Below are 227,476 nucleotides of genomic sequence, written 5' to 3' on the forward strand. Positions count from 1 at the left end.
CCATCACCACCGGGCCGTGGTTGCGCAGCATCAGGATCGAGTGATTGCCGAGATTCTCGACCAGGCGGTCACCCTCTTCTGCGCGCACGGTCACGCCCTCGAAGTCGTGATAGCCGATCTGGCCCTGGAAATTGCAGGCATAGAAATTGGTCGGGACCAGCCCGTCCTTGTGGCTGCATACCGCCATGGTGGCCGTGGTGTGGACATGGCAGATCGCGGTGGCTTTCTCGCCCAGATGCTTGTGGAAATGGGCGTGCTGGGTGAAGCCGGCCTTGTTCACCATGTATTGCGACTGGCCCACATTGTTGCCCTCGACATCGATCTTGACGAGGTTCGAGGCGGTCACTTCATCGTAGAGCAGTCCGAAGGGATTGATGAGGAACGTGTCCTTCTCTCCCGGCACGGCAACGGAGATGTGGTTATAGATGCTCTCGCCCCAGCCGAGGTGATCGAAAATGCGATAGCAGGCCGCCAGATCCTGCCGGACTTTCCATTCCGCTTCGCTGCATTCGAACTTGGGCTTCATCTGCGTTGCCATGGCGTGCTCTCCTTGGGTCTCTTATTGCAACCTCTATCGCATGGAGGGCCCCTCCCGGGCAAGCTATGCTGCGCAATTGAGCGCTTCCCTTGCGCGCCCCGCCCCGCTAGCGCTGCCGCGTAATGAGCGAGACGGCCAAACTGACGCGCGGTAGCATTGCGGGCCATCTCGTCGGGCAAACCGCGCCGATGATCATCGGGGTGGCGGCGATCATGTCGGTCGGGCTCATCGATGCCTACTTCATCGGCCAGCTGGGCTCGCAGGAACTTGCTGCGGTCAGCTTTATCTTCCCGATCACCATTGCGCTTTCGAGCCTTGGCGTCGGGGTGATGGTCGGGATCAATTCCGTGATCGCCCGTGCGCTGGGCGAGGGCGATGTCGAGCGTGCGGAACGGCGTGCCAATTTCGGCGCGGTCTTCGCGCTCGTCGTGGGCGTTGTGATGGGACTGGCGCTGTTCCTGCTGCTCGACCCGCTTTTCCGGCTTATGCAGGCAAGCGATGCGCTCTTGCCGCTGATCCGCGCCTACATGCAGCCCTATTCGCTGGGGCTCCCGGTGTTGCTGCTGCAGATGGGCCTCAACGGGGTGCTGCGCGGACAGGGTGAAGCGCGAAAGACCAGTTACGTTTCGATCACCTACTCGGTCGCCAACTGGATTCTCGACCCGATCCTGATTACCGGCGCATTCGGATTTGCAGGCTTCGGGATAGCGGGGGCCGCCTATGCCTCCATCGCCGGCTTCGCGATCGCGATCCTGGTCGCGCTCTACCTGATCAAGAGCGCACAACTGCATATCAATCCGGCTTCGATCCGGCGCTGCAACCTGGGCGAGAGCAGCCGCGCGATCATCAGCGTTGCCGGACCCGCCGCTTTTTCCAATGCCATCAACCCGATCGGCCTTTCGGTCCTCACGGCCCTTCTCGCCAGCCAGGGGGAAGCTGCGGTTGCAGGCTTCGGTGCTGCAGGCAGGCTGCAGAGCTTTGCCACCGTTCCCCTGCTCGCCCTGTCGGGATCGATCGGTGCGATCGTCGGCCAGAACTGGGGTGCGGGACAGCCCGACCGCTCGCGCGCTGCCATGCTTTATTCCGCGGGTTTCTGCGTAGCGTACGGATTGGCGATGGCGATCCTGCTCTACTTCACAGGCGGTTGGTTCGCGCAATTCTTCACCGACGACCCCGATGTGGTGGCCGAATTCGAAAGCTATCTGGAGATCGCGGTCTGGGGCTATGCGGGCTTCGGACTGCTGATCGTGGCGAATGGCGCGCTCAACGCCGTGGACCGCGCCGGGCTCGCCCTGGCGCAGAGCGCAGCCCGCGTCTTCCTCGTCATGCTGCCCTTCGGCTGGCTGCTGCGATCCGCCATGGGTGCCGAAGCGATCTACGGGGCGGAACTGGTCGCCAACATCGCCGGAGGGGCCCTCGCATCCCTGATCGTATGGCGCGTTTTGAGGAACGGTCCCGAGAGGTAGGGGCAATCCCAACCAAACGTTAACCATCATCGTCCATAGCGTCTGCGGAATATCAGGGGATCCGTTGACGTCATGGATGAGTTGCTGGCCGATTTCATCGCCGAAACACGCGAAATGCTCGAACAGAGCGGGACGGAACTCGTCGCGTGGGAAGCCGATCCGTCCGACAAGGCGCGCATCGATACGATCTTCCGCTTCGTCCACACGGTGAAGGGCAATTGCGGCTTCTTCGACTTTCCCTTGCTGGAAAAATTGAGCCATGCCGCCGAGGACGCTCTTGCCGAATGCAGGGCCGGACGCCGTGAGGCGGACCCGGCTCTCGTAACGGCCGTACTCGCGATCATCGACCGCATCGGCGAACTCGCAGACCTTATCGAAGCGGGTGAAGAACTCGTCGAGGATGAGAACGACAAGGCCTTGATCGCCGCACTCGAAGCCGACGCGGCAATCGAAGTGCAGAGCGACGTCGCCCCCGTCGAGCCCGTTTCCGACGACCAGGACGACGCGGCTCCCACGGCTGCGAAACGCAACACCGTGCAGCGTTCGATCCGCCTGCCGGTCGACCTGCTCGACGAGGTCATGAAGGGCGTTTCCGACATGGTCCTCGCCCGCAACGACCTCGCCCGCCGCTTGCGCGAAGCAGGTGAGCAGCCCACGATCGACGGGCCGTTCGAGCGCCTCTCCGCCATCCTTGCCGATGTAAGGACCTCGATCACCCGCATGCGCATGCAGCGGCTCGAACACCTCTTCTCCTCCCTGCCCCGCCTGGTGCGCGACCTGTCCAGCGAGCTGGGCAAGCAGGTCATGGTGGATTTCGAAGGGGGCGAAGTGGAACTCGACCGCGAGATGATCGAGATGATCCGCGATCCGCTCACCCACATCATCCGCAACGCCATAGATCACGGCGTCGAAACTCCTGCCGAACGGCTCAAGAACGGCAAGCGCGAGATCGGCCTGCTGCGTTTCGCGGCGCGCCAGTCGGGCAACCAGATCAGCCTGCTCGTTAGCGACGACGGCGGCGGGATCAATACGGAGCGACTTGGCCAGAAAGCGGTCGCGGCCGGTATCTACACCCAGTCCGAAATCGACCGCATGTCCGATGCGCAAAAGCACCAGCTGATCTTCGAACCCGGTCTCTCGACCGCAGACGAAGTGAGCGCCGTGTCCGGTCGCGGGGTCGGCATGGACGTCGTGCGCGCAAATCTCGAGCGCGTGGGCGGCTCCATCACGGTGTCGAGTAAGCCCGGTGAAGGCACGCGCTTCCATCTGCACCTGCCACTCACTCTCTCGATCATTGCCACGCTGACAGTTTCCAGCGGCGGGCAGAACTACGCCATTCCGCGCAGCTACATCGAAGAAATCGTCTTCGGCAGCGCGAACACCGTCGAATTCGCCCAAGCCGGCGCCCGCCGCCTGATTACCTTCCGCGGTCGCCGCGTGCCCTGCCTCTCGCTCGCCGATGTGCTCGGTACCGAAGACAACGAGCGATGCGAATGGGAGACCAAAACCCTCGTGCTCGTTCGCCTTGCCAGCGATGACGTCTTCGCTCTCGCCGTCGACCGCGTGCACGACCACGAGGATGTGGTGGTCAAGCCGATTGCACCGGCGATCATGCAGACGAAGCTCTATGCCGGCACGACACTCCTCGACGACGGCACGCCCATGATGCTGATCGACTTGCCGAGCATCGCGCAGATGCGCGGCCTGGTCGGCGAAATGCGGTCCAAGCCCGCGCTTGCAGAGGAACAGGCCCAGCAGAAAACCAAGGATGCTGTTCCGCTCATGCTTTTCCGGGGCCTCGACGGCCGCCGCCGTGCGGTCAGGCTGGAACTCGTCAGGCGCATCGACACCGTATCGTGCGAAGCATTCGACATCGACGGCAAGCGCGCCCAGGCGGTTATCGATGGGCGCATTCTCCCGCTTGCCGGGCTGGAGCACGGCACCTTACCCGAGGGTCGCTGCCGCCTGCTGCGCCTGAGCGACGGCGATAGCGAACTGGTCTATGCGGTGTCCGAAGTGCTCGATGCTGCAGAAATGACCGAAGAGCTGGTCGTGTCCGCCGAAGACGCATCCATCGAAGGCGTCACCCTCGTGGAAGGCAAGCCCGTTCCGCTGATCGACGGCCATACGCTATTCTTCCGCCACTCGGCGCCGAAGCGGATCGAACACCCGCTCAAGTGCCGTATCCCGCAGGATAGCGACTGGGCACGCACCATTCTCGAACCTCTCGTAGAAGCGGCCGGCTACCGGATCGCCGACGAGGATGACGAGGACGCCGATCTCGCAATCGAGATTGCCGGAAACGCGGCTCCTCATGGACCTGCAAAAGAGACGATCAGGTTACGTCCCGATCCCGAGGACGCGGGAGACGGGTCGATCTACCGCTACGACCGGGAAAGCCTGCTGGCAGAACTCAAGCGCGTGCGCACCGGGAGGGCGGCATGAACGATTTGCTTTTGATGTGCACCATCGCCGGGCGCGATGCCGCAATCCCCGCGCTGCGGGTCCAGACAGTCCTCGAAATCGACGCCATCACGCCGATCCCCGGCACGCCGGATTTCATCTGTGGCCTGACGCCGCTGCGCAGCCAAGCACTGACCGTGGTGGACTGCGCGCTGGCACTCGGCTTCGACCAGCCCTGCTCTTCTCCCGAACGCCGTGCCGCCGTGGTCGAGGTCGACGGGCACCTTTACGCCTTGATGGTGGATTCCGCGCAGGACGTATCCGAGGCCCGTAGCGACCTCGTGGCAATTCCGGGCGGCCTTGGCGAAGGCTGGCAACGCGCAGGCCTCGGCATGGTCGAGACCGAAACCGGGCCGGTGGTGCTGGTCGATATCGAGAAAATCATCGCGGGACCTCCCGCGCTCGCTGCTTAAGCGATTGGTTACCGACTGTGTTTATGATGCAGCTCGAAACTCAAGGGACGTAAAAATGAAAAGCTGCCTTATCGTCGACGATTCACGGGTGATCCGGAAGGTTTCGCGCCACATTCTGGAGTCGCTGGAATTCTCCGTGGAAGAAGCCGAGAACGGCAAGGAGGGCCTCGACAAGTGTGCCGAGAACATGCCCGATGTCATCCTGCTCGATTGGAATATGCCCGTGATGACCGGGATCGAATTCATAACCCAGCTGCGTCAGCGCGAGGGTGGTGACAAACCCAAGGTGGTGTTCTGCACCACGGAAAACGATGTCGCTCACATTCGTGAAGCGATCAGCGCCGGCGCGGACGAATACGTCATGAAGCCGTTCGATCACGAAACGCTGCAGATCAAGCTCCAGCTTGTTGGCATGGCTTAACCGGGGGCAGCATGATGGTCGCCGCTCTGCGCCAGGATACCGCCGAAAAACCGCCTGAGGTCGCCGAAGACAAGCGAGTGAAAATCATGCTCGTGGACGATTCGCTTACTGTGCGGACCGTCTTTTCGCGCATGCTCGCCAAGGAAGCCGATTTCAACGTCGTCGCCACGGCCAGCACTGCCGAACGCGGCCTCGATGAATTGCGTTCGCGGGCTGTCGACGTGGTTATGCTCGACCTCGAAATGCCGGGCATGGGCGGCCTCGAAGCGCTGCCCAAGATCCTCGAAATTTCGCCTTCGACGAAGGTCCTGGTGATATCCTCCCTTACCGCCGAAGGGGCAGAACATACCGTCGAGGCACTGCGCATGGGCGCTGCCGACACGATGCTGAAGCCCCGCCCCGGCGGGTTCGACGACGACTATCGTGAACAGCTCATGGACAAGATCCGTGCGCTGAAAGGCCTACCCGCGGAAGTGGCCAAGCGCGCCGCTGCAAGGCCGGTTTCCCGCCGCGCGGGAAAACAGCCGCAGGTCATCGCGATCGGTGCGTCTACGGGCGGCATCCACGCTCTCAACCTGTTCCTGCGCAAGCTGTCAAAGGATTTCATGCTGCCGGTGCTGATCACCCAGCATCTGCCGGGCAGCTTTATCCCGGTATTCGCACGCCAGATGGAAGTCGCGTCCGGCCGCCAGGCAGTTCTCGCCGACGAGGGCGTGGAGATCGAGCGCGGCAAACTGATCATCGCGCCCGGGCACGGCCACATGGTCGTGCGCCGCAAGGGCACGCGTTTCGAGACCGGCCTTGCCTACCATCCGGTCAAGAGCGGCTGCACTCCCTCGGTCGATCCGATGTTCGAAAGCCTTGCCGAAGCCTATGACGGCGAAGTTGCCGGCGTATTGCTTTCCGGCATGGGACGCGACGGGACCGACGGCGCGGAATCGATCGTCAAGGCGGGCGGCTCGATCTACGCCCAGGATGCCAAAAGCTGTGCGGTCTGGGGCATGCCGCGCGCAATTACCGAAATGGGCCTCGCCACCGCGTGCCTCCCGCCGGAAGAGCTCGCGCAGAGCATCCTCGACAAGGCAGGAGCGCAGGCATGGCGATAGACGATGCCTCCCATCGTATCATCGCCGATCTTCTTGCCTCTCGCACCGGGCAGCAACTGACCGAAAGCCGCCGCTGGCGCGTTTCGACCGCCCTGTCAGGACTGTTCCGCGAAATCGGGATCGAGAACGTCGACCAGCTCGCCTGCATGCTGGAGCGACCGGGCGAATACCGGCTGGCGACGCGCGTCGTCGAGGCGCTGCTCAACAACGAGACCTATTTTTTCCGCGATCACGTCTACTTCAATACCCTGGCGAACAGCGTTTTGCCGGAACTGGCGAGGAAGCGCGCCAGCACCCGCAGGTTGAGCATCTGGTCGGCGGGCTGCTCCACCGGGCAGGAAGCGCTTAGTCTTGCGATGATGTTCGCCGAACAGTCCGGTCGCTGGCAGGACTGGACCATCGAGATCGTCGGCACGGATATCTCCGGGAAAGCCATCGAGCAGGCGCAAAGCGGCGTCTATTCGCAGTTCGAGATCCAGCGCGGAATTTCCGTGGCGCAGATGCTCAATTTCTTCGCCGAAGCGCAAGGCGGCTGGAAGGTGTCCGACAAAATCCAGGCCATGACACGCTTCGAGCGGCAGAACATTCTGGATTTCCCGCCATCGCCGGGCAAATTCGATCTCGTCCTGTGTCGAAACGTATTGCTGTACTTTGCGCCGGAGACGCGCAGGACCGCTTTCGACAAGCTGGCCAGCGGTCTCGCGTCCGATGGGTTCCTCATGCTGGGTGCCGGGGAAACCGTTGTCGGACAGACCGACCGCTTCGAACCGTCGGGCCTGGGCTCGGCCTTGTATTGCCCTGCCGTAGGCAAGGCGAGCCAACCGCGCAGGACAGTCGAAAACATCCTGCGACCGGCAGCGGCCACTGGCTGACCGTGGCCTTCCCGCACAGCATTTCGCAGCACGGTAAACGCCTGTTTTACCGTTCCTTAGTCATTGCGCACTAATCCTTGCGGACTTGTTTTGGAAAAGAACGCTTATTCAGGGGGCGATCCGCGTGGCAAAGTTGAGTGACAAGACCAGTCACCGCACCCAATTCTTGCTGTTCGCGCCGATGGTGGTGCTCGCCGGGATCGTGTGCGCAACGGCCGTCGGCGCGACGATGGCGATGTACAACTCGCTCGAGTTTCTCCCCCTGGTCTTCCTCGGCGGCACGGCTGCCTATACGGTAGCGACGGCAGTCTTCGGGCTCATGGGCGCGCGCCACATGAAGAACCTGGAAACGCTCAGCAATACCGACAGCCTGACGCTCCTGCCCAATCGGCGCGCCCTGCATCTCGGCATACAGCGCGAAATCCGCAACGAGCAGGAAGTCGCGCTGGCGATGATCGATCTCGACGGCTTCAAGCTGCTGAACGATCACTACGGCCACTTTGTCGGCGACGCCGCGATCAAGGAGGTCGGACGGATCCTCGAAGAAGTTTGCGACGGCAACGCGCTCGTCCACCGTCTGGGGGGCGACGAATATGCGATCATGATGTCGGGCAATCTCGCGGGCACCCTGCTCGAAGGCATCTGCCGCCGCATAATCGAGCGCCTCGCGAAGCCGGTAGCCGTGGAAGACCGGCGCCTGACGCTTGGTGCCAGCATCGGCCTGGTTCGCCGCATCCCGCGCGACAGCCTCACTTCAAGCGAACTGCTGCGCCGCGCCGACGTTGCCATGTATGCCTCCAAGCGTGGCGGCAAAATGCGCTGCACCTGGTTCTCCGAAGCCTTCGACCAGAGCCGCGAACAGCTCAAGGAACTGGACGACGAGCTGCGCTTCGCTCTCGCCAACGAGGAATTCCGGCTCAATTACCAGCCGCTGGTGGACAGCCAGTCACGCAAGGTGGTTGCAGTCGAATGCCTGATGCGCTGGGAGCGTCCGGACGGCAAACGCGTCGGTCCGAATATCTTCATTCCGGTCGCCGAAGAATCGGGCCTCATCAATCCGATCGGCCTGTGGGTGCTTCGCAAGGCGTGCCAGGATGCCTTGGCCTGGGACGACATCACCCTTTCGGTCAACATTTCGGCCGCGCAGCTGCGCAACCCCGAATTCCCGATCCAGCTCGGTCATATCCTTGAAGAAACCGGCTTCGATCCGGAGCGGCTGGAGCTCGAGATTACCGAGACGTGCCTCGTGCTCGACCCGATCGTGGCGGAACGCAGCCTGGCCGTCATCCGCGGCTTCGGCGTACGCGTGGCGCTCGACGATTTCGGTACCGGCTATGCCTCGATCGGTTTCCTGCGCCAGTTCCGGTTCGAAAAGCTCAAGCTTGATCGCAGCCTGGTCGTCCAGGCAGGCGAAGACGATGCCAGTCGGGCGATGATGCTCTCGAGCATCACGGTAGCCCGCGCCATGAAGATGGGCGTCACCGCCGAGGGTGTGGAGACGGAAGAACAGGCCGACATGGTTCGTGCTGCAGGCTGCGACCAGATCCAGGGCTGGCTCTATTTCAAGGCCATGCCCGCCGAGGAGATCGCGCAGCATCTCGATCAGCCGATCGCCCTCGCGCCCGCTTCTGCGGCCGTTCCCGGCAAGGCCAACGCAGCCTAAGCAAACCAAACGCAGGTTCGGAAAAACGGCTCGCGATGACGCAGCTGCGTTTACCATATCTAAAGCCTGTCTGGTTACCACGAGATGTTCCGCAGAGGGGTAACCATGAACGCCATCAGCAATTTCGACAAAGATCTGTCCGACGAGATCGCGAGTGTCAGCCTTTCGAACGAGGCGCCCGAAGTGGAAGAGTACCGCTACTGGCTGGCGCGGTGGTTCAATTCGCAGAGCCTCGCGAACAAGATGAAACTCGCGGTGCTTGCTCCGATGATCGGGACCTCCCTGATTTCGATATTCGCCTACATCGGGTTCAGCAGCGATGCCGCGCAGCCGTTCATGAGCGGCCTGATTATCATCGCGGCCGTCATCTGCCTTGTACTGGGCTATCTTGCGACCCGCCGCATGATCATCGACACGATCCGACCGCTGAAGGCCGTCGCCAGCGGCATGAACGCATTGGCCAAGGGTGACCGCAACATCTCGATTACCGGCACTATACGCCAGGACGAAATCGGCGACCTTGCCAGGTCCCTGGAAGTATTCCTCAAGTCGGGTCACAAGCTCGACGAGCTGTTCGCTGGCCGCAAGGAGGCCTCCGAACGCCGCAAGCGCGACATCGCGAGGCTGGCCGGATCCTTCGAACACGAAATCGGCGAAGTGGTCTCGGGAGTTGCGGCTGCGTCCAGCCAGCTTCATCGCACCGCCGAAGAAATGGCTGCTACCGCCGAACTGGCCGCGATCAAGGCGTCGGAAGTCAGCGGCGCAATGGAACAGGCCTCGAGCGGGGTCACGGCTGCTGCTGCTGCATCGGACGAATTTGCCATGTCGATCGGCGAAATCAGCCGCCAGGCGGCGCATTCGGCCGAATTGGCGCGCAAGGCTGCCGACGATGCAGGCGATGCGGACCAGACGATCTCTGCCCTCGCCTCTTCGGCCGAACAGGTCGGCCAGATCGTGGAACTGATCCAGTCCATCGCGAAACGAACCAACCTGCTCGCGCTCAATGCGTCGATCGAGGCCGCGCGTGGCGGTGAAGCGGGCCGTGGATTTGCGGTGGTGGCTAGCGAAGTCAAGGAATTGGCCACGCAGACCAGCCGCGCGACGGAAGAAGTCGCCGAGCAGATCCGCACTATGCAGAACTCGACCGGAGCCAGCGTGAATGCGCTGCGTTCGATCGGCGACCAGATCAAGCAGCTCGAGACAACCGCCATCTCCATCGCGAGTGCGGTCGACCAGCAATCGGTGGCCGGTCAGGACCTCGCCCGCAGCATCGACCTCGCTGCTCGCGGTACGGACGATGTCGCGACCCACATCGGCACCATGCGCGACACCAGTCTGGCAACCGGGGCTTCGGCAAGCCAGGTGCTCGCCTCGGCCAACGATCTCGAAGGTCAGGCCTCGACCCTGCGTAGCCGCGTCGACAGTTTCCTCGTCAACGTGCGCGCAGGCTGAAAATAGGTCGCGGGGCTGCCCCCGCGACCCTTTTTCACTCCCACCAATAAGGCATGCGCTTGGCGTTGCCGGTTTCGACCTCGCTCATGGTGCGCGCGTCGTAGAGACGGCCGCCCAGCATGACTTGGGCGATATTGTCCGAATTGCGGATATCCGTGGCGGGATCGTCCGTCAGGACTACCAGATCGGCGAGCTTGCCGACCTCGAGGCTGCCGACGTCGCGCTCCATACCCAGGGACCGGGCCGGTTCGATCGTGCCGGCACGCAGGGCCTCGACAGGGCTCATGCCCCCTCTTGCAAAGCTCCACAATTCCCAGTGCGCGGCAATGCCCGCCTGCTGGCCGTGGGCACCGATGCTGACCTTAACCCCGCGCTGGGCCAGTTTCCTGGCCTCACGCGCAGAATTATCATCGACGAAAGCCCATTCCGGAGCCTTCGTCCGCCGTGCGGTGCTGGCAAGCAGCAGTTTGGGCGGCGTGTGGACCAGTAGGGGGTTGTCGTAGACGTCGGTCGCCTGACGCCAATAGGGATCCCCGGCGAGACCGCCATATGTGACCGTCAGCGTCGGCGTGTAGTTCGTGTCCGACTGCGCAAACATCTGCAGCACGTCCTCGTACATCACGTCGAGCGGAATATTGTGCTCCAGCGTGGAGTTGCCGTCCGCAATGAGGTTCATGTCCATTCCGAAAAGCGAACCGCCTTCCGCCACGACCAGCATGTTCTCCGCGCGCGCAGCGGCGGCAACCTGCTGGCGCTGTTCGCGGCGGGGCTGGTTGTAGTTCTTCACCGAAATCCCGCCCTGCGCCTTGATCCGGCGGACATGGGCGAGCGCATCCTCATAGCTGTCGACGCGCGCATAAACGCTGGGCGCCTTGGCTCCGTAGATGATCTCGCCGGTCGAAAAGATGCGCGGGGCAAGCAGCGTTCCGGCCTGCTGGCGCTCTGACGCCGCGAAAATCATGCTGGCCGACGATGAGGGATCATGGATCGTGGTCGTCCCCAGGGCTAGGTTCTGGACGAGCGACCAGTTCTGCTGCGGGATGAGATCGCCCGTCCCCTGCGGCCCGTGCGCATGGGCGTCGACAAGGCCGGGAATGATGGTCTTGCCGCTGGCGTCGATGCGCACGGCACCGTTCGGCACGCTCACCTGCGATGCAGGACCAATCGCCGAAATGCGGTCGCCATCGATGAGGATAGTCGCGTTCTCGATAGTTCCGGCACCATCGCCGGCCATGGTGTGCACGCGCGCTCCGGTGATGGCCACCAGCCCGCTCGACTTGTCGGCCGCGATCGTGCGCTCCATCGACGTGCCGGTATCCGGCGGCGAGAACTTGGGCGCGTCTTCGGCTTGCGGCGCGCCCGGTGTCAGCGCCGATGTGCTCGCTCTGTAGAGCGTCGGCCCCATCGACCAGTGCAATGTCCCGCCGTTCTCGGTCCAGCCGATGTAATCCGCGCCGCCCGTGCTCACCTTGGTGACGGGAAGAGAACTGGCCTTCTCGCCCACTGTCACAGCCTGCCCGCCCGGAAGCAGCGGCATCGCGAATACTTCGTAATTCTGCCTGAAAGCGACGTAATCGCCGCGCGGGCTCACCCGGAAATCATTGGCCAACTCTCCCTGTGCGTGGACGCGCCGCGCCTCGCCATCGAGATCGCTGGAGATCAACTGCAATTTGCCGTCAGCGCTGGCGAGCATGAACAGGCGATCTTTGTCTTCGCCGAACTGCGGGGTCGAACCATTGCGCGTGACGAGCCTTGCATTGCCGCCACCGGCAGCCACCACGTAGACTCCTTCGTTCTCGGAGAAGTCGGGCGAGGTTAGGTACCCGCCGCCGCGTTTCTCGAAGGCGATCGTGCTTCCGTCCGGCGAGAATTGCGGCACCGCGTAGTGTGCGCGCTGGCGGGTCACGGTGCGCTCGCCGCGACCACGGGAATCCACGGTGACGATCTGGCCAAGTCCTTCATCGCTCCAGCGAACGAAGGCGATGCGCGAACTGTCGCGCGACCACGTAGGCCATAATTCCAGCGTATCCTCATTGCCGGACGTCAGACGCTGCGGGGCGGCGTTGCCACCCACCGGCTTGGTGTAAAGCTTGCCAAGGCTCTCGAAGACGATGGTCCGCCCGTCGGGCGAGACGGTGGCGAAACGCGGGATCTTGGCGGTGAAGCTATCGGGTGCCACCTCGATGACGGGGTGCGGCGCATCGGCCACGGCGCGCGTATCGTCGATGCGGAACGGAATATCGCTCGCGCCCGAACCGTCGGCTGCGACGCGCCAGAGCTTGCCGCCCGCCCAGGTCACGATGGACGCGCTGTCGGGCGTCCAGTCCATCATCGGATAGACGCCGTAGACCGCCCAGGTTTCCTGCATGTCGAGATCGAGCTTGCCGTACACCATCCGCTCGCGGCCGCTGGCGATGTCCTTCACCCACAGCTGGGACTGATCCTTGTCGCGGCGCACGAAAGCGATGCTCTTGCCATCGGGTGAAGGCGTCGGACGCACCGAACCGCCGAACCCGCCGACCGCAGTCGTCACTTCGCCCGTGTCGATGTCGTACCGTTCGACATTGAAGATGCCCTGGGTGCTGTCCTGGGCGTATTCGAAAATCGGTCCGCCCGTGACATTGCGGGTGTAATAGATCGCATTACCGTCAGGCGCGTAGATCGGTTCGCCCAGCTCTTTCTGCAGGGCCTCGCTCGCGCGCTTCACCAATTGAACGCCGCCGCCGCCCGAGACGTGGTAGAGCCAGATTTCCCCGGTGCCCAAGCTGCGCTGGGTCGTGAAATGCTTCTTCGCCACGATGTAACGGCCGTCGGGAGACCAGCTTGGCTGGTTGATGAGGCGGAAATCCTCTTTCGTGACCTGCCGTTTGTCCGAACCGTCGCGGTTCATGATCCAGATGTTGTCACCGCCCCCGCGGTCGGAGGTAAAGGCAATCCGGGCGCCGTCGGGAGAGAAGCGAGGCTGGACTTCCCATGCGAGGCCTTCCGCGATGCGGGTCGGAGTACCGCCAGTGATCGGCATCGTGTAGATATCGCCAAGCAGAGCAAATGCGAGCGTCCTGCCATCGGGTGACACGTCGACATCGATCCACGTACCCTCGTCTGTGCGGATAGGTACTTCCTTAAGCACCGTGCCCGCCGGCGCCATGACGTCCCACTTCTCGGTGCTAGCTTCCTCGCCCGCGATCGGCACGGTCGCCGGGGCTGCGTCCACGCGTTCCCCGCTGCCGTCAGGCGGCAAAGCGTCCTGCGAGGCATCGACCTCCTGCTCCTCGACCGGATTGGGGCTCGGCTCGGAATCCTGCGCATGGGCGGCAGTCGCACAAAGGACAAGCGCGAGGGTGGAGGCAATACTCGATTTCATAACGGTCTCTCTCCCGGAAACAGGGGAGCGACTTAGACCGTGGGCGATGCGCTTTGCAAACGGACGTTCGACGAACGACCTGAAATCACGAAACGCTCGACCGCTCGACGAGCTTGACCGGCACGCGCCTGACGCCTTGCTCTCCCTCGCCTGCCAGCGCAGTTTCGACGAGCAACCTGCCAGCCTCGGCAAAGTCCGGCTCGACGGTGGTCAATGGCGGATTGCTGAATTCGCCCGATCCGAGACCGTCGAAGCCGACCACGCCGACATCGGCGGGGACGTTGAGGTCGCGCATAGCCAGTTCCTCCAGCGCGCCAAGCGCCATGGCGTCACAAGCGAAAAACAGACCGTCGAAATCCGTACCGCTCTCGGTCAGGCGAATAATCGCGTTGCGTCCTTGGGACACCCGGTCCGACCCGACCGAGACGAAGGCCGGTCGCGCTTCGAGGCCCGCCGCTTTCATCCCGGCCTGGTATCCTTCGAAGCGTTCGCGGAACTGCTTTTGCGAAGAATTGGGATCGCCGACGAAGACGATGTCCTTCGCACCGCCCTTGACCAGCCGTTCTACGGCGAGGCACCCGCCGGCCATGTTGTCCGACCGGACCCAGACCGCATCATCGAAGGGAGAACCCCAGAACGCGATGGAAGAACTTTCGTCCGCTACACCGCGGAAATAGTCCCATGCGGGTCCATTGGTGGCCGTGCCGATCACGACCACGCCATCGGCCTGGCGCCGGGCGACATAGTGGCCGAAGAACTCGTCTTGCTGCGCCTGGAACGACACCAGCGCCTCATACCCGCGCTCGGCAGCCGCAGCACAGGTGCTTCCCAGCAGGCTGTAATAGAACGGATTGATCGCTGCGGGCCCCTGCCCTTCGCGTCCGATCACAACGATGGCGATGCTGCCGGTTTCGCCCTTGCGCAGGCCCGCAGCGCGCATGTTGACGTGATAGCCCAGTTCCGCCGCGGCCTGTTCGACCCTGCGGCGCGTGGCTTCGGTTATGGTTTCGGAGCCCGACAGGGCCCGGCTGACCGTAGACTGGCTTACACCGGCTTTCTCCGCGACATCGATCGACGTCACACGGTGCGGCTTGTTTGTCGTCATACCTCTCGTTTGCTCCCTCGGCGCCCCTCTATAGCTAGTGGAAAGACGCGTCGAGTAAAGCCGCCCTGCCCTTGCACCATTTCCTGCCTCGTGGGATGAATAGGCCGGTATCCGAAAGGAACCGGATGGAAAACAGGCGTGAAAATCGACATTTAGTACGCGTTGCCGGTGCCTATCGGGAGCGTCAGGGGGGCTCTCGCGATGTCTGGATCAAGGATGTCTCGGAGACCGGCTGCCGGTTCTTCGACAAGTTTTCGGTTCTCAAGGTGGGCACGGAAGTATCGCTCAAGCTGGGTAACATCGGACCCTTGCACGCCCATATCCGCTGGCGCGAAGGCAGCCTGGTCGGCGCCGAATTCGACCAGCCGCTGCATGAGGCCGTGCTCGGCCATATCGTCGCTTTCATGTCGCAAGACGAGGACTGAACGGCCGCCCCTTGCCCCTGCGGTCTCGGCGCGAGCGAACTGCGCGAGAGGGCCGAGTAATGACTGGTGAAGGCCAGTGAAGTCCCGGCAACGTATTCTGCGAGGCGTAGCCGCCAATTTCGGCTCGGTTGTGACGCGGGTCGCGGCGCAATTTCTCACCCTCCCGATCCTGTTTTCGAGCTGGGACGCAGAGCGCGTCGGCGCCTGGCTCCTGCTGTTTGCCGTGCCAGCCTATCTGGGCTTCGTGTCCTCGGGCTTTAGCGGTGCCGGGGGGAGCGCAGCAGTCGCAGCGCACGAGAAGGGGGAGATGGAACAGGCAAGAGCACACTTCACATCGTCCTGGATCATCGCTTCGGCCTCGACCCTTGTCCTGGCGGCAGCGTTCCCGCTGGCCCTGGCCGAGACCGGAGGGGCCATCGCCGCACTTCGGTCGGTCCCCCAGGACGTGCTCGACCAGACACTGTTCGCCCTGGCGATCTACATCATCGCCAGCAGCCAGGTAGCTACGCTCGAGATACCTTTTCGCGCCGCCGGACGGTATGCCGACCACATCGCGTTGAATTCGGCCTGCATTCTCGCCGAAATCGCCATCATCGCGCTGTGCGTCATTTCGTCCGACGACATCGCAACCCTCGCGATGGTCCTGGCGGCAACGCGGTGTGCGGCGGCAATCTGGATCGCCGTGCTGGCCCGGCGCGCCGCCCCCGGGATGTTTCAAGGTCCAACCGGCGCATGGCGAGATTCCACACGGACGCTGCTGATGCCCTCGCTCGCCTTGATGCTGCTGCCGCTGGTGCATGGGCTCAATCTGCAGGGCTACACGATGGTAATCGGCATATCGTCCGGCGCCGTCATTCTCGCCGGTTTCGTCGCAACACGCACGCTGACCCGCTTGCTCGATCTGTTCACCAGCTTCAGTTTCTCGATGCAGTTCTACGAAAGCGCGCACCTCGATCCGGCGGACCTTGAAACGAGACGGCGCCTGCTGGCGGTGATGACCCTCCTGGCAGCCTTTTTCACCCTTGGTTTCTCCGTGGCGCTGTTGATCTTCGGCGATTTCGCCCAGCGGCTCTTTACCAATGCGCAGACACCGTTCGACCCGGTTCTGGCATCGGTCCTGTTGCTTGCCGCCGGATTGCGCGCGCTATCCGCCGCGCCATTCGCCATGGTTGCAGCAGCCAATCGACACGGCACCACGGTGATGTGGTACTTCCTGGCCTCTCTTGCGGGCCTCGTCCTTGCTGCAATACTTGCCGATCGGGCCTTTGCCCTGCCTCTTGTCCTGGCACCGATCGTCATGGCCGAACTGTTCCAGCTTGTTCCGGCCTTCAGGGAGGCACTCCGGATGTCCGGCCTGAGCCTTGGCGGCTTCGTCGCCAGCCTGTTGTCGCGCGAGCGGATCGGCGATGTCGCCTGGGCTTTGCGGGAATTGCGGAGAAAACGCTGAGCGTCTTGCCGGGTACGATGGTGACGGCCTAGTCTACGACCCGCCGTGTACGATTTCCTGCTCCTCGCATCGTTTCTGACGTTCCTTGCGACGAGCGTCTTCTATTTACGTCACCCGTCGGCCTGCATCATGCATCCGGCGACCTTCTATCTCGCCTTTCACGGCCTGGTCTTCGCGTTCCGGCCGATCCTTGCCCGTGTTTACGATTTCGGCTTCGTCTACCGGCTCTACGATTTCCAGCCATCCATGAGCGACAAGATTACCGTGATACTCGCCACGAATTTGGCGATGATCGTATTCGTCGCTGCGTCTCTATATGTCGCTCCGAGATTGCCGGTTGCCCTGGAACCGGACCGCTTCGAAGCTGCCCGCGCCTCGATGAAGCGCCCTGTTCTCGCAGTGTGCGCCCTTCTCGCGCCATTCGCGATCTGGTCGCAGCTCGGAAACTGGCAGAGGCAAGCGGACAATTACGGTTCGATGATCCGCGACCTGTCGACGGGCGCGGCGATCAATACCGACGCAATCGGATGGTTCACCGATGCTGCGCTGATCCTTGCACCGATTACCGTGCTGCTGATCTGGCTGGCAAAATTCCGCTGGTGGAGTTGGGGCCTGTTTCTTGCTTTCGTCGTCCTGCAGGGCGGCGGCGGCACACGGGGCCCGATCATCTACACTGCGGTGGCAATCGGAATTCTGGCCTTGCTGGAATATCGCAGGCGATGGGTGGACTGGCGCGCCGCAGGTCTGGCGGTGCTGGCGATCCTGACCTTCAACCAGATCGTGACCGACCGCGGCGCCAGCTTGCGCGGCCTCGCGGGTCAGGCTGGCGAGGCCGACTATGCGACCAATTTCGAACTCAGTCCGTTCGAGGGGATGGACTTCGCCAATCTCGAATACTTCGAGTACATCGTCTACGCAGTACCGCAGCGCACGGGCACTTACGACTACTTCGCCAGCAATCTGCAGATATTTACCGAGCCCGTGCCGCGGGTATTCTGGAAAGACAAACCGGTCGGATCGCCAGTCCAGTATTTCAGCCTGTGGGACTATGGCACCCCGATCGGCATGACGGCATCCCTCCCCGGGCAGGGCTGGATGGCGCTCGGCTACCTTGGCGTAGCGATCCAGGCGCTGTTCTTCGCCTTACTGTATTCGGTGGCACTGAGATTTCTACTCGGCAGCCGCGCCACTCCCTTGCGCCAGATCCTCTATGCCCTGATCATCGCGACCGCGATCAATGTCTTCCGCGATGGCACGATTGTAACCTTCGCCCGCCAGGCACCGTTCTATATCGGTCCTTTCCTGATGGTGCTGATGCTTAAACGTATCCTCAGCCCACCCGTCACACATCTCGCGCTTGCAGGCGAGGGCCCCGTAGCGGACTTCCTTGCGCAACCGCCCGGAGAACGCCGGAGAATTTTGGCTGCACAATCCGATCCGCATGATCGCCGTCCAGGGGTCTGAGACCGGGATTCAAGTTGCGGAAAGCAACTGAGACTGGCGCTTCCGCAGATCATGGGTTAGCCTGCGCTTCATGGGAGAGAGACCAATGAGCGACCGCGCCACGGATTTCGACGTTTTGATCGTAGGTGCCGGTATTTCCGGCATCGGCATGGCAGCACACATGACCGCGAAATCGCCGAATCGCAGCTATGCGATTCTCGAACGGCGCGAAAATCTCGGCGGCACCTGGGACCTGTTTCGCTATCCCGGCATCCGCTCCGACAGCGACATGCACACGCTGGGCTTCGATTTCGAACCCTGGAAACACGAGAAGTCCATCGCCGACGGTCCGGCCATCCTCGACTATCTCGAAAGGATCGCCGACGAGCGCGGCATCCGCAAGCACATCCGTTTCGGGCACAAGGTCATCGCCGCCGACTGGCGCGGTGCGGACGCGCGCTGGCATGTCACTGTCGAAGGCGAGGACGGGGAGCGCAAGCACCTCACCGCCAACTGGCTGTATCTCGGGTCCGGCTATTACGATTACGACGAGCCTTACGATCCGGGTTTCGACTTCGGCGAGTTCGAGGGCCAGGTGATCCACCCGCAATTCTGGCCCGAAGATCTCGACTATACCGGCAAGCAGGTCGTCGTGATCGGATCCGGGGCGACCGCCGTTACGATCGTCCCGTCGATGGCCGACAAGGCGGCCAAGGTCACCATGCTCCAGCGCACGCCGACCTGGATGTTCTCGCGCCCTGCGAAAGACGCGCTCGCGAATTTCCTGCGCAAGGTTCTGCCCGAAGAGACCGCCTATCGCATCACGCGCTGGAAGAACATCAAGATGCAGGATTTCAGCTTCAAGATGGCGCGCAACAAGCCGCAGAAGGTAAAAGACGGCCTCCACAAACGCATCCGCAAATCCATGGGCAAGGATTACGACCTGACCCCGTTCACCCCGCCTTATGATCCCTGGGACCAGCGCCTGTGCCTCGTCCCCGACGACGATCTTTTCGAAGCGCTGAAGAGCGGCAAGGCGGACGTGGTCACCGGTCACATCAAAGCCTTCGAAAAAGGCGGCGTGCGGCTACAGGACGATACTTTCCTGCCCGCCGATATCGTCGTCACCGCGACCGGCCTAAAGCTGGCCGTGGCGGGCAAGATCGACTTGTCGCTCGAAGGCGAGAAGGTCGATCTGGCAGACCATTTCTACTACAAGGGCTGCATGTTCTCGAACGTCCCGAACCTTGCGGTAGTGTTCGGATATCTCAATGCCAGCTGGACCCTGCGTGCGGATATCAACTCCGACTACATCTGCCGCGTCCTGAACGAGATGGATGCGGTCGGCGTCGACGTGGCCGTGCCGGTACTCCCGGAGAACCACGATCTGGAGGAGGACGATATCTTTGACTTCTCCTCGGGCTACATCCAGCGCGGCAAGGCCATCATGCCGAAGAACGCGGTCGGCTATCCGTGGCGGCTCAACCAGGAATATGTGCAGGATCGCAAGCGGATGCGCGAAGAGCCGATCGACGACGGGATCCTCGCTTTCAGGCGCAAGGGCGCGAATTCCAAATCGCCCGATGAAACTCTCGAAGCTGCGGAGTAGCTTTCCGCAGCAAGCGACACTACGTCTGTCTGCATGACCAAACGCATCTACACCGCCGGGCTCGTCGTTATCGGGGACGAGATCCTTTCCGGACGTACGCACGACAAGAACATCGCCCAGGTGGCAAGCTGGCTGCAGGTCCAGAATATCAGGCTCGCCGAGGTGCGCGTGGTCCCCGATGTGATCGACACCATCGTCGGGGCAGTGAATGCCCTGCGCGAAAGCTACGATTACCTGTTCACGACCGGCGGCATCGGTCCGACACATGACGACATTACTGTCGATGCAGTGGCAAAGGCGCTGGATGTCGAGGTCGTTATCCACCCCGAAGCGCGCGCGATCCTCGAACGCTATTACGAAGATAAGGGCGGGCTGAACGAGGGTCGCCTGCGCATGGCGCGCGTGCCCGAAGGCGGGGAGCTGATCCCGAACAGGATGTCCGGCGCCCCCGGCATCAAAATCGGCAATCTGCACCTCATGGCCGGTGTCCCGCACATCACCGCAGGCATGCTCGATGCGCTCACCGGAACGCTCGAAGGCGGGGAGCCCCTGCTCAGCGAGACGGTCGGCGGCTTCATTCCCGAAAGCGAAATCTCCACCCAGCTCCGCGACGTGGAGAAGGCGCATTCCGAATGCCAGATCGGCAGCTATCCGTTCTTCCGCGAAGGAAAGGTCGGGTCCAATTTCGTCATCCGGTCGACCGATCGCGCCGCACTCGATGCCTGCATGGCGGAATTGTGCGAGCGCCTGACCGAAGAAGGCTTCGAATTTACCCCCGGCGGAATCTGATCTCCGCTTGCCTTGGGCGGCGCTCGCGCTAGCCTGATTGCAGACAAGGGGGTTTGATGGACTGGTTTCTTATCCTGGTCCTCTTCGGGGTCGCATTCTACCAGCGCACGCATCTGCGCGCCCTTCAACAGCGCCTTGAAGGGCTCGAGGGGTCGCTCGATCATTTGCACGCGCTCCTGAGAGAAGGCGCCCGGGCCACAGCGCCCGAGCGTGAGGAGGCGCCCGCTGCAGCAGAGCCTGTTGCAGATGAGGTCCGCGACGCGCCTGAACCCGCTGCTGCGCGCTCCGTTTCCGTACCCAAATCGGTCAAGCTCGTTGGCGCTCCGGAGGATATCCCGGCGCGGGCGCGTGACGACGCGTCGGGTCAGCCCGATGAGACGCCCGATCTCACCGATCCCGAAAAACCTGGCTTGTTCGAGCGGTTCTCCTTCGATTTCGAGGAGATCTTCGGGCGGAACCTGTTCGTCTGGATGGGCGGCGTCACCCTTGCGGTCGCGGGCGTTTTGCTGGTCCGGTATTCGATCGAGGCAGGCCTGCTGACCTCCAGCGTTCGGGTCGCCCTGTCCTTCCTGTTCGGGATCGGCCTCCTCGGCGGGGCAGAGGCGGCCTATCGCAATGCCGATAAAGTGGGCGACGAGCGCGTTTGCCAGGCCCTCGCAGGGGCCGGCCTCGCCACCCTTTACGCCGGCTTCTATCTTGCCGGCACGCAATACGGGCTGATTGGACAGACCTTCGCCTTCCTAGGCCTTGCGGCCGTCACTGCCCTTGCGATTGCCCTGTCCTACCGGTTCGGCCTGCCAAGCGCAGTCCTGGGCCTCGTGGGCGGTTTTGCCGCGCCTGCGCTGGTAGGCAGCGAAGAGGCGAACCTACCGCTCCTCGCCCTGTATCTTGCCTTGGTGACGGGCGGCCTCACCCAGACCGGCAATCGCCAGCGTCGCCCGTGGCTCGGGATGGCGGCCCTGATCGGCGGCCTCGGATGGGGCGGATTGTTACTCACCGGGACGGGCTTCTCAGCGACCGATATCGTTGCGCTCGGGCTGTTCTTCGTGCTGCTCGGCGCGGTCCTTCCCTCTTTCCTCGCCAGCGAGAAGTTCGAACAACCCCTCCGGCTGGCCGCAGCGGCCATAGCCAGTCTCCAGCTGGCGGTGCTCGTCGATGAGGGCGGCTATTCGCCTTTGGCATGGGGGCTCTACCTCCTGCTCGGCGCGTCGCTCGCGTTCTTCGGTTGGCAGAAGCCGCCAATGCGCCCTACGAATGCGATTGCCGCAGCCATCGGCATCTTGTTGCTCGCCTTCTGGAGCGATCCTGCAACCGGCTCGTTCATTGCGGTCCTGATTGCGCTTGCAGCCATGTTTGCGGGCGTTCCGTTGTTCCATGTGCTGAAGGACAAGGACCAGCTGGTCGACCGCGTCATGGTCGCCGCCGTTTCTGCAGGACTTGGTCTCACCGGCGCGCTGACGCTGGATGGTTCTTCGAGCCTGCTGGCGGGCATCACCTGTCTTGCGCTCGCCGCCCTCCCCGTCGCCGGGGCGAAGGCCCTCTGGAGCCGCCCCGACAGTGTTTCCCTTGCGCTCAACCTTGCGTCCGCCGGTTTGCTTGCGGGACTTGCCGCGAACAGCCTGCTCCCCGAATGGACCCTCCCCATCGCGCTTGGCGCAATTGGCGCTGCGATCGTCTGGACATTGCGTAACCGGTTGACGGAACATCCCGCTTTCCTGGCTACCGCGTCCGCATTCGCCTTCGCCACCATCCTGAGCCTGCCGGGCACCGCTGTCGGGTTGGCCGAAATGGACGCGCTGACAGGTAGCGCGCAGTCTCCCTACTGGCTCGGCCTCCTTCGGTGGCTTGGCGCCGCCTTGCCGCTGCTGGCGCTCGGCTATTTCGCAAAGGACAAGCTGCCGCGCAGCGTTGCGGAATTCCTCGCCGCCCTGGTCGTGTTCGGCGCAGCGCTGCAGGTCCTTCCTCCCATCGCCGCCGTCTGGCTGGCCGCTGCCATGGCCATTCTCCTGCGCTGGAAACAGCAGCAGCGCGAATGGGCAGTGCTGGGACTGGTCCTCGCCACGATTGCCTGGGCTGCAGAACCGCTCACCATCTGGCTCGAAGGTGCAGGCGGCGCATTGTTTGGCGATCCCTTCATGCTGACCGATTTGCCGAGTATCCGGCAAACCCTCGGCTTTATCCTCCCCTTCGCCGTCGCCCTTGCCATGGCGCGGATTACCGAAGGCCGCATTCTCGAGCAGCCGGTCCCGCTGTTCTGGGCGGCGCTGGTCCCGGCCTTCATCACGGCGCATGTCCTGTTCAAGCAGGTCTTTGCGATCGAGACGCTGCCCGCATTCGAGCGTACGGGTCTGGCAGAGCGGATACTGTTCGAAACGCTGTTGCTCGGCGCTGCGTGGCTGGCAGCCAAGGGCATTGCCAGCCTGCGTGCCAGCCCGCTTGTCGCGAGCCTACTGGCCGTCACCGCGCTGGCTCACTTCACGCTCTTTACGGGCTTCTGGCACAATCCGTTGTTCGCCATGCAGGCCGTGGGCCCGGTGCCGGTCGCCAATCTCGCCCTCGCCATGACAGTGGTCGCCGCCGCGATCCTGCTGTCGCTGCGCCTGTGGGTGCCGCGTTTCCGCAGTGCCATCGACGCGGCGATCATGCTGGTCGCGAGTGTCGGCGCGATCGCCCTGCTGCGGCAGGTATTCGCCGGCAGCTACCTGGTCGAGACCCCGATGACGCAGACCGAGGACCTCCTGCGCTCGCTTCTCGGCATCCTGCTCGGCATCGCATTTCTCATGATCGGCAGCCGCCGCGGCGAACGCAGCTGGAGGATCGGTTCGCTGGTCCTGATGACCGGGACCGTCATCAAGGTATTCGGCTTCGATGCCGCAGGGCTCGAAGGCCTGCTGCAGGTGGCTAGCTTCCTGGCGCTGGGTGCCAGCCTGATCGGGATCGGCTGGTTCTACAAACGCCAATTGCGCGCCGCCCCGCAGGACTGAAGCTCACGCCCCAAAGAGAAAGGGCCGGAGGTTTCCCCCCGGCCCGTTTCTTTTGCGCTATCAGTGAGCGGGTAGGAAAGAGCCTTACGCTCCCTCCACCTCGCCGAGGTCGACCTTGAGGCCCGGGCCCATCGAGGAGGTTAGCGTGACCTTCTTGACGTACTTGCCCTTGGCACCCGTCGGCTTCGCCTTGACGATCGCATCGGTCAGGGCCTTGAAGTTTTCCTTCAGAGCGTCGTCCTTGAACGACAGCTTGCCGATGCCCGAGTGGATGATGCCCTGCTTCTCGACGCGGAATTCGACCTGGCCGCCCTTGGCGTCCTTCACGGCCTGTTCCACGTTCGGGGTCACGGTGCCCAGCTTCGGGTTCGGCATCAGGCCCTTGGGACCGAGGACCTTACCGAGACGGCCGACGACGCCCATCATGTCCGGCGTGGCGATCACGCGGTCATAGTCGAGGTTGCCGTTCTGCATGTCTTCCATGAGGTCTTCCGCACCGACCTTGTCGGCGCCGGCGGCGGTTGCCTTCTCGGCATTTTCGCCACGAGCGAAGACGGCGACCTTCACGTCCTTGCCGGTGCCGCTCGGGAGCGAAACCATGCCGCGGACCATCTGGTCAGCGTGACGCGGGTCGACACCCAGGTTCATCGCGACTTCGACGGTTTCGTCGAACTTCGCCTTGTGCTCGCGCAGCGTGGCGAGAGCTTCGTCGACGGTGTACAGCTTTTCGCTGTCGAGCTTCGCGCGGACCTGCTGGTTCTTCGTCTGCTTAGCCATGTTCTTAGCCCTCCACCACTTCGAGGCCCATCGAACGCGCACTGCCTTCGATGATCTTCATGGCCTGGTCGATATCGTTCGCGTTGAGGTCGGCCATCTTGGCTTCGGCGATTTCCTTCACCGCGCTCTGCTTGATGGTCCCGGCCGAAACCTTGCCCGGCTCCTTCGAGCCCGACTTCAGCTTGGCAGCCTTCTTGAGGTAGTACGATGCCGGCGGCGTCTTGGTGACGAAGCTGAACGAACGATCGGCATAGACCGTAATCACGGTCGGGATCGGAGCGTTCTTTTCGAGGTCCTGCGTGGCAGCGTTGAACGCTTTGCAGAACTCCATGATGTTCACGCCGCGCTGACCCAGCGCCGGGCCGATCGGGGGTGACGGGTTTGCAGTGCCCGCGGGCACCTGCAGCTTGATATAGCCTTCGATCTTCTTGGCCATTACGGCCTCCTTTCACACTGTCGGCCGCGCTCTTGGGAGGGCAGCCTCATGTTAAGCGGTCGAGCGGTCCGCGAAGCAGACCTCCCGCGTGGGTATCCTAGCCATGGGCTTGGGAAGGCGCGCACATAGCGATTCTGCGCCCGATTGCAAGTGCGAAGCGCCGTGTAGGGCGCCATTTGGACTTGCCCGCGCACTGCCCTACAGAGTGGAACATGTGGAACAGGGTCCTGGCGCATAAATCTCTAGCGGCGATGGCAGCGGCTTGTGACAGCGTCTACAGCGGAATTGAGGGACTCTTGCATGTCAGGCAATTTACCTGTCGCTTGTAATTGTAGGAAACCGTCATCTACAGACAGGGTAAATTCTTCCCTTTCCCGAACAAGAGGTTCTGTTAAGGACTCGATTATAGAATTCGGCGGGACTTTTACTGAGGGGTGGCTGGAATGTTTCGTATTGCGATCGAAGTGAGGGATCTCATCTCGAGCAATGTGTCGAGCGCGCTGGACAAGGCGTCCGATCCGGCCAAGCTGTTGCTGCGCCTCCAGCGCGAAATCGAGGAAGCGCTGGTCGGCCTGACAGGCGATATGAGCAAAGCCCGCCGCTACAAGGTGCGGCTGGATAGCCGCCTCGAAGATACCCGCGCCCAGATCGATGAATGGCAGGACAAGGCGAAGTCGGCGATGAACAAGGGCCGCGAGGATCTTGCCCGCCAGGCGCTGATCGCCCGCGAGGATACACGGCTGTCGGTCGGCAAGATTGAGGAAGAGATTGCCGCCATCGAAGCAGGCCTTGTCGACATGCAGGAGGTCGAGTTGCAGCTCGAAGCCAAGCGCGACGATGTGCGGGCGCGCCTGGCCGACCAGCTGGCTGCCGATCGCCTCGCGCCCGTCGCGAGCGGGAACACGGCCCGCGAAAGCTCGGTCGATCGCAGGCTTGGCCGTATCGAGACACTCGAGAAGCGTACCGGCTATGCGCTCGACGGTTCGCACGCAGCTACCCGCAAGGCCGCGGTCGAGCGCGAACTGGACGATATGCGCCGCGAAAGCGCCGTCGAGGATGAACTTGCCGCGATGCGCGCGAAATCCGGTAGCTGAGCCGGACACCCCTGCACTGCCCTGGAGACCTAAGGCTGGGGATTTACCCGTTCCATCCCCTTGATGCGACGCACCCCGTGCTGGATGCATCCGGAAGACCAGCAGGGGATGGGTAGGAATGACCGGCACCGCGACCACTGAGAACAGCCTGACCGGGGTCGAGAATTCACCCGTTTCGCAAGCGGCGGCGGTGCCCGGCACGCTCGGCTGGGGACGCTTCATCCTCCAGTTCGTGACTGTAACCATCGTGTTCATCCTTGCGTCGGTGCCGGCGGTACGCATGCTGGGCATGACGTCCGAAGGGCTGATCGGATCGGTGGTGGGCAGCATGGCCGCCGCGCTTCTGCTGTGCTGGTTCTGGCTGAGCCGCGATGGCCATCTCGCCGCTGCGTGGAACCTTCGTGCGCCAAGAAGCTGGGGCAATACCTTCGCCCTCGCCTCGCTCGCGACCGTGCTGATCATCGCGTGGTTCCAGGCGGGATCGTGGCTGGTCAGCCAGCTCGGCATCGACACGCCCAATGTCGTGGCGGTGATGGATTTCGTGACCGAAAGCCCGGCGAGCTTTGCGATGTGGATCGTCTTCGTCGCCTGGTTCGCAGCCGGTTTCGGGGAGGAATTGCTCTATCGCGGCTTCCTGATGGACCGGCTGCAGCGCCTGCGCGGCATAGGCGACAAAATGTGGCTGGTGATCGTGGTCCAGGCGGTGCTGTTCAGCTTTCCCCACCTTTACCAGGGACTGGGCGGCGTCCTCATCACCGGGGTCGTCGGGGCGGGGCTCGGCTATCTGCGCGTCAAGTGCGGCGGCAATCTGTGGGCCTGCATCCTTGCCCACGCCGCAGTCGACACGATCATGATGAGCCTCGCCTACGCCAACAGCCTGGGCATGCTCGGCACCAGCTGAGGGCGCAGACGCAGATACGAAAAGGGGCGCCCCTTTCTTGCGAGGAGCGCCCCTTTTTCGAATCGCCGATGTCTTGCCGTTACTTGACCAGTTCGACCTGCTCGAATTCCAGTTCGACCGGGGTCGCGCGGCCGAAGATCGAGACCGAAACCTTGACCTTCTGCTTGTCGAAATCGAGTTCCTCGACAAGGCCGTTGAAGCTGGCGAAGGGGCCGTCGAGCACCTTGACCTGGTCGCCGATTTCGTAATCGACGCTGACCTGCTTCTTGGGAGCGGATTTCGCTTCTTCGACACCGCCGAAATAGCGCGCAGCTTCTTTCTCAGAGATCGCCTGCGGCTTGTTGTTGTTGCCGAGGAAACCGGTGACCTTGGGCGTGTTCTTCACGAGGTGGTACACATCGTCGGTCATGTTCAGCTTGGCCAGCACGTAGCCGGGCATGAACTTGCGCTCTACCTGGACCTTCTTGCCGCGCTTCACTTCGGTGACGGTTTCGGTCGGGACTTCGACTTCTTCGACGCCTTCGGACAGGCCAAGACGCTCTGCCTCGGCGATGATCGAATCGCGAACCTTGTTCTCGAAGCCGGAGTAGGCGTGGATGATGTACCAGCGTGCCATGATCTAAATCTTTATCCTGTCGGAGTGTCGTGTCGGGCCGTTATGCCTGTCAGGCGAGGGTCATGAGCCAGCGCACAACTGCGCCGAACACCGAATCCACGCCGAGGAAGAAGAGCGAGAGGATCACCATCATGATGAAGACGAAGATCGAAATACGGATCGTCTCCTCGCGCGTCGGCCATACGACCTTGCGGCCTTCGGTCTGCACCTGCCGGATGAATTCGGCGGGGGAGGTCTTGTTTCCTTTGTCGGCCATGGCCTGTCACTCTCGCACTTGAACTGCTCGTGCCTTCCGGGATGGGGGTTTCGCCGCCCCGGTTCAAGTCCGGGAGGGGCTGTATCCATCATCGATGTCGGAAGACGAGAAGCCATGTAGGCTCCACCCGCGCAAAACGCAAGCGGGGGAGAGGCGCGCATTTGCGTCTTTCCAAGGCGACCAAGCATCTCTAGCGTGCCCCACTTGATTTCAAGGGACGCGAGAGGGGTTTCCTAACCATGGCAACAAGCCAGGCACCAAGTCTTGGCGATCGGCTGGTAGAGCCGGTTACCAACATATCCGATTTCATTTGGGTCGGGACGTGGAACGGGGCGGAAGTCCTCCCCTTCCCGCCGATGACCATCATCCTGCTGGGCATCGGCCTGTGGATCATGATCGGGCTGCGGTTCTATCCGATCATCAAGCTGGGCAGCGCCTTCAAGGGCTTGTTTGCCGGCCGCAAGAGCCAGGGCGAAGGCGAAATCTCGCCCTTCGCCGCGCTTTCCACCGCACTGTCCGGACAGGTCGGAACGGGTAACCTTGCGGGTGTGGCCACGGCCATCGCGCTGGGTGGACCCGGGGCGATCTTCTGGATGTGGATCACCGCGCTGTTCGGCATGGCCCTGGCCTTTGCCGAAGGTTCGCTGGCCATCCGCTATCGCGAACGCACCAGCGACGGTGTGCTGCGCGGCGGCCCGATGACCTACATCATGATGGGCCTGGGCAAGAAATGGACCTGGCTTGCCGTGGTCTTCTGCCTCGGCACGCTGTTCTCCGCGCTCGTCACCGGCAACTCGATCCAGGCGAACGCGGTGGCAGACGGCCTCAACGAGCTGTTCGGCATCGAGGAATGGCTCGGCGGCCTGATCGTTGCGATCCTCGTCTTCATCGTCATCATCGGCGGCATCAAGTCGATCGGCAATGTGGCCGAAAAGGTCGTGCCGTTCATGGCGGCGGCCTATATTTTCATGGCAGTGATCGCGCTGATCCTGAACTTCGGCGACCTGGGCGAAACCTTCTCGCTGATCTTCAACGGTGCGTTCAACCCGCAGGCGGCGAGCGGCGGCTTCGTCGGCGCGGCGATCATCATCGCAATCCGCGCTGGTGTCGCACGCGGCCTGTTCTCCAACGAGGCAGGTCAGGGTTCCACCGCCATCGCGCACGCCGTGGCACAGACGAACGATCCCGAAACGCAGGGTCGCATGGCCATGCTCGGCACGTTCATCGACACGATCGTGATCTGCACCATGACCGCACTGGTCATCCTGACCGTGCGCGGCGACTTCACTGCCGGCGGCGAGGCCGTGCTCCACGCATGGCAGTCCGACCGGGTCGGGTTCGAGATGACGAGCGGTGCTTTCGCCGCCGCCTTCCCGTTCACGCTGGCAGGCGTCCCCATCGGAACGCTGGTGGCCTCGATCGCGCTGATCCTGTTCGTCTTCACCACGCTGCTGACGTGGTCGTATTACGGCGAACGGGCGATCACCTTCCTCTACGACCGGATGAAGGGTTCCACCCGCTCGGGCGAGAAGAAGCTGCACATGGCGTGGCGCGTGCTGTGGTGTGTGGTGATCTTCCTCGGCGCGGCGCAGCCGTCCGAACTGGTCTGGCGCCTCGGCGATATCTCCAATGCGGCGATGGCGCTGCCCAACCTGCTGGCCCTCGCCCTGCTGAGCGGTGTGGTGTTCAAGCTCGCGAAGGGCGAGAAGGATGCCGGCCCCACGCACACCGCCGATACGCCGGAGGAGCCGGAAGAGTACTGACCTCTTCCGGCCTTGTGCACGCACAAAAATCAGGGGCCGGGGGTCTTTCGACCTCCGGCCCCTTCTCTTTTACGGGTGTCCTTGAGACTGAACCGCTTAGCGAGCCCCGAACAGGCGGGCGAAGAAACCCGGCTGCTCCATCGGGAGGATCTTGCCGTGGTGCTTATAGCGCAGGGACGCGTCGCTATAGGCCTTGGGCTTAACCCACCCATCGGGGCGGCTACTATGGAAGGACAAGCTCGACATGGGTTACCTCCATGAAATACTTTCCCACCGTCCTGCCGCGTAAAACCCCTTAGTCGCCAATCCGGTTCCCGACATTCTGCCGCGCAGGCAGGGGCGTGTCCCGTTGCGGGACTCCGCCCCCCTACCTACCGCCGCTTGCGATCCAGTCGTCGATCTTCGCCTCGAGCACTTCGAGGGGAACATCGCCCGTCGCCAGCACCTGGTCATGGAACCGGCGCACGTCGAAATTGTCGCCGAGCGCCGCTTCGGCCTTGGCGCGCAGCTGCTTGATCTTCAATTCGCCGGTTTTGTAGGCCAGCGCCTGGGCGGGCATCACGATGTAGCGGGCCGTTTCGCTTTCGGCGAAGTCGCGCGCCTGGCCATTTCCGACCATGTATTCGATCGCCCGCTCGCGGCTCCAGCCCTTGGCGTGCATCCCGGTATCGACGACGAGCCGCACCGCGCGCAGCAACTCGCCCCCCTGCAGCGCTTCAAGACGGTCCAGCGGATCGTCGTAGAGGCCCAGCTCGTAGCCCAGGCTCTCGGCATAGAGGCCCCAACCTTCGCTGAAGGCGGTGAACCCGCCATAGCGCATGAAATCGGGCAGCTCCTCGTTCTCGAAAGCGAGCATGGTCTGGAAGTGATGCCCGGGATTGCCTTCGTGCATGTAGAGGTTGATCGACGTGCCGAGCTGGCGCTCTGCCACATTGTAGCCGCTAAAATAGAAGGTCCCCGGACGCGTCCCGTCAGGCTTGCCTGCCATGTAGGATGCGGCAAGATTGAAGGCCTCGCGATATTCCTCGTAAGGCTCGATGCGCAACGGGGTCTTCGGCTGGTTCAGGAACAGGCGATCCATCAGCGGGTCGACGTCCTTGGCGACTTCGTACCACGCCTCCTGCAATTCGGCCTTGGTGGTATAGGTCGGCGCCTTGCGTCCCCCTGCTTCTGCCTTCGCCTCGGCAATGGCTGCGTTGATGCGCGCGACTTCCGAAAGACCCGTCTGGTGGATTTCCTCGGCCGTCAGCGGCAGCGTCGTCATTTCGTGGATGCGGTAGCTGTAATAATTCTCGCCGCCCGGATTGGCGGTTGCGGCAATCGTCTCGCGCGCAACAGGCAGGTATTCGTCCGCAAGGAAATCGCGCATCCGCTTCATTGCCGGGAAAAGCGTTCCCTCTACCGTTTCGCGATAGGCCTTGGTGAGGCCCCGCTTTTCCTCATCGGCGAAAGTGCTCGGGAAAGCGGCGAGCGGAGCGTAATAGGGATTGGCATTGTCCGGTGCATTCAGCTGCGTGTCGAACTGCTTGACCATGATCTCTACCGTCAGGCTGGGCAGCGTAATGCCCTGCGCCGCCCCGGTCCGCATGCGCGCGATCATCTGGTCGAGGATTCGTGCGGCGTCGCGATGACGCGAAAGGTTGTCCTCGTAATCCTTGACCGTATCGAACGGCATCAGGGCGCCGGGGGCCGAGAAGCGCGGGTAGAACACGTGCAGCCCGCGAAAGTGATCGATCGGTGTCGCCAGCACGGTCGGCAGCACATCGGGCGCGGTCTCCGCAATGCGGCGCTCCATCGTGTATTCGAAGGTGTCGAAAACGATCCGGTCGGTCTCGCTCAGCGCGGAGCGGTCGATGAGGCGCAGGGCGGCAAGGTCTGCCTGGGCCGCCGCCCGCTCCTTGGCGTAATAGGCAGGCGAAAAGTCGCCCAGCCGGTCGGCATCGGAGAAGTCACTGCGGAAGAAGGCCGAGACCGGGTTGCGATTCAGATAGGCGGCTTCGCTGCGAACCAGCAATTCGTCGAGCGCAGCGGCAGCGACGGCCTGAGAGGCATTGTCGCCTACGGCCTGTGCCGCGCTCTCGATGCCGTTCGTGGCGGCGGTACAGGCGCCAAGGCCCGATACCATCACCAGGGCCAGCGCGGTGCGCGTTGCAGTCATCTTCATAATGCCTCTCCTCATCTCAGGACTTACTTGCCGCCGCCCGCGATCCAGCGGTCGATCTTCGCCTCCAGCACCGGCAGCGGCAGGCCGCCGCTGTCCAGCACCTGCGCGTGGAATGTGCGGATGTCGAAGTCATCGCCCAGCGCGCTTTCCGCCTTCGCGCGCAGCTCCTGTATCTTCAGAGCGCCGACCTTGTAGGCGAGCGCCTGGCTGGGAATGGCGATATACCGTTCCACTTCGGCCACGACTTCGGTGCGCGTCATACCGGAGTTTTCCAGCATGAAATCGATGGCCTGTTCCCGGCTCCACCCCTTGGCGTGAAGGCCCGTGTCCACCACCAGCCGCATGGCGCGAAGCTGTTCGTCCTGCAGAGTGCCATAGCGATTCCACGGGTCGTCGAAAAAGCCCATCTCGTAACCCAGCGTCTCGGCATAGAGCGCCCAGCCCTCGACATAGGCGGTCGTGCCGCCAAAGCGCATGAAGGCTGGCAGCGCCTCGTTTTCCTGCGCCAGACTGATCTGGAAGTGATGTCCCGGCGCCCCTTCATGGAGGTACAGCGTCATGTTGCCGGTCGTCAGTCGGCTGGGCAGGTCGTAGGCGTTGAAATAGAACGTGCCCGGACGCGATCCATCGGCGGCACCACTCTGGTAGGATCCACCGGCCTCGAACTTCTCGCGATACTCTTCGTAGGGCTTGATCTCGAGCGGGGTCTTGGGCGTGAGCGAGAAATACTCCGGGATCTTCGCGTCGACCTGCGCACCGATGTCGTAATAGGTCTGCGTCAGCGCTTCGCGGCTTTCCGGCTGGAACTTGGGATCGGTGCGCACATAGTCGAAGAATTCGTTGAGCGTGCCGGCAAAGCCGACCTCCGCTTTCACCTTTTCCAGCTCGGTCTTGATCCGGGCAACTTCCGACAGGCCGAGATCGTGCAGGTAATCGGGCTCCAGCGGCAGCGTGGTCGTCTCCTCGACCAACTGGCGATAAAGGGCCTCGCCGCCTTTCATCTGCGACAGGCCCACGCTTTCGCGGGCGGCAGCGTAATATTCGTCGCGCAGGAAATCACGCAGGCGCTCGTGGGCGGCGTAAACCTGTTCGATGCTGGTGCGGTACTCGGCTTCGAGGCGCGTCTTGTCCGCCTGGGAGAAATCGTCCGGGAAGTTCGTCACCGGCATCCAAAAGGGCGATTCCTCGATATCCTGCGCCAATTGCGTGTCGAGCTGGCTGATCACATTGCCGATGGTCAGCTGCGTCTCCAGCACACCGCTGTCCATTCCTTCGCGGAAACGGGCAATCATCCGGTCGGTCAGCGCCACGTAGTCGGCATGGCGTTTCAGATTGTTCTCGTAATCCTCGACCGTATCGAACGGCGCCGCGCTCTCGCCGCTGGCGAAGCTGGGATAGAAGGTGTGGAAGCCGGTGAAGTGGTTGACCGGCCGGACCTGTGTCACTGCCAGGATTTCGGGGGTCAGCCCGGCCAGCGCCTCGCGCTGGTTGTAGGCGAAGACATCATAAGCGATGCGGTCTGTGTCCGACAGCTTGCTGCGATCGATTTCGGCCAGCCGGGCGAGGTTGAGCTGCGCATCGGCGCGCGAGGCGTCGTTCAGCTCGTCGGTATAATAATCGCCGATCCGGTCCGCATAGCGCATATCGCCGCGAAACAGGGCCGAGAGCGGATTGAGTGCAAGATCGCGCTCGTCCGCATCTTCGAACAGGGCGAACAGGCGGTCATGCTCGCTGGCTTCCTCGCTAGAAGATGCGGGCGGCGCCTCCGCCACGGGCGGCGCGCTCGCACAAGCGGCAAGCGTGAGTGCGGAAGCGCCGATGAGCGCGGTGCGAAGCAAATGCATGGCGAAAAGTCCCTGTCTCGATTTCCGCAGGGGCCTATGCCCACCTGGCAGCTTCGACAAGCCGCAAACGGACGGGCGACCGAGCGCGGTCGATCAGGGACAGGCGCGGCGATCGGATGTCTATTCGATCACCCGCCCGCGCACCATGACCCAGTCTGCATTCTCCAGCACCCTGACATCGTCCAGCGGGTTGCCCGCCACGGCGACCATGTCGGCGGAGAAGCCCGGTGCGATGCGACCGATCTCGTTCTCCATGCCGAGCACCTTTGCCGCCCCCGTGGTAGCGCTGGCGAGGACCTGCGCATCGCTCATCCCGCCCGCGCGCATCAGCGCGAGTTCGCCGGCATTATCGCCGTGAGGGAACACGCCCGCATCGGTGCCGAACGCCATGGTCACGCCCCATTTGCGCGCACGTTCGACGATCGTCTCGGCATAGGCGCTGACGGCGCGGATTTTCTCCTCGACCACGGGGGTATAGAAACCCGTGCCGAGGTTCTCCTTAATCCCCTGGAACGCCATCAGGGTCGGGACCAGGATAGTCCCGTTCTCGCGCATGACCCTGGCCGCCTGTTCGTCGATATAGGTGCCGTGCTCGATAGTCTGGACCCCGGCACGCGCCGCCATTTCGATGCCACGCGCGCCGTGCGCATGGGCGGCTGTCTTGAGGCCGAGCGAATGGGCGGTTTCGACGATGGTCTTCATCTCGTCGAAGGTGAAATGGGCTTCGAGCCCGCGGCCCTGCTGGCTCAGCACGCCGCCGGTCGCGGTGATCTTGATCAGGTCGGCCCCGTATTTCGATGCCAGCCGAACCTTCTCCGCGCATTCGGTTGCGCCGGTACAGGCGAAGGAGGTGCCTAGCGCGTCGTTCACCTCGCGGCGGAAGCCGTTGATGTCGCCATGACCGCCGACGATCGCGATGGTGCGAGCGGAGGTGACGATACGCGGTCCCGGCAGCAAGCCCTCTGCCGTTGCGCGGCGCAGCGATTGCATCACCTGGTCGCTGCGCGCGCCGAGATCGCGAACGGTGGTAAAGCCGGCCTTCGCGGTGACGCGCGCGTTCTTGGCTGCCACCAGCGAATACCATTCGGGCGGCTGGACCGCCGCGCGCCAGAACTCCCCGCTCGGATCGCCGGAAAGGTGCGTGTGCAGGTCGATCAGGCCCGGCACCAGCGTCTTGCCTTCCAGATGCACCATTTCCGCCCCTTCGGGCACTGCCTGCCAGCCGTCCACGATGCTGACGATCCGGCCATCGGTGACGGTCACGGTCGACTTGCCTTGCGGCGCGCTGTCGGCGTCGGTCACGACCGCATCGGCATGGATGACCGTGGTCTGGGCGGTGAGCGGCGAAGCGGCCGCAAGAGCGCTTGCAGCAATTGCGGTGATCAGTTTGCGCATGAAATCCCCTCTTCTTTGCTCCTTGATGCCTGCACCATCCGCCGCCGACAAGCCCCGGTTTGCCCTTCGCCGCGCTATCGCTATGTAGCCGGGCAGAAGATTCTTGCAGGAGAGAACACCTTGATTACCCTTCGTCGCCTTGCAGTCGCCACCGGCCTGCTTGCCACAGCTTCCATTTCCGCCCAGGCGCAGGCGCGTCCGATGACGCCCGAAGACGTCGCCGCCCTCGAAAGCGTCGGCACCGTCGCCGTATCGCCCGACGGCAGCCGCATCGCCTATACCACTGCCAGCCTCCCCGACGTCACCGAAGGCGAGGAAAACGGCTCCACCACGCAGCAGCTCAATGTCGCATACGGTCCGGCCAATGCGCGCGAGTTCCTTCCCGAAGACATGAGCGTTTCGGGCATCGCCTTCTCGCCCGACGGCCGCACGATCAGCTTCGTGTGGGCCGACAAGGACGAGGACCGCGCCGTATGGGGCATTCCCGTCGATGGCGGCGCCTACCGCAAGCTTGCCGCAATCAAGGACGCGAACGTGCGCTCCTACGCCTGGGCGCCGGACGGCTCGGCCATCTGGATGCTGGCCTCTGCCGAAGCCGACAAGGACCGCGAAAAGCAGTCCAAGGCCGGCTTCAATGCGATCGTCTATGAAGAAGAGGCCCGCCTGAACCGCCTGTTCGCAGCCAAGGTCGGCGGCGAAGTCGATGCAGAGCCGACCGAGCTCACCATCCCGGGCTATGTCAGCGGTTTCCACGTCGCGCCGAACGGCACGACCGGCGTCGTCGAAAGCGCGCCCACGCCGCAGATCGACGACGAATACACGTCCAAGCGCGCGCATATCGTCGACCTCACCAGCGGCAAGGTGCTCAACGTGGTCGAGACGCCGGGCAAGCTCGGCGATATCGAGATTTCCCCCGACGGCACGCAGCTGTCCATGATCGCCGGTGTCGACATGAACGATCCCGCAGACACGACGCTCCACCTCGTCGATCTGGCGACCGGCAATTACCGCGCCCTCAATGCCGGTGCCGCAGAAGCCGCCGTCGATGCCGAATGGCTTGCCGACGGCCGCCTTGCCGCAGTGATCCATACGGGCGTTCAGTCCTCGCTGCGCATCTACAACGCCGATGGCTCCGTGGCCGAAGAACATGATGGCGGCGCGCTGATTCTCAGCAACGTCGAAGCCGGCGGCAATGTCATCGCCGTCGAGGCTAGCAGCCCGAAGCACCCGACCGAACTGTTCGTGTGGAACAACGGCGCCTTCCAGCGCTGGACGCAGCACAATGAATGGCTGTCGGAAATCGATTTCGGCGAACAGCGCGCCTTCACTTTCACCGCGCGCGACGGCCAAGAGGTCGAAGGCGTCCTGATCGAGCCGGTCGGCGGTGCCCCTCGCGGTGGCGCCCCGCTGATCCTGAACGTCCACGGCGGCCCCGAAGCGCATGACAGCAATGGCTGGCAGACCGCCTATTCCAAGCCCGGCCAGGTCGCCGCAGGCCAGGGCTATGCGGTCTTCCTGCCCAACTATCGCGGGTCGACCGGCTACGGCACGGCTTTCTCCAAGCAGCACCAGGGCCGCTATACCGATCCCGAGTTCACCGATCTCGTCGATGCGAAGCGCGCACTCGTAGAAGCAGGCGTGGCCGATGCCGACCGCGTCGGTGTGACCGGCGGTTCCTATGGCGGTTACGCGACTGCGTGGACGTCGACCTACTTTAGCGACGAATTCGTGGCGGGCGTGATGTTCGTCGGCATTTCCAACCAGATCTCGAAGTTCGGCACGACCGACATCCCGTACGAAATGTACAATGTGCACAGCCGCGCCTGGCCGTGGGACGACTGGCAGAAGATGCTGGAAGTCTCGCCGATCTATCACGTCGACAAGGCCAATACGCCGCTGCTGATCATGCATGGCGCGGAAGACACCCGCGTCGCGCCCAGCCAGAGTTACGAGCTGTATCGCTCGATGAAGGTGCGCAAGCCCGATGTGCCGGTGCGCCTGGTGCTCTATCCGGGCGAAGGCCACGGCAACAGCAAGGCAGCGGCACGCTACGACTATAATCTGCGCATGATGCGCTGGTTCGACACTTACCTGAAAACGGGCGACCGCGATGCGGCCATGCCCGACAGCCGTCCCGAGCTTGCCGACGGCACTGTCGGCACAGCGTCGAAGGACGACTGATCGAAAACGGGCGAAAGCCTTAATCCGATTATGCTAATGGCCTGCCAATTCCACACTGCGGAGTTGGCAGGCCATGATCGGATTACTTTGCATTGCCATCGGGGTGGCCATGATTGTGGCAGGTCTGGGGATGTTTCCCGACCTAAGGGACATCCCGACTTTCCTCGGAGTGATCTTCGTTCTGTTCGGGGCGATCCTGGTGTGGGCCGGCATTTATAACATCTGGCTGGGTATCCAGCGCAGGCGGGCCTATGCGGGAGGGCGCGAGCGTAAGGGTACGGCCCGGTTATTCTATACGCCGACCGGAGACGATGGCAGCATCTACGTGATGTTTGCGACCAGCTACGGCGAATGGCTGGTGAGCGTCAGCACTTCCGGCATCGAGCACCTGCTGGACGACCTCGGCGGTGAAGGCGTGCCGGCCAAGGCCTATATGGGCACAAACGACAAGCTCTACGGTCTCGACATCGCGGGTGTGCGCACGAAAGCGATATCCACCGGTGACCCCTTCGAAGGCAAATTCCGCGAGCGGATTGAGCGGGCGCAGGCGCTGGCCGAAAAGCACGAGCGCCTGGCTGGCGAACGTAGATCCTAGAAGGTGTAGCCTACGCCCAGAGCTACGAAGTACTGGTCGTTATCGCCGCGAATGCTCGTAAACGGCGTGTCGGCAGCGTCATTGACCAGCTTCGACCAGCCGCCGATCCCGATTACCGACAAGCCGCCATCGGTCACATCGCCGCTGAGATCGTGGGCGAGAAACAGGTTGATCCCGTAGCTTTGCATCCCGCCCTCGGCCTGAAAGCCGGGAAGCAGGTCAGCATCGGGCAACGCCGCATTCACACCGGGCACGGAATAATAGTAATCCGCGAAATCGTCGTCGATGAAGCTCGTGCTGAGCGTCAGCGAGGCAGCCGTCGCGCGGCTGAGCGGCGTGAAATAGATAACCGAGGGGCTGATTGTCATGCCTTCATGAGCGCCCGCAACGTCCCACGTAGCGTCCACATTGACGCTGAGGCTGTCGAACGGGTTGAGCACCTTGGGGAAGGACACGCCGAAGCTGCCGCCGATTTCGACAGCACGGTCGAGTTCGCCATAGGCTGCGACGATGTCGTCGTTGATATCCTCTGCATCGACGCGGTCGCTGCGCAGGCGGAACATGGGGCCGGCGGAGAAGTTCACCGTCGCATCGTCGCCATCGGGGATGAGGTCGAGCGCAAGGCCCGCCGGACGCGGATTGATATCGACGCCCCATACCGAACCCTGCACGATCGGCAGGATGTTCAGGTTGTAATCGTCGCTGCCGGAATAGCTCGCATTGTAGCCGACACCCACGCCAATGCTCAGGAAATCGCCGTCGAAAACGGTGGATGGCGGCCCGCCGGGCGCAGCTTCGACCTCGGCATAGTCCTGCGCTGCCGAAGGAGCGGCGGCGCACAGGCCCAGACCGGCTGCGCCAAGGATTGCGACGTATTTCATTGGATTTTCCCTCGAATTGCCCTTGTCCGCCTAACGGCCTTGTCCCGCAGGCGTTCCACGAACAATGACGCGCCGGGCAAAACCGATTGCGGCGCGGGGCGCCGGGACGTAAGCGGTGGTCCCCATGGGGCGCAAATACGATATTGCCATTGTCGGCGGCGGACTGGCCGGAGGCCTCACCGCGCTCGCCATCCATCGTGCGCATCCCGCCATGCGTGTCGCCTTGGTGGAAGCTGACGACAGCTTTGGCGGCAATCATCGCTGGAGCTGGTTCGAGCATGACCTGGGCCCCGAAGCGACGGACCTGCTCTCCGGCTTCACGGCGACAAGCTGGACCGGTGGCAACGAGGTGCGGTTTCCGGCTCACACGCGCCAGTTGACCGCCAATTACCGTTCCCTCGACAGCCGCGATTTCGATGCGCACCTTCGCCGCCAATTGCCGCAGGACGCGATCCTCACAGGAACGGGCGCCACCCACCTTGACGCTGACGGGGTAGAATTCGGCGGTGGCTCGGCGATCGGGGCCCGCGCCGTAATCGATTGCCGCGATGCCGTGCCGAGCGAGCATCTTGCCGGTGGCTGGCAGGTTTTCCTCGGCCAGCATCTTCGCACCCGCGCTCCACACGGGATCGAGCGCCCCGTCATCATGGATGCCACGGTGGACCAGCCGGGCGCCTATCGGTTCATTTACCTGCTCCCGCTCGGCGAGGACGAGATTTTCGTCGAGGACACTTACTACGCCGACAGTCCGGTTCTCGACTGGAAGCTGCTGGCGCAGCGGATCGAGGATTATGCCGCGGCCAAGGGCTGGAACGCCGAGGTGATCCACGAGGAAACCGGCGTCCTGCCCGTCATCACCGGCGGTGATTTTGCCGCTTACCGCGCTTCCCTGACACAGCCGGGCGTGGCCCTTTCCGGCGCACGCGGTGGCTTCGTCCATCCGCTCACCAGCTACACCATGCCCGTTGCCGCCGCGAACGCCCTGGCTATTGCCGGCGCCGCCCATCTGCCCGGCTCAGAACTGGCCGATTTCGTGGAAAAACGCGCGCACGAACACTGGCGCGGCACCCGCTTCTATCGCCTGCTTGGAAAAATGCTGTTCGATGCGGCCCTTCCGGAGGAACGATACCGTGTGTTCGAGCGCTTCTATCGACTGCCGGAGCCTTTGATCGAGCGGTTCTATGCCGCACGCTCGACCCGCTTCGACAAGCTGCGCATCCTCTCGGGCAAACCGCCCGTTCCAGTTTCCCGCGCGGTAACGGCCTTGCTTGGCAAGGGCGCGCCGCTCGTCCATGAGAGCCATCGATGAACGCCGAGACCACACCTCCCGCCCCTTCCGACGCTACCGAGATACCGGATACCGGCCGCACGGCCTGCGTCATCGGCTCAGGCTTCGGCGGCCTTGCGCTCGCCATCCGCCTCCAGTCGGCCGGTATTGCCACGACGGTAATCGAAGCGCGCGACAAGCCGGGTGGTCGCGCCTATTACTGGGAAAAGGACGGTTTCACCTTCGACGCCGGTCCCACCGTCATCACCGATCCCGACTGCCTGCGCGAATTGTGGGCTTTGAGCGGGCACGACATGGCCGAAGATATCGAGATCATGCCGGTCATGCCGTTCTACCGGCTCAACTGGCCTGATGGGACGAACTTCGACTATTCGAACGACGAAGAGCAATTGTTCGGCGAAATCGCGCAGTTCAATCCTGCGGACGTCGCCGGGTACCAGCGCTTCCTCGAATATTCGGCAGGCGTCTACGAGGAAGGCTACGTCAAGCTGGGCCACAAGCCCTTCCTCGACTTCAAGTCGATGCTCAAGGCTGCGCCCGCGCTGGCCAAGAAGCAGGCGTGGCGCAGCGTCTATTCCATGGTGTCGAGCTATGTCGAAAACGAGAAGCTGCGCGAGGCACTGAGCTTCCATACCCTGCTTGTCGGCGGCAATCCGATGAAGACCAGCAGCATCTACGCCCTTATCCACAAGCTGGAAAAGGACGGCGGTGTCTGGTGGGCCAAGGGCGGCACCAACCGCTTGATCGCCGCCATGGTGAAGCATTTCGAGCGGATCGGCGGCACCGTGCGCCTCCACGATCCGGTCGTCCAGGTGCACACGCTGGGCAACCGGGCGAGCGAGGTGGAAACCCATTCGGGCTGGAAGCAGCGCTTCGACGCGGTCGCCAGCAATGCCGACATCATGCACAGCTACAAGGACCTGCTGGGCGAGACCAAGCGCGGGAAAAGCTACGCCAAGTCGCTGTCGCGCAAGAGCTTTTCGCCGGGCCTCTTCGTCGTCCATTTCGGCATCGAGGGCACCTGGCCGGGCATCCCGCATCACATGATCCTGTTTGGGCCGCGCTATAAGGGCCTGCTCGAGGACATCTACGATCACGGCGTCCTGCCGCAGGATTTCTCGATCTACCTGCACCACCCCAGTGTGACCGATCCCGGCATGGCGCCCGAAGGCATGAGCACCTTTTACGCTCTCGTCCCCGTCGCCCACATGGGCAAGCTGTCGGTCGACTGGGAAGAGATGGGCCCGATCCTGGAAAAGCGCATCCTCGACGAGGTCGAGCGCCGCCTGATCCCGGACCTCCATGGCCGGATCAAGACCAAGTTCCACTACGCGCCGCGCGATTTCGCGATGGACCTCAATGCCCATATGGGTAGCGCCTTCAGCCTCGAACCGGTGCTGACGCAGAGCGCATGGTTCCGCGGGCACAATCGCGACGACGTGATCGACAATTTCTACCTCGTGGGCGCAGGCACGCACCCGGGCGCCGGCATTCCCGGCGTGGTCGGCAGCGCCAAGGCGACCGCAGGGCTCATGGTTGAGGATCTGCTCGAAAAATGAAGAGACTAGCGGTTTATTGCGGTTCCGCTTCGCCTGAAGATCCGCGTTACATCCAGCTTGCATACGATGTCGGCGCCGGCCTGGCCGAGCGCGGGATCGGCGTCGTCTATGGCGGCGGCAGGCTCGGCCTGATGGGCGCGACTGCGCGCGGCGCGCTCGATGCTGGCGGCGAAGTTATCGGCATCATTCCCGAAGCGCTGGCCAATTCGGAAGTCGCGAACCACGATTGCACAGAACTGCACACCGTTGGCGGCATGCATGAACGCAAGCAGCGCTTCACCGATCTCAGCGACGGTTTCATCACCATTCCGGGCGGCGTCGGCACCATGGACGAGTTGTGGGAAGCAATGAGCTGGGCGCAGCTCGGCTATCATTCCAATCCTGTCGGCCTGCTCAACGCATTCGGCTTCTACGACGAACTCATCGCCTTCAACCGCAAGATGGCGGACGTCGGCTTCGTGCGTCCCGCGCACCAGGGCATCCTCGTGCATGATACCTCGTTAAGCGGCCTGCTTCAGCAGATGGAAAGCTATTCGCCCCATACTCCGATCTTCCAGATGAAGGCGGAAGACCTCTGAGCGCACAGCGACCCCTTACGACCAGCAATTTGCGCGTCACGCCTGCGCGTGCAGGTGGCGGGCGCGAGCGTGCCGCTTTGGTCGCCAAGTCCTATGAGGCGATTGCGGAAGGCTCGCACAGCTTTGCCGCCGCGTCGAAACTGTTCGACCGCACGACCCGCGAACGCTCCTGGCTTCTATACGCCTGGTGCCGCCGGTGCGACGATATCGCCGACAACCAGGACAAGGGCGGTCCTCTGGGAGACCAAGGCGACCTCAAAAGCGCAGAAGACCGCGTACAGGCGATCCGCGTGCTGACCAGGCGCGCGCTCGACGAACAGCCCACGGCAGACTTCGCTTTCGATGCCTTCGGCCTCGTTGCGGACGAGTGCGGGCTCGACTGGGACATGGCGAACGACATGATCGGCGGCTTTGCGCTCGACGCGACCCGCTGGCAGCCGCGGACCGAGGCCGACATGATGCGCTATTGCTATCACGTGGCCGGATCGGTCGGCATCATGATGGCGGTGATCATGGGCGTGCCCAAGGATGACGGCGAAACGCTCGACCGCGCCTGCGACCTCGGCCTTGCCTTCCAGATCGCCAATATCGCACGCGACATTACCGAGGATGCGGAGGCCGGACGCTGCTACCTGCCCGCGACGTGGCTTGCCGAACTGGACTGGGAAGCGGGCGAACATGCCCTTCCCGAAAACCGGTTCAAGCTCGCCAGCCTGATGCCGCGCCTCATCGCGCTGATGGAAAAGCACGAAGCGGCATCGAAGCTCGGCGCGAAGAAGCTGCGCTTTCGCCAGCGCTGGGCCGTGCTTGCGGCGGCCAACATCTACGGCGCGATCGGGCGCAAGGTTCTGAGCCGCGGCCAGCTGGCCTGGGACAAGCGCGTGCGCGTCGGCGGGCTGGAGAAAAGCTGGCACGTCACCACCGCCTTTTTCGAAGCGCTGTGGAACCGTCCGAGCGGGCCGCAGGAACCGATCATCTGGTCGCGGCACGATTTCAGGCCCGTCGCCGGTTGGTAGCTTGAAGCGCGCGCGCCTCTGGCGTAGCGACGTCCAGCATGAGAGGACACATCATCTTGGCCGCAGCTTTGCTGGCTGCCCCAGCCCACGCAAACGACACCGCAGACATGCTCAGCGACGAACAACGCGCTGTAGCCGCAGGGGTCGATGCCTTCTTCGACGCACTACGTAGCGACGACAAGACCGCGCTCGCCAATACATTGGTGCCCGAAGGGCTAATCTTCATCCATAACCGGATGGAAGCGGGCAATTGGAAGATAAGTCAGCGGACAGCCGTCGATCACCTCCGTAGCTGGCTCGATACGCCACCAGGGCTCGACGAAACGATGACTTATGACACGATCCTCGTGGATGGAGACATGGCGCAGGTCTGGGGACCCTACAGCTTTCATGCCGACGACAAGGTCATCCACTGTGGAGTCAATTCGATGAGCATGGTCAGGACCGGGGACGGATCGTGGAAGGTCGGCAACGTCAGTTTCACGATGGTCCCTCCGTCGCAATGCGCAGCGGTCGGCGCAGATTGGGTCGCCAAAGATGATAACTAAACTCCTCATCGCCAATCGCGGCGAAATCGCCTGCCGCATCATTCGCACTGCGCGTGAAATGGGGATCGCCACGGTCGCGGTCTATTCCGATGCCGATGCCAAGGCGCTGCACGTCCGTAGCGCCGACGAGGCGGTGCATATCGGGCCGTCGCCCGCTGCCGAGAGCTATCTCGTCGGTGACAAGATCATCGCGGCGGCGAAGCAAACCGGGGCCGAAGCGATCCATCCGGGCTACGGCTTCCTGTCCGAGAATGCGGGCTTCGCGCAGGCGGTGATCGATGCCGGGCTGATCTGGGTCGGCCCGAAACCGTCGAGCATCGAGGCTATGGGGCTGAAGGATGCCGCCAAGAAGCTGATGCGCGCGGCGGGTGTGCCGGTGACGCCGGGCTACGAAGGCGAGGACCAGTCGGTCGAGCGCCTCAAATCCGAGGCCGACGCCATCGGCTATCCGGTGCTGATCAAGGCCGTCGCAGGCGGCGGCGGCAAAGGCATGCGCAAGGTCGAAAAGGCCGAGGATTTCGAAGCTTCGCTCGAAAGTTGCCGGCGCGAGGCCAAGGCCAGCTTCTCCAACGACGAAGTGCTGCTCGAAAAGTGGATCACCTCGCCCCGCCATATCGAGGTGCAGGTCTTCGGCGACAGCCACGGCAACGTCGTCCACCTGTTCGAGCGCGACTGCTCGCTCCAGCGCCGCCACCAGAAGGTGATCGAGGAAGCCCCCGCCCCCGGCATGGACGAGGCCACCCGCGCCGAAATCTGCGCCGCCGCCGTGCGGGCCGCCAAGGCGGTCGATTACGAGGGCGCAGGCACGATAGAATTCATCGCCGACGCCAGCGAAGGCCTGCGCGCCGACCGCATCTTCTTCATGGAGATGAACACGCGCCTGCAGGTCGAGCATCCGGTGACCGAGGAAATTACCGGTGTGGACCTCGTGGAATGGCAGCTGCGCGTAGCGAGCGGGGAACCGATCCCGCTGAAGCAAGAAGAACTGAGCATTGATGGCTGGGCAATGGAAGCGCGGCTTTATGCAGAAGACCCTGCGAGGGGTTTCTTGCCAAGCACCGGGCGTTTGGAGCACTTCGAGCTCCCTTGGCGCACGGATTGCAGGGCCGATGTCGGCGTCGAACAAAACGCCTCAGTTTCACCATTTTATGACCCAATGATCGGCAAACTGATCGCTCATGGTCCGAACCGTGAAGCCGCAATCGAACAGCTGAAAAATGCTCTGGTCGAGACAATTGTTTGGCCGGTCAAAACCAACTCTGGCTTTCTCTGGTCTTGCCTCGACGATGCCGAATTTCAGTCAGGCGACATTACAACCGCTTTCATCGGCGAGAATGAGAGCGAACTTCTTCCCCCCGAGCAGCCCGATCTTTCTCGGCTTGGCCACGTCGCAGCCAATGCAATTCACGTTGCTGATCATGAGTCCGGTCAAGAGATCTTTACACCTCCCGTTGAGATGGAGAAGATCGCTGGCTTCAGATTAAATTCCGCGCCGAGGCGGATTGTAACGTTCCAACACTCTGGCGCCGCTTTCGACGTTGAAGCAGACTTCAATGCGTCGTTTGATGACGAATTCGGTGAAGCGTTTCCTATCGAGCATGCCACACTCGTGAATCAACGCGGCATGATCTACTTCCTGAGCCAGCGTTCTGACGGTTCAGGCCAAGCATCCGCGGGCGACGGCGCTATCGTTGCGCCGATGCCGGGCAAGGTCATCGCGGTCGATGTGGCCGAGGGCGATGCGGTCACGGCTGGCCAGCGGCTGATGGTGCTCGAGGCGATGAAGATGGAACACGCGCTCACCGCGCCGTTCGACGGGACCGTGACCGAGCTTTCCGCTGCGACAGGCGGGCAGGTCCAGGTCGAGGCCGTGCTGGCGGTTGTCGAGCCGAAAGAAGAATAAGGCTTCCCTTTCGCTCCGACCCTTGCAAGCGTGCCCGCCGAGGAGAGAGGGCACGCATGAGCTGGCAGGACGAACTCGACGAATTGCGCCGACGCGAAGCGCTCGCCGAACAGATGGGCGGCGAGGAAAAGGTTTCGCGCCAGCACGCGCGCGGCAAGATGGATGCCCGCGCCCGGCTCGCCGCGCTGGTCGACGACGGCAGTTTCCGCGAGATCGGCAAGATCGCGGGCAAGGCCAGCTATGACGAAAACGGCGACCTTGCCGGTATCCTCCCTGCCCCCTTCCTGTTTGGAAAAGCGCTGATCGATGGCCGCCCGGTCGTCGCCACGGCAGACGATTTCACCATTCGCGGCGGTGCGGCCGATGCGGGCATTTCCCGCAAGATGGTGCAGGCCGAAAAGATGGCGCACGAGCTGAAGCTGCCCCTCATCCGCATGATCGACGGCACGGGCGGCGGCGGCAGCGTCAAGACGCTCGAACAGATCGGCGCGACCTATATTCCCGCCGTGCCGGGATGGTCGGACGTGGTGAAGAACCTCGATACCGTGCCCGTCGTCGCCCTCGCGCTCGGCCCGACGGCCGGGCTTGGCGCGGCGCGCGCGGTGGCGAGCCATTATTCGATCATGGTGAAGGGCCTCAGCCAGATCTTCGCCGCCGGTCCCGCCGTGGTCGACGGCCTCGGCGATAGTTACAAGGGATCGACCGATCACAACCAGGCCAAGGAAGACCTCGGCGGGAGCGGCATCCATACCCGCAACGGCGTGATCGACGACGAGGTGGCCAGCGAGGCCGAAGCCTTCGCCCGCGCGCGTCATTTCCTCTCCTTCATGCCCGAACACGTCGGCCAGTTCGCGCGCCGTTCCAATTGCACCGATCCGGTCCACCGCCGCGAGGAGGCCCTGCTCTCCCTCGTCCCGCGCGAGGACAAGCAGGTCTATTCCATGCGCCGCTGCATGGAGATGGTGTTCGACCAGGGCACCGTGTTCGAGATCGGCCGTATGTGGGGCCGCGCCTGCATCACCGCGCTCGCCCGCCTCGACGGCTGGCCGGTCATGGTTCTGGCAAGCGACCCCAGCTACCTCGGCGGTTCGTGGGAGGCGAAGACGAGCGAGAAAGTCGAACGTTTCGTAAAGCTTGCCGACCAGTTCCGCCTGCCGATCGTCCATCTCGTCGACAACCCCGGTTTCATGATCGGGCGCGAGGCGGAAATGGCGGGTACGATCCGTTACGGCGTGCAGGCGATGAACGCGATCTACAAGGCCAGCGTCCCGCTCGCCTCTGTCGTGCTGCGCCGCGCCTACGGCATTGCGGGCAGCGCGATGAGCAATGCGGAGACGTACCAGTACCGTTTCTGCTGGCCGTCGGGCGATTGGGGTTCGCTACCCATCGCGGGCGGGCTGGAGGTGGCCTACAAGTCGGAACTGGAGGCGGCGGAGGACCCTGTGGCGGAACTGGCCGCCATTCGCGAACGGCTGGACAAGGTCACCTCGCCCTTCCGCAGCGCCGAACGCTTCAATGTCGAGGACATCATCGACCCGCGCGATACGCGGCCCTTGCTATGCGAATTTGCCGATCTCGCCTGGCGACGCCTGCACGCCGAAGCCTAGGCGTCTTCGGGCATTTTCTCGCCGAACAATTCCCCGCGCTCGGAGAACAGCACGAAAGCAAGGCTCAACACTGCCGTGACCAGCAGCGCTGCCGCAAGCGGGCGGGCGGTGCCGTCATAGGCATAGCCCACGAAGGCCCCCAGCAAGGCCCCACTGGTCATGCGCAGGAAGCCCTGCGCCGAAGACGCCGCGCCGGCGATGTGGCGGAAGGGCTGCAAGGCGATGCTGCCGAAATTCGCGCCGATGAAGCCGAGCAGGCTCATGTTCGCCGCCATCAGCGGGACGAAGGTCCACAGCGTTTCGTCGGGCTGGTTGGCGAAATAGAGCTGCGCCGCCGCCACCGCTATAAAGGCGAACAACGCCGCGTGGCTGACCTTGCGCGCGCCGAAACGTTCGACGATCCGGCTGTTCGACCAATTGGCCAGCGCCATGCAGCCTGCGCAGATGGCGAAGATCAGCGGGAAGCGGTCGCCCGCCCCGAAAGCCTCGCCGATCAGCTGCTGCGAGGAATTGATGAAGCCGAACAACCCGCCGAAGACCAGCGCGCTGCCGAGCGTGTAGCCGATGGTCTCGCGCAAGGTGACCGCACTCTTCATGTTGCGCGCGATGGGACCGATGCGGATTTCCTGCCGGTCTTCCTCGTGCAGCGTCTCCGGCAGGCGGAAATAGACCCAGGCGCTCATCACCACGCCGGCCAGCGCCATGCTGGCGAAGATCCAGCGCCAGTCGCCCATCAGGACGAGCACGCCCTGCCCGATGCTGGGCGCGACTGCCGGGACGAGCAGGAAGATCACGAAGATCAGGCTCATCATGCGCGCCATCTTGTCGCCGCCCACCCGATCGCGAATGATCGCTGGGGGAAGGGCGATGATGCCGGCTGCAAAGAAGCCCTGCGCCGCGCGCAGCAGCACCAGCATGTCGAATGTGCTGGCCAGCGCGCAGGCGATCGAAAGCGTGATGTAGAGGAACAGGGCCACGAACAGCACGGGCCTGCGCCCGTAGCGATCGGCGAAGGCACCCGGCACCAGCGTACCGATCCCTGCTGCCAGCAAATAGGCGCCGACCACGAATTGCCGGTTGTTGCCCTGGGCGCCCAGATCGCTCGCCAGGGCGTCGAGCGCGGGGAGGATGGCATCGATGCCGAAAGCATTGAGCGCCATCAGCAGCGCCATCATCCAGATCAGCTCGCGCTCGCCGATGGGCGCGCGGGTCGCGGCCTCGGCAGGGGGGCGTTCGCCCGTCGCAAGTTGATCGTTTCGCATTTGCACAAAATGGCGGGTGCCGCACAAGGTTCCGCTTTGCAACCCGTATCGCTATCTGGAGTGACATGAGCGAAGCGCAGGACAGGGATGATGACGAGGAGGCCGATGGCCTGCGCAAGATCATCCACGTCGACATGGATGCCTTCTTCGCCAGCGTCGAACAGCGCGACAATCCAGACCTGCGTGGCAAGCCCGTGGCAGTCGGCGGGGCGAGCGGTCGCGGCGTCGTGGCCGCGGCCAGCTACGAAGCGCGCAAGTTCGGCGTGCGCAGCGCCATGCCCTCGGTCACAGCCAAGCGGCTGTGCCCCGATCTCATCTTCTGCAAGAGCCGCTTCGACGTCTACCGCGAAGTCTCGCAGCAGATCAGGGCGATTTTCCGCCACCACACCGAACTGGTCGAACCGCTCAGCCTCGACGAGGCCTATCTCGATGTGACCGAAGACCGGCTGGGCATAGGCAGCGCGACCCGCATCGCCGAGCTGATCCGGCAGGAAATCCGCGCCAAGACGAAGCTGACCGCCAGCGCCGGTGTCAGTTACAACAAGTTCCTCGCCAAGCTTGCCAGCGACCAGAACAAGCCAGATGGACTATGCGTCATTCGCCCGGGCCAAGGCGCGGATTTCGTCCAGTCCCTGCCCGTCAGGCGGTTTCACGGCGTCGGTCCGAAGGCGGAGGAGAAGATGACCCGTCTCGGCATCGCGACAGGCGCGGACCTCGCCGCCAAGGACATCGAGTGGCTGCGCGCCCATTTCGGCAGCTTCGCCGACTATCTCTACCGCGCCGCACGCGGCATCGACCTGCGCCCGGTGCGCGCAAGCCGGACCCGCAAGTCCGTGGGCGGAGAACGCACTTTCAGCCGCGACATCTCATCCGGCGGCGAACTGCGCGAGACGCTGGAGAACATCATCGACATCGTCTGGGAGCAGATCGAGCGCGCCGAGGCAAGCGGGCGCACGGTCACCCTGAAACTGAAATACACCGACTTCCAGATCTTCAGCCGGGCCAAGTCGGTGGCCCGCCCGATTACCGGCAAGGAGGAGTTCGCGAGCGTGTCCCGCACCCTGCTCGAAGAGGTTCTCCCGCTCCCCATGCCAATCAGGCTGATGGGGCTGACGCTATCGAAGCTCGAAAAGGACGAAGAGGAAGAACCGCGGCGCCCCGACGCGCAGCTGAGCCTGCTCTAGGCGGCGTTGGCGTGCCACAAGGCCAGCCGCTCGCGCGTGCGCGGGCTCAGCGGCTCGGGCAGCGAGTGGGTGGGAAAGAAGCGCGCTTCCACGATTTCGCGGCCATCGGGTCTGGGCAGGTCGTCGATCACCGCAGCAAAGATATGTGCCGTGTGTGCGGCACCCGACAGTTCCTCTTCGATGGTGCCGATAAGCCTGATCGCGGTCGCTTCGCAGCCGACCTCTTCGCGCATCTCGCGCCGTGCCGCCTGTTCCGCCGTTTCACCGCGATCGATGCCGCCGCCGATGAAGAACCAGCCCTTGGGGCCATAGCTGTGGCGCACGAGGAGCAATTGCCCGTCGAGGTCGCGCACGATCACGCTCACCCCGTCGCGGGTCGTCCCGGTGGATTTGCGAAGCCGTGCCCGCAGACGGTAGGCGATGCGAAGGGCGAGCCGGTGTAGCGGCGCCGGGATCAGGTGAAGCATGTGACCGGTTGGCTCGAGCCCTTCAGCAGGCGCGCCACGGGCAAATCGCTTTGACCGGAAACGGCCTCGTCGAAGACGGTGCGCTTATCGGAGCCGCGGATCACGAAGGCGATCTGGCCGGAATCGAGCAATGCCGGCAGCGTCAGGCTGATCCGGTCGAACGGCGCTTCCGGCGGCAGGGGATCGGGCGTCAGGCGGATGATCCGCCGCTCTTCATCGAGCCGGGGATCGGTGTTCGGAAAGAGCGAGGCAATGTGACCGTCCGCACCCATGCCGAGCCAGGCAAGGTCGAAGTGCGGGACTGCTTCCATGATCGTCAGCGTCACCACTTCCGCACCGGCCGGTTCAAAAAGGGCCCTCAGCTTGCCGGTGTTCGACGCCTCGTGATCTTCGGGAACGATGCGGTCGTCGTTCGGCCACACGACCAGCCGCGAGAAATCGAGATCGTGTTCGAGGAGCTTTTCTATGATCGGGAACGGTGTCGAACCACCGGGGACCGTGATCGTGACCGGCCCTTCCCTTGCGTCCAGCGCCCCGGAAAGTCGTGCGGCGAGCCAATCGGCGATCGCCTCGTCGCCTGCCCGTTCGATGATCGTTACGTCTGCCATGGCCCACTCATACAACAAACCCGCCCGCACCCAAGGTGCGAACGGGCTTTGAATTGGTATTTATTTGCGAAGCTTACTTGCTGGTCTGGTTGAGGAACCAGATACGCTCCTCGCATTCGTCGATCCAGTCGTCGACGATGCCGCTCGTGGCATTGTCGCCGACCGCTTCGGCCTCTTCCTTCACCTTGCCGAGACGATCGTGGAGCTTGCGGTTGTCGTCGCGCAACTCCTTGACCATCGCGTCGGCCGTGATCGTCACGTCGTCCTGGTCGGCGATCTTCGTCTCGCTGGCGACCGAGCCGATAGAGGTCAGCGTATATTCGTCGTTCTTGCGCACGCGCTCGCCAAGGTCGTCGACGGTGGCGATCAGCTGCGCGGCCTGCTCGTCGAACAGGACGTGCAGGTCGCGAAAGCGCGGGCCTGCGACGTGCCAGTGGAAGTTCTTGGTCTTCATGTAGAGCGCCAGCGTGTCAGCCAGTGCGCCGTTGAGCGCGGTGACGAGACCGGCTTTCGAATTGTTGCCGAGTTCGGCCATGGAAAATCCCCTTCTTGGATTATGAACTGTCTGCCCAACCAACGGCGGCGGGGGCGAAGGGTTTCATGGTCTTTGCCTGTTGCAGATATCGAACAAAGCGATTCACCCTAATAGTATCGAACGGAAATTCCGATCAATATGGCCATGAGGAATGCGACCGCCGCCAGGACAAGCCGTATCTGGCGGTGGGGCAGGGATCGAAGCCTCTCGCCCAGGGCATAGCCGGTCGCAATCGCCGCCATGCCCCCCAATGCGCCGCCGAGCGCTGCCATCTGCGGGAATGCAAGCGCCGCACCGAGCGCGAAGACGACAAAGCGCGCCGCATCGGTCAGCTGGCGTAGCGCAAGAGCAAGACCGATTGCGAAGAGCGAGCGCGTAGGTTCCGAAGGTATCTTTTCGCGATTGGGCCATGCAAGTTCGAGCGCGGCGAGCAGAAGCGCCATCGCGACGAACATCTGCGCCGTATTGACCGACAGCGAGGCGGATATCTTTCCGCCAGCCCAGCCTGCCAGCGCGCCCGTTGTCGCCGCGCTGGCCATACCCGCCGCCAACATGCCGGGCGAAGGCCCCAGCCTCGCTCTGAGGTCTGCAACCAGAAGCTGGTCGCGTGCGCCGATCGAAAGCGTGAAGGCCGCGACAAGGGCGAACAGCAGCGCGCTCATATTCCGGCGATCAGGTCTTCCATGGTCCGGTGATAGCTATCGTGCGCGTCGGCGCATAGGCATTGACGAAGAACCACTTACCGTCGGGCGAGAAGCAGCCGCCTGCAAGTTCTGTCTGCATGCGCAGGCGACCGAAGGCATAGGCTTCACCCGACGGCGTGATGCCGCGCAGGTGATTGTCCACGATGGGCGTATACTGGTCTTCGCACACGATAAGGTGACCGTTCGGCCCGACCGTCAGGTTGTCGCCATAGTTGAACTGCGAGGCGCTTTCGCTTTCGAAGAACAGTTCGAACCGGTCGGGACCGACCCCGCGCCCGGGCACCAGCCTGAACACCTGGCCATATTTGGCGGCCCCGCCATTGGTCGAGCATATGTAAAGCTCGTCCGTGCCCATGTGGATGCCCTCGCCGCGCGCGATGATCGAGGCACCTTGCGCCGCGGCACGCTCGCGCAGGTCGTCCTCTGGCGCCTCCACATCGTTTAGTGCGATCCAGCGCACCGGATAGCTTTGCCCGACCGGCATCAACGGCGCGTCGTGATTGCGCGTGTCGGGCACAGCGTCGATCACCATCGCTTCCAGCCTGCCGCCTTGGGCCAGCTTGCCGGGCACTTTGGGAATGAAGCGGTAGAGGACGGAATTGCCCCGATCTTCGGTCAGGTAAACGATACCCGTTTCCGGATCGACGCAGGCGGCCTCGTGGTTGAACCTGCCCATCGCCATCAGCGGCACAGGGTCGACCAGGCCTTCCGCATCGGCGGGAACCTCGAAAACCCAGCCGTGGTCGCGGCCCAGCCTTCCGGGGCCGATATCGTCCGCTTTGGTGACATGTTCCTCGCAGGTCAGCCAGCTCCCCCATGGGGTCACGCCGCCCGAGCAATTGCGGATGGTCCCGGCCAGCGAGCGATATTCGCGCTTCTTTTCCAGCGTCGCCGCATCGAGCACCAGCGTGGTCGTGCCACCCGGCAGGACGGATCCCCCCGCTATCCGGTCATACCCGTCGGCGATTGCCCCGCCGGGCTCGTCGGCCTGCTTGAGTTCATGATTGCGCACCAGCGCGATCTCTCCGCCGGGCAGCGATAGGCAGCCCATCCCATCGGCTTTGTCCGGAACCGTCCCGCCATCACTCATCGCATCGCCAAGGCTGGACAGCAGGCGGTAGGAGAAGCCTTCGGGCAGGTCGAGCAGACTGTTCGGATCGCGGACCAGCGGCCCGTATCCGGCAGCCGTAAGCTCCGCCCCCCGCGTCATGCACCCGCTCAGCGTCAGGGCGCCGAAGGCAGTTGCGGTTGTGGAAAGGAAATGTCTGCGTTGCATCCGGGGGTTCAAATCTGTCTCCATTGGCCCTGCAGGCGCGCCATGCGATAGAAGCGTGAAATGTCAATGACAGTTGGGAGCAAGTGATGGAATTGAAAGCAAAAATGGCAGCTGTGGTGACCGGCGGCGCATCGGGTCTCGGCAAGGCAAGTGCGAGCGCGCTGGCGGAAGCCGGACTGAAAGTCACCATCTTCGATGTGAACGAGGAAGCCGGCGAAGCGCACGCGAAGGAAATCGGTGGCCATTTCGTGCGGGTCGATATTACCGATGAACAATCGGTGGTCGACGGTTTCGCCTCTGCCCGTGCGGCCCACGGACAGGAGCGCGTGACGGTCCATTGCGCCATGACCAGCCGCCGGGGCAAGACGCTGGGCTGGGACAAGGAAACGGCTGGCTACAAGCGTCTGCCGACAGAAGACTATGCGTTCGGCGCGGAGGGTATTCTCATATCATCCTACCGCATCGCCAGCCATTCCGCTCTCGGCATGGCCAATAGCGAGCCGCTCAACGAAGACGGCGAGCGCGGCGCCATCACGCTGACCGCAAGCGTCGCCGCGCAGGACGGCCAGATCGGCCAGGTGATCTACGGCAGCTGCAAGGCGGGCGTGAACGGGCTGGTGCTGCCGATGGCCCGTGATCTCATGGACCTCGGCATTCGCGTCAACTCGGTCATGCCGGGCATTTTCGCGACCCCGCTGATGCTGGGAATGAAGGATCGCAACCCGCAGATGTGGGACCAGCTCAACGCCAGCGTCCCCTTCCCCAAGCGGCTGGGAAAGCCGGAGGAATTCGCCTCGCTGATCGTCGAGATCGCCCGCAACAGCTACATCAACGGCCACCAGTTCCGCCTCGACGGCGCGATCCGCATGCCTCCGAAATGAGGTCGTTGGAGCGGGTGAAGGGAATCGAACCCTCGTCGTCAGCTTGGGAAGCTGCTGCTCTACCATTGAGCTACACCCGCGAGGTGGAGCGGCGCTTGCCACGGGCGGCGCCACACGGTCAATCGATTCGGTGAGCGGCGGAAAACACCGGACGGCGCCTTCACCTTCCCGGCCAAGCCTATAGAAGGGCCGGATGACGACGAGGCGCGAATGGGTGAACTGGGCGATCGGGCGGATCGAGGCCGATTTCAATCGGTCCGCGGACACGCATCTCATCCCCCTGCCCGTCCCCGCGCTTCCCGACATCGCGATCTACCTGAAAGACGAATCCAGCCACCCGACCGGCAGCCTGAAGCACAGGCTCGCGCGCTCGCTGTTCCTTTACGGCCTGTGCAATGGCTGGATCAGCGAGGGTACAGCCATCGTCGAGGCATCGAGCGGGTCGACCGCCGTGTCGGAGGCCTATTTCGCGCGGATGCTGGGCCTGCCTTTCATTGCCGTAGTGCCCAAGACGACGGCGCAGGCGAAGATCGATGCCATCGCCTTCTACGGCGGCAAGTGCCACTTCGTCGACAATCCCGGCGAGATGTATGACGCAGCGCAAGCCCTCGCCGATGATCTGAAAGGTCATTACATCGACCAGTTCACCTTCGCCGAGCGGGCGACGGACTGGCGCAGCAACAACAACATAGCGGAATCGATCTTCGCCCAGATGCAGCGCGAGCCGCATCCGGTGCCGCGCTGGATCGTATGCGGAGCCGGGACCGGCGGGACATCAGCAACCATCGGCCGCTTCGCCCGCTACAACCGCCACGACACCAAGGTCTGCGTCGCCGATCCCGAAGGCTCGGTCTTCCACCGCCACTGGGCCGACCGGTCGGTCGAGCGCGTCGACCATCCCTCTGGCTGTATCGAGGGGATCGGGCGCCAGCGGGTGGAGCCCAGCTTCCTGCCGGACGTGGTCGATGCCATGGAAGCCGTGCCCGACGCCTGCTCAATCGCTGCCGCGCACGAGGTAAGCGAACGGCTCGGGCGGCGATGCGGGGGATCGACCGGCACCAATGTCTGGGCCTGCGCCAAGATTGCCGCCGACATGGCAGAGCGCGGCTTCAAGGGTTCGATCGTCTCAATCCTGTGCGATGACGGCGCGCGCTATGCGGACACGATTTTCGACGACGATTGGCTGGCGGACAAAGGCTTCGACATCCTGCCCCAGCGCAAGAAGATCGCCCATTTCTTCGAAACCGGCACTTTCGCTGCCGGCTGATACAGCCCCTTCCGGGAGAGATTTAACGTGATTACCGACGACCGCATCATCCTTGGGCTACTGGGCTTGGTGCTCGCCTTCGTATTCGTGACGCGGGATCGGCCGGGATGGCAGAAGTTCTATACCTTCGTACCGATCATCCTGGTCTGCTACCTCGTGCCCTCGCTGATGGTCACCTTCGGCCTCATCGATGTGAGCGAGAGCAACCTCTGGACCGTGGCGAAGGATTTCTTCCTGCCCGCAGCGCTGTTCCTGATGACGCTCAGCATCGATCTGAAGGGTATTCTGGGCCTTGGCAGCAAGGCGATCATCATGTTCCTGACTGCGACGTTGGGCATCGTGATCGGCGGCCCCCTCGCGCTCTATATCGTCGCGCAGTTCGATCCGTCGATCATCGGGACGGGACAGGACGCGGCATGGCGCGGCCTCGCCACTCTGGCGGGTAGCTGGATCGGCGGCGGCGCGAACCAGACCGCGATGCTGGAAGTCTATGGCTATAATATCGAGAAATACTCCGCGCTCATCGCGGTCGACATCATCGTCGCGAATATCTGGATGATCTTCCTCCTTTACGGTGCAGGCGCGAGCGAGAAGGTCGACCGCTGGCTCGGCGCGGACAGCAGCGCGATCGACCGGCTGCGCGACAAGATGGCCGATTACACCAGCTCGGTAGAGCGCGTGGCGACAGCGAACGATTACGTCCTGCTGTTCGGCGCAACACTGGCGGTGGTCGGTCTGTGTCATCTTGCAGGCACCATGCTTGGCGGGTTCTTCGCTGAATTGCAGGGCGAAGAGGCAACGCTGGCGAGCAGTTTCTTCTGGGTCGTCGTGGTGGCGACCACGCTCGGCCTTGCCGCCAGCTTCACCCGCGCGCGCAACCTGGAAGGCGTCGGCGCGAGCAAGTTCGGCACGCTTTTCATCTTCCTGCTAGTCGCGATCATCGGCACCAAGATGGACGTCACGCAGCTGGGCGATGCGCCCGGCTTCATGGCCGTGGGGCTGATCTGGATGCTGTTCCACGTCATCCTGCTGCTGCTGGTGGCCAAGCTGATCAAGGCGCCGTTCTTCTTCGTCGCCGTCGGCAGCAAGGCGAATGTGGGCGGGGCCGCCTCGGCGCCCGTCGTGGCGGCCGCGTTCCACCCGGCACTGGCCCCGGTCGGCGTGCTGCTGGCAGTGCTCGGCTATGCGCTCGGCACCTATGGCGCGATCCTGTGCGCACAGATGATGGCGGCGGTCGGATAATCCCGAAAGGTAAAGGTTTCATCTGAAACCGGTTGATTTCGGAGCATCCGCTTGCCACAGCCGTTGGCAAGAAAAGAGAGGATTCCCCCATGCGTCAGGTTGACCATTTCATCGCCGGCGGAGCCACCGGTTCCGCCACCCGCAAGCACCAGATCTGGAACCCGTCCACGGGCGAGGTCCAAGCCGAGGTCGCCCTTGGCGATGCAGCCCTACTGCAGAAGGCCGTGGACGAAGCCAAGAAGGTCCAGCCCGAATGGGCGGCCACCAATCCGCAGCGCCGTGCGCGCGTGATGTTCGAATTCAAGCGCCTCGTCGAAGCCAACAAGCAGGAACTGGCCGAACTGCTGTCGAGCGAACACGGCAAGGTGGTCGAGGACGCGCATGGGGATGTGCAGCGCGGCCTCGAAGTCATCGAATTCGCTTGCGGCATCCCGCAGGCGCTGAAGGGCGAATACACGCAAGGCGCGGGCCCGGGCATCGATGTCTATTCGATGCGCCAGCCGCTCGGCATCGGTGCGGGCATCACCCCGTTCAACTTCCCTGCCATGATCCCGATGTGGATGTTCGGCATGGCGATCGCTGCCGGTAACGCCTTCATCCTGAAGCCGTCCGAGCGCGATCCCTCCGTGCCCGTGCGCCTCGCCGAACTGTTCGTGGAAGCAGGCGCGCCCGAAGGCCTGCTGCAGGTCGTTCACGGCGACAAGGAAATGGTCGACGCGATCCTCGACCATCCCGACATTCCGGCAATCAGCTTCGTCGGCTCCTCCGACATCGCGCAGTACATCTACTCGCGCGGCACGGCGAATGCGAAACGTGTGCAGGCTTTCGGCGGCGCGAAGAACCACGGCATCGTCATGCCCGACGCCGATCTCGACCAGGTGGTGAACGATCTTGCCGGAGCTGCCTTCGGTTCGGCTGGCGAGCGCTGCATGGCGTTGCCGGTTGTAGTGCCGGTGGGCGAGGACACGGCGGACCGCCTGCGCGAAAAGCTCATCCCCGCGATCAACGCGCTGCGCGTCGGGGTCTCCAACGATCCCGAAGCGCATTACGGCCCCGTCGTCACGCCCGAACACAAGGCACGCGTCGAAGGCTGGATCGACACTGCCGAAAAGGAAGGCGCAGAAGTCGTCATCGACGGTCGCGGCTTCAGCCTGCAGGGTCACGAAGACGGTTTCTTCGTCGGCCCGACGCTGCTCGACCGTGTCACGCCCGACATGGAAAGCTACAAGGAAGAAATTTTCGGCCCGGTCCTCCAGATCGTGCGCGCCAAAGATTTCGAGGACGCCGTCCGCCTGCCGAGTGAGCACCAGTACGGCAACGGCGTCGCCATCTTCACCCGCAACGGCCACGCCGCGCGCGAATTCGCGAGCCGCGTGAATGTCGGCATGGTCGGCATCAACGTGCCGATCCCGGTGCCGGTCAGCTATCACAGCTTCGGCGGCTGGAAGCGCTCGGGCTTCGGCGACATTGACCAGTACGGCATGGAAGGCCTGAAGTTCTGGACCAAGGCCAAGAAGGTCACGCAGCGCTGGCCCGATGGCGGCGGTGACGGCTCCAACGCCTTCGTCATCCCGACGATGGGATAAGGACAGCGGGCGAGGCGTTGGGGAAGAATGACAATGATTTCACCCCGACACCTCGCCCTCCTTTTTTGCCCTCTCTCGCTCGCAGCTTGCGGGAGCGCAGACGAGGAGCCTGCGGAGCCCGTTAGTAGTCCTTCCGAGGCCGTAGAAACCTCATCGACCCCTTCCCCACAGGCCTCCGAAGCCGAACCTCAATCGGCGAGTTTCGCCAAGACGATGCCGCAGGAAATGCGCGGGATCTGGCACAAGGACATCCTCGGGCGCGCGCCCAATGCGGAAGAATGCGATCCGCGACTGCGCGGTACGATCGACTGGGACCGACTCATCACGGTGCGCGACAGCGGATACGTCTATTTCGAAATGAGTGGCCGGATCATGGAAGTGCATGATCGCACCGACACGATGATCGATGCCACTTTCGACACCACCTACGCGGATACCCCGACGAGCGAGCGGCGCGATTTCGCGCTGCAGGGCGACGGGACGCTCGCTATCAATCTCGATGACGGCGACGGGACGATGCAGGTCGTCCAGTACCGCCGTTGCCCGGAGTAAGCCCATGCGTATCATCTCGAGCATTGCCGCCCTCGCCTCTCTCGCTCTCGTCGCAGCCTGCACAGAGCCGGTCGAAGACAGGCCGGAGCCGGAAGAGACCATGATGCCGGTCGAACCCGGTGGCGGCATCGGTGACGGGGCCACTCCGCTGCCCGAACTTCTCGGCACGGAAATACCGGAGGCTCTGCACGGGCGCTGGGGCCTCGTGCCGGCCGATTGCACCTCGACCCGGGGAGATGCCAAGGGCCCCATCACCATCGACGCAGAGCGCATCGAATTCTACGAATCGCGCGCCGTCGTGGACGAGATCGAGGATCAGAACACCGGCATGATCCGCGCCCGCTTCGCGTTCACCGGCGAAGGCCAGGAATGGACCCGCGATATCGAGTGGCGGCTCTCGGAAGACGGCGCGAAGCTCATGCGTTCCGAAACTGGCGAAGATGCGCTCGACGAACCTCTGAGCTATACGAAGTGCGAAACCGAAGGAGAGTGACGATGAAAGCCGTTCTTGCGATTTGCGCCGCCCTGCCGCTGGCAGCCTGCGCCACCGCCTATGAGGGGGCTGAGGCCCCCGCCGCGGCCGCCGGCACCTGCGATGCTGCACCCGTGCAATATCATGTCGGGCACGAGGCGACTTCGGACATGGGCGCGGCAATCCTTGCAGAAAGCGGCGCGCGGACCCTGCGCTGGGGCCCGCCGGACTCCGCATGGACGATGGATTACCGCGAAGACCGTGCGAACGTGCGGTACGATCGCGACATGAAGATCACCGCGGTCACCTGCGGATGAGCGAGCGGCAACGGGCGTCCACGGGATCGCCGTTCGAGGATCAATTCGGTTTCTGCCGCGCGGTAAGGGACGGTGACCGCATCGTGGTCGCCGGCACGGGCCCGATCGAGGACGACGGGTCGAGCACCGCAGGCGATGCCACCGCACAGGCCGCGCGCTGCTGCACACTGATCGTCCGGGCAATCGAGCAACTCGGCGGCTCGGCTGCGGATGTCGTGCGCACCCGCATGTTCCTCACCGATTTCGACGACCAGGCCGCCGTCGGCGAGGTTCATGCGCGCTTTTTCGGCGATGCCAAACCGGCCGCAACGATGGTCGGCTGCGCATGGCTTTGCCGCAAGGAATGGAAAGTCGAATTCGAGGCGGAAGCAATCGTTAAAGGCTGAGGCCGCCCACCCCTTCCCTTGCCCCCGCGAGAGGTTTAGAGCGCCCCCATGACAGGACAATTCCAGCTTACCGAAGAGCAGCTCGCGATCCAGGAAATGGCGCAGCGCTTCACCGCCGATAACATCACGCCCTTCGCCGGCGAATGGGATGAGAAGAGCCATTTCCCGCGCGACGTGATCAAGAGCACCGCCGAACTCGGCTTCGGCGCGATCTACGTCTCGGAGGAAAGCGGCGGCATCGGCCTCGGGCGTCTCGAAGCCGCGCTGATCATGGAAGCCATGGCATATGGCTGCCCGACGACCAGCGCCTTCATCTCGATCCACAACATGGCGAGCTGGATGATCGACCAGTTCGGATCGCAGGACGTGAAGGACCGCTACCTTCCCGACCTCGTCAGCATGGAAAAGATCGCCAGCTACTGCCTGACCGAACCCGGCAGCGGCTCCGACGCAGCCGGCCTCAAGACCAGCGCCGTCCTGGATGGCGACCATTACGTTTTGAACGGCACCAAGCAGTTCATCTCGGGCGGCGGCGTCAACGACGTCTACGTCACCATGGTCCGCACCTCCGATCACAAGACCAAGGGCATCACCTGCCTGGTGATCGACAAGGACACTCCCGGCGTATCCTTCGGCAAGCCGGAAAAGAAGCTCGGCTGGAATGCCTCGCCCACCGCTCAGGTCATCTTCGAAGATGCGCGCGTACCCGTCGCCAACCGCGTCGGTGACGAGGGCGAAGGGTTCCGTTTCGCGATGATGGGCCTCGACGGCGGACGCCTTAACATCGGGGCCTGCTCGCTCGGCGGTGCGCAGCGCTGCCTCGACGAGGCCGTCGCCTATACCAAGGACCGCAAGCAGTTCGACACGCCGATCGCCGACTTCCAGAACACGCAGTTCATGCTCGCGGACATGGCGACCGACCTCGAAGCCTCGCGCGCGCTGCTCTATCTAGCGGCCGCCAAGGTGACCGACAACGCGCCCGACAAGTCGCGCTTTTCCGCCATGGCCAAGCGCCTTGCGACCGACAATGGCAGCAAGATCGTCAACGACGCGCTGCAGCTGTTCGGCGGCTATGGCTATTTGAAGGAATACCCGATCGAGCGGTTCTGGCGCGACCTGCGCGTCCACTCGATCCTCGAAGGCACGAACCAGGTCATGCGCATGATCGTGGGCCGTGACCTCCTGCGCCAGTGAGCACCGACATGACTGACGACATTCTCATCCATACCCATGGCCGCGTCGGCCATATCAGCCTCAACCGTCCGAAGGCGCTGCACGCGCTGACGCTCGACATGTGCCACGCGATGAGCGCGGCGCTTACCGAGTGGGCGAATGACGACGCCATCGAAGCGGTCATCCTCGACCATTCCGAAGGGCGCGGTTTCTGCGCGGGCGGCGATATCAACCTGCTGCGCCATTCCGCCCTGAATGATGGCGGCAAGAGCGGCCGCAAGTTCTTCCATGACGAGTACCAGCTCAACCACCAGATGATGACCTATGGAAAGCCCATCGTGGCCTTCATGGACGGCATCACCATGGGCGGCGGCGTGGGCATCGCCCTGCCCTGCACCTATCGCGTCGCGACCGAGAACACCCGTTTCGCCATGCCCGAAACCGGCATCGGCCTGTTCCCGGACGTCGGCGGCGGCTGGCATCTCTCGCGCCTCGGCGGGCGGCTCGGCGAATTCCTTGCGCTGACCGGCGCACGGCTCGACGGGGCGGAATGCCTCTGGGCCGGTATCGCAACGCATTACGTGCCGAGCGAAATGATCCCCGAGGTCAAGGCGCGCATCATCGACAAGCCCGACCGTATCCGCGGCATCCTGTCCGAACCGGTCGGCACCCCGCCCAAGGCACGGATCGAGGGCAATGCCGACAAGATCGCGAAGCACTTCGCCTCCGATCGCTATGAAGACATTCTCGCCAGCCTCGAAAAAGCGGCGGCCGACGGTGACGAATGGGCCGCCAAGGAACGCGACACGCTCGGCACCAAAAGCCCCCAGACCTGCAAGGTCGCGCTGCGCCAGCTGGCGACCAGCCGCGAGCTCGACAGTTTCGCCGACAATATGGCGATGGAATACCGCATCGCCAGCCGCGTGCTGACGCGCCCCGACTTTGCCGAGGGCGTGCGTGCAGTCATCGTGGACAAAACCAACGACCCCAAATGGGATCCGGCTACGCCCGAGGGCGTGAGCGAAGAACTGCTCGACAGCATCTTCGCCCCGCTTCCCGCAGACGAGGAATGGAAACCCCTATGAGTTACGAGACCATCACCGTCGAACAGCGTGACGCGGTTACGCTGATCACGCTCAACCGCCCCAAGGCCCTCAATGCGCTGAACAGCAAGGTGCTGGAAGAGCTGACCGAGGCGTTCGCCGCCTACCAGGCCGACAGCAGCCAGCTGTGCGCCGTGCTCACCGGTTCGGGCGACAAGGCCTTTGCCGCCGGTGCTGACATCAAGGAAATGAGCGAGAAGGCGGCTGCCGACTTCTATCTCGAAGATTTCTTTTCGCCCTGGACCAGCGAGATCGTGAAGAAGACCCGCAAGCCGTGGATCGCCGCGGTGAACGGCTTTGCGCTGGGCGGCGGGTGCGAGCTTGCCATGATGGCGGACTTCATCATCGCGAGCGAGAACGCCAAGTTCGGCCAGCCCGAGATCAAGCTGGGCGTTGCCCCCGGCATGGGCGGCTCGCAGCGCCTGACCAAGGCGATCGGCAAGTCGAAGGCGATGGAAATGTGCCTGACGGGCCGCATGATGGGCGCTGAGGAAGCCGAACGCAGCAACCTCGTCGCGCGCGTGGTGCCGCATGACGAACTGCTCGACGATGCGATGAAGACCGCCGCGCAGATCGCCGCGATGCCGCCAATGGCTGCCATCGCGAACAAGGAAATGGTCAACGCCGCTTTCGAGACCAGCCTCGACCAGGGCCTGGTCATCGAACGCCGCATCTTCCAGATTCTCACCGCGAGCGAGGACAAGAAGGAAGGCATGGCCGCCTTCGTCGAAAAGCGCGAGGGCAAGTGGAAGGGTAGGTAATGAGCCCGGAAATCTATCCGCTGATTGGCCTCGTATGTGGCCTTGTTGGGGGATGGATATGGGAAAATGTGATACCAGGCGGGATTGCTGCGATAGCGATAGCGCTCCTTGCGGGATTGATCGCGACGGCGCCTTCCAGCTTTGACGGGCTAGGCCTCTTGATGGTCGTCCTTGGCACAATCCTGGCCGGTCTCATGTCCTTCTTCGGCACCGTCACAGGCACCCGCCTGAAAGAATATTTCGAGAGGAAATCAGAATGAAAATCGCCTTCATCGGCCTCGGCAATATGGGCGGAGGGATGGCCGCGAACCTCGTCAAGGCGGGGCACAACGTGCTCGCCTTCGATCTCGACGAGGAAGCGCGACAGAAGGCCGACGATGCCGGGTGCACGACCTTCAGCGAGCCTGAGTGGGCTGTCGAAGATACCGAAGCCGTGGTGACCATGCTTCCCAATGGCGGGATCGTGAAGTCGGTCTACGAAGGCAGCGTGATCGGCAAGGCACCCGAAGGCGCAGTCCTGCTCGATTGTTCGACCATCGATGTCGCCACAGCCAAGGAGGTGATCGCCAAGGCCGAAGCTGCCGGATACGACATGGTCGACGCCCCCGTTTCGGGCGGGATCGCGGCGGCCAATGGCGGTACGCTCACCTTCATGGTCGGCGGGACCGAAAACGCATTCGGGCGCGCCGAAGAGGTGCTTCAGGCGATGGGCAAGGCGGTCATTCACGCAGGCGATGCAGGCGCGGGACAGACGGCAAAGATCTGCAACAACATGCTGCTCGCTATCTCGATGATCGGGACTGCCGAAGCGATGAAGATGGCCGAAAAGCTCGGTCTCGACCCGCAGAAGTTCTACGAGATCAGCTCGCAGTCCTCAGGCTATTGCTGGTCGCTTAACGCATATACGCCGATGCCCGGCGTGGGCGTCGAAAGCCCGGCGGACAATGACTACAAGGGCGGCTTCGCCACGGCGCTGATGCTGAAGGACCTGCGCCTCGCGATGGATGCGGCAAAGGACGTCGATGCGACCACCGTGCTCGGCGCGAAAGCGGCGGAAATCTACGAGGAACTCGCCAAGGAACACGGCGGCCTCGATTTCTCCGCGGTGATCAAGACGCTCTGAGGTCTTCCAGCACCTCCGCGAGCCATTCGCGCGGGGCTTTGCGGCGACCGATGTCGGCGACGAACTCTTGGCCGCGCGCGACGCTCTTCAGCCTGCGTCCGCGAAGCCAGCGATCCGCACGGTCGTGATAGGTCAGCCCGCCGCGCTTTAGCCAGGAGGGCCGGTTCCACAGCGATGGCGGCCCTTCCTCGACCGTGAGCCGCAATGCGGGTGAGGCGCGGTTGGCCGTGCCACCCGGCCCGACATAGAGGCAGTCGTTGCTGCCGTGCATGGCCAGCGCGTGGGGGTGGTGATGAGCGCGAAATTCATCGCGCTCCTCATCGTTGCAGCTGGCGAGGTGAACCGTGCGCTTCACCTCCATCCAGCCGAAGATGCGGTGATGGGGCTCGCCGGTGTCCTCTTCGCGGAAGAGGCCGAAGAACAGGAAGATATCGCCCACGCCGACACCCTGGTTGGCGAGATGGGTCTGCGCCGCGCCGACCTGCCCGAAGATGCAGGTGCCATCGCCCGTGAACATCGGGTCGTGGTGGCACAGGTCCGCCTCGCCGAGCTTGCCACGGCTGGCTGCCTTCGCATGTTCGCCCAGCCGGAGCGCGCCATAGCTCGTGTTCGAGGCAGCGCCGGCGGGAATCGGCAGGCTAACAGGCACACCGTCCACGATAGGCGATGCACCGCCACCTGCCGCGCTGTCGAAGCCCTTGCGGCTGAAGACGATCTTCATGACCGCCGCCCGGCGATCAACGTCCGCCCTGCTCGCTCATCGTCGGTTGGCCCGAAGGCGCCACCGGCTCCTCATACGCCAGCACCGGCTTGCGCGCGGCGAGCGTTTCGTCGAGGCGGCGGCGCGGTGCGTAGTGCGGCGCAGTCTTCAGCGTCGCATCGCCGGCCTTCGCCCGTTCCGCCACGCTACGCAGCGCGGCGATGAACTGGTCGAGCGCGGCCTTGCTCTCGGTCTCGGTCGGCTCGATCAGCATCGCGCCATGCACCACCAGCGGGAAGTACATGGTCATCGGATGATAGCCCTCGTCGATCAGCCCCTTGGCAAGATCGAGCGTCGAGATGTCCTCGGCAAAACCGGCGTCGGAGAACAGCGCCTCGTGCATGCAGGGCCCGCTCGGCCCGAAGGGCGCATCGAGCACGTCGTCGAGACTGCGCAGAACGTAATTGGCGTTGAGCACGGCGTCCTCGGCGACCTGCTTCAGCCCGTCCGCACCGTGGCTGAGCATATAGGTCAGCGCGCGGGTGAACATGCCCATCTGCCCATGGAACGCGGTCATGCGGCCAAAGGATTGTGTGTGTCCGTACTGGTCTGCGTTTTCTTCTTCTACGAGGTGCACCTCGCCATCCTTGCCGCGAACCACGTAGGGAAGCGGGCCAAACGGCGCGAGTGCCTCAGACAGCACGACCGGGCCGGAACCGGGTCCACCGCCGCCATGCGGGGTCGAGAACGTCTTGTGCAGGTTAATATGCATCGCATCGACGCCGAGGTCGCCGGGGCGGACCTTGCCGACAATGGCGTTGAAGTTCGCGCCGTCGCAATAGACGAAGCCGCCAACTGCGTGCACCGCGTCCGAGATCGCCTTCATGTCGCGCTCGAACAGGCCGCAGGTATTGGGGTTGGTGATCATCACCGCGGCCACATCGGGGCCGAGGCGAGCCTTCAACGCTTCGAGATCGACGCGGCCTTCGGCGGTCGCGGGAATATCCTCGACCTCGTACCCTGCGAAGGCTGCGGTCGCCGGATTGGTGCCGTGCGCACTTTCGGGGACCAGCACGACCTTGCGCGCATCGCCGCGCGCTTCAAGCGCGGCGCGGATGCAAAGGATGCCGCACAATTCGCCATGCGCGCCTGCCTTGGGGCTCATCGCGACGCCGTGCATGCCGGTGAGGTCGATCAGCCAGTTTGCAAGCTCGTTGATGACTTCAAGCGCACCGCGCACGGTCTGGACCGGCTGAAGCGGATGGACGTCGGCGAAGCCGGGCATGCGCGCGACCTTCTCGTTGAGGCGCGGGTTATGCTTCATCGTGCAACTGCCCAGCGGGAAGAAGCCGAGATCGATGCCGTAGTTCTGGCGTGACAGCCGCGTGTAGTGGCGCACCGCCTCAGGTTCGGAGAGGCCCGGCAGGCCGATCGCCTCTGCGCGGTCCATGCCTCCGAGACGCGTTGCCGCGCCCGCAGGTTCGGGGAGGTCGACGCCGGTCGTCTCGACGTGGCCGATTTCGAAGAGCAACGGCTCTTCGAGCATCAGCGCGCGGTTGCCGGTGACGGTGTCGGGTCCACTCATCGCATTGTGATCTTCGACCGGGGTGCCGGGCTTCCAGCCGGACTGGTTAGGAGCGCTCATGACAGCACCTCCTCGAGAGCGGAGGCAAGGGTTTCGATGTCCTCCTCGGTGGTGGTTTCGGTGACGGCCACCAGCAGGCCGTCGGCCAGGTCGGCATTGTCCGGGAACAGCCGGCCGAGCGATACGCCGGCGAGGATGTCCCGCTCTGCCAGCTTGCGCACGACTGCCCGTGCATCGGTGCCGAGCCGGACCGTGAATTCGTTGAAGAAGCTGTCGTTGAGGACGCTCACGCCCGGCACCTTTGCTAGCCGGTCGGCGGCGTGGCAGGCCAGGCGGTGGTTCTCCATCGCCAGGCGGCGCAGGCCCTTCTCGCCGAGCAGCGTAATATGCACGCTGAATGCCAGCGCACAGAGGCCGGAATTCGTGCAGATATTCGACGTCGCTTTCTCACGGCGGATATGCTGTTCGCGCGTCGATAGCGTCAGGACGAAGCCGCGCTTGCCTTCCGCGTCGACGGTCTCACCGCACAGGCGGCCCGGCATCTGGCGCACGTGCTTCGGGCTGGTGACCGCAAAGAGGCCGAGATACGGGCCGCCGAACTGGAGGCCGACGCCGAGCGACTGCCCTTCGCCGACGACGATATCCGCACCCATTTCGCCGGGCGACTTGATCGCACCGAGAGCGACCGGCTCCGTGTTGACGACGATCAGCAGCGCGCCCTTTTCATGCGCCGCATCGGCGATGGGCTGCAGGTCGCTCACGCGGCCGAGGATGTCGGGATACTGGACGACCACGCAGCTGGTGTCGTCGTCGATCCGTGCGATCAGCCCGTAATTGTCGGGCTGAGCCTGCAAGGCGGGGCTCGCATGTGCGATCTCGTCTTCGGTGAACTTGGCCATGGTCTTCACGACCTCGGCATAGTGGGGGTGCAATGCGCCCGACAGCACGACCTTGCGCTTCTTCCCGCGCGCGACGCGGCTGGCCATTGCCACCGCTTCCCAGCAGGCAGTCGAGCCATCGTACATCGAGGCATTGGCCACGTGGCAACCATAGAGCCGCGCGACCTGCGTCTGGAATTCGAACAGCATCTGCAAGGTTCCCTGCGCGATTTCCGGCTGGTAGGGCGTATAGGCGGTCAGGAATTCACCGCGCTGGATGATGTGATCGACGCTGGCCGGGACGTGGTGCTTGTACGCCCCTGCCCCAAGGAAAAACGCTGCATCGGACGCTGCAAGATTCTTCTTCGACAGCCGCCGCATGTGCTTTTCGACTGCCATTTCGCTGGCGTGCATGGGCAGGCCCTCGATCGGGCCGGTCAGCCGTGCCTCCTCGGGTACGTCGGAAAACAGCGCGTCCACATCGGGCGCACCGATCGTCTCAAGCATTGCCGAACGATCGGCTTCGGTAAGCGGCAGATAACGCATTGAATAACCCCTGGCGCCCGGTCGGGCGTTTAGATCAAAGCTCGTCGCAGAAGCTCTTGTAGGCCTTGTCGTCCATCAGCCCTTCGAGTTGGGACTTGTCGGAAACGGTCATGCGGAAGAACCACCCGTCTTCCTCGGGCGAGGTGTTGACCAGCGCCGGATCGTCTTCGAGCGCGGCATTGGCTTCCGTCACTTCGCCGCTGATCGGCGCGTAGACGTCGCTCGCGGCCTTGACGCTTTCGACCACGGCAGCGTCCTTGCCTTTTTCCAGCATCGTGCCGCTTTCAGGCAGTTCGACGAACACGATGTCGCCAAGCTGACCCTGCGCATAATCGGTGATGCCGACAGTGGCGGTGTCGCCTTCCAGGTCGATCCATTCGTGTTCTTCGGTGAAATAACGAGCCATCAGTCTCACTTCCCTCTGTGATAGCGGTGGGGGACGAAGGGCATGGTCGTGACCTTCGCGGGCAGTCTCTTGTTACGAACCTCCACCTCGACCTCGGTTCCCGGTTCGATATGGCTTTTTTCAAGGTAGCCCATCGCGATCGGGTGTCCGAGCGAGGGTGAAAAGCCGCCGCTGGTGATGCGGCCGATTTCGGTATCGCCGTCGAAAACCTTGGCCCCTTCGCGGGCAGGCAGGCGCCCTTCGAAAGTCAGCCCGACACGCTTGCGTGCGGGGCCGGAGTTGAAGACGTCCATGACCTTTTCATGGCCCATCCAGCCGCCGTCCTCGCGGCGGCGCTTTGTCAGCGCAAAGCCGAGATCGGCCGAGACGGGATCGGTTTCGGTCGTGATGTCGTGGCCATAGAGCGGCAAGCCAGCTTCCAGGCGCAGGCTGTCGCGCGCGCCCAAGCCACAGGGGCGAACCTCGATTTCAGCACAAAGGCGATCGCACAGGCTCTCGGCGAATTCGGCAGGGACCGAAATTTCGAAGCCGTCTTCGCCGGTATAGCCCGCGCGCGTGATGCGCAGCGGCCATTCGCCGAAATCGTGGACCACGCTTTCCATGAAGATCATGTCTTCGATAGTGTTGCGCATGACGCGGTTGAGCGCGGTGGCAGCGTTGGGGCCTTGCAGGGCGACCAGCGCATGCTCGTCCATGTGGGTCAACGTGACTTCGTCGGGCAGGTGCTCGCGAAGATGGGCGATATCGTCCCACTTCATCGCGCCGTTGACGACGAGGTAATAGGCCGGGTCGCCCCAATGCCCTTCGGTGCCAGCTTCTTCGTCGGCCTCGATCCACGGTGTGGCATTGGTGACCATAAGGTCATCGAGGATTCCGCCGTCCTCGTCGATGAGGAGCGAATAGCGCACCTTGCCGGGCTTCAGCGTAGTGATCGCGCCGGGCAGCAGCTTTTCGAGTTCCGCGGCGACGTTTTCGCCGGTCAGCATCAGCTGGCCCATGTGGCTGACGTCGAACAGGCCCGCTTGACTGCGCGTCCATTCATGTTCGGCAACGATCCCGCCACCTGATTCCGCCGAATACTGGATCGGCATTTCATAGCCCGCGAACGGCACCATGCGCGCGCCCTTGCGGCGATGCCAGGCATCCAGCGGCAGCTGTTCGATTTCCTGCGGTGTGTCGGTATTATCGCTCAAGACGCATCCCTTGGTGGCAAGCATGGAAGCGCCGCGAACGGCGCTGAAACAACCCATGCCCCCTCTGTCGGGAAACCTGAGAGACTGGCGCGCAAATGAGCACGCGTACCCCTTCGGTGGTCCGCCGCGGCTGCGACAAACGCTTTCCAGAGTGTCGATGGCAGCGCACGGTCCCTTGGCCTGAGAGTTTCCGGGGCGGTTGCTCCTTCGGCGCCGGGCGGGTGTCCCCCGCACAGGCTCTCCCATGCGCGCCTGCCGCAGAATCGCTCCTGCAGCCGACGGTTCAGCCCTGCGCGATCACGGCGCTGCGGTCAATCCAGATTGGGCCGCAACCAGCGCTCTGCGGTCGCAATATCCACACCGCGGCGCGCGGCGTAATCTTCCAGTTGGTCGCGACCAATGCGTGCAACGCCGAAATACTGGCTTTCCGGATGTCCGAAGTAGAAACCGCTGACCGCTGCCGTAGGATACATGGCGAAGTTTTCCGTCAGGGTCAGGCCGGTGTGCTTTTCCGCGTCGAGCAGGTCGAACAGGACGGGCTTCAGGCTGTGGTCGGGACAGGCCGGATACCCCGGCGCAGGGCGAATACCGCGGTACTCTTCCTTTATCAGCGCCGTATTGGTCAGCTGTTCCTGCGGCGCATAGCCCCACAGGTCGGTGCGCGTGAACTGGTGTAGACGCTCAGCAAAGGCTTCCGCGAAACGGTCGGCCAGTGCCTTGAGCAGGATGTCGGAGTAGTCGTCCTTATCCTCGAGGAAGCGCTTGGAATGCGGCTCTATCCCGTGGATGCCGACGGCGAACCCGCCGATCCAGTCGCCCGCCGGGTCAATGAAATCGGCCAGGCACATATTGGCGCGGTCGCGCGACTTCTTCACCTGCTGGCGCAGGAACGGCAGGACCACGTGCTCTTCGCGATCAACGCGGTGGATGGTGACATCGTCCCCGTCGCGTGCGCAGGGCCAGAACCCTGCAACGCCCTTCGCGGTCAGCCACTTTTCCTCGACGATCCGGTCGAGCATGGCGTTGGCATCATCGAACAGCTGCTGGGCAGTTTCGCCGACCACATCATCAGTCAGGATTGCCGGATAATTCCCGTGCAATTCCCACGCCCGGAAGAAGGGAGTCCAGTCGATATATTCGCGCAGGTCCGCGAGGTCCCAATCATCGAAGGGATGGATTCCCGGCCTTAGTGGCGGCGCCGCCTTGTCAGACAGGAAGGCGTCGTAAAAATTCGCTCGTGCCTCTTCGATCGGGAGCAGGACACTCTGACCTTTGCCAGCCCGCGCATCGCGTACCTTCTGGTAGTCGGCGGCTGTCGTATCCACGAATTCGTCGCGCTGGGTGTCGGATAGCAGGCGGCTGGCAACGCCAACCGCGCGGCTCGCGTCGAGCACGTGGATAACGGGCCCGTCATAAGCCGGATCGATGCGTAGCGCCGTGTGGACCTTGCTGGTGGTCGCGCCGCCGATCAGCAGCGGCATCGTCATTTCCTCGCGCTGCATTTCCTCTGCCACGGTGACCATCTCGTCCAGCGAAGGCGTGATGAGACCCGACAGTCCGATCATGTCGGCCTTCTCGTCCCGGGCAGTCTGGAGGATCGTGGACCACGGCACCATGACGCCGAGATCGATGACCTCGTAGCCGTTGCATTGCAGAACCACGCCGACGATATTCTTTCCGATATCGTGGACGTCACCCTTTACGGTGGCCATCACGATCTTGCCCTTGGACTGGTCGGCAAGGCCGGACGCTTCCTTTTCGGCTTCGATAAAGGGAATGAGGTGGGCGACGGCCTTTTTCATCACGCGTGCGGATTTCACCACCTGCGGCAGGAACATCTTGCCGCTGCCGAACAGGTCGCCGACCACGTTCATGCCGTCCATCAGCGGGCCTTCGATCACCTCGATCGGGCGGTCGAACTGCTGGCGCGCCTCTTCGGTATCACTGACTACATGCGCATCGATACCCTTGACGAGCGCGTGCTCGAGGCGGCGCGCCACGTCCCAGCCGCGCCATTCCTCTGCGGCTTTCTCGTCGGCCGCAGTCTTGCCCTTGTAGCTTTCGGCAAGGTCGATCAGCCGCTCTGTGGCGCCCTCGCGGCGCATGAGGATAACGTCCTCGCACGCTTCGCGCAGTTCGGGGTCGATCTGGTCATAGACGTCGAGCTGGCCCGCATTGACGATGGCCATATCGAGCCCGGCGGGGATCGCGTGATAGAGGAAGACCGAGTGCATCGCTCGGCGCACGGTTTCATTGCCGCGGAAGCTGAAGGACAGGTTCGATAGGCCCCCGCTGGTCTTGGCATGCGGGCAACGCTGCTTGATCTCGCGCACCGCCTCGATGAAATCGAGCCCGTAGCGGTCGTGCTCCTCGATACCGGTCGCCACGGCGAAAATGTTCGGATCGAAGATGATGTCTTCCGCGGGAAAGCCGATCCCGGCCAGCAGGTCGTAAGCCCGCGCACAGATTTCGACCTTGCGCTCTTTCGTGTCGGCCTGACCGGTCTCGTCGAAGGCCATCACGACAACGGCCGCACCGTAATCCATGCAGATGCGTGCGTGTTCGAGGAAAGCCTCTTCGCCTTCCTTCATGCTGATCGAATTGACGATCGGCTTGCCCGAAACGCATTTCAGGCCCGCCTCGATCACTTCGAATTTCGAACTGTCGATCATGACCGGAACGCGCGCGATATCCGGCTCGGCGGCGATCAGCTTGAGGAACGTCGTCATCGCCTTTTCGGCGTCCAGCAGGCCTTCGTCCATGTTGACGTCGATTATCTGCGCGCCGTTCTCGACCTGCTGGCGGGCGACTTCGACGGCGGCGTCGTAATCGTCCGCCATGATCAGCTTCTTGAACCGGGCCGAACCGGTCACATTGGTGCGTTCGCCGATATTGACGAAGCGGGCGGTTGTGAGGTCACTCATCAGGCGGCAATCGTGAAAGGTTCAAGTCCGGCGAGACGCATTTCCGGCTCGCGCGACGGGACTGCGCGCGGTCTCAGGCCTTCGACGGCCCGCGCCATCGCCGCGATATGCTCCGGCGTGGAACCGCAGCAACCGCCCAGCGCATTGATGCGGCGATTTTCCGCCCACACGCGGGTCAGCGCGGCGGTCGTCTCCGGCACTTCGTCATATTCGCCGAGATCGTTCGGCAAGCCCGCATTGGGATAGGCCATCAGATAGGTATCCGCGATATCGGACAGGATCTGGACGTGGGGCCGCAATTGCTCCGCGCCGAAGCTGCAATTGAGGCCGATTGTCAAAGGCTTGGCGTGACGCACCGTGTGCCAGAACGCCTCCACCGTGTGGCCGGAAAGGTTGCGGCCCGAAAGGTCGGTCAGGGTGAGCGAGATCATCAGGGGGATGTCCTGGCCGAGCTCGCGCTCCAGCTGCTTCACCGCCATGATCGCAGCCTTGCAATTGAGCGTATCGAAGACCGTCTCGACCAGGATGAAATCGGCCCCGCCCTCGATCAGCGCCGCGCATTGTTCGCGGTAGACGTCGACGATCTCGTCGAAGCTCACTTCGCGAAAGCCCGGATCTTCGACGTCGGGCGAAAGGGACAGGGTCTTGTTGGTCGGACCCACCGCCCCCGCGACAAAACGCTGCACGCCGTCCTCACGCGCATCTACTGCCTCACGGATGATGCGCGCGGCTGAAACATTGATCTCCCGCACCAGCGCTTCTGCACCATAATCCGCCTGGCTGATCCGGTTGGCGTTGAAGGTGTTGGTTGCAAGGATGTGCGCGCCTGCATCGATGTAGCTGTCGCAAATTTTGCGGATCACCTGCGGCTGGGTTAGGTTCACAAGGTCGTTATTGCCCTTCTGGTCCTGCGCCAGAGCGGTGCCGGCCGCATAGTCTTCGGGCGCAAGATTGGCCCGCTGTATCTCGGTGCCGTACGGGCCGTCCTTGACCAGGATACGCTTTGCAGCGGCGGCGATGAAATCGTCTCTCTTGGACATTGTCAGACCTTCGGGCGCAGGCCGAGCATATGGCAGATCGCGTAGCTCAGCTCTGCGCGGTTGAGGGTGTAGAAATGAAACTGGCGAACGCCGCCGGCATAGAGGCGGCGGCACATTTCAGCGGCGATCGTGGCCGAAACCAGCTGCCGGGCATCGGGCTTCTCGTCGAGTCCGGCAAATAGTCCTTCCATCCAGTCCGGAATGCCGGTTCCGCACAGGCCGCTCATGCGCTGGACCGCGCCGAAGCTCAGCACCGGCATGATCCCTGGCACTATCTCGCCCTCGATCCCGGCGGCGACGGCCTTGTCGCGAAAATCGAAGAAACATTCGGGCTCGAAAAAGAATTGCGTGATTGCGCGGGTCGCCCCCGCATCGAACTTACGCTTCAGATTGTCGAGGTCGGCCTGGCGATCGGGCGAATCCGGATGAACTTCGGGATAAGCTGCCACCGAAATTTCGAAGTCGGCTACGCGTTTGAGGCCCGCGATCAATTCTACCGCATTGGCATAGCCACCGGGGTGGGGCTTGTAGGCGGCCCCGCCTTCCGGCGGGTCGCCGCGCAGGGCGACGATGTGGCGGACGCCCTCTTCCCAATATTCGCGCGCCACCGCGTCTACTTCCTCGCGGGTCGCGTTGACGCAGGTCAGATGGGCGGCCGCAGGCATGGAGGTTTCGTTGACGATCCGGCGAACTGCGGCATGCGTACGCTCGCGGGTGGAGCCGCCCGCGCCATAGGTGACCGACACGAAACGCGGCGACAGTGGGGCAAGCGTCTCGACGCTCTCCCACAAGGTCTGCGCCATTTTGTCGCTCTTGGGCGGAAAGAATTCGAAGCTGACCTCGATGTCACCGGCAAGTCCGGAGAAAAGCGGCGTCTCGAGGGCGCGCTGCGCTTCGCGCATCTGGTCGAGTGTCGGGCTCACATTGCTTTCCTTGCTGGGGCCGCGATGCGGCGTGCGACCCATATTTTCACGGCGAGTTCCCCATCCTCAAGCGCGACGGGCTGGTCCGGATCGTAACCGGCCTCGGCGAGCAGGCCTGCCATGTGATCGTCGGCGAAGCCAAGGCGGGCGTGCGCATGCCGCTCGCGCAACTCCTCGCGGTGATGCGCGGCGAAGTCGACAATCGCGATCCGGCCGCCTTCGCGCGTCACGCGCGCCGCTTCGGTCAAAACGAGGCTGGGATCGTTCGCAAAGTGCAGGACCTGGTGGAACATCACCGTATCGAAGCTGTCCGCCGGGAACGGAAGCGAGGCGAAGTCTCCCTGCATCAGTTCCACCCTGTCGGCAGGCAGGTGCTGGAGTTTCGCCCGTGCCACCCGCAGCATTGCCAGGCTCTTGTCCAAGGCGACGATGTGGTCCGCTCGTTGCGCGAAGAGTTCGGCCATGCGTCCCGTCCCGGTTCCGATGTCGAGCAGCCGCCCCAGTCGCCCGTCGCCCAAGGCGGATCGCAGGGCGCTTTCAACCTCGTCGTCGGAGGAATGCAGGCGGCGGAGTTCATCCCAGTCGTGGGCATGATCGGCGAAATATTGCTCTGCCTGCTGTTCGCGGGCGGACCGAATTTCCGAAAGCTTGCGCCGGTCGGCCGCGCAAAGACCTGCAAACTCTTCGTCGACCCGCTCTGCCTGGCAAAGCAAATCGAGGATCTCGTTTCCCAAAGGGGCATCGCCGCGAGCGCGCAGGAAGATCCAGCTCCCTTCGCGCCTACGCTCGGCTAACCCGGCATCGCACAGGATCCCAATATGGCGGGACACGCGTGGCTGGCTCTGCCCCAGCACCTGCGCGACTTCACCTACGGCGAGTTCCATCGAGCCCAGAAGACGCAGGATGCGCATCCGGGTCGGATCAGAAAGGGCACGGAAGATTGCTTCGGTCCGCATTGGAGCAACATATAAAGATATTTTTATATGTGTAAATCGCGCGCGTCAATTTTGATGAGCCGAGTGCCTGGGGCGATGAAACGCACTTCGCGCTAACTCTTAATTTACCACTGTTCGCCACAATTTTCTCCTGAATTTCCAGCGCCGCCATGTCTTGGACGGCCGCACCTTCGGGAGGATCGATGCCCAAGCGTTTTCAGCCCTGGCCCCGGCCGGTGCGGCAGCCCCTTACGGGCTGGACAGAAAGCGTAGCGCCATGATCCATTCCATGCCGGATCCCGATGGCGAACGCGTCGTCTCCGATCTCCTCGCTTACATGACGACCGAGGAAAAGGCCGGCCAGCTTGCGATAGTCACCGCGCCCGAACCGCAGGATCGCGCGGAAGTCGAACGCTTTACGCAGGCCTTGCGGAGCGGACGCGTGACTGCGGTCGAGGGCATCGGTTCGAAAATCCAGGCCGAAGCGTTCCAGCAGATCGCAATCGAGGAATCGCGGCTTGGCATCCCGCTCCTTTTCCCCATGGAAACGGGGACCGGCATCGAAACGATCTTTCCTGCCCCAGTGGCGGCTGCGGCAAGCTGGGACATGGAAGCGATCTCGAATGCGGAAGCGGTAATCGCCCAGGAAGCGCATGCCTTGGGTTGCAATTGGGCACTTGCGCCGGACGCAGGCTACTTGCCCTCCAACATGCAGGCCGAGGATGGGCACGAAAGCCAGGTTGATCTCGTCGCGGCCCTGGCCGCTGCCCGGGTGCGCGGATTGCAGGGACTTGGCGATCCCTCACGCGAAGGCGTCCTCGCCTGCCTCGACCTTTCCCCGATCATCGGCAAGGCCGCAGCAGGCAGCGCCCAGGGCAAGGAAATTGCCGAAGCCATGCGCGTCGCGGCCAAGGTCGCGGAACAGGGTTATCTTGGGTCAATTTCGGTGGGCGGCGGCACCGTCCAGCAGCGCCGTGAAGCGCGAAAGGCTTTCTCCTTCCTCGAGGCAGCGGGAGCATTTGACGGCATCATCCTGTCCGAATGGAAGGCGCTGGCTGCAGCGGCACGCGACAGCGAACCGATCGAGAGCGGCGATTCAATGCCGGTGGATGCGCTCGTTGCCGCCGTCGAGAGAGGCAAGATACCGCTCGCCCGACTTGACGACGCCGTCACCCGCGTTTTGCGCGCCAAATATGCGCTTGGACTTTTCACTCTCCCGCTCGGCAAGGAAGCCGTGCGAAGTCGCGGCAGCCTACCAACCCCGATCCAGAATCGCGAGACCGCCCTTACCCTTGCCAAGCGCTCGATTGTGCTACTGCGCAACGAACCGGCCATGCTTCCGCTCGGTTTCGATTCAGGCGACCTTCTGGTCATCGGTGCACCGGCTTCGGATCGAAGAGCGCCCTTGGCAGGCCGGACCGGATACGCCGCAAGCCTGATCGATGGTCTAGAGCAACTCGGCGTGCCGCATAAATTCGCACCCGGCCTCGCCCTGCGCCACGATAACGACGGAATTGGCCGGATGATCGAAGCCGACAGCATGGCGATCGGCATGGCGTGCGAGGCGGCCAAACGGACCCGCACCGTAATCGTGACCTTGGGCCCGCGCACAGGCAGCGATTTGGCCGAGGCGGAAAGGCAACTGCTTGCTTCGCTGCGCACGGTGACCGACCGTATCGTGCTTGTGACACTTGGGTCTACTCCGCTCGATCCGATTATCGGTAGCGAACCTCTCGCGTGCGTATTGCACGCGGGCCAGCTCGGCACGATGAGCGGTCATGCGATAGCGGAAATCCTTACAGGTGAAGCGGCGCCGACCGGAAAGCTCCCGGTGGCGATTAAGGCCTCGTCGCAAAGCCACGGCCTGCCCTTCGGCCATGGCCTGCATTATGCGGACTTTGCCCTGACCGATTTCACTCTCGACCTTGCGTCCGATCGCGTTGTCGCGAGCGTCAGTATCCGCAATCTCGCGGAGGTCGCCGGCGTAGAGACTGTGCAGCTCTACCTGCGGCGCTATCGCGGCAACCATCTACCCAGCCGCCTGCACCTACGCGGTTTCCAGCGAATCTCGCTCGCTCCCGGCGAACGCCGATCCGTGACCTTCGAGATCGGCCGCAAGGAGATCGGCCAGCACCGCGAGGACGGGCGGTACTTCGCCGAAGGCGGACGCTACGACGTTCGGATCGGGCTTTCGTCGAAACGTGTGCTGGGCGGCGAGATCGAAGTGCCCGATGCAATTGCGCGCGCCATGACAAGTTCGTTTGGCCACGGCCAAACCTCGTTCGCAGGGCAGCGAAGGGCTTGAGGCGAGGCACCGCGTTTAGCGCAGCGCCTCACCTTCATGGCCTGATTATACGGCAGCGTCGCGCTTGACCGTGATAACCTGCGGATTGGTGAACTCCTTGAGGCCGTCGAGGCCGTATTCCGCACCGATGCCCGATTGCTTATGCCCGCCGAAGGGCGTGAAGGGCGAAAGCTGCATGAATTCATTGATCCAGACGGTGCCGGTTTCGAGCTGCTCGGCAATCTCGACGCCCTTTTCCGTGTCCTTGGTCCAGACCGCGCCGGCGAGACCGTATTCGGAATTGTTCGCACGCTCGATGGCTTCTTCGACAGTCGAGAATTTCATCAGCGGCATGACCGGTCCGAACTGCTCTTCCGCCACGATGCGTGCATCCTCCGGCGGATTGTCGAGGATGGTGATCGGCACGTAATATCCGGTGCCCGAAGGGTCGGTGTCGCCACCGGTCAGAAACTGGTAGCCATTGTCCTTCGCGTCCTGGATCAGCTCGCAAACACGCTCGAACTGCTTCTTGTTCTGGATCGGCCCGACCCCTGTGCCCTGCTGCGAGCCGTCGCCGACGACGACGCCCTTCGCATATTCGGCAATCGCCTTGCTGAGATCGTCATAGATGTCCTCGTGGATGTAGATGCGCTTGGCCGCGATGCAGACCTGGCCGGCGTTGGAAAAGCTCGACCAGAACAGCTGCTCGGCCACTTTCTCTACATCGGCATCTGGCAGGACGATGGAGGCGTCGTTGCCGCCGAGTTCCAGCGTGATGCGCTTAAGGTCGCGCGATGCGCCTTCCATGATCTTCTTGCCGGTGGCGGTGGAGCCGGTGAAGGTGATCTTGTCGATGCCCGGATGCTCGGTGATCATCGGTCCGAGTTCGTCGGGGCCGGTGATGATGTTGACCGTACCGGCAGGCACGACGTCCTTGATCAGTTCCGCAATGCGCAGCGTTGTTAGCGGGGTGAACGGCGAGGGTTTCAGCACGATCGTGCACCCTGCCACCAAGGCGGGCACGATCTTCTGGATCGCCATCATGATCGGGAAGTTCCACGGCACGATGCCGCCGACCACGCCAACCGGTACGCGCCGCGTGCGTGACAGGCGGGTGTCGTCGTCCTGGTTGATCACATCATCGAGGGTCAGGGTCGACTGCGCTGCGGCAAGTCCTGCCGCGCCGTAAATTTCCTGCTGCGCCTGCGCATGGGGCTTGCCCTGCTCGCTGGTTAGGAGGCGATACAGTTCATCCGCATTGTCCTTGATCGCGGCCGCAATGCCCTGGACCACTTTCTGACGTTCTTCCGCGCTCGTTTTCTTCCAGCTCTTGAAGGCGCGGCGGGCTGCATCGACGGCCCGGTCGAGTTCGTCCTTCGTGCACGATGGCACGACCCCGATGACCTGTTCGTTGGCGGGATTGACGACCTCGATCGTCTCGGAGGTGGTGATCATTTCTCCGTCGATCAGGTTGGCATAGGCTTTGGTCATCGTCTCTCTCCTCAAGCGCAAGAATCGGTTGCTTATCGAGACCCTATAGGTCGAACGCCCGCCCGACAATCCGACTCAATCGAAGGATACCTGAGCGGTCAGATAGTCGAAGGTGAATCGGGTGCCTCCGCAAGTGCGGTGCCGTATCCCCTTCGGTAAAGGTTCGTGGGGCAAACCCGCATCGCTTGCTGCCCTTTCGACCAAGCGGTCGAACATGCTCCCTTCGGGCCATGTGCAGCAAAGCCGGACGTTGCAATGGCGATAGCTGCAAACCTCTGCCGTTTTCGCCACGAATTCCGGTTCGGCTTCGCCTTCATAATGGTCGAGCCACCCCTTCGCAGTCCATCCGTCTCCGGCCATCTGCAACCTGTTCGACAGGCTCTCGCTCCTGACGACCTTACCGCCGATCAGATCAGCGAATTCCTGATCGGCCAAGCCGCTCGGAATTGCGAAATCCGCATCGCGTGTGGCTGTCCTCGGGCCGACGACGATCTGGCCATCGAATCTCTTCAAGGCGTCGGCGAGACCCCCTGTCATCACCGGAAGGCAGGGGACTACGACCAGCGAATACCCCTCCAGTCCGGTTTCGGGAGGGAGGATATCGACATTGAGGCCCAACCTCCGCAACGATGAGTAGGCGGAGAATGCAGCCCACAAGGCGGAGCGCCCTTCCCCCTGCGGCTGGATCTGGGTGATCCATTCACTGTCGTACGAGAAAATAAGCGCAGCGTGCTTGGGCGCGTCGCCAACTGCACCCAAAGACGCGACATCTTGTACCGCCGAGGATGCCTCTGCGAAGGCCGGCGCGGGCTCTCCGTCCGGCCTCAGCAGGCCTGCGTGCATCTGTTCCTGCGCCTTTGGAAATTGCCGCCAGCGGAAATAGCTGACCATTTCCGCCCCATGCGCGAAAGCTTCCAAGGTCCAGAGCCGGGTCATGCCGGGCAAAGGCGCGGGATTGTAGCGCGCCCAATTGACCGGCCCCGGCTGCTGTTCGAGCACGTTCCAGCGCCCGTCCTTCGCGCACCCGCGGTAAAGGTCATGGTGGAATGCGGCGATGTCGGGATGCCCCTGACGCGCAAAGTCACGCTTCTCTTCCTCGGTGAAGCGGAACATCTCGAGGAAGCCGAGCGGGTAGCTGTCCCAGCCCAGTACATCGAGGTCCTGCGCAAGGTCGTGATGGTCGTAACCGGTGTAGAAGCCCATCGCGTTGTGCATGATGTCGCGACCGGGTGATGCCTCGCGCAGGATCTCGACCTGCGCCCTGTTGAACCGGACAACCTGGTCCGAAGAAAACCGACGGAAAGCCAGCCAATGCGCCGGATTGGCTTCCGTCACTGTCCGGTCGGGTAGCTCGATTTCGTCGAAGGAACGGTATTCCATCGACCAGAACACGTTCCCCCAAGCCTCATTGAGCGTCGCTACAGAGCCATAACGTTCGGCAAGCCAGCGGCGGAAGGCGTGGCGTGCGGCAGGCGAGAAGCTTTGCACCGTATTATGGCAGCCGTACTCGTTATCGGTCTGCCAGCCGACCACGCCCGGATGCTGTCCGTATCGCTCCGCCACGACGCGCGTGATCCGCCGCGCTTCTGCGCCGTAGCCTTGGTGACTGAAGCAATAGTGCCGCCTCGAACCGAACCCGCGCAGCTGTCCCTCGCGATCGACCGCCAGCATGTCCGGCATGCGGTCGACGAGCCACTTCGGCGGCGTCGCGGTCGGCGTACCCATGATGATGCCCAGCCCCGCCGAGTGCAGCGTCTCGACCGCGCGGTCGAGCCAGTCCCAATCGTATTGACCGGGTTCGGGCTCGATGCGGCTCCACGCGAATTCACCGATCCGGACACGGGTGAGCCCGATCTCGCGCATCAGGCGCGCATCCTCGGGCCAACGCTCCTCGGTCCAGTGTTCGGGATAATAGCAAACGCCGAGGTGCATCACTGTCTCTCCATGCGCTTGCGTCTATCGCCGAATATGCGATGGATGCCAGCCTATTCGGGAGGGAATGGTGTTCGGCGATACAGCGGATTTCGCGAATGCGGGGCAGCTCGCGGTTTTTGTCGGGCTGACGGCTCTCGTCGCGCTGCTGACCTGGTGGAAGGTCAGAAGCGCAAAACACGACGGATCTCAAAAAGACGTCTTCCTTGCCGGCAAGGGCCTGAGCTGGGTCTTCGTGGCTGGCGCAATTACGCTCACCAACCTGTCGACCGACCAGCTGGTCGGGATGAACGGCAACCAGATGTTGCTGCTGGCATGGTGGGAGATCGCGGGCTTTGTCGGCCTGATGACACTCGCCTTCGTTTTCGTGCCGCTTTACTATCGGTACAATTGCACCACGGTCACGGAATTGCTCGAAAGGCGCTATGACGGACGTTCAATCCGCACGCTGATCTCGGCGATCTTCATACTCGGTAACCTGCTGATCTATCTTCCTGCTGCGCTTTATTCGGGAGGATTGTTCCTGCAATCGCTGTTCGGGGCAAATGTGCCATTGCTGGCCTTCTCTCTCGGCCTGGCCCTGATCGGCGCGGCCTACACGATTTTCGGCGGTCTGAGGGCTGTGGCCGTGATGGACACATTCTCCGGTATCGGGATCCTGTTCCTCGCCCTCGTCATCGTATTCCTCGCGCTGGCGGCGGTCGATTTCGACATCGTGACTGGCGTGCCGCCGGAAAGGTTGAGCATGATCGGCAGCGCCGACAGCCCGATCCCGTTCCACACGCTCTTCACCGGCATGGCATTCATCCAGATCTTCTACTGGTCGACCAACCAGAACATCACGCAAAAGGCGATGGCCGCGCCCACCGTCAAGGAGGCGCAAAAGGGCGTATTCGCAGCTGCAGCCGTGCGTATCCTCGTGGTCCCGCCGATCGTGGTGATCCCGGGCGTCGTCGCCTTCAAGCTGTTCGGCGACGTCGGCGATGCCGCTTACGGCCGCCTGGTCGCCGAGGTCCTGCCGAGCTGGCTCTCCGGCGCATTCGCGGCCATGGTCGCCGCCGCAGTGATCACGACTTTCAGTGCGGTGCTCAATTCCACCGTTGCGCTCTATTCGGTCGACTTCCACGAGCGTTTTATCGGCGAAGTGAAGAACCACTGGAAGCTGGGCGCAGCCATGAGCGTGGTTGCTACCATCCTCGCCATGATCATGGTCCCGCTGTTCCAAAATGCGGAGAGCATCATCAACCTGCTCCAGCAGCTGAACGGGCTTTCCTCGATGCCGATCCTGTCGGCCTTCATCGTCGGATTGTTGTTTCGCAATGTTGCTGCGCGCTCGGCTATCGCCGGGGTGGTCTGGGGTATCTCGCTCTACGGCCTGTTTACCTTCAACGCGGCATTCGCGGAGGCGGTCGGGATCCACTACATCGATTTCATGGTAATTACGCTGCTGACCTCGGTCGTCGCCGCACTCGGGTTCAACAGGCTGGTTCTGGGTCGCCGGGCGCAGTGGCTGGGGCTCTCCCTGTTCCGCGCCAAGCCCGAAGCCGCCGCCGAGGTATGAGCGACGCCGAGCTCCTCGAACTCCACGGTGATGAGTGGAGCCAGGTAATCGAACGATTGCCACAGGGCGGTTTCGCATGGCGGCACCTTGGCGCTCGGCTGGAGCCCGGTGTGCTTCCGGCGGCACGCGATCTCCTGGGCGCGACGACGTTTTCCCTGAATGAACCGTTGGCGCTGCCGGTTTTCCCCGTCGCCGGCTCCGGATGGTTCGGACCGTCCGCAGCGGAACTCCTTCGCGAAGACACGCGCCGGATCGACCTCGAGCTCAGAAGCTTTTCTGCGACGGTCACGGACGATCGGGTCGAACTGGTTTGCAGCGATGAGCGCGAGCAGGTCTCCTTCGTCACGCGCTTTTCGAAACTTGCGACCGGTCTCGCCGTGGAGACCGAGGTGACGAACGAGGGCGATGACCCGGTCATCCTTTCCTCGCTCGCCAGCGCCTTTCTCCCCCTGCCGCCAAGCGCCACGCATCTGGTATCCTGGCGTGGCCGCCACGCAGCCGAATTCGAGGAATGTGTCGAAGCGATGCCCGCGCATGGCTGGCAGCGCGAAACTCGCGAAGGCATGACCGGTCATGGTGGGCCTCCGGCATGCCAGGTCCTTTGCAGCGGATGCGGATGGTATTCCGGTCTTGCCCTGTCGGCGCAATTGGCGTGGTCGGGAGACACCCGCATCGCCATCGAGCGACACGACGAGGGGGCTTGGCTGCTCACGGCGGAGGCCATCCATGTGCCGGGCGAAATACGCTTGGCGCCGGGCGAACGCCATCGCGCACCACAGCTGATGGTCGCCATATCGCGTTCGGGGCGAAATGGGATTGCTGCCCAGCAACACGCCATGGTGCGGTCGGTTGTCGAATGGCCCAACGGTACAATGCGCCCGCGTCCGGTACACCTCAACAGCTGGGAAGCTTGCTATTTCGCGCATGACCAGGCGCGGATGAAGGAATTGGCGAGTGCGGCTGCCGACATCGGCGTAGAGCGCTTCGTTCTCGACGATGGCTGGTTCGACGGACGAGAGGGCGATTGCGCGGGCCTCGGCGACTGGACGCCGGACCAGCGCAAATATCCTGCCGGGCTGGCACCTCTCGCCGAGCACGTTCAAGCGCTCGGCATGGAGTTCGGGCTTTGGGTCGAGCCGGAGATGATCAACCCGGACAGCGACCTGTTTCGCGCGCATCCCGATTGGGTGCTCGGCGCAAACGGTCGATCGAAACCGACTGCACGCAATCAGCTTGTGCTCGACATGCGGCGTCCGGATGTGCGCGATCATCTCTACGAGAAGCTCGACGGGCTGCTTTCTGCAACGCCGATCTCCTATCTTAAATGGGATCACAACCGGGCGCATGCTCCAGCCGGCGGCTCGGCACAAACGCGTGGCACTTACGATTTGCTGGCGCGCATCCGTGCCGCCCACCCGCATGTCGAGATCGAGAGCTGCGCCGCTGGAGGCGGCCGGATCGATGCGGGCATCGCCCGTTTCGTCCACCGGTTCTGGACCAGCGACAACATCGATGCCCTCGCGCGGATTCCCATGCAAAGGGCTTTTACGGCCTTCATGCCACCGGAACTGATGGGCGCCCATGTGGGTGCATCTCCCAGCCACGCAACAGGGCGATCCCAGGCGCTCGATCTTCGCGCGGCAATAGCATCGCAAGGGCACTTCGGCATCGAGCTTGACCCGAGCCAACTGGATCCGGCCGAGCGTCGCGAAATTGCGGCCTGGATCGACTTCTACAAAAATTGGCGCCGCCTGGCACATGGCGGAGAAACCGTGCTCGGCGAGGGGCCAAACGGCATCCTGTGGCAGGCCCAGGGCGATGGCAGCGAGTATATTCTCTGGATATCGCGCGCGCAGATGTCGCATGAACGACGCGACGCACCCCTTCCCCTGCCTTTCGCAGCCGGGCGCGACTGGCGGGTGAAACTCCTCGAACAGGCAGGTAGGAGCCACGTCCTTGCTGCGCGAAATGCCAAGGCAATCGATGCGATGAAACACGCTGCCCGCACCTTCAGCGGTTCATGGCTGGCCGCCGCAGGACTGCCTCTCCCCGCGCTAACTGCCGAGAGCGCGGCAATCTTTCACCTGGAGGCTGTGTGACCGATCCCCTGCCCCATCGCCGGAAAAATCTGCTCACGGGCGAGTACGTACTGGTTTCACCCCAGCGCATGGCGCGCCCTTGGCAGGGCGAACGTAAGAACGACCAAGCCCAAAATCGCCCTTTGCATGACCCCGATTGCTACTTGTGTCCCACGAACGCGCGTAGCGGCGGTGAAACAAATCCCGATTACGAGGGCACCTTCGTTTTCCCAAATGACTTCCCCGCCCTGCTCGAAGAGAGCGGAAGCGATTTTGATGACGATCTCTTCGTTGAAAAGCCTGCGCGCGGCGAAGCCAGGGTTATCTGTTATTCGCCGGATCACTCTGCCACGCTCGCGCGCATGACGGGTGAAGGCCGCCGGGCGGTTGTCGATACATGGTGCGACATTTCAAGCGATCTCGGATCGCGGTGGGCCAATGTCCAGATATTCGAGAACAAGGGCGCGATGATGGGCGCTTCCTCACCACATCCACATGGGCAGGTTTGGGCCAGCGATTTCCTTCCTTCCACCGTCCAGAAGGAAGACGAGCGTCAACGCGACTACTATGGGATGCGCGGAGAGCCCCTCCTTGGGGCCGTCGCGGAGCGGGAGTTGCAAGGTAGTGAGCGCATGCTCGCGCAGAACGAGCACTGGATCGCCATTGTCCCGCACTGGGCAGCCTGGCCCTTCGAGACGCTGCTGATCGCGCGGGGCGAGATCCGGAGGCTGGAAGATCTTGGCGAAGGTAGTCGGGCGGATCTGAGCGAGATCCTCGGCACCCTGCTGCCTGCCTACGACCGCCTTTTCGACACCGATTTTCCCTATTCCATGGGATGGCACGGTGCGCCGCATGAACTCGGCAAAGAGTGCGCCCATTGGCGCCTTCATGCGCATTTCTATCCACCGCTTCTGCGTTCGGCCGATATTCGCAAGCACATGGTCGGCTTCGAGCTGCTCGGCGAGACGCAGCGCGACCTGACACCGGAAGCTGCCGCAGAACGGATCAGGGGCGAAATACGATGAGCGAGACTTTGATCCACGAGGCCGCGCGCCGGTTTACGGCCACTTTCGGCGACCTTCCGGCAGGGACCGTGTTCGTGCCGGGCCGCGTCAACCTGATCGGGGAGCATGTCGACTATAACGACGGGCTGGTCCTGCCCATGACGGTGCGAGAAGGAACGGCTGTATCCTGGGCGCGCGCCGACCACGCGCATATTTCAATCCGCGCAGCTGACCTTGGGGAGAGCGACCATTTCGCCTCTTCGGAGCCGCCCCGCCCGCATGACACAAGCTGGCGATCCTATGTCAGGGGGATGGTTGCCGAATTGGGGCTTCCGGCCGATGCGGGAGTGGACATGCTCGTACATGGCAATCTTCCGCGAGGGTCGGGCCTGTCGTCCTCGGCGTCGTTCTGCGTGGCATTGGGCCGTGCACTGAACGATGCGCTGGGCCTAGGGCTGGATGCGATATCGCTCGCCAAAGCTGCCCAGCGAACCGAGCACGAATGGGCGGGCGTTGCCTGCGGCATCATGGACCAGGTGGCGGTGGCAGCAGGGAATGCCGGACGGGCATTGCTCCTCGATTGCCGCGATCTGGCGATGCAGCAGTTCGCATTACCGCCCGACTGGGCTGTGGCGATCGTCGATAGCGGCGTGACCAGAGGACTTGTCGACGGCGAATACAACTCGCGCCGAGAGCAGTGCGAGAAAGCCGCGCGAAAGCTCGGTCTCGCGAGCCTGCGCGACGCAGACAGAGGCTCGCTCGATAACGCGAACCTGAGCGCGCTCGAATACAAGCGGGCCCTGCACGTAGTGGACGAGATTACCCGTGTTCGGCGAGCGAGCGAGGCAATTGCCGCATCGGACCTGGAGGCAATGACGTGCGTACTACGGGAAGGTCATGTTTCGCTTCGCGACCTCTTCGAAGTCAGCGTCCCCCTTGTCGATCGGCTGGTAGAGGCAGTCGATGACATTCTTAAGGAGCGAGGCGCCGCACGGATGACCGGCGCGGGCTTCGGCGGATCGATCGTGGTCGTCCTCGAACGGGCCGCCCTTCCCGAGCTACAGCAAGCACTGGATCGCCCGGTCCGACCAGTGTTCTAGATAAGGCTACGCACCTCGATCGCCATTGCGACCGACCATTCTTCGCCTGGCTCCAGAACGCGCATCGGCTCCTGACCAGCCTTCCCGTTGAGAGCATCGGTTGCATGGCTGACCGGTTCGACACAGGAAAAATCTTCGTTCTCGGGCACATAGACGGTGGTGCAATCGAGAGCGTCGTCAGGCGTAACTATCGCCTCCATTCCCCTGTCAGGCCAGAGTATTTGCAGAGGACCTTCGCGACCCGTGTAAACGGTGTCGACTACACGTGTTCCGACCGGTTTTCCCTCCCACCAATCCATGGCTCTTTCACGGTGTGAAAGCGTTCGCGGCAGGCATGCCCCGTCGACCTGCCATTCACCGGTATGCAGGCCACGGTAGAGCGTCTGCGATGTGCGCGGGAAATAGGGGTGGAAGCCCAAGCCGGCAGGCATGGGATTATCGCTCTCGTTCGCAACCGAAAGCGATGCCCTGAGGCCAAAGGCGCTTAGTTCGTAGGTGGCCGTGGCGGTAAATGGCCACGGCCAGTCGCCAGCGGGGTGATGAAACCCGATCGTCGCGCTGTGTGCGCCCGCTTCCAAAACGGACCACGGAGAAGTCCAGCCAAAGCCATGCAGCACGGGCTCATGCGAAGCGCTTGGGTGATTGGGCTCAAGATGAACCTTCGTTCCGCGGAACTGGAAGCGCGATTCTTCGACGCGATTGGAGAACGGGACGAGCGGGAAGCAGGAGCTGTCGAGGACACCCCCACCTGCAGCAGGTCGCATGACATCCCGTTCGCGCCACCGAAAGGCAGCCAGGCTCCCACCCGCTTCAGGATTTATAGAAAGCGAATAATCCCCGCTTGCCAGATTGATCCTGTCCATGGCTCGGTCAATCGGCCAACGGGCCCAGAGCCGATTTGAGCTCGCCCAACCACGGCTCGAACGGCTTCCATGCACCCTGCCCGCTGCGATTGATCGGCCTGCGGACCTGTTCGCTGCTTGCTGTGCGCACCGCTCTCTCGGTCCGGTGGAAGTTCAGGCACGCGTCTTCGAAGGGCAATTCGAGAAATTCCAGCATCCTGCGAACCTGACCTTCGAGATCGTCCAGGACGTCCTCATGCTGAATTCTCAGGACCTTGCCCGGCAAGACCTCGTCCCAATGCTCCATAAGACGCACATAGTCTGCGTAATAGCGCCCGATCTCCTCTAGGCCGTAAGTGAATTCCTGCCCTTCCGCGAACAGCTGCTTGAAGGCGGAAAAACAGCAATCCATCGGTGCCCGGCGCGCATCGATTATCTTCGCGTTGGGCAATATCAGGTGGATCAGCCCGATATGGCGAAAATTGTTCGGCATCTTGTCGATGAAGAAGGGCGCACCCTGACGGTGGACCCGCGTATCCTCGATGAATGCTTCGCCGAAATCGCTCAATTGCTCGGGCGTCAGGTCGTGCAGGATAGCCGGATAAAGCGTCTCGCCGGCCTTTCGTCCCCGCAAGCGGTGCGCCAGCGACAAGATATTCGGGAGCTCCAGCGTGCCGTCGATTAGCGAGTGGCTCGCGAGGATCTGCTCCAGCAAGGTCGATCCGGCACGAGGAAGGCCGAGGATGAAGATTGGATCGGGCGCGGGAAAACCTTCGCCCTCGTGCCTGGCAAACAGTTCGGGAGTGCAGAACTCGCGCTGCCTGGCAAGTTCTGCGCTCATGGCATCGGCGCTGTAACGGGTCTGGGTTCGCTTCAGGTCGTTGCCCTGCTCGTAGAAGGAAAAGGCATCGGCATAGGTCTTGCGATCTTCCAGCGCCTTGCCGAGCGAGAAGCAAATGTGCACCCGGTCCATGAAGGCAAGGCCGCCCCGTTCGAGCTGCGCTCGCATCGCCGCGACCTCTTCCTCCGAAAAGCGGTAGGTCTTCAGATTGGCGAGAGCATACCAGGCATCGCCATGATCTGCCTTGGCGGAGATCGCCTTGCGATAGCTGGCAACCGCATCCTCGGTTGCGCCGGTCGTCTTGAGAGCGTGTCCCTTGCTCGTGAGCGTTGCGACATCTTTCGGAAGTTTTTCGAGCACTTGGTCGAAGAGTTCGAAGGCCCGTTCGTAGTCGCCGGTCTGCATGCTCTCGATGGCGAGGTGCGACTGGAACAGCGGGTTATCCGGATCCCTGCGATGAAGCGCCTCTGCCTCTTCGCGCGCGCGGTCGAATTTCTGCCGGCGTCGCAAGGCGTCGATATGGTCGAGCCGAAGCTGGATGCTGTCCGGATCGAAGGCCACGGCGCTTTCGAGCAAGAACTCGGCATCGTCGAGAACGCCGAGTTTGATCCCGATCTGGGCCAGCAAGCGCATTCCTTCGACGTCACGCGGATTGAGGCGCAGGTAATGGCGACAGATTTCTTCTGCCCGCAGCAAGCGCCCCTCGTGAAGATGGTTCGTCACAGCAAGCAGCTCGCGCGGAAGTTCCGAAATCCTGCGCGCCTGCATCGCGGCGGCCCGTGCCTCGCTCTCGTTTCCGCTGGTGACCAGCAATTCTGCAAGGATCCGCCAGCTTGCTTCAAGGGCCGGGTTGTACGTGGTTGCCTTTCGATAGGCGGCGATGGCTTCGGGCAGATTGCCGGTCTTGCGGGCAAGGTGCCCCTGCTCCTGCCATGCTCGGCCGTATTCGGGCATCGCCTCGTGCAATCGGGACAGATACCCAGCGGCTTCTCTATCCCGGTCGAGATAACGGGACGCGACGGCAGCCATATACAAGGCCTCGCCATCACCTTCTTGCGAAGCGAGAACAGCCTGCGCCAATGCAAGGCCGCGCTGGAAATCGCCTGCCTGCATCGCCGATTGGGCCTGCGCCAGCTGTTCCTCGCGAGAGCTCATCAAGATCCCCTAACAAAGAAGAACGGCGGAGGCGAACCCAAGCTCGCCCCCGCCGTACGATCACTTCGGATCAAGGCTCGCTCAGTAGTCGAAAGAGACCCGCAGCCCGATCGTGCGCGGACGGTTGGTTGAGATACGCGGACGGTCGTTGACGTAGTTGCCCGAAATCTGGGCGCGTTCGTCACCCAGATTGTCGGCGAATATCTCGAAGTTCCATCCGCTCTGCGTGCGTATGCCTGCAGCCAGATCGACGATGGTGTAGCTGTCGAGTTCCAGTTTGTTGATTTCGATCACGTCGGTGAACTTGTTCGCCGAGTGGGAAATCTGCGGCTGGATATATGCCTCGAGACTATCGCTGAGATCCCACTCGTAACGCACGCGCAGATTGCCCTGGAAGGACGGAGCGAATGCCAGATCGGAACCGACGATAACGTCGTCGGTCGGGATCAGAACTTCGGTAATCTCGGTATCGAGGATCGAGAACGCACCGGCAACCGTCAGCCCGGGAACGCTGTAGGGAGCGACCGTGAAATCGGCTTCGACACCGCGGATCTCTGCATTGGCCGCATTGGCCGAGAAGAAGAGGTTGGTGATCGAAGGATCGAAAATCGTGGTCTGGAGATTGCTAATATCCACGTAGAATGCACTGCCGTTGAAGCGCAGCTGCCCGTCGAGCAAATCCATTTTCCAACCGAGTTCGTAGTTCGCGACTTCGTCGGTCTGAAGCTCGAATGGCACCGTGAAGCCTGCGCCGTTCGTAGCGCCGCCCGGCCGGTTCAGCAGGCCGGGGCGGAAGCCTTCGGAATAGGTCGCGTAGAACAGGAGGTCTTCGGTCGGAGTGACGTTGACCGTCCCCTTGTAGATGACCCCCTCAGCCTTTGCTTCGTCCGGAGCGCGGACTGCGTTGAAGACCTGCTGCGCCTGCGATGCGGAGAGGCCTGCGGCCTGGATATCCGCGATGCTGTCACTCAGCGTGAACGTCTGCCGCAGGTCCGGGCTGCATGAGCCGATGAAAGTGAAGCTGCCATCTCCATCGTAGAGATCGGAGATGTTCGTGCCGAACGCGTTCTGATCTTCCGCGCTGAAGCTGTTGCAGAAGGACGCGTTCGCGCTGCCTTCGAAGTCTACGCGCACGTTGTAATAACGAATGCCACCCGTAACCGAGAGAAGGTCCGGCAAGATATCTACCGTGGTTTCACCGAAGATGCCGAATTGCTTATCTGTACGACGGATATCGTTGCGGAAGATCGTATCGGCCGGGAACGGTCCCGGATCGGTGTTGAAGCCGGGAAACGGGAAGTTCGGCTTGAATTCGCCGAACGGTGCGGCTGCGACATTGCCCGGATAGGCGAAGTCGTTGCGCTCTTCCAGTTCGAGATCCGAGAAGAACACGCCGCCGGTCGTGCGCACCGGCGCATCGGCATCGGTGCTGAAACGGAATTCGTTCGTGAACACCTTCGTGTTGCTGACCGAGCTTACGTAGAGGTTCGGCGGCTGGCACACGCCGCTGGGATCGTTGTCGCCTGGGTAGGTCACCGAACCGTCACAAATGTAGTACGGCAGGTACTGACCGACGAAGAGATAGTCGGTGTAGTCTACGCGCTGGTCCGTCGAGCGGTCGGTATAGGCACCGGTGTAGACCAGATCGAGCGTCGCCAGGCGACCTTCGATAGTCCAGCTGGTGTTCGAGAAATCATCCTCGAGGCGGTCTTCTTCGAAGCGCTGGATTTCCAGATCGTCGAGGCCGTCGAGTTCTGGATCGGCGAAAAACACGCCGTCGCTGTCGAGGCTCTGGCGCGAGTGGGCCACGGTTACTTTCCAGTCGGGCGTCACTTCCCACAGTGCGGTCGCGCGGAAACCGGCGTAGCGCGTGTCGTTGAAGTTTTCCTCGATCAGCGCCGCGTTGTCGGCCTTCAGGAAGGTAACATCGTCGAGATTGGCGTTGGCCTGGAAGCCTTCGCGCAGATCGCTGACCGGAACGCCGTTGGACCGTACCGTGCCAGCTTCACGGAACCGCGCACTCTCGCTGAGGTCGCGAATACCGATCCCATTGTCGATGTAGCCGCCCTGATCGTCATAGAACGCCACGCCGCGCACGGCGATCGTGTCGGTCAGCGGGACATTGAGCATCACCTCGGCCTTGTGGCTCATCTCGCCGCCCTTGGTGAAGGAAACGCCGCCCGCCGCACGAGCCGAGAAGCCGGCAAGGTCGGGCTTTGCCGTGATGAGGCGTACCACACCGGCCTGCGAACTCGCCCCAAACAGCGTCCCCTGCGGTCCGGACAGTACCTCGATCCGCTCGAGATCGGCGGCGTAGACATCGAGGTTGCGGCCGGGCTGAGCCAGCGGCTGCTCGTCGAGGTAGAGCGCAACGTTCGGCGCAAGTCCCGCAACGCCCGCGGTGGTCAGGTTCGGAGTGGTCGATGCGAGACCGCGAATATAGATCGTGCTCTGGCCGGGGCCGCTGCCGCCTGCCGTCACGGTGGGAAGCTGTTCGAGATAGTCCTCGAAAGTATCGATGTTCAGTTCATCGAGCGCCTCTGCGCCGATGGCGGAAACCGATACCGGAACGTCCTGAAGGTCTTCGCTGCGCTTCTGTGCCGTGACGATGATGACGTCCACGCCGCCAGTGCGCTGCTGAGCCGCGGGCCGGGCGTCCTGCGCCATGGCCGGCGCGGCCATGGCAATCGCCATCGCACCGGCAGATACGCCGCTTGCAAGTTTTTTCATGTCGGAATTGCCCCTTAGTTTCAATGCGAACCGAGATACGACCAATCCAAAATCGGGGTCGCGCTGAAATTCCTGCGAACCCAATAAATGGATCACGCAACAGATTGCGGTTAGCAACCGAACTCAGGAGCGAACACCGTCGACATCGCAAAAATACGGATTGAATACGGGGGTGTTGCAATTACCGCACACCCGAGACAGGGAGTCAAATACTAAGCAAATGAAGCGCAAGTAGATATGTATTTGTTCATCCATTGATGTTTTTTCATTTGTCTTGCCATTTCTACATTCAAGTAAGGGAAAGAATACTGAAATTTAGACTATCGAACGCCTCCAAAAACTGCAAAATCTACTTCCGCCTATTCGCTGGAGGGAAGCGCCGCACACCCTTCGCTAGTAGTCGGCACGCCGTGACGCTTGCGGATTAGGTCGAAGAAAATCGCCTTGAGGATGGCGATGGCCATAAGCGCGACGACAAAGGAGAACGGCAGAGCGCCGATTATCATCGTGATACGGATCGCATCGATACCTCCGAGTATCAGCATGCTGCCGACGACGAACGCGAGTGCGGCGCCCCAAAAGATGATGTGATGGCGGCGCTCGCCTTCGGTCTCGCCGGCGCCGTTGATCGTGTTCACAATCAGGATGGCGCTGTCTGCCGAGGTCACGAGATATGTCATGAGGAGTATGACTACCAAGCCCGAGACGATCGAAGCCATGGCTGGATCGAGCAGGACCGCCAGCGTCGCATAAAGCTGGTCGGACATGCCGGTTTCCAGAATCCGCCCGCCGGCTTGGCCGCTTAGTTCCAGATCGATCGCCGTACCGCCGACCAGGGTCATCCAGACGAAGCACATGAGCGAAGGCACAAGGATCACGCCGAACACGTATTCGCGTACTGTGCGCCCCCTGGAGATACGGGCAATGAACATCCCCACGAAGGGCGCGAAGGCTATCCACCACGCCCAGTAGAAGACGGACCAGTCGAGCTGCCACTGCACCAGGGCTTGGCTAACTTCGGTCTCGCCGCCCGGATAAAGGGTCAGTGAGGCAGGAATGAGGGTGCGTAGGTAATCGTAAATGCCGACGCCCAGCAATTCGAGGCCGAACAAGCCCGATCCGACAATCGCGAACAGCGCCAGCAACATGAATGATAGCGCCATGTTGAGGTTCGACAGCCATTTGATCCCGCGCCCTACGCCGGACAGGGCGCTGATAGTCGACGCGCCGACAAGCACCAGGAGCGCCACGATAACGGCAGCGGCCGACGACGATCCGTCGGCATCCAGCAGCCAGTCGCCCAGCCCGAGCCGCGCCAGTCCGGCGACGAACTGTTCGACGCCCAATCCCATGGTCACAGCCACGCCAAGGATGGTTGCAACGACAGCCACGACATCCACCAGGTGCCCTGCCGCGCCGGACAGGATTCGTCCGAACAGTGGAACCAGCGCAGAGCGGATCGTGAGCGGCAAACCACGCCGATAGGATACATAGGCAATGGAAAGGCCGACCAGAGCGTAGCACCCCCAGGCGGCAAAGCCCCAATGGAGGAAGGTATAGAGATATGCCGAGCGTACGGCCTCGGCCGTCTCTCCTGCCACCGCCCCGCGGATGATTTCGGGATTGTTCGAAAAATGCGCCATGGGCTCGCCCGTGGAATAGGTGAGCATGCCGATCCCGATCCCCGCGCCGAACAGCATGGCGAACCAGGAGAACCTGCCGAATTCGGGCTGCTCGTCGGCAGCCCCGATGCGCAGGCGTCCCGATTGGGGAATCACTGCCACTAGGAAGCAGACCGCGATAAGGGCTGCCACGAGATAGACATACCAGCCTGCGAAAGACGCGATGATCGTGGAGTTTGCCGCCGTCAGCGTTTCGTTCGCACTGACCGGGAAAAAGATTGCCCACATGATCAGCAGCGACACGATGATCTTCGATGGGATCGTTACCGCGCGGCTGAAACCGTCATAAAAGCCCCGTTCGGCCGTTCTGATAGGTAACTCGACAATCGGGGGCGCGATAGGTGCGTCGCTTTGTTGATCCATGATCCTGAGGGTGGCTCGCTTGACTGGCGCTAGGCGCTATGTGCTGTCGGTTCGCCCCGCATGGGCGGTCTGAATTCCGGCGGCAGCATAGGTAGGCAGCGCGACATTGCAAATTCGGATGCTGAAGAGGGACGCCACCTGCCCGAACAGAAAGCGGCGACGACACAATGAAGTGTCGCCGCCGCATCAGAATTAATCCAGAATTAGTCAGGCCAATGCGATGTGCCGCTTCATGTGGTGATCGACGTCGCCGAATTCGGAACTAAGAATGGTCAACCGCTTGAAATAGCTGCCGATAGCCAGCTCGTCGGTCATGCCCATGCCGCCGTGGATCTGGATCGCTTCCTGCCCGACGAAGCGCGCTGCCTGGCCGATGCGAACCTTCGCCGCGGAAGCCGTGCGCTTGCGCTCTTTCTCCGGCGCGTCGAGCTTGAGCGTCGCCAGATAGGTCATGGATACCGACTGCTCGTATTCGGTGAACATGTCGACCATGCGGTGCTGCAGAACCTGGAACTTGCCGATCGGAACGCCGAACTGCTTGCGCTGGCGCGAATAATCGACGGTCATGGCATGGGCCACTTTCATAGCGCCGCAAGCTTCGGCGCAAAGAGCCGCGACCGCTTCGTCTGCGACCTGCTCCACCAAGGGCAGCGCGCCGCCCTCTTCCCCGATCAGCGCATCTGCCGGAACCGAGACGTTTTCGAAATAGACTTCCGAGGCGCGGCGGCCGTCCACGGTAGGATAATCGCGCCGGACTACGCCCTCTGCATCGTTGGCGACGACGAATACCGAGACCCCGTCACGTTCGCGCTGTCCGCCGGCGGTGCGCGCCGTTACCACCAGGTGCGAAGCCCATGGCGCACCGACCACGACTGCCTTGTGGCCGTTGAGGACATAGCCATCGCCGTCCTTCTTCGCGGTGGTTTGCAGGTCGGCAAGATCGTAGCGGCCGCGCGGTTCGGCATAGGCAAAAGCGTAGACGCGGCTGCCGTCGACGATGCCGCCGATATGCTCTTCCTTCTGAGAATCCGTTCCCGCATGCTTGAGGAAGCCGCCTGCGCACACCACTGTCGGCAGGAACGGCTCGACCACCAGGCCTTTGCCGAACTCTTCCATCACGATCATCGCATCGACGGCGCCGCCGCCGAAGCCGCCGTCTTCTTCGGAAAAAGGCATGCCCAGAATTCCCAGCTCGGCCAGCTGAGCCCAGATTTCGGGACGCCAGCCGGCATCGCTTTCGACAGCGCTGCGCCGCGTTTCCCAATCGTATTGTTCGCGTACCAGCCTCGACAGCCCGTCGCGCACCATTTCCTGTTCTTCGGTGAAATTGAAGTCCACTGTGTCTCTCCGCGTGACGCCGCCAGCCTTACAGGCCGAGGATCATTTTCGTGATGATGTTGCGCTGGATTTCGTTCGACCCGCCGTAGATCGAGGTTTTGCGCATGTTGAAATAGGTCGCGGCAGAATGCTGCGCGTAGTCCGGACCGATGGGGTACTGGTTGGAGCCCGCATCCTCGATCTGACCGTACATCGGGGCACCGTAATTGCCGACCGCTTCAAGCGTAAGTTCGGTCAGGCGCTGCTGGATTTCGGTGCCCTTGATCTTGAGGATCGAGCTTTCCGGTCCCGGGCCCTTGCCCGCCTGCTCGCCCGCAAGGGTGCGCAATTCCGTGATTTCGAGAGCGGCGAGGTCGATTTCGAGCTGGCTGACCTTGCGCGCGAAATCCAGGTCTTCGATCAGCGGTTCGCCGTCCAGCAGTTCCTTACCGGCGATTTCGCGAAGCTTCTCGACGGCCCGCTTGGAGCGCGCAACGCCGGCTATGCCGCTGCGTTCATGGGCGAGCAGGAACTTGGCATAGGTCCAGCCCTTGTTCTCCTCGCCGACCAGGTTTTCGACCGGCACGCGTACATCCGTCAGCCAGGTCTCGTTGACCTCGTAGCCACCATCGATGAGCTTGATCGGACGGACTTCGACGCCGGGCGTCTTCATGTCGATCAGGATGAAGCTGATGCCTTCCTGCGGCTTCGCAGCGTCGGGATCGGTGCGGCAGAGGAAGAAGCCCCAGTCCGCATATTGCGCCAGCGTGGTCCAGGTCTTCTGCCCGTTGATGACGTAGTGATCGCCGTCACGCACGGCCGTGGTCTTGAGCGAGGCAAGGTCGGAACCCGCGCCCGGTTCGCTATAGCCCTGGCACCACCACACGTCCCCGCTGCGAATGCCGGGCAGGTGCCGTTCCTTCTGTTCCTCGCTGCCGAAAGTGTAGATCACCGGGCCGACCATGGAGACACCGAAGGGAAGCGGCATGAAAGCATTCACGCGAGCGTTTTCTTCGAGCCAGATATAGCGCTGCGTCGGCGTCCAGCCGGTGCCGCCATATTGTTCAGGCCAGGACGGAACCGACCAGCCCTTCTCGCCCAGGATCTTGTGCCACGCGACCATGTCTTCGGGCGACATGTCCTCGCGCATTCCGGCATCGCCGAGATGCTTGGGATAGTTTTCCTCGATGAAGGATCGCACCTCATCACGAAACGCCAGTTCTTCGGCGGTGAACTCAAGATTCATCGGACCAGTCTCCACGCGGGGTCATTGCAGGCATGGCTACCTGCCACGCGCAGCGCCTGGCCGAAAGCCCCCAGCGCAAAAATCCGCGCGTGCATGACAAAGCTGAGCTTGCAGGTGGGTGTGGTGACTGGCGGAGAGGGTGGGATTCGAACCCACGATACGGTTGCCCGTATACCGCATTTCGAGTGCGGCGCATTCGACCTCTCTGCCACCTCTCCGCATGTCGGGTGTGCCTGAAGGGCCCATCGGGCCTCGGTCGAAGCGAGGGGGCCATTAGCCGTGCAGGTTCGGCTTGCCAAGCCCTTTCGCATCAGAAAACGGGGGACGATGCGGCCGCGAGACTTGTTACCGGAGGCGCGCTTCCCATATCCTCCCGTGACATGGACAGGACTTTGTTTTTCTCCGCCCAGGCAGGTCGCACTCTCGAGGCGCCCCGCCGCATCAGGACACGCTTTGCAATCGGCGATGTCGTCAAACACAAGACCTTCGACTTTCGCGGCGTAATCTTCGACATCGACCCAGTCTTCGCCAATAGCGAAGAATGGTATTCGTCGATCCCCGAGGAAATCCGCCCGGACCGCAACCAGCCGTTCTACCACCTGCTCGCCGAGAGCGACGAGAGCGATTACGTTGCCTACGTCAGCCAGCAGAATCTGATTGGCGACGCGCTCACCGGACCGGTTTCGCATCCGGACGTTCACCAGTATTTCGAGCAGTTCGAGAACGGGCGCTACCGGATGCGCCGCAAACTCACCCACTAGGCCGGCGGTCACAAACCCCGCGTCGTTTGTCCGCTTGCGCCACACACGCAAGCCCGCTAGAGGCGCGCCTTCTTGACGCGGCTACTGCCTAGCAAGGGCATGGCCACCAGATCGAGAATGCGGAGCAGTGGCCGAGTGGTCGAAGGCGCACGCCTGGAAAGTGTGTATACGGTAACCCCGTATCGAGGGTTCGAATCCCTCCTGCTCCGCCATTTCCCATCCTTCGAAGCGACCTTGATCGACCGACAGCGACGCGATGCGTCGTGCGCGTGGTAATCCCAGCATTGATATAAATCTTCTCCACTTGCGCAAACTGACCCTGTTTGCTGATTAGAGCGCGCGTTCCCAGCGGACGGCGCGCTCGGAGCGAGGAGGATTGCACCATGGCCAGCAAAGCGGACAGGCTTCCCGTCATTATCGGCGTCGGCCAGGTGGTTGATCGTTGGGACGGGAGCGATCCGTCGCAGGCCCCACACCCGGTGGAGATGATCCGCGCCGCTATCTCACGAGCTTTAGGTGATACCGGCAGCGAGGTCATCGCCGATGCCGTCGATCTCGCCCTGTTCATCCGCACGTTCCCGGATTCGCTGGGCCAGCCCGTCACACCCTTCGGTACGATCAAGAATCTGCCACGAGCCGTCTTGCAGGGCACGGAACTTTCGCCGGAAAGGGCGATCTATTCCGTAGTCGGGGGCGACCAGCCTCAGGCAATGGTGAACGAGCTATCTGCCAGCCTGTTTGCAGGGGAATGTGAGGTCGCACTCATCGCCGGAGGCGAGGTGACGGGGGCGATGAAAGCAGCGATGAGGGCTGGCCACGCCCTCGACTGGAGCGACGATACCGACGGTCCGGTCGAGGACAGAGGCAAGGGAGAGCCCCTCCTTTCGCGCTACGAATTCACGAACGGTCTCGGCATGCCGCCTCAGAACTATGCCGCACAGGAACAGGCCTGGCGTGCGCGAAAAGGTTTTTCGACAGAGGAATGGCGGAAAAATGCGAGCAGGCTTTTCGCGCGCTTCTCGGAAATTGCCGCAGCCAATCCCTACGCGCAGTTCCCGCAGGCCCTGAGCGAGGAATTTCTCTCGACACCCTCTAAAGCCAATTACCCGATGTGCGACCCATTGCTGAAATGGCATGTTGCACAGGATGCCGTGAACCAGTCTGCCGCCCTTGTCCTGACCACGGCCGGAAAGGCACGCGAACTGGGCGTGGCGGAAGACAAATGGGTGTATCTGCATGGCCACGCCGATGTGAAAGACGCGCTGATGACCCAGCGACCGGACCTGTCCCATTCCGATGCCATCAGGCTGGCACTGGAAACCGCACTCGACGCTTCGGACCTTTCCGCAGACAGGATTGCCCACTTCGATCTCTACAGCTGCTTTCCCATCGTTCCTATACTGGCGGCAGAGTACCTGGGCGTTGATCCAATCGACAGAGACCTGACGGTCACCGGAGGACTGCCGTTCTTCGGCGGGCCGGGAAACAATTATTCCACGCATGCGATCGCCAGCATGGTCGAACGATTGCGTGCAGATCGCGGAAGCTATGGACTCGTCCTCGCCAATGGCGGTTTCACAAGCAAGGAATCGGTCGGGGTCTATTCGACGAGCGCTCCGAATGAATGGGAACCGCTATCCAGCGATGCGTGCCACCAGGCGATCGAGAGCAGGCCCGAGGTCATACTATTGGACGAAGACTGCGAAGCCGAGGTCGAAGCCTTCACGCTGATCCACGGCAGGGATGGTCCGGCCTCCGCTTTCATCATCGCCCGGAACGCTCGAGGCCGGGTCGTAGCGCGGGTCGATCTTGCCGAGGTTGGCGCGGACAGGTTCGAGACGCTTTCGGAAGACCTGGTCGGACGAACCGTTTCCATCGCCCATCGCGACGGGGTCAACTTCGCCACTCTGTAATTCTTCAGCCCGACTTTTTTGCGACGAACCGTTGGAACCCGATCGCGGGACCGCCGTTCCTCCCATACCACCCCCCAAGTCGCGATGGTGCGCGGAATTGCATTCCCTGCGACCATTGCTTCAGAGCCCCTTTTCGCCCCTCAAAACGTGCGAAAAGGGGCTTTTTGTTTGTCGGCTTGCGTGGCAGGCTTCCGCCCCATGACCAAACCCTTGATTTCGCTCACAGCAGCGCTCGCCATTTCCATTTCATTTGCCTCTCCGCTCGCAGCGCAGGACCAGCCTGCCGGAGCGCCTTCGCCGAATGAGATCGTCGGGGGCGCCGAGGCCGAAGAGTGGGTTGCGATACCCGCTGAGGACCTTCTGGTGATGACCCTGGCGCCGGCCTCAGACGGGACAGAACGAGAGGTTGTAATCCAGCTCATGTCGGCTCCGTTCAGCCAAGGCTGGGTGGAAAACATTCGCACTCTCGCCCGCACAGGTTGGTACGACGACATCACCGTAAACCGCGTGCAGGACAATTATGTCGTGCAATGGGGCGACCTCAATTACGATAACCCGGAAGCCGATGGCGATCCGAAGTTGCTGCCCGCGGGGCTTCAAGTGATGGCCGAGAGCGACTACAGCGTAGACGGACGAATTCTTTCACAACTGACCGTCTCGAACCTTGTCGCGAAGGCCGAATTCCAGCCCGGAGAAGATTGGATCGCGCCTGAGGAATCGGAACTGGGCGACGAGTATTCCGATCTGGTCGGCTTTCATCGCGGATGGCCGGTAGCTTCGACGTTTAGCGAGTACGGCGCGGAAACTTGGCCGATCCACTGCTACGGCATGGTCGGTGTCGGCCGCAATTATTCGCCGGACACCGGGTCGGGTGCCGAACTTTACACCGTGATCGGCCATGCCCCGCGCCATCTCGATCGCAACATCGCGCTTGTCGGTCGCATGGTAGAAGGCATGGAGCATCTCTCATCGCTACCGCGCGGAACCGGCGCGCTGGGCTTCTACACCGAAGAAGAGGCCGATAAACGCACGCCCATTCTTGCCGTGCGAATGGCAAGCGACCTGCCTGCCGACGAACGTCCGAATTTCGAGTACCTGTCCAGCGAGGGGGAGACCTTCGCCAGATATGTCGCAGCGCGCGCCAATCGCCGCGATCCGTTCTTCATAACTCCGGCGGGCGGTGCGGACATCTGCAATATCCCCGTGCCCATCCGCCGCGCGGGCGAGTGAGCGAAACCCTATCCTGCACCCTCCCCTTGCGCCAATGGCGCGGGGAGCGCGGGAGCTATCATCTCGTGACGCTAACCGGAGAAGACGCACAATCCATCGCCATGCACGAGACGCTGTTGCGCCTGGAATTCGGCAGCCGTCGCGGTTTCGGGTCCGTAAAGGTCACGGCCCGAATTGGCGGAACCCGTTGGAAGACTTCGGTGTTTCCCCAGAACCGGAAGTCGGAATGGGTGCTGCTTGTGTCGAAGAAGGTGATGAAGCGGGAAAACCTTATCGAGGGCGATGAGCTCACTGTGGAACTCGAGCTCCAGTGAGCCGGAGCCAGCACCATAAGCGCCTGGCATGGCTCACCGCGGGCGGGCTCGGCATCGCGCTGGTTGCGGTGATCGTGGACGTTGCGCTGCCGCCGGGCGAGACCCTGTGGCACATGGTGGCCGCGCCCGAAGAGGACGGAGGGTGGAAATTCGTCGAGATCGACGGGGTGGACGTGAGCGATGGCGGTTATTCTCTGGGCGTCCGCTGGGGCGAGATTTCAGGATTTCACGACGGGTGCAATTCGTGCGGTTTCGAAGATCTGGATCAACCGCGCGGCGCTTTGGAGCGGAGCATGATCTGCACACTGCAGGCGTGTGAGGAAAAACCGAACGACGTATTGTTCGCGCGCTTTGCCTTTGGATCTCCGGAAATGCAGGTCGAAAACGATCGCCTGATCCTGACCCTGCCCGGCCATCGCGCCGTGCTGGTCCGTCCGCCCGCGCGCTAGAGCTTTTCCATCAGTTCTATGCGGTTGCCGAAGGGGTCTTCAATATCCCCGCGCCGGTAACCTTCCAGTTCCTTGCCCGGCTTGAACTTGATCCCGGCCGCCTGAAGCTTGGCGACCAGGGCGCCGAGATTTTCCACCAGCAGGGCAGGATGCGCACGCCGCGCCGGAAGGAAGGCATCTTCGACACCGCAATGGATCGAGATACCTTCGCCCTCGAACCAGCAGCCGCCATTGACTGCCAGGTGGCCAGGTTTCGCCACTTCTTCCAGTCCCATCAGATCGCCCCAGAATTTGCGGGCGTGGACTTCGCCGCCATGGGGCATGGCGAGCTGGACGTGATCGATACCGGTCAGCAAGCTCATGCGCGCTCTGCCTGTGCAACCGAATCGCTCGCGCGCAAGGCACTCAATATCCGCGTGAGGTGGGCGAGATCCTGCACTTCCAGATCGACTTCATAAGTCGTGAACGGATGGTCGAGCTGCACCTGCTCAAGGCTTTTCACGTTCACCACATTCTTGGCAAAAATACCCGCCATCTCGGCCAATGTACCCGGACGGTCGTACAAGGTCACCCGGAGGCGGCCCACAGCACCTCGGGAGCGTTTGCCCCACGACAGGTCAAGCCAATCGGTGTCGATCCCGCTCGCCAGCTCATGACAGTCGATGGCGTGCACCTCGACGCCTTCGTTGGGCTTGCGAATGCCGACGATGCGGTCGCCCGGCACTGGGTGACAGCATTCGGCGAGCTTGTAGCCGACGCCCGGAGTGAGTCCCCGGATAGACAACGACTTGCCGCTGCGCAGCCATTCGGCATCGTCATCGGCCAGCCCTTCCGTACTGCCCGGAACCAGCGCCTCCATGACCTCGCGATCGGCGATCTTGGCCGAGCCGATCGCGTAATAGAGGTCGTCTTCCTCCTCCATATCGAGACGCGCGAGCGCTGCACGCAGGGCCTTCTTGCCGATCTTTGCCGGCACGCGGGAGGCGATCTCGTCATAGAGTTTCTGACCGATATCGGCGACTTCGGCGCGTTCCTTCAGGCGAACGGCACGGCGGATCGCAGCGCGCGCCTTGCCCGTCACGACGAAACCGAGCCAGCTCATCTGCGGCTCCGCGTTCTTACCCTTCAGGATTTCGACCACATCGCCATTATTAAGCTGAGTGCGCAGCGGCATGTGGCGGCCGTTGATTTTTGCGCCCACTGTTTGCGCGCCGAGATCCGTATGGACGGCGAATGCGAAATCGACCGCCGTCGAACCCTTGGGCAGCTGGAACAATGCGCCCTTCGGGGTGAAGGCGAAAATACGATCCTGGTAGATCGCCATTCGCGTGTGCTCGAGCAGCTCTTCGGGATCGTGGCTGGCATCTACGATCTCGATCAGGTCGCGCAGCCAGCCGACCTGGCCGTCAGGCTTGTCGCCCTGCTTGTAGGCCCAGTGCGCGGCTAGACCGAATTCGTTGGTCTGGTGCATTTCTCGCGTGCGGATCTGCACTTCCACGCGCATCGACTTGCCATAGATTAGCGAGGTATGGAGACTGCGATAACCGTTGGTCTTCGGCGTAGAAATGTAATCTTTGAAGCGGCCCGGGAGGAACTGCCACGTCGTGTGCAATACCCCCATCGCACGGTAGCAGTCGGCCACATTGTCCGTGATGATGCGGAAGGCCATGATGTCAGTGACCTGTTCGAAGGACACGTGGCGTTCGGCCATCTTGCGCCAGATCGAGTAAGGATGCTTTTCGCGGCCCGAAACCTCCACCGTCAGGCCTGCCTCCGCCAGCGCGTGCTTCATGTCGAGCGCAATTGCATCGACCTGTCCGCCGTCCTCCTTCCTGATCTGGTCGAGCCGTTGGGTGATCGTTTCGTAGGCTTCCGGTTCGAGTTGTTCGAACGCCAGCATCTGCATTTCGCGCATGTATTCGTACATGCCGACCCGCTCTGCGAGCGGCGCGTAGATATCCATCGTCTCGCGCGCGATGCGCTGGCGCTTTTCCGGCTTCTTGATGAAGTGCAGGGTGCGCATGTTGTGCAGCCGGTCGCCCAGCTTGACGAGCAAAACACGAATATCCTCGCTCATGGCGAGCAGGAACTTGCGCAGGTTTTCGGCAGCCCTCTCATTTTCGGGCATCTGCTCGATCTTGGAAAGCTTGGTTACACCGTCGACCAGCCGCGCAACGTCGCCGCCGAAATTCGCCTCGATATCGTCGATCGTGGCGAGCGTATCCTCCACCGTATCGTGCAGCAGCGCGGTTGCGATAGTTTCCTGGTCAAGCTGCAGGTCGGTCATCAAACCTGCGACTTCGACCGGGTGGCTGAAGTACGGATCGCCGCTCGCCCGGGTCTGTGTGCCATGCTTCTGCACGGTATAGACATAGGCGCGGTTGAGCATCGCCTCGTCGGCGTCGGGGTCGTATTCCTTGACCCGTTCAACAAGTTCGTACTGTCGCAGCATCTCGGCTCACACGATGTGGCGAAAGCCTGCTGCAATGCAACGCAAAAATCCTACAGACGGGGTTCGAGTGCCTCGATGAAGGGTGCGGGCTGGTCCAGCCGGAAGGCGATCCTTCGTACCTCGCGCGATTTCCCGAACAGGCCGGCATGCCGGATGGGCGTTCGCAGGCGCATGATGATATTGGGATGCGAGTACAGCGCAGCGTTGAGGACATCCGCACGATCTGCCTCGGCCTTGGTAATCGAAGCTTCCAACTCTTCGATTGCATCGATCGGGACACGCAGGTCGATCAGCAATCCTGCGCGGACATGCACGCAATCCCCGTCCAGCAAGATCGGATAGAGCCGGAATCCCTTCATCAGCGCGATGAGGAACAGCGCGCCCCAGATGCCGAGCGCAAGCAGCACGAGCGCCGCAAGACGGCTCCAGTGACTGACGAGAAGATCGACGACGACGATCTCGATCAGTTGCAGGACGAGGAAAGCCGCGATCATCGGGTTAATCACGCGGTGATAGGCAAAGCCTTGCGCGCCTTCGGGCACATGCGGCCGCGCGCCCCACTTGAAGAGTGCCAGGCGTATCATGCTGCTTTCGAACATTGCGAAACGGACGAGATTGGCTGGCAATACCTGGCACGCCGCCAATTCGGCGGATCCGGTGCGACGATAAGTGCGCAGCGCATCGGCAGCGCTCCACCCGAGGTAAGCGATCACCGTCAGCGCCATCGCGAGCACGATCGCCCGCATGTCGAGCAAAGCCTCCCGCACCGGGCCTGCGGCAGCCACTGTCGCGACGATGCAGCCTGCTGCGATCGTGCCCAAGAGGACCCTCAGCCCGGGACGGTTCTTGGGGGCCCTGGCAATCGCGGCCAAGGTCAGCGCATCGGCGGCAATCCACAGAAACAACAGTGCTGCGGTGCGCGGATGGCGCGCGGCGAGATCGCTATGGGTAGCAAGGCGAGCAGCGAGAATGGCCAGCAGCGGAGCGAGCAGGATCGCGATCGGGGCAAGACGGGCGGAAAGGCTTGCGGTCATTGCGCTTCTCCCTGTTACCCGCTGCCTAATCGTTGTTGATGGTCCGCTCAATGGCGTTGGCTGCACCGCCGCGTGCAGCGGATGCAATCAGTCCGCTGCCATTACCCGGTCCACTCCCGCACGTGTCACCGCGTGATAGGTGTCGTGGGTCTTTGCATAGATGCGCTGCGCGATAGGCCGCCCCCAATCGCCCTGGTCCCAGAGAACGCCGAAAAGCGGGCGAACGAACTTGGCGCGCCCGACCCGGGCAAGGAATTCTTCTGCAAGGGGCACGGCAGGCGCGTATCGGTTTTCCAGCGCCATCTCGAGCCAGAGGAAAAGGATTTCGTTATTGCCCGTATCCGACAGGCCGAGGCTGGCATCCAGCTCTGCAAGCTGCTCGGCAGAGAGCGTAGCAGGCAAATTGTCGAGGAAGCGCATTTGCTCGGCTGCGGTCCAGTTCGGATAGGCGGTCGGGATCGTCCGTCTATCGGCATAGGCTGCCACGGCCGCGTCAACCTCGGCGAATGCTGCCGGATCGGGTTTCGCCACATTCGACGGCAGGCCTGGGGCAAAGATCCAGTCTCGGAGCATCAGCGCCTGTGCCTCTGCCTCGGACGCTACGAGGTTCTGCATCATGTCTTCGTAGAACATCTCGCTTGTGGCGGGTTGGAAAGCATGGTTGTCGAACCATTGGCGCAGCCACGCATCGAAGCGCTCGCGCCCGACAATGCGCTCGACCGTCCGCAGGAAGAATGCGCCTTTGTCATAGGCGATCGCGCTGCCCAGCTCGTACCCGCCATCGGTGCTGAGAGCCGTGCCAGGAGCGTCATTGCCGACCTCGCCCAGTACCTCCTGTATGTTGGCGTACATCAGCGCAGCCTCCTGCTCGGCCCGCTTCTTGCCGTACACTGCCTCGACGATGCGGTTCTCGAAATAGGTGGTGACACCTTCGTTCAGCCAGCTGTCGCCCCAGACCGCATTGGTCACGAGATTACCTGACCAGCTATGGGCCAGTTCGTGTGCAACGAGACCGTTGTTCGAGCGGTCGCCCGCGATGAAGGTCGGGGTGAGAAAGGTCATTACCGGGTTTTCCATACCCCCGTAAGGGAAGGCAGGCGGCAGGACGATCATGTCGTAGCGGCCCCAGCGATACTCGCCGTACAGCTCTTCCGCAGCGACGACCATTTCCTCGGTGTCGCCGACTTCGGCGTGGGCGCGCGGCAGGACCGTAGGCTCTGCCCAGACGCCCGTACGCGGTCCGATCGCACGAAAGTCGATGTCCCCTGCCGCAATCGCGATGAGGTAGGGCGGTACCGGTTTGTCCATTATGAAGCGGAATGCACGGCGGCCATCGCCCAAGTCTTCCGGTTCGCCCTGCGCCACCCCGCTCATCACCACGTCGAGCGGCTTGGGCGCGATGATCCGGGCTTCCCAGGTTTGGCGGATACCGGGGCTGTCCTGCGTCGGGATCCAGGTGCGATTGAGGATCGCCTGGCCCTGGCTGAAGAGGAAAGGATACTCACCGCCGGCGGTTTGTTCGGGCGAAAGCCATTGGAGCGCCTCGGCATCCGCAGGTGCCATGTAATGGATGCGAACGTTGCGTACGCCGTTGAGCATCACGATCAGCGGAGCGCCCTTGCCTCCTTCTTCGACCTGCTCACCGATTTCAAATGTCAGGTCGCGGCCAACGTGATCCGTAACGCGCGAGATTTCGAGACCGTTGGTGTCGAGCACCAATCTTTCCTCACCGGGATCGGCAAGGATGCGAAGATCTGCGGTTCCACCGACGCGCTTCGCCGCGAAATCGAGCGCGAGATCGAGCGCAACATGCGTAACGCGAGCCTTTTCGGGCTCTGCATAGGTGAGATTGTCCTGCGCCTCCGGCGTGGTGAGGATTGGTGCCACCATCGGCTCCGTGACGATCGGCATGCCGTCATGCACTTCCATCGTGGTGCAGGCCGAAGTGGCGAGAAGGATGGCGATGCCGGATGCAAGGCGTTGCATGGTTGTCTCTCCGAAGAAGGTGCGCCCGCTTGGGTTTGGGCGTGTATTTCAAATCCTTGCGCCCTATCCACGATCCCGGCACAGCTTTCCACCCCGCGCACTGAATTCGTAAGCACGGGGCTCGCAAAAGGCACTCAATCGCGTATTGTGAACGTTATCAGAATTCTCGGAGAGGCATTTATGACCCGCCATTGGACCTTCGCACTCGCATCCGCCCTCGCGCTCGGCACCGCGCCGGCGGCACACGCGCATAATCATGACGCGGGCGAGGCGCTGGCCCAGGCTCTTGCACCGGAGCGCGAGCTCATCTTCGCGGATGAATTCAACGACGGCGCGCTCGATCGCGACAAGTGGATCGTCATCGGCCCCGATTTCTGGGTGAATAACGAACAGCAGGCATATATCGACGATCCGTCCGTCATCGCCTTCACCGGAGATGCTGCAGGCGCCGAAGGTGGCGCACTGGTCCTGCGCCCGGTCTTCAAGCCCGGCGCTGACACCAAGGCGGAACGCGACGCGCCGTTCGTTTCGGGCAGGATCGAGAGCCAGGGCAAGTTCGACTTCATGCATGGCCGGGCAGAAGCGCGCATCAAGCTTCCCGACAATGTCGGTGTCTGGCCTGCGTTCTGGCTGCTGGGCAACGACAAGTGGCCGGGAACGGGCGAAATCGACATCATGGAATATGTCGGCGAAAAGGACTGGATCGGCGTCGCCCTACACGGCCCCGGCTACTCGGGTGAAACGCCCATCGTGAACAAGTTCTTCTTCCCAGAAGGCGTCGATGTCACCCAGTGGCACACCTATGCGGTCGAATGGACCGACACCCAGATCGATTTCCTGATCGACGATCACGTTCTTTATCGCGTCACAAAGCCCATGGTCGAAAACTATGGCGACTGGCGCTTCGACAACGAGAAGCACCTGATCCTGAACTTTGCCATGGGCGGCGCCTATCCGTTCAAGACGAACCGTATCGAGGAGCCCTATCCCGGAATTCCCGCCGAAACGGTCGAAGCCGTGAAGCGTGGCGAAGTTGAAATGCTCGTCGACTGGGTGCGCGTTTACTCACCGGCCGAGTAGTCAGCTCCACGTCGCCTCGGGCGGCAGGCTCATCAGGATGGCATCGATGTTGCCGCCCGTCTTGAGCCCGAAGAGTGTGCCCCTGTCGTAGACGAGATTGAATTCGGCATAGCGGCCGCGCCATTCGAGCTGCTGGCGCTTGTCCGCATCGTCGAATTCGCTGCCCATGCGCCGGCGCACCAGCTGAGGGAAAATGTCGAGGAAAGCTTCACCGACATCCTTCGTGAAAGCCAGATTGCGCTCGAACGCGGCGTCGTCTTCGCATTCCAGGTGGTCGTAGAAGATGCCCCCTACCCCGCGATGCACACCGCGGTGGGGAATGTAGAAATAATCGTCCGCCCACTTCTTGAACCGGTCGTAATAGGTCGGGTTATGGGCGGCACAGGCAGCGCGAAAGCGGGCGTGGAAGTCCTCGGTATCCTCTTCATACGGCAGTGGAGGATTAAGGTCCGCTCCGCCGCCGAACCACGCCTTGCTGGTCGTCAGGAACCGCGTGTTCATGTGGACCGCCGGCACATGCGGATTGGCCATATGTGCGACGAGGCTGATGCCGGTCGCGGAGAAGCCGGGATTTTCGGCCGTCGCTCCGTTGATCGAACCGGCGAATTCCGGCGCGAAATTGCCCCGAACGGTGGAGACGTTCACGCCGACCTTCTCGAAGACCTTGCCTTTCATAAGCCCGCGCATGCCGCCACCGGGATCGGCGTTGCCCTCCTCTTCGCGCTGCCAGTTATCGTACTGGAACTGCGCATCCGATCCGGCTTCTCGTTCGATCGCTTCGAACTCGGCGCAAATGCGATCGCGCAGGGTTTCGAACCAGCTGCGTGCTGCTTGGATATTATCGGTCCAGTCGGTCATGCGAGAGGCCTTGCCATTCGCAGGCAGCTACGGCAATAGCGGGCCATGGTTCCCCTTTCGTTCGCTGGCGAGGAATGGCTCCTCACGGAGGGTCGTGCGCTCTATTGGCCGCGCGAGCGTGCGCTGCTGGTCGCCGACCTGCACCTCGAAAAGGGCAGCTTTTTCGCTGGGCACGGCCAGATGATACCGCCCTATGATAGCCGCGAGACGCTTGAGCGGGTGGCGCTGGCCATCCGCGAGACCGGCGCGCGGCGGGTCATCACGCTGGGCGACAACTTCCACGATTCGCAAGGCTCCGCTCGGCTCGAACCGCACGCCTGCGGCATGCTGGAAGCCCTCACCAAGGCCGTCGACTGGGTCTGGATCACCGGCAACCACGATCCCGACATGGAGGCACGGTGCGGCGGCACGCTAGTCGAAGAGATCGAGATCAACGGCACAATCCTGCGCCACCGCGCCAAGAAGGGCGAGACCCGACCGGAGCTTTCCGGCCACTACCACCCGCGCCTGCAAGTAAAGGTGCGCCAGCGGATGATCCGCCGACCGTGCGCCGTTGTCAGCGCCAATGAAGGCGCCGACGGAAAACCCAGTGGGCGAATGATTCTCCCCGCCTTCGGCGCTTACACCGGCGGTATGAACGCGGCAGACCCGGCCATCCTGAAGGCGCTGCAACCTGCAGAGCGCATCGATGCCGTGGTTCCGGCGAAAGGCAAACTGGCCCGTTTCCCGCTTTGGAAAGCCGCGTAGCTATCTCCACTAGCGGTTTGCGGTGTTTCACCCTACATAGCCACCACACAAATCGGCAGAATCAGGAGAATGCCCCATAGCCCGTCCACCCCGGCGCAGCATGCAAATGCCCGTGAAAAGCGGCCCGCGCTACGATAACATGATCAATGTCCCCAAGGTCCGCGTGATCGATCACGAAGGTGAGAACCTGGGGGTGATGTACACCCGCGAAGCGACCGAGCAGGCCAACGAACTGGGCCTCAACCTCGTCGAAGTGAGCCCCAATGCGGACCCGCCGGTGTGCAAGTTCCTCGATGTCGGCAAATATCGCTACGAGGCGCAGAAGAAGGCGAACCTCGCACGCAAGACGCAGAAGACCCAGGACATCAAAGAGGTCAAGATGCGCCCGAACATCGATACGCACGACTATGACGTGAAGATGCGTAACGTCGTGAAGTTCATCGAAAACGGCGACAAGGTGAAGTGCACGCTGCGTTTCCGTGGCCGCGAAATGGCGCACCAGCAGTTGGGCATGGACCTGCTCAACCGCGTGCGCGACGACGTGGAAGAGATCGCGAAGGTGGAAAGTTTCCCGCGTCTCGAAGGGCGCCAAATGCTGATGGTGCTGGCTCCCAAGTAAGCCTGTCCGATAACCGGTTCTACGAAGGCGGGGCGTCACATGGTGATTGCCCCGCCTTTTTGGTTCCGAAGAGATTGCTGACCACGAACGTCGCCTATGCTTCGACGAAAAGCATCGGTTCATCGGCAAGCCACATGGCTTTGTTATTACAGAGCCTTGTATTGTCCGGGGGACCTTAGGCGCATCGCTACGTATAGAACGCAGCCATTGCTATTTTGACAGGGATTGACCGTGAAAAACCGCCTTCTTGCTTCTGTAGTCCTGTTTGCGGCTTGCGCGACATCCGCCCCGGCCCTGTCTCAGGAAGCCTCGCCGAATGTGACCTCGAACACTGCGGCGAGTGCTGGCGAGTTCGACAAGTTCGTGCCCCGGCCCGCGAAACAGACCTCGCTCGATTACGCAATCTGGCAGGACGCCCTGCAGTACATGGTGCTGCGCATGGGTCTGTCCACCCGCGAAGGCGCGACCCGTCCCGATCCCACTATCGGCAGCCGCCGCGTCTGGGGTCATGATTCCCGCGTCAGAATGGAAGGCAATCGCATCCCCTTCTCCCTGATGGACGAAGCAGCGATCGCGACCTTCACCGAATATCGCCAGGATCTCGAGCGGGTCGCAACACAGGTGGACATCGCCAGCCTGCCTCGCGCCGAACAGCTCGCCTTCTGGATCAACCTGCACAATGTCGCGATGATCGAACAGATCGCGCTCAATTACCCGCTCAAGGCGCCGTCGCGCCTTCTGCTCGGGGAAAACAAGACCCCGCTCGATGTCACCCCGTTCATCACTGTGAACGGCGTTTCGATGAGTCCCAAGGATATCCGGACCCGCATCGTCTATCCGAACTGGAAGGATCCCAAGGTCATTTACGGCTTCTTCCGCGGCGATGTCGGAAGCCCCTCGATCCAGCGCGAGGCGCATACGGGAGAGAATGTCGATCGCCTGTTGCTCGAAGGCGCGAACGAATTCGTGAACTCGCTTCGCGGCGTGGAAGGTTACGGCAAGACCCTGCTCGTATCCGCGATCTACGAGGAAGCCGCGCCGTTTTACTTCCCTCAGATGGGTGACGATTTGAAGGCGCACCTGTCGCGATACGCCGAGGACGAAGTGAAGGAACTCCTCGCCTCCAAGTCGGAGGTTAAGGTAAACCAGTACGAAGAAACCATCGCCGATCTGGCAGGGGGCCAGCGCGAGCCGACCTACAACACCGTCTACAGCGACGGTCAGGCCAATAGCTTCCGCGTTCCCTCGTCGGTCGCCCGCTATCTGGCCGAACGGTCCGACAAGTACGAGAAGCTGCGCAAGGAAGGCCGGACCGGACGCGTCTTTATCATGCCGGGCGACGGCAGCGACCTGATCGGTGCCGAAGAGGAAGAGCAACAGGACGAGCAGACCGTAACCGAGCCGGTCGAAAGTCCATCCGCCGGCTGACGCCACGCGACATATCAAAGCCCTTGGCCAGATGCCCCGCTCCCGTTAGCACGGAGGGCGGAGGGATGGTTTGAACGCTAAACAGATCGGATTGATCGCAGGGGCAGTTGGGCTACTTGCGGGCATCTTCGCGCCGTTGCCGGTCGGCATGTCGCGCGAGGCCGGGGTCGTAGCAGGGCTCGTCGTCCTGATGGCGGCATGGTGGATGACCGAGGCCATGCCTCTTACCGCCACCGCGCTGATGCCCTTCCTCGTCCTCCCGTTCGCGGGCGTGATGGACGCGAAGGCTACCGCCGGTTCCTATTATTCGCCTATCCTGTTCCTGATCCTCGGCGGAGCGTTCATCGCGCTGGCGATCGAGCGGACGGGGTTGCATCGCCGCCTTGCCCTCGCCCTGCTGCGCGCGGTCGGGAGCGGCAGCCAGACCGGCGTCCTGCTGGCCTTCATGATCACTGCAGCCATCCTCTCGATGCTGATTTCGAATACCTCCACCGCGCTCATCATGATGCCGATGGCCGTCGCCGTACTGGCAGGCGGAGGGTTAGCCGACAGCGAACAGGAAGGGCTGGCCGGGGCCCTGCCGATGGGTATCGCTTTCGCGGCAAGCATCGGCGGGCTCGGCACGCTGGTGGGATCGCCGACCAACGCCATCGCGGTCGGGCTGCTCGACACCCTGACAGGGACAAGGATTACTTTCGCGGACTGGGCGTTCTACGGACTTCCCGTAGTCGCCCTCGGCATTCCCGTCGCCGCATGGTTGATCGCCAGGGTCCAGCGCGTATCTGCCCATCCCTTCGACACCAAGGCCGCACGTGCCGCCATCGATACGCACACTTCATGGTCCAGTGCGGAGCGACGGCTCGTGCCGCTGATCACCGTCACCTTCCTCCTGTGGATGGGCCAGCGCTGGATCGCCCCCTATCTTCCAGCAGGTTCACTGACCGACGGGACTATCGCGATCGGCATGAGCCTGCTGCTGTTCCTCCTGCCCGACGGGACGGGACGTTCCTTGCTGAAGTGGGAAGAGGCAGACAAGGCGCCCTGGGGCGTGATCATGATGTTCGGAGGCGGCTTAGCGCTTGCGGCGGGAATGTCCGCCAGCGGGCTCGCCGACTGGCTTGGCAACGCACTCCTGCCACTCGAGAGCTGGCCGCTCATCTTGGTCGCTCTGGCGATCGTGGCGATGGTTGTCCTCATCACTGAATTTGCCAGCAATGTCGCGACCGCAAGCGGGATCATACCCGTGGTGGCAAGCCTGGTGGTCGCGCTGGGCGCCGATCCTGTCCTCCTCGCCATGCCCGCAGCCCTCGCAGCCAGCTGGGGCTTCATGCTACCGGCCGGGACCGGTCCCAATGCGATTGCCTGGGCGACCGGGCGGATCAGGATCGAGCGAATGGTGAAAGCAGGCATCCTGCTGGATTTGGTCGGCATATTCATGATCGTCTTCGTGGTTTGGGGAATGGCCACCCTTGTCGCTTGAAATGGCGCCCGACGCTCCGTAATCCACGCCCTATTGCTACGGCGTGCGGAGAGGCGCTCCTGCGGAGGTTAGGAGCGGGTGCCGCTTGACCCGAAACCGGCTCCCGCCTTCCTGGGAGCGACGTTGCAGGAAGGATGCTCGCCCATGAGCGACAACGATATCGATCCCACCAGCCCCCGCATGGCGCCCAAGCGCAAGATCCCGGAGGTCGGCGGACGCCCGCTGAAACCCAGCACGCTCATGATGGGGCACGGTTTCGACCCGACTTTGTCGGAAGGCAGCCTGAAGGCCCCGATCTTCCTGACCTCCACCTTCGCCTTTCCCAGCGCAGCCGATGGCAAGCGGCATTTCGAAGGCATTACAGGCAAACGCCCGGGCGGTGCGGACGGCCTCGTCTATTCGCGCTTCAACGCGCCCAACCAAGAAATTCTCGAGGACCGGCTGGCAGTCTGGGATGGCGCGGAAGAGGCTCTGTCCTTCTCCAGCGGCATGACTGCAATCGCCGTCCTTCTTCTCGCTGCCTGCAAGGCCGGTGACGTCATCGTACATTCCGGCCCGCTCTATGCTGCGTCGGAAGGCTTCATTGCCAAGACGCTGGCGAAATACGGTGTCACCTTCATCGATTTTCCCGCCGGCGCCAGCCGCGAAAAGCTCGACGAGGTTATGACCAAGGCGAAGGCCATGGCCGAGGAACAGGGCGGCGAAGTGCCGATGATCTACCTCGAAAGCCCGGGTAACCCGACCAATGCTCTGGTGGACATCGAGGCGGTCAGGGAAGCGCGCGATGCGCATTTCGATCCCGACCGCTGCTCGATCGCGATCGATAACACCTTCCTCGGCCCGCTATGGCAGCGCCCGCTCGACCATGGGGCCGATCTCGTCGTGTACTCGCTGACCAAGTATGTCGGCGGACATTCCGATCTCGTCGCCGGTAGCGTGTCGGGCAAGAAGCGCTTCATCGACGCCATCCGCATGCTGCGCAACACCATGGGAGGCATCTGTGATCCGAATACGGCCTGGATGCTGTGCCGCAGCCTGGAAACCGTCGAACTGCGCATGCAGCGTGCGGGCGAGAATGCCGAGAAGGTCTGCGATTTCCTTGCCAAGCATCCGAAGGTCGAAGGCCTGGGCTACCTCGGCATGATCAAGGACGCGCGCCAGCAGGACATCTACGACCGGCACTGCATGGGTGCGGGCAGCACTTTCTCGCTGCTGCTGAAGGGGGGCGAAGCGGAGTGCTTCCGTTTTCTCGACGCGCTGAAGATCGCCAAGCTCGCTGTCAGCCTCGGCGGGACCGAGACTCTGGCGAGCCATCCGGCTTCGATGACGCATCTCTCGGTTGCGGAGGGGCGCCGTACGGAATTGGGCATCTCCGACAATCTTGTGCGCATTTCGATCGGTATCGAGGACGCGGACGACCTGATCGCCGATTTCGAACAGGCGCTGGACGCAGTCTAGAATGACCACACGCATCGGCTTCCTTGCCTGTGCGGAAACGCTGCCGGGCGCAGGCGAGCGTCGGGGCGACGCATTCGAGCACGATCTCGTTACGGCTGCGCTGCGTCCGGCATTCGGTGAGGCCGGACTGGAATTGGTTGAAATCGACTGGCGCGCACCGCTGGGCGATTTCGACCGCATTCCCCTCGTCCTCCTCGGGACCGCCTGGGATTACCAGGATCATCCCGACGAATTCCTGACGAAGCTCGACCAGCTCGAAACCTCGGGGGTTGCTGTCCACAATCCCGCCCAGGTTGTTCGCTGGAATATGGACAAGGGTTATTTACAGGATCTGGCTGCACAAGGTGCGATGACCGTGCCGACACTATGGCTCAGCGATCTCGATGCCGACGGCGTGGAGGGAGCGATTGATCGGTTCGGGGTCGACCGGATCGTGGTCAAGCGCCGGGTCGGTGCCGGGGGGCTGGGCCAATTCAGTTTTTCTCGCGCAAGTCCGCCTCCAGATGATTGGACGATGGGGCGCCCTTGCATGGTACAGCCGTTCCTGCCGAGCGTGGTCGACGAAGGAGAATTTACCTTCTTCTTCATCGACGGTGTTTTTTCCCACGGGGTTCTGAAGCGCGCTGCCGAGGGCGAGTATCGTATCCAATCGCTTTACGGTGGTTATGAATGTGAATTCACGCCGTCCCCCGCGGACCTCGCAACTGCAAGCAGGGTGATGACCGCCTTGCCCTTCGATCGGCCGCTCTACTGCCGTATCGACATGGCGCGCCTACCGGAAGGCAGCCTTGCGGTAATGGAAGCGGAAATGATCGAGCCGTATTACTACCCGGAACAGGGGCCTGAGCTGGGCCAGCGCATGGCTGCAGCCATCAGGGCAAGACTCCCCTGACAGCCGCCTCACATTTCGAGCGCTACCATGACTTTTGCCGGCAGCGGTTTGGTGAATTGTACGCCGGCTTCGCCACCCCGCGTCCACACCACCTGACCTGCAAAGGCCAGCCGATCGTCGAGTTCGAAAATCACTGTCGATCCAAGTTGCGGAGCTCCGTCGAACAACTCGATGCGGCACCCGCTCTGAGACAGGTCGCACATGATCGCCCGCTCGCGCTTACGAAGCACGATGCAGTCGATGACGAGGTTGCTCGCCGTCCGGTCGAAGATGCGTTGCTGCATGGTCATGGCTGTCTCCACGACCTTATATTTAACAAAAAGCAATAAAGGATTAACGTGCGCTTCACCATTGGAAGCCCCGAATTCAAGGAGTTAGCGGACGCTCAACCCTTCCATTCGCGGCGATCTTCGGCGGATTTCAAGACTTCGTAGGCAAGCGAGTATTTCTGGAATTCGGCTGCGGCATCCGCGTCGCCCGGCTTCACGTCTGGGTGAACTTCCTTGGCCTTGGCCCTGAACGCTTTCTTCACTGCTGCAAAATCGGCATCGGCTTCGAGTTCCAGCACGTCGAGCGCGCGCATTTCATCAGCCGATCTCGATCCATCGCCGCTCCCGCTCCAGCCGTAATGCTGAGCTTCGGCATAGCCGGCATTTTCGGATTTTTCCGCCTTGGCGCGTGCCTCTTTCTCGGCCTTGTCGAGGCCTTCGAAATAGTCCCATTTGCGGTTATATTCGGCCGCATGGGCCTGGCAGAACATCCAGCGTTCCGGACTGTTCGGTGCCTTGGGTGCAGGACAATCGCCCACTTCCTCACAACCGTGACGGTCGCACAGGCGCACCGTGGCCGCTTCGCGGCTGGCCTCGTACCCGCGCCACCTCGGGAAACCCCAATCATTGGATCGCCGTGCCTTAGGCATGGGCGACAGGCACGAGAAAAGTTGAACGAGCGGACATGGACGTCAATCTAGGTAAGCTGGCCAGTTTCGCAACGGCTGGCGCAAAATGCCTTCCCTTGGAATTTGACTTGATGAGGATCGGGCGGGCCGGGAAGCTTTCTCGCTCCAGCCCGCCGCAACCTCATAATCAGTTGATGGTCACCGTCGCTGCACGGCGGTTCTGCGCCCATGCAGATTCGTTCGAGCCGAGCGCAACCGGGCGTTCCTTGCCGTAGCTAACCGTACGGATGCGGCTGGCAGGAATGCCGACACTGACGAGATAGTTCTTTGCCGCGTTTGCCCGACGCTCGCCCAAGGCGAGGTTGTACTCTCGCGTACCGCGCTCGTCGGTGTGTCCTTCGATCGTGAAGGTGACGCTCGGATACTGGCTGAAATACTGCGCCTGGCGCTGCAACTTGGCAGAGTCTTCCGCATCGATGTTGTAGCGATCGGTGTCGAAATAGACGACCGTATTCATCTGGCCGACCGCAGCGAGGAAGTGCTCCATGCTGCCGACAGTCGGGCCGGCAGGCGTAGTGGTCGTCGGCGTGGTCGTCGTCACATCTTCGGGCGGCGGCGGCAGTTCTTCGGGTGCTTTCTTCTGACAGGCAGCAAGGGCCAGTGCAGAACTCAACACGGCGGCAGTGGCAATACGTGTATTCATTGGCTGTCCCCTTTGTAAAACAGCTTGTTGCAATCGGTTTGCCCCCGATTGAATGGCGCCCCCACGCTTACTCAAATGCATTTACGGCAGGATCGGTCCCCAAGCCGGATCGGACGCATCCACCGGCGTCGGCAGCTTGCGCTCGTTTTCTCCGGTGAGGTCCACCTGCCACAGCGAGGTGCGCCCGCTGTTGCGTTCAGTCCGGAAGAACTGGATGATGCGGCCATTGGGTGCCCAGGTCGGCGCTTCGTCCTGCCAGCCGCGGGTCAGCTTGCGGAAGCCACGCCCGCTCGGGTTCATGACCGCCACGTTGAAATCACCTGCAATATGCGTGAAGGCGATCTGATCGCCGCGCGGGCTCCATTCCGGCGTAGCGGAGCGTCCACCGAAGAAAGACAGGCGTCGCTGGTTGGAGCCGTCCGCATCCATGACGTAGATCTGCTGGCTTCCCGAACGGTCGCTTTCGAAGACGATCTTGCTGCCGTCGGGGGAAAACGATCCGCCGATGTCGATGCCCGGCGCGTCTGTCAGACGCTCGCTGCGGCCGCCACTGGCCGAGACACGGTAGATGTCGGTGTTACCGCCGACTGCCATGGAATAGAGGATATAGCGTCCATCGGGGCTCCACCGCGGTGCAAAGGTCGGATTGTCGCTCTGCGTGACTAGTGTCTGCCGGCCCGTTCCAATGTCGTAGACGTAGATGCGCGGATTGCCGTCGACATAGCTGAGATAGACCAGCTGGCGATAATCCGGCGAATAACGCGGGGTCAGCGCGGTCGAACGGCCCGTCGTGATGAACCGGTGGTTGGCCCCGTCGCTATCCATGATGGCGAGACGCTTGGTACGATTATCCTTCGGGCCCGTTTCGGCGATGTAGGCGATACGGCTGTCGAAGAACGGACTTTCTCCAGTCAGGCGCGAATAGACGAGATCTGCGCATTTGTGCGCTGCACGGCGCCAGTCTGCAGGCGCAACCACCCAGCCTTCTGCGACCAGCCGGTCCTGCAGGGCCATGTCGTAGAGATAGCAGCCTACGGTCAGGCGATTGTCGCTGCGCGCACGGACATAGCCGTGGACCAGCATTTCCGCGCCGCGGGTCGACCAGGTCGCCCAGTTCGGCGAGGTAATGTTCGCAAATGCTGGCGTCGGAAGGGAATCGGGGCCCGTCGGCTTGAACAGCCCGTTGTTGCGCAGGTTCGAGGTGATGACCCGTGCAAGTTCCACACCGAGCGCCGCCGTACCGTTTGCATTTGCAGGCGTCGCCACATCGCGGTCGGTGGCAAACGCCGGAATGGCGATACCGAGGTCGTCGAGATTGCCTTCGAAGCTGACCGATCCGGTCAGCCCGCCCTCTTCTTCGATGGTTTCGACCGCCTGGCCTTCCTGCATCGGTTCGCCGAGGTCCTGGTTCTGCGCCGCAAGCGGAGCAGCGAAGAGTGCGAGCGGGATCAGAACTAGGTATTTCATTGGGCAAGTCTCCAGTCGAAGCCGAAGGGTCCAACCACCTTCCAGGCCTCATAGTATTCTTCGGGCAATTCGAACGGCGCGGCCAGCTGTACGGCGCGAATGGCTTGCTCGCCATGGCGGCCGGCTTGCGCGCGATTGGTATCGTTGACCCCGGTCTGGCGGACGACGGTGGGCCTGCCAGCAAGGCTTCCGTCGGGGTTGAGCTGGAACCTGAGGAAGGTCGTGATCTGCTCGACTTCCGGGCCGCTGGGTGGCTGCCAGTGCGGCTTGATTTCGCGCGAGATGCGCTGGACCAGCGACGCCTTGGCGCTGGCGCCGATCTGTGATGCAGGGACGCGCGTCTCGTTGGTCGTGGTGCTGTCCCCCGCGCCAGCCAGGAAATTGTCGCCCACCCGCGATCCACCGGAACGTTCGGTACGGCGAGGCTGGGTTTGCTCCCGCGGTTGCTCCCGCCGGGGCTGGGGCCGAGTTTCACGCGCCGGTGCCGGATTCGGCTGCACGCGCGGCGTTGGCCGGTCGACTTGCGGTGTGTCCGGTGCCTCGAGCATCTCGGGAGCAGGCGCAGGGCTGTCCGACAGTTCGGGCGCAATGGCGGCACGGCTTTCCGGCACGGGTTCTGGTGCCGTAGCCTCCAGCCCGACGTCCTCCGCCAGGCTCACTGTCATACGTTCAGTCCGCGGAATCTCGGCGGCGGGCATCAACGCCTGCACAAGCAGCGCCGCCAGCAGGGCGAGGTGAAGCCCGACCGCAATCAGCAGCCCGGTGCGTTCCTCGGTCCTGATGCCTATCCTCTCCATAAACGCTGGCTATTCCTCGCCGGATGAACCGGAATTGACCGGCGCACTGGCCTGGCCGCCATTCGTGACCAGCGAAATGCGGTTGAGGCCTGCGCGGTTCAGTTCGCCCATAACGGCCATGACCCGCCCGTAATCGAGCGACCTGTCGGCTCGCAGGGTGATGTCGGGACCCTCTCCCTGGCGCGGTATATTTTCCAGCGCGGCAGGGAGGCCGCCGACAGCGATCTGGGTATCGTCGATATAGACGTATCCTTCGGAATCTATGCTGATCGAAACCTGCTGCGCTTCCTGCGGGAGAGCATTGGCGCGGCTGTCCGGCAGCTGGATCGGCACACCTGCGGTCAGCAGCGGTGCAGTGACCATGAAAATGATCAACAGGACGAGCATGACGTCCACGAACGGCGTCACGTTGATTTCCGACATGGGACGGCGCGAACGCCCCCTACCGCGCCGCGATCCCTTGGAGGAGGCGAGGCTCATCGCCATATCAGCGCTGCTCCAGCTGGCGGCTGAAGGTCGCGTAAAGTCGGTCAGAGAAACGGTGTAGGCCGGCTTCGAACCGTTCGACCGAATGGCTGAAGCGGTTGTATGCGATCACTGCCGGAATTGCCGCAAAAAGGCCGATCGCCGTTGCGAAAAGCGCTTCGGAAATACCGGGGGCGACCACGGCCAGCGAGGAGCTTTCCTGCGCGCCGATCTGGAAGAAGCTGTTCATGATGCCCCACACCGTGCCGAACAGGCCGACGAAGGGTGCGACAGCGCCTACTGTGGCGAGAAAGTTAAGCCGCTCCGCAATATCGTCGGCTTCGAGAGCGACCTGGCTTTCCATGGCCGTGGCGATGCGACTGCGCAGCCCTTCGCGGTCGCGTATCTCGCTTTTCGTCGACTTGCGCCATTCGCCGACAGCTGCCTGGGCGACGCGGGCAGACGGGACGTCCTTGTTCCCCCGCTCGGACATGAAGCGATCGAAATTCTCGGCCTGCCAGAAATCCTGTTCGTACTTCCGAGTGCGGCGACGCATGGTCTTCATGCGCAGGGAAAACGATACGATGATGGTCCAGACCCAGATGCTCGCCAGGATCAAGCCCAGCATGACAAGCTGCACCACGATATCGGCATCGAGGAAAAGCTGGATGGGGTCGAGCCGGGTAGGAGCAGCCGCAGCAAGCGTATCGAGTGTGATCATCGGTCCTCTGGTGTTCCTGTAAAACGCGCGAATGCCGCGCGCCATTCGTCGGGCTGGCGTTTCGGCCGCCCTTCCAATGAAATGAAGCCGACGCGCAAATGTGCCTCGGCAAGAAGTTCATCGCCCCTGAATGCCTTCTGGTGCATCCGGCAAGAGGCGGCTTTGAGCTCGGTGCAGCGCGTCTCTATAAGGACGTCGTCGTCGAGCTTGGCCGGGCGGAGATATTTGAGATTCACCTCCGAGAGGGCGTAGGCGCCCTCGCTGCTCTCGATAGCGGCACGCTGGTCGATATCGAGGCGGCGCAGCAAATCGGAGCGCGCGCGCTCGAACCAGCGCAGGTAATTCGCGTGATATACGATGCCCGAGAGGTCCGTGTCCTCGTAATAGGCGCGCACGGCATAAAGATGCCGGTCGCCTTGAATTACACCGTCGGGGAAATTGGGCAGTGACATTTATGACGGCGCTCTAGCGCAGCGAGGATTCGCGGCAAAGCGGCAATTCGTCTGTTTTACATGAACGGGGGTGAAACGAGATTCCCGCGCGACGAAATCTATCGCGCGATCATCGGCCCCAGCGTCTGCCCGCCGAAAATATGCACGTGGAGATGGGGTACTTCCTGCCCGCCATGCGCGCCGATATTGGCCATCATCCGGTAGCCCGGCTCTACCAATCCCTTGTCGCGGGCGACCTTGCCGACTGCACGGACGAAACCGCCGATTTCCTCATCGCTCGCCCGCTCGCTGAAATCGTCCCAGCTGACGTAGCGTCCCTTGGGGATGACGAGCGTGTGCACTTCGGCCTGGGGGTTGATGTCCTCGAAAGCGAAAGCCCATTCGTCTTCATAGACCTTGGTCGACGGAATTTCGCCGCGCAGGATCTTCGCGAAGATATTGTCGTCGTCATAGGGCAAGGTCGGGTCGATCGGCATCACGTACTCCTGCTGGCTTTCTCGTCGAGCCCGGAGACGCCTTCGCGACGGTCGAGCTCGGCCATGACCTCTTCGAGCGAGACGCCCTTGTCGGCGAGCAGCACCATCAGGTGGAAGATCACATCGGCAGCTTCGCCGACCAGCTCCTCGCGGCTGCCGGAGAGCGCTGCCACGCAGGCTTCCACTGCTTCTTCGCCAAGCTTGCGCGCCATGACGGGCGTTCCGCGATGCGAGAGCTGCGCAACATAGCTCGACTTGGGATCGGCCTTGCGGCGTTCTGCAATTGTCGCTTCGAGACGGGTCAGGGTTTCCATGAGGCCCTCCTGCACCGATCAGCCGCGTGCAGGCAAGCCCGCAGCACGCAAGGCGCTGTGAGCTTCGGCGACGGTGTGTTGTCCGAAATGGAAGATCGACGCTGCCAGCACGGCACTCGCATGGCCTTCGGTCACCCCGTCGACCAGGTGCTGGAGTGTTCCGACACCGCCGCTGGCGATTACCGGCACCGAGACGCTGTCCGCGATCGCACGGGTGAGTTCGAGGTCGTAACCCTGCTTCGTTCCGTCACCGTCCATCGAGGTGACGAGCAATTCGCCTGCGCCCAGTTCCGCGAGCTTCTGCGCGTGTTCGACCGCATCGATGCCGGTCGGCTTGCGCCCGCCATGAGTATAGATTTCCCAGCCGCGAAAGCCTTCGCCTTCGGTCTTCGCACGCGCATCGACGGAGGCGACCACGCACTGGCTCCCGAATTTTTCGGCAATCTCGCGCACGAGTTCGGGGCGGGAGACAGCCGCGGAATTGACCGCCACCTTGTCTGCGCCCGCGAGCAGCAGGGCGCGCGCGTCCTCAACGCTTCGCACGCCGCCACCGACGGTTAGCGGCATGAAGCAAACAGCAGCGGTGCGTCGCACCATGTCGAGCAGCGTTCCGCGTCCCTCGTGACTGGCGGAAATGTCGAGAAAGCAAAGTTCGTCCGCGCCCGCACGGTCATAGGCCTGCGCCTGCTCCACCGGATCGCCTGCGTCTTTGAGATCGACGAAGTTGACCCCCTTCACCACACGCCCGTCGCGCACGTCGAGGCAGGGTATGACGCGGATACGAACGGTCATGAGAGCCAGCTCCAGACCACGCCTGAGATATACCAGAGGGCAATAAGCATGAGAAAAACTTCGAATCCGAAATTGAGGAAAAACCTAGCCGGCTCCTCGGTTCGCTGGGCCGGATTTCTCCGGCCTGCCGTTTGCTCCTGCCACGCTCTCAAAACGATGCGCGATTGCCCAAGGAACAGGGCCGCGGCAATGACGGTCAATAGAATGCCGAAGAGGATCACGCCCGCGCCGCCATTGCCAGCGCTGCCGCCAAATCCAGCCGCCCGTCATAGAGCGCACGTCCCGTAATCACGCCTTCGATGCCTTCCTTAGCATGGAGCGAGAGGACGTGGATGTCTTCCAGCCCCTTCACCCCGCCGCTGGCGATGACGGGGATGTCGACCTGTCGGGCAAGGTCCACGGTCGCATCCAGGTTGACTCCCTTGAGAAGCCCGTCCCGGCCTATATCCGTAAACAGCAGCGCGGCGACACCTGCATCCTCGAACCGGCGGGCGAGGTCCACGACCGGCACATCGGACACTTCCGCCCAGCCCTCGGTCGCGACCATGCCGTCTTTCGCGTCGACAGCGACGACGATGCCGTTCTCGAACTCGCGGGCCATGTCCTTGACGAATTCCGGGTCCTTGAGCGCCGCCGATCCCATGACAATGCGCGAAACTCCCGCATCGAACCAGCCTTCGACATCTTCGCGCCGCCTGATGCCACCGCCCAGCTGGACATGGCCGGGGAAGGCCTCGACGATGCGTTCGACGGCTGCACGGTTCTGCGCCGATCCGGCGAAAGAGCCGTCGAGATCGACCACATGGAGGTGGCCCGCGCCAGCTTCGGCGAAAATCTTTGCCTGAGCAGCGGGATCGTCACCGTAAACGGTGGCACGATCCATGTCGCCTTCGGCAAGGCGCACGACCTGGCCCGCTTTGAGGTCAATGGCGGGGAATACGATCATGGTTTCCACTCAAGAAAACGGGTGAGGAGCCCGAGCCCAAAGCCCTGGCTCTTTTCGGGATGAAATTGCACGCCAAGCAAGTTGTCCCGGCCGACTGCCGCAACGAGGCCGCCTCCGTGGTCGGTCATCGCGAGCACGTCGCGGCCCCGGTCGGCATGGAAGTGATAGGAATGGAGGAAATAGGCCTCGCCTTCCTCGACCACTGCATGATCTTCGGCGTGATGGGTAAGTGCGACGTCGTTCCAGCCCATATGCGGGACCTTCACGCTTTCATCGCGCGGATGGATCAGGCGCACCTCGCCGCCAATCCAGTCCAGACCGGGCGTCTCGCCGTGCTCGAGACCGCGCGTCGCCAGCAATTGCATGCCGACGCAAATACCCAGAAAGGGGGCCCCGCCGACGAACACCCGCTCGTGCATCGCCTCGATCACTCCGTCTTCGGCGCGCAGACCGGCTGCACAGGCACCGAAACTGCCAACGCCCGGCAAGACGATCCGGTCGGCCGCGCGCAGCACGTCGGGATCGGCAGTTACCGTGACCTTTGCCCCGACCTTGCGCAGTGCGTTCTCGACCGAATGCAAGTTACCCGCGCCGTAATCGACGAGGGCGATCACCTCAGCCACCCAACTGCCCTTTCGTGCTCGGGATTGCCCCACCCTTGCGGGGGTCGATTTCGCAGGCGATCCGCATTGCGCGGGCGAAGCCCTTGTAAATGCTTTCGCAAATATGGTGGTTGTTGGTGCCGTAGAGCAGTTCGATATGCAGCGTCAGGCCGCAAGTCTGCGCGACAGAGTGGAACCAGTGTTCGATCAGCTCGGTATCCCATTCACCCAGCTTTTCCTGGCTGAAACCCGCTTTCCACACGAAATAGGGACGCCCGGAAATGTCGAGCGCGACGCGTGCCAGCGTTTCGTCCATCGGCGAATAGGCGCTACCGTATCGCGCGATCCCGCCCTTGTCGCCAAGCGCCTGGGCAAGCGCCTGCCCCAGTGCCAGCGCGCTGTCTTCGGTGGTATGGTGCTGATCGACATGAAGGTCGCCGTCGACCTTCATGGTGACGTCGATAAGCGAATGCTTCGAAAACTGTTCGACCATGTGGTCGAGGAACCCGATACCGGTGGAGATATCGTAGGAGCCGGTCCCGTCGAGATCGACCTCGACAAGGATTTTCGTTTCGGCGGTGTTTCGTTCGATACGGCCTGTTCGCATGGCCCGCGCTATAGGCGAGCCACCGCTACGCGCAAGAAAATGCAGCTACGCGGGCGGCAAACACAGGCTTAAACCGCTTGACCCAAGGGCCGCGGAGTATCACCTAGGGGCGCATGAGCGACGAGACGCCCGACAGCCTTATTCCCTACGACACGATCGTACAGGAAGCCCTGCGCGCCGTGGTCGGCCGCGTACTCGGTGAAATCGAAGCGGGCGGCAGCGAACTGCCGGGTGCACACCACTTTTATATCACCTTCAAGACCCACGCTGCGGGCGTATCGATCCCCGACAGCCTGCGGGAACGCTTCCCGGACGAGATGACCATCGTCCTGCAGAACAAGTTCTGGGACCTGAATGTGCGGGAAGATGGCTTCAGCGTCGGCCTGTCTTTCAACCAGATCCCCGCCGCCCTCGACATTCCCTATTCCGCCATCACGCAGTTCGTTGATCCGGCAGTGGACTTCGGGCTTCAGTTCCAGGCGACCGTGGCCGATATGGCCCCTGCCCCGACCGACCCGGCCGGCAATGATGAGGAACAGGCCGAGGGTGCGCCCGTTGAAGGTGCAGAAGACGGCTCCAATGTCGTCACGGTCGATTTCGGCCGCAAGAAATAGAGGCGCGGCCATATCCCGCGCCAGCAAGGGGCAGGACATGGGCTTTTCCAGCAAGAAAAAACCGAACCACATCACCGATCGCGCGGCTGATGCGCTCGAGAAGGCGACCGACAGCAATCCGTCGCAGGACGATCCGGTACCGGGGCCAAGCTCCAACCCGTCGACCAATCTGATCATCAACGACATCCTGCTTCGCAGCGTCGGGCGCCTTTCGCGGCTGACGGTCGAAAAGATGGTACTTGGGCGTCAATACGGCAGCCAGTTCGCCAAGGACGCGGTCGAGAACCGGTCTATCGTCCACACGCTGGCAGCCTATGGCGTGACCAAAGTCGCAACCAAGTCTGTGCCCGGCGCGATTGCGGTCTCCTCGGCCCTTGCCCTGAAGGTTCTCTTCGACAGGAGCCAGTCACGGCGAAAGGCTCGCCGGTCGGGTCAGAAAGTGCTTCGCAAGCAAGCGAAGGAAGACAGCGCCGTGTGATTTCTCGCTCGCGGGCTTGATCATTGCCCGCGAGATGCGCCAACAGCGCGCATGGCCGATTCCACACCAGCACAGGAAGCGCTCGCTCGACGCGGGCTCATGTTCATCCTTTCCTCCCCGAGCGGGGCGGGAAAGACGACGATCTCCCGCATGCTGCTCGAAGCGGATGACGAGATAAAGCTTTCGGTCAGTGTGACGACGCGTCCGCCGCGTCCCGGCGAAAGGGACGGTGTGCATTATTATTTCGTGGATGATGCCGAGTTCGACCGCATGGTCGAGGAAGACGATTTCTACGAGTGGGCGACCGTTTTCGGCTATCGCTACGGCACTCCCAAAGGTCGTATCCGTGCCGCGCTGAAAGACGGACAGGATTTCCTTTTCGATATCGACTGGCAGGGTACGCAGCAGCTCTACCAGAAGGACCAGCAGGACGTCGTACGCGTCTTCATACTTCCGCCCAGCATCGCCGAACTGCGCCGCCGCCTCGAAGCGCGAGCGCAGGACGACAAGACGGTAATCGATGCGCGCATGGAGCGCGCGCGGGCGGAAATCAGCCACTGGGACGCCTATGACTACGTGGTCATCAATGAGGATGTGAATGCGTGTTTTGCGAAGGTTCGCGAAATCCTCGACGCCGAACGCATGAAGCGCCAGCGCCAGACCGGGCTCATTCCTTTTGTGCGTGAATTGATGAGCTGACCATGCCGGGCGGAGTGGCAAGCCTTACCGACCGCGAGCGCGAAGTTCTCCGCCTGTTGCTTGCCGGCCACACTGCCAAGTCCATTGCCATCGAGCTCGACCTGTCGGTGCACACCGTCAACGACTACCTGCGCGAGGCACGCAAGAAACTTGGGGTCTCCACCAGCCGGGAGGCCGCGCGAATCTTGGGGGATACGGATGCGCAACCCCCCTCCAGACTTGGGACCGAACAAATGGGGATGCACCCTGCGGCTGCGGATGTGGATACTCCAACTCCATCGCAACAGCCGGGGGCAAGGTCATACCTCCCCTGGATAATCGGAGGTTTTCTCATGATCGCAGCAGCCATCGCAGCCGCACTTATTCTTTCTTCCGCCGGAACGACCGAAGCCGCCCAGTCCGACACCGAGATAAGCGCGCAGGACGCGGTCATCGAGACTGCGGCGCGCAACTGGGTGCGTCTGATCGACAACGGCGACTATGCGGAAAGCTGGGCCCAGGCCGGACCGATGTTCCAGTCCGCGGTGACGGCCGAAGCCTGGGAAGCCCAGGCGGCCCCCGTGCGCGAACCGCTAGGCGCGCTTGTGTCGCGCCAGATCAAGACCGTTTCGGCTCACTCCGCTTTGCCCGGCGCGCCTGAGGGCCAGTATATGATCGTCACGTTCGGAACCGATTTTGCACAAGCGAGCGGCACGACGGAGACTGTCGTCATGAGCCTGGAAGAGGGCCGCTGGGGCGTAGTCGGCTACTTCATCAAATAAACGAGCCGGTATTTTAAGATTTCACGTCGGGAACCTGAACACCGGTTCCATCGCTTTCTCTGTGTTCTGCGTATTTGCGCCGGGCAGGGAAGAAGCTATGGTCAAGGACGATGGTTCATCAAGAATCATACGAGGTATTCGACCAACTGACCGACAAGCAGCGCGAAGCGCTGGACCTTGCCGCGCGAGGTTTCACGTCGAAGGAAATCGCACGCGAACTCGAAATCTCCCCTCATTCGGTGGACAAGCGGATCGATGCCGTACGTTCGCAACTCGATGCCATGCCTCGCCAGAGGCTGGTTCGCGAGTTTCGCGAGTGGGACGAAAGGTGTCATTCAATCACCGGTGACCCGTTCACCGTCGAAACCGATCCGGAATCAGGGCCAGAAGAAGGCACGCAGTCGACAGGTGAAACGCTTGTCTTTGGCGATGCTCTGGTCTTCGGGTCGCATTTAACACGAGAGAGCCAGGCTCGCCGGCTGCGGTCGGGGATCAGACCGTCTGATCTGAGCGTGGGCTGGCGACTTTTGCTGGTCCTCATGGCCGCCTTCCTTGCTGCAGCAGCATTCGTGCTGGTGGCAGCGGCAGGCAATGCCCTGGGGGACCTGCTCAGCTAACGGTCAACGATCCCCGGCAGTTCGATGCCAAAACGAGGATCGCAATGCTTGACCGTAACTCCGCAACCGCCCGGCTCACCCGCCAGATGCAATCAACCGAAAGCGCTGTTTCCGACGCGCTCATCCAGACGTTGTCCCTGATGCACACTGCAGCAATGGCACAGCGTGATGTCGATGCCACCCCGCAAGCAAGCCAGGCCGCCCTACTGCGCATGGGGAAGCTCGTAGAGGGTCTCCTCGCCGCCCAGTCCGACGCGATGCGGGTCCATGGCCAGCTCGCGGATATCGCCCGCGAAGTGAATGGCCCTGAAGAGCCGACCTGTCCCGACCGTGATTTCTTCACCACGGGCGTGGCCGCAAATGCCGGCTGATTGCTTTTTCGAACGAGATCGGTCAGCGCGCATGAATGTCCAGGTTCCTGCTGCAAGTCGCGCTGATCCTTCTCGTCGTCCTTTTCGCCCTGAGAAAGGGCGGAAGGCCGGAACGGCATATCGCGCTGGTTCTCCTGGGGATGCTGGCCGCGAACACTCTCTACGGCGTTCTTGTCGGATGGTGGACGGACTATGACGAAATCCCTTGGTATCGCGTCGTATTCGACTGCACCGGCTTCGCCCTCATTCTCATCGTCGCCTTGCGCGCTGACAGGTGGTGGCCGCTATGGGTAAGTGGGGTTCAGCTACTCTCCGTCCTCGCGCATCTGTTGCGCGCGCTGGACGCCGATCTTCATCCGCTGGTGTACGCCATTATGGAACGCTGGCCGTACTGGATCGCAATCGGTCTGACGGGCCTGGGAACGTACTTGCACGCGAGCCGGGCGAGAACCGCCTCGACCGACTGACGCATATGCTCGAGGGTCGCCATCCCGATCCGGGAAGTGCGGCGGAGCAGCTGCTCAGTCAGTTCAGCCCGGTTGTATCGCTCCATTCTCCGGCGGATCACGGCCAAGGGTCCAAGGGGCCGGTATGTTCCCAGCGCTGGACGCTCGGAATGATTATCGCTCGCTGGTTGGTGCGCCTGGGTCTGGCTCGCGACGAGCCTGTCACGAGCGAGCCGATTACCGAAACGAGGAGCGAACTGCGCCAAAAGCTTTTCGATTCGATGAGCCGGCTAGAGACAGAGCGCATGGTGGCGATTTTCGCCGATTCCCGCGGACGGATACTGTCGCAGGAACTGGTGGCCGAAGGCGACAAGGGGCAATTGCGCCTGTCCTTGCGGCAACTTTTCACCAAGGCGCTCAAGCGCGATGCGAAACGCATGATTATCGCCCACAACCATCCGTCCGGATGCGCGCACCCTAGCGATAACGATGTCGCAAGCACCAAGCGACTGGATGATTATGCGAGAAGCCTCGGCATCAAGCTCGAAGATCATCTGATCATCGGCGCCGCGGATATCACCAGCATGCGCACATTGGGGATGCTCGGCTAGCTTTCGCGGTTGGGCAAAAACAATTCGGGGGCAATCGAAACATTTCGACTGCCCCCGATTTTGTGTCGGTACGATCGTATAGTCAGCGGCCACCTGCCGGATCGGCAAAATGCGTCGGCAGGTGCGCGTTCACGATCCCGCCATCGACCGCGATCGTTTCGCCTACCGTATAGTCGCCCGCGCGGCTGGCGAGGTAAACGCAGCTGCCGCCCATATCGAACTTATCTCCGACGCGCTTGTTCGGGATACCCGCAGCGCTCGCTTCGGCATGGTCGCGCGCGACCTTGTTCATATTCGACGGGAATGCGCCCGGAGCGATGCCGGTCACATAGACATGATCTTTTACCAACCGTGCGGCCATGCGGCGCGTCAGGTGGATCAGCGCAGCCTTCGATGCCTGATAAGAATACGTCTCCCACGGATTGATCCTTAGGCCGTCGATGCTGGCGATATTGATGACCTTGCCCGGTTTGTCCTGGCTGGCCTCGGCAGTCAGCAGCTTGTGCAGGCGCTGGGTCAGGAAGAACGGTGTCTTCACATTAAGGTCCATGACCTTGTCCCACCCCTCTTCCGGGAAGTCGAGGTAGTCGGCGCCCCATGCGGCCCCTGCATTATTGACGAGGATATCCAGCTTGGTTTCCCGGCCGGAGATTTCCGCCACCAGTTCATCGATGCCTTCCAGCGTCGAGATGTCGCCCTGGATCGGAACGACCCGCTCGCCCAGTTCTTCGGCAGTTTCGTGCAATTCACCGCCCTTGCGCGCAGTGATGTAGACCCGCTCGCATCCTGCAGCGAGAAAGCCTTCGACGATCATGCGACCGATGCCGCGGCTGCCGCCGGTGACCAGCGCGTTGCGGCCCTTGAGGCTGAACATATCTTCGAGTGTCATTGTCTCTCTCCCGCTCAATAGCCGCTCATGTCGGCCACGCGGCCTGCGTGGTAGTACATGTCGCCGAGGAATTCCTGCAGCGCGCGATCACGCTTCATGTAGAGGCCGATGTCATATTCGTCGGTCATGCCGATCCCGCCGTGCATCTGCACACCTTCCTTGACGGCGAGGCCTGCAGCCTTGGCAACCTTTGCCTTCGCAACCGAAGCCATCAGATCGGCTTTCTCGCTTCCGCCGTCGAGAAGCTGGGCTGCCTTCATCGTGACCGCGCGGGCGATCTCCACTTCGGAATAGAGATGCGCTGCACGGTGCTGCAAAGCCTGGAATTCGCCAATAAGCTTGCCGAACTGCTTGCGCTGTTTGAGGTAATCGACGGTCATGTCCATCGCCCCGCTGGCGACGCCGACGCCTTCGGCGGCGGCACCGATGCGGCCTGCAGTCAGCATGGCGTTGAGGATCTCGCGGCCCCCATCGACTTCACCAATCACGGCATCGCCATCCAGCTCCACACCGTCGAATTTGGTATGCGTGGCCATAGAGCTATCGACGAGGCGGACTGCGTCATGGCTCACGTTGGAAGCGTCTTTCGGAACCGCGAACAGGGTGATGCCGTCCGCATCGTCATCGCTGCCAGAGGTGCGCGCCGCCACGACGAGCATGTCGGAGCTAGCGCCGTGGAGAACGAAGTCCTTCTGGCCGGTCAGCTTGAAACCGTTGCCCGACTTTTCCGCCCTGGTCTTGATGGTCTCGGGGCGATGCTTGGCACCCTCATCGATGGCGACTGTGTAGACATGGTCGCCGGAAACGAGGCCGGGAAGCCAACGCTCACGCGCATTGTTGTCAGCGTGCTTGAGCGCGGTCGCCGCCAGCACCGAACTGGCAAGGAAGGGCGATGGCGTAAGATTGCGCCCGATTTCCTCGAGCACGATGCCCGCTTCATAGCTGCCCATTCCGAGCCCGCCATCGTCTTCGCTCACCAGCATGCCGGTGAAGCCCATTTCGGCAAACTGCTTCCACAAGCCGTGGCCGAAGCCGTCCTTGCAGTCGCGGTCGCGCCAGTGGCGCAGCTGTTTTGCGATCGCACCTTCTTCGGCCATGAACTGGCTTGCGGTTTCGGCCAGCATGGCCTGGTCGTCGTCGTGATAAAGCGGCATGGATCAGGCTCCCGGCAGGTCGAGAATGCGTTTGGAAATGACGTTGAGCATGACTTCGCTCGTGCCGCCCTCGATGGAATTGGCCTTGGTGCGGAGCCAGTTGCGCGCGGGCTTGCCGCCACGCGTTTCCTCGCTTTCCCATTCCAGGGCCCTGCTGCCGCCAGCCGCCATCATCAATTCGTGGCGCGTCTTGTTCAGTTCCGTCCCGACATATTTCATCATGTTGGGCTGTGCTGGATGGCCCTTGCCGGCCTTCATCTCGTCGAGGAATTTCTCGCCCATGGCCGAATAGGCCAGCGCGTCGACGTCGAACATGGCCAATTCTGCCCGCAGCACTGCGTCGAGTTCACCGCTCATGCGCTTCATCGCCGCACCGATGGCCGCGGTGCGATCGCCGCCGCCGGCGCCCGAGATCATCTCGCGTTCGTGGCCGAGCAGGTACTTCGCCACGTCCCAGCCGCGATTGATTTCGCCGACGTATCCGGGGATGTCCTCGCCATACGACTTGGGCACTTTCACATCGTCCATAAAGGTTTCGCAGAACGGGCTGTTGCCGCTGATCAGCTTGATCGGCTTGGTCGAGACGCCTTCGCTCGCCATGTCGAACAGCATGAAGGTGATGCCCTGGTACTTATTTTCCTTGTCCGTGCGGACGAGGCAGAAAATCCAGTCCGCTTCATCGGCATAGGAGGTCCAGATCTTCTGGCCATTGACGATCCAGTGATCACCCTTGTCCTCGCCGAAGGTCTGCATGGACACGAGGTCGGAGCCGCTGCCCGGTTCGGAATAACCCTGGCACCAACGGATTTCGCCGCGGGCGATTTCATTGAGGAATTTCTGTTTCTGCCCTTCGGTGCCAAATTTCAGCAGCGCCGGGCCGAGCATCCAGATACCGAAGCTCGAAAGCGGTGGACGAGCACCGATCCGCGACATTTCCTGGCGCAGGATCTTGCCTTCGGCCGGTGTCAGACCGGCACCGCCATAGGCCTCTGGCCATTCGGCCACAGTGTAGCCCTTGTCGCGGCAGGCCTCGAACCAAGCCTTCTGCGCGTCGTTCTTGAAAGTGGCATGGCGGCCGCCCCAATAGACGTCGTCTTCATCCTTTACGGGCTGGCGCATTTCGGGCGGACAATTGGCTTCGAGCCATTCGCGCACTTCGGCGCGGAACGCTTCGTGATCCGACATATCGGGGCTCCTCTCTGGTTCTCTCTCGTCTTGCGACTTGACGTTTACGTTAGGGTGATTCGGCGGCGCGCCGCAAGGGCGATCACGGTGAAGCGCCATGCCGTAGCGTCAGCCGGATTACGTTGACGGCAGGCATGGCACGCCTAAGCTGAAAGGCGAGGAAAACGAGGAGAGAGAGCATGGCCGAGTCCCGGCGATTCTCCGGCAAGACCGTTGTCATTACCGGTGCCGCATCGGGCATCGGGGCAGACGCCGCACGTCTGTTTGCCAGCGAAGGTGCGATCGTTTTCGCATCCGATATCGACGAGGATGGCGGGGCCGAACTCGTCGCGGGCAGCGCGGACGACATCCGCTTCGTGCGCTGCGATGTGTGCGACCCCTCCGACATCAAGGCGCTCATGGATCACGCCGCCAAGGAGACCGGCGGGATCGATGTCGTGTTCAACAACGCCGGTGCCGGCGGCGCGCGTGCGCCGATCGACGAGATCGAGCCCGATGAATGGGACCGCACCTTCGATCTCCTGATGCGATCGGTCGCCATGGGCATCCGCTACGCCGTCCCGCACATGAAGGGCCGCAAGGGCGCCAGCATCGTAAACGTGTCGAGCGTTGCCGCGGTCGGTCCAGGCTATTCGCCGACCGCCTATGCTGTCGCCAAGGCGGGCGTGCTTCACCTGACCAAGTGCGCGGCGACCGATCTTGCCCAATACGGCATCCGGGTAAACGCGGTGCAGCCGGGCTTCATCAATACGAACATCTTTACCAGCTCGCTCGAATTCACCGGCGAGGCAGAGCGCATGGCCAAGCAGGTCATCGCGCAGATGTCCTCCCATGCCCAGCCCGTCGCACGCGGCGGTCAGCCGCGCGATATTGCCGGCACCGTTGCCTTCCTCGCCAGCGAGGCGGCGGAGTTCATCACCGGTGCGTCCATCGTTGTCGATGGTGGCATCACCCTGGGTCCGCGGCACAGCTGGGACCCCGAAACGCCGGGAATGTTCGAAGCGCTCGAGGCCATGGAGAAGGAGGGCCGGACGAACTGATGGCGTTCGTCGACGGCCCCCTGCCCCAGAGGCTGAAATTCATTCACGGCTTCGGCGCGGTCGCCTTCGGTGTAAAGGACAGCGGGTTCAGCTTTTTCCTGCTGATATTCTACAACCAGGTCTTGGGCATGGATGCCGGAATGGTCAGCCTGGCGCTAGGCGCAGCGCTGCTGTTCGACGCCGTGATCGACCCAGTCCTCGGGAATCTGTCCGACCGCACATATACGCGTTGGGGTCGGAGATTACCTTGGCTCTACACTGCCGCGCTTCCGTTAGCGCTGGCATGGGCCGTACTGTGGAATCCGGTCATCGACGGCACACCCAGTTTCTGGGAATTGCTGGGCATCGCTGTTGTCGTGAGAGTGCTGCTCTCCGCCTGCGAGGTACCCTCGGTCAGCCTCGTGCCCGAGATTACCGCCGATTACGATGAGCGTACCACGCTGTTTCGCTATCGTTACCTGTCGGGCTGGATCGGCGGCATCATCATGATGCTCCTCGCCTACACGGTTTTCATGCCGGGGCAGGACGGGATGCTGCAAGCGGGCGGCTACAGCATGTTCGGCCTGTTCGGGGCCGGGCTGATGTTCGTTTCGGTTGTCGGCTCTGCCCTCGGCCAGCACTATCTCGTCGCCAAGCTGCCCGAAAAGCGCCCCGAGCCATTCAGCATCAAGGGCAGTTTCGACGAGATCCGCGATGCTTTCTCCGAACGCGCCTTCCTCATTTTCGTAGCTGGCGGGCTGGCCGCCTACGTCAGCCAGGGCATGACCTTTTCGATCACGAACTACGTCAATCTGTTCGTCTGGCAGTTCGACCGGGTCGAGCTCATCATCTATCCTATCGTGCTGTTCGTCAGCGTCGTGATGATGTTCTTCGTTGTCGGCCCCATGCACCGCGACTGGGGCAAGCCGAAAAGCGCCGTCATCGGTTCGATAACCTCGATGGTCCTTGGCCTCACACCATACACCCTGTTCCTGCTCGGCTTCTGGCCGGAGCCGGGTACCGCAATGTCGACCACGCTGGTGTTCGCCTTCCTCGTGTTCGCCAACCTGTTCGGCATCGTCGTCATGATATCGGGATCCTCGATGATCGCAGAAATCGTGGAAGCTTACGAAGAACGCACCGGGCGCCGCGCGGAAGGCAGTTTTTACGCAGGCAACTGGTTCGTCCAGAAATGCGCGACCGGCGTCGGCATCTTGCTGACCGGCCAGATTATCAGCGCCGCACAAATGCCGGAGAACGCACGCCCCGGCTCGGTTTCCTTCGAAGTGCTGAGCGAGATGCTGCTGCTCTACGGCGGTGCGATGGTCGTGCTGGCATTCGTCGCAGCCTATTGGCTCGGCCGTTTTCCGATCGACCGTGCCCAGCATGAAGCGCGCATCGCCGCATTGGATGCCGTGGCGCGCGGAGATATCGACGCGGGCACTTCGGTTCCGTGAATTTCCCCCTTGGCGCGGCTGGCTCGCTCTGCCAGTTTCGCAACGCAACTTATTTGATGAGAGGACATTACGATGGATTTCGAACCCACTGAGAGGCAAGTTTACTGGCGCGACCGGGTGAAGAACTTCATCGAAGACCATGTCCGCCCCGCCGTTCCCACCTACAAGGAACAGGACGCCGAAGGCGATCGCTGGAAAGTGATCCAGGTGGTCGAGGACCTGAAGGCCAAGGCCAAGGACCAGGGCATCTGGAACCTGTTCATGCCGCCGCGCAACGACAGCCACCACCATGTCGACGAAACCTTCGATTTCGAAGGCCCCGGCCTCACCAACCTCGAATACGCGCTCTGCGCCGAGGAAATGGGCCGCATCGGTTTCGCCTCGGAGGTGTTCAACTGCTCGGCGCCGGACACCGGCAACATGGAAGTGTTCTTCCGTTACGGCACACGCGAACAGAAGGAAGAGTGGCTCGAGCCGCTCATGAACGGTCGCATCCGTTCCGCCTTCCTCATGACGGAGCCGTTCACCGCCAGCTCCGACGCGACGAACATCGAGACCCGCATCGAGCGCGATGGCGACGAATACGTCATCAACGGGCGCAAGTGGTGGTCGTCGGGCGTGGGCGATCCGCGCTGCAAGGTCGCTATCGTGATGGGGAAGACCGATTTCGAAGCAAAGCGCCACGCGCAGCAATCGATGATCCTCATGCCGATGGACGCACCGGGTGTGAAGATCCTGCGCCACCTCCCCGTCTTCGGCTATGACGATGCCCCGCACGGCCACATGGAAGTGGAACTCACGGACGTACGCGTTCCGGTCACGAATATGCTGCTGGGCGAAGGTCGCGGTTTCGAGATTGCGCAGGGCCGCCTCGGCCCGGGCCGCATCCACCACTGCATGCGCACCATCGGCGTTGCCGAAGAAGCGCTGGCCAAGATGTGCCAGCGCCTCCAGGAGCGCGAAGCTTTCGGCAAGCCGATCTACAAACACTCTGTCTGGGAAGAACGCGTTGCGCGTGCCCGTATCGACATCGACATGACCCGCCTGCTCTGCCTCAAGGCCGCCGACATGATGGACAAGGTCGGCAACAAGTCGGCCAAGCAGGAAATCGCCATGATCAAGGTGCAGGCACCGAATATGGCGCTCAAGATCATCGACGATGCGATCCAGGCCCATGGTGGCGGCGGTGTGTCCGACGATTACGGCCTCGCAAATGCCTATGCCCACCAGCGCACCCTGCGTCTGGCAGACGGCCCGGACGAGGTTCACGCCCGCTCGATCGCGCGCATGGAGTTCGCCAAGCACATGCCGAAGGAAGGACCAACTTCCAACGCACTTCGTGGCGGCAATGCGCATTCGGCAAGCGCCGGTAGCGCCGCCGCAGGCTTCAGCTCGGGCGACGTAGGAGCGACGCGCTAATGGCAAAGGCGGCAATTCTCGAACAGGTCGGCGGCCTGACGATCGGCGAGGTCGAACTCGCCGATCCGGCCCCGCATGAAGTGCTGATCGACACCAAGGCCTGCGGCCTGTGCCATTCGGACCTGCACTTCATCGAAGGCTCCTACCCCCACCCGCTTCCGGCCATTCCCGGCCACGAGGCGGCGGGCGTAGTGCGCGCAGTCGGCAGCGAAGTGAAGACCGTCAAGCCCGGCGATCACGTCGTGTCTTGCCTGTCGGCATTCTGCGGTCACTGCGAGTTCTGTGTGACCGGCCGCATGGCGCTGTGCATGGGCGCTGACACTCGCCGCAGCCAGACGGCTGACCCGCGCATAATGCGGGCAGACGGCAGCGGACCGGTGGCGCAGATGCTCAATCTCTCCGCATTCTGCGAACAGATGCTGATCCACGAGAATGCCTGCGTTGCGATCGACAAGGACATGCCGCTTGACCGCGCTGCCATCATTGGCTGCGCGGTGACGACGGGTGCCGGTGCGATCTTCAACGCCTGTTCCGTCGTGCCGGGCGAAACAGTCGCCGTGGTCGGTTGCGGCGGGGTTGGCCTTGCGACGATCAACGCGGCGAAAATCGCCGGTGCCGGCAAGGTTATCGCGCTCGATCCGATCCCGGAGAAGCGCGAGCTCGCCAAGGTCCTCGGCGCCACCCATGCGATCGACGCGATGGCTGACGATGCGGTCGAACAGGTCATGAAACTGACCGGCGGCGGCGTGCATCACGCGATCGAGGCGGTTGGCAGGCAAGCCTCCGCAGACCTCGCGGTGAAGCTGCTGCGCCGCGGCGGCACGGCGACGATCCTCGGCATGATGCCGCTCGACTGCAAAGTCGGGCTCGGGGCCATGGATCTACTGTCGGGTAAGAAGCTGCAGGGCGCGATCATGGGCATGAACCACTTCCCGGTCGACCTGCCGCGCCTCGTCGACTTCTACATGCGCGGACTGCTCGATCTAGACACCATCATCGCCGAACGCATCCCGCTCGAGAAGATCAACGACGGGTTCGAGAAGATGAAGGCCGGAAATTCGGCGCGCAGCGTGGTGGTATTCGACTGATGAGCGACACCGGCATGCCAGAAATCGATTTCGACAAGGAAATGGTTGGCACCATCGAGGTGCCCGAACGCGACCAGCTCGACATGGACAAGCTGACTGCGTGGTTCGAAGCCAATGTCCAAGGCTTCGAGGGGCCGATTTCCTATTCGAAGTTCAAGGGCGGTCAGTCGAACCCGACCTACCGGATCGATACGCCCTCTCGCTCTTACGTCCTGCGCCGCCAGCCTTTCGGCAAATTGTTGCCAAGCGCCCATGCCGTGGACCGCGAATACAAGGCCATGCACGCACTCGGCCCGACCGGTTTCCCGGTGCCGAAGACCTATGGCCTGTGCGAGGATCCCGATGTGATCGGGTCCAAATTCTTCGTCATGGGCCTGGCCGACGGACGGAGCCTCTGGAACGGCGCACTGCCCGGTGTCGATCCTGCCGACAGGCGCGCAATCTACAACGCCATGATCGATACGATGGCGGAACTCCACCTGCGCAAGCCCGACGAAATCGGCCTCGGCGATTACGGCAAGCCGACCGATTATTGCGCGCGCCAGATCGCCCGCTGGTCGAAGCAGTACAAATTGTCAGAAACCGAACACATGCCCAAGATGGAGCGGCTGATCGAATGGCTGCCGCAGACCATCCCTCCGCAGCACGAGAGCAGCGTTGTCCACGGCGATTACCGGCTCGACAACCTCATTTTCGAGAAGGACGAGAACAAGGTCCTCGCCGTGCTCGACTGGGAGCTGTCGACATTGGGCGATCCAATCGCGGACTTCAGCTATCTCATGCTCAACTGGCATAACCCCGCAGACGGGCGCGCAGGGGTCCTGGGCCTCGACCTCGAGGAACTCGGCATCCCCACGCAGCAGGAAGCTGTGGACCGTTATGTCGCGCGGACCGGATATCCCGTCCCGCCGATGGACTGGTACTTCGCCTACAACCTGTTCCGCCTCGCCGGCATCATGCAAGGAATAAAGAAGCGTGTCATCGACGGCACCGCATCCAGCGCCCATGCCAAGGCGATGAGCGAGCGGGTCGGGCCCCTGGTCGATCGTGCCTATGACTTCGCCGTGGCCGCGGGGATGGACTAGCGCGGGAACGCTGCTAACGACCTCTCCGAAATCTATACGGAGACCAGCATGAGCGCCGACCTCGAAAGCCGCATCGAAGCCGCGTGGGAAGACCGCGCCAATGTCACCCCGCAGAGCGCCGAGGTGCGCGAAGCGGTGGAGGCGGGTCTCGCGCTGCTGGACAGCGGAGAAGGCCGCGTGGCCGAACCCGACGGGAAAGGTGGCTGGACGGTCAACCAGTGGCTGAAAAAAGCCGTCCTCCTGTCCTTCCGCCTCAACGACAACGTCGTCATGGAAGGCGGCAGCGCAGGCCATCCGGCATTCGACAAGGTACCGAGCAAGTTCGCCGGATGGGACGAAGCCCGTTTCCGCGAAGCCGGTTTCCGCGTGGTACCGGGCGCCATCGCCCGTGAAGGCTCCTACATTGCGCCAGGCTGCGTCCTGATGCCGAGCTTCGTCAATATCGGCGCCTATGTCGGCAAGGGCACCATGGTCGACACCTGGGCCAGCATCGGCAGCTGCGCGCAGATCGGCGAGAACTGCCATATCTCGGCAGGCGCAGGCATCGGAGGCGTGCTCGAGCCCATGCAGGCAAACCCGACGATCATCGGCGACAATTGTTTTATCGGCGCACGCAGCGAAATCGTCGAGGGCGTGATCGTGGGCGAAGGCAGCGTCGTCGCCATGGGGGTTTTCATCACCCAGTCCACCAAGATCGTCTACCGCGACACGGGCGAGGTCATCCGCGGCCACATCCCGCCCTACTCTGTCGTCGTGCCCGGTTCGCTGCCGGGCAAGGACGGCGGCCCGGGCCTCGCCTGTGCGGTTATCGTCAAGACCGTCGACGCGCAGACCCGCGAGAAAACCGGGATCAACGACCTCCTGCGCGACTGACCCGGGCGGAACATAAGCCTGCTTTGACCGTAGAAAGCCCTGAAACGCGGGATCGCGCAAAACAGGGAGTATTCGCGTGCACAAAGAAGGTGACGAAATTCATATCGACGAGCAGGAAGCTAGCGGCGGCTCGAAAGAAGGCGTCGTACGCTGGGTCCTTGCCGGCGGACTGATACTTGCAGTCCTGCTCATGTCGATCGTCTGGATCATTCCGGCGATGACGCAGGGCGATGTCGAGGAAGAAGCGACCGTCAGCGGCGAGATTTCGTCGATGGAAGGTGGCGACAGCACCGACAGCATCGTCGGCATCGACGGGGAACCTGACGACGGCGGCGAAGTTACCCAAGAGGACGGGATCGAAGTTATTGAAAACTAAGAGACCGAGGTGACCTCATGAGCAATTCGAACAGTTTCCAGACCGATCAGTACGTCAAGTGGGATTGGGGCAACGGCACAGCAAAGGGCCAGATCAAGGACCGGTTCGAACGTGAGGTCACCCGCACCCTCCAGGGCAGTGAAGTCACCCGTGACGGCAGCGAGGACAATCCCGCTTACCTGATCAAGCAAGAAGACGGCGACGAAGTCCTGAAGCTCGGTTCAGAGCTCGAAGCGCAGGACTGACACCATGCCGAAAGCGAAATCCAAGGCGCAGCAGCAAGCTGCGGGCGCCGCCCTTGCGGCCAAGCGCGGCGAGACCGATAAGTCCGACCTCCAGGGTGCTTCTGTTGGGATGTACGAGAGTATGTCCGAGAGCGAGCTGGAGGAAATGGCATCTACCGATCGTTCTGACTTGCCGGAAACCGTGGACGACGATTGATGGATCAGGACAAGAAAGACCAAGTCTACGACGAGTTCTACGACTGCGTGAACATGCAGCCGAAGGAACTGCAAGAATGGCTCGACACCGAAGAGTCCAAATCGGTTGGCGACAGCGACAGCGGTGAGAGCACTGGCCACAAGTCCGGTCGCCGGATCGTAGAGATCAAGCGCACCAAGAAGGACGAGCTAACCAGCGACCAGTATGATCACATGAATAAGGTGATCGGCTATATCCACCGCCACCTGGCCCAGAAACCGTCCGGCGATATCGAGAACAGCGACTGGCGCTATTCACTCAAGAACTGGGGTCACGACCCCTGTAAATAGGGATCAATCTTCCGCCGCGCGCGGGGCACCAACCGCATACTCGATAGGCGCCGCGCCCGAGCGGCTTGCCGCGTATGTTTCCGCCCGGCGCATCACCCGCATCATGTTCCTGTTAGAGATCTTCTCGAGATCATTCTGCGAATATCCGCGGCGCGCCAGTTCGGCGAAGAGCGCGGGATAGCCGGTTACATCTTCCATCCCGACCGGGCCGGTGGGCATGCCGTCATAGTCGCCGCCAATGCCGATATGGTCGATCCCCGCGACATCCCTCACGTGGTCGATATGGTCGGCCATGTCCGAAATAGTCGACACGGGCTGCCGGTTGTTCGCCTCCCACCGCGCAAGCTCGGCGGCGACGGTGTCAGGCAAGCCGGGGTAAAGCGCTTTGAGCCGCGCCTCTTCCGCCGCCTTGTTCGCGGCGTACTGGCGCAGGTCTTCGGTGATGAACCATGGCAGGGCGACGACCATGACGATCCCGCCGTTTTGCGGCAGGCGCGCGAGGACGCTGTCGGGAACGTTGCGCAGGTGACCGGTCACCGCGCGCGCACCAGAATGGCTGAAGATGACCGGAGCCCCTGCCACGTCGAGCGCATCGTGCATGGCCTCTTCGCTTACGTGGCTGAGATCGACGAGCATGCCGATCCGGTTCATTTCGCGCACAACATCCATCCCGAATTCATTCAGCCCGCCATGACGCGGGGCATCGGTGGCGCTGTCCGCCCAGTCCAGCGTACGACCGTGCGTCAGCGTCATGTAGCGCGCGCCCATCGCATACATCTGGCGCAGCACGGCCAGGCTGTTGCCGATGGAATGGCCGCCTTCCATGCCCAAGAGCGAGGCGATCTTGCCCTCGGCCATGGCGGCTTCGACATCGTCCGTCGTCAGTGCGAGCGCCATGGCATCGGAGTTTGCCGCGATCAGGCGCTTGGTCACATCGATCTGTTCGATCGTTGCCTGCACCGCTTCCGGTTCGGGCAAGGACGCGCTGACGTAGACCGACCACCACTGCGCGCCGACCTTCCCGCGGCGCAGGCGCACGAGGTCACTGTGCATAGCAGCGCGCCCACCCGTAGCCGTGTCCAGCGTGTCGGTGAAATCGAAATCGTTGATCTGGTTGCCGAAGCGCCCCCTCAACTGGATTGGCACATCGTTATGGCCGTCCCAGACGGGCGCCGCCTCCAGAGCGGCCGCAGCGACCGTATCAGCCTCGTCCTGCGCGATGGCCAGGCTTGGCGCGAGGGCCGTTGTGAGCAGGAAAGCGGCGGCAATACGGATCATACGACATTTCTCCCCGGAACAATGAGCGCGTAGGGTGGCTCTTGTAACGATACGAAGTGTGATTGAAAGGACCTAGGGATGACTGTGACGGCACGTTGGAATGGCGAGGAGATCGCGCGCAGCGACGATACTCTGGTCGTCGAGGGCAATCACTATTTCCCGCCCGCCTCGGTCGCGCGGAGCGCACTTGTGCCGAGCGACAAGACCACCGTGTGCTCTTGGAAGGGCGTGGCGCAGTACCACTCGGTAAATGCCGGCGGCGACATCAACACCGATGCTGCCTGGTATTATCCGCACCCAAAGGACGCAGCTGCCGAAATCAAGGACCACATTGCCTTCGGAAACGGCATCGAGGTGACGGAGGAGTGATACGCGCGGCGCTGCGCTGGATCCTCGCCGCCTTCTACGCCCTCGCCGGATGGGCGCACCTCACCGATCCGGCTCCGTTCCTGTCGATAATGCCGCATGCCGTTCCTGCAGCCGAAGCGGTGGTGTTCTGGACGGGCATAGCTGAAATCCTCGGCGCGATTGCTCTCGTGCAACCGTGGTCGGAAAAGCTGAGACGGTGGGGAGGGATAGGACTGGCGCTCTACGCCCTGTGCGTCTTTCCAGCGAACATCAATCACTTCGTGATGGATATGGCGCGCGAAGACAGCGGCCTGGGGCTTGCCTACCACCTGCCCCGCATGGTGGCACAGCCGATCTTGATCTGGCTGGCCTTGTGGGTCGGCGGCGTCACGGACTGGCCACGACGCCGCCCGACCTGATGATCAGCTCATGTGCTTGGAAACGGCACCGGTCATCTTGAACATCGAGATCTGTTCCTTGCCGATGACGGCTCCGAGCTTGTCGTCGGGATTGATCATGCGGCGATCCTTCGAATCCTGCAGGTCGTTCGCCTTGATGTGATCCCACACCTTGGACGTGACCTGAGCGCGGGTCATCGGACCCTTGCCGACCACATTCTCAAGCTCGGGCGAGAGGTTCACCGGCTTCTGCAGTGCGTTGTTCTTGCCAGCCATTTCAGGTTCCTTTCAGTTGGCTTTTCTTGGTATTATCAGATGTCGAATTCATCTTCGGCATCCCATTCTTCGACCTCATGACCCTCGAAACGGGCCGTGAGGATCGCGACCGCAGTGACGTGGTTCGCCATGGTCTTGATCAGGTCATCATGCGTTGCGCCCGGCATCAGCGTGAGCGGGAGGTCAAGCGCGAAAAGCTGGAAGGCGTAGCGGTGCTGGACGCCCAGCGGCGGGTCCGGCAGCAGCCATTCCGAATTGCCCTTCGCGTTCTTGCCGGTGCGCGGCGGCACCTCGCCTTCGAACAGGGCGCCCTTCTGCGCCTTGAGCCCCCAGACGAGCCAGTGGACGTCGCCGCGTTCGATATCCTCGACGACGAGCACCAGTTCCTGCGAGCCCGGAGGCGGCGCGCTCCATTCCAGCGGCGGGGCCACGGCATCGTCCTCGCAAGCCGTGAAGCTCGGGTCGAGTTCGCCGCCATTCTTGAATGCCGGGCTGGTCAGGGAGAAGCCTGAGCGGGAGAGCGCCTTTTCATCGGCGACCCTTGCCGCCGTCAGTTCGGCTTTGACTTCACCCTCTCCGACCGCTGTCTGGATCCAGCCTGGAACCACCGTACTCACAACTCAAACTCCGTAATCTCGGGCGCAATGCGCAAATCAATAGCCGAGACTAGGCACAGCGCCGGAGGAAAGGCCACCACGACAGGGTGAATTTGCACTGTTTTGAGGCGAAAACGGCCCTGTTTTCCACCGAAAGACGATAACTGGCGCCGCGCCCTTGCTCACAGGGGGTTAATTGCGCATTCAATACGCAAGCTTTCGGCAATGCACGCCGACGTTCTGGAGGGAAATTCTATGCCGATGGGTCGCACCATTCTGACCGCCACTCTTGCCTTCTCGCTCGCAGCCTGCGGCGGTGGCGGCGACAATGGTTCATCCAGCCCCATCGGCGGTGGCGGCAGCGGCGGTGGAGGCAGCGCGACCTGCTCGCTATCGGCCCGCCAGGATTGGGCCCGCGATGTGCTCAACGAATGGTACCTCTTCCCCGAACTGTTGAACCTCAGCGTGAACAAGTCGCAATATTCCGATGTTCAAAGCTACATCGACGCGCTGGTCGCGCAGGCGGCGGCGCAGAACAAGGACCGGGGGTTCACCTATCTCACCTCCATCCAAGAGGAAAACGAAGCGCTGCAGGGTTCGCGCGCCGGCCTGGGCATCCGCCTTACCACCGATGGCGTGAGCAGGCTCTTCGCGGCCGAAGTTTATGAAACAGGTCCTGCCTTTGGCGCAGGCTTCGACCGCGGCACCGAAATCCTATCGATCAACGGCCGGTCCGTAGAAGCCCTGTTCCAGAGCGGCGGTACCAACGCAGTACTCGATGCCCTCGGCCCGAGCGAACCGGGGGTCAGGCGCGACTTCTCTATTCGCGGCACCGACGGCGTGACCCGCAATGTCAGCGTGACGAAGGCCGACTACACGCTCGACCCGATTTCCGACCGTTATGGCGTCGTCATCCTCAACGACGGCACGGACAATGTCGGCTACATCAACCTGCGCACCTTTTTCTCCCAAGATGCGGACCCGCAATTGCGCGCCGCATTCCAGCAGTTGAAGGCCCAGGGCATCAACAAGATCATCCTGGACCTGCGCTACAATGGTGGCGGCCTGGTGGATGTCGCCAACACGCTGGGTGACCTGATGGCCGAAGGGATCGAAGGCCAGGTCTTTTCCAAAACCGTCTTGCGTCCCTCCAAGAGCGCAGAGAATTCGACCGAGCTGTTCCAGAATATTCCCGAGCAGATCGCGGTGACCAAGCTGGCGGTGATCGGCACGCGCAGCACGGCGTCTGCCAGCGAACTGGTGACCAATTCCTTCATTCCCTATCTGGGCGAAAACCTCGCGCTGGTCGGCTCCAATACCTTCGGCAAGCCTGTCGGCCAGTTCGCTTTCGACCGGTCGGCCTGCGACGACCGACTGCGGGCCGTGACATTCAAGACGGTGAACGCCAACGACCAGGGCGAGTACTTCGATGGCCTCGCCAGCGTCGTCCGCAAGACCTGTGCAGCATCGGACAATATCTTCCAGCCGCTGGGTGATCCTGCAGAAGCGTCTATCAGCGCCGCGCTGGATTTCATGGCGGGACGGTCTTGTACCTCGATCACCGGCGTGCAAAGCGCGCAGTCGAGCACTCCAAAACGCCGACTTCTCATGAAAGACCGCCCGAGCGAGTTCGAAAGAAACAACCCCGGGGTCTATTGATCGCGGGTCCTAGCCCAGGGCTGTAGCGAGCGTCGCCGCGCCGAGCAGTACAGACAAAGGAACGCGCAGCTGCATCCACCAGCGCGGTGCGAGTGCGCTAAGCCTTGCATCCACGCCCAAGCTTACCAGCAGGGCCGCGCCCAGCATGACGAGCGAAGGCTCGAGCGGACCTGCGTCCAAAGCCAGCGGTATCAGGCACGCGAGCGCTATCAGGCTCGGCGTTACGGCTGCGATCCAGAGCCAGCCGAGCGCGTTTCGCCGCTCTGCAGCCGGTGCACCGGCCGCGATGCCCCACCACATGCCGCCGAGAAAACTCAGGATCAGGCCTGCATAAATCGCTGCAACCCGCTGCGCCGGTGCGGACCAGTCGGGCGGCCCGAGCCAGACGACGGCAGCGCAGGCGAACTGAGGCAGCAAGCCCGCCAGACCGAGCCATCTTGGCATATTCGGGATGTCACGCATGCGAACTGGACCTCGGACGAATGGTTGGTGCCTGCAACGGCCTAAGGGGTTTCAGGGCCGGTGAAGGGTTGCCTGTCAGTATGTCCGCAACCGTTCAATTGTTCCTGACCCCAGGTAACCGTCACGGTGTACGGATAGGTCCGGTCGCTCATGCCGTCAGAGCAATCGCCCGGCGTCACCATCGCATCGAAGCTGGCTCCGTCCAATTGGCCGGAGAAGCTCAGACCGTTGAGCCCGGCGAAGCGATCTACCGCAAAGCTCGTGCCGTCGAGATTTTCGGGACTTTTGAAGAGCGCAATGTTGCCGCCGATCTCGACGTTCCAGAACGGTTCGGTACCGGAGAGGGTCACGATTTCATCGTCGTCGATACCTGTGAATTTATCTGCACTCTCGGCTTCACCCTGCCCTTTGCTGCAGCCTGCCAGCAAAGCCAGCGGCAGGAAGATGATGGTCGGTCTCATGTATCGGTTCCTGAATGTGTGCTCTTGATGAAACTGGCCGCATCGCGCAGCGCAGCCTTGCCTTCGGGTATCGGCAATATCATCCAGACGTGCTGCATGTGCTCCGCTTCCCGGTAAAAAATGGGCGGCCTTCCGGCCGCGTCCATCCTCTCGCGCAGGCGTCGGGCATCGACAAGCAGGATGTCGCGGGTGCCGACGAACACCGAAGTCGGGGGTAGATTATCGAGATCGCCGAACAAGGGGCTCAAACGCGTGTCATCCAGAGCGAGCCCGCCGGCATAGCGTTTACCGCAGGCTTTCAAGCCCTGCGGCGAGAGCATCTTGTCCCGAGGCTCTATCGCAGCCATTCCCTCGCCCGATGCGCTGGCGTCGACCCACGGGGAAAAGAGAGTGAGACTGCCGGGCATGGGCTTGCCGTCCTTGGCCACGTCCTGCGCCAGGGCGAGCGCCATGCCGCCACCCGCGCTGTCGCCGGCGAGAGCGATATTTTCCGCTCCATGTTGCTGGGCCAGTTCGTCGTAAAGGGCGCGCATCGCCGGTAGCGTGGTCTCGGCGGTCACCTCGGGTGCCAGCGGATAAATCGGCACGCTGGCGGACGCGCCCGTCAATCGGCACAGCTCGGCTATCGCCTCCCAATGCAATGCAGCAATATCCATCACATACCCGCCGCCATGAAAATAGAGCAGGTGGATGCCGGTAGCTTCGGCCTTCTCCAGCGGCTCCAGGGTGATGAGCGGATAGCCCCTGCTGCTGTCTTCCCGGACGGCGAAATCCCGGCGCACATTTTTTCCCGGGCGCGGCGATTTCGCGCGGCGCATTTTCGCAATTCTTTCGTCCATCCGATCGGGTTGCGAAAAGAAGCGCTTGATCCCGAGCAGGGGGAGAACAAGCTCGAACACCCGCGCACGCAAACTCACCATATTCCGTCTCTCCCGCAATTATCGAGGGGGATGGTAGCCCAGCGCACCTGATGGCGCTACCGGCCACGCTCCCCGAGCTTATTGGGAACTCGCGCCGGGCAAATGGTGTTGTGTTTGCATGAAGATCACACCCCAACTCCTCGCCGCCGTAGCGGTTGTGGCCATTGGCGGCGCGGTCAGCGGCGCGGCTATCGGTGACAGTCCGGTACTGCCGCGTTCATCGCAGGAAACGCTACCCGAAGCGCAGGTTTCGTTCGTGCCAGGCTCGCAGCAATCCTCCGCCGAACGTCCGCCAAACCATTATCCGCTCGAAACGAAGGACGGCACAATCCCCGTCGCCGAACTTTCCCTTCACGGCCGCTATCGCGACACGGCCCATGCCCGCTCGATGATGCGTGCACGGGATGCCGAGTTCAATTCGGTCGATCATGCCGGGAATTATTATAGCGATGCGGAGGTAGAGCGTCTCGCCTATGCCGAAGATTATGGGCCACAGCCGGTCGACCCGCAGCAACTCGCCGCAGCACGCACCGAACAGGCCTCTGCCGTCCCGGTCACACCCGAGCCCGCAGACTTCGTGGAAATGCGCAGGGGCAATGCCAAGTCCATCGATGTTGCCGCGGCACTGGCAAGTAACGGACGCTAACTTCGGCCACCTCATCCAGGCTCCAACAAAAAGGCGGCCCCGCGAAGGGCCGCCTTTTCTTATGCGTGAGATGTTATCCGATTACTGGGGCATCAGGACCGTATCGATGACGTGGATCACGCCGTTCGATGCTGCGACGTCGGTCGCGGTAACGGTCGAGGTACCGCCTGCGGCATCGGTCAGTACGACATTGCCATCGACGACATTCGCGGTCAGCGTGCCGCCATTGACGGTGTTGATCGTGTAGCCAGCTTCACCCGCGTCGGTGATCGCCTGCGTCAGCGTTGCCGCATCGATATTACCTTCCACGACGTGGTACGTCAGGATGTTGCCGAGCGCTTCGGTGTCGTTGGTGGTGAGCTCGGTAAGCGTAGCTTCCGGGATTTTGGCAAACGCGTCATTCGTCGGTGCGAACACGGTATACGGGCCTTCGCCCGACAGCGTTTCGCCGAGGTTGGCCGCGGTCACGGCGCTTACGAGCGTCGAGAAGGTTTCGTCACCTTGTGCGACTTCAACGATCGTGCCCGGTGCCATGTCGTCGTTCGTCATCTGGTCGGCGGCGGCGTTATCATCGTAACCCGCATTGTCGGCCGGTTCTTCGGCGCACGCGGCGATAGCTAGCGATGCGGCAGATGCGAGTGCAATTGTCAGCTTTTTCATGTGTTTACCCTTTTGTGTACTTGGACAGCGCAAATACAGCCGGCCCACCCGACTGGCGCTTCGCAAATCAAACGGGCGAAACGACAGGAATGTTCCGAATTTGTCGGGAATGTGGCAAGCTGAGTGAATCTTGCGACAGGGTGTTTCGCAAGGGCTGACGGCAGGTTTCAGGAAGAGGCGGCAGCTTCTCGTTCGGCCGCTTTCTCCAGTTCGATCTTTTCGCGGCGCTTGGCGACGGCGCGCGCTTGTTTGGCCAATCCCAGCCACGTCGCTTCGGAGCGCAGCGCCCGCTGACGTACATTGTCGAGCGTGGCCTTTTTCGCCTCGGCTGCAGCCTCGCTGGCTCGTGCGGAGTAGAATTCGTAAGTCTGGCTCATCTCGTGGCTCCGTAGGAAGTACGATAGAAATCGCGCGCCCCGGGGTTCGTGGCTCCGGCGGCGCGCGAAGTGTATCTTGGCTTAGTCGGCAGCCGAGAGGTTCACGGCGCTTTCCTTGCCGTTGCGGCCCTGCTCGACTTCAAAGTTCAGACGCTGGTCCTTGTCGAGGCTCTGCATGCCAGCTGCCTGGACAGCCGTGATGTGCACGAAGCTGTCGGGCGAACCGTCGTCGGGCTGGATGAAGCCATAACCCTTGTCGGCGTTGAAGAATTTTACGGTGCCAGTCTTGGCCATGTGGTGTTCCTTTCAAGAACGTAATTGCCCGCGCAGCAGCGTGCCGCATGGGTCGTGCGTCAAATCGTCCGATGAAAGGAAAACGTAGTCTGGTTTACGCCGGGGCCGATGAAACAAGGGCAGGCGGCGGTCGTCAAAATCCGAAGTCCGTCGCAAATTTCGACGTCAGCGAGGGCGCACTACCACGCCCTCGCCGAAACGCCTAATCTAATTACAGGACCTTGTCGGGTCGCGCATCGTGCCCGTGCCGCTCCGCCTTGCCAAACTGCCGTTCCAGCCGCTGCGCAAGCGTGCGCGCCGCCTTGCTGGCCGCATCGTCGACCTTGGAGGCGTGTTCCGTCACCCCGATGGGCTTGCCGCCACGCGGCCTCGCCTCGATCATGCAGACCTTGTCGTCCGCGCCGTGCTTCGGTCCGTTCTCGTCACGCACATGGATTTCCACCCGCGTGAGCCGGCCCTCGAACCGTGCCAGCTTGTCGCGCACGCTTGCTTCGATGCGCTCCGCGACGTTTTCCGTGCCCATCACCGAACTGTCGGAATTGAACTGGACCTGCATGGATAAGCTCCTTCTTGTGTTCTCTCTCTGACCCGTCCCACTTTTCGATATGGGAGCTAGCTCGGCGCTTTCCAGCACAATCGCAGCACCCGCGCCGCCGGGCACCGATCGCAGCTCCGCCCGTTGACATGGCATCCCCACACCCAGCCGGAGGCCTCCATGTCCGACCGTTCGCTTGCCCAGATCGCCGAGAAGCTCAAATCCATCGACATCGCCATGCTCGTCACCAAGACCGGGGCGGAAGGCGCGATTGCCGCGCGGCCCATGTCGAACAACAAGGACGTGAGCGAGAGCGACGGCACCACCTACCATTTCGCCACCGACGACGGCCGGATCGACGACGACCTGAAACGCTCCGAGGAATGCGGCGCCACCTATTCCAGCGGCGAGTTCTATTGCGCGGTCCAGGGCACCGGCAAACTCCACCGCGACCGTGCCGTGCTGGAAAAGCACTGGGTCGAGGACCTGGAGAAATGGTTCGAGAACGGCCTCGACACCGACGGGCTCGTCCTGATCGAGGTCAGCCCCCGCCGCATCGCCTGGTGGGAAGGCCGCGAACAGGGCGAACTAACCCCCTGACGCCCCGCGCCTCGCCTGTGGTCGAGCATGCGGTCGGGAAACGCCCCTACCCTTTCCCGAGCGCCGCGTCGGCCAGGATCGTGTCCATATACTCGCGCACTTCGACGATCTTGCCGTCCTCCAGGCGGAAGACGAAGCAATAGTCGTTGTCATATCGCGCGCCGTCGACCGTGGCCGCGCTGCCCTTGGCGATCACGGCCACGCGGTCGCCATCGGCGAGGATCAGTTCGGCCGTGGTGAGATAGGGTCCGTCGATCCGCGCGAAGAGCGGGCCGACGAGGTCGCGCTCCACCGCCTCAAGGCCCTTCAAATGTTTCGACCAGGCGGAAGAGCCCATGACCCGCCATTCGATATTCTCGTCGAACAGGGCGGTGAAATGCGTCGGATCGCCCTTCGCCAGTCCGTCGTAAGCCTTGGCGATGAGCGCGCGGTTGGTTTCGGTCTGGGTCATGGCTTGAGTTTCCCCCTCTACCCCCGCCCCGTCAAGTGAGACGCGCCGGCCCGCCGCCGCAGGAGGCCGGAGCGAAGGCGACAAAGGCGACACCCTGTCACCCGCCGCTTTCCGCCGAAAACCCGCATGATCGCGCGGTTTCGGGGGTCGAGCGCGAAGTTGACACATGGCGCGGGCAAACGTCCCCCGCGCTGGGCGGTCAGGTCGCCGTGAAGGGTGGCGGGGAGAGTAAGGGCAAGGCTTCGCCGGGTGCTCATCCGCGAGAATAGGGCAGGTTTTCGCGGAGTAGGAAAATCCAAATGCTGCCAATTGCCCTCAGCCAAGCAGAGGGCCCGCATTTCCCGCAGGCGCTAGGCCGGGTTTTCGTGAGGATCGGGCAACGGGGGGGGGGGGGCGAGAAACTTCGGACTGTCGCTTTCTCAACGGACAAATTAACTTAGGGAAAAGCCAGAATCCCCGACAATTCGTTATGCAGGATGAGCCCATTATCGGCAAAGTGATTGAAACGCGCAATCGTAGCGTTATGAAAAGTCACATTACTTTTATGGGACTAACATGTCAGAGAACGATTCATCTAATCCACACATCGTCGCCGATCAAATCGGGGGCCGGTTGCACCAAATCTTTGACGACCTGATCACAATTGAGAAAAAAGGTGGGATGGACGATGCCGCTTGTGAGCAGCGATTTCTTAGCCAATCCCTGGCGGCGCTTTCTCTACTTCACTATTCAGATTCGAATGTTTCTGACGCCGCAGCGGCGATTACAGACGGTGGGAAAGACGATGGTATCGATGCTGTATACGTCAGCGAGGCGCACAAGAAGCTTTTCCTAGTTCAATCCAAGTGGCTTAAAAATACCAATAAAGGAATCCCATTAGACGAGTTCACTCGTTTTCGCGACGGCGTTAAACGTGTCGTGAATCTTGCTTGGGACGAACGTAATTCAAATCTTCACCCCCATAGAGAAAAAATCGAACGCCTTTTAAGAGACATTGATGCCGAAGTTATCATGGTATTCGCGCATACTAGCGAACAAGATTTATCGGAAGATATAGAGCGTGCATGGACAGAGTACCTAGATGAGCAGAATAAGTATGGTGAGCTTGTAAAACCAGAGGTTTTTAGTCTGAAAGAAGCGCGCGAGACTGCGAGATCTCGGACCCGCCCAGAGGACATTGGCCTCTCTGTTATGCTCCGCAACTGGGGTTTGATCGCGGAACCCTACCGTGCGGTATATGGCTCGGTTTCCGCTCAGGACCTAGTCGCGTGGTTGCGAGATAACGGGGACAAGTTATTCGCGGAAAATCTTCGGTTTGGCATCGAGAAGTCGGAAGTGAACGATGGCATCAGAACAACAGCGACTGATGACCCTCAGAATTTCTGGTACTTTAACAACGGCGTGACGGCGATTTGCGATGAATTTGCCAAACAGGCGGTTGGAGGAAGCACAACCGACAGCGGTGTTTTTGATGTAAAAAAAATCAGCGTGATAAATGGAGCACAAACCATAAGCTCTCTATTCAAAGCTCAAAGTAACGGAGCCACGCTAGAAAACGTATTCGTCCACCTGCGTTTGATCTCTTTGGCTGGAACGCCTGAAAATTTTGCTGTCGATGTTACTACTGCGAATAACACTCAGAATGACCTTAGCCCAATGGACTTTGTGGCCGCCGATCCCAACCAAGATCGTATTCGGCGCGAAGCTGCTCAAAGTGGATTGATCTACACTTACCGTCGAGGGGACCAAGATCCTCCCAAGGATGCAGGATTTAACCTCCGCGAAGCAACAATTGCCGCTGCATGTGCTTCGGGAGAACTGCGGCTTGCAGTTAGCGCAAAAAGATACATCAGTGGTCTATGGGAGAATACGAAGCGCGAGCCGTACACTCGGTTATTCAATGAGGATACAGACGCAGAATGGCTTTGGCGCGCCGTTCAGATCGAACGGATCGTGGACGAAGTGTTGGAGGAAAAATCAAAGGAATTGGAAGGACGCGAGCGCCTAGTTGCCACTCATGCCAATCGATTTATATTGTTCCGCGTCTTTGAGGAAATAAAAGACGACATAAAGGAAAATCAGGTGGATGAGGGCCTCCATACGGTAGTCAAGGATCTTACCTCGGAATTCTTCCGTATTACGTTTGAACTTGTCGAAGAGCGTTTCCCGGACGCCTACCCGGGCAACATTTTCAAGAACACTGAGAGGCAATTAGAGATATCTCAGGCTATCCAGAAAATAAGGTCTGAAGAAGAATGATCTAGACCTCACCCCTTCGGCCAATACAGTTTCTCGCCCTTCTCGCGGTAAACCTCGCTCATCTCCTCCATGCCCTTCTCCGCTTCCTCGGCCTCTTGCGGAGAGGTCTCGGCACGCAAGTTCTCGCTCGCGAGGTGGCTGTCCGAGTTCTGCTTCACCGCGAAGTCGGGCGCTATTCCGGCGCGTGGCCGCAGTAGGCAAACACTTCCAGCATTCTCTCGGCGGTTATGCCCTGTTCCTGGGCTGCCCCGAGCGGGTGGTCTTCATCCACCACCCATAGTTCCGGGCGCATCCGTTCGCGGCGTGGCTGGACATGGACGGCGAGCGGATCGCTATTGAAGCCCGCCAGATTGTTCATCAGCCAGCCGCTCCACGGCCCCATGTCGGCATAATCACCCGTGTCGAAGCCATCGACATATTTGTCGAAGTTCTCCCGCGACAGGCTCGACCAGCAGCCGAAACCGAACTGGTCCTTCAGACCGATGACGGGGACCGGCAGGACGGCGCGCACCATGAAGTGCTTGCCCTCAAGCACGCAGAAATCTTCGGACAGGAAATTTCCGTCCATTCTCAACGCGCCATTGTGTTCGTATTCGACTTCGTAAGGCCAGACGTTGGGAGCGGACACAGCCAGATCGAAAGGCCAGCCATGCTCCACGTCACAGCTGGCGCATTTCCATAACCCGCTTTCGAGCCGCGAAACCGCGTCGCGCTTCTTCCTGCCGAAACCGGAAACCATCAGTCGTCCGAAGGCAGATACAACTTCTCGCCCTTCTCGCGGTACACCTCGCTCATCTCCTCCATGCCCTTCTGCGCTTCCTCGGCCTCTTCGGCTGAGGTCTCGCGCTTGATGTTTTCGGTCGCCAGATAGCTGTCCGAGTTCTGCTTCGCCGCGAAGTCCCGCACTTCCTGCGTGATCTTCATCGAGCAGAATTTCGGGCCGCACATGGAGCAGAAGTGGGCGGTCTTGGCGCCTTCTGCGGGGAGGGTCTGGTCGTGGTACTGCTCGGCCGTGTCGGGGTCGAGGCTGAGGTTGAACTGGTCGCGCCAGCGGAATTCGAAGCGGGCCTTGCTCAAGGCGTCGTCGCGGACCTTGGCGGCCGGGTGGCCCTTGGCAAGATCGGCGGCGTGGGCGGCGAGCTTGTAGGTCACCACGCCCACTTTCACATCGTCGCGGTCGGGCAGGCCGAGGTGTTCCTTGGGCGTGACGTAGCAGAGCATGGCGGTGCCGTACCAGCCGATCTGCGCCGCGCCGATGCCGCTGGTGATGTGGTCGTATCCCGGCGCGATATCGGTGACGAGGGGCCCAAGCGTGTAGAAGGGCGCTTCGCCGCAGGCTTCCAGCTGCTTGTCCATGTTCTCCTTGATCTTGTGCATCGGCACGTGGCCGGGGCCTTCGATCATGACCTGCACGTCCTGTTCCCAGGCGCGCTTGGTGAGCTCGCCCAGCGTGTAGAGCTCGGCGAACTGGGCTTCGTCATTGGCGTCGGCGATGGAGCCGGGGCGCAGGCCGTCTCCCAGCGAATAGGCGATGTCATAGGCCTTCATGATCTCGGTGATCTCGTCGAAGCGCTCGTAGAGGAAGCTCTCCTTGTGATGCGCGAGGCACCATTTCGCCATGATCGAGCCGCCGCGGCTCACGATGCCGGTGACGCGCTTGGCCGTCATCGGGACATAGGGCAGGCGCACGCCGGCGTGGATGGTGAAATAGTCGACGCCCTGTTCGGCCTGTTCGATCAGCGTGTCGCGGAAGATTTCCCACGTCAGGTCCTCGGCAATGCCGCCGACCTTCTCCAGCGCCTGGTAGATCGGCACGGTGCCGATGGGGACGGGCGAGTTGCGGATGATCCATTCGCGCGTGTCGTGGATGTTGCGGCCCGTCGAAAGGTCCATGACGGTGTCCGCGCCCCAGCGGATCGACCAGACCATCTTGTCGACCTCGGAGGCCACGTCGGAGGCCACGGCGGAATTGCCGATATTGGCGTTGATCTTGACGAGGAAGTTGCGCCCGATCGCCATCGGCTCGGTTTCAGGGTGGTTGATGTTGTTGGGAATGATGGCGCGGCCGCGTGCCACCTCGTCGCGGACGAATTCGGGGGTGACGTAGTCGGGGAGTTCCGCGCCCCAGGGCTGGCCGTCGTTGCGCGCGGTGAGACGGGCGGCTTCCTCGCGCAGCATCTCGCGGCCGAGGTTCTCGCGCTCGGCGACATATTCCATCTCGGGCGTGATGATGCCGCGGCGGGCGTAGTGCATCTGGCTGACGTTCATGCCGGGCTTGGCGCGCAGCACCTTCTTCGCGACATTGGGGAAGCCGGGGACGCCGCCCGAACGGTCGGGACCGAGCTGGCCGTTGTCTTCCGGCTTCACTTCGCGCGCATCGTATTCCTCGACATCACCGCGCGCCATGATCCACTCGCGGCGCTTCTGTTCGAGGCCCTTGCGGATGTCGATCTGCGCATCGGGATCGGTGTAGGGGCCGGAGGTGTCGTAGACGCGCACGCTGGGCTCACCGCCCTCGAGATCGATCTCGCGCATGGCAACCTGCACGCCGCTGCCGGACTTGGCACCGACATGGACCTTGCGGCTCCCGCGGATCGGGCCGGTGGTGACACCGATGTCGAATTTGCTGTTGATGTCGGCCATGCGTGCTCTCTCCATGAGGCGGAGGAAGAGCGGTATTCTGGCGCCGCTCCACTCCCTCCGCCGATGCTAATCGGTTCAGGTTCGACGGGTCGGAGGGTGCGAGACCTCCCTCTCAGCGCACGCGCGCTCCCCGGGGATGACCGCCGGTTTACGACCGAAGCGCACGATCCGCAAGGCGGCCTTTCCCCAGCCGCCCCGCCGCCCCGGTTTAACTTTTGTTTCTAATTCTATTAGTAGGGAGAATGAATAACGGGGGAAGTTCATGACCGAAACTGCTTCAATCCGCCCTTACAAGTTCGCCGGGGCCGAGTGTCAGAGCACTGCGGAACTTGCAGCCAGCCTGGTCGCCAACGAGGACGTGGCGAAAGAGCATATCAACGAGGGATACGTCCAGAAATGGCTCGAGGAAGAAGCCAGGGACTATGACGCGAAACTGATGCTCGACAAATTGCTGGACGAGCATGAGGGAAGCCGCGCCCTCTTCGAATTCGCCATGGCCTGCTGTCCGGACTGGAAGCCCGAAACCATGGGCGTGCCGCTCGATGAAGGGACGGTGCGCACCTATTTCAGGCAGCTCCTCCATGACGACTACGTGAATTCCACCAGTTTTTCGGTTCGCCTCGCCGGCCGGCTTTACGAGTGGCATTTGCTGACCGACGAACGGGTGTTCGGCAAGAGTGCCGAACTGGCGAAAATCGATGAAATCTGGCGTGAGGAACTGCAGCGGGCCCTGACGACGCGCGGCGAAATGCTCCTCTATGAAAGCCTCTATTCGGTGCCAGGTTTTGACCTTAGCAACAGCCTGTTTGCGAACCGCGATCTGGAAATAAGTTTTGCCGAGCAGGCCCTGTCGTCATCGGACACACCGAGCCGAGAGTTTCTCGACGCCACCGAATATGTTTCCACCTCGGCCCATAGCGAAATCCTTTCCGAACTCGTCGGCACGGATGAATGCGAAAGGAATGCCTCCTCCCGCTATCCGGTCGAAAAGGCGTTCCGCTACGAACGTGCGTGCGAGCGCAAGTGGTTCAAGGACCTGATTGCCAGGCAGGAGCGCCGATCGCTTGGAACAGAAGCCTTTCTGAGAACTGCCACCTTCATAGCCGCCGAACAGGCCGATGCCCTCGAACGCGTGCGCGACGATGCCGCAGAGAAGGTTGCTGCCGAGCCGGAGACCTTGGCGGACAAAATTTCGGGATGGATCGACAAGCTCGATCGCAAGAAACAGGCAGCGCTTTTCGCCGCTCCGGTATTCGTGCTGCTGCTCTTCTACATGAGTTCGGCCCGCTACAACGACGATCTGAGCTTCAGCTGGTTGAACCTGGCTGCATATGTGGCAGTGGGGCTGACCATCGGCCTCACACCCTTGCGGCTGTTCAAGATCGGCGGGCAGAACTCCGACAGCCTGCAGAAGATGAAGGTGCCCCTGCTCGGACTATTGGCTGCAATGGTCGGATTTTTCGTCGTCCTGAGCTTCCAGCGAGAGCTGTACAATTCGACGGTCGTTTACGAGGCATTGTTCGCGATCGTCGCGGGCCTTGCGGGATATTTCCGCGAGCCGATGCTGGCGTTTCGGCGCAAGCGCATGCGCGCAACCGCCAGCAAGACCGCAGAGCGCGGGGACAAGAACAACACCGCCCGCATGAATATCCGCAGGCTCCAGGTCACCTTCTTCCCCGAGCTGGTCATGAAACTGCCGCGCAACGAATGGACCTGGCGCGATCACGAAGTTGCCGCCGCCATGCGCATCGGTGTCGAACCCAATCCGGCCACCGTCCAGCATGCCGACAAGCGCAGCCCGGTTGCGCCCAACAATCCCGCAGGCCTCTCGATCAATAGCGGCGGTGCAAATTATGCCGGCGACCGTGCGACGTTCGAGGTGATGGACGGGGTATCCATGGACACGGAAGGAAACTGGAACATGCGTGCGATGGATGGGGTTACCCTGCACAGCGACGGCAAGCACACCGTCAGCATGGGCGGGATCGACGTGCGCAGCGATGGCCAGATGAGCACGGAAATCGCGGGCATCCGGATTTCCTCGAAAGGGAAGGACGAAAAGGCCAAGGACAACTGGCTTGCGCCGAAAGAGGAAACCGACTGGTTCGGCAACAAGAAGAAGAAGGGCTGGTTCGACTAACCCTTGAGCCTGATCTTTTCTCGGCGCGCGTCGTGCTGGTCGAACCCTCGCCCGTGCTTGACAGTCCCGCTTTCGACCCCGCACTTGTGGAGCAGCGGGCGCGCGAGGTCCGTTCTCTCGGATTGCCGACGGCGGCCACCATCCGCGCCCTCGACGCCGATCTCACCCATGACGGCACCCACCCCAATGCACGCGGATATGCCGAATGGCTTGCGAACCTGGAGGCCGCCTGCCCCTGACGGCGGCAATCCCCATTATGCCGCTGGGTTTTCGGTGCTTTATGGAAATTTAACCATGGCGATTAACCACGATCGATTAACCAAAAGAAATGGTGTTTGCGTAAACGGGGCGGATGAAGAAGATCGCACCTTGCATCGCCCTGCTATACCTTGGCATCTCGCCGGCACACGCTGCCCTCCAGAACGAACTGGCGCTTGAAATCCGGGCGGCCGTGCCCGAAATGTGTAATATCGGCTCGATCGATGCGGTTGCGCTCGGTGAAACCACCACCATCAACGTGTCTGCCAGCTGCAATGCGAGGCGCTTCGAAATAAACCTCGATAGCGCCAACCCGCTGCAGATTGCCGGGGCTTCCGCGAACGCTGGCGCTGTCCAGGTGCTTGCCGGCGACAGGCAGGTCGTCATGACGCCGTATCAACCCGGCAATTACGAAATCCAGATCACGCTCGAAAACACGATTGCCGAGCTTGAAAACCTCGACATCTCGATTTCTACCTCCTGAACCCGGGCCTTATTCGGCGACGAATTGCAGGGTAAGCGTGTCGGAGTATTGTCCGGCTACGGGGTTGCCGATGTCGCCAGTTTCCATTTGCACCGATCCCAGCCCCCTAACCCCGAGGTTGGATACCAGCGGCACGGTCTGGTTTCCGTCGGTCCGCAGGGGCGAGTTGTTCACCCGCACGCTATAGGCAATCCTTCCGGTCGCATCGCCATCCTCGTGGACCATGCTGCCCCGGTTTTCCGACCTTGCCGAGACGAAGAGCCGCGTATTGGCTTGGTATACGAAATCGGTCGTCACCCGATCGAAACTCTCGAGGATGCCGAAGTCCGCTCGGCCCTGACCGTCCGACATATCGCCGAAGAGCCGCATGGCCGGCTCCAGCACCAGCTCCGGTTCGAACGTGGCGACGACCTGTCCATTCACCGAAATATCGAGAATGTTCGTGTAACGACCTGCAGGGGCGAAGATGCCCGGCTTCAATTGCGCGTAAGTGACGAGGACGCGGCCGGTTCTGATCAGTTGCTGGACCGAATAGCCCGACAGCCGCAAGGTCGCATCGTTGAAGACCGAAAAGGAGCGCGTGGCAATATCGGGATCGGCCTGGATCACCGACGCTCCGTTCTGCAAGGCAAAAAGCGATATCGGTCCGCGAGGCGAGACCTCGATGATCGTGTTGCTGCAACTCGCTTCGGCGGGACCGCCGACAAGCGTCAGTTCGAACTGCATCGCCAGATAGCCGGCATCGTTCGGGTTGTACGAGGTGGCTCCGACCGGCTGGACGTCCAAAGCAAACCCGGGGCATGCCTGGGCGGAGTAAGCGGGAACTGCAAAAGCGCACGCGATGACAGTTGATTTGACCAAAGTTCTCATTGTTCGGCTCCCGGCAGTAGCTCGATAGTACCCAAATCTTCATAGACCGGGCTGCCTTCTTCAATCGTAAATTCATAGGACAGGCGCGCCTGATCGAACGACGCGCGATAGCGACCGGGTGCCAGGTTCATCAGGACAGCGCGCCCGTTGCGATTGGTGAAGATCGCCTGGCTTTTCTGTGTTTGCAGATTGGTAAGCGTACCGATCTTGAGGCCCAGGTCCTCCCCGTCGCGCACGAAGGTAAGCGCCCTGCCGCGATAATTGTCGGACCCTATCTCGATATAATAGCCCGAGCGCGCACCGGGCAGGACGAAGTAGCGGCCCGCGCCCACGTCATACCCGAAAGGCGCGTCCTTGACGTCCACTTCGAAGACCTGCGGCTGGAAGGGCGATGTCACCCGAAACGCAGCAGGCCCCAGAAAATCGGAGCGCGATCGCAGTGACCGGCGTGCTCTCGCGCCGATTTCGACGGTTGCGTCGGACAGGCTTTCATGCCGGCCGACCAGCGCGAAACCGCGGCCCGGGTCGCGGGCGATACCGAATTTCCCGTCGGCGAAGGCAAGGCCGCTCTGGATGCGCAGGCTGGCCGTCGTATCTCCGGCAAACTGGCCGCCGCCGCTTGCCTGGCGGATCCCGACACGCGTGCTGAAGCGGTTTGCGGTGTAGTCGGCGACGCCACTGAACGCGAATTCATCCTGGAAGCTCTGGATTTCCGCGCTGTACCCGAGGTTTCCGACTTCATCGCGCCGTGCGCGGCGGAACCGCAGCGCGCCGCGTTCGGACGCGGTGTCGTAAGCGGCGTTGATGCTCTGGCGCGAGCCCAGGCGACGGGTCAGGTTGATGAACAGGCCTGCCTCGTCGGATGACCCGCTCGACGATGTGTACCGCACACCCCCGCTGATGATCATGGGCCCGATTTGATAGCTGGCCCCCGCCGACGCCGAGAGGGTGTTGCGCCCGTCCGTATGGAATTCGCTGTAACTTCCGGAAAGATTTATCCTGAATCGGTCCGTAATTCCGCGCTCGTAGAATGCGGTGCTGTCGAGCTTCAGATCCGTTCTGAAGAAGCTGCCGATCGGCGTGTATTTTTCGTCCCTATAGGTAACCGCAACCGCAAGGCTTTGCCCCAAGTCGTTATAGAGGCTGTCATCGATGCGGAACGTCGTGTCCGCCGCGATGCCCGTGCCCACCCCTTGCGTGCGCGAGACCGAAAGTTCGACTTCGGCGATGCCATTGAGAAAGGCGAATACGGATTCCGATCCGGCAATCTGCTGGTCTTCGGAAACGAAGGCATAGCCGCCCTGGGTGAATGTGTCGGAGAAGCCGTGCTGGATGTTACCCCCGACCGTGAACTCGTCGGAATAGCTGAACCCGGCGTTGCGGAAATCGCGGATCTGCCCTGCCCCGAACGAAAATTCCGTCAGGCCTTCCTCGAGCAGGAAAGCATCCGTAGCGACCGAGAAATTGTCGCCGATCCGGCGGCCGAATTCATCTTCCACGATGATGGATACGTCATTGGAAGTATTCACCAGCGGGATGTTGTTGAGGTCCACCGGGCCAGGACCGGATTCGAAACGCGCGACCTCCTGTCCGTTGACAAGCACGGTTACCTCGCCCGGCCTTTCGAGCGTGAACGAGCGCTGCCCCAGCCTGCGGATAACGCGGTTTGGCTGCAAGGTGCGGTAGGATTTGCGCAGGCCTACGCCGAGAAAATCGCTGTTACCGGCCAGGGTCGAAAAATCGTTGAAGAGAGTGCCGGCTTCGTACCGCAAGGCCTGTTCCGGCCGGTCCATGAACAGGATGATGCGATCCTGCTCGAACCGTCTTCCCGCCTGGTCGTCGAGGCGCACGACGCCGCCGTAATCGAGATTTAGGCCGCGCACGCCGCCGATGTTGAAATACCCGGAAAAGACCACGTCCGCGGCAAGAGACCCGCTCGCACTCAGATTGTCGCTAAGGGAGAGCACGGAGGTGATGCCGGCGGAGAAATCGGAGGGCTGCACGCTGATCGCATCGGCAGGCAATCCCAGCGCGCTCAAATCGACCTGAGCGGTCCCTCTATCGCGCGGCGGCGCAGTTATGACGAGCGAGAGGTCGGCCTGATCGAGCGATACCCCGATCCCGATATCCGCAAGAGCTTCGACAGAGAGAAAATCGCCTTCCAGTGCGACCAGCCGGCGGAAGACTTCTGCATCGATAAACGGCTCGAGGATCGCGCGAAGCTGGCTTGACTGCAGAGCTACCGGCCGGGTGAGGGTGGTCCGCGTTACGACCTGGCCTATCGTCTGGCCGCTGTAGTTTGCTTCCAGTTCGATCGTGACCTGGCGGTCGCGGCCCACCCCTTGCCCGCTGGCGCGCGAGGATCGTTCACCATCCCGCTCATCCGACGAGACGGGCGGCTCGGCAGGGACGAACTTGCCATCGATATAGACATAGCCCTGCGGCGCATCGGACAGAGCGTCCGCGGCTTCTTCCCGGTCTTGCGCGCGGTCGTCCGGGATTGCGCGGACAGGGCCGCCGCTGGCGCGCTCGTCACCAGGACCCGCCAGACCGAGCGCCATGGCTTCGGCGGGACTGGTCGAAAGGGCGATCGCCGTTGATACAAGCAAGCACTGCCTGAACGATATTGGGACCCGGGCCATCGTTCGGGATCTAGTCGGCGCGTTCTTCGACTCTGACCGAAACATCGCCCTCGGCAAGGTCCAGCTCGCTCAGATCCATCGTCACGAGCACGGTCGCCCGCGGCGACAGCACGGATTTGTCGATCACGCCCGTCAGATTGTCCCCTGCAAGGGATACGCGTTTGTCGCCTTGCGTGAGGATAAAGCGGTCGTTGCTCAATCGCGCGAACGAGTCCGATTCGTTCTGGAGCCGGATTTTCAGATTGTTTTCTTCGCGCACTGCCTCGCGGACCGCAATCTTCGAAAGACGGTCCTCGTCCTCGATGTAGAGCGCGACACCGAACGCATAGACATATTGCAGACCGGTGAAGCCTTCGTCCGGCTCGACCGGGACCTCGCGGATCAGGAGCGTATATGCAGCGTCCTGCGTAATCTCGGGATCACCCACGTACTGAAAGCGGAACGCCTGGTTTTCATTGGGCTGTACGAACGCCTGCGCGGGGAAAATTACGAAATCCTCGGTGGCGTCGACGACGGTGAAATTGCCCTCCTCATCGTAGACGCGCTTCTGGACGAGGACTTCCAGAGGAAGAGGCTCGCTCCTGGTGTTCTTTACGCTGACGAGGCCGGAGCTTTTGCCTTCTGCAGGGAAAAGGGAATGGCGCATTGGCTGCACTTCGAATGCCTGCGCACTCGCCATGACGAAAGCGGATGCCAGACATGCCCCAATCACGCCGCGCGTGAAACGTCCCATAAACCCCTCCAGGCGACCGGGCAGCTGCGCCCGATCATTTCAATCGATCTAAATATAAAATGAGGTGCCGACGCTTGCCGACACCTCATTTCAAAATGCTTAACCGCGCTTATTGAGCAACAAGCGAGATCGTGACGGTATCGCTATAGTCGCCTGCGAACACGGTCGTGGTCGGTGCGCCCTGGAAGCCGGGACCCTGGACACCCTGCGTGCGGAAAGCGATGTCAATCGTCGCGCCGTTACGCAGGCCTTCGCTGCCGGCATAGGTGTAGCTCTTGCTCGGGTTGAACGCGGTTGCGTTCTGGAGCGGCGTGCCGGGGGTCGAAGGAAGGGCATCGCCGCCCGGATCGGGATTGATGCTGTAAGCGATCTCGTTGCCCGGACCGGTTTCGGTGCCGTCACGAAGCAGGGCGCCATTTTCGGCCGCCACGGTCAGGACAACGCCGTTCGCGCTGTTGCAGACCATGCCGAATTCCGACGTACGATCGACATTCGAGCTGGTCGGCGTCACAGCCAGTTCGCCGAAGTCGACGACATCGCTTCCGGTGGTGTTGGTCAGGCCGCAGAATTCAGCGACTTCGCCGTTCAGTTCGATCTCGATTTCGGTGATCGGTTCGACCGAGAAGACCTGCGCCATGGCAGGCGTGGCAATGAACATGGATACGGCGGTGCCGATAAGCAATTTTTTCATGAGTGTATTTCCCTAAATCATCTCTCGGACGAGAAGCGAGTAGATTGATGCCAGAAGTGCCTGGCCGTTTGATAAGTCTGGTTTGCCTTTCCGAACGGCATCAGACCTGACCTCGAGCAAAAACGAAGCCTGCGAATGCGGGGAAATCTGCGGAAGAAATACGGACGTTCTGATCGGATTCGCAAAAGGTGCGATGCCGGGCATTATCCATTCTCTCCCCCAAAAGAGCTCCCACAAGAGGCTGGATCGAATCCAACCATTCCCCACGGCTAACAAAGGGTTAACCGCCTGTAAACCATTCGGGCGATCGAATCGGGCTGTTGTTTTCCGAAAAGCAACGCCTGTCTCAAAATGAAACGGATCGAAACACTTTGCTCGATAGCGTCAAAGCGCAGTCGTTCTGCCTGATCCGCGAATTTTGATTGTCGTCGATCCAGTTACCGGAAAAGATCGTGGGGCCCGACGACTTGATCGCGGAAGCGATGCTGTCGAGCCCGCTGGACGCCGCTCCAGAATGCAACTGTGTTCAAGTCGAGCAAGAGCTACACCAATGCCGGCAGCAGTTTCATGCCCTGACCCCGGACCACCGAGGTTCGAGAAAGCTACGACCCGAATGTGCTTCGGACCGCCTTGAATCAGCCATCCAGGAACGAGCATCCAAACCCTCTAGTGAGAGTGTCTGCGACTTGGTGTGCATGCCGTCTGTTCCTACGGTGGCGCTCGCTTAATGGCATGGCCCTCAACGCGCCTCGGCGAATGACTGCTATGCGCCCCAAAAGCTACCATTTGATCCGGCCCACGCCTTGTGCCTGGAAGTGGGCCGGAAACCGACCGTCCGCTCTTGGCCTCGCCCTCGGCAATATTGACATCCACGGGGCCATAAGTCGGTGCGAGACGTTACCATTACATGACCATGCACTACACGCGCACTGGGCGCGGAAAACCCCTCCTCCTCGTCCATGGACTAGGGGCGACCTGCGACTCGTGGGACACTATCTCGCCTGCGCTTTCTCAAGTCAGGGAGGTAATTGCCGTAGACCTGCCAGGCCATGGGAAGACACGCGAAGAGGCCGACAGCGGCACGTTCGAAGGTCTCGCGCGCAGTCTGGACGAATGGCTCGGCGCAGAGAATTTCACAGGTATTGATATGGTTGGCAGCTCGCTGGGTGCTCGCCTAGTGCTCGAGATGGCGCGGCGCGGCCGAGCGGGCGCGGTTGTCGCACTGGACCCGGGCGGCTTCTGGCAGGGGTGGGAGCGGACCTTCTTCAAGACCACCATAACGCCTTCGGTTGCACTGGTTCGCGCACTGCGACCGGCGCTTTCTGCTATCACCGGAAATGTCGCAGGCCGGACCGCGCTCATGGCCCAGCTTTCTGCAAGGCCGTGGGCGCTCGACGGGGCATTCGTCGCGCGTGAACTGAAGTCATTGGCGAATACGCGCACCGTCAATTCGCTTGTGAAGGACCTCGCCAACGGCGCAATGCAGGAGGGCCCTGCGAAAACGGCTGCGCCCGTGGTCATCGGCTGGGGACGGAAGGATCGGTTGTGTCTTCCGCAGCAGGCGGATCGCGCGATCAAGGCCTTCCCTGAAGCGACTATGCACTGGTTCGAGCGTAGCGGACACTTCCCGATGTGGGATCAGCCAGAGGAGACGGTTCGCGTGATCCTGGATGCAACGAGCATTTCGGAATCAAAATAATACTGCAACTGGGCGGTTAGCAAAACGAGAGCCTATGCAGGGGCTGCCCCATTGTAAGGCCCCTTTTGGGGCCGAAAGCGGATGTCGGCTCGGTACCTGCCTAGGCCACCGACTACTTACGCGTGACCACGCTCCGACTCATTGGGGCAAGCTTCGCAAGGAAACGGTTTTGCGCCCCGAACGGCACGCCCCTTTCGCGCATCGCTCGCTGTAGGTTCTCGACCAGCGCATTCATGTCGGGCTTCCGGATGCCGAGGCCTGCATGCGAGCTTTCCATATCGCGGCCGGTGTAGTCGCACCCGGCAGCCAGCAGATAACAGAATTGCTCGAACAGCGTCCGGCGCAGGCGCACATGGTCGTGTCCTTCAAAGATCGCGGCGATGCGCGGATCCTCGATGCTGAGGTCGACCATGCGGTTGACGATTGTCCGAATGCCTTCTTGGCCGCCGAAGTGTTCAGCCATGTGATCTCCCGATACGGGCTTGGCCCCGGCATTGGCGTTGCTTTGCTCGTATGGATCGACCGGAAGCTCCCCGGTGACCGGGTCGCGTACCTCTTCCTCGACGCCGAATTCGGCATCCCAGTCGACGGTCTCGGCGGGCGCCTGCTGGATCAGGAGAAGCGGAAGGAGGGCGGTAAGGCTCATGGAAAATCCTGTCAGAATGCGACTTGGGCCTGAAGGAAGGCGCCGCGCTGGTCTTCGAATGTCGCGATGGAGCCGAGATCGGCATAGGCAGCGGTCAGCGTCAGGTTACGGGTGACGGCGTAAGCGGCGAAGAGATCGAACCAGTCGTCTTCGCCAAGGCCGAGATTGTCGGGCTTGCTGCGGAACTCGACCCCAGTCACCAACCGGCGCGAGAACTGATAGGCGGCTGCCCCTTCGAACTGCAGTGAATAACCTCCCCCGGCAACACTGCCGAAGCCCAGCAATCCGTTTTGGTTCGCCTTGGTGAGGCGCATCGTCGCATCGAGCAGGAGCGACCGGGACAGCACGAGTTTGGTCGCGCTGAGCGTGAAATCCGTGCCGGTATCGTGTGCCGCCCCTACGGCTGCTGTGATTGCTCCGTCGAGATTGCGCTTGTGCTGCACACCCACTGCAATTTGCGGCATGTGCGGCGCGCCATAAACGAGATCGCCGGCAAGGCGCAGCTTGGCCCCGTAAACATCCTGGTTCAGCGTATAGCCCTGGCCGATCCCTAGCGCCGCCCCGACATCGCGAGTGTCGAAATTCTGCCGCGCGTAGCTCAGCTCCATCCGGTCGGCGATCCCGATTGCAACCCCTTGGCTCTGGTAGGCATAGTCCGGCAAGGCGATGAATGTGGCGTGTGCCTGCAGGCCGAATCCGCGATCCGATTGTCGTCCGGCGATCGTCGCCCAATTGGCGATACCACCCCCGCTCGCACCGTCGACGGCGCTGATGCCATTGGTGAGGAGAAGCTTGGCATTGTACTCCGCAGGCGGCGGAGGCGCGGCAGTCTCGTCTCCCTGCGCGGCGGCCTGGGAAGAGGCAATTGCAGTGAGGGAAGCCAGGAGAGCGGTAAGCGGGTGCGCTTTCATTCGCCCCCTCTCGCAGAACAGGGTGCATTAATGGTTAACCAGCCTGAGGGGATTTCTTAAGGGTTTCGGCCCTAGTGGGCGGATCGATTGACCTATCGTGTCGCCTTCCTGGCAGCTCTTGCCCTCGTGCCCGCGTCTATTGTTTGGGCATCCTCATCAGTCCCCGTCCGGGTGCAGGTGGTGGACGAGCGCGGCGTGCCGGTCAGCAATGCCGTCGTAGAAATCGATGCGGATGCGCAAGGTTCGGGTCGGATTACTTTCCCTTGGCGGATGGCGATGGCCCAGCGCGGCGAGCAGTTCGTGCCCGGCACGCTGGTCGTTGCCAAGGGCAGCACGGTCGCTTTTCCCAATCTCGACCGGGTCCGCCATTCGATCTACAGCTTCTCCAAACCCGCCAGCTTCGAGATCGACCTCTACGGCCGTGACCAGACACGATCACACAGTTTTCCCGTGTCCGGCTCCGTCAAACTGGGGTGCAAAATCCATGACGAGATGCGCGGCTACATTCGCGTGGTCGACACGCCCCATGCCGGGAAGAGCGATGCCAATGGCTATGTTCAATTGACGGGGGTTCCGACCGGCGGCGCAAGGATCACCGTATGGCACCCGCAACTGCGCGCGCCGGGAGGTGAAATCGGTCGGTCGGTCAGGATTTCGGGCGGCAGCAATCGCCACGTGATGAAGGTCACCATGCGATGATCGTGTGGGGCAAGAACCTGCCGCAACTGCGCTTCGGCTCGCTCAAGCGGCGGATCGCGATGGTTTATGCCGCGCTGTTCACGATCGTGCTCGCGGTGGTGATGGTAGTGGTGAGCGCCAATATCGAGCGCTTCGGCGAACAGTCCGCGAGCCGGGACCTTGCGGCGAATGCCCGCGTGTTCGACGAGATCATCGAATTGCGCGCACGCCAGATGCGCGGCAGCGCGGACGTCCTCAGCCGCGACTTCGGCTTTCGCGAGGCGGTCGCAACCGGCGATAGACCGACCATCGCCAGCGCGCTGCGCTCGCTGCAATCGCGTTCGAACACCTCGGCCGCCTTCGTCGTCGGGCTGGACGGGGATTTAATCGGCGAAGAGGGCCAGGCCTACCCCGAGGTGGAATCGATCTGGTACGAGCTCGACAACGGCGCGGAAAAAGGCGTCATTCGCCTTGGCGACACGCTCGCGCTTGCGGCCAGCTCTCCCATCGAGGCCCCCGACACGATCGGCTGGCTCGTTCTTGCGCAGCCGCTCGATGCGAGCGAGATGGCCCGGCTTGCAGACCTCGCCGCAGTCGAAGTTGCCGCGAGGGTCGTCCACGCACCCGAACTCGCCGGCCCCTTGGCCGATGCGCAGCTTGCCCGGGTTATCGAAGCCGACGATGCGGCGCGCACGCTTTATCATGTGACCGCGCTCCCGACGCTCGACGACAGCGTGGAGCCGCGGCTGGTCCTCGGCCATTCGCTCGGCACGGCGCTCGCCGAATACGCGGGCCTCAAGTACCTGCTCGCACTCGTCGCGCTGGGCGGCCTGCTGCTGGTGCTTGTCCTGGGAAGCCGCGTCGCACGCGGTGTCACGGGACCGCTTGCCAAGCTCGATGCCGCGGTCCGCCGGTTCGCGGCAGGCGAAGATGTATCGCTCGCGATCGAGACGCAGGACGAGGTCGGGCGGCTCGCCGCAAGCTTCAACGACATGGTCGGCGCAATCGAGGAGCGGGAGCGCAAAATCCTCCACGTGGGCCTGCACGACGGCCTGACCGACCTCCCCAACCGTAAGCTCTTCGTGGAACAGCTTGGCCAAACGTTGGCCCGCCTGGGACCCGATGAACGCCTGTTCGTCGCCTATTGCGATCTCGACGACTTCAAGGTCGTCAACGACACGCTCGGCCACCCGGCAGGAGACGAGCTCCTGCGCCAGGTCGCGTCATCTCTGCGATGCCGGAGCGAATTCTCGCACATAGCGAGGCTCGGCGGCGATGAATTTGCGGTAATCATTCACGAGCGCGACCCGGCGGCCGACCTCGTGGACACGGCCCGGTTGCTGAAAGACTGCTTCGACCAGGACGTGACCATCGACGGGCAGAGCGCGCCCACTTCGGCGAGCATCGGCATTGCCGTGGCGCCGGGTGATGGAACCGATACGACTGTCCTTCTCAAGCACGCCGATCTTGCCCTCTACCGCGCCAAGCGTGACGGCAAGGCAACCTTCCATTTCTTCGAGCAGAGCCTCGACGAGCAGGCGCGCCGACGCCGCGAAATGGAGCTGGATCTGCGCTTGGCGATCAAGGACGGCGGGTTCGAACTGCACTTCCAGCCGCTTTATTCACTTACCCACGAAAGGTTGCAGGGTTTCGAGGCGCTAATCCGCTGGAACCACCCGACCCGGGGTACCATCAGCCCGGCCGAGTTCATTCCGCTCGCGGAGGAAACCGGTCTTATCCTCCAGGTTGGCGAATGGGTGGTGCGCGAGGCCTGTCACATTGCGTCGGGTTGGCCCGAGGATATCTCGGTCGCTGTCAATATCTCGCCCAAGCAGTTTACCTATCCCGGACTGTCGACGACCATCCTGCAGGCGCTGACCAACAGCGGTCTTCCTCCGCAACGGCTCGAGTTGGAGATCACCGAAAGCGTGTTCATCGCCGATGTCGAGCACACGCTCTCAACGCTCCATTCGCTGCGCAATCTGGGAGTGCGCATCGCGCTCGACGATTTCGGAACGGGCTACTCGAGCCTGAGCTACCTGCGCCAGTTTCCTTTCGACAAAATCAAGATCGACCAGAGTTTCGTCCGCGACCTTGCCCAGCAGGGAAACAACGCACACGCCGTGATCCGCGCCATCACCACACTAGCGGATGCACTCAGCATGGAAACGCTTGCGGAAGGCGTCGAGGACGAACAGCAGTGCCGCATCCTTCGCGAGGAGGGTTGCGGCTCTATCCAGGGGTACCTGTTGAGCCGTCCGGTCCGTGCAGATGTCGTCCAGGAGATGTTGGCGCCAAGCGATCGGCGGCGTGCAGTCGGGGTCATGTGAATGAGTCCCCCGAAAGGATAGTTCGAGAAACGGCGCTCGATACTAAAATTTCTTGGCGGCATTCTCGATCGCAATCGCACGAAGCGGCGCAGCTTGAAGCGGTCAGCTTCAATTTCATGTGGACTGTCCGCTTTCCACCTACTTCGTGACAGCTTCACCTAGCTAGCAGTGCGCCAAGAGCGGATAGGTCGCCAAGCACGCGAATGCCGTCGAGCGATGCGCCTTCTCAAGCGCCGCTCATCGCATTGGCCGTTCCCAGAGTATCGATATATTGCTGGAAGCGAACGACCTTGCCGCCCTCGATCGTCCACACATGCGCCGCCTGCACATCCAGTGGTTTGCCGGATTGTCGATGGCTTCCTTCATAGCGGCCCATTGCCACCACCCTGTCGCCGCCATCCACAATGTCGTTCATGTGGACGGCGAAACCATCCCAGTCCTCGGCGGTTCGCGCGAACACTCCCTCCATTATTTCTTCGGCACCCCGATAAGGGTTACGATCCGCGTAAGGATAGTTCTCCGCTTCGTTCCACACGACATCGGGTGCCAACGCGTCGGCGAAGCTCGCCATATCCCCAGCTGCCAACGCCGCATAAATTCCCTCGACCAATTCTCTCGAAGTGTCTTCCATCTTTCATCTCCCAATCGTGAGCGGCAGCATTGCGCTACATACACCAGTGCGGCTTCCCGGTGAGACTATGCGGCACCGAAGGCCATGGGAAGACGCCTTGCGAGACGCCCCCGCAAAACCAGCCGCTTTTGACCCACTTCGTGACCCGTTCACCAAGCTAGCGCTGTGCCAGGAGCAGACCAGCCGCTAACGACCCGATTTCGGTCGTTGTCAGATGGCTTTTGATTACCTGATTTTTGTCGTCAGTTTGATGCTGACCAGGCGCCAGCGCAATCCATCTCGCTCGAACCGATACGAGTTACCTTTCTGGTCATCGCGATCAGAAGGAGAGGCGATAAACTCATCGATCCCTATTCGTTCAAACTCCCAATTCTCCGTTGTCTCCATCAATCGTGGCATCACTCCTGTCGGATCCTCAGAGTTAAGTTCGTCGGGTAGGCCTAAAGCGGCCGCGAATTGCCAGTCTCCATAAGGCTCGACGACGAAGGCTCTGATCGCATTTGGATCGGTCATCGCATCGAGAACAACGTGTTTTGTCAAAGGAGGCGGATATGTCTCGAATTGCGGCAACATCTGCTGCTCGAAGCTCGATCGCACTTTGTCACGATCGTAAAATGCGGTCAGTTCCTGAGACGCTGTGTTCCAATCACTGAGCTGTGAGATAGCGTAACGAGGTGACAGAAAATACCAGCCCACGAAAAATAGCGCAGGTCCGAAAACGACCGCGGCAATCGAAAGAGAGCGCGCGAACCTCATGGCAGTCGAGGTCGCGCCCGATCGATTGCGCAACTGTTTAGTTTGTAACCAATCACTCAGGGTCTATCCGATTCAGCGGCAGCTTGAGGCGATATATTCTATAAAACCAGACAATCCGCTATCCACCCAAAATCAGACGTTCACGAGCGCTTGCCAAACGGGAAAGCAGACCTTCCGTTTTTGGAAGGGCTGCCTAACGGTCAGATCTCAGTTCTCTCCGCTAGTTGGAGAGCATCTTCGACGTCCACACCGAGATACCGCACAGTGTTCTAAATCTTCGAGTGCCCGAGCAGGATCTGAATGGCCCTGAGATTACCAGTGGCTTTCTAGATCATCGAGGCCTTGGTTCGTCTGAGTGAATGCCTTCCAAACTCCTCACGCCGGAGCCCGATGGCGGTGACCCACTCATCTACGAGACGCGCGTTCTGCCGTGTACCTAAATGGCCATTGCGATCTATGCGGCTTGGGAAGGTACAGGCGTCGATTGCACCTCCTCTCCGCTCGAGCCAAGACCAGAGACTGGTGCGAACATCTCCGGTGAGCCCGAACTGCACTGGACGGTGGGTCTTCTGCTGCACAACTGTTGCTCGGCGCCTCATCTCCGAGCCAGCAACCAGGTCCCCGATCCTGATATTCACCAAATCACATCCGCGTTATTCGCTATCGATCGCCAGGTCGAACAGCGCTCGGTCTCTGAGCCTGCCTTCTCTGTCCAGAACGTGACGGCCATCGACATTGAAATCCCGCAGCCTGCCGAGAGCATCTGAGGTCACGAAGAGTTACCGTTGTGACTTGCCAGCGATTGCTAGTGCGCGCCAAAACCCAGGAAACGCCTATCACTGATTTATGGAACTTAAACGCCGTGGCCTGTTGGACCGTAGACGTATAGGCGGCCTCGCGTCAGCAAGGCTATGCGACAAAGCGCGCCGTGGAGATCGTTGGGGCCAGAATCCGTAAGATGCGCGAGGACACAGGATTCTCGCAGGAGAAGTTCGCTCAGAAGATCCAGATCGATCGATCATATTGTGGCCGCATTGAGCGGGGTGGTCAGAATATAAGCGTCTCTACGACCTGCACGATCGCTGCAGGTTTAGGGGTCAGCCCGGCCGTCCTTCTTGCCGATTTGACGATATCTGACTTCTCGGGGTCTGCGCACACCGAGACTTGAACGATTTATGTCGCATCTATGTCGCAGGGAGCTACTCGCACTTGCGCGCATGGCCGTGTAACCCGCGGAAATCCAAGAAAAAATCCTGCGGTGCTGATTGGTACTCAAAAACCGTGGCACATCAAGCACGATGTTCCTGATTTCCAAAGGAAAAGCAATGGATGCCCCGTGAGGATTCGAACCTCAATTGACGGAGTCAGAGTCCGTAGTCTTACCATTAGACGACGGGGCATCATCATCACCGGCCATGCGCGAGAATCGCAAGCGATGCCGGGAGAGGAGGCGCACTTAGTTTCGCTCCTTCCCGAGGTCAACCCTTGTGCTTGCCCCCGAGGCCTCTCGTCGCTAGCATCCCGGCCAAGTCCCCGTGCGCGATGGTTCGTGCGGGAGGATAGAAAGAAGATACCCCATGGCGGACCAATCTCCGCCGGACAGTAAAAGGGGGCATGGGAAAAAGAGGGGCGGCACGTCCGGCAAGGTAGCCGATTTCCGCTACAAGCGCCCTTCCCGGCCCGATGGCAAGAAAGGCCGTAAACCGGCCTCCCGCGCGGCGCAACCGCGTGCCGGGGAAAAGCCGCGCAATCCTTTCGACAAACCCCAGCAGCACCAGCAATCGCAAGCCCGCCCGCACCAGCGCAGGCAGGCCTACGCCGCGCTCGATCTCGGCACCAATAATTGTCGCCTCCTGATCGCGCGGCCTTCGGGCGAAAATTTCACCGTGATCGATGCGTTCAGCCGCGTCGTGCGCCTCGGCGAAGGCTTGGCCGCGAGCGGCAAGCTGTCGGACGCCTCGATGGAGCGCACGCTGGCCGCCCTGCACGTTTGCGCGGAAAAACTGCGCCGCCGCCACGTCCACCTCGCCCGCTCGGTTGCCACCGAAGCGTGCCGGCGTGCCTCGAACGGCGAAGCGTTTATCGAGCGCGTGCGCGAGGAAACGGGCATCGTGCTCGACATCATCTCGGCGCAGGAAGAAGCGCGCCTCGCGGTCCTTGGATGCCACATCCTGCTGGAAGACGGGCCCGGTCCTGCAGTCATTTTCGATATCGGCGGCGGGTCGACCGAACTGGTCCTCGTCGAACCGAGCGGTGCGGTCCCGCGCATCCTCGACTGGATGAGCGTGCCGTGGGGCGTCGTGTCGCTGACCGATACGGTGACAGGATCGGACGAGAGCCTCGAAACCCGGCTCGACCGCTACAACCGGATGCGCCGGACGGTCCGCGACAGCTTCGCCGACTTCGCGCAGCGTATCGAAAGCCATATCGGCGGAGAGCACCCCATTCGCCTGCTCGGCACGAGCGGGACGGTGACCACGCTTGCCAGCCTCCATCTCGAACTGCCGCAATACGACCGGCGGGCGGTGGACGGGCTGATCCTGGAATCGCAGGCGATGCGCAATATCTCGACCCGCCTTTCCAGGATGAGCGGTCAGGAGCGCCAGCAATTGCCGTGCATCGGTGACGACCGCGCCAATCTGGTCGTGGCAGGCTGCGCGATCCTGGAATCGATCCTCGATATCTGGCCGTCCGAAACGCTGGGCGTGGCAGATCGCGGCATTCGCGAAGGCATCCTGCGCAGCCTGATGGCCGCCGATGCCGACGGGGAACGCAGCCGCGTCGCCCTGCAACGCATGAGGGAGCAGGATGTATGAGCCGCTCGGGCAAGGATCGCGACACGCGGGTGCGCACTGCCAAGAAGCGCAGTGAGTCCTCGACACGCTGGCTGCAGCGCCAGCTGAACGATCCGTATGTGAAGCAGGCAAAGGCCGACGGCTACCGCAGCCGCGCCGCCTACAAGCTGATCGAGATGGACGAGAAATTCGGCATTTTGAAAGGTGCCAAACGGATCGTCGATCTTGGCATCGCTCCGGGCGGGTGGAGCCAGGTCGCACGCAAGGTCGTGCCCAAGGCCGATATCGTGGGGATCGACCTGCTCGAAGTGGAGCCGATCGAAGGCGTCACCATCTTCCAGATGGATTTCATGGACGACGATGCGCCGCGCGTGCTGGAAGAGGCGCTGGGCGGCAAGGCCGACCTCGTCATGAGCGACATGGCCGCCAACACAGTGGGCCACAAGCAAACCGACCACCTGCGCACCATGGGCCTGGTCGAAGCAGGTGCATGGTTCGCAGTCGAAAACCTGGAAAAGGGCGGCACTTTCCTCGCCAAGGTCCTTGCGGGCGGCACCGACAAGGACCTGCTCGACCTGCTCAAGAAGCACTTCAAGACCGTGAAACACGCCAAGCCGCCTGCAAGCCGCAAGGGTTCGAGCGAGTGGTACGTGATCGCGCAGGGCTTCAAGGGCGACTGACGCCGCGCCTGCGCCGGATACGAAAAACCCCGCCGAAGCGGGGCTTTCCTTAAATTGGTGGCGGCGAAGGCTTAGTCGACCTTGGTCGCGCCTTCGTTGTCGCCAGCAGCGTTGGCAGCGGGTACCGGCTGATCCGCGCTCATCGCGCCTGCTGCTTCGGCTGCGCCCGCTTCTGCCCCTTCGACCGGGCCGGGGCCCGCACCAGGCGCGTCTTCACCTTCCGCCGGGGCAGCATCGACCGGAGCCGGTGCCGGCTTGGCCGGAGCGCCGCCGTAGGTCGCCATGAACTCCATGACGTTGGCACGATCTTCCGGCTTGGACAGACCGGCGAAGCTCATCTTGGTGCCGGCGGCGAAGCCGCGCGGGCTCTTGAGCCACTCATTCATGTTTTCCCAGGTCCACTGGCCGCCCTTTTCGGTGAGGGCCGAGCTGTAGGCGAAACCGGCAGCATGCGCGCCAATCGCCGTGCCCATCACACCGTAAAGGTTCGGACCGATGCCGTTCGCGCCGCCCTGGTCGATGGTGTGGCAAGCCGTGCACTTGGCGAAAACCTTTTCGCCTGCTGCGGCGTCAGCGTTCGCGAGAAGTGTGCCGAGGTCCGGCCCGGCTTCTTCCGTGCCGGTTTCTTCACCCTTGACGAAATAGCCGAAGTCTTCGCCTTCGGGATAGCTGTTGTCGTCGGCGTGGAAGTACATGCCCGATGCGATCGACGCCCCGAGAGCGACGATACCGGCGAAGAGCACCCAACCGGAAGCGGTATTGAAACGATCGTCCATTGCTTGAAAGCCTGCAAGAATCCGAAAGGTCTGTGGTTGGGCGCCGCTCTAGTGCCCTCGCCGCGCTCGCGCAAGTGCAGGCTGCGCAATAGCGCTTGCGATGGGCACAGTCGCGGCTTAGCAGCACGGCCCCATGCGTAATTTCGCCAAGCCCGCACTCGCCATGGTCGATTCCATGCGCCAAGCCGCCGCCGCCGATCCGGAACGCGCGATCGCGTTCGGGGGAGCGCCCGGTTCGAATTCGCACCAGGCGGCGATGCAATTCGCGCCCGACGCGCTGCCGCTGCCCTTCCTCGGCTTCCAGGATGCGCTCGATGCGGTGAAGACCGGCGCGGCAGGCTGCGCGATGATCCCCATCGAGAACAGCCAGCACGGGCGGGTGGCTGACATCCATTTCCTGCTTCCGGAAAGTGGCCTGTCCATCGTGGCGGAACATTTCATGCCGATCACCCATGCGCTGATGGCGACCGGCGATGGGCCGTTCGAGGCAGCCTACAGCCACCCCCAGGCGCTGGGCCAGTCGCGCAACTACCTGCGCGAGCGTGGCATCGTCCCGATGAGCCATGCCGATACCGCGGGCGCGGCAGCTTTCGTCGCCGAGGAACAGGACCCGACGATCGCCGCCCTCGCCCCGCCGATGGCGGCGGAACTCTATGGCCTGAAGATCATCGAAAATGCGGTCGAGGACGCGCAGGACAACACCACGCGCTTCGTGGTGCTGGCCAAAGACCCGCGCTCGGCAAGCGATTTGGCCGATGAAGACGCCATGACGACTTTCATCTTCGAGGTGAAGAACGTGCCCGCCGCGCTCTACAAGGCGCTGGGCTGCTTTGCGACGAACGGGGTCAATATGACCAAGCTGGAAAGCTACCAGGATGGCGCGAGCTTCGCTGCCACGATGTTCTATTGCGATATCGAGGGCGCGCCGGGAAACCCCCGCGTCGATGCAGCGCTCGAAGAACTGTCATTCCAGTGCAATTCGGTGCGCCTGCTCGGCAGTTACCAGCGCGCCCGCAAGCGGGGCTGAGCCGCGGAAAGGGCGAGCCGCTCGCAGGCGGCCCGCCCTCCCGGGGGGATTAGCGCATCAGTCGCGCCAGACCAGACGCTTGATCAGCAAGTCGCCCATGACGGTGCGATACTTTGCCCGATCGCCGCTCTCGGCCTGCAATTGCTGGATATTGCGCTGCATGAAGGACCGCATCTGGCGATTGCGCGCTTCCCACTCCTCATTGGACTGGAAATTTTCGAAGCGGGTGATGAGCCACAGGTCCGGCTCTCCCTCGCGTGCGTGGCTGTTGGACCAAATCTCGTAGCTTTCGATCCAGCCCTGTTCGACGGCATAATCCATGCGTGTCCGCCATTCGCCGGCCAGCCAATTGGCATATTTGAGCCCGCCGCCATCTTCGAGGCTGACGCCGGTCACTTCGACCCATTCGGCGCCTTTCAAGGGATATTCGTCCTGGGCGTGCGCCGCCTGCGGAACGGCAAAGGCCAGCGTGGATGCCAATACTGCGGTCTTGATGAAGTGCTTCATACCTGACTCCTTCTCTAACGAGTGCGGCGACCCGTGAGTGGCGTCAGGACCATGCGGCCCTACAGTTTCTGGATGTCCCCCAACGCTGGCTGCAAGGTGCGCCTCAACCCGAGCCGAGTCAAAAGCGGCGGCTAATTACCTGATTCAATATCCTGTTTCCGCTGGCCTTACATTGCTCTCCGTCGCTGCGACTCGGCGCTAGTCGTTGCCGTAAATCGCCACCTCATTGACCCCGTCGCTCGTCGCCCGGCCGCGATACATGCCCGCGGTGTTGAAACTGAAGAGCGCGTGTCCTTCCGGCGTGAGCAAGATGATCCCGCCATCGCCGCCGAGTTGTTTGACATCGGCCATCACCTCATCGGCGATTTTTTGGGCCACCTCAGACACCAAGGGTAACGCCACTGCCACCATCACCTCGCCATCTTCGCTCGAAGTGTGGGGGACAGGTCCGGCGCCATACCCCTGCAAGCGCAGCCGGGCGCAGATTTCGTGCGCCACGCCCACGCGGATGAAATATTCGCCCCAACCGGTGGCCGAAACGGCGCAGGAGCGGTTGTCCGCAAAGGTGCCCGCGCCGATAATCGGCGCATCGCCCACGCGGCCCCAGCGCTTGCCGGTCATCCCGCCGGTCGACGTGCCCGCAGCCATGTTGCCCGCGGTATCGAGCGCCACTGCGCCGACCGTCCCGAACTTGAGGTCGACATCGAGCGAGGACAGTTGCCGCGCTTTCATCCGCTCCAGCGCCTCGCGCCGCCGTTCGGTGTCGAAATAGCTCGGCGGGACGATCTCGATGCCCTGCTCCACGGCGAAGTCCTCAGCGCCCTTGCCCGCAAGCATGACATGCGGGCTATCGGTCATGACCTTGCGCGCCAGCAGGATCGGATTGCGGATGTTGGTGACACCTGCCACCGCGCCTGCATCGCGGGTCGCCCCGTCCATGATCGAAGCGTCGAGTTCGTGGCTGCCTTCCCAGGTATAGACCGCTCCGCGGCCCGCATTGAAACGCGGCTCGTCCTCCAGCAGCAGGATCGCGGCCTCGACCGCGTCCATTGCCGTGCCGCCTTCGTCCAGCACCTTCGACCCTGCATCGAGCGCGGCCTGCAGAGCGGCGCGGTGGGCCGCGTCTTCTTCGGGCGTCATGTCCTCGCGCGAAATCGTGCCTGCCCCGCCATGGATGGCGAAGGACCAGCGGGTCCCGGCAGGTTCGGCGTCCCGGGCAGTCGCAGGGACCTGTCCGGCCAGCGCGACAACCGAAAAAACGAGGGCGAAGCGGGTGATAAATCCTCTCATGCGAGAGTGATAGCAGGCAAAGTTATCCACTCCACCCCTTCCGCAGCTTTTGTATGAATGCGTCATCGTGATACAGCGCGACGTTACGGAAACCATAAGGGGAGAGGTTTCGTGATTTTCGACAGATACAGATTCGACCAACAGGTCGCGATGGAACTTGGCGAGAAGCTGCTATACGCGCTGATTGCCCTGGTCATTACATGGCTGGCCGCGCGCGCGGCCAAGTGGGCTTTCGCCAAGCTCGTGGACAATGTTTCCTTCTTTAATCGCGGAACTGGCAATGGCGCCAGTCTCGGCGAATCCCTCGGCAAGATCGTGGGACTGCTGATCTGGCTGTTCGGCCTGCTGATCATTCTCAACATCCTCGAACTCGGCGGGGTCGCAGGGCCGATCGACAGCCTGCTGGAGAACGTCGTCGACTTCCTGCCCAATCTGCTGTGGGCGGGCCTTATCTTCTTCATCGGCATGATGGTGGCGCGGATCGTACGCGATCTGGTGGTCACCTTCCTGCAGACGGTGGACTTCGACAAATGGGCCAACCGCGGCGGGGTGGACAATGTCACCGGAAATACCGCGATCAGCAAGACCATCGGAACCATCGTCTATGTGCTGATCGCCATCCCGGTCGCGATCGCCGCGCTGGAACGGTTGCAGATAGAATCGATATCGCGCCCGCTCAGCGGAATGCTCAACACCATCCTGCTGGCCATTCCCAACATCATCGGGGCGGCATTGCTTCTGGGGCTGGCGTATCTGTTGAGCAAGTTCGTGCTCCAGATCATCAAGGAAGTCCTGCCCGGGCTGGGCGTGGATCGCGCCTTGGCCGACACCGGCCTCATGCCCGACGGCACAACCGCTTCCGGCATCATCGGACGGATCGCTCAGATCGCCATCATCCTGGCGGCGGCGATTGCCGCGACCCGATTGCTCGGCTTCCCAGAACTGACCGCCATTCTCGACCAGCTGCTGGAGCTCGGCGGACGCGTGATCTTCGGAGCGGTGGTCATCGCTTTCGGTTTCCTGATCGCGAACCTGCTTGCCCGGCTGATATCGGGCGATGCGGGCAGTTCGACTGCCGCCACGATCGTGCGGTGGGCGACGATCATACTGTTCGTCTTCATGGGCCTGCAGTTCACCGGCATCGGCGGGATGATCCCGGCCAACGCGCTGACGATCCTCATCGGCGGTGTAGCCGTAGCAGGCGCACTCGCCTTCGGCCTGGGTGGCCGGGACTGGGCGGCGCGCAAGCTCGACCAGATGGACAACGATCTAGGGGGCGGCAGCGCTGCGGCACCCAAGCCCAAGCCGCGCAAGGCGGCTGCTCCCAAGAGCGACGATCCGCTGCCTCCGGGCGCATAAGCAAAGCTACAAAGAGACCCCAAGGGGACGCAGGATCGGGGCGCGAGGCGAAAGCTCTCGCGCCCCTTTTCGTTTCTGCTACGCTGGCCTCCACAAGGGAGAAGACAGCGATGAGCGAATTCGGTTTCGAAAGTACGGCGGACGACGTTCTCGAAGGCAAGGACCTTTCGGGCCGCACCGCGCTGGTGACCGGCGGCTATTCCGGGCTGGGCCAGGAAACCGCGCGTGCGATGGCCGCGAAGGGCGCGCACATCATCCTGTCAGGCCGCGATGCGACCAAGCTGTCCGCTGCGGCCGATGCCATCGCGGAACAGACCGGAGCGACGGTCGATACGCTCAAATGCGACCTCGCCTCGCTCGACAGCATTCGCAAGGCGGCCGCCGAAGCGAAAGAGCGCTTCGAAAAGATCGACCTCCTGATCAACAATGCCGGCGTCATGGCCTGCGACCAGGCGAAGACAGCCGACGGTTTCGAAATGCAGTTCGGCACCAACCATGTCGGCCATTTCCTTCTGACCAACCTGCTCGTCCCCCTGCTGGAGAAGGGCGAGCGCCCGCGCATCGTCAACCTGTCGAGCCGCGGCCACCACATCGCGCCGGTCGACTTCGACGATCCGAATTTCGAAAGCCGCGATTACGACAAGTGGGTGAGCTACGGCCAGTCGAAAACGGCCAATGTCCTGTTCGCCGTGGGCCTTGAAAAGCGGCTCTCCGACAAGGGCATCCATGCCTATTCGCTGCATCCCGGCGGCATCATGACAAACCTCGGTCGCCATATGAGCGATCAGGACATGGCCGATCTCATGGAGCGGATCCGCACGAACGCGGAAGAGCGCGGCGAAACCCCGGAGCCGTTCAAGACCATCCCGCAAGGCGCGGCGACCACCTGCTGGGCCGCGACGGCGGAAGAGCTGGAAGGCAATGGCGGACTCTACTGCGAAAACTGCCATGTCGCCGACCAGGACGACGAGAGCACCGGTGGCGGCGTGCGCAGCTATGCGATCGATCCCGACAAGGCCGACCGCCTCTGGTCGCTGAGCGAGGAAATGGTCGGCGAAAGCTTCGCTTACTGAGCGGGGCGCCGCACCGGCGCTCCCGACACCCGGATTTTCTTTGCTCTCCTGTAACCGACCGACCAGCTCTCGCGAATGGCGGTGAAGACAGGAAGTCGAGGGGAAGACGCGCGATGATCGCCGACGAAGCCAGCATGGCGCAGATGATGGCCGCCTCGCAAAAGGGCGACCGCGCCATGTATCGCGCTCTGCTGATCGAAGTGCAATTGTGGCTCGAACGCTATTTCAGGAAGCGCGTGGCTCCCGCCCAGCTCGACGATCTGGTGCAGGAAGTGCTTTTGGCCGTGCACGCCAAGCGCGCCACCTGGGATCCGACACGGGCTTTCTATCCCTGGCTTGCCGCGATCGCGCGCTATCGCTGGATCGACCATCTGCGCAAAGTCTACCGCAGCGCGGAAGACGAGCTTGGCGATCACGACGCGGCCGAGGACAGCGAGGAAGAGGCCGTCATGGCCCGCATGAGCCTCGAACGGCTGTTCGTCCACCTCCCCGACAAGCAGGCCGAAGTTATCGAGCTGGTCAAGATCGAAGGGCTGACCATCTCCGAAGCCTCGGCAAAGACCGGCCAGAGCGAAAGCCTGGTCAAAGTGAACATCCATCGCGGGCTGAAGAAACTGTCCGCGCTCGTAGAGAAAGCCGAATGACAATGACCCGGGTTCCGAACTCTCTTATCGACGATCTGGCGGATGATCTTGCGCCGGTAGAGCCGATCCGGCTTTCGCACGGCATCGCGCTGGTGGCCCTGTCGGCGGTGGCGACGGTCATCCTCGTCGAATTGCTCGACGGTCTGTGGCGCGGCATCGTTTCCGGCCAGGCGTCCGGGGTTTTCTTTATCGTCAATGGCATGCTCGGAATGGTCGGGGCGGCGTCCGCCCTTGCCGTCCTGCGCATGGCCCGCCCCCGCGTCGGCAATACGCATGAAGGGGCGCGCTGGTCGTCTGCCATGCTGTTCCTGTTGCCGCTAACCGCACTGGCCGTCCTGGGCGTTGGCGGCATGACGACCGCGCTGTTCGACGACCCCTATGGTGCGGGCTGTTTCCTTGCAGGGGCCGCTTTCGGACTGGTGACTGCCGCAGCGCTCGTGCTGTGGCTGCGCCGCGGCGCGCCGGTTTCGCTCAATGCCGCAGGGACCTACACCGGCATTGCAGCAGGCGCGATCGGCAGCTTCGCCTTCGGCCTTGCGTGCCCGATCGACACCATCGGCCACCTCGGCATCTGGCATGTGGCCCCCGTGGCACTGATGGCGCTGGCCGGCCGGTTCGCAATACCGCCGCTGGTCCGCTGGTAAGGCGCATTCGTCGGGCCAGTGCTTGCCAAGTGGCGCGCGGCTCGGCAGTCCTTCCGGCAACAGGAGGGAATACCCATGAAGACATTCGCCGCCGCCATCGCCCTTGCCGCTGCATCGGCCCTGCCCGCCGCCCCGCTGCTGGCCCAGGATGCCGCCGCAGCGCCCGCCACGCCCGACTGGGTAGAAACCAGCAACGCCTACACACAGAAGGCGATCGCCCTGCAAGCGAGCTTCTTTCCTGCCGGCGCGTCATCGGCGGGCTACGAACAATATGACGGGCTGGTCAACGACATGTCGCTCGACCGGGACGCGCGCTATGTCGCCGCCTCGCGCGCGCTGATCGCGGAATACGAAGCGGCCAAGCAGGTTGAAACCAACCCATACGTCCTGCAGGACCTCCAGATCCTGATCGACTCGCTCGAAATGGACAATGAGCGCATCGAGCTCAGCAATCGCGAAATGCTCGAATTCGCCGAAGTCGGGCAGGCCATGTTCGGCAATATCGGCCAGCTCCTGTCCGACCAGACCGCAGAACATCGCCGCGCCAAGGCGCTCGAACTGCTGCAGCGCTACACGGGGCTGTGGCCCGATACCCAACCGATGACCGAACTGGCCAAGGCCCGCTTCGAAGCCAGCCGCGGCGACGACAAGATGGGCCCTTATCGTGTCGAGGTCGTGGAATCGGTCGGCAAGATCCCGACCTTCGTCGCCGGCATCCGCGAGCTGTTCGCCAAATACGACATCGAAGGCGCGGAAGAAGCGCTCGATGCGATGGAGGCCCAGCTCACCGAATACGGAGAGTGGACCACCGCCACCGTGGTCCCTGCCGCGCGCACCGATCCGCGCCTGCCGGAAGAACTCTATGCCCTGCGCCTGCGCGAGGTCGGGATCGAGATGGACCCGCGCGAAGCGATGAGCCAGGCACGGCGCGGCTATTACGAAATACGCGCCCAGATGGAAGCGCTCGCCCCGCAGATCGCCGCGAAATACGGCTGGGAAGATACCGACATGGCGTCCGTCATGGCCGGCCTCAAGGCAATGACTATTCCCAATGACGAGATCGAGGATTTCTACCGCGATGTGAACGCGAAGCTGGAAGCACAGATCCGCGCGAACGATATCGTCTCGCTGCCCGATTACGAGATGAATATGCGCGTTGCGAGCCAGGCGGAAAGCGCGGCCCAGCCCGCCCCGCACATGCGCCCGCCGCGCCTGATCGGGAATACCGGGGAACAGGGCACTTTCGTCCTTACCGTCGGCAATCCGACTGCAAGCGCGGAAGATGCCTATGACGATTTCAACTTCCCCGCCGCTAGCTGGACGCTCAGCGCCCACGAAGCGCGCCCGGGTCACGAAATGCAGTTCGCCGCACTCGTTGCGCAGGGCGTCAGCCTTGCCCGCATGCTCTACGCCTTCAACAGCGTGAACGTCGAAGGCTGGGCGCTTTATGCCGAAGCGGAAATGATGCCGCACGAACCGATCGAGGGGCAGTTTATCGCGCAGCAGTTCCGCCTGTTGCGCGCGGCGCGCGCCTTCCTCGATCCGGCGCTCAACCTCGGCCTGATGTCGCGCGCAGAGGCAGAGCGGATCTTGCGCGAAGAAGCGCTGTTCTCGCCCGGCATGACCAAGCAGGAACTCGATCGCTACCAGTTCCGCATGCCCGGTCAGGCAGGGTCGTACTATTACGGATATCGCAAGCTGATCGACCTGCGCGTGGAAACCGAGCTGGCGCTGGGTGCGGCCTTCAACGAGAGGGCTTTCAACGACTTCCTGCTCAGCCAGGGCATCATTCCGCTGGACCTGATCGCCAAGGCAGTGCGCGAGGAATTCATCCCCTCGCAGATGGCCGGAGGCTAAGGAGTGCTAAGCCGCGTTTCTGCGCAGGCGATAGACGGGCGAAAATGTGGGAGCGACACGACCCGGAGCGCAGCGTGCAAATGCACGTGAGCACCGGAAGCGGGGCGATCCTGCATTTGCAGCCGCCTGAAGGCGCGCAGAAAGCGGCCTAGAGCCAACGCAGGCGCCTGAAGACGACGATCAGTGCGATAAACAGGAACAGGCACAGGGCGACCACAACCCAGAATGCGTCGGGATCGTCCATGCCGGGCATCCCGCCGACATTGATGCCGAGCAGGCCGGTGAGGAAGCCCAGCGGCAGGAAGATGCCCGCCACGATGGTGAGCATGTAGGTCGCATGCTCGCTGCTGGCGAGGCTGCGGGCGCGCAGTTCGTCCTGCAGGACCAGGGCGCTTTCCTTGCTGATGTCGATATCGTCGAGATAGCGGCGCAGGCGCGCGATGGATTCGGCGATTTCGCGCCGGTCGTGCTCTTCGAACCAGTACGGAGCCTCGCGGCTGATCTGCTCCAGCGCCTCGTGCTGCGGGGCCATATGGCGTTTCAGGCCCAGGCAATTGCGGCGGATCGTCGAGATGCGGCTGAGCATGGCTTCGGCATGTTCTTCCGGATCGTCGTCTTCCAACTCGTCGAGGACGTAATTCATGTCGACAATCGACTGGCTCATGCGGGCGATCATCAGTTCGGCCAGCAGGGTAATGGTTGCGCCTGCGTCCGGTGGGCCGACCCCGCGATCAAGCTGCGCCATGACCTCGCGCGGCGTCTGGAGCGGGTGGCGGCGCAGGGTGATGAGGCGGCGGCCGTCGCACCACAGCTGCATCGAGATCATGTCTTCGGGCTGAGCGCCGGGATTGAAGTTGATCCCGCGCAGCGTGCCGACCAGCGTTTCGCCCTCCCTGAAAGCGCGCGGACGGGTCTGGTCGCTGGTGAGCAGTTCGGCCGTGGGTTCGGGAACGCCAAGCTGCTCCTGCAGCCATTGCTGCACGCCCGGACGGTTGCGGCAGATATGAAGCCATAGGACCTCTCCGGGCGCGGCCGGTTGCCAGGTCATGGCCTCTTCCCACTCGATCGGGCGTGCCCCGCCCTGCCCGTCGAGAACGCGCCCGAACAGGAGGGCGCTATTGGTCATTACGTCGTCGGTCGCTTCGCTCATGTGGCCCTCATGCCGCAAGACGCGCTGCCTGTCATTGCCCCTTCATCGAAGCATCTCTATATCGCCTTCCATGTCTTCCGTACGCCCTTGGCGCGATATCGAGCGCCGCAAGTCCCGCCAGATCATGGTCGGTAACGTCGCCGTCGGCGGCGATGCCCCGATTACGGTCCAGACCATGACCAACACCCCGACAGAGGATGTGGCCGCGACGATCGACCAGATCCGCCGCTGCGAGGACGTGGGCGCGGACATCATCCGCGTGTCCTGCCCGACCGAGGAATCGACGGCGAATTTCGACAAGATCACGCGCGCAGCAAACGTGCCGATCGTCGCGGATATTCACTTTCACTACAAACGCGCACTCGAAGCGGCGGACAAGGGCGCGGCCTGCCTGCGCATCAATCCGGGCAATATCGGCAGCAGCGAACGCGTCGCCGAAGTCGTCCGTGCGGCCAAGGCCAATGGCTGCGCCATCCGGATCGGTGTGAACGCAGGCAGCCTCAAAAAGGACCTGCTCGAGAAATACGGTGAGCCCTGCCCCGAAGCGCTGATCGAAAGCGCGCTCGACCATATCAAGCTGCTGCAGGACCACGACTTCCACGAATACAAGGTCGCGGTGAAGGCCAGCGACGTGTTCCTTGCGGTTGCCGCCTATCACGGGCTGGCAGAGGCCGTGGACTGCCCGCTCCACCTCGGCATTACCGAGGCAGGCGGCCTGATCGGCGGGACGGTCAAATCCTCCATCGGTATCGGCAGCCTGCTGTGGGCCGGGATCGGCGACACCATCCGCGTTTCGCTGTCGGCAGAGCCGGAGCAAGAAGTGAAAGTCGGCTTCGAGATGCTGAAAGCGCTCGGCCTGCGCACGCGCGGCGTTCGCGTCGTCTCCTGCCCCAGCTGCTCGCGCCAAGGTTTCGACGTCATCCGCACGGTCGAAACGCTGGAAAAGCGGCTCGAACACATCAAGACGCCGATGAGCCTTTCGGTCCTCGGCTGCGTGGTCAATGGCCCCGGCGAAGCGCGCGAGACCGATATCGGCCTCACTGGCGGCGGTTCGGGTAAGCACATGGTCTACCTTTCGGGCGTGAAAAATCACCATATCGAAAGCGAGGACATGCTCGACCACATAGTCCGGCTCGTCGAGGAAAAGGCCGCCAAGATCGAGGCTGGCGAGGCCGAAGCCTTCGACCCGCACAAGGTCGCTGCCGAGTGATCCGCACCGGCCTTGCCGTCACCGCTTCACTGGCTCTTTCGGCCTGCGCGACGGCATCGGCTGAAACGGCACTGGACCATCCCGAAGCGCGTTCCTTCGCAGTAACGCAGGACCCTTCGGCGCAAGTCGATGCGGCGCTTGCGAGGGCTGCGGCAAACGACGCCCGCGTCCTCCTGGTGATGGGCGCGAACTGGTGTCACGACAGCCGAGCTTTGGCCGGATGGCTCGAGACGCCGCGTTTCAAGGACCTGATCGCCAAGGAATACGAACTCGTTTTCGTCAACGTCGGGATGCCGCAGACTGGCGACGGCCATAATCTCGAGATTGCGCAGCGCTTCGGCCTCGATGAATTGCCGGGCACGCCCAACGTGCTGGTGATCGATGGGTCCGGCAGCCTGATCAATACAGAGACCGCAACCAGCTGGCGCAATGCCGCCAGCCGTAGCGAAGATGAAATCTACGACGAGCTCGCCCGCCTCGCCAGCTGACGAATTGCAAAGGAATACGCCGATGACCCTTGAAACCGATTATCTGGTCGTCGGCGCTGGCGCTACCGCGCTCTCCTTCGTCGACACTCTGCTGGCGCAGGATCCCGAGTGCGATGTCTTCATGGTCGACAAGCATTCATCGCCCGGCGGTCACTGGAACGACGCCTATTCCTTCGTCGCCCTGCACCAGCCGAGTGCGCTCTACGGGGTCGAGGGTGTCCCGCTGGGCACTGACCGGATCGATGAAAGCGGGCCCAACAAGGGATTTTTCGAACAGGCGAGCGGTCCCGAAGTGGTCGCCTATTTCCAGTCGGTCATGCGCGATCACCTGCTGCCGACCGGGCGCGTACGCTATTATCCCAATTGCGAATACATTGGCGATCACCGCTTCCGGAATGTGCTGTCCGGGGAAGAGACCGGCGTGACGGTCAAGCGCAAGCTGGTCGACACCACCTATTTCGCCACCTCGGTGCCCACCACGCACACGCGCAAGTTCGAGGTGAGCGGCGGCGTGCGGGTCGAAGTGCCCGGCAAGCTGCCAGAGCTGTGGCGCGACCCCGCAAGTGTCCCGGAGCATTTCGTCATCCTGGGCGCGGGAAAAACCGCGATGGATGCTGGCGTCTGGCTGCTTGAGGCGGGCATTGCACCCGATCGCATCACCTGGGTGAAGCCGCGCGAAAGCTGGCTGATCAACCGCACGATCACCCAGCCCGGCGAACAGTTTTTCGAAAGCACGGTGGGCGGCCAGATCAAGCTGATGAAGGCGGCTGCGACGGCCGAAAGCGTGCCCGCGCTCTTCCACCAGCTGGAAAGGGACGGGGCCATGCTGCGCATCGACACCGATGTCGAGCCGGAGATGTTCCACTACGCCACGATCTCGGAAGGCGAGGTCGAGCGGCTGCGCACGATCAAGAATGTGGTGCGCAAGGGTCGTGTCCAGCAGATCCAACCTGGCAGGATGGTGCTGGCCGAGGGCGATGAGCGGGTCCCAGAAAATACGCTCTTCATCGACTGCACGGCTTCGGCCGTCAGCCCCAAGCCAGTCCACCCGCAATGGGAAGAAGGCAAGATCACGCTCCAGCTGCTTCATGTCCCGCTCGTCACGCTTAATGCGGCAGTTTCGGCTTTCATCGAGGCCAATTTCGAAACCGACGAGGAAAAGAACGCGCTGTGCAAGCCGGTCAGCTTCGTCGATGATATCGATGGCTATGCCGGAACCCTGCTCGGCACGGGCATGAATCGCTTCCTTTGGGCGAGCAATCCGAAGGTCTCCGCCTTCCTGTCCCAATCGCGGCTCGATCCGGGCGCACCGACCGTGCGCTGGCTAAAGCAAAACGCTCCCGAACGCCTCGCAGTCGCTGCCGAGATGCCCGCTGCGACAATGGCCGCCGTCCCCAATCTGCAAAAGCTCGTGGCGCAGGCCGAGGCGAAGCGCGGGTAGATCGCCATCCTCCACGTCGTTCACCACGCAGACTACATGGCCCCCGCGCCCACGCGCGGCACTTTCCGCTTCGACAAATATATGGCGGTCATGGAGGCGCTGCGCCAAAGCGGCTATCCTCTGGTCGAACACGCGCCGCCGCCAATGCCGCGCCGCTGGCTGGAAGCGATCCACTGCCCCGATTACGTCGAGGAAGTCTTCACCGCCACCGTGCCGCAGGTGAAGGAACGCCGCATCGGCTTTCCGGTCACGCCGCATATTTCCCAGCGCGTGCAGCACACCAATGGCGGCACATGGCTCGCCGCCCAACTGGCGAAGAAGCATGGGTATGCGGCGAACTCGGCTGCGGGAAGCCACCACGCGCTTTACGACACCGGGGCGGGCTATTGCGTGTTCAACGACCTTGCCGTGGCCGCAAACCGGTTGATCGCGGAAGGCGATGCAGAGCGCGTGCTGGTCATCGACCTGGACGTACATCAGGGTGACGGCACCGCAAGCCTCACCGCCCTGCGCGACGACATCTTCACCCTCTCGGTCCATGCGGAAAAGAATTTCCCAGTGCGCAAGGCCCGCTCCAACCTCGATGTGCCGCTGGCTGACGGCATGGACGACGACGGTTTCCTCGAAGCACTCGACAGGCATTTGCCGCGCGTCTTCGAAAGCTTCGCTCCTGACATTGTGCTCTACCAGGCAGGCGTGGACGTGCACGATGACGACCGGCTCGGTCGGCTGGCGCTAAGCGACACGGGGATCGAACGGCGCGACCGCTTCGTGGTCGAGCAGGCACGGCAACGCGGCCTGCCGATCGCCAGCGCGTTGGGTGGCGGGTACGGCAAGGATCCGCGCGAGGTGGGACAGCGTCACGCCCGCTCGATGATCACCTGCGCCGACACCAATGCGCGCTTCGAACGTTCATTTCCCGTAAGCCTCGGCTGTGGTATGGATGGAGCAGGATGAAACGTCGCGATCTTCTCAAGGGCACTCTTGCCGCAGGCGCCGCAGCGGCGTTGCCGGCACGCGTGTTTGCAGAGGTCAATCCGACCGCCTCGCGCGACCGCCAGCTGATCGCCATTGCGCGCGACCAATTGGACCGTGTCGGCGCAGGCATCTGGAAGAAGGATATCGTCGGCATTGCCGATTTCGGTCTCCATTCTGCCAACCAGCGCTTCCATTTCGTCGATCTCGACAACGAACGCGTCGAAAGCTTTTTCGTGACGCACGGCACCGGGTCCGACAGCGAACACGACGGCTGGCTCAAGCGGTATTCGAATATCGAGGGGAGCGAGGCGACCAGTCGCGGCGCCTACATGACGCGCAGTTGGTATCGCGGGCGCTACGGCACCTCGATCAGGCTCGACGGGCTCGATCCGACCAATTCCAACGCCCTGCCGCGCGCCATCGTCATGCATCCGGCCGAATATGCGCGCCCGGAACACATCGCCCGCTGGGGCAGGCTCGGCCGGTCCAACGGCTGCTTCGCTCTCGGGCCGGACCAGTTTGCCAAGGTCCTGCTGAGCCTGAGCGGCGGGCGCCTGCTTTATGCGGAAAGCCTCGGCATCCAGGCCGACGGCAGCCGCCGCACCCCGCCGATTGCACAGACCGACCTGATCCGCAGGCCGGGTGGCGGCACATTCGAACGCACTAACCCCGGCCTGTTCTGATCCTTTTTAGCTGATCTGCATATCGTCGATGATCTCGACGGCTTCTTCACTCGTCTTGCGCGCACGATCCGACTGGCGCGGCGCATCCAGCGCTGCCAACACGGGCGCGTCGCGGTCGTAAAGGTCCTTGAAGGTCTTCAGGTTGCCGTCGACGTCCGTCGCCATCGTGAAGTAGGTGATGTAGACCGGCCACTGCTTCTTCATGGCGTAGCGCGTGTATTCCCCGCTGCCGGTGATTTCCGACACTTCCTCGATAATCGCGGGAAATTCGTCCTTCGAACTCGCATTGCCCAGCAGGGACATGGTCATGGCCAGCTCGCGCGCGCCCTGTACGCGGATGCAGCCGTGGCTGAGCGCGCGATTCTCATTCGCGAAGAGGTGACGGCTCGGCGTGTCGTGGAGGAAGATCGCGTGCTCGTTCGGCATGTCGAGCTTCATCAGGCCGAGCGCGTTCTGCGGGCCCGGCTGCTGTACTACGGTCACCCAGCCATTGGCGCCCTTGGTCGCCTTGTAACCCGCGCTGCGGGCCCAGCCGGGATTGTTGAGGACCTTCGCACCAAGGCCTTCGCCCTTCACGATCGACTGCGGCACGGTCCAGGTCGGGTTGTAGATCACCGCTTCGACCATTTCGGCCAGCTGCGGCGTCGCGGTGCGGCCCGGCTTGCCGACCACGGTGCGATAGCTCTTGATGATGCGCCCGTTGACCGTCAGGCGGAGCATGAATTCAGGCACGTTGGTGACGAGATACTGCTTGCCCAGGTCCTGCGGCAACCAGCGCCAGCGATCCATGTTCGCCCGGATCAGTTTGATGCGGGACGCGTCGGTTTCCGAGGCGAGTTCATCGCGCAGGCGCGCATAGTCGGGATGCACGGGGTTGAGACCGTCGAGGGTTCCGGCGATGTCGCCGCCCGCAAGCGCGTCTTCCAAAAGCTTCCACGTTGGCATGCGGTCGGCGTCGGGATCGACGACGAACCACTGGCGGCGCGATTCCATCGGCGTGCGTCCGTCGCGCAGGTCTTCGACCAGCCAGACGAAGATTTCGCTGGCCAGCGCATTCACTTCTGCACCGGGACCCTTCGCGGTGAGCAACGCGCTCAGTTCGTCGGCGCGGTAATCGCCCGGGTTGAGGCCTTCGGCTGCGACATTGGGGATATAGGAGAGCAGGGTTTCGACCTGCTCCAGCGTCCATTCGCCTTCGAGCGAGGGCACTTCCTGCACCACCTCGCCGCTCTGCATGCGGATGTCGCCGAAGGCTTCCTCGACGCTCTGTGCATTTGCGGGCTCGTTCTGCGTGGCCGGCTGCGTACGTTCGGCAGGCAGCAGGCTTTCGGGCGCACTGTTTTGCGCCTGCGCAGCGCCGGCAAGAAGAAGCGCGCTGCTCGCGCCAGTCAGAAGAAGAGTACGAAGTGTCATTCAGCCCACCATTTGGCGATTGCAGTCACGCGCTGCATCCGCCGTGTTTCTAGCAAATGTTTGCATCCTTATCCACGCCATCTGCTTGCCTTATGCTGAACCATGATGACGTGCAGGCTGCAGGCGCATATGCGTGGCAGCATGACCCGGCACCACGCCCTCCTGCCCATCCTGGTAGCCATGCTGGCCGTCGCCAGCCTCTCCCTGATGGACGCCTTCATGAAGAGCGCGGCGCTGGCGCTGGGCGCGCTTACGGCGGCATGGCTGCGCTCGACCCTCGCAACCGCCATTGCGTTGCCGCTGTGGCTCGGCCGGGGCGGCAAGCGGCCACGGCCGGAGGTCATGAGCCTGCATATCCGCCGCGGCGTCATCTCGACCTTCATGGCGCTGACGTTCTTCTATTCGCTGACCAAGCTGCCGATTGCAGAGGCCATTGCCATCAGCTTCATCGCGCCCCTCATCGCGCTCTACCTCGCCCGCCTTCTCCTCGGCGAGGTCATCCGCAAGTCGGCAATCGTCGCCTCGATCGTCGGCTTTGCAGGTACGCTGGTGATCGTCGGAGGCAAGGTGGGCCGCAACGATTTCGATAGCGATGCAGCGCTGGGGCTGGCGGCAATCCTCGTGTCCGCCCTGCTCTACGCCTACAATTTCATCCTGATCCGGCGGCAATCGCAAATGGCCGGGCCCACCGAAATAGCGGTCTTCCACTCGGGAGTGTCGGTAGTCCTGTTGGGTCTGACGATGCCTTTCGCCTTCAACCTGCCCGCTGCAGAAATATGGTTCGACCTCGCGATGGCCGCGGTGCTTACCGTGGCAGGAGCCATGGGGATCGCGTGGGCCTATGCCCGCGAAGAGGCGCAGACGCTCGTGCCGCTGGAATATTCGGGCTTCCTGTGGGCCTCGCTCTTCGGCTGGCTCTTCTTCCAGGAAAAGGTGACGGCGACGACCCTGTTGGGCACGGCGATTATCGTGGGTGCCTGCCTGATCGCTGTGCGGCGCAAGCCCAAGCAGCCGACGCAGGCAGCGCTTTAGCGGGTAGCGACGATCGTGGCTTCGGCCTGTTCGCCGGCCTGAGCTTCGGTGCCTGCAAAAGTGAAGGCAGCAGTGAAACATCCGGCGACGCCGAGAGCTGCGGCCATGACGGCCAGCTTGACTGTGCGGCGGGACGCGGTCGGCGCCTGGTTGAGGGTTTTCATTTCGAACTCCATATCGGGCGTCGCGCTCTTAGGTTGGTGCTGAGCAGCGACTTTGCCCTAATTTTGCCTTAATAAGCCCTGAAGCGCCGTTTTTGTTCCCCATCAGACGTTTTGCCGAGGCTCTGGGCCTTGATTTTTTGCGGTGTTCGGCGCAGGTGCGCGGCACATTGTGCCCGTCCGTCCATTGGTCGGGAAAGGCCCATTTCTAACACAAGGAAGAATGCCCGCATGACCCAGGTCGGCAAGGACACGCTCGGAACCCGCTCCACCCTCACCGTCGATGGCAAGGATTACGCCTACTACTCCTTCGAGAAGGCGGCAGAGAAAATCGGCGACGTGTCGAAACTGCCGTTCAGCCTGAAGGTCCTGCTGGAAAACATGCTGCGTTTCGAAGACGGCGGTTTCACCGTGTCGACCGACGATGTGCAGGCGATTGCCGACTGGCAGAAGGATCCCAAGACCGGCAAGGAAATCCAGTATCGCCCGGCCCGCGTCCTGCTGCAGGATTTCACCGGCGTTCCCTGCGTGGTCGACCTTGCAGCCATGCGCGATGCGATCAGCAAGCTTGGCGGCGACACTGCCAAGATCAACCCGCAGGTCCCCGTGAACCTGGTGATCGACCACTCGGTCATGGTCGATGAATTCGGCCACCCCAAGGCTTTCGAAAAGAACGTCGAACTCGAATACGCCCGCAATGCGGAGCGTTACGACTTCCTCAAGTGGGGCTCCAAGAGCTTCGAGAACTTCTCCGCCGTCCCTCCGGGCACCGGCATCTGCCACCAGGTGAACCTGGAATACATCGGCAAGGGTGTGTGGAACTCGCAAGACCCTGATGGCACGACCGTCGCCTATCCCGACACCTGCGTCGGCACCGACAGCCATACCACCATGATCAACGGCCTCGGTGTCCTTGGCTGGGGCGTCGGCGGCATCGAAGCCGAAGCCGCCATGCTCGGCCAGCCGATCTCGATGCTCATCCCCGAAGTCGTGGGCTTCAAGCTGACCGGCGCGATGGCCGAAGGCGTGACCGCAACCGACCTCGTGCTGACCTGCGTGCAGATGCTGCGCGAAGTCGGCGTGGTCGGCCGCTTCGTCGAATTCTACGGCGAAGGCGTTGCCAACCTGACGCTCGCCGACCGTGCGACGATCGCCAACATGGCGCCCGAATACGGCGCAACCTGCGGCTTCTTCGGCATCGACGACAAGACGCTGGAATACATGCGCCTCACCGGCCGTGACGAAGAAACCATCGCGCTTGTCGAAGCCTATTCCAAGGCCCAGGGCATGTGGTTCACGCCGGAAAACGAACCGGTCTTCACCAAGACGCTCGACCTCGACCTGTCCAAGGTCGTGCCCAGCCTCGCAGGGCCCAAGCGCCCGCAGGACCGCGTCGCACTGCCGGAAGTCGACGAGCTGTTCAACACCGACCTCAAGTCGATCTACTCCAAGGACGCACCGATGCGCGTGGACGTGGAAGGCAAGGACCATGACGTCGGCGACGGCGACGTCGTGATCGCGGCCATCACCAGCTGCACCAACACCTCGAACCCCGACGTGCTGATTGCCGCCGGCCTCGTCGCCAAGAAGGCGCACGAAAAGGGCCTGAAGCCGAAGCCCTGGGTCAAGACCAGCCTTGCACCGGGGTCGCAGGTCGTCACCGACTACCTCGTGAAGTCCGGCCTGCAGGACGATCTAAACGCCATGGGCTTCGACCTCGTCGGCTATGGCTGCACCACCTGTATCGGCAACTCGGGCCCGCTCGCTCCGCCGATCAGCAAGGCCATCAACGGCAACGACATCGTCGCCGCCTCTGTCCTGTCGGGCAACCGCAACTTCGAAGGGCGCGTGTCGCCCGACGTGCGCGCAAACTTCCTCGCCTCGCCCCCGCTGGTGGTCGCTTATTCGATCCTCGGCACGGTCACGAAGGACATCACCGAAACGCCGCTGGGCCAGGACCAGGACGGCAACGACGTGATGCTGGCCGACGTGTGGCCGACGAACGAAGAAATCGCGCAGCACCGCGCAGCGAATATCGACCGCCAGATGTTCGAAAGCCGCTATGCCGACGTCTACAAGGGTGACGAGCACTGGCAGGCGATCAAGGTCGAGGCGTCCGATACCTATCGCTGGAACCCGACCAGCACCTACGTCGCAAGCCCGCCTTTCTTCGAAGGCATGGACATGGAACCGGCGCCGGTCACCGACATCACCGATGCGAAGCCGCTGGCGATCCTCGGCGATTCGACCACGACCGACCACATCTCGCCCGCAGGCTCCATCAAGGAAGACAGCCCGGCTGGCGAATACCTGAAGAGCCACCAGGTTTCCAAGTCGGACTTCAACTCCTACGGCTCGCGCCGCGGCAACCACGAAGTCATGATGCGCGGCACTTTCGCCAACATCCGCATCAAGAACGAAATGGTCCCCGGTGTCGAAGGCGGTATCACCACCTACAAGGGTGAGCAGATGCCGATCTACGACGCGGCGATGAAGCATAAGGCCGACGGCACGCCGCTGGTCGTCATCGCCGGCAAGGAATACGGCACGGGTTCGAGCCGTGACTGGGCCGCAAAGGGCACCATCCTGCTCGGCGTGCGCGCCGTGATCGTCGAAAGCTACGAGCGTATCCACCGCTCGAACCTGATCGGCATGGGCGTGCTCCCGCTGCAATTCAAGGACGGCGACACGCGACAGAGCCTTGGCCTCGGCGCGGACGATACCTTCACGATCAAGGGTCTGGCCGACCTGACCCCAGGTCAGGACGTCGAAGTCGAAGTGACACATGAAGACGGCTCGAAGGCCACCTTCACCGCACTTTGCCGCATCGATACGGCGAACGAGATGGAGTATTACCGCAACGGCGGCATCCTCCACTACGTGCTGCGCAAGCTCGCCGCTTCGTAAGCCGGCTTTCGCAGGGGCACGGATAGGAGACTGCTCGCTCCGTGCCCCTGCTGACCCCCCTCTTCCGGCTCTTCCGGACCAAGCAACCGGACCCCAAGGCCGATCCCGCGACCCTTGCAGCGATCGGCGAAAATGTCCGCGCGCGCCTGTCGCTCGATCCCCGGGCAGTCGCGAAGGGCGGCGACAAGGCGGATCTCTTTCTGGTCCCGGGTTTCCTGACCGCGCAGGAATGCGCACGGCTGATCGCGACCATCGAAAGCCGCATCCAGCCATCGAAGCTCTTCTCCGATCGCAAGACCATGGGCGCACGGACGAGCTCGACCCATTTCTTTTCCAATGAAGCGCCAGAGACCATCGAGCTCGGGCGCAAGATCGACGAGGTGCTCGGCATAGATCGCGCCCATGCGGAGACGATCCAGGGCCAGCGCTATCATGTGGGCGAGCAGTATTTGCATCACCGCGACTATTTCCGCGAAGAACGGCCGCACTGGCAGGACGAACGGCGCCGCGGCGGGCAGCGCAGCTGGACCGCGATGGTCTATCTCAACCGCGTCGAAGCGGGCGGGGAGACCGAATTCCCCGAACTGGACCTGCTGGTCACACCGGAACCGGGTCTATTGATTGCGTGGGACAATATGACCCGCAAGGGTCGCCCCAATCGCAATACGCGGCATGCCGCCCTGCCGGTCGAGGCAGGTGAGAAATACGTGATTACCCAGTGGTACCGGCAGGAAGAGTGGAGCCGCAGCTACCGCTGAAGGCAGGGCCGCCCCTGATTTCGCGACTTTCGCTAGACCTTGGCGCCCTTCGCGCCTTTCCGCTCTCGTAATCGCCGGCGGCCGAAGATGGCCGCAGCCCCCAGACCGAACAGCACCATCATCGGCGGAGCCGGAACTTCCGTGCCGCTGCTCGTGCTCGACGGAGGCGGGGGAGGAGGTGGCGGAGGTGGCGGCGGAGGAGGAGGCGGCGGCGGGGGCGGAGGAGGCCCACCGGTCGTCGTGCCGCCCGAGGAACCAGTCGACGTCGAAGTACTCGAACTCGACGAGGTGCTCGAACTGGAGGACGAGCTCGTGCTCGAACTCAGATCGCCACTCGTCGAGCTGGACGTGGAACTCGACACATCGCCCGAAGTCGAACTGGACGTGGACGTCGAGCTCGAAACGTCGCCGGACGTCGAACTGGATGTCGAGGTCGAACTGGAGACATCGCCCGAGGTAGAGCTGGAACTGGACGTCGAGGTCGAGCTCGAAACGTCGCCCGATGTCGAACTGGAGGTCGATACATCGCCGGTCGAAGTGACCGAACCGGTCGAACTGCTCGTCGAACTTCCGCCCGTGCTGGTGCTGGACGTCGTCGTGATGTTGATGGGCGGCAGGTCGCCGCCGGTCGTCGTGGTCGAATTGACGATCACGGTTCCACCGCTCGACCCGCCACCGAAGAAGCCGCCGAAAAAGCCGCCACCGAAGCCGCCGCCATATCCCCCGCCGTAACCGCCGCTCGGGATCGAACGCGATCCGCCGCCTGCAACTGGCGCAGCTTGCGGCAAGGGAGGAACGGGAACCGGAGCCATGACCACGCGCCGGACAGGCGGGCACACATTCTCGGGATCGGCAACCGCCGCTTCGGGCGAATCAAAGGGGACACATTCGATCACGCGCTGCGGGATGACGCGCGCGGCACGGACCGGCGGCTTTGGCGTAGCCCGCTTGATCGGCATGGCCTTGATCTGCTTGACCGCCTTGCTCTTGTAGCTGGGAGAATCGGTAATCGGCCGCTCGGCGACATGGACTGCGCCGCCCGCAACCAGGGCACCGCCCGCGGCGGTGGCCGACAGTTTCGCAAGCGCTCCTTTAACCGACATGTTCGCACTTCCTGTTGCGCGGGTTGATCCCGCATCGATCGGAAACGCGCACCATGCGAATCCCCCGATCTTCGAATTTACACTCTGCTGTTACCTCTACAAAACTAAATTTTCCGCAATTTAGCGAGGGCTGCCAGCGCCGTGTCCCGCTTTGGAACTGAATTTCGCCGGTCTCTTACAGCGCGATTCACCCTATCAATCAAACATATCCGACTGGCCGGCGGGTCCCGGCGGCGTCATGCCGAGGTGGGACCAGCCGCCATCGTTGAGCATGCGGCCCCGCGCTGTCCGGGCAATCAGGCCGAGCTGGATGAGATAGGGTTCGATCACCTCCTCGACCGTGTCGCGTGGTTCGCTGAGACCAGCCGCCAGCGTCTCGACGCCCACGGGACCACCCTTGTAGGTGGTAGCGATCATGGTGAGATAGCGCCTGTCCATCGCATCGAGGCCGAGACTGTCCACTTCGAGCCGCGTCAGCGCTTCGTCGGCCACCCTGGTCGTGACCACGGCCTCGTCCAGCACGCTGGCGAAGTCGCGCACGCGGCGCATCAGGCGGCCTGCGACACGCGGCGTCCCGCGGGAACGGCGGGCGATCTCGCGTGCACCGCCCTCGTCGATGCCCATGCCGAGCAGCCCTGCCCCGCGGGTGACGACCTTGAGCAGCTCGTCCTCGGTGTAGAAATTGAGGCGTACCGGGATGCCGAAACGGTCGCGCAAGGGCGTGGTCAGCAGGCCCTGACGCGTCGTCGCGCCGACCAGCGTGAAGGGCGGCAGGTCGATCCGCACGCTGCGCGCCGACGGCCCCTCGCCGATGATGATGTCGAGTGCGCGGTCCTCCATCGCGGGATAGAGCACTTCCTCGACCACCGGATTGAGCCGGTGGATCTCGTCGATGAAGAGCACGTCGTTCGGCTCGAGATTGGTGAGCAGCGCGGCGAGGTCACCGGCCTTAGCGATCACCGGGCCGCTGGTGGCACGGAAACCAACGCCCAGTTCCTTCGAGACAATCTGCGCCAGCGTGGTCTTACCGAGGCCCGGCGGGCCGAAGAACAACACATGGTCCATCGCCTCGGCGCGGTTCTTGGCCGCCTCGATAAACACCCGCAAATTCTCGCGCGCCGCCTTCTGCCCGACGAATTCGGCAAGCGATTTCGGCCGCAGCGCCGCATCAGGGTCTTCCGGCTGCCGGTCGGGCGAATGGAGGGGTACGGGTTCGGTCATGCCTTCGCAAATCTCTTCACTATTAGGACAAAACCTACAAACGCCCATTGGATTATAGGAATGAAAATCAACCCGAGAGCCGACGTACTGCTCGCTGACACGAACGCCATATTGTATGTCGCATAGATCCCAAAAGAGAGAAGTGGGACCAATGTCAGAAACCAGACACGTGAGGTCAGGCCCAGATAGGCAACATAACCGACCGGCGAAATTACAAGTGACAGAAAAATCAACGTGAATGGGCTGATGAGCGAAATACCGGCCGCCATCTTGTCCATCACGTAAAGCAGAAAAATTCCATACGCCCCCGCTGCAATCACCCCGATTTTTGGAAGCAAGTTCAAAACGGGTTCACCGTGTAGCCGCGCTGTTGCAGCAGGGCGTGGGCGGTCATGGCGGATAGCGCCATTTCGACGCCCGGCAGCAGGTCGTCCTGTGTCACCCCATAGGCCGCCGCGCTCTGGCCGCAGACGATGAAGCGCACGCCCTCGCCGAGCATCACCTGCACCATGTCGGCAGAGGTGTTGTCGGGCTTTGCCAGCAAGTCGTTCACCGCCTTGCCATGGACGACCACGGCAATGCGGATGTTTTCTTCAGGTACGCCATGCGCGACGTGCATGTTGATGAAGCGCGCGGCGCTTTCGAAACCGCGATTGCGTGCGCCCTCGTCAGCAGGCTTGGCGACATCGAAGGCAATCGAGAATTCGGTATCGCCGGGGACTTCGCCGATCCCCTCGACCGGCGCGTGCGGTCCGAATTGCGCGAACACGGGACCGGTTTTGAATGCGCTCATATCCTGCGCCGAAGCGGTCGTCGCCAGCAGGGCTGCCACCGCGCTCATCGCCATCACTTTCAATGCCATCATTTTCATCCCGCCGCCCTCTTCAATGCGACGCGAATGAGGTCGCCCTCGCTCGCGCCTTCGCCCAGCTCGCCTTGTGCCAGAGCCACCGCCCGAGCGGCAATCGCCGGTTTGAAGCCGAGGTTTTCCAGCGCGCTCACCGCATCCGCGCTCGCACCGCCGACCGGGGCCGCTGTAGCCGCTCCGCCAACGACACCGCCGCCCGGAAGCGCGCCCGCCTTGTCCTTCAGTTCGTTGACGATGCGCCCGGCCAGTTTCGGCCCTACGCCCTGCGCCCGCGCGATCGTGGCGGCATCGCCATTGGAGCACGCCTGCTGCACCTCGCCGGTCGACAACGCCGACAGGATCGCAAGGCCGACCTTGCTCCCCACGCCCTGCACCTGCGTGAGCAGGCGGAACCAGTCGCGCTCCGCAGCCTCTGCAAAGCCGAGCAGGCGCATGTCGTTTTCCGACACCTGGAGATCGGTGTAGACAGTGCAGGCCTCGCCCGTCTCGCCCAACTGGCTGAGTGTGCGAGCCGAGCAATGGACGAGATATCCGACGCCCGAAACATCGATCACCGCCCAGTCGGAACCGGTTTCGTCGAGCAGGCCTTTAAGCTTTGCAATCATGGTTTGTTCTTGCGCCACAAGAATGGCTTGGTCCAGCCCTAGTGGACTTGGCCCCACAGTTGAGACAGGAAGGCGGGCATGAGCTGGAACACTTTCGGACGCGTGCTGCGCTTCACAACCTGGGGGGAAAGCCATGGCCCTGCCATCGGCGCAGTCGTCGACGGGTGCCCTCCGGGGATCGAGCTGAGCGAGAGCGATATCCAGCCCTTCCTCGATGCAAGGAAGCCGGGCCAGAACAAGTTCACCACCCAGCGCAAGGAACCGGACGAGGTCCGCATCCTGTCGGGCGTGTTCGAGGGCAAGACGACGGGCACTTCGCTCTCGCTGCTGATCGAGAACAAGGACCAGCGGTCGAAAGATTATTCGGAAATCGCCAATACCTATCGCCCCGGCCATGCCGACTATGCCTATGACGCGAAATACGGTTTTCGCGATTATCGCGGCGGCGGGCGCAGCTCTGCGCGCGAGACGGCGATGCGCGTTGCGGCGGGCGCGGTGGCGAGGAAAGCCATGCCGGAGGTCGCAATACTCGCTTATGTCGCGGAGATCGGCGGCGACCGGATCGACCCCGCCAATTTCGACCGCGAGGAAATCGCCCGCAATCCCTTCTGGTGCCCCGACGCACAGGCGGCCGAGCGCTGGGAAGCGCTGGTCGACGAAGCGCGCAAAGCAGGCTCTTCGCTCGGCGCGGTGGTCGAATGCGTGGCGACGGGCGTACCCGCAGGATGGGGCGCGCCGGTCTATGCCAAGCTCGACAGCGACCTGGCGGCAGGCATGATGAGTATCAACGCGGTCAAGGGCGTGGAGATCGGCGACGGCTTCGATGCCGCCCGCCTGACCGGCGAACAGAACGCCGATGCCATGTCACCGGGCGAAAACGGCCCGGAGTTCGCGGCCAATCATGCCGGCGGGATCGCTGGCGGTATCTCTACAGGCCAGCCGGTGGTCTGCCGCGTGGCCTTCAAGCCGACCAGTTCGATCCTCACCCCCGTTGCCAGCATCGACCGTCAGGGCGAGGCGACCGAGGTGCGCACCAAGGGGCGGCACGATCCCTGTGTCGGTATCCGGGGTACGCCGGTCGTCGAGGCGATGATGGCGCTGGTGCTGGCCGATCACAAACTGCTGCACCGCGCGCAATGCGGCTGAGCCGCTCGGCGGAACTTACCAAAGCATCATGAAAGCAATCGCCAATTCGCGCCCACTTCTGTGGCTGCTACTCGCCTTGCCGGGGCTCTGGATGGTGGGGCGGTGGGTTCTGACACCCGACAGCTATGGCTATGGCCATGCGATCGGCGATAGCGGCGACTGGGCGGCGTGGCTGTTGCTGGTGACTTTGGCGGTAACGCCGATACGGCTCGCGTTCCGCAAGCGGAAATGGGCGGTCTGGCTGATGCGCAAGCGGCGCGATCTGGGTGTCGCAAGCTTCGCCTATGCCGCGTTTCACACGGGCATATACCTCGGCAAGAAGGTCGATCCGGCCGTTATCCTGTCCGAAGCGGGAGAGCCTTACTTGCTTGCCGGATGGGCGGCGCTGGCCCTGTTCGTACCGCTCGCCGCGACATCGAACGATATCGCGACGAGGGCACTCAAGCGGTCATGGAAGACCTTGCACCGCCTCGTCTATCCGGCGGCAATCCTGGTCTTCTTGCACTGGGTCCTGTCCGCCTTCGATCCGACCACCGCGTGGATCCACGTCGGTATTCTGGTCGCGATCGAGGGGATCAGGATCGTTCTGCAAATGCGTCAGAGAGTGACGTAATTGCGGAAACGGGCGACTTCCGCCTCGTCGACATACTTGCCGATTTCGCGGTTGAATTCGCCCATGTCCTCGTAGGGACGGTATTCTTCGAATTCGTGAACCATCTTGTCAGTCATGCCGGGGATCAGGCGGATCTGCTCCTCGGTGGCTTCGTTGAGGTTGACCGGGACAAACACGGTTTCCAGCACGGCGGCTGCTTCCTCGGCCGACAGCGTTTCGAGGAGCTTCGCGTTGAACGCCGTCACGTCGGCATAGGGCTGGCCTGCGACGATGGCGGCAGCGAGTTCGTCGGACACGCCATCGATTCCGGCAAGCTGCTCGGCAGTCGCGGTGCTGGCGTCGAGGACGCCGGCGGTTTCGGCTTCCGCTTCGACGGTGTCGGTGGCCGCAGTCTCGTCGGCAGCAGGTGCGCTTTCTTCGGCGTCCGAGCAGGCGGCAAGAGCAAGGGTGCTGGCGGTGAAGGCAGCGGCGATAGCAAACTTACGCATTTCGAATCCTCTTATTGCGAAGAATTCGCATTATCATACAAGCGCTGCCAGCGAAGCGATTTCTCAAATTTTTCTGAGCACAACGGCCTCTGTTGCAGAAAATGCATGATAATTGCGCCTATGTTGCGCTTTAAGAAAGTTCCATCGAGTTGATCGATTATTCCGATGCTCGCAATCGCAACATATCGCTTTTGTGCATCGCAGCACCCCCTATCTGGAGCCCACGAGATTCACCCCGAATAACGGAGAAAACCATGGGTATCATCGGAAGCGAAATCAAACCGTTCAACGCCACCGCCTTCCAGGCCGGCAAGGACTTTTTCGAAGTCACCGACGAAGACGTGAAGGGCAAGTGGTCCGTCTTCTTTTTCTATCCGGCCGACTTCACCTTCGTCTGCCCGACCGAACTGGAAGACCTCGGCGAGCAGTACGCCATGCTCCAGAAGATGGACGTCGAAGTCTATGCCGTGTCGACCGACACGCACTTCAGCCACAAGGCATGGCACGACACCTCGGACAAGATCGGCAAGCTGCAGTTCCCGTTCCTGGGCGACCAGAACCACGTCCTTGCGCGCAACTTCGACGTGCTGCGTGAAGGCGTCGGCCTCGCCGATCGTGCGACCTTCGTGGTCGATCCCGACGGCGTGATTCAGATCATGGAACAGACCTGCGAAGGCGTAGGCCGCAATGCCAACGAACTGGCCCGCAAGATCAAGGCTGCCCAGTACGTTCGTGCGAACCCCGGCCAGGTCTGCCCGGCCGCCTGGGAAGAAGGCAGCGAAACGCTGGCTCCCTCGCTCGACCTCGTCGGCAAGATCTAAGCATCAAGTACAGGCGGTGCGCCTTTCCCCGGCGCGCCGCCCAAGAGCCCGAGCGAGCCTCGGGTCGCTGGAAGGTCCGGGGCATTTGCCTCCCCCCCCCGCCCCGGACCTTTTCCATCCCCCAATCCCATCCGGAGACCGCGCATGCTCGACACCGCAATGAAGCAACAGCTTTCGACCTATCTCGCCAATTTGCGCGAGCCGATCGAACTCGTCGCCTCGCTGGCTGACGACGCGAAGAGCACGCAGACCCGCGAACTGCTGGAAGAGATTGCCGCGCTGCACGATCTGGTCACCGCCAGTTTCGACGGCACCGACGATCGCAAGCCCAGCTTCATCATCCGCCGCGCCAGAGATGCGGAAAAGTGGGTGCGTTTCGCAGGCCTTCCGATGGGGCATGAATTCACCTCGCTCGTCCTCGCCCTGCTGTGGGCCGGCGGGCATCCGCCCAAGGTCGATGCCGACCTGATCGAACAGGTTCGCGGCATCGAGGGCGATTTCCATTTCGAGATGTATTTCTCGCTGAGCTGCCACAACTGCCCCGACGTGGTGCAGGCGCTGACGCTGATGGCGCTCGAGAACCCGCGCATTACCGCGACGCTGATCGAGGGCGGAACTTACCAGGACGAAGTCGACGCGCGCGACATCATGGCCGTCCCCGCGACCTTCCTGAATGGCGAGCCCTTTTACAACGGCAAGATGGAACTGGCCGAAATCCTTGCCAGGATCGACACCGGCGCCGATGCCAAGGCCGCAGAGAAGCTCAATGCCAAGGACCCGTTCGAAGTCCTCGTCGTCGGCGGCGGACCGGCTGGCGCGGCGACTGCCATCTACACCGCCCGCAAAGGTTTCCGTACCGGCATCGCGGCCGAACGCTTTGGCGGGCAGCTGCACGACACGCTGGGCATCGAGAACCTGCCGGGCACGGCTTATACGGAAGGCCCGAAGCTTGCCGGAGAGCTTGAGCGTCATGTCGGTGAATACGACATCGACCTCATGAACCTTGCCAAGGCGGTGAAGCTCGTCCCTGCCAAGCAGGAGGGCGGTCTCCACACGGTCGAACTGGGCAATGGAGCCAGCCTCAAGGCGCGCAGCCTGATCCTGGCGACGGGTGCGCGCTGGCGTAATCTCGGCGTTCCGGGCGAGGCGGAATATCGCAACAAGGGCGTGGCCTACTGCCCGCACTGCGACGGCCCCCTGTTCAAGGGCAAGCGCATCGCCGTGATCGGCGGCGGCAATTCGGGCGTCGAGGCGGCAATCGATCTTGCCAAGATCGTCGGCCATGTCACGCTGATCGAATATGACGAGAAATTGCGCGCCGACGAAGTGTTGCAGGCCAAGCTTCGCAGCATGGACAATGTCGAAATCGTTACCAGCGGCCAGACGACCGAGATTACCGGCAAGGACGGCAAGGTTGACGGCCTGGTGCTCAAGGACCGCAAGAGCGGTGACGAGCGCCGCATCGAACTGGAAGGCGTGTTCGTCCAGATCGGCCTCGTGCCGAATACGGAATGGCTCAAGGACAGCGGCCTTGCGCTGACCAGGTTCGGTGAAATCGAAACCGACGAGGAAGGGCGCACCAACCTGCCCGGCATCTTTGGCGCGGGCGACGTGACCGACGTGCCCTACAAGCAGATCGTGGTCGCAATGGGCGAAGGCTCGAAGGCAGGCCTATCGGCTTTCGATTACCTCATCCGGACCGAGGCAGTGGACGAGATCGCGCAAGCCGCCTGATTTTTGCTCTCGATCAAAACGACAAAGCGCCGCCATTCCAACCGGATGGCGGCGTTTTTCGTATGCGCGCCACGCTTCGTCGCTCAATCGCTTGCGGCAATCAATTTGAACCGTTTAATCGATTGGACGAATAACCGGACGAGGTTCATCGTCATCCGGTTCTCGGACGGGAGACCGAGTCTTTTTACAGGAGAGAGTATTCATGGACGCCAAAACCGGAGATATCAGCGGTTGTCCCTTCCACGGCGATGCCGGAACAAGGGCTTTGTTCGGCCGCCGCAACCGTGACTGGTGGCCCGATCAGCTCGATCTGGAAATCCTTACCGAAGGTGGCCGTGCGGCCGACCCGATGGGCGAGGACTTCGATTATTGCGAAGCCTTCAACGCGCTCGATTACAACGCGCTCAAGCAGGACCTTACCGACCTGATGACCGACAGCCAGGACTGGTGGCCGGCGGACTATGGTCATTATGGCCCCTTCTTCATCCGCATGGCATGGCACGCAGCCGGCACCTATCGCACGGGCGATGGTCGCGGCGGCGGCGGCAGCGGCCAGCAGCGTTTCGCCCCGCTCAACAGCTGGCCCGATAACGGCAACCTCGACAAGGCGCGCCGCCTCCTGTGGCCGATCAAGCAGAAATACGGCAAGCACATCAGCTGGGCCGACCTTTTCATCCTTACCGGTAACGTCGCCATCGAAAGCATGGGCGGTCCCGTGTTCGGCTTCGGCGGCGGCCGCAAGGACGTGTTCGATCCGGAAACCGTCTACTGGGGCACGGAAGAAAAGTGGGTCGATACGGGCGCCGAAACCCGCATCCAGCCGGATGAGGGCATGGCGCTCGAAAATCCGCTCGCCGCGATCCAGATGGGCCTCATCTACGTCAATCCCGAAGGTCCGGGCGGCAATCCGCACGATGCCGAGGGCATGGCCCGCGACATGCGTGAAACCTTCGCCCGCATGGCCATGAACGACGAGGAAACCGTCGCCCTTACCGCCGGCGGTCACGCCTTCGGCAAGGCCCACGGCGCGAAGCCTGCGGACACTTTCGGCAGCGCTCCGGAAGGCGAAACCCTGCACCGCATGGGCTTCGGCTGGCTGACCGACCCCGATGAAATCGGCAAGGGTCACATCACGACGTCGGGCATCGAAGGCGCGTGGACGCCGAATCCGACCCAGTGGGGCGGCGACTATTTCCGCCTGCTGTTCAAATACGACTACGAGCTCGTCCAGAGCCCGGCAGGCGCGAACCAGTGGCAGCCGATCAATCCCGATCCGGAAGACATGGCACCCGACGCCAGGGACCCGAACAAGAAGGTCCCGACCATGATGACCACCGCCGACATGGCGCTGAAACGCGACCCGGAATATCGCAAGATCTCCGAACGCTTCCGCGACGACCAAGCGGCCCTCGACGATGCTTTCGCCCGCGCATGGTTCAAGTTGTGCCACCGCGACATGGGGCCCAAAGTCCGCTACCTCGGCCCCGAAGTGCCGAGCGAAGACCTGATCTGGCAGGACCCCGTGCCCGCCGGAACGCAGGTGTCCGACAGCGACGTTTCGTCCTTCAAGTCGAAGGTGCTGGACAGCGGCCTTTCCGTTTCGGAACTGGTGAAGGCAGCGTGGGCCTCGGCCTCGACCTACCGCAACTCCGACCATCGCGGCGGCGCCAACGGTGCGCACATCCGCTTCGATGAAATCAAGAACTGGGCGGTCAACGATCCCGAAGAACTGGGCAAGGTCCTTGCCAAGCTCGACGAGATCCGCGGCTCGATCTCGATGGCCGACGCCATCGTCATCGCCGGTTCGGCTGCGGTCGAAAAGGCTGCGAAGGATGCGGGCTTCGATATCTCCGTTCCGGTCACCACCGGCCGCGGCGATGCGAAGCGCGAAGACTTCGATGCCGAGAGCTGGGAACCGCTGGAGCCGTTCGCCGACGGTTTCCGCAACTACCTCAAGACCAAGGCTTCGGTGAAGACCGAGGACATGCTGGTCGACCGTGCCCACCTCCTGGGCCTGTCGATCCCCGAAATGACCGCGCTGGTCGGCGGGCTTCGCGTGCTGGGTGCTGTAAGCAAGCACGCCAAGCACGGGAACAGCATCGGCGTCCTTACCGAAACCCCCGGCAAGCTCGACAACAGCTGGTTCGTGAACCTGCTGGGCATGGGCGTGATCTGGGAAGAGGTCGACGACAGTGGCGACGAGGAATTCGTCGGCACCTGCCGCAAGACCGGCAAGGAACTGTGGCGCGCAACGCGTACCGACCTTGTCTTCGGCTCCAACTCGCGCCTGCGCGCGGTAGCGGAAGTCTATGCCGAGAACGGCAATGAGGAGAAGTTCGTGAACGACTTCGTCAAGGCCTGGACCAAGGTCATGGATGCAGACCGTTTCGACCTCACCTACGCCAAGTACCACAAGTAAAAAACAGAACTGAGCCCCTGGGCCGCAGAAGGAGCCCCCGGCAGAAATGCCGGGGGCTTTTTCTTCTCTTTACTCGGCTCGCACGAAGGCTAGGCAATTCCGATGAACACCCAATTCACGAAGCGCGCGCGCTTGTTCGCTGGTCTTATCTCGGTCGCCGCGTTGGCTTACGGAGAGGCGAGCGGGTTCTACGCCTACTTCTTCCTCGACGTCGCGCAATTCGGCTACGGGCCGGTCCTCGCCAACATACTCGGGCTTGCCGTGGTCTTCATGATTTTCGGCCTGATCCTGCTCGGACTGCGACGCTTGCTCAGCGCTCGCGCCTGAGGACGATGTAGAGCGCGCCGTCGCCGCCATGGCGCTGATGCGCGCGGCGTACGGCCGCAATGGCCGAATGGTGGCTGGAGGCTGCCAGCCAGTCCAGCACCTTGGCCCGGATGGCCCCGCGCCTGTGCCCGCGATCCGCCGGATCAACCGGGCGCGGCTTGCCGGTGATCAGCAGGATCGTGCGCGCGCCCATGGAACGGGCCTGCGCCACACCGCTGATCAGGCGGTTGTAGGCCGCGTCGAGCCCGTGGTCGTGAAGGTCCAGCGTGAAGTCCGGCTGGATCGCGCCCGATTTGAGCCTGCGGTCCCAATGGGAATCGAGAGAATTGGCGGATTTGGTGGGAGCGGCAACGGGCCGGGGTGCTGACGAGGGCGCGGGCTTTCGGGGCGATGGTTTGGGGACTGTCACCTTCGGTGCCATCGGGACAGCAACCTTCCGGACCGGAGCGCGCGGGTGAAGCGGTTCGACCGTCGCGGCGACCTTTTCCCAGGCTTCCGCTTCTTGCGCGCTGAGGCCGCGCGGCGCGCTCATCGCTTCAGGCGGGCGAGCGTGCCCTTGGGCAGGAAGATGTAAGCCGTTCCGCTGCTGCTCATGCCGCCGGCGATTTCGCGGGCCTGCGCGCCATTGCCCCAGAACGTGTCGAAGCGGTTGGCGCCCTTGATGGCCCCGCCGGTATCCTGCGCAACCCAGAGCCCGTCCGCCACATCGCTTTCCATGTCGAGCCAGACCGGTGCGCCATAGGGTACGAACTTGGGATCGACCGCGATGCTGTCGCGCCCGTAGACCGGCACTTCGAGCGAGCCGAGCGGACCGTCGGTGTCCAGTTCACGGAAGAAGATCCAGCTCTTGTTGAGGTTCATGATCTCGTCCGCCCGGTCCGGATTGTCCCGCAGCCAGCCCATCAGTCCCTGCATCGAGGTCGGATACTGCGTCCCGTCGCCGATCAAGCCCTGCTCACGCATAGGCCTGCCGATGGCGACATATTCGCGGCCGTTTTGCCCCGCATAGCCGATGCGCATCACGCTGCCGTCGGGCTGGCGCAGCAGGCCGCTACCCTGGATCTGGAGAAAGAAGAACTCGATCGGGTCGGCGGCCCAGGCGATGGTCGGGACCTTGCCGTCCAGCGCGCCCTTCACGATTTCCGACCGCTCGTAATAGCGCACGAACTCGCCGTCTTCATTGTAGCGGCCAAGCGGCGGGCGGCCGGTGCGCTCGCTCTCGGCGATTTCGGCAGGCCAGCCGCGCTCGAGGTCGGACGGGAGGGCGTAGACCGGCACGTCGTAGCCGGGCGTCTTTGTCCGGCTGCCGAGGATTTCTGGCTCGAAATAGCCCGTGGCGAAGGCCTCGCCTTCGCCCACGATCGCGGTTTCGAACTGGCTGGTGAAGAAGAGCGCCGGATCGCTCGACCAATTGCTCGCCGCAAGGCACGGCCCCTGCCAGTCGAGCCGGGTGGTCAGGCCGCTCGTATCGTCGCGGAAAAGTATCTTGTCGCAAGAGCGCCTGAACGCTGCCAGCGCGCCTTCCGCATCCGCCTGCAGGAACGGGAAGCTCTCGATGGGCGGGCCGGGGCGAACACCTGCCGATGCGGCATTGTCTGCAATTTCGGCGGGCGGCTGTTCGACAGCGCCCGTGTCCATCGGCGGACGCGCTTCGGGCACGACGGCGCAGGCGGTAAGCAGCGAAGCCGCCGCGAGTGTGAGCGCGCTTCGCATGGAGCCTACTCCTGTAAGGATGAAGATTAGTCCTGGTCGGTTTCGTCGAGGACCCAGTTCGGGTCCATCGAGTCGACCGAGCGGCTGAACGTCCAGATGTCGCGGCTTTCGACGGCATCGTCGAGCGAACCGGCGACAACGGTGCCGTCCTTGTCGCGCGTGACCGCGGCGATATCGGCCACGAAACGCACTGCGATACGCGCGGTGCGGCCATCCATTTCGGCAGAATGGACCGTGGCATCCTCGATCCGGATAAGGCGGTTGTCGAGCGTTTCGCCCGCAGCTTCGCGCGCATCGATCGCGCCTGCGAAGCTGGCGTAGACATCTTCGTCCGTAAGGTCGCGCAGCGTGTCCTTGTCGCCTGCCCAGAAAGCCTCGAGGATCATGGCATAAGCTGCCTTGGCACCTTCGAGGAAGGACAGCAGGTCGAACCGCGAATCGGCATTGGCGATGGAGCGGATCGCGCTTTCATTGGCATTCGTCGCATTATCGACGCTGCGCAGGGTCACCGCAGGGCGCGCAGGCGCTGCCGCATCCGGCGTCGTGCCGGTGACGGCAGGCGGCGATTTCTGTTCGCGCGGGCCGTAGCTGCGACGGATCGGATCCTCCTCATGCTCGGACCGCTGGCCCAGCACCGAATAGAGGCGCAGGCCGAGAAATGCGGCAATGGCTGCTAGGATGACGATCTCGGTGATCACAGGCGGAATTCCGTTCGTTTCGATTCTGGCACTTAGCGAAAGAACCATGCCTTTCGGTACGGTCCCCTTAGTGCCCTAGATAGGGATCAATTACAAACGCACAATGGGCGCTCCGGGGTCCGTTCGGCGTCCTTTTCCTTCGGCCAGCCGGGGCCACTCGCACATTGCCCCGAACCGTGGGGGGTGCTAGGCGCGCGCCCTGACCGGTCGGGGCCGCAATACGACCCGCCCCGCCCACTCATACGGAAATACGAAAGAAAGTTTGCCCGATGGCCGATGAAAACGACGTTCTGACCGATCTCAATGCGGATCCCGCTGCTGGTGCCAACGGTGCCGACAATCGCCCTACGGTCGGCGTACTGAACCAGTATGTGAAGGACCTGTCGGTCGAGAACCCGAACGCGCCGGCATCCTACCAGTGGCAGGACCAGCCGCGCGTCGACGTGCAGCTCAACATCGCCTCGAACAAGGTGACGGACGAGATCAGCGAAGTCGAACTGAAGATCACGGTGCGCGCCGACACCGACCAGGGCGCGCAGTACATCGTCGAGCTCGCCTATTGCGGCCTTGTCGGCATTCGCAACGTACCCGAAGAGCATGCCCACGCATTCCTCTTCGCAGAAGCGCCGCGCCTGCTGTTCCCCTTCGCCCGCGCCATCATCTCCGATGCCGTGCGTGATCTCGGCTATGCGCCGATGATGCTGGAGCCGATGGATTTCGCCGGGCTTTACCAGCAGCAGCTGCAGGCACGCGCTGCCCAGCAGGGCGAAGGCGCCCCGGCTCCCACCGGGAACGCCTGAGGCTTCGGGACCGGGACGGAGGCTCCACGATGAGCCTGCTGAAAAACGTCGGCACGATCGGCTCGCTCACCATGGTGAGCCGCATCGCCGGCATGGCCCGCGAAATGATCTTCAGCCGCGTGCTGGGGGCGAATGCGGTCACCGACGCCTGGCTCCAGGCCTTCATCATTCCCAACGTCTTCCGCCGGCTGTTTGCGGAAGGCGCGTTTTCCGCCGCCTTCGTGCCGATGTTCTCCAAACGGTTGAACGGCGAAGGCGGGCTGGAGGATGCGCGCAGTTTCTCGGCCGATGTGCTGAGCGTGTTCCTGCCGGTCCTCATCGCGCTGTGCATCGTTTTCGAACTGGCGATGCCGGGCGTCATCTGGATCCTGGCGGACAAGCCGGTCGATCCCGGCCAGTTCGACCTGTCGGTCGATTTCGCCCGGATCATGTTTCCCTACATCCTGCTGGTAAGCCTCGTGACACTGTTCACCGGCATGCTGAATTCCGTGTCGCGCTTTGCGCCGGGTGCCAGTTTCCCGATCATCCTCAACCTGGTGCTGATCGCCGCGCTGCTGACGGGGGAATATTTCGTCAACGCCACCGGTGCCAGCATCGAACAGGTCGCCTATGGCGTGGCCTGGGCGGTAACCCTTGGCGGCGTCATGCAGCTGGGCTGGCTCTATTACTGGACGAGGGTCGAAGGGTTCAGGCCGAAGCTGCTGTGGCCGCGAATCACTCCGGAAGTGAAGCGGCTGTCGATCATTGCCCTGCCGGCGGCCATCGGCGGCGGCGCCTACCAGATCAACACGCTCGTCCAGCTCTACTTCCTGAACCAGCTCGAATCCGGTTCGGTCAGCTACATGAATTACGCGGACCGCCTCAACCAGCTGCCGCTCGGCATTATCGGCATCGCCCTGTCGACCGCGATCCTTCCCACGCTGTCCAAATTCGTCGGCAGCAAGAACAAGGAAGGTGCGGACCGCATCCAATCCGACGCGATCGAACTGTCGATGCTGCTCACGATTCCTGCCGCCGTGGCCCTGGCGATCTGCGCGACGCCTTTCGTCACGATGATTTTCCAGGGCGGGCGCTTCAGCGTCGAGGACGCGGCGATTGCGGGCGACGTCCTTGCCGTGCTCGTGCTGGGCCTGCCCGCCTATGTCATGGTCAAGGTGCTGGTGCCAAATTTCTATGCGCGCTCGGACACCAAGACGCCGGTCTATGCGGCGTTCATTTCACTGGCCGTGTTCGTCGCCTTCAACATCGCCTTCCTCCAGCGGTTCGGTGTCGAGGGCGTGGCGCTAGCGAGCGTGATCGGGGCCTGGATCAACGTCGCCTTTCTCTACGTGATCCTCCTCAAACGAGGCTATTACACGGTCCCTCTCGCCCTGGTCGGACGCATTGCCCGCCAGCTCATCGCCGCAGCCGCAATGGGCGCTGCCTTGTGGTTCGCCCGCGATTTGCTTACCGGCTGGTACTCGGCCGGCTTTTTCGCCCGGCTTGCCGCGCTTCTCGGGCTCGTCCTGTGCTCGGGCATCGTCTATTTCGGCGTCGCCTTTGCGGTCGGCGCCATCGACCGGCAGCGCATCGCTGCCCTGACCAAGAAGAAAGCTCCGTAAATCATCATGCGTGTTGTTTCCGGCATCCAGCCCACCGGCAATCTCCATCTCGGCAATTACCTGGGGGCGATCCGCAACTGGGTGCGGATGCAGGATAACCTCGGCGAAGGAGAACAGTGCCTGTTCTTCCTTGCGGACCTGCATGCCATTTCGATGCCGCATGAGCCGACGGAACTGCGTCGCGCCACGCTCGAAATGGCGGCGGCGCTGGTCGCCTGCGGGATCGATCCTTCGCGCTCGGTGCTGTTCAACCAGGCCCAGGTCCACGCGCACGCCGAATTGCAATGGCTGCTCAACGGCACCGCCCGCATGGGCTGGCTGAACCGGATGACGCAGTTCAAGGACAAGAGCGGCAAGAACCGCGAAGGTGCCAGCGTTGCGCTGTTCACCTATCCCGTGCTGCAGGCCGCCGACGTGCTGCTCTACCAAGCGACCCATGTGCCTGTTGGCGAGGACCAGAAGCAGCACCTGGAACTGGCGCGCGATATTGCCCAGAAGTTCAACAACGACTTCGCGACCGAGGACGCGCCGGTCTTCACCCTGCCCGAACCGATCAGCCCGCCCCAGGCGGCGCGCATCATGAGCCTGCGCGACGGGTCGAAGAAGATGAGCAAGTCAGATCCGTCGGAAATGAGCCGCATCGAACTGGCCGACGATCCCGACACGGTGATGAAGAAGATCAAGAAGGCCAAGACCGATCCCGAACCCCTGCCGAGCGAGGCAAAGGGGCTGGAGGACCGGCCCGAGGCGCTCAACCTCGTGACGATATACGCCGCGCTTACCGACAAGAGCGTCGAAGACGTGCTGGCGGATTTCGGCGGCGAAGGCTTCGGCAAGTTCAAGCCTGCCTTGGGCGAAGTGCTGGTCGAAACACTGCGCCCGATCTCGGAACGCTTCACCGGCCTTCTCGAAGATCGCGAGGCACTGGACGCGATCCTTGCCCGCGGTGCCGCCCAGGCGCGCCAGATCGCGGTGCCAACGCTCGATGCGACTTACAAGGCGCTGGGCCTCGTTCGGGGATAGGTCAGATCTTCACCGCGGTGCCGCTGGCGGACACCATCAGCATCGAGCCGGTATCGCCGATCACCTCGTAGTCGAGATCGACACCCACCACCGCATTGCCGCCGCGGGTGGCGCATTCGGCCTGCAGTTCCTCGATCGCCTGGTTGCGCGCGTCCGCAAGGATGCGCTCGTAGCTGCCGGAGCGGCCACCCACGATGTCGCGAATATTGGCGAAGAGGTCGCGGAACAGGTTCGCGCCGACGATCACTTCGCCGGTCACGATGCCAAGGTAATCCTGGATCGGCTTGCCTTCGATCGTCGGCGTGGTCGTGACGATCACACCGCGTGCGTCTTTCCAGGGTCCGGGCATCGCAAAATCCTCCTGTCTCGATAAGTGTGTTATCAAGATAGGACGCTTTCGGGCGCGATCAACCCATGCCGAGCGCGGCCTTGTAAGTGTCGAGGATGGTTTCCTGTTCGCTGCGCTCGTCCGGCTTCATTTTCCGCAGGCGGATGATCTGGCGCATGATCTTGGTATCGTAACCCACGGCCTTGGCTTCCGCGTAAACGTCGCGAATGTCGTCGGCGATGCCCTTCTTCTCTTCTTCAAGGCGCTCGATGCGCTCGATGAGAAGGCGCAGGCGGTCGTCGGTGGCTTCGGCCATTGGGTATCAGCTCCAGTGTCTTGAGAATCGGTTGGCTGCTGCGGATAGCCACCTCCTGCGCCGGGGTGAAGGTGCCGACTCGCTACTCCACGCGATTTTTCGCAACGCTCGCCTCCATCCGCGCCAGCTGCTCTTCGGTGGCGGGCGTCTGGTGAGCGGCTTTCCATTCGTCCATCGGCATGCCGTGGATCAGCTCGCGCGCGGCTGCCTTGTCGCCTTCGAAGCCAGCGTCGCGGATCCAGTCGGCGAGGCAATTGCGACAGAAGCCGGATAGCCCCATCAGGTCGATATTCTGCGCATCGTGGCGATGGCGCAGGTGGCGGACCAGCCGCCGGAAAGCGGCTGCCGCTACGTCATCGGGGAGTGCGTCGAGCGCGTCGGGTGCATTCGTAACCATGTCATCGTCCTTGAATTGTCGCACCGCCCTGCCATAGCGATACCTCATGGCAAAGCCCCTCAAAGAGCGCGACGGCGCACCCAAGCTCGATCCGCGTGGCCGCAAGGTCAAGATTCTTGCGACCGTCGGCCCGGCGAGCCGGTCACCGGAAATGCTGGCCCGCCTGTTCCGCGCCGGGGTCGACGCCTTCCGCGTCAACATGAGCCATGGCGAGCATGACACCCATGCCGAAACGATCAAGGCGATCCGCGCGATGGAGAAGGAGTTCCATCGCCCCATCGCAATCCTCGCCGACCTGCAAGGCCCCAAGCTGCGAGTCGGCAAGTTCAAGAACGGTGAGGCGGTCATCCGCCACTCGGGGCATTTCACGCTCGATCGCAATCCCGAGCCGGGCGATCATACGCGTGTGGAATTGCCGCATCCCGAACTCTTCGGCCTGCTGGAAAAGGGCCAGCGCCTGCTGATCAACGACGGCAAGATCCGGCTCAAGGTCATCCGCGCGGAAGAGAACGAGATCCTGTGTTCGGCAGAAGTCGGTGGCGTGATCTCGGACCGCAAGGGCGTCAACGTGCCCGATGCCGAAGTGCCCATTCCGGCGCTTACCGAAAAGGACCGGCGCGACCTCGCTTTCGCGGTCCAGCAGGGCGTCGACTGGATCGGCCTCTCCTTCGTCCAGCGTCCCGAAGACCTTGCCGAAGCGCGCAAGCTGATGGGCGGGTACGGTGCGCTGTGCGCCAAGATCGAAAAGCCGATGGCGGTCAGGCGCCTCGACGAGATTATCGAACTGTCCGATGGCATCATGGTCGCCCGCGGCGATCTTGGCGTGGAGCTCGAACCGCAGGAGGTCCCGCCGCTCCAAAAGCAGATCGTCAACAAGACGCGCACCGCCGGCAAGCCGGTCATCGTGGCGACGCAGATGCTGGAAAGCATGATTGAAAGCCCTGCTCCGACCCGCGCCGAAGTGTCGGACGTGGCGAACGCGGTCTATGACGGCGCGGACGCGGTAATGCTGTCGGCGGAAACGGCGGCAGGCGAATGGCCCGAAGAGGCCGTCACGATCATGCACCGCATCGCCCGGCAGGTCGAAAGCGATGAAGCCTATCTGCCGCGCGTGCGCTTCCTCGATACGCCGCCCGACCGCACCACTGCCGATGCGCTGGCGCATGCCTGCATGACCGTGGCCGACACGGTCGCCATTTCCGCGATCACCGTTTTCACCGGGTCCGGCAGCACTGCCCGCCGCGTCGCGCGCGAGCGGCCGAGCGTGCCGATGATGGTCCTGACGCCGAGCATGAAGACGGCGCGCCGCCTGGCCCTCCTATGGGGCGCCCATGCCGTCGCCACCAAGGATATCGGCAGCTTCGAAGAGATGATCGCCAAGGGCAAGCGCATGGCTCTGCGCCACCGCTTTGCCGCTGCGGGCAACAAGCTCATCGCTCTCGCCGGTGTGCCCTTCGGTACTCCCGGGTCGACCAACCTCATGCACGTGGTGACGATCGCCGGTGACGAGCTGGACAAGCACGAAAACTAGGTCGAGGCGCGCACCAGTCGCGCCTTTGCCTCTTCTTCGCCGATCAGCGGGAGCAGCTCTCCCATGTCGGGGCCGTGATCCATGCCGGTGAGAGCCTGGCGCAGCGGCAGGAATAGCGGCTTGCCCTTCCGCCCGCTCGCTTCCTTCAGCGCACCGGTGAGGGACCGCCAGGGATCATCGCCCCACTCCAGCAAGTCGGCGGCCTGCGCCAGGAAAGCCCGGTCTTCATCCGAGAACCCCGGTTGCTCGATCGGCCCGGTCACCAGCTTCCACCAGTCCCCGGCCTCACCCACATGGGCAAGGTTCGGGCGCACAGCATGCCAGCCAGCCTCGTCCATGCCTTCGGGAAGGCGGTGCTGGACCGCCTCATAATCCATCTGGTGCACGATCGCCGCATTGAGACGGTCGAGTTCGGTATCGTCGAACTTCGCGGGCGCACGGCCAAATGTCGACAGGTCGAACGAGTCGACCAGAACTTGCCGGTCGGCGATCGGCTCGACAGGTTGCGAGGTGCCAAGCCGCGCCAGCAGGGCGACGATCGCTTCGGGCTCGATATCGCGTTCGCGGAAGCTGTCGCAGCCGAGCGAGCCGAGCCGTTTCGACAGCTTGCCTTCCTTGCCGACGAGCAGGGCCTCATGTGCGAAGGCGGGAATTTTTGCTGCAGGATATTGTGCAGCAATAAGTGCGGTAAACATCTGAATTTGAACGGCTGTATTGCTGACATGGTCCTCGCCGCGCAGCACCTGTGTCACACCCATGTCGAGATCGTCGACCGCACTCGGGAGCATATAGAGCCAGCTTCCGTCCGCCCTGCGGGTGACCGGATCTGACAGCTGCGCGGGATCGAATTTCTGCGGTCCGCGTACGCCGTCGTCCCACGTGATCGGCTCGTCATGATCAAGCTTGAAGCGCCAGTGCGGGGCGATGCCTTCGGCCTCTTTTGCGGCGCGGTCGGCATCGCTCAGCTGAAGTGCGCCACGGTCGTAGATCGGGGGCAAGCCGCGACCCAGCTGGATCTTGCGCTTGAGCTCGAGTTCCTGGGCGGTCTCGTAGGCCGGGTAGATGCGCCCCGCAGCAACCAGCGCATCGAAAGCCGACTGGTAGAGCGCGAGCCGTTCCGACTGCCGCTCTTCGCCGTCGGCCTCAAGGCCGAGCCATGCGAGATCGGCCCGGATTGCCTCAACATATTCCTCGCGGCTGCGCGCCGCATCGGTATCGTCGATCCGCAGCATGAAGCGGCCACCCGCCTTGCGGGCAAGCATCCAGTTGTGCAGCGCCGTGCGGATGTTTCCGACATGCAGGGTCCCGGTCGGCGACGGGGCGAAACGCGTGATAGTGGTCATGACACGCGCCGATAGCGCAGCCTTTCTCCTAATGCGAGAGAACTAAGGGCTGGCGATGCAACGGCGGGGGCGGCGCTTGCTAGGCCGCTTGCCCTCCCCGGCGTTTCAGGGCCGCCTTGCGCGCCTGCCGGTAATCGATGACGGCTTTCTCCACCGGCGCTTCTGCCGCGTGTTCCGGCTCGATGGTTACGGAAGAGATGTTCTCGGCCGGCAAGGGCTTGCTGATCAGGAAGCCTTGCGCTTCCTTCACGCCGAGCTTGCGCAGCAGGTCCAGCTGCTTGCGGTCTTCGACCCCTTCGGCTGTGGTTTCCATATCCATCGCTTCGGCCAGCCGCGTGATCGTCGACACGATAGCCTGGCTGCCGATGTCGGAATTGAGATCGCGCACGAAGGCCCGGTCGATCTTGATGCGGTCGAAGGGAAAACGGCGCAGGTAGGCGAGCGAGGAATAGCCGGTTCCGAAATCATCGAGCGCGATCTTGAGGCCCATTTCGCGCAGACGCAGGAGTGTTTCGCGATTGGCGTCGCTCTGGTCCATCAGGACGTGTTCGGTGATTTCCAGCTCGACGCGATGTGCCGGATAGTCGGATTCGCGCAGCGCCTGGGCCAGCGTGGCGACGAGCTTGGGATCGGACACCTGCGTCGTGGAAAGGTTGATCGCGACGCGAAAATCCCCCGCCCAATCGGCCGTTTCCGCAAGCGCCGTGCGGATCACCCAGTCCCCGATCGGCATTATGAGCCCGGTTTCCTCGGCAATGGAGAGGAATTCGCTTGGCAGCAGCACGCCGCGCTCGGGATGGTACCAGCGCAGCAGCGCCTCGTATCCGGTGGCCTGCCCGGTCTCCAGCTCGATGATCGGCTGGAAATGCAGGCGGAGCTGGTCGCGGGCAAGCGCTTCGCCGAGATCTACTTCGAGCGAGCGCCTTTCGCGCGCCTGTTCGTCCAGCGCGCGTTCAAAGATCGCCAGATTGTCGCGCCCTTTGTTCTTCGCCGCGTAAAGCGCAAGATCGGCGCGGCGCATCAGTTCTTCCGCATCGCAATCGCCGTCATGGCACCGCGCCACGCCGACACTGGTCGACACACGATAGGTCTGGCCATCGATCTCGTACGGGGCGCGGATCACCGACAGGAAGCGATGGGCCCGCTCGATGAGAAGCCCGTCCCCGGCACGCGTTTCGATGAGAACTGCGAATTCGTCGCCGCCGAGCCGCGCCACGGTATCTTCGTCCCTGACTTCGCAGGCCAGCCGCTCTGCAACTTCGCGCAGTAGCCGGTCGCCGACGAGGTGTCCGCGAGTGTCGTTGATCGCCTTGAAATCGTCGAGGTCGAGATAAAAGAGTGCGACATTGGCCCCGCTCGAGCGGTTATCGCCCAGCAATTCGCGCAGGCGTTCGTTGAAGAGGTAGCGGTTCGCGAGATTGGTCAGGTTGTCGTAATGCGCCATCAGGGTGACGCGCTGCTCGATAAGCCGAGCTGCGGTCACGTCCCGGGCAACGCCGCTCAGGCTGCCGTCGCTGCGCGGACGGGCGGACAATTGCCAGTATCTCAGATCTCCGCCGACCGGTGCGGCAACCTCGACGTCGCGGAATGCGCTGTTGCTGGCGATATGGCACGCCACCAGGTCGCGCCCTTCGCCGGGATCGAACAGGTCGAGTAGCGGCGTGCCTTCCAGATCCTCTACCGACCGGTCGCACGCCTTGGCGAAGCGCTCGCTCACCTCGCCCAGCCTGCCCTTGCCGTCCGCGCTCCACAGCCAGTCGGTCGAATGCTCTTCATAGTCGTTGAGGAGCATGGCGACCGTATCGCCGGCCTCCCGTCGTTCGACATCTGCATGGACGGCGTTCCGGAAAGCGGCGTCCATCCGGCCAACTGCGGTCCACAGGGCGAAGGAATAGATAAGCAGCACGAGGGCGACCGGTAGGGCGGGCGCGCCCACGCTGAGCCATCCGGCCACGATCAGCGCGCCCAGCAAGAGAGCTATGTGGGCATATCCCGCGACCGGTACGGCGCGATGGATGAGCAGGACGCCCACGAGCATGGCAGTGCCGACGACAGCCAGGAGGGCGATCTCCAGCCCCTTGGCGATGGTTGCGAATAATACGAAGCCGGTGGCCCAGGCGAGGCTGGTTACGATCATCCAGGCGACGACCCGGCGGTAATCGCGGGCGAGCACCTGTCCGTCCGTCTCTTCGGGATCCAGCGTCGCGATGAAATAAGCCCGGACCGTGAACAGCACGGCAGTCACGATGGCCCAGCCTAGCAGCGGCACCCGCAAGGGCGCCTCGTCAAAGCCGACGATCAGGACTGCGGTGGAGGCAAGCGCCGATACGGTCGCCAGCGTATTGCCCGCGATGACAGCACGCAGCCTGCGCGCAAGAAGCAGCCGGCGCACCTCATCGCTGTTCGCGGTCGGTCTTTCCATACGGCCCCCGGTTATCGCGCACTAACGCGCGTATCCCCCTGCATTGTAACCGAAACCGGGAAGAAATGTATAGCGGCAACACGCTCGCTTCGGCCGATCCACGAAAAAGCCCCGCCGGATCGCTCCGGCGGGGCCAATTCTGGTCAGGTCCGAAAGACCGGCTCATTCGCCGTCCTTGGCCTCTTCGTTGAGGTAATCGCCCGCATCGGCATCGGTGCCGTGGGTTTCACCTTCCATGCTCGCCAGCGGATCGTCGCCGATTGCAGCTTCGGGGCCCTGGGCGAGTTCCGCCTCGTGCTCTTCTTCTGCGGTGTTGGCAGCGATTATCGCTTCCTGAGCCTTCTTCCACTGTGCACGCAGCGCAGCGTCGCGGCTGGAAGCGGTCACGCGCATCCGGTTCATGCCCGCGCCGGTACCGGCGGGGATGAGACGGCCGACGATCACGTTTTCCTTCAGGCCGACCAGCGTGTCCTTCTTGCCCTCGACCGAAGCCTGGGTGAGCACGCGGGTGGTTTCCTGGAACGACGCTGCCGAGATGAACGAACGCGTCTGCAGCGAGGCCTTGGTGATGCCGAGCAGGATCGGGGTGCCCTTCGCAGGCTCCTTGTTCCGGCCGAGCTTCGCATTGGTCTCGTTCAGTTCTTCCAGGTCGACCTGTTCGCCCGGCAGCAGCACGGTGTCGCCACCGTCCGTGATCTCGACCTTCTGCAGCATCTGGCGAACGATCACCTCGATGTGCTTGTCGTTGATCTTCACGCCCTGCAGTCGGTAGACTTCCTGGATCTCGTTCACGAGATACTCGGCCAGCGCTTCGATCCCGAGGACATCGAGGATGTCGTGCGGGTTCGGCGAGCCCGAGATCAGCGTGTCGCCCTTCTTGACGAAGTCGCCTTCCTGGACGTCGATCACCTTGGTCTTGGGGATCAGGTACTCGACTGCATCACCTTCTTCCGGAACGATCGCGATCTTGCGCTTCGCCTTGTATTCGCGGACGAATTCGATCTTGCCCGAAATCTTGGCAATGATCGCATTGTCCTTCGGCACGCGGGCCTCGAACAGTTCGGCGACGCGCGGCAGACCACCCGTGATGTCGCGGGTCTTGGCAGCTTCACGCGAAGCACGCGCAAGGATGTCACCGGCTTCGACCTGTTGGCCGTCTTCGACCGACAGCGCGGTACCCGGTGCCAGCATGTAGCGTGCAGCTTCGTTCTCGTCGCCCGCATCGTTGAAGAGAGTCAGGCGCGGACGCAGGTCTTCCTTCTTCGCGCGACCGCCGGTGCGGATGTCGGTGACAACACGCTGGGCGATACCGGTGGCATCGTCGACGCGTTCTTCCATCGAAGTACCGTCGATGAGGTCCTGAAACTTCACCACGCCCGAGGTTTCGGTGATGATCGGCAGCGAGAACGGATCCCATTCCGCGAGGCGATCGCCTTCCTTCACCTTGCCGCCATCCTTGTGCATCAGCACGGTACCGTAAGGCACCTTGTGGATTTCGCGCTCACGACCTTCGGCGTCGATGACTGCCAGTTCGCCGTTGCGGGCGAGCGACAGGATACGCCCCTTCTTGTCGACGATGGTCGGCATGTCGCGGTAGACGACCTTACCGTCAGAGATCGATTCAAGGTGGCTCGTTTCGTTGAGCTGTGCGGCACCGCCGATATGGAAGGTACGCATGGTCAGCTGCGTGCCCGGCTCACCGATCGACTGCGCGGCGATAACGCCGACAGCTTCACCGATGTTGACCGGAGTACCGCGGGCAAGGTCACGGCCGTAGCAGGTCGCGCAAACGCCCTGCTTGGCTTCGCAGACCAGCGGGCTGCGGATCTTGGCGACCTGCGTTTCCGCTTCCTCGATGGCCTTGACCATCGGCTCATCGACGAGCGTGCCTGCCTTGACGATCACTTCGCCGGTGGCGGCGTTCACGATGTCTTCGGCAACCGTACGGCCCAGGATACGCTCACCGATGGAGGCGATAACGCTACCGCCCTGGACGATGGCGCGCATTTCCAGCGCATTGTCGGTCTTGCAGTCTTCCTCGACGATGACGCAGTCCTGCGACACGTCGACAAGACGGCGGGTCAGGTAACCCGAGTTCGCCGTCTTGAGCGCCGTATCCGCGAGACCCTTACGGGCACCGTGGGTCGAGTTGAAGTACTCGAGGACGTTCAGGCCTTCCTTGAAGTTCGAGATAATCGGGTTCTCGATGATCTCGCCCGAAGGTTTCGCCATCAGGCCGCGCATACCGGCGAGCTGCTTCATCTGCGCGGGGCTACCACGCGCACCGGAGTGGCTCATCATGTAGATCGAGTTGATCTGCGCTTCCTTGCCGTCCTTGTCGACCGGCTGCGACTTGATCTCTTCCATCATGGCTTCGGCCACGCGGTCGCCGCACTGGCTCCACGCGTCGATGACCTTGTTGTACTTTTCCTGCTGGGTGATCAGGCCGTCCTGGTACTGCTGCTCGTAATCGGCAACCAGCGCCTTGGTCTCTTCGACCATGCCCACCTTGCTTTCCGGAATGATCATGTCGTCCTTGCCGAACGAGATGCCGGCCTTGAACGCGTGGCGGAAGCCCAGCGACATGATCGCGTCGGCGAACAGCACCGTGTCCTTCTGGCCGGTGTGACGATAGACCTCGTCGATCACGTCGGCGATGTCCTTCTTCGTCAGCAGGCGGTTGACGATGTCGAAGGGAACCTTGTGGTTCTTCGGCAGGCATTCGCCGATCAGCATGCGGCCCGGGGTCGTGACGAAACGCTTCATCTCGACCTTGCCCTTTTCGTCGGCCTGCGGGACGCGGGCCATGATCTTGGAGTGCAGGGTCACGTCCTTGTTTTCCAGGGCGTGGTGCACTTCGGCCATGTCGCTGAACAGCGGCAGCTGCTCGTGCTTCTCGCCGTCGTCGCCCTCGATGAATTCAGGCGTCTTCTCCTGGCGTTCCATCGAAAGGTAATAGAGGCCGAGAACCATGTCCTGCGAAGGCACGATGATCGGCTTGCCGTTGGCGGGCGAGAGGATGTTGTTGGTCGACATCATCAGGACGCGCGCTTCCAGCTGCGCCTCGAGGCTCAGCGGGACGTGGACGGCCATCTGGTCGCCGTCGAAGTCGGCGTTGAAGGCGGCGCAGACCAGCGGGTGAAGCTGGATTGCCTTGCCCTCGATCAGGACCGGTTCGAACGCCTGGATGCCGAGACGGTGAAGCGTCGGCGCGCGGTTCAGCAGAACCGGGTGCTCGCGGATCACTTCGTCGAGGATGTCCCAGACTTCCTTGCGTTCCTTCTCGACCCACTTCTTCGCCTGCTTGAGGGTCATCGACAGACCCTTGGCGTCGAGGCGGGCGTAGATGAACGGCTTGAACAGTTCGAGCGCCATCTTCTTCGGCAGGCCGCACTGGTGCAGCTTGAGTTCGGGGCCGGTCACGATGACCGAACGGCCCGAATAGTCGACGCGCTTACCCAGAAGGTTCTGGCGGAAGCGGCCCTGCTTGCCCTTGAGCATGTCGGACAGCGACTTCAGCGGACGCTTGTTGGCACCCGTGATGACGCGGCCGCGGCGACCGTTGTCGAACAGCGCATCGACCGATTCCTGCAGCATGCGCTTTTCGTTACGCACGATGATATCGGGCGCACGCAGCTCCATGAGGCGCTTCAGGCGGTTGTTACGGTTGATGACGCGGCGATAGAGGTCGTTGAGGTCGGACGTCGCGAAACGGCCACCGTCCAGCGGGACGAGCGGGCGCAGTTCCGGCGGAATGACCGGCACGACTTCCAGGATCATCCATTCCGGACGGTTGCCGCTCTCGATGAAGCTTTCGACGACCTTGAGGCGCTTGATGATCTTGGCGGGCTTGAGCTTGGACTTGGTGATCGCGAGCTCTTCCAGCAGGTCTTCCTTTTCCTGCTCCAGATCGAGATCCATGAGCATCATCTTCACGGCTTCGGCGCCGATCGATGCGGAGAAGGCGTCTTCGCCGTATTCGTCCTGCGCTTCGAGCATCTCGTCTTCGGTCAGCAGCTGAAACTTCTCCAGCGGCGTGAGGCCGGGTTCGACGACGATGTAGCTTTCGAAGTAGAGGACGCGCTCGAGCTGCTTGAGCTGCATGTCGAGCAGCAGGCCGATGCGCGACGGCAGCGACTTGAGGAACCAGATGTGCGCGACCGGAGCGGCCAGCTCGATGTGGCCCATGCGCTCGCGGCGGACCTTGGTCACGGTGACTTCGACGCCGCACTTTTCGCAGACGACGCCCTTGTACTTCATGCGCTTGTACTTGCCGCACAGGCATTCGTAGTCCTTCACCGGACCGAAGATGCGCGCGCAGAACAGGCCGTCACGCTCGGGCTTGAACGTACGGTAGTTGATCGTTTCCGGCTTCTTGATTTCGCCGAAGGACCACGAGCGGATACGCTCGGGGCTGGCGATGCCGATCTGGATCTCGTCGAAGGTTTCGGGCTTCGCGAGCTGGTTGGTGAATTTGGTCAGTTCGTTCATGACTTAATTTCCCAAGGGGTATTTCTAATTGGGCGGAAAGCGGAGGGGAGCCGGGGCTCCCCTATTCCGCCGCGATCGCGAGGCCGTCGTCGTCTTCGTCGTCGGCAAGCGACTTGAGTTCGACATTGAGACCCAGGCTGCGCATTTCCTTCACGAGCACGTTGAAGCTCTCCGGAATGCCGGCCTCGAAGGTATCGTCGCCCTTGACGATGGCTTCGTAGACCTTGGTACGGCCGATCACGTCGTCCGACTTCACGGTGAGGATTTCCTGCAGCGTGTAGGCTGCGCCGTAGGCCTGGAGTGCCCAGACTTCCATCTCACCGAAGCGCTGGCCGCCGAACTGCGCCTTACCGCCCAGCGGCTGCTGGGTGACGAGGCTGTAGGGGCCGATCGAACGGGCGTGGATCTTGTCGTCGACCAGGTGGTGCAGCTTGAGCATGTAGATGATGCCCACGGTGACCTTGCGGTCGAACGCTTCACCGGTGCGGCCGTCGTAGAGGACCGACTGGCCGTCCGCGTCGAGGCCGGCCTTTTCCAGTTCCACGGTCACATCGCCTTCACGCGCACCGTCGAAGACCGGCGTACCCATCGGCACACCTGCGCGCAGGTTACCGGCGAGTTCGACGATTTCCTCGGTCGAACGGCTGTCGATCGCTTCGTGATACTGGTCGCCGTAGGTTTCCTTCAGGCGTTCGACCACGGCTTCCGGCGGCTTGACCTTGGCATAGTCCTCGGCAGCGTTCGGATTGGCGGCCTTCCACTCTTCGAGCTGGCGGCCGATTTCCATGCCCATGTTACGGGCAGCCATGCCGAGGTGCGTTTCGAAGATCTGTCCCACGTTCATGCGCGAAGGCACGCCCAGCGGGTTCAGCACGATGTCGACCGGCGTACCGTCTTCGAGGAACGGCATGTCCTCGACCGGCAGGATGCGCGAGATGACACCCTTGTTACCGTGACGGCCGGCCATCTTGTCGCCCGGCTGAAGCTTGCGCTTCACGGCCACGAAGACCTTGACCATCTTGAGCACGCCCGGAGCGAGTTCGTCACCGCGCTCGAGCTTTTCCTTACGGTCTTCGAACTTTTCATCGATGACCTTCACGCTCTCGTCGTACTGGGTCTTCACCGCTTCGAGCTGCTGCTGGCGGTTGTCGTCCGCCACGGCGAACTTGAACCACTCGTGCCTGTCGATGCCTTCGAGGACGTCGAGAGTGATCTCGCTGCCCTTCTTGACGCCCTTCGGCGCTGCCGAAGCGGTCTGGCCTTCCAGCATGTCGCGCAGGCGGTTGTAGGTCGCACGGTTGAGGATCGCGCGTTCGTCGGCGGCATCCTTGCGGAGGCGTTCGATTTCCTCGTTCTGGATGGCACGCGTACGGTCGTCGATCTCGATACCGTGACGGTTGAAGACACGGACTTCCACGACGGTACCGGCAACGCCCGGCGGCAGGCGGAGCGAGGTGTCGCGCACGTCGCTGGCCTTTTCGCCGAAGATGGCGCGCAGGAGCTTTTCTTCCGGCGTCATCGGGCTTTCGCCCTTCGGCGTGATCTTGCCGCACAGGATATCGCCCGGGTGCACTTCGGCGCCGATGTAGACGATGCCCGCTTCGTCGAGGTTGCGCAGGGCTTCCTCGCCGACGTTCGGGATGTCGCGGGTGATGTCTTCCGGCCCGAGCTTGGTGTCGCGAGCCATGACTTCGAATTCCTCGATGTGGATCGAGGTGAAGACATCGTCCTTCACGATACGCTCGGAGATGAGGATACTATCCTCGTAGTTGTAGCCATTCCAGGGCATAAAGGCGACGAGGCTGTTGCGGCCCAGTGCCAGTTCGCCGAGGTCGGTCGAGGGGCCGTCGGCAATGACGTCGCCCGGTGCGACCGTTTCGCCCACCTTCACCAGCGGACGCTGGTTGATGCACGTGTTCTGGTTCGAACGCTGGAACTTCTGGAGCGTGTAGATGTCGACGCCCGACTGGCCGGGTTCGACATCGCCGATGGCGCGGATCACGATACGCGTCGCATCGACCTGGTCGACAATACCGCCGCGCTTGGCGGTGATCGCCGCGCCGGAATCGCGCGCAACGGTTTCTTCCATGCCGGTGCCGACCCAGGGCGCTTCCGCCTTGACGAGCGGCACGGCCTGGCGCTGCATGTTGGCGCCCATCAGTGCGCGGTTGGCGTCATCGTTTTCCAGGAACGGAATGAGCGATGCACCGACCGAGACGAGCTGCTTGGGGCTGACGTCCATCAGCGTGATGGTTTCGCGCGGAGCCATGAGGTTGTCGCCGGCCTGGCGGGCCGAGACCAGCTCTTCCACGAAGCCGCCGTTGGCATCGAGATCGGCCGAAGCCTGCGCCACGGTGTGCTTCTGCTCTTCCATGGCGGACAGGTAGATCACCTCGTCGGTGACCTTGTTGTCCTTCACCACGCGGTACGGCGTTTCGATGAAGCCGTACTTGTTGACGCGCGCGAAGGTCGAGAGCGAGTTGATCAGACCGATGTTCGGGCCTTCCGGCGTTTCGATCGGGCAGATGCGGCCATAGTGCGTCGGGTGAACGTCGCGGACTTCGAAGCCTGCGCGCTCACGCGTGAGACCGCCCGGGCCAAGCGCCGAAACGCGGCGCTTGTGGGTGACTTCCGACAGCGGGTTGGTCTGGTCCATGAACTGCGAGAGCTGGCTGGAGCCGAAGAACTCGCGCACGGCGGCAACGGCAGGCTTCGCGTTGATCAGGTCGTTCGGCATCACGGTCGACACGTCGACGCTGCTCATGCGCTCCTTCACCGCGCGTTCCATGCGCAGCAGGCCGACGCGGTACTGGTTTTCCAGCAGTTCGCCGACCGAACGGACACGGCGGTTGCCGAGGTTGTCGATATCGTCGACTTCGCCCTTGCCGTCCTTCAGGTCGACAAGTTCCTTGACCACGGCGAGGATGTCTTCCTTGCGCAGCGTGGTGACGGTGTCTTCGGCGTCGAGGTCGAGACGCATGTTGAGCTTGACGCGGCCAACGGCCGACAGGTCGTAACGCTCGGCGTCGAAGAACAGGCCCTCGAACAGCGCTTCTGCGGTTTCCTTGGTCGGCGGTTCGCCGGGACGCATGACCTTGTAGATCGCTTCCAGGCCTTCATCACGGTTTTCGGCCTTGTCGACCTTCATCGTGTTGCGGATCCAGGGACCGGTGGTGATGTGGTCGATGTCGAGCAGGTCGAGGCTGTCGACGCCGGCAGCGTCGAGCACTTCGAGGTTCTCTGCCGAGACTTCATCGCCCGCTTCGATGTAGATGCGGCCGGTGCTTTCATCGATCAGGTCTTCGCTGGCGTAACGGCCGAAGACTTCTTCGGTCGGCAGCAGCAGGGTTTCCAGACCGTCCTTGGCAGCCTTGTTGGCGGCACGCGGGCTGATCTTCTGGCCTGCGGGGAAGACTTCTTCACCGGTCTTGGCATCCACCAGCGGGAAAGCCGGCTTCTGGCCACGCCAGTTTTCCGCGACGAATGGCAGTTCCCAGCCGTCCTTGGCGCGCTTCCAGGTGACCTTGTCGTAGAAATGGTCGAGGATGTCTTCGCTATCGAGGCCGAGGGCATAGAGCAGTGCGGTGACCGGCAGCTTGCGCTTGCGGTCGATACGCACGTTGACCACGTCCTTGGCATCGAATTCGAAATCGAGCCACGAACCACGGTACGGGATGATGCGGGCAGCGAACAGCAGCTTGCCCGAGGAGTGCGTCTTGCCGCGGTCATGGTCGAACAGCACACCCGGCGAACGGTGCATCTGCGAGACGATAACGCGCTCGGTGCCGTTGAT

216 protein-coding genes, 4 tRNA genes, 1 pseudogene and 3 riboswitches (2 of these 224 running past the window's edge) are annotated in these 227,476 nt (G+C 62.4%); of the genes and pseudogenes, 116 read left to right on the forward strand and 105 right to left on the reverse strand.

The genetic code is table 11. From position 1 onward, the window contains the following. On the reverse strand, positions 1 to 538 hold the 5' portion of the coding sequence (locus K3179_RS02800) for a class II aldolase/adducin family protein (protein ID WP_160594268.1). The gene continues 227 nt to the left of window position 1, outside the view; the window shows 538 of its 765 coding nt (coding positions 1–538); it begins with the start codon at positions 536 to 538; its stop codon lies off the left edge, out of view. A gap of 122 nt (positions 539 to 660) precedes the next feature. On the opposite strand from K3179_RS02800, the gene K3179_RS02805 reads away from it, so the two are divergent. The 8 genes from K3179_RS02805 (at position 661) to K3179_RS02840 (ending at position 10,394) form a co-directional block, all read left to right on the forward strand. Beyond that, on the forward strand, positions 661 to 2,004 hold the full coding sequence (locus K3179_RS02805; protein WP_221562369.1) for an MATE family efflux transporter: 1,344 nt from the start codon (positions 661 to 663) through the stop codon (positions 2,002 to 2,004). A gap of 72 nt (positions 2,005 to 2,076) precedes the next feature. Beyond that, positions 2,077 to 4,449, forward strand: a complete 2,373-nt coding sequence (locus K3179_RS02810; protein ID WP_221562370.1) for a chemotaxis protein CheA — start codon at positions 2,077 to 2,079, stop codon at positions 4,447 to 4,449. After that, positions 4,446 to 4,880, forward strand: a complete 435-nt coding sequence (locus tag K3179_RS02815; protein WP_221562371.1) for a chemotaxis protein CheW — start codon at positions 4,446 to 4,448, stop codon at positions 4,878 to 4,880. The genes K3179_RS02810 and K3179_RS02815 overlap by 4 nt, the downstream gene beginning before the upstream one ends. Positions 4,881 to 4,935: 55 nt before the next feature. Next, positions 4,936 to 5,301, forward strand: a complete 366-nt coding sequence (locus tag K3179_RS02820) for a response regulator (RefSeq protein ID WP_221562372.1) — start codon at positions 4,936 to 4,938, stop codon at positions 5,299 to 5,301. 11 nt (positions 5,302 to 5,312) lie between these two features. Next, positions 5,313 to 6,407 (forward strand): chemotaxis-specific protein-glutamate methyltransferase CheB, encoded by a 1,095-nt coding sequence (gene cheB / locus K3179_RS02825; protein WP_247712776.1) that lies wholly within the window; start codon positions 5,313 to 5,315, stop codon positions 6,405 to 6,407. Further along, positions 6,398 to 7,279: a CheR family methyltransferase gene (locus K3179_RS02830; protein WP_221562373.1), complete on the forward strand. Its 882-nt coding sequence runs from the start codon at positions 6,398 to 6,400 to the stop codon at positions 7,277 to 7,279. Before cheB ends, K3179_RS02830 begins: the two co-directional genes overlap by 10 nt. Positions 7,280 to 7,403: 124 nt before the next feature. Further along, complete coding sequence (locus tag K3179_RS02835; RefSeq protein WP_345721891.1) at positions 7,404 to 8,942, forward strand: putative bifunctional diguanylate cyclase/phosphodiesterase; 1,539 nt, start codon at positions 7,404 to 7,406, stop codon at positions 8,940 to 8,942. 105 nt (positions 8,943 to 9,047) lie between these two features. Beyond that, a complete protein-coding gene (locus K3179_RS02840; protein WP_221562374.1) occupies positions 9,048 to 10,394 on the forward strand; it encodes a methyl-accepting chemotaxis protein in 1,347 nt (448 codons plus the stop codon). 34 nt (positions 10,395 to 10,428) lie between these two features. Here the strand turns inward: K3179_RS02840 and K3179_RS02845 are convergent, their stop codons facing one another. Then, the gene (locus tag K3179_RS02845) at positions 10,429 to 13,758 is read right to left on the reverse strand and encodes an amidohydrolase family protein (protein ID WP_221562375.1); all 3,330 of its coding nucleotides are present in this window, start codon (positions 13,756 to 13,758) and stop codon (positions 10,429 to 10,431) included. Between the two features lie 85 nt (positions 13,759 to 13,843). Then, on the reverse strand, positions 13,844 to 14,863 hold the full coding sequence (locus K3179_RS02850; protein ID WP_221562376.1) for a LacI family DNA-binding transcriptional regulator: 1,020 nt from the start codon (positions 14,861 to 14,863) through the stop codon (positions 13,844 to 13,846). A 125-nt stretch (positions 14,864 to 14,988) separates the two neighbouring features. Here K3179_RS02850 and K3179_RS02855 point away from each other — a divergent pair, with 125 nt between their 5' ends. From K3179_RS02855 to K3179_RS02880, 6 genes are all read left to right on the forward strand, one after another. After that, a complete protein-coding gene (locus tag K3179_RS02855; protein WP_221562377.1) occupies positions 14,989 to 15,288 on the forward strand; it encodes a PilZ domain-containing protein in 300 nt (99 codons plus the stop codon). Between the two features lie 76 nt (positions 15,289 to 15,364). Next, the gene (locus K3179_RS02860) at positions 15,365 to 16,735 is read left to right on the forward strand and encodes a hypothetical protein (protein WP_221562378.1); all 1,371 of its coding nucleotides are present in this window, start codon (positions 15,365 to 15,367) and stop codon (positions 16,733 to 16,735) included. A 45-nt stretch (positions 16,736 to 16,780) separates the two neighbouring features. Next, on the forward strand, positions 16,781 to 18,199 hold the full coding sequence (locus K3179_RS02865) for an O-antigen polymerase (protein ID WP_221562379.1): 1,419 nt from the start codon (positions 16,781 to 16,783) through the stop codon (positions 18,197 to 18,199). Positions 18,200 to 18,284: 85 nt separating this feature from the next. Continuing rightward, positions 18,285 to 19,787 carry a flavin-containing monooxygenase gene (locus K3179_RS02870; protein ID WP_247712777.1) on the forward strand — a complete coding sequence of 501 codons (1,503 nt, stop codon included), beginning with the start codon at positions 18,285 to 18,287 and terminating at the stop codon, positions 19,785 to 19,787. Between the two features lie 33 nt (positions 19,788 to 19,820). Next, the gene (locus K3179_RS02875; protein ID WP_221562381.1) at positions 19,821 to 20,576 is read left to right on the forward strand and encodes a competence/damage-inducible protein A; all 756 of its coding nucleotides are present in this window, start codon (positions 19,821 to 19,823) and stop codon (positions 20,574 to 20,576) included. A 56-nt stretch (positions 20,577 to 20,632) separates the two neighbouring features. Then, positions 20,633 to 23,560, forward strand: coding sequence for a DUF2339 domain-containing protein (locus tag K3179_RS02880; RefSeq protein ID WP_221562382.1), 2,928 nt, complete (start codon positions 20,633 to 20,635; stop codon positions 23,558 to 23,560). An 84-nt stretch (positions 23,561 to 23,644) separates the two neighbouring features. Here K3179_RS02880 and rplA read toward each other — a convergent pair whose 3' ends face one another. Together rplA and rplK are read right to left on the reverse strand one after the other, a co-directional pair. Further along, entirely contained in the window at positions 23,645 to 24,337 is a 693-nt protein-coding gene (gene rplA / locus K3179_RS02885) for a 50S ribosomal protein L1 (protein ID WP_221562383.1), read from the reverse strand. Between the two features lie 4 nt (positions 24,338 to 24,341). Further along, a complete protein-coding gene (rplK, locus tag K3179_RS02890) occupies positions 24,342 to 24,773 on the reverse strand; it encodes a 50S ribosomal protein L11 (RefSeq protein ID WP_221562384.1) in 432 nt (143 codons plus the stop codon). Between the two features lie 443 nt (positions 24,774 to 25,216). On the opposite strand from rplK, the gene K3179_RS02895 reads away from it, so the two are divergent. Then, positions 25,217 to 25,867: a PspA/IM30 family protein gene (locus K3179_RS02895; protein ID WP_221562385.1), complete on the forward strand. Its 651-nt coding sequence runs from the start codon at positions 25,217 to 25,219 to the stop codon at positions 25,865 to 25,867. A gap of 118 nt (positions 25,868 to 25,985) precedes the next feature. Further along, positions 25,986 to 26,768: a CPBP family intramembrane glutamic endopeptidase gene (locus K3179_RS02900; RefSeq protein WP_221562386.1), complete on the forward strand. Its 783-nt coding sequence runs from the start codon at positions 25,986 to 25,988 to the stop codon at positions 26,766 to 26,768. 79 nt (positions 26,769 to 26,847) lie between these two features. On the opposite strand, the gene nusG is transcribed toward K3179_RS02900, so the two are convergent. Further along, positions 26,848 to 27,384 carry a transcription termination/antitermination protein NusG gene (gene nusG, locus K3179_RS02905; protein WP_100260495.1) on the reverse strand — a complete coding sequence of 179 codons (537 nt, stop codon included), beginning with the start codon at positions 27,382 to 27,384 and terminating at the stop codon, positions 26,848 to 26,850. Between the two features lie 49 nt (positions 27,385 to 27,433). Continuing rightward, positions 27,434 to 27,640, reverse strand: coding sequence for a preprotein translocase subunit SecE (secE, locus tag K3179_RS02910; RefSeq protein WP_100260494.1), 207 nt, complete (start codon positions 27,638 to 27,640; stop codon positions 27,434 to 27,436). Between the two features lie 239 nt (positions 27,641 to 27,879). On the opposite strand from secE, the gene K3179_RS02915 reads away from it, so the two are divergent. After that, a complete protein-coding gene (locus K3179_RS02915) occupies positions 27,880 to 29,403 on the forward strand; it encodes an alanine/glycine:cation symporter family protein (protein WP_221562387.1) in 1,524 nt (507 codons plus the stop codon). Positions 29,404 to 29,499: 96 nt separating this feature from the next. Here K3179_RS02915 and K3179_RS02920 read toward each other — a convergent pair whose 3' ends face one another. The 4 genes from K3179_RS02920 to K3179_RS02935 form a co-directional block, all read right to left on the reverse strand. Then, entirely contained in the window at positions 29,500 to 29,649 is a 150-nt protein-coding gene (locus K3179_RS02920; RefSeq protein WP_177201804.1) for a hypothetical protein, read from the reverse strand. A 121-nt stretch (positions 29,650 to 29,770) separates the two neighbouring features. Then, on the reverse strand, positions 29,771 to 31,567 hold the full coding sequence (locus K3179_RS02925) for a DUF885 domain-containing protein (RefSeq protein ID WP_221562388.1): 1,797 nt from the start codon (positions 31,565 to 31,567) through the stop codon (positions 29,771 to 29,773). A 23-nt stretch (positions 31,568 to 31,590) separates the two neighbouring features. Further along, a complete protein-coding gene (locus K3179_RS02930; RefSeq protein ID WP_221562389.1) occupies positions 31,591 to 33,411 on the reverse strand; it encodes a DUF885 domain-containing protein in 1,821 nt (606 codons plus the stop codon). A 120-nt stretch (positions 33,412 to 33,531) separates the two neighbouring features. Continuing rightward, positions 33,532 to 34,806 (reverse strand): metal-dependent hydrolase family protein, encoded by a 1,275-nt coding sequence (locus tag K3179_RS02935; protein WP_221562390.1) that lies wholly within the window; start codon positions 34,804 to 34,806, stop codon positions 33,532 to 33,534. Positions 34,807 to 34,926: 120 nt separating this feature from the next. Between K3179_RS02935 and K3179_RS02940 the strand changes: the two genes are divergently transcribed. Continuing rightward, positions 34,927 to 36,987, forward strand: a complete 2,061-nt coding sequence (locus K3179_RS02940) for a S9 family peptidase (protein WP_247712778.1) — start codon at positions 34,927 to 34,929, stop codon at positions 36,985 to 36,987. Between the two features lie 73 nt (positions 36,988 to 37,060). Next, positions 37,061 to 37,582: a hypothetical protein gene (locus tag K3179_RS02945; protein ID WP_221562391.1), complete on the forward strand. Its 522-nt coding sequence runs from the start codon at positions 37,061 to 37,063 to the stop codon at positions 37,580 to 37,582. Here the strand turns inward: K3179_RS02945 and K3179_RS02950 are convergent. Then, entirely contained in the window at positions 37,579 to 38,463 is an 885-nt protein-coding gene (locus K3179_RS02950; RefSeq protein ID WP_221562392.1) for a MipA/OmpV family protein, read from the reverse strand. The genes K3179_RS02945 and K3179_RS02950 overlap by 4 nt on opposite strands. Positions 38,464 to 38,587: 124 nt before the next feature. Here K3179_RS02950 and crtY point away from each other — a divergent pair, with 124 nt between their 5' ends. Genes crtY through K3179_RS02985 form a run of 7 tightly spaced genes read left to right on the forward strand, consistent with a single transcriptional unit; the run spans position 38,588 to position 46,962 of the window. After that, positions 38,588 to 39,772: a lycopene beta-cyclase CrtY gene (gene crtY / locus K3179_RS02955; protein ID WP_221562393.1), complete on the forward strand. Its 1,185-nt coding sequence runs from the start codon at positions 38,588 to 38,590 to the stop codon at positions 39,770 to 39,772. Next, positions 39,769 to 41,310: a phytoene desaturase gene (locus tag K3179_RS02960; RefSeq protein ID WP_221562394.1), complete on the forward strand. Its 1,542-nt coding sequence runs from the start codon at positions 39,769 to 39,771 to the stop codon at positions 41,308 to 41,310. The genes crtY and K3179_RS02960 overlap by 4 nt, the downstream gene beginning before the upstream one ends. Beyond that, on the forward strand, positions 41,307 to 41,888 hold the full coding sequence (locus K3179_RS02965; protein ID WP_221562395.1) for an LOG family protein: 582 nt from the start codon (positions 41,307 to 41,309) through the stop codon (positions 41,886 to 41,888). Before K3179_RS02960 ends, K3179_RS02965 begins: the two co-directional genes overlap by 4 nt. Before the next feature lie 29 nt (positions 41,889 to 41,917). Further along, positions 41,918 to 42,904 carry a phytoene/squalene synthase family protein gene (locus K3179_RS02970; protein WP_247712779.1) on the forward strand — a complete coding sequence of 329 codons (987 nt, stop codon included), beginning with the start codon at positions 41,918 to 41,920 and terminating at the stop codon, positions 42,902 to 42,904. 38 nt (positions 42,905 to 42,942) lie between these two features. After that, on the forward strand, positions 42,943 to 43,452 hold the full coding sequence (locus tag K3179_RS02975; RefSeq protein ID WP_221562396.1) for a Cif family virulence factor: 510 nt from the start codon (positions 42,943 to 42,945) through the stop codon (positions 43,450 to 43,452). Beyond that, positions 43,442 to 45,355, forward strand: a complete 1,914-nt coding sequence (locus tag K3179_RS02980; RefSeq protein ID WP_221562397.1) for an acetyl/propionyl/methylcrotonyl-CoA carboxylase subunit alpha — start codon at positions 43,442 to 43,444, stop codon at positions 45,353 to 45,355. The genes K3179_RS02975 and K3179_RS02980 overlap by 11 nt, the downstream gene beginning before the upstream one ends. A 56-nt stretch (positions 45,356 to 45,411) precedes the next feature. After that, complete coding sequence (locus K3179_RS02985) at positions 45,412 to 46,962, forward strand: acyl-CoA carboxylase subunit beta (RefSeq protein ID WP_221562398.1); 1,551 nt, start codon at positions 45,412 to 45,414, stop codon at positions 46,960 to 46,962. Here the strand turns inward: K3179_RS02985 and K3179_RS02990 are convergent. Beyond that, a complete protein-coding gene (locus K3179_RS02990) occupies positions 46,959 to 48,224 on the reverse strand; it encodes a multidrug effflux MFS transporter (protein ID WP_221562399.1) in 1,266 nt (421 codons plus the stop codon). The genes K3179_RS02985 and K3179_RS02990 overlap by 4 nt on opposite strands. Positions 48,225 to 48,289: 65 nt before the next feature. Here K3179_RS02990 and dinB point away from each other — a divergent pair, with 65 nt between their 5' ends. Beyond that, positions 48,290 to 49,408, forward strand: a complete 1,119-nt coding sequence (gene dinB / locus K3179_RS02995; protein WP_221562400.1) for a DNA polymerase IV — start codon at positions 48,290 to 48,292, stop codon at positions 49,406 to 49,408. On the opposite strand, the gene K3179_RS03000 is transcribed toward dinB, so the two are convergent. From K3179_RS03000 to K3179_RS03020, 5 genes are all read right to left on the reverse strand, one after another. Then, positions 49,405 to 49,875: an NUDIX domain-containing protein gene (locus K3179_RS03000; RefSeq protein WP_221562401.1), complete on the reverse strand. Its 471-nt coding sequence runs from the start codon at positions 49,873 to 49,875 to the stop codon at positions 49,405 to 49,407. The two genes, dinB and K3179_RS03000, sit on opposite strands and share 4 nt — an antisense overlap. Then, positions 49,863 to 50,483: a 6-phosphogluconolactonase gene (locus K3179_RS03005; RefSeq protein ID WP_221562402.1), complete on the reverse strand. Its 621-nt coding sequence runs from the start codon at positions 50,481 to 50,483 to the stop codon at positions 49,863 to 49,865. The genes K3179_RS03000 and K3179_RS03005 overlap by 13 nt, the downstream gene beginning before the upstream one ends. 73 nt (positions 50,484 to 50,556) lie before the next feature. Further along, the gene (locus K3179_RS03010) at positions 50,557 to 51,018 is read right to left on the reverse strand and encodes a Dps family protein (protein WP_221562403.1); all 462 of its coding nucleotides are present in this window, start codon (positions 51,016 to 51,018) and stop codon (positions 50,557 to 50,559) included. A gap of 107 nt (positions 51,019 to 51,125) precedes the next feature. Then, positions 51,126 to 51,680, reverse strand: a complete 555-nt coding sequence (locus K3179_RS03015; RefSeq protein ID WP_221562404.1) for a TMEM165/GDT1 family protein — start codon at positions 51,678 to 51,680, stop codon at positions 51,126 to 51,128. A 10-nt stretch (positions 51,681 to 51,690) separates the two neighbouring features. Continuing rightward, positions 51,691 to 52,998, reverse strand: a complete 1,308-nt coding sequence (locus tag K3179_RS03020; RefSeq protein ID WP_247712780.1) for an alkaline phosphatase PhoX — start codon at positions 52,996 to 52,998, stop codon at positions 51,691 to 51,693. 86 nt (positions 52,999 to 53,084) lie between these two features. On the opposite strand from K3179_RS03020, the gene K3179_RS03025 reads away from it, so the two are divergent. After that, a complete protein-coding gene (locus K3179_RS03025) occupies positions 53,085 to 53,879 on the forward strand; it encodes an SDR family oxidoreductase (RefSeq protein WP_221562406.1) in 795 nt (264 codons plus the stop codon). A 6-nt stretch (positions 53,880 to 53,885) separates the two neighbouring features. On the opposite strand, the gene K3179_RS03030 is transcribed toward K3179_RS03025, so the two are convergent. Further along, positions 53,886 to 53,959 (reverse strand) — tRNA-Gly (locus K3179_RS03030). 113 nt (positions 53,960 to 54,072) lie between these two features. On the opposite strand from K3179_RS03030, the gene K3179_RS03035 reads away from it, so the two are divergent. The 12 genes from K3179_RS03035 (at position 54,073) to mmsB (ending at position 63,861) form a co-directional block, all read left to right on the forward strand. Beyond that, the gene (locus tag K3179_RS03035; RefSeq protein WP_221562407.1) at positions 54,073 to 55,146 is read left to right on the forward strand and encodes a PLP-dependent cysteine synthase family protein; all 1,074 of its coding nucleotides are present in this window, start codon (positions 54,073 to 54,075) and stop codon (positions 55,144 to 55,146) included. Between the two features lie 27 nt (positions 55,147 to 55,173). Then, positions 55,174 to 56,388, forward strand: a complete 1,215-nt coding sequence (locus K3179_RS03040; RefSeq protein ID WP_160594224.1) for a DUF819 family protein — start codon at positions 55,174 to 55,176, stop codon at positions 56,386 to 56,388. Between the two features lie 89 nt (positions 56,389 to 56,477). Next, entirely contained in the window at positions 56,478 to 57,974 is a 1,497-nt protein-coding gene (locus K3179_RS03045; protein WP_221562408.1) for a CoA-acylating methylmalonate-semialdehyde dehydrogenase, read from the forward strand. Positions 57,975 to 58,187: 213 nt separating this feature from the next. Further along, positions 58,188 to 58,526: a hypothetical protein gene (locus K3179_RS03050; protein WP_221562409.1), complete on the forward strand. Its 339-nt coding sequence runs from the start codon at positions 58,188 to 58,190 to the stop codon at positions 58,524 to 58,526. A 4-nt stretch (positions 58,527 to 58,530) separates the two neighbouring features. Then, a complete protein-coding gene (locus tag K3179_RS03055) occupies positions 58,531 to 59,019 on the forward strand; it encodes a hypothetical protein (RefSeq protein WP_221562410.1) in 489 nt (162 codons plus the stop codon). Between the two features lie 2 nt (positions 59,020 to 59,021). Next, on the forward strand, positions 59,022 to 59,315 hold the full coding sequence (locus K3179_RS03060) for an I78 family peptidase inhibitor (RefSeq protein ID WP_221562411.1): 294 nt from the start codon (positions 59,022 to 59,024) through the stop codon (positions 59,313 to 59,315). Then, entirely contained in the window at positions 59,312 to 59,701 is a 390-nt protein-coding gene (locus K3179_RS03065; RefSeq protein WP_221562412.1) for a RidA family protein, read from the forward strand. The genes K3179_RS03060 and K3179_RS03065 overlap by 4 nt, the downstream gene beginning before the upstream one ends. Positions 59,702 to 59,749: 48 nt before the next feature. Then, the gene (locus K3179_RS03070) at positions 59,750 to 60,895 is read left to right on the forward strand and encodes an acyl-CoA dehydrogenase family protein (RefSeq protein ID WP_221562413.1); all 1,146 of its coding nucleotides are present in this window, start codon (positions 59,750 to 59,752) and stop codon (positions 60,893 to 60,895) included. Positions 60,896 to 60,903: 8 nt separating this feature from the next. Further along, positions 60,904 to 61,959 carry an enoyl-CoA hydratase/isomerase family protein gene (locus tag K3179_RS03075; RefSeq protein WP_221562414.1) on the forward strand — a complete coding sequence of 352 codons (1,056 nt, stop codon included), beginning with the start codon at positions 60,904 to 60,906 and terminating at the stop codon, positions 61,957 to 61,959. After that, on the forward strand, positions 61,956 to 62,738 hold the full coding sequence (locus K3179_RS03080; protein WP_221562415.1) for an enoyl-CoA hydratase-related protein: 783 nt from the start codon (positions 61,956 to 61,958) through the stop codon (positions 62,736 to 62,738). The genes K3179_RS03075 and K3179_RS03080 overlap by 4 nt, the downstream gene beginning before the upstream one ends. Next, on the forward strand, positions 62,738 to 62,998 hold the full coding sequence (locus K3179_RS03085) for a hypothetical protein (RefSeq protein ID WP_221562416.1): 261 nt from the start codon (positions 62,738 to 62,740) through the stop codon (positions 62,996 to 62,998). The genes K3179_RS03080 and K3179_RS03085 overlap by 1 nt, the downstream gene beginning before the upstream one ends. Beyond that, positions 62,995 to 63,861 carry a 3-hydroxyisobutyrate dehydrogenase gene (gene mmsB / locus K3179_RS03090; RefSeq protein ID WP_221562417.1) on the forward strand — a complete coding sequence of 289 codons (867 nt, stop codon included), beginning with the start codon at positions 62,995 to 62,997 and terminating at the stop codon, positions 63,859 to 63,861. Before K3179_RS03085 ends, mmsB begins: the two co-directional genes overlap by 4 nt. Here the strand turns inward: mmsB and K3179_RS03095 are convergent. The 9 genes from K3179_RS03095 to K3179_RS03135 form a co-directional block, all read right to left on the reverse strand. Then, positions 63,848 to 64,582 carry an Nmad3 family putative nucleotide modification protein gene (locus K3179_RS03095; RefSeq protein WP_221562418.1) on the reverse strand — a complete coding sequence of 245 codons (735 nt, stop codon included), beginning with the start codon at positions 64,580 to 64,582 and terminating at the stop codon, positions 63,848 to 63,850. The two genes, mmsB and K3179_RS03095, sit on opposite strands and share 14 nt — an antisense overlap. 16 nt (positions 64,583 to 64,598) lie before the next feature. Continuing rightward, positions 64,599 to 66,206 (reverse strand): aminomethyl-transferring glycine dehydrogenase subunit GcvPB, encoded by a 1,608-nt coding sequence (gene gcvPB / locus K3179_RS03100; protein WP_221562419.1) that lies wholly within the window; start codon positions 66,204 to 66,206, stop codon positions 64,599 to 64,601. Continuing rightward, a complete protein-coding gene (gene gcvPA, locus K3179_RS03105) occupies positions 66,203 to 67,570 on the reverse strand; it encodes an aminomethyl-transferring glycine dehydrogenase subunit GcvPA (RefSeq protein ID WP_221562420.1) in 1,368 nt (455 codons plus the stop codon). Before gcvPA ends, gcvPB begins: the two co-directional genes overlap by 4 nt. A 34-nt stretch (positions 67,571 to 67,604) precedes the next feature. Continuing rightward, complete coding sequence (gene gcvH / locus K3179_RS03110; protein WP_221562421.1) at positions 67,605 to 67,976, reverse strand: glycine cleavage system protein GcvH; 372 nt, start codon at positions 67,974 to 67,976, stop codon at positions 67,605 to 67,607. 5 nt (positions 67,977 to 67,981) lie between these two features. Then, on the reverse strand, positions 67,982 to 69,169 hold the full coding sequence (gene gcvT / locus K3179_RS03115; protein WP_247712781.1) for a glycine cleavage system aminomethyltransferase GcvT: 1,188 nt from the start codon (positions 69,167 to 69,169) through the stop codon (positions 67,982 to 67,984). A 54-nt stretch (positions 69,170 to 69,223) separates the two neighbouring features. Further along, a riboswitch (glycine riboswitch) is annotated at positions 69,224 to 69,327 on the reverse strand. Beyond that, a riboswitch (glycine riboswitch) is annotated at positions 69,328 to 69,424 on the reverse strand. Positions 69,425 to 69,480: 56 nt separating this feature from the next. Then, on the reverse strand, positions 69,481 to 72,093 hold the full coding sequence (metH, locus tag K3179_RS03120) for a methionine synthase (RefSeq protein ID WP_221562422.1): 2,613 nt from the start codon (positions 72,091 to 72,093) through the stop codon (positions 69,481 to 69,483). Next, positions 72,093 to 73,133, reverse strand: a complete 1,041-nt coding sequence (locus K3179_RS03125; protein WP_221562423.1) for a homocysteine S-methyltransferase family protein — start codon at positions 73,131 to 73,133, stop codon at positions 72,093 to 72,095. Before K3179_RS03125 ends, metH begins: the two co-directional genes overlap by 1 nt. 2 nt (positions 73,134 to 73,135) lie before the next feature. Then, entirely contained in the window at positions 73,136 to 74,056 is a 921-nt protein-coding gene (metF, locus tag K3179_RS03130) for a methylenetetrahydrofolate reductase (protein ID WP_345721920.1), read from the reverse strand. Then, positions 74,053 to 75,012: an ArsR/SmtB family transcription factor gene (locus K3179_RS03135; protein WP_221562424.1), complete on the reverse strand. Its 960-nt coding sequence runs from the start codon at positions 75,010 to 75,012 to the stop codon at positions 74,053 to 74,055. Before K3179_RS03135 ends, metF begins: the two co-directional genes overlap by 4 nt. Before the next feature lie 256 nt (positions 75,013 to 75,268). Between K3179_RS03135 and K3179_RS03140 the strand changes: the two genes are divergently transcribed. After that, a complete protein-coding gene (locus K3179_RS03140; RefSeq protein WP_221562425.1) occupies positions 75,269 to 77,296 on the forward strand; it encodes a glycoside hydrolase family 3 N-terminal domain-containing protein in 2,028 nt (675 codons plus the stop codon). A 45-nt stretch (positions 77,297 to 77,341) separates the two neighbouring features. On the opposite strand, the gene K3179_RS03145 is transcribed toward K3179_RS03140, so the two are convergent. Then, the gene (locus K3179_RS03145; RefSeq protein WP_221562426.1) at positions 77,342 to 78,766 is read right to left on the reverse strand and encodes an aldehyde dehydrogenase family protein; all 1,425 of its coding nucleotides are present in this window, start codon (positions 78,764 to 78,766) and stop codon (positions 77,342 to 77,344) included. 75 nt (positions 78,767 to 78,841) lie between these two features. Next, entirely contained in the window at positions 78,842 to 80,698 is a 1,857-nt protein-coding gene (locus tag K3179_RS03150; protein ID WP_221562427.1) for a beta-galactosidase, read from the reverse strand. Between the two features lie 70 nt (positions 80,699 to 80,768). On the opposite strand from K3179_RS03150, the gene K3179_RS03155 reads away from it, so the two are divergent. The 4 genes from K3179_RS03155 to galK are packed head-to-tail and all read left to right on the forward strand — an operon-like array spanning position 80,769 to position 86,441. Beyond that, on the forward strand, positions 80,769 to 82,259 hold the full coding sequence (locus tag K3179_RS03155; RefSeq protein ID WP_345721924.1) for an SLC5 family protein: 1,491 nt from the start codon (positions 80,769 to 80,771) through the stop codon (positions 82,257 to 82,259). Next, positions 82,256 to 84,358, forward strand: coding sequence for an alpha-galactosidase (locus K3179_RS03160; protein ID WP_221562429.1), 2,103 nt, complete (start codon positions 82,256 to 82,258; stop codon positions 84,356 to 84,358). Before K3179_RS03155 ends, K3179_RS03160 begins: the two co-directional genes overlap by 4 nt. Next, positions 84,355 to 85,362, forward strand: a complete 1,008-nt coding sequence (locus K3179_RS03165) for a UDP-glucose--hexose-1-phosphate uridylyltransferase (protein ID WP_345721927.1) — start codon at positions 84,355 to 84,357, stop codon at positions 85,360 to 85,362. The genes K3179_RS03160 and K3179_RS03165 overlap by 4 nt, the downstream gene beginning before the upstream one ends. Then, positions 85,359 to 86,441, forward strand: coding sequence for a galactokinase (gene galK / locus K3179_RS03170; protein WP_221562431.1), 1,083 nt, complete (start codon positions 85,359 to 85,361; stop codon positions 86,439 to 86,441). The genes K3179_RS03165 and galK overlap by 4 nt, the downstream gene beginning before the upstream one ends. On the opposite strand, the gene K3179_RS03175 is transcribed toward galK, so the two are convergent. From K3179_RS03175 to K3179_RS03205, 7 genes are all read right to left on the reverse strand, one after another. Beyond that, on the reverse strand, positions 86,438 to 87,304 hold the full coding sequence (locus K3179_RS03175; RefSeq protein ID WP_221562432.1) for an aldose 1-epimerase: 867 nt from the start codon (positions 87,302 to 87,304) through the stop codon (positions 86,438 to 86,440). The genes galK and K3179_RS03175 overlap by 4 nt on opposite strands. A 7-nt stretch (positions 87,305 to 87,311) precedes the next feature. Further along, positions 87,312 to 89,279 carry a tetratricopeptide repeat-containing sulfotransferase family protein gene (locus K3179_RS03180; RefSeq protein ID WP_221562433.1) on the reverse strand — a complete coding sequence of 656 codons (1,968 nt, stop codon included), beginning with the start codon at positions 89,277 to 89,279 and terminating at the stop codon, positions 87,312 to 87,314. Between the two features lie 81 nt (positions 89,280 to 89,360). Then, the gene (locus tag K3179_RS03185; RefSeq protein WP_221562434.1) at positions 89,361 to 92,009 is read right to left on the reverse strand and encodes a TonB-dependent receptor; all 2,649 of its coding nucleotides are present in this window, start codon (positions 92,007 to 92,009) and stop codon (positions 89,361 to 89,363) included. Positions 92,010 to 92,368: 359 nt separating this feature from the next. Then, complete coding sequence (locus K3179_RS03190; RefSeq protein ID WP_221562435.1) at positions 92,369 to 94,054, reverse strand: BCCT family transporter; 1,686 nt, start codon at positions 94,052 to 94,054, stop codon at positions 92,369 to 92,371. Between the two features lie 207 nt (positions 94,055 to 94,261). After that, on the reverse strand, positions 94,262 to 95,392 hold the full coding sequence (locus K3179_RS03195) for an acyl-CoA dehydrogenase family protein (protein WP_221562436.1): 1,131 nt from the start codon (positions 95,390 to 95,392) through the stop codon (positions 94,262 to 94,264). Positions 95,393 to 95,420: 28 nt separating this feature from the next. Further along, positions 95,421 to 96,617, reverse strand: a complete 1,197-nt coding sequence (locus K3179_RS03200) for an acyl-CoA dehydrogenase family protein (protein WP_160594196.1) — start codon at positions 96,615 to 96,617, stop codon at positions 95,421 to 95,423. Positions 96,618 to 96,745: 128 nt separating this feature from the next. Further along, positions 96,746 to 96,835, reverse strand: a tRNA-Ser gene (locus K3179_RS03205). Positions 96,836 to 96,997: 162 nt separating this feature from the next. Here K3179_RS03205 and hspQ point away from each other — a divergent pair. The 6 genes from hspQ (at position 96,998) to K3179_RS03235 (ending at position 101,284) form a co-directional block, all read left to right on the forward strand. Beyond that, complete coding sequence (gene hspQ, locus K3179_RS03210; protein ID WP_221562437.1) at positions 96,998 to 97,378, forward strand: heat shock protein HspQ; 381 nt, start codon at positions 96,998 to 97,000, stop codon at positions 97,376 to 97,378. Positions 97,379 to 97,499: 121 nt separating this feature from the next. Continuing rightward, positions 97,500 to 97,590, forward strand: a tRNA-Ser gene (locus K3179_RS03215). 171 nt (positions 97,591 to 97,761) lie between these two features. Then, the gene (locus tag K3179_RS03220) at positions 97,762 to 99,291 is read left to right on the forward strand and encodes a hypothetical protein (RefSeq protein ID WP_221562438.1); all 1,530 of its coding nucleotides are present in this window, start codon (positions 97,762 to 97,764) and stop codon (positions 99,289 to 99,291) included. A 198-nt stretch (positions 99,292 to 99,489) separates the two neighbouring features. Next, positions 99,490 to 100,521, forward strand: a complete 1,032-nt coding sequence (locus K3179_RS03225) for a peptidylprolyl isomerase (RefSeq protein ID WP_221562439.1) — start codon at positions 99,490 to 99,492, stop codon at positions 100,519 to 100,521. After that, on the forward strand, positions 100,518 to 100,835 hold the full coding sequence (locus K3179_RS03230; protein ID WP_221562440.1) for a DUF1905 domain-containing protein: 318 nt from the start codon (positions 100,518 to 100,520) through the stop codon (positions 100,833 to 100,835). The genes K3179_RS03225 and K3179_RS03230 overlap by 4 nt, the downstream gene beginning before the upstream one ends. After that, positions 100,832 to 101,284, forward strand: a complete 453-nt coding sequence (locus K3179_RS03235; protein WP_221562441.1) for an META domain-containing protein — start codon at positions 100,832 to 100,834, stop codon at positions 101,282 to 101,284. Before K3179_RS03230 ends, K3179_RS03235 begins: the two co-directional genes overlap by 4 nt. Here the strand turns inward: K3179_RS03235 and K3179_RS03240 are convergent. From K3179_RS03240 to K3179_RS03255, 4 genes are all read right to left on the reverse strand, one after another. After that, positions 101,281 to 101,646: a VOC family protein gene (locus tag K3179_RS03240; protein ID WP_221562442.1), complete on the reverse strand. Its 366-nt coding sequence runs from the start codon at positions 101,644 to 101,646 to the stop codon at positions 101,281 to 101,283. The genes K3179_RS03235 and K3179_RS03240 overlap by 4 nt on opposite strands. Next, positions 101,643 to 103,736, reverse strand: coding sequence for a RelA/SpoT family protein (locus K3179_RS03245; protein ID WP_221562443.1), 2,094 nt, complete (start codon positions 103,734 to 103,736; stop codon positions 101,643 to 101,645). The genes K3179_RS03240 and K3179_RS03245 overlap by 4 nt, the downstream gene beginning before the upstream one ends. A 50-nt stretch (positions 103,737 to 103,786) precedes the next feature. Continuing rightward, positions 103,787 to 104,770 carry a hypothetical protein gene (locus K3179_RS03250; RefSeq protein WP_221562444.1) on the reverse strand — a complete coding sequence of 328 codons (984 nt, stop codon included), beginning with the start codon at positions 104,768 to 104,770 and terminating at the stop codon, positions 103,787 to 103,789. An 87-nt stretch (positions 104,771 to 104,857) separates the two neighbouring features. Beyond that, entirely contained in the window at positions 104,858 to 106,756 is a 1,899-nt protein-coding gene (locus K3179_RS03255; RefSeq protein ID WP_221562445.1) for a M1 family metallopeptidase, read from the reverse strand. Between the two features lie 180 nt (positions 106,757 to 106,936). Between K3179_RS03255 and K3179_RS03260 the strand changes: the two genes are divergently transcribed. Beyond that, positions 106,937 to 107,836 (forward strand): glycoside hydrolase family 16 protein, encoded by a 900-nt coding sequence (locus K3179_RS03260; protein ID WP_221562446.1) that lies wholly within the window; start codon positions 106,937 to 106,939, stop codon positions 107,834 to 107,836. On the opposite strand, the gene hemF is transcribed toward K3179_RS03260, so the two are convergent. Continuing rightward, positions 107,837 to 108,694, reverse strand: a complete 858-nt coding sequence (hemF, locus tag K3179_RS03265; RefSeq protein WP_221562447.1) for an oxygen-dependent coproporphyrinogen oxidase — start codon at positions 108,692 to 108,694, stop codon at positions 107,837 to 107,839. Positions 108,695 to 108,739: 45 nt separating this feature from the next. Between hemF and pdeM the strand changes: the two genes are divergently transcribed. The 6 genes from pdeM to K3179_RS03295 all read left to right on the forward strand — a co-directional run bounded on the left by pdeM (position 108,740) and on the right by K3179_RS03295 (position 115,318). Then, a complete protein-coding gene (gene pdeM / locus K3179_RS03270; RefSeq protein WP_221562448.1) occupies positions 108,740 to 109,441 on the forward strand; it encodes a ligase-associated DNA damage response endonuclease PdeM in 702 nt (233 codons plus the stop codon). A 100-nt stretch (positions 109,442 to 109,541) separates the two neighbouring features. Beyond that, positions 109,542 to 110,060 carry a translation initiation factor IF-3 gene (gene infC, locus K3179_RS03275; protein WP_090477735.1) on the forward strand — a complete coding sequence of 173 codons (519 nt, stop codon included), beginning with the start codon at positions 109,542 to 109,544 and terminating at the stop codon, positions 110,058 to 110,060. Positions 110,061 to 110,378: 318 nt separating this feature from the next. Further along, the gene (locus K3179_RS03280; protein WP_221562449.1) at positions 110,379 to 111,488 is read left to right on the forward strand and encodes a DUF547 domain-containing protein; all 1,110 of its coding nucleotides are present in this window, start codon (positions 110,379 to 110,381) and stop codon (positions 111,486 to 111,488) included. A 70-nt stretch (positions 111,489 to 111,558) separates the two neighbouring features. Continuing rightward, on the forward strand, positions 111,559 to 112,968 hold the full coding sequence (locus K3179_RS03285) for an SLC13 family permease (protein ID WP_221562450.1): 1,410 nt from the start codon (positions 111,559 to 111,561) through the stop codon (positions 112,966 to 112,968). Between the two features lie 144 nt (positions 112,969 to 113,112). Further along, on the forward strand, positions 113,113 to 114,426 hold the full coding sequence (locus tag K3179_RS03290) for a cystathionine gamma-synthase family protein (protein WP_221562451.1): 1,314 nt from the start codon (positions 113,113 to 113,115) through the stop codon (positions 114,424 to 114,426). A gap of 1 nt (position 114,427) precedes the next feature. Then, on the forward strand, positions 114,428 to 115,318 hold the full coding sequence (locus K3179_RS03295) for an ATP-grasp domain-containing protein (protein ID WP_247712782.1): 891 nt from the start codon (positions 114,428 to 114,430) through the stop codon (positions 115,316 to 115,318). Between the two features lie 8 nt (positions 115,319 to 115,326). On the opposite strand, the gene K3179_RS03300 is transcribed toward K3179_RS03295, so the two are convergent. The 15 genes from K3179_RS03300 to hisB form a co-directional block, all read right to left on the reverse strand. After that, positions 115,327 to 115,608 carry a PilZ domain-containing protein gene (locus K3179_RS03300; RefSeq protein WP_221562452.1) on the reverse strand — a complete coding sequence of 94 codons (282 nt, stop codon included), beginning with the start codon at positions 115,606 to 115,608 and terminating at the stop codon, positions 115,327 to 115,329. Positions 115,609 to 115,703: 95 nt separating this feature from the next. Further along, positions 115,704 to 116,237 (reverse strand): J domain-containing protein, encoded by a 534-nt coding sequence (locus tag K3179_RS03305; RefSeq protein WP_221562453.1) that lies wholly within the window; start codon positions 116,235 to 116,237, stop codon positions 115,704 to 115,706. 166 nt (positions 116,238 to 116,403) lie between these two features. Further along, positions 116,404 to 116,919 carry a peptidoglycan-associated lipoprotein Pal gene (gene pal, locus K3179_RS03310; protein ID WP_090477722.1) on the reverse strand — a complete coding sequence of 172 codons (516 nt, stop codon included), beginning with the start codon at positions 116,917 to 116,919 and terminating at the stop codon, positions 116,404 to 116,406. Between the two features lie 81 nt (positions 116,920 to 117,000). Beyond that, a complete protein-coding gene (gene tolB, locus K3179_RS03315) occupies positions 117,001 to 118,386 on the reverse strand; it encodes a Tol-Pal system beta propeller repeat protein TolB (protein WP_221562454.1) in 1,386 nt (461 codons plus the stop codon). Then, positions 118,383 to 119,183, reverse strand: coding sequence for an energy transducer TonB (locus tag K3179_RS03320; protein WP_221562455.1), 801 nt, complete (start codon positions 119,181 to 119,183; stop codon positions 118,383 to 118,385). Before K3179_RS03320 ends, tolB begins: the two co-directional genes overlap by 4 nt. 9 nt (positions 119,184 to 119,192) lie before the next feature. Beyond that, positions 119,193 to 119,669: an ExbD/TolR family protein gene (locus K3179_RS03325; RefSeq protein ID WP_221562456.1), complete on the reverse strand. Its 477-nt coding sequence runs from the start codon at positions 119,667 to 119,669 to the stop codon at positions 119,193 to 119,195. 1 nt (position 119,670) lies between these two features. Continuing rightward, a complete protein-coding gene (tolQ, locus tag K3179_RS03330; RefSeq protein WP_221562457.1) occupies positions 119,671 to 120,369 on the reverse strand; it encodes a protein TolQ in 699 nt (232 codons plus the stop codon). Continuing rightward, on the reverse strand, positions 120,366 to 120,821 hold the full coding sequence (locus K3179_RS03335; RefSeq protein WP_221562458.1) for a YbgC/FadM family acyl-CoA thioesterase: 456 nt from the start codon (positions 120,819 to 120,821) through the stop codon (positions 120,366 to 120,368). The genes tolQ and K3179_RS03335 overlap by 4 nt, the downstream gene beginning before the upstream one ends. 98 nt (positions 120,822 to 120,919) lie before the next feature. After that, on the reverse strand, positions 120,920 to 121,297 hold the full coding sequence (locus K3179_RS03340; RefSeq protein WP_221562459.1) for a histidine triad nucleotide-binding protein: 378 nt from the start codon (positions 121,295 to 121,297) through the stop codon (positions 120,920 to 120,922). Beyond that, positions 121,297 to 121,611 carry a phosphoribosyl-ATP diphosphatase gene (locus tag K3179_RS03345; protein WP_160596253.1) on the reverse strand — a complete coding sequence of 105 codons (315 nt, stop codon included), beginning with the start codon at positions 121,609 to 121,611 and terminating at the stop codon, positions 121,297 to 121,299. The genes K3179_RS03340 and K3179_RS03345 overlap by 1 nt, the downstream gene beginning before the upstream one ends. Positions 121,612 to 121,629: 18 nt before the next feature. After that, entirely contained in the window at positions 121,630 to 122,403 is a 774-nt protein-coding gene (hisF, locus tag K3179_RS03350; protein ID WP_221562460.1) for an imidazole glycerol phosphate synthase subunit HisF, read from the reverse strand. Beyond that, positions 122,400 to 122,624: a hypothetical protein gene (locus K3179_RS03355; RefSeq protein WP_221562461.1), complete on the reverse strand. Its 225-nt coding sequence runs from the start codon at positions 122,622 to 122,624 to the stop codon at positions 122,400 to 122,402. Before K3179_RS03355 ends, hisF begins: the two co-directional genes overlap by 4 nt. Continuing rightward, positions 122,621 to 123,349 carry a 1-(5-phosphoribosyl)-5-[(5-phosphoribosylamino)methylideneamino]imidazole-4-carboxamide isomerase gene (gene hisA / locus K3179_RS03360; RefSeq protein WP_221562462.1) on the reverse strand — a complete coding sequence of 243 codons (729 nt, stop codon included), beginning with the start codon at positions 123,347 to 123,349 and terminating at the stop codon, positions 122,621 to 122,623. The genes K3179_RS03355 and hisA overlap by 4 nt, the downstream gene beginning before the upstream one ends. Further along, on the reverse strand, positions 123,346 to 123,972 hold the full coding sequence (hisH, locus tag K3179_RS03365; RefSeq protein WP_221562463.1) for an imidazole glycerol phosphate synthase subunit HisH: 627 nt from the start codon (positions 123,970 to 123,972) through the stop codon (positions 123,346 to 123,348). Before hisH ends, hisA begins: the two co-directional genes overlap by 4 nt. After that, positions 123,965 to 124,558 (reverse strand): imidazoleglycerol-phosphate dehydratase HisB, encoded by a 594-nt coding sequence (hisB, locus tag K3179_RS03370; protein ID WP_090477685.1) that lies wholly within the window; start codon positions 124,556 to 124,558, stop codon positions 123,965 to 123,967. Before hisB ends, hisH begins: the two co-directional genes overlap by 8 nt. A gap of 113 nt (positions 124,559 to 124,671) precedes the next feature. Between hisB and K3179_RS03375 the strand changes: the two genes are divergently transcribed. From K3179_RS03375 to K3179_RS03410, 8 genes are all read left to right on the forward strand, one after another. Continuing rightward, positions 124,672 to 125,172 carry an SspB family protein gene (locus K3179_RS03375; protein ID WP_090477681.1) on the forward strand — a complete coding sequence of 167 codons (501 nt, stop codon included), beginning with the start codon at positions 124,672 to 124,674 and terminating at the stop codon, positions 125,170 to 125,172. 37 nt (positions 125,173 to 125,209) lie between these two features. Next, complete coding sequence (locus K3179_RS03380) at positions 125,210 to 125,650, forward strand: hypothetical protein (protein ID WP_221562464.1); 441 nt, start codon at positions 125,210 to 125,212, stop codon at positions 125,648 to 125,650. Between the two features lie 51 nt (positions 125,651 to 125,701). Then, positions 125,702 to 126,349 (forward strand): guanylate kinase, encoded by a 648-nt coding sequence (gmk, locus tag K3179_RS03385; RefSeq protein WP_221562465.1) that lies wholly within the window; start codon positions 125,702 to 125,704, stop codon positions 126,347 to 126,349. 14 nt (positions 126,350 to 126,363) lie between these two features. After that, on the forward strand, positions 126,364 to 127,110 hold the full coding sequence (locus K3179_RS03390; RefSeq protein WP_221562466.1) for a helix-turn-helix domain-containing protein: 747 nt from the start codon (positions 126,364 to 126,366) through the stop codon (positions 127,108 to 127,110). A 110-nt stretch (positions 127,111 to 127,220) separates the two neighbouring features. Then, complete coding sequence (locus K3179_RS03395) at positions 127,221 to 127,727, forward strand: response regulator transcription factor (RefSeq protein ID WP_221562467.1); 507 nt, start codon at positions 127,221 to 127,223, stop codon at positions 127,725 to 127,727. 44 nt (positions 127,728 to 127,771) lie between these two features. Further along, positions 127,772 to 128,098 (forward strand): hypothetical protein, encoded by a 327-nt coding sequence (locus K3179_RS03400; protein ID WP_221562468.1) that lies wholly within the window; start codon positions 127,772 to 127,774, stop codon positions 128,096 to 128,098. Positions 128,099 to 128,133: 35 nt separating this feature from the next. Beyond that, positions 128,134 to 128,565, forward strand: a complete 432-nt coding sequence (locus K3179_RS03405) for a hypothetical protein (RefSeq protein ID WP_221562469.1) — start codon at positions 128,134 to 128,136, stop codon at positions 128,563 to 128,565. A 5-nt stretch (positions 128,566 to 128,570) separates the two neighbouring features. Further along, complete coding sequence (locus tag K3179_RS03410; RefSeq protein WP_221562470.1) at positions 128,571 to 129,155, forward strand: JAB domain-containing protein; 585 nt, start codon at positions 128,571 to 128,573, stop codon at positions 129,153 to 129,155. An 82-nt stretch (positions 129,156 to 129,237) separates the two neighbouring features. Here the strand turns inward: K3179_RS03410 and K3179_RS03415 are convergent, their stop codons facing one another. The 3 genes from K3179_RS03415 to K3179_RS03425 are packed head-to-tail and all read right to left on the reverse strand — an operon-like array spanning position 129,238 to position 132,383. Next, positions 129,238 to 130,044: an SDR family oxidoreductase gene (locus K3179_RS03415; protein ID WP_221562471.1), complete on the reverse strand. Its 807-nt coding sequence runs from the start codon at positions 130,042 to 130,044 to the stop codon at positions 129,238 to 129,240. 14 nt (positions 130,045 to 130,058) lie between these two features. Then, positions 130,059 to 131,198, reverse strand: coding sequence for an acyl-CoA dehydrogenase family protein (locus tag K3179_RS03420; protein ID WP_221562472.1), 1,140 nt, complete (start codon positions 131,196 to 131,198; stop codon positions 130,059 to 130,061). Between the two features lie 3 nt (positions 131,199 to 131,201). Continuing rightward, entirely contained in the window at positions 131,202 to 132,383 is a 1,182-nt protein-coding gene (locus K3179_RS03425; protein WP_221562473.1) for an acyl-CoA dehydrogenase family protein, read from the reverse strand. A 179-nt stretch (positions 132,384 to 132,562) separates the two neighbouring features. Between K3179_RS03425 and K3179_RS03430 the strand changes: the two genes are divergently transcribed. The 10 genes from K3179_RS03430 to K3179_RS03475 all read left to right on the forward strand — a co-directional run bounded on the left by K3179_RS03430 (position 132,563) and on the right by K3179_RS03475 (position 140,470). Then, a complete protein-coding gene (locus K3179_RS03430) occupies positions 132,563 to 133,423 on the forward strand; it encodes an SDR family NAD(P)-dependent oxidoreductase (protein WP_221562474.1) in 861 nt (286 codons plus the stop codon). After that, on the forward strand, positions 133,423 to 134,859 hold the full coding sequence (locus K3179_RS03435; RefSeq protein ID WP_221562475.1) for an MFS transporter: 1,437 nt from the start codon (positions 133,423 to 133,425) through the stop codon (positions 134,857 to 134,859). The genes K3179_RS03430 and K3179_RS03435 overlap by 1 nt, the downstream gene beginning before the upstream one ends. A gap of 72 nt (positions 134,860 to 134,931) precedes the next feature. Continuing rightward, positions 134,932 to 136,278 (forward strand): acyl-CoA dehydrogenase family protein, encoded by a 1,347-nt coding sequence (locus K3179_RS03440; RefSeq protein ID WP_221562476.1) that lies wholly within the window; start codon positions 134,932 to 134,934, stop codon positions 136,276 to 136,278. After that, complete coding sequence (locus tag K3179_RS03445) at positions 136,278 to 137,366, forward strand: Zn-dependent alcohol dehydrogenase (protein WP_221562477.1); 1,089 nt, start codon at positions 136,278 to 136,280, stop codon at positions 137,364 to 137,366. The genes K3179_RS03440 and K3179_RS03445 overlap by 1 nt, the downstream gene beginning before the upstream one ends. Beyond that, positions 137,366 to 138,451, forward strand: coding sequence for a phosphotransferase family protein (locus K3179_RS03450; protein WP_247712784.1), 1,086 nt, complete (start codon positions 137,366 to 137,368; stop codon positions 138,449 to 138,451). The genes K3179_RS03445 and K3179_RS03450 overlap by 1 nt, the downstream gene beginning before the upstream one ends. 48 nt (positions 138,452 to 138,499) lie before the next feature. Then, entirely contained in the window at positions 138,500 to 139,324 is an 825-nt protein-coding gene (dapD, locus tag K3179_RS03455; protein ID WP_221562478.1) for a 2,3,4,5-tetrahydropyridine-2,6-dicarboxylate N-succinyltransferase, read from the forward strand. Between the two features lie 76 nt (positions 139,325 to 139,400). Beyond that, positions 139,401 to 139,700, forward strand: coding sequence for a hypothetical protein (locus K3179_RS03460; protein ID WP_221562479.1), 300 nt, complete (start codon positions 139,401 to 139,403; stop codon positions 139,698 to 139,700). A gap of 17 nt (positions 139,701 to 139,717) precedes the next feature. Beyond that, entirely contained in the window at positions 139,718 to 139,945 is a 228-nt protein-coding gene (locus K3179_RS03465; RefSeq protein WP_090477636.1) for a hypervirulence associated TUDOR domain-containing protein, read from the forward strand. A 4-nt stretch (positions 139,946 to 139,949) separates the two neighbouring features. Beyond that, a complete protein-coding gene (locus K3179_RS03470; protein ID WP_221562480.1) occupies positions 139,950 to 140,141 on the forward strand; it encodes a DUF3008 family protein in 192 nt (63 codons plus the stop codon). Next, a complete protein-coding gene (locus K3179_RS03475) occupies positions 140,141 to 140,470 on the forward strand; it encodes a DUF3140 domain-containing protein (protein ID WP_221562481.1) in 330 nt (109 codons plus the stop codon). The genes K3179_RS03470 and K3179_RS03475 overlap by 1 nt, the downstream gene beginning before the upstream one ends. 3 nt (positions 140,471 to 140,473) lie before the next feature. Here the strand turns inward: K3179_RS03475 and K3179_RS03480 are convergent, their stop codons facing one another. Continuing rightward, positions 140,474 to 141,748 carry a dipeptidase gene (locus K3179_RS03480; protein ID WP_221562482.1) on the reverse strand — a complete coding sequence of 425 codons (1,275 nt, stop codon included), beginning with the start codon at positions 141,746 to 141,748 and terminating at the stop codon, positions 140,474 to 140,476. A gap of 78 nt (positions 141,749 to 141,826) precedes the next feature. Here K3179_RS03480 and K3179_RS03485 point away from each other — a divergent pair, with 78 nt between their 5' ends. Beyond that, a complete protein-coding gene (locus K3179_RS03485; RefSeq protein ID WP_221562483.1) occupies positions 141,827 to 142,117 on the forward strand; it encodes a DUF427 domain-containing protein in 291 nt (96 codons plus the stop codon). After that, the gene (locus K3179_RS03490) at positions 142,114 to 142,515 is read left to right on the forward strand and encodes a DoxX family protein (protein WP_221562484.1); all 402 of its coding nucleotides are present in this window, start codon (positions 142,114 to 142,116) and stop codon (positions 142,513 to 142,515) included. Before K3179_RS03485 ends, K3179_RS03490 begins: the two co-directional genes overlap by 4 nt. A 3-nt stretch (positions 142,516 to 142,518) precedes the next feature. On the opposite strand, the gene K3179_RS03495 is transcribed toward K3179_RS03490, so the two are convergent. Together K3179_RS03495 and K3179_RS03500 are read right to left on the reverse strand one after the other, a co-directional pair. After that, positions 142,519 to 142,770, reverse strand: a complete 252-nt coding sequence (locus tag K3179_RS03495; RefSeq protein ID WP_006833160.1) for an SWIB/MDM2 domain-containing protein — start codon at positions 142,768 to 142,770, stop codon at positions 142,519 to 142,521. A 35-nt stretch (positions 142,771 to 142,805) separates the two neighbouring features. Continuing rightward, positions 142,806 to 143,387 carry a YbhB/YbcL family Raf kinase inhibitor-like protein gene (locus K3179_RS03500; RefSeq protein ID WP_221562485.1) on the reverse strand — a complete coding sequence of 194 codons (582 nt, stop codon included), beginning with the start codon at positions 143,385 to 143,387 and terminating at the stop codon, positions 142,806 to 142,808. 240 nt (positions 143,388 to 143,627) lie between these two features. Between K3179_RS03500 and K3179_RS03505 the strand changes: the two genes are divergently transcribed. Further along, positions 143,628 to 145,025, forward strand: coding sequence for a S41 family peptidase (locus K3179_RS03505; RefSeq protein ID WP_247712785.1), 1,398 nt, complete (start codon positions 143,628 to 143,630; stop codon positions 145,023 to 145,025). 9 nt (positions 145,026 to 145,034) lie between these two features. On the opposite strand, the gene K3179_RS03510 is transcribed toward K3179_RS03505, so the two are convergent. From K3179_RS03510 to K3179_RS03520, 3 genes are read right to left on the reverse strand one after another with little or no spacing between them, the layout of a single operon-like run. Next, positions 145,035 to 145,487 (reverse strand): DUF3429 domain-containing protein, encoded by a 453-nt coding sequence (locus K3179_RS03510; protein ID WP_221562487.1) that lies wholly within the window; start codon positions 145,485 to 145,487, stop codon positions 145,035 to 145,037. A 41-nt stretch (positions 145,488 to 145,528) separates the two neighbouring features. Continuing rightward, positions 145,529 to 145,948 (reverse strand): COG3650 family protein, encoded by a 420-nt coding sequence (locus K3179_RS03515; protein ID WP_221562488.1) that lies wholly within the window; start codon positions 145,946 to 145,948, stop codon positions 145,529 to 145,531. Further along, on the reverse strand, positions 145,945 to 146,868 hold the full coding sequence (locus K3179_RS03520) for an alpha/beta hydrolase fold domain-containing protein (RefSeq protein ID WP_221562489.1): 924 nt from the start codon (positions 146,866 to 146,868) through the stop codon (positions 145,945 to 145,947). The genes K3179_RS03515 and K3179_RS03520 overlap by 4 nt, the downstream gene beginning before the upstream one ends. Positions 146,869 to 146,986: 118 nt before the next feature. On the opposite strand from K3179_RS03520, the gene K3179_RS03525 reads away from it, so the two are divergent. Beyond that, the gene (locus K3179_RS03525; RefSeq protein ID WP_221562490.1) at positions 146,987 to 147,514 is read left to right on the forward strand and encodes a hypothetical protein; all 528 of its coding nucleotides are present in this window, start codon (positions 146,987 to 146,989) and stop codon (positions 147,512 to 147,514) included. 81 nt (positions 147,515 to 147,595) lie between these two features. On the opposite strand, the gene K3179_RS03530 is transcribed toward K3179_RS03525, so the two are convergent. The 4 genes from K3179_RS03530 to K3179_RS03545 all read right to left on the reverse strand — a co-directional run bounded on the left by K3179_RS03530 (position 147,596) and on the right by K3179_RS03545 (position 149,401). Continuing rightward, complete coding sequence (locus tag K3179_RS03530) at positions 147,596 to 148,174, reverse strand: fasciclin domain-containing protein (RefSeq protein WP_221562491.1); 579 nt, start codon at positions 148,172 to 148,174, stop codon at positions 147,596 to 147,598. Positions 148,175 to 148,341: 167 nt separating this feature from the next. After that, positions 148,342 to 148,551, reverse strand: a complete 210-nt coding sequence (locus K3179_RS03535; RefSeq protein WP_090477613.1) for a hypothetical protein — start codon at positions 148,549 to 148,551, stop codon at positions 148,342 to 148,344. An 81-nt stretch (positions 148,552 to 148,632) separates the two neighbouring features. Beyond that, complete coding sequence (locus K3179_RS03540; RefSeq protein ID WP_221562492.1) at positions 148,633 to 148,845, reverse strand: cold-shock protein; 213 nt, start codon at positions 148,843 to 148,845, stop codon at positions 148,633 to 148,635. 211 nt (positions 148,846 to 149,056) lie between these two features. Beyond that, positions 149,057 to 149,401 (reverse strand): HPF/RaiA family ribosome-associated protein, encoded by a 345-nt coding sequence (locus tag K3179_RS03545; protein ID WP_221562493.1) that lies wholly within the window; start codon positions 149,399 to 149,401, stop codon positions 149,057 to 149,059. Between the two features lie 159 nt (positions 149,402 to 149,560). Between K3179_RS03545 and K3179_RS03550 the strand changes: the two genes are divergently transcribed. Next, a complete protein-coding gene (locus K3179_RS03550; RefSeq protein ID WP_221562494.1) occupies positions 149,561 to 149,980 on the forward strand; it encodes a pyridoxamine 5'-phosphate oxidase family protein in 420 nt (139 codons plus the stop codon). 46 nt (positions 149,981 to 150,026) lie between these two features. Here the strand turns inward: K3179_RS03550 and K3179_RS03555 are convergent, their stop codons facing one another. Next, positions 150,027 to 150,431, reverse strand: a complete 405-nt coding sequence (locus K3179_RS03555) for a nuclear transport factor 2 family protein (RefSeq protein WP_221562495.1) — start codon at positions 150,429 to 150,431, stop codon at positions 150,027 to 150,029. 555 nt (positions 150,432 to 150,986) lie between these two features. On the opposite strand from K3179_RS03555, the gene K3179_RS03560 reads away from it, so the two are divergent. Continuing rightward, positions 150,987 to 152,690 carry an AIPR family protein gene (locus K3179_RS03560; protein WP_221562496.1) on the forward strand — a complete coding sequence of 568 codons (1,704 nt, stop codon included), beginning with the start codon at positions 150,987 to 150,989 and terminating at the stop codon, positions 152,688 to 152,690. Between the two features lie 8 nt (positions 152,691 to 152,698). Here K3179_RS03560 and K3179_RS03565 read toward each other — a convergent pair whose 3' ends face one another. From K3179_RS03565 to thiC, 3 genes are read right to left on the reverse strand one after another with little or no spacing between them, the layout of a single operon-like run. Further along, on the reverse strand, positions 152,699 to 152,848 hold the full coding sequence (locus K3179_RS03565) for a hypothetical protein (protein ID WP_221562497.1): 150 nt from the start codon (positions 152,846 to 152,848) through the stop codon (positions 152,699 to 152,701). A gap of 14 nt (positions 152,849 to 152,862) precedes the next feature. Further along, positions 152,863 to 153,429, reverse strand: a complete 567-nt coding sequence (locus K3179_RS03570) for a DUF2199 domain-containing protein (RefSeq protein WP_221562498.1) — start codon at positions 153,427 to 153,429, stop codon at positions 152,863 to 152,865. Continuing rightward, a complete protein-coding gene (gene thiC / locus K3179_RS03575) occupies positions 153,429 to 155,333 on the reverse strand; it encodes a phosphomethylpyrimidine synthase ThiC (RefSeq protein ID WP_221562499.1) in 1,905 nt (634 codons plus the stop codon). Before thiC ends, K3179_RS03570 begins: the two co-directional genes overlap by 1 nt. 34 nt (positions 155,334 to 155,367) lie before the next feature. Further along, a riboswitch (TPP riboswitch) is annotated at positions 155,368 to 155,476 on the reverse strand. A gap of 119 nt (positions 155,477 to 155,595) precedes the next feature. Here thiC and K3179_RS03580 point away from each other — a divergent pair. The 3 genes from K3179_RS03580 to K3179_RS03590 all read left to right on the forward strand — a co-directional run bounded on the left by K3179_RS03580 (position 155,596) and on the right by K3179_RS03590 (position 158,215). Beyond that, on the forward strand, positions 155,596 to 157,473 hold the full coding sequence (locus K3179_RS03580; protein WP_221562500.1) for a hypothetical protein: 1,878 nt from the start codon (positions 155,596 to 155,598) through the stop codon (positions 157,471 to 157,473). A gap of 32 nt (positions 157,474 to 157,505) precedes the next feature. Beyond that, positions 157,506 to 157,712 (forward strand): SGNH/GDSL hydrolase family protein, encoded by a 207-nt coding sequence (locus tag K3179_RS03585; protein ID WP_221562501.1) that lies wholly within the window; start codon positions 157,506 to 157,508, stop codon positions 157,710 to 157,712. Between the two features lie 113 nt (positions 157,713 to 157,825). Continuing rightward, positions 157,826 to 158,215 carry a hypothetical protein gene (locus K3179_RS03590; RefSeq protein ID WP_221562502.1) on the forward strand — a complete coding sequence of 130 codons (390 nt, stop codon included), beginning with the start codon at positions 157,826 to 157,828 and terminating at the stop codon, positions 158,213 to 158,215. 9 nt (positions 158,216 to 158,224) lie between these two features. Here K3179_RS03590 and K3179_RS03595 read toward each other — a convergent pair whose 3' ends face one another. From K3179_RS03595 to K3179_RS03610, 4 genes are all read right to left on the reverse strand, one after another. Continuing rightward, complete coding sequence (locus K3179_RS03595) at positions 158,225 to 159,001, reverse strand: hypothetical protein (RefSeq protein WP_221562503.1); 777 nt, start codon at positions 158,999 to 159,001, stop codon at positions 158,225 to 158,227. 80 nt (positions 159,002 to 159,081) lie between these two features. Beyond that, complete coding sequence (locus K3179_RS03600; protein ID WP_221562504.1) at positions 159,082 to 161,694, reverse strand: fimbria/pilus outer membrane usher protein; 2,613 nt, start codon at positions 161,692 to 161,694, stop codon at positions 159,082 to 159,084. Positions 161,695 to 161,737: 43 nt separating this feature from the next. Then, a complete protein-coding gene (locus tag K3179_RS03605) occupies positions 161,738 to 162,460 on the reverse strand; it encodes a fimbrial biogenesis chaperone (RefSeq protein WP_221562505.1) in 723 nt (240 codons plus the stop codon). Between the two features lie 109 nt (positions 162,461 to 162,569). Next, positions 162,570 to 163,151: a hypothetical protein gene (locus K3179_RS03610; RefSeq protein WP_221562506.1), complete on the reverse strand. Its 582-nt coding sequence runs from the start codon at positions 163,149 to 163,151 to the stop codon at positions 162,570 to 162,572. Positions 163,152 to 164,058: 907 nt separating this feature from the next. Between K3179_RS03610 and K3179_RS03615 the strand changes: the two genes are divergently transcribed. Continuing rightward, complete coding sequence (locus K3179_RS03615; protein WP_221562507.1) at positions 164,059 to 164,850, forward strand: alpha/beta fold hydrolase; 792 nt, start codon at positions 164,059 to 164,061, stop codon at positions 164,848 to 164,850. A 112-nt stretch (positions 164,851 to 164,962) separates the two neighbouring features. Here K3179_RS03615 and K3179_RS03620 read toward each other — a convergent pair whose 3' ends face one another. Together K3179_RS03620 and K3179_RS03625 are read right to left on the reverse strand one after the other, a co-directional pair. After that, on the reverse strand, positions 164,963 to 165,496 hold the full coding sequence (locus K3179_RS03620) for a group I truncated hemoglobin (protein ID WP_221562508.1): 534 nt from the start codon (positions 165,494 to 165,496) through the stop codon (positions 164,963 to 164,965). A gap of 11 nt (positions 165,497 to 165,507) precedes the next feature. Beyond that, the gene (locus tag K3179_RS03625; RefSeq protein ID WP_221562509.1) at positions 165,508 to 166,407 is read right to left on the reverse strand and encodes a DUF3034 family protein; all 900 of its coding nucleotides are present in this window, start codon (positions 166,405 to 166,407) and stop codon (positions 165,508 to 165,510) included. Between the two features lie 180 nt (positions 166,408 to 166,587). Between K3179_RS03625 and K3179_RS03630 the strand changes: the two genes are divergently transcribed. Both K3179_RS03630 and K3179_RS03635 read left to right on the forward strand, forming a co-directional pair. Further along, positions 166,588 to 167,106: a cupredoxin domain-containing protein gene (locus tag K3179_RS03630; RefSeq protein WP_345721961.1), complete on the forward strand. Its 519-nt coding sequence runs from the start codon at positions 166,588 to 166,590 to the stop codon at positions 167,104 to 167,106. Continuing rightward, positions 167,103 to 169,415 (forward strand): putative bifunctional diguanylate cyclase/phosphodiesterase, encoded by a 2,313-nt coding sequence (locus tag K3179_RS03635; protein WP_221562511.1) that lies wholly within the window; start codon positions 167,103 to 167,105, stop codon positions 169,413 to 169,415. The genes K3179_RS03630 and K3179_RS03635 overlap by 4 nt, the downstream gene beginning before the upstream one ends. Before the next feature lie 226 nt (positions 169,416 to 169,641). Here the strand turns inward: K3179_RS03635 and K3179_RS03640 are convergent, their stop codons facing one another. The 3 genes and pseudogenes from K3179_RS03640 to K3179_RS13395 all read right to left on the reverse strand — a co-directional run. Further along, complete coding sequence (locus K3179_RS03640) at positions 169,642 to 170,046, reverse strand: nuclear transport factor 2 family protein (protein ID WP_221562512.1); 405 nt, start codon at positions 170,044 to 170,046, stop codon at positions 169,642 to 169,644. 225 nt (positions 170,047 to 170,271) lie between these two features. Next, positions 170,272 to 170,802 (reverse strand): hypothetical protein, encoded by a 531-nt coding sequence (locus tag K3179_RS03645; protein WP_221562513.1) that lies wholly within the window; start codon positions 170,800 to 170,802, stop codon positions 170,272 to 170,274. A gap of 200 nt (positions 170,803 to 171,002) precedes the next feature. After that, positions 171,003 to 171,509: pseudogene (locus K3179_RS13395) on the reverse strand (tyrosine-type recombinase/integrase); the annotation flags it as partial. Positions 171,510 to 171,730: 221 nt separating this feature from the next. Between K3179_RS13395 and K3179_RS03655 the strand changes: the two are divergent. Next, a complete protein-coding gene (locus K3179_RS03655; RefSeq protein WP_345721963.1) occupies positions 171,731 to 171,970 on the forward strand; it encodes a helix-turn-helix domain-containing protein in 240 nt (79 codons plus the stop codon). Positions 171,971 to 172,128: 158 nt separating this feature from the next. On the opposite strand, the gene K3179_RS03660 is transcribed toward K3179_RS03655, so the two are convergent. Next, positions 172,129 to 172,202 (reverse strand) — tRNA-Gln (locus K3179_RS03660). A gap of 177 nt (positions 172,203 to 172,379) precedes the next feature. Here K3179_RS03660 and K3179_RS03665 point away from each other — a divergent pair. Both K3179_RS03665 and K3179_RS03670 read left to right on the forward strand, forming a co-directional pair. Beyond that, the gene (locus K3179_RS03665) at positions 172,380 to 173,618 is read left to right on the forward strand and encodes a Ppx/GppA phosphatase family protein (protein ID WP_221562516.1); all 1,239 of its coding nucleotides are present in this window, start codon (positions 172,380 to 172,382) and stop codon (positions 173,616 to 173,618) included. Beyond that, positions 173,615 to 174,277, forward strand: coding sequence for an RlmE family RNA methyltransferase (locus tag K3179_RS03670; protein WP_160596196.1), 663 nt, complete (start codon positions 173,615 to 173,617; stop codon positions 174,275 to 174,277). Before K3179_RS03665 ends, K3179_RS03670 begins: the two co-directional genes overlap by 4 nt. A 71-nt stretch (positions 174,278 to 174,348) precedes the next feature. Here the strand turns inward: K3179_RS03670 and K3179_RS03675 are convergent, their stop codons facing one another. Then, on the reverse strand, positions 174,349 to 175,053 hold the full coding sequence (locus tag K3179_RS03675; protein WP_221562517.1) for a c-type cytochrome: 705 nt from the start codon (positions 175,051 to 175,053) through the stop codon (positions 174,349 to 174,351). A gap of 133 nt (positions 175,054 to 175,186) precedes the next feature. Here K3179_RS03675 and K3179_RS03680 point away from each other — a divergent pair, with 133 nt between their 5' ends. Beyond that, positions 175,187 to 176,080 carry a prephenate dehydratase gene (locus K3179_RS03680; protein ID WP_221562518.1) on the forward strand — a complete coding sequence of 298 codons (894 nt, stop codon included), beginning with the start codon at positions 175,187 to 175,189 and terminating at the stop codon, positions 176,078 to 176,080. A 57-nt stretch (positions 176,081 to 176,137) separates the two neighbouring features. On the opposite strand, the gene K3179_RS03685 is transcribed toward K3179_RS03680, so the two are convergent. Together K3179_RS03685 and K3179_RS03690 are read right to left on the reverse strand one after the other, a co-directional pair. Continuing rightward, the gene (locus K3179_RS03685) at positions 176,138 to 176,587 is read right to left on the reverse strand and encodes a hypothetical protein (protein ID WP_221562519.1); all 450 of its coding nucleotides are present in this window, start codon (positions 176,585 to 176,587) and stop codon (positions 176,138 to 176,140) included. A 198-nt stretch (positions 176,588 to 176,785) separates the two neighbouring features. Further along, entirely contained in the window at positions 176,786 to 177,877 is a 1,092-nt protein-coding gene (locus K3179_RS03690; RefSeq protein WP_221562520.1) for an isoaspartyl peptidase/L-asparaginase family protein, read from the reverse strand. 111 nt (positions 177,878 to 177,988) lie between these two features. Here K3179_RS03690 and K3179_RS03695 point away from each other — a divergent pair, with 111 nt between their 5' ends. From K3179_RS03695 to K3179_RS03715, 5 genes are all read left to right on the forward strand, one after another. Then, a complete protein-coding gene (locus tag K3179_RS03695; RefSeq protein ID WP_345721968.1) occupies positions 177,989 to 179,236 on the forward strand; it encodes a mechanosensitive ion channel in 1,248 nt (415 codons plus the stop codon). Positions 179,237 to 179,346: 110 nt separating this feature from the next. Next, positions 179,347 to 180,309: an SDR family NAD(P)-dependent oxidoreductase gene (locus tag K3179_RS03700; protein ID WP_221562522.1), complete on the forward strand. Its 963-nt coding sequence runs from the start codon at positions 179,347 to 179,349 to the stop codon at positions 180,307 to 180,309. 113 nt (positions 180,310 to 180,422) lie between these two features. Further along, a complete protein-coding gene (locus tag K3179_RS03705; RefSeq protein ID WP_221562523.1) occupies positions 180,423 to 180,953 on the forward strand; it encodes a sigma-70 family RNA polymerase sigma factor in 531 nt (176 codons plus the stop codon). After that, the gene (locus tag K3179_RS03710) at positions 180,950 to 181,597 is read left to right on the forward strand and encodes a DUF1109 domain-containing protein (protein ID WP_247712786.1); all 648 of its coding nucleotides are present in this window, start codon (positions 180,950 to 180,952) and stop codon (positions 181,595 to 181,597) included. The genes K3179_RS03705 and K3179_RS03710 overlap by 4 nt, the downstream gene beginning before the upstream one ends. Positions 181,598 to 181,672: 75 nt before the next feature. Next, the gene (locus K3179_RS03715; RefSeq protein ID WP_221562524.1) at positions 181,673 to 183,454 is read left to right on the forward strand and encodes a DUF885 domain-containing protein; all 1,782 of its coding nucleotides are present in this window, start codon (positions 181,673 to 181,675) and stop codon (positions 183,452 to 183,454) included. A 148-nt stretch (positions 183,455 to 183,602) separates the two neighbouring features. Here the strand turns inward: K3179_RS03715 and K3179_RS03720 are convergent, their stop codons facing one another. Beyond that, on the reverse strand, positions 183,603 to 184,604 hold the full coding sequence (locus tag K3179_RS03720) for a zinc transporter ZntB (protein WP_221562525.1): 1,002 nt from the start codon (positions 184,602 to 184,604) through the stop codon (positions 183,603 to 183,605). A gap of 70 nt (positions 184,605 to 184,674) precedes the next feature. Here K3179_RS03720 and ispG point away from each other — a divergent pair, with 70 nt between their 5' ends. From ispG to K3179_RS03745, 5 genes are read left to right on the forward strand one after another with little or no spacing between them, the layout of a single operon-like run. After that, positions 184,675 to 185,814: a flavodoxin-dependent (E)-4-hydroxy-3-methylbut-2-enyl-diphosphate synthase gene (gene ispG / locus K3179_RS03725; RefSeq protein WP_221562526.1), complete on the forward strand. Its 1,140-nt coding sequence runs from the start codon at positions 184,675 to 184,677 to the stop codon at positions 185,812 to 185,814. Next, complete coding sequence (locus K3179_RS03730) at positions 185,811 to 186,302, forward strand: thioredoxin family protein (protein ID WP_221562527.1); 492 nt, start codon at positions 185,811 to 185,813, stop codon at positions 186,300 to 186,302. Before ispG ends, K3179_RS03730 begins: the two co-directional genes overlap by 4 nt. 22 nt (positions 186,303 to 186,324) lie before the next feature. Next, the gene (locus K3179_RS03735; protein ID WP_221562528.1) at positions 186,325 to 187,743 is read left to right on the forward strand and encodes an NAD(P)/FAD-dependent oxidoreductase; all 1,419 of its coding nucleotides are present in this window, start codon (positions 186,325 to 186,327) and stop codon (positions 187,741 to 187,743) included. Between the two features lie 36 nt (positions 187,744 to 187,779). Beyond that, positions 187,780 to 188,700: a histone deacetylase family protein gene (locus K3179_RS03740; protein ID WP_221562529.1), complete on the forward strand. Its 921-nt coding sequence runs from the start codon at positions 187,780 to 187,782 to the stop codon at positions 188,698 to 188,700. Continuing rightward, positions 188,697 to 189,404 carry a murein L,D-transpeptidase catalytic domain-containing protein gene (locus K3179_RS03745; protein ID WP_221562530.1) on the forward strand — a complete coding sequence of 236 codons (708 nt, stop codon included), beginning with the start codon at positions 188,697 to 188,699 and terminating at the stop codon, positions 189,402 to 189,404. The genes K3179_RS03740 and K3179_RS03745 overlap by 4 nt, the downstream gene beginning before the upstream one ends. A gap of 6 nt (positions 189,405 to 189,410) precedes the next feature. Here the strand turns inward: K3179_RS03745 and K3179_RS03750 are convergent, their stop codons facing one another. After that, positions 189,411 to 190,817 (reverse strand): L,D-transpeptidase family protein, encoded by a 1,407-nt coding sequence (locus tag K3179_RS03750; RefSeq protein WP_221562531.1) that lies wholly within the window; start codon positions 190,815 to 190,817, stop codon positions 189,411 to 189,413. 102 nt (positions 190,818 to 190,919) lie between these two features. On the opposite strand from K3179_RS03750, the gene K3179_RS03755 reads away from it, so the two are divergent. Continuing rightward, complete coding sequence (locus K3179_RS03755; protein WP_247712787.1) at positions 190,920 to 191,849, forward strand: DMT family transporter; 930 nt, start codon at positions 190,920 to 190,922, stop codon at positions 191,847 to 191,849. Here the strand turns inward: K3179_RS03755 and K3179_RS03760 are convergent. After that, on the reverse strand, positions 191,846 to 192,013 hold the full coding sequence (locus K3179_RS03760) for a hypothetical protein (RefSeq protein WP_221562532.1): 168 nt from the start codon (positions 192,011 to 192,013) through the stop codon (positions 191,846 to 191,848). The genes K3179_RS03755 and K3179_RS03760 overlap by 4 nt on opposite strands. Positions 192,014 to 192,241: 228 nt before the next feature. On the opposite strand from K3179_RS03760, the gene acnA reads away from it, so the two are divergent. The 3 genes from acnA (at position 192,242) to K3179_RS03775 (ending at position 196,407) form a co-directional block, all read left to right on the forward strand. Next, positions 192,242 to 194,917 carry an aconitate hydratase AcnA gene (gene acnA, locus K3179_RS03765; protein ID WP_221562533.1) on the forward strand — a complete coding sequence of 892 codons (2,676 nt, stop codon included), beginning with the start codon at positions 192,242 to 192,244 and terminating at the stop codon, positions 194,915 to 194,917. Positions 194,918 to 194,958: 41 nt separating this feature from the next. Then, entirely contained in the window at positions 194,959 to 195,675 is a 717-nt protein-coding gene (locus K3179_RS03770; RefSeq protein ID WP_221562534.1) for a prolyl hydroxylase family protein, read from the forward strand. A gap of 87 nt (positions 195,676 to 195,762) precedes the next feature. After that, positions 195,763 to 196,407 (forward strand): hypothetical protein, encoded by a 645-nt coding sequence (locus K3179_RS03775; protein ID WP_221562535.1) that lies wholly within the window; start codon positions 195,763 to 195,765, stop codon positions 196,405 to 196,407. A gap of 566 nt (positions 196,408 to 196,973) precedes the next feature. Here K3179_RS03775 and ruvB read toward each other — a convergent pair. Genes ruvB through ruvA form a run of 4 tightly spaced genes read right to left on the reverse strand, consistent with a single transcriptional unit; the run spans position 196,974 to position 199,472 of the window. Further along, a complete protein-coding gene (ruvB, locus tag K3179_RS03780) occupies positions 196,974 to 197,999 on the reverse strand; it encodes a Holliday junction branch migration DNA helicase RuvB (RefSeq protein ID WP_221562536.1) in 1,026 nt (341 codons plus the stop codon). Further along, complete coding sequence (locus K3179_RS03785; protein WP_221562537.1) at positions 197,996 to 198,280, reverse strand: hypothetical protein; 285 nt, start codon at positions 198,278 to 198,280, stop codon at positions 197,996 to 197,998. Before K3179_RS03785 ends, ruvB begins: the two co-directional genes overlap by 4 nt. A 59-nt stretch (positions 198,281 to 198,339) precedes the next feature. Continuing rightward, positions 198,340 to 198,864, reverse strand: coding sequence for a DsrE family protein (locus K3179_RS03790; protein WP_345721972.1), 525 nt, complete (start codon positions 198,862 to 198,864; stop codon positions 198,340 to 198,342). Between the two features lie 2 nt (positions 198,865 to 198,866). Next, positions 198,867 to 199,472, reverse strand: coding sequence for a Holliday junction branch migration protein RuvA (gene ruvA / locus K3179_RS03795; RefSeq protein WP_221562539.1), 606 nt, complete (start codon positions 199,470 to 199,472; stop codon positions 198,867 to 198,869). Between the two features lie 78 nt (positions 199,473 to 199,550). Between ruvA and aroC the strand changes: the two genes are divergently transcribed. Next, positions 199,551 to 200,618 carry a chorismate synthase gene (aroC, locus tag K3179_RS03800; protein ID WP_221562540.1) on the forward strand — a complete coding sequence of 356 codons (1,068 nt, stop codon included), beginning with the start codon at positions 199,551 to 199,553 and terminating at the stop codon, positions 200,616 to 200,618. A 28-nt stretch (positions 200,619 to 200,646) separates the two neighbouring features. Further along, positions 200,647 to 201,231: a protein-methionine-sulfoxide reductase heme-binding subunit MsrQ gene (locus K3179_RS03805; protein WP_247712788.1), complete on the forward strand. Its 585-nt coding sequence runs from the start codon at positions 200,647 to 200,649 to the stop codon at positions 201,229 to 201,231. Here K3179_RS03805 and K3179_RS03810 read toward each other — a convergent pair. After that, positions 201,216 to 201,719 (reverse strand): ComEA family DNA-binding protein, encoded by a 504-nt coding sequence (locus K3179_RS03810; RefSeq protein WP_221562541.1) that lies wholly within the window; start codon positions 201,717 to 201,719, stop codon positions 201,216 to 201,218. The two genes, K3179_RS03805 and K3179_RS03810, sit on opposite strands and share 16 nt — an antisense overlap. A gap of 254 nt (positions 201,720 to 201,973) precedes the next feature. On the opposite strand from K3179_RS03810, the gene ahpC reads away from it, so the two are divergent. The 4 genes from ahpC to K3179_RS03830 all read left to right on the forward strand — a co-directional run bounded on the left by ahpC (position 201,974) and on the right by K3179_RS03830 (position 207,020). Then, a complete protein-coding gene (gene ahpC, locus K3179_RS03815; RefSeq protein WP_090477523.1) occupies positions 201,974 to 202,540 on the forward strand; it encodes an alkyl hydroperoxide reductase subunit C in 567 nt (188 codons plus the stop codon). Between the two features lie 144 nt (positions 202,541 to 202,684). Continuing rightward, positions 202,685 to 204,274: an alkyl hydroperoxide reductase subunit F gene (ahpF, locus tag K3179_RS03820; RefSeq protein WP_221562542.1), complete on the forward strand. Its 1,590-nt coding sequence runs from the start codon at positions 202,685 to 202,687 to the stop codon at positions 204,272 to 204,274. 202 nt (positions 204,275 to 204,476) lie between these two features. Further along, complete coding sequence (katG, locus tag K3179_RS03825; protein WP_221562543.1) at positions 204,477 to 206,693, forward strand: catalase/peroxidase HPI; 2,217 nt, start codon at positions 204,477 to 204,479, stop codon at positions 206,691 to 206,693. Between the two features lie 102 nt (positions 206,694 to 206,795). After that, entirely contained in the window at positions 206,796 to 207,020 is a 225-nt protein-coding gene (locus tag K3179_RS03830; RefSeq protein ID WP_221562544.1) for a Pr6Pr family membrane protein, read from the forward strand. On the opposite strand, the gene K3179_RS03835 is transcribed toward K3179_RS03830, so the two are convergent. From K3179_RS03835 to K3179_RS03845, 3 genes are read right to left on the reverse strand one after another with little or no spacing between them, the layout of a single operon-like run. Then, positions 207,004 to 207,552: a Smr/MutS family protein gene (locus K3179_RS03835; protein ID WP_221562545.1), complete on the reverse strand. Its 549-nt coding sequence runs from the start codon at positions 207,550 to 207,552 to the stop codon at positions 207,004 to 207,006. The genes K3179_RS03830 and K3179_RS03835 overlap by 17 nt on opposite strands. Beyond that, the gene (gene mltA, locus K3179_RS03840) at positions 207,549 to 208,733 is read right to left on the reverse strand and encodes a murein transglycosylase A (protein ID WP_221562546.1); all 1,185 of its coding nucleotides are present in this window, start codon (positions 208,731 to 208,733) and stop codon (positions 207,549 to 207,551) included. Before mltA ends, K3179_RS03835 begins: the two co-directional genes overlap by 4 nt. A 26-nt stretch (positions 208,734 to 208,759) precedes the next feature. Further along, the gene (locus K3179_RS03845; RefSeq protein WP_221562547.1) at positions 208,760 to 209,431 is read right to left on the reverse strand and encodes a Tim44/TimA family putative adaptor protein; all 672 of its coding nucleotides are present in this window, start codon (positions 209,429 to 209,431) and stop codon (positions 208,760 to 208,762) included. 269 nt (positions 209,432 to 209,700) lie between these two features. Between K3179_RS03845 and secB the strand changes: the two genes are divergently transcribed. Genes secB through trpS form a run of 3 tightly spaced genes read left to right on the forward strand, consistent with a single transcriptional unit; the run spans position 209,701 to position 212,855 of the window. Beyond that, on the forward strand, positions 209,701 to 210,231 hold the full coding sequence (secB, locus tag K3179_RS03850) for a protein-export chaperone SecB (protein WP_221562548.1): 531 nt from the start codon (positions 209,701 to 209,703) through the stop codon (positions 210,229 to 210,231). A gap of 29 nt (positions 210,232 to 210,260) precedes the next feature. Continuing rightward, positions 210,261 to 211,832, forward strand: coding sequence for a murein biosynthesis integral membrane protein MurJ (murJ, locus tag K3179_RS03855; RefSeq protein ID WP_221562549.1), 1,572 nt, complete (start codon positions 210,261 to 210,263; stop codon positions 211,830 to 211,832). Between the two features lie 6 nt (positions 211,833 to 211,838). Next, positions 211,839 to 212,855, forward strand: a complete 1,017-nt coding sequence (gene trpS, locus K3179_RS03860; RefSeq protein WP_221562550.1) for a tryptophan--tRNA ligase — start codon at positions 211,839 to 211,841, stop codon at positions 212,853 to 212,855. Between the two features lies 1 nt (position 212,856). Here trpS and K3179_RS03865 read toward each other — a convergent pair whose 3' ends face one another. The 3 genes from K3179_RS03865 to K3179_RS03875 form a co-directional block, all read right to left on the reverse strand. Next, complete coding sequence (locus tag K3179_RS03865) at positions 212,857 to 213,174, reverse strand: heavy metal-binding domain-containing protein (protein WP_221563014.1); 318 nt, start codon at positions 213,172 to 213,174, stop codon at positions 212,857 to 212,859. A gap of 88 nt (positions 213,175 to 213,262) precedes the next feature. Next, on the reverse strand, positions 213,263 to 213,499 hold the full coding sequence (locus K3179_RS03870) for a DUF2312 domain-containing protein (protein ID WP_221427552.1): 237 nt from the start codon (positions 213,497 to 213,499) through the stop codon (positions 213,263 to 213,265). An 82-nt stretch (positions 213,500 to 213,581) separates the two neighbouring features. Continuing rightward, a complete protein-coding gene (locus K3179_RS03875) occupies positions 213,582 to 213,896 on the reverse strand; it encodes a DUF1244 domain-containing protein (RefSeq protein WP_221562551.1) in 315 nt (104 codons plus the stop codon). Positions 213,897 to 213,942: 46 nt separating this feature from the next. On the opposite strand from K3179_RS03875, the gene pyk reads away from it, so the two are divergent. Continuing rightward, positions 213,943 to 215,427 carry a pyruvate kinase gene (gene pyk, locus K3179_RS03880; protein WP_221562552.1) on the forward strand — a complete coding sequence of 495 codons (1,485 nt, stop codon included), beginning with the start codon at positions 213,943 to 213,945 and terminating at the stop codon, positions 215,425 to 215,427. Here the strand turns inward: pyk and gltX are convergent. From gltX to rpoB, 4 genes are all read right to left on the reverse strand, one after another. Continuing rightward, entirely contained in the window at positions 215,424 to 216,770 is a 1,347-nt protein-coding gene (gltX, locus tag K3179_RS03885; RefSeq protein WP_221562553.1) for a glutamate--tRNA ligase, read from the reverse strand. The two genes, pyk and gltX, sit on opposite strands and share 4 nt — an antisense overlap. A 79-nt stretch (positions 216,771 to 216,849) precedes the next feature. Next, the gene (locus K3179_RS03890) at positions 216,850 to 219,192 is read right to left on the reverse strand and encodes a putative bifunctional diguanylate cyclase/phosphodiesterase (protein ID WP_221562554.1); all 2,343 of its coding nucleotides are present in this window, start codon (positions 219,190 to 219,192) and stop codon (positions 216,850 to 216,852) included. Positions 219,193 to 219,354: 162 nt separating this feature from the next. After that, positions 219,355 to 223,683: a DNA-directed RNA polymerase subunit beta' gene (gene rpoC / locus K3179_RS03895; RefSeq protein ID WP_221562555.1), complete on the reverse strand. Its 4,329-nt coding sequence runs from the start codon at positions 223,681 to 223,683 to the stop codon at positions 219,355 to 219,357. Positions 223,684 to 223,744: 61 nt separating this feature from the next. Further along, positions 223,745 to 227,476, reverse strand: partial view of a DNA-directed RNA polymerase subunit beta gene (rpoB, locus tag K3179_RS03900; protein WP_221562556.1) — the 3' portion only. 450 nt of this gene lie beyond the right edge of the window; only the last 3,732 of its 4,182 coding nucleotides appear in the window; the start codon falls outside the window, past its right edge; its stop codon occupies positions 223,745 to 223,747.

Source organism: Qipengyuania intermedia (assembly GCF_019711615.1).
In the GTDB taxonomy this organism is placed as follows: Bacteria; Pseudomonadota; Alphaproteobacteria; order Sphingomonadales; family Sphingomonadaceae; genus Qipengyuania; species Qipengyuania intermedia.

Coding starts and splice junctions, on each gene's coding strand:
- K3179_RS02805 (WP_221562369.1), top strand. CDS start 661: ATGAGCGAGACGGCCAAACTGACGCGCGGTAGCATTGCGGGCCATCTC.
- K3179_RS02810 (WP_221562370.1), top strand. CDS start 2,077: ATGGATGAGTTGCTGGCCGATTTCATCGCCGAAACACGCGAAATGCTC.
- K3179_RS02815 (WP_221562371.1), top strand. CDS start 4,446: ATGAACGATTTGCTTTTGATGTGCACCATCGCCGGGCGCGATGCCGCA.
- K3179_RS02820 (WP_221562372.1), top strand. CDS start 4,936: ATGAAAAGCTGCCTTATCGTCGACGATTCACGGGTGATCCGGAAGGTT.
- cheB (WP_247712776.1), top strand. CDS start 5,313: ATGATGGTCGCCGCTCTGCGCCAGGATACCGCCGAAAAACCGCCTGAG.
- K3179_RS02830 (WP_221562373.1), top strand. CDS start 6,398: ATGGCGATAGACGATGCCTCCCATCGTATCATCGCCGATCTTCTTGCC.
- K3179_RS02840 (WP_221562374.1), top strand. CDS start 9,048: ATGAACGCCATCAGCAATTTCGACAAAGATCTGTCCGACGAGATCGCG.
- K3179_RS02845 (WP_221562375.1), bottom strand. CDS start 13,758: ATGAAATCGAGTATTGCCTCCACCCTCGCGCTTGTCCTTTGTGCGACT.
- K3179_RS02850 (WP_221562376.1), bottom strand. CDS start 14,863: ATGACGACAAACAAGCCGCACCGTGTGACGTCGATCGATGTCGCGGAG.
- K3179_RS02855 (WP_221562377.1), top strand. CDS start 14,989: ATGGAAAACAGGCGTGAAAATCGACATTTAGTACGCGTTGCCGGTGCC.
- K3179_RS02870 (WP_247712777.1), top strand. CDS start 18,285: ATGAGCGACCGCGCCACGGATTTCGACGTTTTGATCGTAGGTGCCGGT.
- K3179_RS02875 (WP_221562381.1), top strand. CDS start 19,821: ATGACCAAACGCATCTACACCGCCGGGCTCGTCGTTATCGGGGACGAG.
- K3179_RS02880 (WP_221562382.1), top strand. CDS start 20,633: ATGGACTGGTTTCTTATCCTGGTCCTCTTCGGGGTCGCATTCTACCAG.
- rplA (WP_221562383.1), bottom strand. CDS start 24,337: ATGGCTAAGCAGACGAAGAACCAGCAGGTCCGCGCGAAGCTCGACAGC.
- rplK (WP_221562384.1), bottom strand. CDS start 24,773: ATGGCCAAGAAGATCGAAGGCTATATCAAGCTGCAGGTGCCCGCGGGC.
- K3179_RS02895 (WP_221562385.1), top strand. CDS start 25,217: ATGTTTCGTATTGCGATCGAAGTGAGGGATCTCATCTCGAGCAATGTG.
- K3179_RS02900 (WP_221562386.1), top strand. CDS start 25,986: ATGACCGGCACCGCGACCACTGAGAACAGCCTGACCGGGGTCGAGAAT.
- nusG (WP_100260495.1), bottom strand. CDS start 27,384: ATGGCACGCTGGTACATCATCCACGCCTACTCCGGCTTCGAGAACAAG.
- secE (WP_100260494.1), bottom strand. CDS start 27,640: ATGGCCGACAAAGGAAACAAGACCTCCCCCGCCGAATTCATCCGGCAG.
- K3179_RS02915 (WP_221562387.1), top strand. CDS start 27,880: ATGGCAACAAGCCAGGCACCAAGTCTTGGCGATCGGCTGGTAGAGCCG.
- K3179_RS02920 (WP_177201804.1), bottom strand. CDS start 29,649: ATGTCGAGCTTGTCCTTCCATAGTAGCCGCCCCGATGGGTGGGTTAAG.
- K3179_RS02925 (WP_221562388.1), bottom strand. CDS start 31,567: ATGAAGATGACTGCAACGCGCACCGCGCTGGCCCTGGTGATGGTATCG.
- K3179_RS02930 (WP_221562389.1), bottom strand. CDS start 33,411: ATGCATTTGCTTCGCACCGCGCTCATCGGCGCTTCCGCACTCACGCTT.
- K3179_RS02935 (WP_221562390.1), bottom strand. CDS start 34,806: ATGCGCAAACTGATCACCGCAATTGCTGCAAGCGCTCTTGCGGCCGCT.
- K3179_RS02945 (WP_221562391.1), top strand. CDS start 37,061: ATGATCGGATTACTTTGCATTGCCATCGGGGTGGCCATGATTGTGGCA.
- K3179_RS02950 (WP_221562392.1), bottom strand. CDS start 38,463: ATGAAATACGTCGCAATCCTTGGCGCAGCCGGTCTGGGCCTGTGCGCC.
- crtY (WP_221562393.1), top strand. CDS start 38,588: ATGGGGCGCAAATACGATATTGCCATTGTCGGCGGCGGACTGGCCGGA.
- K3179_RS02960 (WP_221562394.1), top strand. CDS start 39,769: ATGAACGCCGAGACCACACCTCCCGCCCCTTCCGACGCTACCGAGATA.
- K3179_RS02965 (WP_221562395.1), top strand. CDS start 41,307: ATGAAGAGACTAGCGGTTTATTGCGGTTCCGCTTCGCCTGAAGATCCG.
- K3179_RS02975 (WP_221562396.1), top strand. CDS start 42,943: ATGAGAGGACACATCATCTTGGCCGCAGCTTTGCTGGCTGCCCCAGCC.
- K3179_RS02980 (WP_221562397.1), top strand. CDS start 43,442: ATGATAACTAAACTCCTCATCGCCAATCGCGGCGAAATCGCCTGCCGC.
- K3179_RS02985 (WP_221562398.1), top strand. CDS start 45,412: ATGAGCTGGCAGGACGAACTCGACGAATTGCGCCGACGCGAAGCGCTC.
- K3179_RS02990 (WP_221562399.1), bottom strand. CDS start 48,224: ATGCGAAACGATCAACTTGCGACGGGCGAACGCCCCCCTGCCGAGGCC.
- dinB (WP_221562400.1), top strand. CDS start 48,290: ATGAGCGAAGCGCAGGACAGGGATGATGACGAGGAGGCCGATGGCCTG.
- K3179_RS03000 (WP_221562401.1), bottom strand. CDS start 49,875: ATGCTTCACCTGATCCCGGCGCCGCTACACCGGCTCGCCCTTCGCATC.
- K3179_RS03005 (WP_221562402.1), bottom strand. CDS start 50,483: ATGGCAGACGTAACGATCATCGAACGGGCAGGCGACGAGGCGATCGCC.
- K3179_RS03010 (WP_221562403.1), bottom strand. CDS start 51,018: ATGGCCGAACTCGGCAACAATTCGAAAGCCGGTCTCGTCACCGCGCTC.
- K3179_RS03015 (WP_221562404.1), bottom strand. CDS start 51,680: ATGAGCGCGCTGCTGTTCGCCCTTGTCGCGGCCTTCACGCTTTCGATC.
- K3179_RS03020 (WP_247712780.1), bottom strand. CDS start 52,998: ATGCAACGCAGACATTTCCTTTCCACAACCGCAACTGCCTTCGGCGCC.
- K3179_RS03025 (WP_221562406.1), top strand. CDS start 53,085: ATGGAATTGAAAGCAAAAATGGCAGCTGTGGTGACCGGCGGCGCATCG.
- K3179_RS03035 (WP_221562407.1), top strand. CDS start 54,073: ATGACGACGAGGCGCGAATGGGTGAACTGGGCGATCGGGCGGATCGAG.
- K3179_RS03045 (WP_221562408.1), top strand. CDS start 56,478: ATGCGTCAGGTTGACCATTTCATCGCCGGCGGAGCCACCGGTTCCGCC.
- K3179_RS03050 (WP_221562409.1), top strand. CDS start 58,188: ATGCCGCAGGAAATGCGCGGGATCTGGCACAAGGACATCCTCGGGCGC.
- K3179_RS03055 (WP_221562410.1), top strand. CDS start 58,531: ATGCGTATCATCTCGAGCATTGCCGCCCTCGCCTCTCTCGCTCTCGTC.
- K3179_RS03060 (WP_221562411.1), top strand. CDS start 59,022: ATGAAAGCCGTTCTTGCGATTTGCGCCGCCCTGCCGCTGGCAGCCTGC.
- K3179_RS03065 (WP_221562412.1), top strand. CDS start 59,312: ATGAGCGAGCGGCAACGGGCGTCCACGGGATCGCCGTTCGAGGATCAA.
- K3179_RS03070 (WP_221562413.1), top strand. CDS start 59,750: ATGACAGGACAATTCCAGCTTACCGAAGAGCAGCTCGCGATCCAGGAA.
- K3179_RS03075 (WP_221562414.1), top strand. CDS start 60,904: ATGACTGACGACATTCTCATCCATACCCATGGCCGCGTCGGCCATATC.
- K3179_RS03080 (WP_221562415.1), top strand. CDS start 61,956: ATGAGTTACGAGACCATCACCGTCGAACAGCGTGACGCGGTTACGCTG.
- K3179_RS03085 (WP_221562416.1), top strand. CDS start 62,738: ATGAGCCCGGAAATCTATCCGCTGATTGGCCTCGTATGTGGCCTTGTT.
- mmsB (WP_221562417.1), top strand. CDS start 62,995: ATGAAAATCGCCTTCATCGGCCTCGGCAATATGGGCGGAGGGATGGCC.
- K3179_RS03095 (WP_221562418.1), bottom strand. CDS start 64,582: ATGAAGATCGTCTTCAGCCGCAAGGGCTTCGACAGCGCGGCAGGTGGC.
- gcvPB (WP_221562419.1), bottom strand. CDS start 66,206: ATGAGCGCTCCTAACCAGTCCGGCTGGAAGCCCGGCACCCCGGTCGAA.
- gcvPA (WP_221562420.1), bottom strand. CDS start 67,570: ATGCGTTATCTGCCGCTTACCGAAGCCGATCGTTCGGCAATGCTTGAG.
- gcvH (WP_221562421.1), bottom strand. CDS start 67,976: ATGGCTCGTTATTTCACCGAAGAACACGAATGGATCGACCTGGAAGGC.
- metH (WP_221562422.1), bottom strand. CDS start 72,093: ATGAGTGACCTCACAACCGCCCGCTTCGTCAATATCGGCGAACGCACC.
- K3179_RS03125 (WP_221562423.1), bottom strand. CDS start 73,133: ATGTCCAAGAGAGACGATTTCATCGCCGCCGCTGCAAAGCGTATCCTG.
- K3179_RS03135 (WP_221562424.1), bottom strand. CDS start 75,012: ATGCGGACCGAAGCAATCTTCCGTGCCCTTTCTGATCCGACCCGGATG.
- K3179_RS03140 (WP_221562425.1), top strand. CDS start 75,269: ATGATCCATTCCATGCCGGATCCCGATGGCGAACGCGTCGTCTCCGAT.
- K3179_RS03145 (WP_221562426.1), bottom strand. CDS start 78,766: ATGACCAAAGCCTATGCCAACCTGATCGACGGAGAAATGATCACCACC.
- K3179_RS03150 (WP_221562427.1), bottom strand. CDS start 80,698: ATGCACCTCGGCGTTTGCTATTATCCCGAACACTGGACCGAGGAGCGT.
- K3179_RS03160 (WP_221562429.1), top strand. CDS start 82,256: ATGAGCGACGCCGAGCTCCTCGAACTCCACGGTGATGAGTGGAGCCAG.
- galK (WP_221562431.1), top strand. CDS start 85,359: ATGAGCGAGACTTTGATCCACGAGGCCGCGCGCCGGTTTACGGCCACT.
- K3179_RS03175 (WP_221562432.1), bottom strand. CDS start 87,304: ATGGACAGGATCAATCTGGCAAGCGGGGATTATTCGCTTTCTATAAAT.
- K3179_RS03180 (WP_221562433.1), bottom strand. CDS start 89,279: ATGAGCTCTCGCGAGGAACAGCTGGCGCAGGCCCAATCGGCGATGCAG.
- K3179_RS03185 (WP_221562434.1), bottom strand. CDS start 92,009: ATGAAAAAACTTGCAAGCGGCGTATCTGCCGGTGCGATGGCGATTGCC.
- K3179_RS03190 (WP_221562435.1), bottom strand. CDS start 94,054: ATGGATCAACAAAGCGACGCACCTATCGCGCCCCCGATTGTCGAGTTA.
- K3179_RS03200 (WP_160594196.1), bottom strand. CDS start 96,617: ATGAATCTTGAGTTCACCGCCGAAGAACTGGCGTTTCGTGATGAGGTG.
- hspQ (WP_221562437.1), top strand. CDS start 96,998: ATGGACAGGACTTTGTTTTTCTCCGCCCAGGCAGGTCGCACTCTCGAG.
- K3179_RS03220 (WP_221562438.1), top strand. CDS start 97,762: ATGGCCAGCAAAGCGGACAGGCTTCCCGTCATTATCGGCGTCGGCCAG.
- K3179_RS03225 (WP_221562439.1), top strand. CDS start 99,490: ATGACCAAACCCTTGATTTCGCTCACAGCAGCGCTCGCCATTTCCATT.
- K3179_RS03240 (WP_221562442.1), bottom strand. CDS start 101,646: ATGAGCTTGCTGACCGGTATCGATCACGTCCAGCTCGCCATGCCCCAT.
- K3179_RS03245 (WP_221562443.1), bottom strand. CDS start 103,736: ATGCTGCGACAGTACGAACTTGTTGAACGGGTCAAGGAATACGACCCC.
- K3179_RS03250 (WP_221562444.1), bottom strand. CDS start 104,770: ATGACCGCAAGCCTTTCCGCCCGTCTTGCCCCGATCGCGATCCTGCTC.
- K3179_RS03255 (WP_221562445.1), bottom strand. CDS start 106,756: ATGCAACGCCTTGCATCCGGCATCGCCATCCTTCTCGCCACTTCGGCC.
- K3179_RS03260 (WP_221562446.1), top strand. CDS start 106,937: ATGACCCGCCATTGGACCTTCGCACTCGCATCCGCCCTCGCGCTCGGC.
- hemF (WP_221562447.1), bottom strand. CDS start 108,694: ATGACCGACTGGACCGATAATATCCAAGCAGCACGCAGCTGGTTCGAA.
- pdeM (WP_221562448.1), top strand. CDS start 108,740: ATGGTTCCCCTTTCGTTCGCTGGCGAGGAATGGCTCCTCACGGAGGGT.
- infC (WP_090477735.1), top strand. CDS start 109,542: ATGCAAATGCCCGTGAAAAGCGGCCCGCGCTACGATAACATGATCAAT.
- K3179_RS03290 (WP_221562451.1), top strand. CDS start 113,113: ATGAGCGACAACGATATCGATCCCACCAGCCCCCGCATGGCGCCCAAG.
- K3179_RS03295 (WP_247712782.1), top strand. CDS start 114,428: ATGACCACACGCATCGGCTTCCTTGCCTGTGCGGAAACGCTGCCGGGC.
- K3179_RS03300 (WP_221562452.1), bottom strand. CDS start 115,608: ATGACCATGCAGCAACGCATCTTCGACCGGACGGCGAGCAACCTCGTC.
- K3179_RS03305 (WP_221562453.1), bottom strand. CDS start 116,237: ATGCCTAAGGCACGGCGATCCAATGATTGGGGTTTCCCGAGGTGGCGC.
- pal (WP_090477722.1), bottom strand. CDS start 116,919: ATGAATACACGTATTGCCACTGCCGCCGTGTTGAGTTCTGCACTGGCC.
- tolB (WP_221562454.1), bottom strand. CDS start 118,386: ATGAAATACCTAGTTCTGATCCCGCTCGCACTCTTCGCTGCTCCGCTT.
- K3179_RS03320 (WP_221562455.1), bottom strand. CDS start 119,183: ATGGAGAGGATAGGCATCAGGACCGAGGAACGCACCGGGCTGCTGATT.
- K3179_RS03325 (WP_221562456.1), bottom strand. CDS start 119,669: ATGGCGATGAGCCTCGCCTCCTCCAAGGGATCGCGGCGCGGTAGGGGG.
- tolQ (WP_221562457.1), bottom strand. CDS start 120,369: ATGATCACACTCGATACGCTTGCTGCGGCTGCTCCTACCCGGCTCGAC.
- K3179_RS03335 (WP_221562458.1), bottom strand. CDS start 120,821: ATGTCACTGCCCAATTTCCCCGACGGTGTAATTCAAGGCGACCGGCAT.
- K3179_RS03340 (WP_221562459.1), bottom strand. CDS start 121,297: ATGCCGATCGACCCGACCTTGCCCTATGACGACGACAATATCTTCGCG.
- K3179_RS03345 (WP_160596253.1), bottom strand. CDS start 121,611: ATGGAAACCCTGACCCGTCTCGAAGCGACAATTGCAGAACGCCGCAAG.
- hisF (WP_221562460.1), bottom strand. CDS start 122,403: ATGACCGTTCGTATCCGCGTCATACCCTGCCTCGACGTGCGCGACGGG.
- hisA (WP_221562462.1), bottom strand. CDS start 123,349: ATGATCGTATTCCCCGCCATTGACCTCAAAGCGGGCCAGGTCGTGCGC.
- hisB (WP_090477685.1), bottom strand. CDS start 124,558: ATGCGAACAGGCCGTATCGAACGAAACACCGCCGAAACGAAAATCCTT.
- K3179_RS03375 (WP_090477681.1), top strand. CDS start 124,672: ATGAGCGACGAGACGCCCGACAGCCTTATTCCCTACGACACGATCGTA.
- K3179_RS03380 (WP_221562464.1), top strand. CDS start 125,210: ATGGGCTTTTCCAGCAAGAAAAAACCGAACCACATCACCGATCGCGCG.
- gmk (WP_221562465.1), top strand. CDS start 125,702: ATGGCCGATTCCACACCAGCACAGGAAGCGCTCGCTCGACGCGGGCTC.
- K3179_RS03395 (WP_221562467.1), top strand. CDS start 127,221: ATGGTTCATCAAGAATCATACGAGGTATTCGACCAACTGACCGACAAG.
- K3179_RS03400 (WP_221562468.1), top strand. CDS start 127,772: ATGCTTGACCGTAACTCCGCAACCGCCCGGCTCACCCGCCAGATGCAA.
- K3179_RS03405 (WP_221562469.1), top strand. CDS start 128,134: ATGTCCAGGTTCCTGCTGCAAGTCGCGCTGATCCTTCTCGTCGTCCTT.
- K3179_RS03410 (WP_221562470.1), top strand. CDS start 128,571: ATGCTCGAGGGTCGCCATCCCGATCCGGGAAGTGCGGCGGAGCAGCTG.
- K3179_RS03415 (WP_221562471.1), bottom strand. CDS start 130,044: ATGACACTCGAAGATATGTTCAGCCTCAAGGGCCGCAACGCGCTGGTC.
- K3179_RS03420 (WP_221562472.1), bottom strand. CDS start 131,198: ATGCCGCTTTATCACGACGACGACCAGGCCATGCTGGCCGAAACCGCA.
- K3179_RS03425 (WP_221562473.1), bottom strand. CDS start 132,383: ATGTCGGATCACGAAGCGTTCCGCGCCGAAGTGCGCGAATGGCTCGAA.
- K3179_RS03430 (WP_221562474.1), top strand. CDS start 132,563: ATGGCCGAGTCCCGGCGATTCTCCGGCAAGACCGTTGTCATTACCGGT.
- K3179_RS03435 (WP_221562475.1), top strand. CDS start 133,423: ATGGCGTTCGTCGACGGCCCCCTGCCCCAGAGGCTGAAATTCATTCAC.
- K3179_RS03440 (WP_221562476.1), top strand. CDS start 134,932: ATGGATTTCGAACCCACTGAGAGGCAAGTTTACTGGCGCGACCGGGTG.
- K3179_RS03445 (WP_221562477.1), top strand. CDS start 136,278: ATGGCAAAGGCGGCAATTCTCGAACAGGTCGGCGGCCTGACGATCGGC.
- K3179_RS03450 (WP_247712784.1), top strand. CDS start 137,366: ATGAGCGACACCGGCATGCCAGAAATCGATTTCGACAAGGAAATGGTT.
- dapD (WP_221562478.1), top strand. CDS start 138,500: ATGAGCGCCGACCTCGAAAGCCGCATCGAAGCCGCGTGGGAAGACCGC.
- K3179_RS03465 (WP_090477636.1), top strand. CDS start 139,718: ATGAGCAATTCGAACAGTTTCCAGACCGATCAGTACGTCAAGTGGGAT.
- K3179_RS03470 (WP_221562480.1), top strand. CDS start 139,950: ATGCCGAAAGCGAAATCCAAGGCGCAGCAGCAAGCTGCGGGCGCCGCC.
- K3179_RS03475 (WP_221562481.1), top strand. CDS start 140,141: ATGGATCAGGACAAGAAAGACCAAGTCTACGACGAGTTCTACGACTGC.
- K3179_RS03480 (WP_221562482.1), bottom strand. CDS start 141,748: ATGATCCGTATTGCCGCCGCTTTCCTGCTCACAACGGCCCTCGCGCCA.
- K3179_RS03485 (WP_221562483.1), top strand. CDS start 141,827: ATGACTGTGACGGCACGTTGGAATGGCGAGGAGATCGCGCGCAGCGAC.
- K3179_RS03495 (WP_006833160.1), bottom strand. CDS start 142,770: ATGGCTGGCAAGAACAACGCACTGCAGAAGCCGGTGAACCTCTCGCCC.
- K3179_RS03505 (WP_247712785.1), top strand. CDS start 143,628: ATGGGTCGCACCATTCTGACCGCCACTCTTGCCTTCTCGCTCGCAGCC.
- K3179_RS03510 (WP_221562487.1), bottom strand. CDS start 145,487: ATGCGTGACATCCCGAATATGCCAAGATGGCTCGGTCTGGCGGGCTTG.
- K3179_RS03515 (WP_221562488.1), bottom strand. CDS start 145,948: ATGAGACCGACCATCATCTTCCTGCCGCTGGCTTTGCTGGCAGGCTGC.
- K3179_RS03520 (WP_221562489.1), bottom strand. CDS start 146,868: ATGGTGAGTTTGCGTGCGCGGGTGTTCGAGCTTGTTCTCCCCCTGCTC.
- K3179_RS03525 (WP_221562490.1), top strand. CDS start 146,987: ATGAAGATCACACCCCAACTCCTCGCCGCCGTAGCGGTTGTGGCCATT.
- K3179_RS03530 (WP_221562491.1), bottom strand. CDS start 148,174: ATGAAAAAGCTGACAATTGCACTCGCATCTGCCGCATCGCTAGCTATC.
- K3179_RS03535 (WP_090477613.1), bottom strand. CDS start 148,551: ATGAGCCAGACTTACGAATTCTACTCCGCACGAGCCAGCGAGGCTGCA.
- K3179_RS03540 (WP_221562492.1), bottom strand. CDS start 148,845: ATGGCCAAGACTGGCACCGTAAAATTCTTCAACGCCGACAAGGGTTAT.
- K3179_RS03545 (WP_221562493.1), bottom strand. CDS start 149,401: ATGCAGGTCCAGTTCAATTCCGACAGTTCGGTGATGGGCACGGAAAAC.
- K3179_RS03550 (WP_221562494.1), top strand. CDS start 149,561: ATGTCCGACCGTTCGCTTGCCCAGATCGCCGAGAAGCTCAAATCCATC.
- K3179_RS03555 (WP_221562495.1), bottom strand. CDS start 150,431: ATGACCCAGACCGAAACCAACCGCGCGCTCATCGCCAAGGCTTACGAC.
- K3179_RS03560 (WP_221562496.1), top strand. CDS start 150,987: ATGTCAGAGAACGATTCATCTAATCCACACATCGTCGCCGATCAAATC.
- K3179_RS03570 (WP_221562498.1), bottom strand. CDS start 153,429: ATGGTTTCCGGTTTCGGCAGGAAGAAGCGCGACGCGGTTTCGCGGCTC.
- thiC (WP_221562499.1), bottom strand. CDS start 155,333: ATGGCCGACATCAACAGCAAATTCGACATCGGTGTCACCACCGGCCCG.
- K3179_RS03580 (WP_221562500.1), top strand. CDS start 155,596: ATGACCGAAACTGCTTCAATCCGCCCTTACAAGTTCGCCGGGGCCGAG.
- K3179_RS03590 (WP_221562502.1), top strand. CDS start 157,826: ATGAAGAAGATCGCACCTTGCATCGCCCTGCTATACCTTGGCATCTCG.
- K3179_RS03605 (WP_221562505.1), bottom strand. CDS start 162,460: ATGGGACGTTTCACGCGCGGCGTGATTGGGGCATGTCTGGCATCCGCT.
- K3179_RS03610 (WP_221562506.1), bottom strand. CDS start 163,151: ATGAAAAAATTGCTTATCGGCACCGCCGTATCCATGTTCATTGCCACG.
- K3179_RS03615 (WP_221562507.1), top strand. CDS start 164,059: ATGACCATGCACTACACGCGCACTGGGCGCGGAAAACCCCTCCTCCTC.
- K3179_RS03620 (WP_221562508.1), bottom strand. CDS start 165,496: ATGAGCCTTACCGCCCTCCTTCCGCTTCTCCTGATCCAGCAGGCGCCC.
- K3179_RS03625 (WP_221562509.1), bottom strand. CDS start 166,407: ATGAAAGCGCACCCGCTTACCGCTCTCCTGGCTTCCCTCACTGCAATT.
- K3179_RS03635 (WP_221562511.1), top strand. CDS start 167,103: ATGATCGTGTGGGGCAAGAACCTGCCGCAACTGCGCTTCGGCTCGCTC.
- K3179_RS03640 (WP_221562512.1), bottom strand. CDS start 170,046: ATGGAAGACACTTCGAGAGAATTGGTCGAGGGAATTTATGCGGCGTTG.
- K3179_RS03645 (WP_221562513.1), bottom strand. CDS start 170,802: ATGAGGTTCGCGCGCTCTCTTTCGATTGCCGCGGTCGTTTTCGGACCT.
- K3179_RS03665 (WP_221562516.1), top strand. CDS start 172,380: ATGGCGGACCAATCTCCGCCGGACAGTAAAAGGGGGCATGGGAAAAAG.
- K3179_RS03670 (WP_160596196.1), top strand. CDS start 173,615: ATGAGCCGCTCGGGCAAGGATCGCGACACGCGGGTGCGCACTGCCAAG.
- K3179_RS03675 (WP_221562517.1), bottom strand. CDS start 175,053: ATGGACGATCGTTTCAATACCGCTTCCGGTTGGGTGCTCTTCGCCGGT.
- K3179_RS03680 (WP_221562518.1), top strand. CDS start 175,187: ATGCGTAATTTCGCCAAGCCCGCACTCGCCATGGTCGATTCCATGCGC.
- K3179_RS03685 (WP_221562519.1), bottom strand. CDS start 176,587: ATGAAGCACTTCATCAAGACCGCAGTATTGGCATCCACGCTGGCCTTT.
- K3179_RS03690 (WP_221562520.1), bottom strand. CDS start 177,877: ATGAGAGGATTTATCACCCGCTTCGCCCTCGTTTTTTCGGTTGTCGCG.
- K3179_RS03700 (WP_221562522.1), top strand. CDS start 179,347: ATGAGCGAATTCGGTTTCGAAAGTACGGCGGACGACGTTCTCGAAGGC.
- K3179_RS03705 (WP_221562523.1), top strand. CDS start 180,423: ATGATCGCCGACGAAGCCAGCATGGCGCAGATGATGGCCGCCTCGCAA.
- K3179_RS03710 (WP_247712786.1), top strand. CDS start 180,950: ATGACAATGACCCGGGTTCCGAACTCTCTTATCGACGATCTGGCGGAT.
- K3179_RS03715 (WP_221562524.1), top strand. CDS start 181,673: ATGAAGACATTCGCCGCCGCCATCGCCCTTGCCGCTGCATCGGCCCTG.
- K3179_RS03720 (WP_221562525.1), bottom strand. CDS start 184,604: ATGAGCGAAGCGACCGACGACGTAATGACCAATAGCGCCCTCCTGTTC.
- ispG (WP_221562526.1), top strand. CDS start 184,675: ATGTCTTCCGTACGCCCTTGGCGCGATATCGAGCGCCGCAAGTCCCGC.
- K3179_RS03735 (WP_221562528.1), top strand. CDS start 186,325: ATGACCCTTGAAACCGATTATCTGGTCGTCGGCGCTGGCGCTACCGCG.
- K3179_RS03740 (WP_221562529.1), top strand. CDS start 187,780: ATGGCCCCCGCGCCCACGCGCGGCACTTTCCGCTTCGACAAATATATG.
- K3179_RS03745 (WP_221562530.1), top strand. CDS start 188,697: ATGAAACGTCGCGATCTTCTCAAGGGCACTCTTGCCGCAGGCGCCGCA.
- K3179_RS03750 (WP_221562531.1), bottom strand. CDS start 190,817: ATGACACTTCGTACTCTTCTTCTGACTGGCGCGAGCAGCGCGCTTCTT.
- K3179_RS03755 (WP_247712787.1), top strand. CDS start 190,920: ATGATGACGTGCAGGCTGCAGGCGCATATGCGTGGCAGCATGACCCGG.
- K3179_RS03760 (WP_221562532.1), bottom strand. CDS start 192,013: ATGAAAACCCTCAACCAGGCGCCGACCGCGTCCCGCCGCACAGTCAAG.
- acnA (WP_221562533.1), top strand. CDS start 192,242: ATGACCCAGGTCGGCAAGGACACGCTCGGAACCCGCTCCACCCTCACC.
- K3179_RS03775 (WP_221562535.1), top strand. CDS start 195,763: ATGGCCGCAGCCCCCAGACCGAACAGCACCATCATCGGCGGAGCCGGA.
- ruvB (WP_221562536.1), bottom strand. CDS start 197,999: ATGACCGAACCCGTACCCCTCCATTCGCCCGACCGGCAGCCGGAAGAC.
- K3179_RS03790 (WP_345721972.1), bottom strand. CDS start 198,864: ATGATGGCATTGAAAGTGATGGCGATGAGCGCGGTGGCAGCCCTGCTG.
- ruvA (WP_221562539.1), bottom strand. CDS start 199,472: ATGATTGCAAAGCTTAAAGGCCTGCTCGACGAAACCGGTTCCGACTGG.
- aroC (WP_221562540.1), top strand. CDS start 199,551: ATGAGCTGGAACACTTTCGGACGCGTGCTGCGCTTCACAACCTGGGGG.
- K3179_RS03805 (WP_247712788.1), top strand. CDS start 200,647: ATGAAAGCAATCGCCAATTCGCGCCCACTTCTGTGGCTGCTACTCGCC.
- K3179_RS03810 (WP_221562541.1), bottom strand. CDS start 201,719: ATGCGTAAGTTTGCTATCGCCGCTGCCTTCACCGCCAGCACCCTTGCT.
- ahpC (WP_090477523.1), top strand. CDS start 201,974: ATGGGTATCATCGGAAGCGAAATCAAACCGTTCAACGCCACCGCCTTC.
- ahpF (WP_221562542.1), top strand. CDS start 202,685: ATGCTCGACACCGCAATGAAGCAACAGCTTTCGACCTATCTCGCCAAT.
- katG (WP_221562543.1), top strand. CDS start 204,477: ATGGACGCCAAAACCGGAGATATCAGCGGTTGTCCCTTCCACGGCGAT.
- K3179_RS03830 (WP_221562544.1), top strand. CDS start 206,796: ATGAACACCCAATTCACGAAGCGCGCGCGCTTGTTCGCTGGTCTTATC.
- K3179_RS03835 (WP_221562545.1), bottom strand. CDS start 207,552: ATGAGCGCGCCGCGCGGCCTCAGCGCGCAAGAAGCGGAAGCCTGGGAA.
- mltA (WP_221562546.1), bottom strand. CDS start 208,733: ATGCGAAGCGCGCTCACACTCGCGGCGGCTTCGCTGCTTACCGCCTGC.
- secB (WP_221562548.1), top strand. CDS start 209,701: ATGGCCGATGAAAACGACGTTCTGACCGATCTCAATGCGGATCCCGCT.
- murJ (WP_221562549.1), top strand. CDS start 210,261: ATGAGCCTGCTGAAAAACGTCGGCACGATCGGCTCGCTCACCATGGTG.
- trpS (WP_221562550.1), top strand. CDS start 211,839: ATGCGTGTTGTTTCCGGCATCCAGCCCACCGGCAATCTCCATCTCGGC.
- K3179_RS03870 (WP_221427552.1), bottom strand. CDS start 213,499: ATGGCCGAAGCCACCGACGACCGCCTGCGCCTTCTCATCGAGCGCATC.
- K3179_RS03875 (WP_221562551.1), bottom strand. CDS start 213,896: ATGGTTACGAATGCACCCGACGCGCTCGACGCACTCCCCGATGACGTA.
- pyk (WP_221562552.1), top strand. CDS start 213,943: ATGGCAAAGCCCCTCAAAGAGCGCGACGGCGCACCCAAGCTCGATCCG.
- gltX (WP_221562553.1), bottom strand. CDS start 216,770: ATGACCACTATCACGCGTTTCGCCCCGTCGCCGACCGGGACCCTGCAT.
- K3179_RS03890 (WP_221562554.1), bottom strand. CDS start 219,192: ATGGAAAGACCGACCGCGAACAGCGATGAGGTGCGCCGGCTGCTTCTT.
- rpoC (WP_221562555.1), bottom strand. CDS start 223,683: ATGAACGAACTGACCAAATTCACCAACCAGCTCGCGAAGCCCGAAACC.